This window comes from Rhodococcus sp. KRD197 (genome assembly GCF_017168235.1).
GTDB lineage: Bacteria > Actinomycetota > Actinomycetes > Mycobacteriales > Mycobacteriaceae > Rhodococcoides.
On record NZ_JABFAO010000009.1, the window covers coordinates 56,709 to 275,705 of the forward strand.

A 218,997-nucleotide genomic window follows, 5' to 3' on the forward strand; every position below is an offset into this window, starting at 1 on the left:
GTGCAGCACATGGTGCGCAGCGCAGGTAACGAAGATGGCCGCTGTCGCCAGCGCCAGTCGATTGTTTCTCAGCTGCCCGGTCCGGCGAAGGCCCCGGACGATGAACAATACGATCCCCAGGTATGCCGCAGCAGTGATGACGTTGAAGACCACCACCCATACCCAGCCGCTCCCCACGGGCCGAGGGTATCCCAATCTCACGCCAGCGTGAGGTCGGGAACTTTTCGGAGGCGACACGTGTCGGCGATCTACCGCCTACCCACAATTCGGGGCTGAAACCCCGGCTACTTCCTACCGGCCGCCCACTGCATGCCCCAGCCGTATTTCTTGTCGAGATCGGACTGGCTGCCCTGGATGTATTCGACCTGCCTGGTGACGGTGAAACCCTGCTTGCCGTTCTCGAGCAGTGCGATTGCGCAGATTCGTGCGGAGTTGCTCTCCGAGTCGAGTTTGACCTCGATCTGTGGTCCGGAGGTGGGGAAGAGCGTCACGACGCCATCAACGGCTGCCCAGTTGGGTGCGCCCTCGTAGATCATCGCGAAAACGAGGATCCGCTTGAACAACTCGGGACGGGCGAGGTTGATGTGCATGTTCTCGCCGCCGGTGACCGAGCCGGAACGGTCGTCGCCGTCGAGTGCGATGTACGGGGCTCTGTCGACCGCACCGAAACTGTTGCCGAGGGCCTGGATGACGCCCTTGGTGCCGTCGGCAAGCTCGTAGAGGCAGCCGAGGTCGAGGTCGACGCCACCGCTTCCGTACGACGCGGCCGCCAGCTTGGCGAAGAAGCCCTTCTTCTTCGGCTGCGGTGCCGCAGCGCCCGTCGACCAGTTCAGGTTGACGCGCATCGAGCCCTGCTTCTCACCGGATTTGGTGAGGCTGACCGAGGGCTGCGCCTTGGACAGCGTCACCTTGCTGAGGCTGACCGGTGGTTCCGCGGGGGTCGAAGGTTTGCGGGTGTAATCGATTGCCATGAAGAGCCTTCTGTTCGGGATGTCCGGTTTGCACCGTTGAGCCTAGTCGCGATGGCCACCGGTCGGCCATTGGCCGATCGGCCGCGAGAGCTCAGGCCTGTACGACGCCCACGACGGGCGCGAATTCGCACGGTGGCAGGGCTCTGCTCGTGTAGTCGAGAACGCTACCGAAAACAACGAATACCACTGTGCCGCTGCCGGTTGCAATGGTGTTGGACAGGGTGACGATATAGTCCGCCGGCCGTTCCTGGAACATGGGTGCGCGCCCGGACTGCAGGGTGGTGAGGTTGAGCCAGGCGACTTCGAGGTTGTCGGCCTGCTGGGGTGAAGACATCGCGGTGTTCATCGCGCTGAAGAACACGTTGACCGTCCCCGGTGGGATGACCGGCTCCGGCAAGCTCTCGTCGACGGCCGGCCCGGCGATTGCTTGGGCGATGCCCACCGAGTAGTTGTCCGGTTCGAATCCGCTGGGTAGGCAGTCCGCCGCTGCGGTGTCGTACAGGAAGCGCTGAGTCTTGCCTTCGGCGAGTCGAATCGAGCGAGGGAAGTAGTCGTACCGCGGCATGCCGTCTGCAACCCGGCTCAGCGCGATCAATGCAGACTCGGCTGTCTTCGGCCCGATCGGCATCGCTGCAGGTTGAAGTGCTCGTTCGACAGCGAGCGCTGCGTCCGCCGGGATCGGTGCTGCCTGTGCGGGAGTCGTGGCTGTCGACAGCACGGCGATGGAGGCCGCGGATGCCAACAGCCCGCGCAGTGCGGTTGAAGTTGTTCTCTGCATACCCACTGGTTCGTTTCGGTATCGTTGAGCGTTACCGAACGATCGCGCCGATGGGACCCGGCGACCCTGCGGTGAACGGCAATCGAAGCTCAGGAAACGCAGCGGTGGCGGGGGAGTTAACGGTGTTTGCCCTCGCTCGAAGGACATATCCGTCATGCGAACATGTGGGCCGGTCGAGCCGAGGGGGAAGCGGACAACATGCTGAAAGCTGCACGGAGAGCGCTCGCGATGGGATTGTGCGTTGCGTTCGCTGCGATAGCGATGGGCGGTGTTGCCACCGCAGAAACGCCGTCGCCGACGCAATTGCAGGAAGCCGTCGTCAACTGGGCGTCGGAGATCGGCGCACCCGGCATGACTGCGCAGATCGTCGATGCCGACGGGGTGCTCGCGGGAGCATCGACCGGTATCGACGGGAACGGTGACCCCGTCGACGACGGCACCCCGTTCGTTTGGGGGTCGGTGTCCAAGCAACTGACCGCCGCCACCGTGCTCGGTCTCGAGCAAAAGGGTGTCATCGACGCGGAAGCTCCCGTCGTCGACATCGTGCCGCAGGCCAGTGACATGCTTGCCGATCCCGCCACCACCGTCGACGATCTCGTGCACCATACGAGCGGCCTCCCGCACGATCTCACCGTCACCGACGATTGGACTCGGCGGGAGTCGGCAGCCGAACTCGTGGGAGCGCTTCCGCAGCCGGCCGGCGTCTCCGAACGCGGTGAGTTCCGGTACTCGAGCTTGAATTACCTGCTGTTGCAGGCAGTGGTCGAGGAATCCACCGGTGGCTCGTTCGCGGAGGCCCTCGAAAGTGAGGTGCTGGGGCCCGCCGATGCGACCGACACCATCACCGACCCGACCCAGTACGCCGAGGATGTTCCGCCGGGGCATGTGCCGTTCTTCGGCTCGGCCAAGCCGATCGACGTCGGCGTCGACTCCGCGGGGCTCGGTTACGGCTATCTGGCTGGATCCATCGAGGAGTTGGGCCGGTACGCGTCGTGGCGTCTGGGGGAGTTGCAGGACGGGGAAGCCTCCGTACCCGCGGTGGACACGGGGCAGGGGGCGGAATACGGCGCCGGCTTGTTCCACGAGAACATCGACGGACAGGAGGTGTGGTGGCATTCGGGTGCAGTGCCCGGCTACTACACCTATGTCGCATTCGTTCCCGGTGAGAACACGGCAATAGTGTTGGCTACCAACAGATACGGAGAGATCGAAGCCGAGCGCATTGCTGCAGTGGGGCGCAATCTCACAACATTGGTGCTCGATGGGTCGACGACAGCGTTGCCGGGTTCGCTGGCGTTGCCGGCCCTCGGCATTCTGCTCGGCCTCGTGGCGGTGCTGGTCGCGGTGATCGCGTGGGTGATCACTGGTCTGTTCACCGGTAAGACTCGTGAGCGATCCCTCGTCGGCGCCGGTGTGCGTATCGCGATTGCGGCGCTTGTCGGTGGCGCTGTGTTGTTCGGCGCCTTCATCGGCGTGCCGTCGCTGGTCGGGGCCTCACTGTCGGTCATGTGGCTCTGGGCTCCCGATGTCACCCTCGTGTTCTGGATTCTGCTCGGCACCGTGTTCCTCGCCACGGCCCTCGTGGTCGCCAACGAGGTGGTCAATTACAAACGTTTCCGTACGGACTAGTCCCGCCTCCGCCGAGATCGAGGTTGTGCACCGTTTTCGCCTGAAAACCGTGCACAACCTCGATCTCAGCGTGCCATCATTGAAGTTCCGATCCCATGACGCCGCAGGCTATGGAGCAGAACGTGGACGATTACTACGATCTGGGCAATCACTCTCGGCAAGTCACCACATCCGTTCCGGATGCGCAGAAATGGTTCGATCGCGGGCTCGTGTGGTCCTACGCGTTCAATCACGAAGAGGCTGCGAAGTGCTTCTCGAATGCGATCGAAAAGGACCCGACGTGCGCTATGGCGTACTGGGGTCTGGCCTACGCGCTCGGTCCCAACTACAACAAGCCGTGGGAGTTCTTCGACGAAGCAGAGCTGACGACCACCGTGGCTCGTACGCACAGAGCGGCCGAAGATGCTGCCGGAGCCGCCGACGACAACCATACGAGCGTCGAACGGGAACTGATCGAGGCACTGCGGTACCGCTACCCAGTGTCCGAGACTGCAGTCGGAGCGGACTCGTCGGAACAACCCTGGTCCGTGTGGAACGACGAGTACGCCAACGCGATGCGCGCGGTGTATCTCAACCACCCGACCGATCTGGACGTCGCGACGTTGTTCGCAGATGCACTCATGAACCTCACGCCGTGGGAGCTCTGGGACCTACGCACTGGTGAACCAGCGCCAGGTTCACGAGCGCTGGAAGCCAGGGAAGTCCTCGACCGCGCACTTCAATCGGATGGCGGCCATGTCCACCCCGGCGTGCTGCACATGTACATCCACCTCATGGAGATGTCTTCTGCTCCCGAGCAGGCGATGGTCGTCGCGGATCGATTGCGCGGGCTGGTTCCGGATGCCGGCCACCTGCATCACATGCCGACGCATCTCGATGTTCTGTGCGGTGACTATCGACGCGTCGTCAGCTCGAATACCGATGCGATAGCGGCCGACGAGAGATTTCTGAGCCGCGAAGGGCCGATGAACTTCTACACGCTCTACCGTGCGCACAATTATCACTTCAAGATTTACGGTGCGATGTTTCTCGGTCAGTCCGCGGTTGCCATCGACACCGCTACTGCGCTCGAGTCGGCGATACCAGAGGACCTGCTTCGCGTCGAAAGTCCGCCGATGGCGGATTGGCTGGAGGGTTTTCTCGCAATGCGGGTGCACGTGTACATCAGATTCGGTCGATGGCAGGACATCATCGAGTTGGAGATGCCGTCGGATCCGGACTTGTACTGCGTGTCCACAGCGATGATGCATTACGCCAAAGGGGTTGCTTACTCGGCGACGTCGCAGGTCGAGCATGCTGAGCGGGAGAGCGATCTGTTCAAGACCGCATTGACCCGGGTTGCACCCTCGCGCACTCTGTTCAACAACACGTGTCTCGATATTCTCGCCGTCGCAGGTGCCATGTTGGAAGGTGAGCTCGAGTACCGGAAGGGCAACTACGACCGAGCCTTCGACGCGTTGCGCCGGTCGATCGAGCTGGACGACGGTCTTCCCTACGACGAGCCGTGGGGATGGATGCAACCGACACGGCATGCCTACGGCGCCTTGCTGCTGGAACAGGGTCACGTCGAGGACGCTGCGGCGGTGTACCGCGCAGATCTGGGTCTCGACGCCACGTTGCCGCGACCCCTGCAGCACCCGTCCAACGTATGGGCGCTGCATGGGTACCACGAGTGCCTTCTTGCTCTCGATCGCAGCGACGAGGCCCACATCATCGAACAGCAGCTCGAGCTTGCTGTCGCCATGGCCGACGTTCCGGTCGAGTCGTCGTGCTTTTGCCGAATGACCGCGACGCCGGGCGACCGATCAGGTGCGCATCACTGCTGTTCGGACTGACTGCCGTTCCGGCGGGATGCGTACGAAAGGCCTTGTCACCAGGCTATACAGGCCGCCTTCTGGCCGGCGCGTTCGGCTACCCGTGAGTAACTACGGCGGCTCGAGTGAGTGATATCCCTCCACCCCGCACAAGTTCGCGTTCGAAGTTTAAAGTGAAGGCGGACGCATCCAAAAGACGACGTTGAAACTGAGGCAAAGGCGAACATGACTGCGAAACAGCCGACCATTATCTATACCTTGACCGATGAGGCGCCGATGCTGGCGACTCACGCGTTCCTGCCGGTCATACGCTCGTTCGCCAGCGCGGCCGACATCAACGTCGAGTCCAGTGACATCTCCGTCGCCAATCGCATCCTCGCCGAGTTTCCCGACTACCTCACCGAAGACCAGCGCGTCACCGACAACCTGGCCGAGCTGGGACGTTTGACGCAGCTGCCCGAGACCAACATCATCAAGCTCCCGAACATCAGCGCCTCGGTGCCGCAGCTGCACGCAGCGATCAAGGAACTGCAGGACAAGGGCTACGCGATTCCCGACCTGCCCGACAACCCCAAGACCGAAGAAGAACGCGAGATCCGCACCCGGTACACCAAGTGCCTCGGCAGTGCGGTCAATCCCGTTCTCCGCGAGGGTAACTCGGACCGGCGCGCACCCAAGGCCGTCAAAGAGTTCGCGCGTAAGCACCCGCACAGCATGACCGAGTGGTCGATGGCCTCGCGCACCCACGTCGCGCACATGCGTGAGGGCGATTTCTACCACGGCGAGAAGTCGACGGTCGTCGACGGCGACCGTGAGATCAAGATGGAACTCTTGCCCGCCGACGGCGAGCCGATCGTCCTCAAGGAAAAGGTGTCGCTGACCGACGGCGACGTCATCGACTCCATGTTCATGAGCAAGAAGGCGCTTCTCGAGTTCTACGAGGCGGAGATGCAGGATGCCTACGAAACAGGCGTCATGCTCTCCCTCCACGTCAAGGCAACCATGATGCGCGTCTCGCACCCGATCGTGTTCGGTCATGCCGTGCGCGTGTTCTACAAGGACGCGTTCGCAAAGCACAATGAGCTCTTCGAAGAGCTGGGCGTCAACGTCAACAACGGTCTGTCGGATCTGTACAGCAAGATCGAGGCCCTTCCGGCGTCCAAGCGCGACGAGATCATCGAGGACCTGCACAAGTGCCACGAGACTCGCCCGGAACTGGCGATGGTCGACTCCGCACGCGGTATCTCGAACTTCCACTCGCCCAGCGACGTCATCGTGGACGCATCCATGCCCGCGATGATTCGCGCCGGCGGCAAGATGTGGGGCGCCGACGGCCGGCCGAAGGACACCAAGGCCGTCAACCCCGAGTCGACGTTCTCCCGCATCTACCAGGAGATGGTGAACTTCTGTAAGACGAACGGCCAGTTCGATCCGACAACCATGGGTACCGTCCCCAACGTCGGCCTGATGGCGCAGCAGGCCGAGGAGTACGGCTCGCACGACAAGACCTTCGAGGTGCCGACGGCGGGCATCGCCAACATCACCGATATTGCGACCGGCGAGGTGCTGCTTACGCAGACCGTCGAAGAGGGCGACATCTGGCGCCTGTGCATCGTCAAGGACGCGCCGATTCAGGACTGGGTTGCGCTGGCTGTGCGACGCGCGCGCGAGTCGGGAATGCCGGTTGTCTTCTGGCTCGATCCGTACCGCCCGCACGAGAACGAGCTGATCGGTAAGGTGCGCACCTACCTGTTGGATCACGACACCGAAGGTCTGGACATCCAGATCATGTCGCAGGTTCGCGCGATTCGGTACACGATGGAGCGTCTGGTCCGCGGGCTCGACACCATCTCCGCAACCGGCAACATTCTGCGTGACTACCTCACCGACCTGTTCCCGATCCTCGAACTCGGCACCAGCGCCAAGATGCTCTCGGTCGTGCCGCTCATGGCCGGCGGCGGACTGTACGAGACCGGTGCAGGCGGATCTGCACCCAAGCACGTCAAGCAGCTGATCGAGGAAAACCACCTCCGTTGGGATTCGCTCGGTGAATACCTGGCGCTCGCAGTCAGCCTCGAAGACCTCGGCCGCAAGACCGAGAGCACCAAGACGACTCTGCTCGCGAATGCTCTGGACGCGGCGACCGGCAAGCTCCTCGAGAACAGCAAGGGACCCTCGCGTTCGACAGGCGAACTCGACAACCGAGGCAGCCAGTTCTACCTCGCGATGTACTGGGCGCAGGAACTTGCCAACCAGACCGAGGACGAGGAATTGGCCAAGCATTTCGCCGGTCTGGCGAAGACGTTGGCCGAGAACGAAGAAACGATCGTCAAGGAAATGAACAACGCGCAGGGCAAGCCGGTCGACATCGGTGGCTACTACTACCCGGACCCCGAAGCCACCGCCGCCGTCATGCGCCCCAGCAAGACGTTCAACGACGCGTTGGAGTCGGTTCAGAAGTAGGCGCCTTCGGCGCATGTGAGCGGAAATGCATAGCCCGCTATGCATTTCCGCTCACATAGAGGGGTCCGTCTACCGCATGAACGGACCAAGCGCACCCGGAGTACTGCTCAATCCAGCTGCTCCACAGTGTCTGCAGTCTTCAGCGCGGGCAGCTCCACCGGATACAACTGAAATTGGCCTTTCATACCCTTGAGTGCAACCTCGCGCGGAGTGCCCAGCGAGATGTCGTAGGCCTCGCCGAGTGCGTCTCGAACCGGTTCGCTGACCAGAATTTCGCCACCCTCGGCCTGGCCCGCGACGCGCGCGGCCATGGCGACATTGAGCCCGAAGAGATCGTCGCCCCGCCTTACCGAGCTGCCCACGTGGACGCCCATGCGCACCCGAATGTTGTTCCAGCGATCGGGTTTGTCCGCCAGAGCCTGTTGCACGCGAATCCCGCATCGCACAGCCTTTGCCGGGTCGGAGAACGCGATCATGAAGCCGTCGCCCTGATTCTTGACGACGTGTCCGCCATGGATTTCGACCTGCTTGGTGATCAGCCTGTTGTGCCGTTCGAGCAGCTTCAACCAGCCCCGGTCTCCCATTTCCTCGTTGCGTGCGGTGGATCCTTCGATGTCCGAGAACATGACGACGATGTCACCGTCGGCGGTCATTCTGGCGAGGTCAGGCCGTTCGACCCTGGCCCAGCCCGCCAAGTCCTCCACGGAGTTGCGCACGGTCGCGCCGATACCCTTGTTGAGCAAAGAGTCAGCCGTATGGAAGACCGTTCTGATCGCTAGCGGGGCCACGCCACGTCGCAGACGTCGACCAGGTGTGTTGTTGCGGGCGCGCTCGAGTGCGCGCCGTGCTCCGGTGAGCTGTCGGCGCGAGACGATGATCCATACACCGAGCCCGATGATCACGGCGAGCTCGATCGAGGCTGCAATTATCCACAGAGTCACACGCTCATCATTGCCTTCGACGCCCCGTTGCAGCGAATAATCTCGACATGTCCGGCCAAACCAGACAGTCGGGTTCGGCTTGAATTGGGGACGGAAACGTATGCGATTCGCTTTCAGGAGCAAGTGGTCCTTCAAATGAGGACTGTCGACCCTACCTGGGGGAGCGGATGCGGAGTGGAATCGGAAGGGTCGCCACTGATGAACCCTCACGCTTGGAGCCAACGATGAGCACTCTGTCCCCCCGCCGCCCTCGCCAGTCTTGGATGACACAGCCGTTCTGGTCGGATTTGATGAACAGGTTCGAGGAGATTGCCCCCGGGGCCTCACTCGACGGTCAGATGATCCGCGTCGAGGAACACCTCGACAAAGGCCGCTACACCTTGCGTGCCGAACTACCCGGGATGGACCCGGACAAGGACGTCGACATCAGCGTCCGCGACGGACAATTGACGATAAAGGCCGAACGCACCGAAGAGCGGCGTGAAGGCACCCGGTCCGAGTTCCACTACGGCAGCTTCTATCGGTCCATGCCGCTACCCGTCGGCGCACAGGAAGACGAGATCGACGCCTCCTACACCGATGGTGTCCTGAGTATCACGATGCCGGTGACCGACTCTCCTACAGCGGAGAAGCACATCGAAATCAAGAAGACCAACGGCGACGCCGCCAATGCCGAGGCCGACACCAAACCCGACGCCGACGCCGAGGCAACTGCTGACGGCGAAAAGACCGACTGACCACACCGTCTACACGTCGAAAGGCGTTTGCACCCAATGATTTTACCGCCGGGATAGGCCGGATTGCCTTCCCTCTACCCGAGGAGCTGATCACCATGTCGTCATCGACGCATTCCACGATGCACACGCACCCGGATATTATGGCGCTTCGCGAGCGCTACGACCAGGCAGCAGAAAAGCCCACCGTTCAGGTTGCGGACGGTGTGATGATGATGGCGGGGTTGTACGCGGCGGGGTCCGCCTGGATCATCGGCTTCGCCGACCAGGCCCTGGCTGTGCCCAACCTGATTGCAGGTATTGCGATCGCGCTGTTGGCGGCCGCGTTCGGTTCGGCCTACGGCCGAACTCACGGCATGAGTTTCATCGCACCGCTACTCGGTGTCTGGATGATCGTGGCCCCCTGGGTTGTCGCAGACGTGACCACCAGTACCGCGATGATCTGGTCGAACGTGGTCGTAGGTGCGCTGGTGTTCGTGCTGGGGATGGTCGCCGTGGCTACGGGCACCGACATGCTGAAGCGATCATCCTGAGGTGCGGTTGCGTCAGGTCGTGAGTTCGAGTTGCTGACCGCTCGGTTGAGGATGTCCGAACCCGCCGACGTCGCCGCGCGCGAGATACGCGTCGCCGACTGCTCTGCCAGTTCCGCCAATGCGGATTCTGAGCAGTCGGCAGGCGACAGTCGGATCCGAGTTCGGTGGGGGAGTGGCGCGCTCAGAACGAATATCCAGTGACTAGATGACGACAGAGCCTGCGTTGCCTCCGCACGCCGGTGTCACGCGTGCGCGAACTGCCTCCTGTACGCCGTCGGATTCACCCCGAACGCGGACGTGAAATTCTGACGGAACGTTGTTGCGCTTCCGAAACCGCAAGCGTCCGATATTCTCTCGATGCTCTGGTCGGTCGTCTCGAGGAGGCTTCGCGCCTCGTTCAGTCTTTGCTCGAGCACCCATCGCGCTGGGGTTGCGCCGGTAGCACGCTGGAACTGCCTGATGAAACTTCGACGGCTCATCCGCGCCTGCTCGGCGAGCCGCTCGATCGACAGCGGCTCGTGGAGTCTTCCGAGGGCCCATTGCATGACGTCGGTGATGGCGGTGTCTTCGGCGGCTTTTGTCAGCGGGCGTTCGATGTACTGTGCCTGCCCGCCGTCTCGGTGCGGTGCGACGACCAGGCTTCGGGCGATGCGGGTGGCCGCCGCGGAACCGAGGTGCTTGCGGACGATGTGCAGGCACGAGTCGATCGACGATGCCGTTCCAGCCGAGGTCATGACGTCACCGTGGTCGATGTAGAGCACGGATTCGTCGACGTTGGCCTGGGCGTTGCGCTCGCGGAGATCGGCCATCTTGGTCCAATGCGTGACGGCGGCGCGGCCTTCGAGCAATCCGGTGTCGGCGATCGGGAAGGCGCCGAGGCAGAGCCCCGCGACCTCCGCGCCCCTCCGATGCGCCGTGCGGAGCTGTCCCCTCAGAGCGTCGCCGATCGGTGGCAGTGCATCCGGCCACGATGGGACGATGACGATATCGGCCCACTCGACGGCGGCGGGCCCCGCGATGTCACCGAGGGTGTAGCCCTCCATCGTTCTGACCGAGCCCGCCTGATCGGACCACAGCTGCGTCTTCCAATCAGAGGCAAGACCCAGGCGGGTCACCTCACCGAACACCATCAGTGGTGCAGCGAGATGAAACATGGTGATGCTGTCGAAGGCATACAGCGCGATCTTCACGAGACCTCCGATGTTGGCGCAAACTCATCGAAAGTATGCATCCGTGCCACTCGTGGATGCAACACCGGGGACGAATGATGGAAAGCAGATCGCACCACCATCGAGGAGAAATCGACATGACCACACCGCACCGCGCACTCATAGTCATCGACGTCCAGCAGGAATACTTCGACGGCGTTCTTCAGATTCAGTACCCACCTCGGAACGAGTCACTCGCGAATATCGTCAACGCACTCGACGTGGCCGCTGCGCAGGATCTGCCCGTCGTCATCGTGCAGCACGAGATGCCCGCGGGGGCTCCGGCATTCGTGAAGGGCACTCCGACGTACGAATTGCACCCCGACATCGAAGCTCAGCTCCAACCATCCTGGAAGCGCGTGGAGAAGCAGTACAGCAGTGTGTTCGCCGGCACCGACGTCGCCGTCTGGTTGAAGGCACAGGGCGTCGACACCGTCACCATTGTCGGTTTCATGACCAACAACTGCGACCTCGCCACCTCCGCCGACGCCGAGGCCCTCGAACTGTCGGTGGAAGTACTCTCAGACGCCACCGGCGCAATCAACCTGTCGAACGAGGCGGGCTCGGTATCTGCTCGGCAAGTGCACGAGACGCTGATGGTGCTTCTGCACTCCAACTTCGCCGCCGTCGCTACGACTGCCGATTGGACCGAGGCAGTCAAGTCCGGGGAAGCCCTCCCGGCAAGCAATCTCGTCGTTTCGGCTGCCCAGGGAAACGAGGCAGCTCGCCCGACCGCATGAGGCACAATGTCGGTCATGAGCAGTGCGGGTATCAGCGCGGTGTCGCGTGTCCGATGATCTCGACACACGGCTTCGCGATTCCGCTATGGAGTGGCTCAAGCTGAGGACCAGCGACGGATTGGAGTCGATCAGCTCCACGGACCTGCTCGACTTCACCTTCGACGACCAGCATTTTCGATTGATGGATCCGCAACGCGGTATTCGCAAGCCCAAGGAGCTGGCGGCGGCTCTGTCCATCCGGACCGTGTATCGCCCCGACGGCGCCAAGCGTCCGTACGAGGACGAGATGGGTGACGACGGACTGCTGCGCTACAAGTGGCGAGGTGAGGATCTCGATCATCCGGAGAACAGGGCGCTGCGGGCTGCGATGGAGCTGGAGTTGCCGCTGATCTGGTTCTTCGGGGTCGGTGTTGCGATGTATCAGCCGATCTTTCCGGTCTACCTACTGGCTGAGGAACCGGAACAGCATCAGTTCGTCATCATTCCCGGTGCGATTCGAGGACTCGTCGACGCCACCTCACCTGCGGAAAGCCAGCTTCGACGCTATGTGATGGCGGAGAGCAAGCGCCGACTGCATCAGCCGGTGTTTCGGGCGACCGTCATGCGTGCATACGAGACCCGTTGTGCTGTCTGTTCTCTCGCGCACGGCCAGTTGCTCGACGCCGCACACATCGTTCCGGACTCCGACGAGGCCGGAATCCCGACTGTGCGCAACGGTTTGGCGATGTGCAAGATCCACCACGCTGCCTATGACGCCCACATCATGGGGGTATCCCCGGACTACATCGTCAAGATTCGGGCCGATCTGCTCGACGAGATCGACGGCCCCATGCTGCAATACGGGCTCAAGGAGCGTCACGATCAAAAACTGATGGTGCTGCCGTCCGTCAGGGCTCAGCGGCCGGATCGGGATCTGCTGGCCCTGAGCTACGACCGATTCCGGTCAGCGTAGGGCTCTGTTTGCGGGCCATGCTCGTGACCGATGCTTCGTGACAGCAGGATTCCGATGCGGCAGTTATCCTTCACAAAGTAACCGGGACTAGGTGCGGTTAATTGCCATATTCAGTACCGTGAGTCCGTGAAACCAGCAAAGAACACGGTGCGCGCTCTGTGATCGAACCGCATTACAACGAGCGCGAATCAGTCGCACTCTCGGCCGCGCAGCGTTCACTCTGGTTGGCCCAGCGCCTAGCTCCCGACACCGCGTTCACCGTCGCCCTCTATCTCGACATCGAGGGCCTCACGGAGGTAGACGATCTCAGGGATGCGTTGCATGCGGCGCGAATCGAGAACGGCCTCACCCAACTCCGAGTCGTGGACCCGGACGGCGAGCCGAAGATCACCGTGGACGCCGACGCTCCGTACGTCATCGACATCATCGACCTGCGGACTCACGGCGACGCAGTCGACCGTGCCCACGCGTGGATGCAGTCCGAGTTCGCCACTCCGATTGCCCTGTCCGACGACCGGCTGCTCAGGATCGCCCTGCTTCGGCTGCCTGGAGACCGCACCTTCCTCTACCTGCGTGCACACCACCTGATCCTCGACGGCTTCGGTGCGTTCAATCTGATCCGGCGCATTGCCGATATCTACTCCAGTCGAGAAAGCACCGGGCGGGTGCCTGATGCGGACGACATTCTGACACTGGAGTCGATCGAAACGAAGTACCGCGCTTCGAGCCGTCACGCGAAGGACCTCGAACACTGGCAGAGCTACCTCGGCGACAACATCGGATTCTCGACCGTATCGACGCGCCCGGTCGGTGCGCCGGCACAACCTCGGGCCATGCGAGCGCAATGGGAGGGATCCGCGTTGCCCGAGAATCCCGATGCCGCCGCATTGATCGCCGCCTTCGCTCTGTACCTGTCCAGGATCACCGATTCGACTGATATCGTTCTCGGACTGCCGGTTTCCGGGCGGACCACCGCATTCCTGCGTTCGACGGGCGGCATGCTGGCCAACGTACTCCCGATGAAAATACATGTGACCGATACCTGCACTGTGTCCGATTTGATCGACGCCGTGCGCATCCAGATCACCGCTGCACTGCGCCACCAGCGATTCCAGGACTGGGACCGAATCGTCGACGTCGAGGCACGCAGGTTCGGCGTCTTCTTCGGACCGCTCGTCAACGTGATGCCGTTCGTCGTTCCGCTCGATTTCGGTGGAACGCCTGCGCCGGTGGAGATTCTGTCCTCCGGCCCCATTCACGACGTCGCGGTCAACATCTACCCCGGCACCGAACGAGTTCCCATGCACGTGGACATTCAGTGGAATTCCAACCGATACGACGAGGCCGAGATCGCGCGCCACGGACGTCGACTGACCCGGATCATGGACCACTTTCTCCGCGATCCCGGTTCGACCCCGACAGCCGCGATCGACATTCGCGACGGCGCGGACCGGGCTGAACCTGTCCCTCGGTGCGGTGGACCGACGGCTACGTTCAGTTCTCTCCCCGATCTCCTGGCGCGTGCCACCACCTCTGTCACGTTCGAGGACGAAACCGTCGATGGCGCCGAGCTCGATCAGTGGTCGAATCGTCTCGCACGCAGGCTGATCACCGGTGGCGCACGCCCGGGTTCCGTAGTGGCCGTTGCTCTGCCTCGGTCGATCGACTATATCGTCGCAGTGTGGGCGGTGGCGAAGTCCGGTGCCGCTTTCCTGCCTCTCGATCCCGACCAGCCGCCCGAACGCCTCTCCGCCATTCTCTCCGAATGCGGGGTGACGCTGGGTATTACACGATCCGGCGCGCTTCCCGGCCACCACGTACGATGGACGACACCCGACACCGACGACACCGAACCGTCCGGAACCGTCACCGATCGCGTCCGCATCGCACCACTTCGAGCCGACGATGTGGCGTATGTCATCTACACCTCCGGCTCCACCGGTCGGCCGAAAGGTGTTGCGGTCACGCACCGCGGCCTGTCCTCCTTCGTCGAGCAACAGCGTTCGCGGTGGGAAGCCGAGGGCCCCGCCGGCACCGCTACGGTGCTGGCCGTCGCATCTCCGACATTCGACGCGTCCGTTGCCGAACTACTTCTCGCGGCGTCGCTCTCCGCCCGGCTCTTCATCGCTCCGCGCGACACCTATGCCGCCGAACCCCTGCGCCGCTTGATCTCCGACGCCCAGATCACGCACGCTGTACTCACCCCGAGCGTCCTGAGTTCGATGGAGCCGAGGGAGCTGGGTGCTCTCCGCGTCGTGATCACCGTCGGCGAGGAGTGCACTCCGGCGCACGTGAGCGCCTGGGCTCCCGGTCGATCGCTCTACAACGACTACGGTCCCACCGAAGCGACCATCTGGGCGACGGGCACCACGGCTCTCGGTGCCGAGAGCCCGGTGTCCATCGGAACTCCCATCGTCGGAACCACTGTTTACGTGCTCGATTCGAGGTTGCGCGAGGTTCCGGTCGGGGTAGTGGGCGAACTCTATCTGTCCGGGCCCGCCTTGGCGCGCGGGTACGTGGGGCGAGCGGGGGCGACCGCCGAGCGGTTCGTGGCACTCGGCGGCGGCGGACGAATGTACCGCACCGGCGACCGTGTGCGATGGAACACCGACCGCCGACTCGAGTATGTCGGCCGTAGCGACTTCCAGGTCAAGGTGCGCGGAGTACGTGTCGAGCTCGGCGAGATCGACGCGGCGCTACGCCTGCAGCCGGGAGTACGCGAGGCCGTGACAGTATTGTGCGAGGGCAGTATCCTCGTCTCCTACGTCACCGGCACCGAGCTGAACGTGGATGCGCTCGGCGCCGGACTATCGCAATCACTTCCGAGCTACATGCTCCCGGCTCGCATCATGACGCTCACCGCACTGCCGACGACGCCGTCGGGCAAGGTGGATCGGCGCGCACTCCCCACGCCGACCGCGGTGTCGCCCCTGGTGCACGCGGCACCTGTCACCGACGTCGAGAACACTGTCGCGGCGGCGTTCGCCGAGGTTCTGGCCACCGACGATCCCATCGGCCGTGACGATGATTTCTTCGTGCTCGGCGGCGACAGCATCATGTCGATCCGGTTCGTCACTCTTCTCGCAGAACGAGGGTTGCACCTGTCGGCGCGTGAGGTTTTCGAGAACAAGACCGTCGCCCGTATCGCCCGCGTCGCTCGACGCGGTGATGCCGACACCGGCAATCTCGAGGAGCTTCCGGGCGGAGGTGTCGGCAGTATCGATCTCACCCCGATGACCCGTCGATTGGTCATGCGCGGAGGACGTTTCGACCGTTTCAGTCAATCCATGCTGCTCGAACTTCCGATCGGAATCACTCGATCCGGCATCGTCGCCACGGTAGCCGCCGTCGTGGATCGACACGACATGCTGCGTGCACGATTGTCACGATCGGGCGAGAACTGGGTTCTCGAAGCCCGCGCGCCCGGGTCCGTCGACGTCGATCAGGTCCTGACCCGGGTTCTGCTCGACGCCACTTCCGTCGACGCCGAGATCGACGGCCTCGCCGACGGACTCGATCCGGCAACGGGGTCCGTACTTCGTATGCTGTGGCTGGACTCATCCGACGCGCGACCGGGACGACTGCTCATACTCGTTCACCACATCGCGATAGACGGCGTGTCCTGGCGCATCGTCGTCGCCGACCTGATTCACGCCTGGCAGGACGTGTCCGCAGGACGAGTCGCCGCGCTGCCTCCCGTGGGAACGTCGATGCGACGCTGGGCTCGTGGACTCGCCGGTCTGGCCGGTACGCCCGCTTTCACCGCGCAACGTGCGACGTGGCGAAGAATCCTCGACGGGGGCGACCCTCTTCTCGGCAGGCGTGCACTGGATCCGACGATCGACTTCGTCTCCGGCACAGAGTATGTGAATCTCGTTCTGGACGACGCGGTCACCGATTCTCTCGTGCGCCGCGGCGCTGCGATCTACCACGGCCACTCCCACGACGCGCTACTCGGTGCGCTGGCGGTCGCGATGCGCTCGTGGCGTGCTCACCGTGGAGTCGACGCGCCGTCCACCCTGATCGCGATGGAGGGACACGGACGCGAGGACTCCGTTCTGCCCGGCGCCGACACCTCCCGCACGGTCGGATGGTTCACCAGCGTCTTCCCCATTCGGGTCGACCTCACCGACGTCGATATCGACGATGCGTGCCGCGGTGGATCAGCAGCGGGTGACGCACTGAGGGCAGCCAAGGAGAGCGTCTCCGAAGTACCCGACAACGGAATAGGTTTCGGCATTCTGGAGTCCGCGAACCCGGGGCAGTTCTGCGTTCGGCCGCAAATCGTCTTCAACTATCTCGGACAAGTCACGCGTCCCGACGAGGGTGCGTGGGCACCGGTGAATCGCTTCGGTGAACTCTCACCCCGGCCCGACGAGGACATGCCTGCCGACTCGGTGATCGGAATCGACGCAATCGTCGACGACGGAAGCCTGCGAATCCGGATCGGGTATGCCGGCGAACTTCTCGGACGGGAAGAGGCCCAGCAATTTGCCGATCTCTTCGAACACGCTCTCGTCGGGATGGCGACCCACATCGAGTCCGGAGCAGCCGGAGGGCACACCCCGTCGGACTTTCCTCTGATCACGTTGTTGCAGAGCGATATCGACGACATCACCGAGCGGTACCCGTCAGTCTCGGACATCTGGCCCCTGGCCCCGCTGCAGAGTGGACTGATGTTCCACTCCTCGGTCGCGCAGACCGTCGACAACTACACGGTGCAATCCATCGTCGAACTGGCGGGCCCACTCGACCACGAGCGACTGCATCGCGCGGCGGGGGCCATCCTCGACCGCCACGAGAACTTGCGCGCAGCCTTCGTCGTCACAGTATCCGGGCAGTCGGCGCAGGTCGTGTTGGGCGACGCCGAGGTTCCGTGGACCGAAGTCGATCTCAGCTCGGAGTATCAGCCCGAAAATGCTTTCGCGCGTGCCGTCGACGACCGCCGCGCCGACAGCATCGACCTGACTGCACCGCCCGCGATTGCATTCACCTTGGTTACCATGGGCCCCGATCGTCGGCGACTTGTGCTCACCGCGCATCACATTCTTCTTGACGGCTGGTCGATGCCGCTCCTGCTCACCGACCTCCTCACCTGCTACGCGCGCGACGATGCGTCGGCGCCGTCGCCGCAGCCCTTCCGAGACTATCTGCGGTGGCTCGGCACCATAGACCGGGAGGATTCGCTGCGCGCATGGCGCACCGCGTTGCAGGGTGCCGACGAGCCGACCTTGATCGCCCCGACGGCACGCACTCACCACATCGATTCGCGGTCCGATGACACAACGGCCGACCTCGACGAGGTCACCACCGCACGCATCGTATCCGCCGCGCGCGGCATCGGAGTCACGGTGAACACCATGGTCATGCTTGCGTGGGGACTGGTCCTCGGAGCGCGGATATCCAGGCGTGACGTTGTCTTCGGTTCGACGGTCTCAGGACGGGCACCTGAACTCGACGGAGTGGAGTCGATGATCGGGTTGTGCATCAACACCATTCCCACCAGGGTGCGCTGGAATCCCGACGAGAGTGTGGAGTCCGCACTGGTCCGGCTGCACACCGAGCAGGCTCGACTCCTGGACCACCATCACGTCGAACTGTCGACGCTCGCAGCTGAGGTCGGTCGCGGTGCCGTGTTTGACACGTCCGTTGCCTTCGAGTCGTACCCGGTAGACCGCGAGCTGCTGCTCGGGGAACGCGAGGGACCGATCGTCTCGGGTATCGACGTGATCGACTCCACGCACTACCCGCTGAGCCTGGCCGTTACAGTCGACGGGCGGCTGCGCGTGCGTGTGACGTACCTTCCCGAACTTCTCGACCGTGCGGACATCGGGCGTATCAGTGACCAGTTTCTGCGCGTTCTCGACGCCATGGGCCGCGCACCTTCCGGGTCTGTTGCCGACATCGACATCGTCGGTGACAGCGACCGGCAGCTGATGGCACGCTGGAACGACACGTCGTATCCGCTGGTGCCGACCACCCTGCCCGAGTTGTTCCGCGAACAGGTTGCGCGCACCCCGAACGCGATCGCACTGACGTATCGCGGGGAGAACCTGACCTACAGCGAATTCGACACGCGGGTCCAACTTCTTGCCGCACGCCTGCGTGGCGCGGGAGTCGGCCCCGAGGCTGCGGTGGCGGTGGCCATCGATCGATCGATCGACTTGTTCGTCGGTGTCTACGCCGTGCTGGAGGCGGGCGGACACTATGTGCCGATCGATCTCGACCATCCGGCCGATCGCGTGCACGACATCCTCGTCGACTCCGGTGCGGTGCTGGGTCTCACGGCCCAACCGGTGGCCTCGGTCCTCCCGCGGACGGTGTCGTGGCTGACGGTGGACGACCTCGAGGGAAGTGCCGCCTCACGCCCGTCACCTGCTCGGCCCGGCCACCTCGCCTACGTGCTCTTCACATCCGGTTCCACCGGCCGGCCGAAGGGAGTGGGCATCACGCATGCCTCGGTGACAAACCAACTGCGCTGGCGGCGAGACTATTTGGGGCTCGGGGCTGACGACGTCGTGCTCCACAAGACACCGATTACGTTCGACGTTTCGGTATGGGAACTGTTTCTGCCGCTACAGGTGGGTGCGCGGATAGTCGTTGCCGAACCGGATGCTCACCGCGACGCCGCCGCACTCGTCGACCTTGTTCGCGCGCAGAGAATCAGCGTGGCTCACTTCGTTCCCTCGATGCTCTCGGTCTTCGTCGACGAACCCGCGGTGTCGTCGTGCCGGTCGCTGCGTCACATTCTCGCGTCCGGGGAGGAGTTGACGCCGGAGGTTGCACGTCGGACCGAATTGGCCACCGGTGCCATCGTTCATAACCTCTACGGCCCCACCGAAGCCGCCATAGACGTCACAGCCCATCGAGTCACGTCAGTGGACTCCACGGTCGTCGGCATCGGCCGGCCGGTGTGGAACACCGCCGCCCATGTCCTCGACGACCGGCTACGGCCCACTCCGATCGGCGTCTGCGGAGAGTTGTACCTCACCGGAATTCAGCTTGCGCGCGGCTACGCAGGCCGTAGCGCTCTCACCGCCGAACGCTTCGTCGCCGCCGCCGACGGCCGGCGTCGGTACCGAACGGGAGACCTGGCTCGCTGGACTGATGCTGGTGAACTGGAGTTTCTGGGCCGCAGAGACTTCCAGGTCAAGCTACGGGGACAACGTATCGAACTCGGTGAGATCGACGCCGCTCTGCGCGCGCATCACGCGGTCGAGCGCGCGGTGACCATCGTGCGAGACGGGGCGCTCGTCGCCTACGTCACCGGGGTACGCGTAGACACCCGTGACGTCGCCGAGTCGGTGGCACGACGCGTTCCCCGCTACATGGTTCCCAGCAGAATCGTCGTACTCGACGCAATGCCCGTCACGGAGTCGGGGAAGCTCGACAGGAACGCGCTGCCGACTCCCGCAGCAACCCTCACCGACTACCGTCCTCCGGTCACGCCGACGGAGCGCGCTGTGGCGAGTGCATTCGGCAGGGTACTCGACCTCACGGAACCGGTGGGCCGCGACGACGACTTCTTCGGACTCGGCGGACACTCCATCGGCGCAATGCAGCTCGTTTCACAGCTACGAACCGTGCTCGACATCGACCTTTCGGTGCGTGCGGTGTTCGACTCGCCGACGGTTCAGCTGCTCGCTCGGACCGCCGACGAGCACTCGGAGGCACCGACGGGTCGCGCGCTGGTTCCGATGGTGCGACCGGATCCGATCCCACTGTCCTTCGCGCAGCAGCGGATGTGGTTCGTCGAGCGGCTCGGCGGCACGGGGTCGGGTTACGTCATGCCGATCGCCCTGCGGCTGGAGGGGACCCTCGACATACCTGCCCTGGAGGCGGCGCTGCGTGACGTGATCGAGCGTCACGAAGTTCTGCGCACGATCTACCCGGCAGTCGACGGTGTTCCCCGTCAGCTGATTCTGTCGGTGGACGAGGTGCCGCTCGAGGTGGCGGTGCACGACGGACCGGTCGATACCGCAGCGGTGACCGAGCGCATCGACATCACCACGCACGCCCCGGTACGCGTGCACCTCCATCGTCTGTCGGGTCGCTCCGACGGCGAGGCTCACGATCTGGTTCTCGTTCTGCACCACATCGCCGCCGACGGCTGGTCGATGGCACCGCTCACTCGCGACCTCGTCACTGCCTACGCCGCCCGCACGCACGGCGGCGCACCGTCGTTCGCGCCACTACCCGTGCAGTACGCCGATTTCGCACTGTGGCAACGAGAGCGGGCCACCCTTGCGGCCGGCGACCTCACGTACTGGCGCGAGCGACTCTCGGACATGGCCGACGCGTTGGACCTTCCCACCGACCGACCGCGGCGACTCGAACCGACCGGCAACAGCGATCGAGTGGCCTTCACCATCGACACAGACACCACCTCATCGCTACGCGCCGTGGCCACCGAGCACCGCGCGACGCTGTTCATGCTGGCACACAGTGCCTTCGCGGCTGTGCTGTCACGCTGGACCGGGGAGGACGACATTGCGGTCGGTACTCCGATCGCCGGACGATCCGAGTCTGCCCTCGACGATCTGGTCGGAATGTTCGTCAACACCCTCGTGCTGCGTACCTCCGTCGACATCGGGTCCACGTTCACAGAGTTGCTGAGCATCGGACGCGACACCGCACTCGACGCCTACGCTCATTCGGAGCTTCCGTTCGAGCGTCTCGTCGACGAACTCGACGTCGATCGCACCCGCGCGCGTCACCCCCTCGTTCATGTGATGATCGCCTTCCAGAACACCGCCGCACCGTCGCTGGGGGCCCCGGGGCTGACCATCACACCGACGGAAATCGGCAGTCCTGCCGCTCATTTCGATCTCATGGTCGAGATTTCCGAGACGGGTGGAACCCTGGCCGCATCCCTGACGTACGCCACCGATCTCTTCGACCGTGTGAGCGCTGAACGGCTGGTGGATCACTATCGCCGCGTGTTGATCGCGGTGGCTGCAGACCCCACGGTGATCGTCGGCGACATACCACTGAGTGGCCCGCACCCCGAGTGCACCGGCCAACCGGCGGCACAGCCGATGACGTTGCGCGACATTTTCGCCGACGCCGTAGCAGCGCGTCCGTCGGCACCCGCAGTCGTGTTCGAGAACGTCACGCTGTCTTATACCGAACTGGACGAACGATCCGATGTGCTCGCCGGGGCGTTGACGGATCGGGGAGCGGGACCCGACCAGGTCATTGTCCTGGCACTGCCGCGATCGCTGGACCTCATCGTGGCCCTCTGGGCCGTGGCCAAGACTGGGGCCGCATTCCTGCCCGTCGATCCCACGCACCCGACGATGCGAATCGCCCACATTCTCGCCGAATCCTCGGCCCTCCTGGGGATCGCTGACGCGGCGAGCCAGGCCACCCTGCCGCCGCACCGCTGGATCGACATCGACGCGTTGGCGGGTGGGACTGCCGCCACATCTGCCACCGCCGCATTCGCCACCGCGGCACCGCTGCAGGTGGATCACCTTGCGTACGTCATCTACACCTCGGGATCGACGGGCCGACCCAAAGGCGTCGCCGTCACTCATCGCGGATTGCACAACACGCTGATCGATCGCCGTGAGCGGATACGTGACGGGGCTGGGGGAGGGGCGCAGGCTCGCATTCTCGCCGTGTCCTCGCCCACCTTCGACGCGTTCGTCGGTGAGCTACTCATCGCGGTCGCCCTACGCGCACCGTTGATCGTGTCACCTCCGGATGTCTTCGGCGGTGATTCGCTCGCGGCGTTGATCCGCACGCATCGCGTGACGCATGCGATGCTCACACCTCGCGCTCTCGAGACTCTGAATCCGCGCGCGCACAACGATCTTCGAGTCGTGATCAGCGTGGGCGAGGCCTGCCCGCCCGAACTTGCGGAAATCTGGTCATCGACGCATGCCATGTTCAACGAGTACGGGCCGACCGAGACCACGGTCTGGGTCACGTCCGCTGGTCCGTTGGTACCTGGCGACGCGGTTACCATCGGCCGGCCGCTGCGCGGCGTGCAGGCGCACGTCCTCGACTCTCGGTTGGTTCCGGTCCCGGTTGGGGTGACCGGCGAGCTCTACCTCACCGGTGATCAACTCGCCCGCGGATACATCGGCCGGCCCACCTCGACCAGCGAACGATTCGTCGCCGCACCGGGCGGGGTCAGGATGTACCGCACCGGCGACCTCGTTCGCTGGAACAACGACGGCAACCTGCTCTATCTGGGGCGAAGCGACTTCCAGGTCAAGTTGCGCGGCCTGCGCATCGAGCTAGGCGAGATCGACAGGGCCCTACGCCGCGATCCGGCGGTATACCAAGCCGTCACGGTCGTGGTGGCCAAGCAACTCGTCTCCTATGTCGTGGGAAACGATGTGGACACCGACCGTCTGACCGCGTCGCTGGCCACTGCGTTGCCTCGTTACATGGTTCCCTCCCGGATCATCGAACTACCGGCACTGCCGATGACCACGTCCGGAAAACTCGATCGCAGAGCGCTCCCCGATCCCGCGCCCCTGCCCACCACGTTCCGGGCTCCGACGACCGAGGCCGAAGGAACGGTCGCCAAGTGTTTCTCGGACGTGCTCGGCATCGCGGGTTCCATCGGACTCGACGACGACTTCTTCGATCTCGGCGGAAACTCGCTCAGTGCGACAAGATTGGCATCACACCTGGGTGCTGCTCTCGGGTCGGACGTTCCGGTCAGGGTCGTCTTCGATGCGCCCCGAGTGGTGGACCTGGCGCGGGCCGTGGTCGCGTCGACCGGCCGGAAGAGAAGAATCACGCCGACCTCCATCCCGCGCCCGGACCCGGTTCCCTTGTCGTTTTCGCAGCATCGGATGTGGTTCCTGAACCGATTCGACCCCAGCGCAGGCACATACGTGATTCCCCTCGCTCTGCGGCTGACCGGTGAGTTGGACGTCGATTCACTGGAGCTGGCCCTCCACGATGTCGTCGACCGTCACGAGGTACTCCGCACCGTCTACCCGGAGTGCGGCGAATCTCCCCGGCAACTCGTCCGCTCGGCAGAGCACGTCCCTCGACCTCTCAGGCGAGTCGGGCAGGATCCCCTCGACGTGATCGATGAGTTGACGGCCACGCCGTTCGACGTCCGCTCGGATGCACCCATCCGCACTGCCGTCGTGGAGATCGATCGCACACGGCACGTTCTGGTCGTCGTTCTGCACCATATCGCCGCAGACGGCTGGTCACTGGCGCCGCTGACGCGCGATATCGTCACGGCCTACAGCACCCGCAGAACGGGCACCCCGCCCTACTCGGCACCGCTACCGATTCAGTACGCCGACTTCGCTGTGTGGCAACGCGAGACGCTCGGTGATCCTGGCGATCCGCAGTCCGTTCTCGGCACGCAGCTCGGCTACTGGCGCAGCAGACTCGCGGGGCTGGAACCGGAGCTCGACCTGCCGACGGATCGTCCACGCCCGCCTGAACCGTCGTTCACCGGCGACCGCGTACACCTCGACATCGACGCCGACACCACTGCCGCCCTGCGTGATCTGGCCGCAGCGCATCACGCGACGCTGTTCATGGTGGTGCGGGCCGCGTTTGCACTGGCTCTCTCGCGCTGGTCAGGCACCACCGACATCGCCGTCGGGACGGCCGTGGCCGGACGCACCCAACCGGAGCTCGACGACCTGGTCGGAATGTTCGTCAATACCGTAGTCCTGCGCACCACAGTCGACGACACGGAGTCGTTCGATTCCCTGTTGGAGGACAGTCGGACCGACACACTGACCGCCTTCGAGCATGCGGACCTCCCATTCGAGGTCCTCGTCGAGGCGGTGGAGACTCGCCGCAACAGCAATCGGCACCCCCTCGTGCAAGTGATGCTGGCGTTCCAGAACACCACTGCGCCGACACTCGACGTCGTCGGCCTCACCGCCCTGCCGCTCGACACCGGTAGTGCGCCTGCGGTCTTCGATCTCGTTCTCGATCTCGTCGATCAGCAGTCCGGTGCGCTCGAAGGATCTGTGACCTACGCGACCGATCTCTTCGACCGGTCAACCGCCCAGCGGTTCGTCACGCTCCTGCTCCGCATCGTGACCGCAGTTGCGCAGAAGCCGTCCATGCCGATGTGTGACATCGATGTGTCCACGGCCCAGGAACTATCCGACCTGCTCGGGCGTACGGGTGGGCCATCTGTGGAACCGATGACATTGCGCGACATGCTCACCCACGTCGTCGAAACGAATCCAAACGGTCCTGCCGTCGTCGCGGGTGAGCTCACACTCACCTACGCCGAACTCGATGCCCGCTCGACTCGCCTCGCGCACGTACTGATGGTGCGCGGAGCCGGTCCGGAGACCGTCGTCGCTCTCGCACTGGCTCGATCCGTGGACTACATCGTCGCACTGTGGGCCGTAACCAAAACCGGGTCCGCGTTCGTACCCCTCGACCCCACCCATCCGGCCGATCGGGTGCGCCACATACTCACCGAGACGGGCGCTGTTCTGGGAGTTGCGATCTCCGGCTCGGATCTGCCGGAGCACAACTGGATTCGGCTGGACGCGGTGGACGAGACGGGCGCCGCCGCGTTGCCCGACGCGGTACACGTCGACCAGCTTGCCTACGTCATCTATACCTCCGGATCGACCGGACGACCGAAGGGTGTCGCTGTCACCCATCGGGGCCTGCACAACAGTCTGATCGACCTGCGGAGGCGGCTCCCGCGCGGTGACGACGCCCGCGTGCTCGCCGTGTCGTCGCCCACATTCGACGCCTCGATCGGGGAAATCCTCGTCGCCCTGGCGTTGTCCGCACCCCTGGTGATCGCACCGCCGATGGTGTTCGGCGGCGACCCCCTCTCGATGCTTCTCCGCGCGGAGGCCGTCACACACGCCATGCTCACCCCGCGCGCTCTCGAAACCCTGGACCCTGCCGCGCACAACGCGCTTCGGGTGGTCCTCAGCGTGGGTGAACAATGCCCGCCCGAATTGGCCGCGGCCTGGGCTCCGGGGCGTGCGATGTTCAACGAGTACGGACCCAGCGAGACCACCATCTGGGCATCCTCGGCCGGGCCTCTCGTGCCGTCGGGCCCGATCACCATCGGACGCCCGGTGCGCGGAGTGACGGCGTGGGTGCTCGATCGGCGTCTGAACCCGGTTCCGGTCGGGGTGACGGGCGAGCTGTATCTTTGCGGGGATCAGCTCGGTCGCGGGTACATCGGCGCCCCGGCACTGACCGCGGACCGTTTCGTCGCCGGGCTGTCCTTCGCCGCCGCCGGCACGCGCATGTACCGAACGGGCGACCTCGTTCGCTGGACCGACGACGGCAACCTGAAGTACCTGGGCCGAAGTGATTTCCAGGTCAAGCTCCGTGGCCTACGTATCGAACTCGGTGAGATCGACAGTGTCCTGCGCTCCGACGAGTCGGTGCGCCACTGCGTCACCGTGGTCCGAGACGATCATTTGATCTCCTATGTCGTCGGCCGCGAGGTCGATATCGATGTCTTGTCGTCGGTCGCGGCAGCACGACTGCCGCGGTACATGGTGCCGACGCAGATCGTCGTCTTGGATGAGCTTCCGACGACCACCTCGGGCAAACTCGATCGCCGCGCATTGCCTGAGGTGGCCTTCGCGCCCAACCGGTTCGTCGAACCCGTTTCGCCGACAGAGAAGGCGGTGGCCGACGCGATCGCCGATGTTCTCGCGATCGATGTCGACCGAATCGGCCTGCACGACAACTTCTTTTCTCTCGGCGGCAATTCCTTGTCCGCTACGCGCGTGGTGTCGCGCCTGGGCGCGACACAGGGAGTCGACGTGCCCTTGCGTGCGTTCTTCGGTGCTGCCGATCTGGCCGAGCTCGCCGCAGTCATCGAGACGAGTCCGTCGACCGCACGGGTTCCGTTGGTTCCCGCGCCGCGGCCGGAGCATCCGCCGTTGTCGTTCGCGCAGCAGCGCATGTGGTTCGTCAACCGATTCGACGATGGTGCTTCGAGTTACACCATCCCACTCGCGCTTCGCCTGGTCGGCGATCTCGACGTCGGCGCACTCTTGGGCGCAATCGGCGACACCGTCGCGCGTCACGAGGTGTTGCGGACCGTGTACCCCGATCGATCCGGCGAGCCATTCCAGAAGGTGCTCGAACCGTCTGAGATCACGGTCCCCACGACCGCCGTCACCCCGGACGACGTCGACGCTGCGATCGCCGACTGCGCCTGCGCGGCATTCGACGTCACCACCGACGTGCCGCTGCGCGCGAGCCTTCTGAACTGTGGTCCGGAGGACCACATCCTGGTGATCGTGGTGCACCACATCGCCGCGGACGGCTGGTCGATGTCCCCTTTGGCCCGCGACGTGATCACCTTCTATCGGGCGCGCGCCGCCAACGCCCTGCCGGATCTCGCACCGCTGCCACTGCAGTACGCAGACTTCGCGCTGTGGCAGCGCCGCGTCCTGGGCGATCAGGGCGACCCGCACTCACAGCTCTCGCGTGACCTCGAGTACTGGACCACACGACTCGCCGGTGTGCCCGACGTCCTCGACCTTCCCACGGACCGGCCCCGACGCGACCGCCCCACACACCGGAGTGGCCGCGTTCCACTGAGGTTGGGAAGCGAACTCACGACCGCGCTCCGACGCTTCGCCGAACGCGCTGACGCAACGCTGTTCATGGTCGTCCACTCCGCGCTGGCCGTCACACTCGCCCGGTGGTCGGGAGCCACCGACATCGTCGTGGGGAGTCCGACGGCAGGACGAGGCGACGCTGCACTCGACGACCTGGTGGGCATGTTCGTCGGAACGGTGGCGCTGCGCACCGTTGTCGATCCGGCGCAGCCGTTCTCGGCGCTCCTGGAACGCTCGCGCCGAACCACTCTCGACGATCTCGCCCACGCCGACGTGCCGTTCGAGCAGGTGGTGGATGCACTCGACCCGGCTCGTCACACCGATCGTCACCCGGTCTTCCAAGTGATGCTCGCGTTCCAGAACAACGTCGCACCCGAACTCGAACTGCCCGGTCTCACCGTGACGCCGGTGGCGGCCGACACCGGCCTCACGCAGTTCGATCTCACCGTCGAGCTGAGCGAACAGCAGGGTGCCGATGCGTTGGACGGTGCACTGACCTATGCGCTCGACCTCTTCGACGCCGCTACGGTCGAGCGTTTCGCGAGCCACCTCGTGTCGGTCCTGTCCTTCGTAGCAACGCAACCGGATCGGTCCGTGGGGGACATCCCCCTCCTCGGCGACGCCGAACGCCTGGAGCTGCTCGGCCGAACCGGTGGACCCACCTGCACGCCACGGACGCTGCCCACGCTGCTCGCCGACATCGTGGAACAGTGTCCCGAGACAGTCGCGGTCGTCGACGGTGATCGCACGCTCACCTACGCCGAACTCAGCTCGCGCTCGGACCACCTGGCGCGCGCTCTGATCTGCGCCGGTGCCGGACCCGATGTGGTCATCGCGACCGCGATGACTCGATCGATGGAGTATGTCCTCGCGGTATGGGCCATCACCAAGGCAGGCGCCGCCGTGATGCCCCTCGATCCGGCGTCACCCGCGGCCCGCACTACGCTCGTTCTCGCCGAGTCCGACGCACTCCTCGGACTGACGGTCGACGCCCACCGCCCAGAGGACACCGACTTCTGGTGGAGCCTGGACGACGCCGACACCGCCCAGCATCTGGCCGAGGTGTCCGGCGGACCCGTCACCGCCGACGACCTGCTCGTTCCGCTGCACCCGGCGCACCTGGCCTATCTGATGCACACCTCCGGCTCGACCGGACGGCCCAAGGGTGTTGCGGTGAGCCACATCGGTCTGGCCAACTCGATCTCGTTCCACCGAGAACGTTGGCCGCGACCCGACGAGCCACGCGTGGTGGCTGTGGGACCCACGACGTTCGACTCCAGTATTGCGGAGATGATCGCCGCACTCGGAGTGCGCGGAACGCTGGTGATCGCGCCGCCAATGGTGTTCGGCGGGGAGGAACTCGGTGCCTTCCTGCGAGAACAGCGCATCACCCACCTGCTCATTACCCCGCGCGCTCTGGACACCGTCGACCCCGCGGGGCTCGACAACCTCCAGTGCGTGGTGAGTGCAGGCGAAGCATGCCCGCCTGAATTGGTGTCCAGGTGGGCCCCGAACCGACTGCTGTTCAATGAGTACGGCCCAACCGAGACCACCGTGTGGGGCACGGTGTCCGCGGCGCTGAATCCGGGCGAGCGGATCACCATCGGCACCCCGGTGCGCGGTCTTCGCGCGATGGTTCTCGACCCGCGTCTCGAACCGGTTCCGGTCGGTGTCACCGGTGAGTTGTATCTGTCCGGACCCCAGCTCGCGCGCGGGTATGCCTCACAGCACGCGCTGACGTCCGAACGATTCGTCGCGGCCGCCCACGGTGAGCCCGGAGCGCGGATGTATCGGACCGGAGACCTCGTGCGGTGGGACCCGTCCGGAAGCCTGATCTATCTCGGGCGCAGCGACTTTCAGGTGAAGATTCGTGGACAGCGAATCGAGCTCGGTGAGATCGATTCGGTGCTGACGGCCCAGACCGGCGTTCAGCAGGCCGCGACGGTGGTCCATCACGAGGGCGGCATCGGCGATCGGCTCGTAGCCTACGTGAGCGCGTCGGGACCCGACGGGCTCGACGTGACCGAGCTCGAGGATGGGCTCCGCGCCGTGCTTCCGCAGTTCATGATTCCGACGCAGATCATCGTGCTGGACGAGCTACCGCTCACGACGTCGGGCAAATTGGATCGGCACCGACTCCCGAGGCCGGTGACGGCTCCCAAGGCATTCCGCGAGCCGATGACCGGCAACGAACGCGCCGTGGCGGACGCGGTCGCGGACGTCCTCGGACTCGACCGGGCCACGATCGGCCTGGATGACGACTTCTTCGCGCTCGGTGGAAATTCCCTCGCTGCAACACGGTTGGCCGCACGGATCCGGGAGTCCACCGCGGTCGACGTCCCTCTCCGGGCGATCTTCTCGCGCGGAACCGTCGAACACGTTGCGTCGCAGCTTTCCACGCCGGCCACTCAGTGGCCGACCGTCACTGCGTTGAACGCTGCAGGCGACGCCGCGCCCGTGTTCTGTATTCACCCGTTGCTCGGACTGGCCTGGCCCTACATCGAGTTGGCCGGCCGAATCGGAGACGGTCGATCGGTCTTCGGTGTGCACTCACCTGCCCTGACCGATGTCTCATTCGATCCACACACGATGCCGGAGTTGACAGCTCGCTACATCGAGGAAATCCGGGCCGTGCATTCGGACGGACCGTTCCATCTGATCGGGTGGTCCGTGGGCGGGATCCTCGCCCACGCGATCGCAGTGCGCCTGGCCGCGGAAGGCCCTGGTCACGATGTCGCCTCGCTCACGCTGTTCGATCCGGTGCACAGTGTCACACCGGGCGACGAGATCAAGAAGCACCAGTTCGAGGCGCTGTTCGCCAGACCGGCGACGCCCGAGGCCATCGCCGGTCTGGAAACGCTGCCGATCGAGCGCGTGCGCGAGCTCTGGCGTTCGATGGGCGGAGACGCGCTACCGATGTCGGATGAGCAGACCGTGCGTGTCACCCGCGCGATGCTGCGGGTGTACAGACTCGTCGACGCGTATGTCCCCCTCGCCTGGGACGGGCCCGTTCTCTTCGTCGACTCCGACGACACCACAGCAAGGCTGGGCCGCGTCTCGGATTTCTGGGCGAGTTACTGCACCGGCCCGACGCAGGTTGTGTCCGTGGGTGCTGGGCACGGCGAGTTGATGACTCCGGCGGCTTTGGACGAGCTCGGTCCCGTGGTGCACCGGTGGATCACCGAACAGGATCGATGGCCGCTACCGTCCTGATCAGAGGTCACGGCCGGAGCCACAATTCGACGAGTGCGCTGACCGGTGTCGGCCACCGTCGGTGCAACCGCTGCCTTCGATCCGTTCTTCACCTTGACGCACGCCGTGTACGACGCCAATGCCGCCGGTATTCAAGCGGAGGGACCGAACTGAAGCAGGCGATCGCTGAGGAGGCTCGGAGACCGAGAATGGAGTTTGCCAGCGAGACTGTGCGCAACGGTGTGGCGATGTGCAAGATTCACCACGCTGCCTATGACGCACACATCATGGGGGTATCCCCGGACTACATCGTCAAGATTCGGGCCGATCTGCTGGACGAGATCGACGGCCCCATGCTGCAATGCGGGCTCGAAGAGCGTCACGGTCAATAACTGATGGTGCTGCCGTCCGTCAGGGCTCAGCGGCCTGCTGGCCCTGAGCCACGATCGATTCCGGTCAGCGTAGGGGTCACACTTTCAGGATCCTCCGGGCAGCTTTCGAGATGTCGCAGTCCCCGCTAGCGACGGAGTGGACGATCCCGTTGTAGACCAAGTCCCACAGTTTGGTGTTCTTTTGCGCGTGCCGGAGGACCAGTACGAGCTTGTGCCCGTGGCAATCCTCGAGCTTCATCGCGCGTTGCAGTCCAACGTTGGTCGACCGGATCCGCGTGAGCTCATAGATCGACACCCACTTCTTTCCTGTCTGAACCCATTGCGAACCAGCTAGGACGCGGTCTCGGCGAGCATCGAAGTAGACCAACAGGCTCAGTCCTCCACTGAAGCACCAGGGGAACCAGTCGGTCACCCATTCGAACCCTCCGGCGATGACTGCGAAGGCCGCTAGACACAGTACGAAGAACCCGACACTGCCTTGGAAAACATCCCTACGAGGTTGGGAAAACCATTCCAATGCCACGCCCCACTCGGATGGCGGCCCCCCGGTTGTGTCCGGCATGTCCGACGGGCTCCTGTAGATCGACGTCGTCTCGGTTCGTGGCGCCGATGGTGGGCGGGGTTCGCCCGAGAGCGCGTCGGGCTTCGGAGCTGGTGGTCGGCGGATTCTTGCCGGGTGATTGGCCGAGGTCATATTTTCAGGATTCTGCGGGCAGCTTTCGAGATGTCGCAGTTGCCGCTCGCGACGGAGTGGACGATCCCGTTGTACACGAGGTCCCAGAGTCGTGGATTCTGTTGAGCGTCTCGTAGAACGAGAACGAACTTGTTTCCGCGTGCGTCGGAGATAGACATTGCGCGTTTGAGTCCGACGGTCGTCGACCGAATTTTCGTGAGCTCGTATGTAGAGACCCACTTGTCGCGCTGTTGAATCCATTGAGCACCGGCGATTACTCGATCTTCTCGAATCTTTCGATAGATGAGCACAGCCATCACCGCGGCGAAGACCCATGGGAACCATTCGGACACCCACCCGAAGCCGCGATATACAACGACGAATGCGAACAGTGCAAAACCGAACATGAAGATCGAGCCCTGTACGTGAAAGGTGCGCGACTCCTCGCACCACTCGAGCGGAGGGCCCATTTCGGTAGGAACAACGACTTCCGTCGTCGGCGCGCCTGGTGGTGTGGCGCGTTCTGCGGTTGATTCGCTACGGGGGGCTGTTGGGGGCCGAGGTTGGCCGGTCATCGTGTCGGGCGTTGCCGCAGGCTGTCTACGGGGTCGCACGCTAGTCCACCGCCAACTCGATCAATTCGCCCACACCGTATGCGAAGAGGATGCCGACACCAACAGCGGCGACGGTCGCGGGTCCACCAGCAACGCTCCCTGCTAGCAGCGCGGTTGCTGCGGTACCGGCCAGGAAACCGCCAGCGTCTTTCGCTACAACCTTCGCCACGTCGCCGGCATCCTCGGCGCCTTGAAGGTCATACAGAATCTGAGCGCCTGTGAAGTACACGCCCGCTACAGGTATTTTCGACCCGACCTTGCCACCGAACGGTAGCCCTTCGCTCACCAAACCCCCGATTTTCTTGGTGAGTTGTCCCGGGACCAGAGCGCTGTTTTGTGCCGCGTATCGAGCTGCATCGTCAGCAGCAGGACCGAACGCGGCAGAGGCTCCCGCAGCCGAAGTGCGGACGGAATCGGGGAGTGCCTCTCCAGCGATGTCGGTCAAACGCCCTACCTGCGCCGCTCGGGTTTGCGCGACTGATCCCCACTGATCGGCTTGCTGAGCCGCTGTACCCAGATAGCTGATCGCTCCACCGGCAATCATCCAGGGCGCCGAGTTTCGTAGGCGGTCGAGCCAGCCCTCGCTGTCGGCGAACGCTGCTGCGAGCGTGGAATGAGCGCCAGCCTCGATTGCACGCGCATCATCGACCATCTCTAGGAGACTGCTGAACAATCCGATGGCCGATCCACGTCGCGTCGACCCGCGTTTAGGTGTTTGACCTGCGATAATGTTGGTATGCAGGGAAATTCGGAGTCGCAGGGCGACCTGTGGGACGTCTCACCCTCGGGTTGGGCGTCGAGGACGGGGTCTGGGCCCTTGGATAGGCGGTGGGTGAGCCCCGCACCCGGCCGGGGTGCTTCCGCAGTACTCGTGGCCCCGGATTTCCTGCCTTCGACGGGAAATCCGGGTCTTCGCACACACTTTGGGGATCCTGTTACTCATGGACCGGGACAGCCGCCCGCGAGCCCAGTTCCCCATATCCCGCATATTTCAGCAGTCTCCTAGGGCATCGTTGTAGGCCGAAACTTGGGTCGCCTGCGTCGTTCGCTGTTCGATCGTCCATGGACCGGTCAGGGGCAGCGGTTCAGGGTCGCCGATCCACGTCGCGTCGCACGAATTCGGACCGACCCAGAGTCCAGCTGATGCTGCCAGCGTTGCTGCTCTGTTGAGATGCTCTTTCGCAGTGAGCATGGAGTCGGTGAAGACTCGTAGAGCTGCTGCGAGCGCTGAGGCGTGATCGGATGTTTGTTCGGCTGCTTTGGCCAGCGTCGTGATGGTGTCTCGAAAGTCGTTGCCTGTGGGTGAGTCCCAGACGTACTCCGACTTGTCTCGTGCTTGTTTGAACTTGTCGGCACCAGACTCAGCGACCGTGCTGAGTTCGTCGAGCGCAGCAGCACAGGTGCGGCATGAGTTGATGTCGACGTCGAGGTGTACGTAGATCGGCATCAGCGTGTCCCGTCCGCTGCGTCTGCAATGTCTGCGCCGTTCATGTATTCGGTTGCCGCGTATCCTTCGTCGCAGTCTTGGACGGCGTGCGCGGCCCGCGCGGATGACACGACCAGGTCGGACATGGCCTGTGCCAGGGCAGCGATCCCGTCGCCGATCAGGGCAGTGGACGGCCCGGCGTGGGGCACCTCGGGTGCCTCGTTTCCCGCCGCATCCAGCGTCTGGGAATTGTCGACGAGGAGACGGGCGGGCTCGTTGAGATCGCCGATGTCGAGGCCGTACCAACTCATCGGACCGGGTCCGTCATGTAACTCGATGTTTGCCTGACTTCCGGTTCTCGGAACCGTTTGTCACGTGCAGGGAGTTCGGCGTCCAGAAGAACGACGTCGATGTCGAAGGATGCGAGTATGTCGTCGAGTCCGCCGTCGTCGACCAGCCCCCACGGTTGCCCGCCGCCGCAGCTGCGAACCAGTGAGGCGAGGGAGGTGTAGGCGGTCAACCCAACGCGTCCGTCCGCGAGCTCACGCAGTTCGACGGATCGTACTGTCGCGCCCCCGACTACTGGTTTCAATGGAACGTAGAGCCTCGACGAAGCCCCCTGCTGCTCGGACACTGACCCCCCGGTAAACCATTGCCGACACCCCCGTCGCGTCAGCGTTGCGATGGAGTGTAGCCGGAGGGAGTGACGGGGTTAGAAGCTCGCCCGGTCGATTCCTTTCGGATCACTCGCTTCGTTGCGTCACCTTGGTGAGGGAGTGTGGACCCGCGCTACTGACGAGTCGTGAGGTTTTCGGTGTGGCGTGCGAGAACGATGGCTCCGTGGGTCGTGCTCCAAAGCCGTTGGGCGTCGGCGGGTGATCCGCACTTTGTGTGGAGCGAGAACTGTGCCAAGACCTGCTCGATCAACGTGGTCCGGTGGGAGGTCTCGACGCCCAAGGACGCGAGATCGTGCTCGAACAGCATTTGGTAGAGGCCAGGGTGGTCGGCCGCCCACTGTGCATAGCGGTCCATCATCGACTCTTGGTCGCCGCTGGGTTCGAGTGCGGCCAAGCACTGCTCAGCGGCGTCGTCGAAAACCGCGGTCAACAATGCGGATCGGGATCCGAACTTGGAGTAGACGCACATCGTCGATCGCCCGGATGCGGCGGCAAGTGCGCGGACCGAGGTATCGCTCGCGGTGCCCGACGACAGATACGCCAACGTGCCGGACATCAGCTGTTCGCGAACCGTGGGTGACGTCAATTCACACTCCATCCGTTGACTTTCGGCGCCTGCCACATCACTATAACGACTGTTATCAATAACAGTCGTTATCGAGGAGGCATCATGTCCGTTACTCCCGTTCAGCAATCGATCACTCGAACCCTGCCGCTACGATCGGCCGCCTGGTGGGGCTTCGCAGCAGCTGTGGTCCTGCTGATCAACGCCGCCAAACGAGCTGAACTTCTGCCGACGGCAGCATGGACGCAGCTTCTCGCGCCAGGTGCAGAAATCTTCGCGATCTTCTTCGTCATCGGCCTTGCGGTCGTCACCGGGATGAGCGGACGGTTCGCTGTCGTGGCGACATCCTTGAACATTGCGGCCCTCGCGGCCTTGGTGGCAGCCGAAGCGGTCATCAATCTGGTGTTCATCGAACTACCGCAAGAGCAGATCGATGTATTGCTCGACGGCCCGCTCGGAGTCGCCTTGGTCATCGCGTCAATGGCATTCCTGATTGGCACCTTGTGTTTTTCTGCAGCGTGCGCGTTGGCGCCGACTCGCCCGCCCATGCTCGCTCTGGTCGGCTACGCGGTGTCGGGGACTGTGATTGCGTTGCGCGCCTTCGTTCCCGAGGCTGCCCTTCTGGCTGGTATCAGCGTGTTGGCGATATCGATCGCCGGGCTCAGCGTCTGGCTCTTGCGTACGATTGCTCGGACTTCGGTGGCTTCAGACCACGCGATCGAACGACGTTCGTAGCCGCAGCGCACATTGTCAGAACAGGGTTGGTGCGGCGTGGCTACCGAAACGTGCTTCGCGGACTCGGGCGCTCCAGCGCTGCACGAGCCACATCTCGACGAGTTCGGGTCTGGTGCCGATATCGGTTGCCCACCTGGTGAGGAGGGCGACGTAGCGGTCGTAGCGGCGTCGCGTGAACCCGGTGACGGCGGGGTCTTCCAGCCAACCTTCGTGGATGAGGGTGGACACCCCGAATTGGTCGATCAGCTGTGCCGGGCCGCCTGCCACGGATCCTTTGACGGCCCAGAGGAAAGTGGCCATCAAAGACACACCGACGCCCGGAGCATCCGGCCACCCGGACCAGGATTCGGTCGGGAGGTCGGGGAGTCGACGGTCACGTACGCAGCTGTCGAGGACAGTGAGTGTCTTGGCGAGCGGACTCTCGTTGGGGCGGGTCAAGTGCGGGTTGTGGACGTCGGGGAACCTCCGCATCGCTTTGCGGTAGTTGTGGCTGCCCTGCCAAGCTGCGCAGAGGAACAGCAAACCGAGTGAATCGTGTTCCCCACCTGCGAGGTCGGTACCGATGCGAAGGTCGTTGCGCTGTACCGTCGCGAAGCCGTCGGCGACGGTTTTCCCGTCGAGATTGCGTCCGCGCAGTCGAATGTCATGACCCGCGCGCTCGAGGTGCTTGTTCCACCAGTCAAGATCCACCAGGACGCCGTCGTCGAGGACGTTCAAGTGGTAACTGCGGAGTTGGCACCATTGCACACACGCCGTTGGGGGCGCGAATCCCTCGTCGAAATGTGACATGCCGACATCCTGGCAGGACGCACCGACAAGAATGAATCAAGCGTAGTGACCGAAGAGCTGTTCGAGTTCAGCGAGAACGTCTCTCGCGGTCTTGTCTGTGCCGTCGGCGACGGTTTTTCGGGATTCTTGGAGAATTGGCATGTCGCGCAATCCTTGCAACTCTTGAAGTAGGTACGCGATGTGATCGGAGTCGGGTCGTCCCGCCGGTCTCCGAGGTCACGCAACACCGCGATCAGCCCAGACCGTCCACGTCGAGTGATCAACGCTTCTGCGGCTGTGGGTTGGACAGCCAGGTTGGGATCTTGCAGCAATTCGATGAGCCGATGCAGGATTCTCGGATCCGGCAATAGCGCGCCCATGTCGATGGACGCGCGTTCTCTCACCGCCCAGTCTGACGAGCGTGATGCTGCAACGAGGGTCTCAGCTGCATCCGTCATGAAACTCCTTCCGGAGGTGCCGGGCTTACTTGCTGTCTGAGTCCACGTGGGTCCCTGTGTCGGTGATGAACGCCGCGCACAGAATCAGACCCCGAATACTTGGACGCGGGCGAGTCGAAAATCGGTTCCGCGAAGAACTAGTAGGCCGGGGAGCGTCGCGCTTTGCTGCAGAGAGGTTCGTGCGTATCGTGACAGTTTCGCTGGCGGGACACCCTCTGCTGGCGCACATCGTGCCCGCGGGGTCGCCGGCTCTGTCCGGAGCGGATACATCGTGTCGCTCGCAACCGCGCAACCGCGGCGACCAATGCGACCATCGGGAGTCCACTCGACCTGGGTGAACAAGACCAGCATTCGTGCCGCCGGTAGAACGCGGATCCGACCGATTTCGGTGCCTTGGTTTGACCTCGCTTTCGAAATACTTGATTGGATGAGCGTTAGGATCGTGCCATGGTTCGCACACTCCCGATCGGCCAATCGCTCTTTATCCGTACCGATTTCAGTGACAAAGAAGCCTGGGAGATTCTGCAAGCCGATACGGAGGCGGTCCGGCGCAATGCAGACGGAATTGCAGTCCGGGCGGGTCTTACCATTGTTGACGATCATACTTTTGACGCACTATCGATTGGCGAGCTGCTCGAGCTTGCGGACGGCACCGTGGACTACGCTTTCGTCGCCGACAGTCAAACATTCGAAGACCCTCGCCGGCCCATCTTGGTCGTCGACCTTAGCGGCGACCGCGAGGATGACGACACATCGATTCTCACGTTCCGCGTGACACCTGAGCTCCTTGCATCAGTGGAGAGTAATCTATCGCTGGCGAACTTGGACTTCGCCGATTACATCGACAACATCGATGGTGATGGAGTGTTCACCGGGGGGCCTGCGCGGGCCGAAACTCGCACGTTGAGCAGACAGGACTTGTTGGACGCTGCGCCACAATCGAAGTTGCCGTCCGCGCTGGTGTCACGCTATATCGAGGCGCTCGAGCATTACCGCCCATTGACATTGTCAGCGAAGTTCGTGCCAGATCTAAGAGATCTCTACGAATACCTGGTCTCGAATTCGGACGGATGGAACCTTGCCGAGGAGATACTTGGTCGGCAAGAATCGATGGAAGTAGCCAGTAAGGGTAGCGGTCCTGCGCTTGTATTCAATTTTCCGATTCGGCGCGGTTGGTGGAGCGCCTATGTGGATCCAAAGACCCTAGTGCCCGTCGCTCTGTTGATGTCGAGAGCCAGAGCCCGAAAGCAGCTGGAATTGTGAAGGTGCGGGAGGCGGGGAGCAGGGCGTTCAGCCTGAGGCCAAGCCCCCGCGTTTGCCTTGTTGCAGTGATGAAAACCGCGTACGACGCAGACCCCGAATACTTGGACGCGGGCGAGTCGAGATCGGTTCCGCGGAGTCGGAAACTGGTCGATGTCGCTTCCGATGGAACCGTTCCGCCTGCACTGTCGTCCAAAGACATAGGCCGGGGCTGATTCTCTGCCGTCGAGACAGGAGCCGAGACGAATGAGTACATCTCCTCAAGGTGAGCAGGCGAGCGAGGCCGAGTGGTACGCGCAGTGGCCACAGCGGCTACAGGTGAACCGTGTTCTCGGTGGAAGCTTTGGCGTTCTCATGTCAGCCGGTATGTTTGCGATGGTGTTTGTTGACTCTTCGGCCAGCATTGCCGTGTGGGCCGCGGGTTCAGCCGTGGCTGTCGGGTCTGTTGGCTGGGTCATTCTGCGCCGAGGTGGCTTTCGCTGGATCGGTAGGCAGGCAGTGCGCGTGGTTCACCATCCAATCTACGGCCGCGGACTCGGTGTGCCAGCAGAAAAGCTGACTGTGAATCTCATCATTGCGGGCTCGGCAGGCGGCGCTGCTGGGATGTTCTCGCTCGGACTAGTCCTACGGCGAGGTGAGCTGGCATTGGTCGACGGTTTGGTCATTGCAGGAGCCTTGTCGGTGTTGGCAACGGTGTTCGGCGTCGTACTTGCTTTCGGTGTCTTGTTTTTCGTCATCGCCCGCCCCACGATAGGAGCCGAGATCTACCGGACCGGGGTTCTGCGAACGGTCGGGAAGTTCAGGCTGCTGCGAGGTGGGGCCGACTTGTTCGTCAGCTGGGACCACGTAGAGGAGATCAAGCCTCAATCGCACACGATCGGAGTCGGTCCTGGCAAAGACACCCTTGCACTTCTGAACCTGATCGTCCGTGAACCGCCGCCGGTATCTTCGCGACTTCGCGACGATACCGATCGCTATGTTCAGCTGCCGCTCGTGTTCATGGCGGTCGAACCGAATTCGCTGCTTGCGTTGCTGCGTCGATGCTTGGACGACGAGTCGGTACGAGAGCTGATTGCAAGCGGTGAGGGCAACGAGCTTCTTGCGATTCCATCGCTTCGCACTCGATTCCGCCTGTCGCGGGAGAGCGGCACCACCCAAACGTTGTGACTGTGCATCGACAACGATGGTGGCAGCACGCACCGATAAGAATGATCGAGTCTCGCCGGCTCGACATCTTCGTCGTCAACAAGATGGCGCTGCAGAGTCAGGTCAACGCGCACCCTCTCCGGCATCCGGTCAGAGGACTCCCACCGTGCGGGCCGCGGCGGCGATCGTCGCCACTCGTCGGCCGAGGTGTTCGGCTGTGCGCAAATCGGATTCGGATGGCGCGACGGCAGGTGCGGCGTCCGACGGCGAGAGTGCCATCGCTCCGAGGAAGCTGCCCAACCTGTTCGGGTCTTCCGCGGTGCCCTCTGCGGAGTACAACCATCCGGGCGGCAGTCCCAGGTTGATCCAGTGCATACCGTGTTGAGCGGCCAGTATCGCGAAACTCATGAGGGTAGCGAGTTTGTCTCCGTTGACCCCGGCAGAGTTGGTGAATCCGGCCGCGTACTTGTTCCGCCACCGTTGGCTGGACCAGGCTGCAGATGATTCTTCGGCGAAGCGCCGAAACTCCGCCGATGCCCCGCCCATGTACGTCGGGGATCCGAAGATGATGGCGTCGGACATGTCGAGTACGTCCCACATGTTCGTGGGCGGTTCTGCGACGTCGATCAAGTGAACTGTGGCGGCGTCAATTGCGGCGCCGCGGGCGACTGCGGCGGCCTGACGGGCCGTGTGGCCGTAACCGCTGTGAAAGACGATGGAAATGGTGACGGCGTTCATGAATTGTCTCCTGTGACATGGTGTGTGGTCGGTGTCGGCGCTGCGCGCAGGCTGTGGTCGGTGTCGGCGACGAGGTGCTCGAAGAGGTTCGTTGCGTCGCGGTGATCGGTGAGGAGTGGGGCGCCCTGACCCGACCAGAGTGCGAGCAGTTCGATCTCGCCTTCGCTGGCCGCCGCCGCTCTGATCGGTGCCGTGAGCCAGTTCTGCTGCGGATACGTCGGCACGTCGACGGACTCGAAGGCGTCGAGAAAGTCATTGCGAATTCCGCGAGCGAGTCTGCCCGAGAATGCCGTGGTGAGGGCGGTATGCCGGGCACGTGGTGATCGAAGTGCGTGTTTGTGGGCGTCGGGCGCACCGGACTGGTCGGTGGCGAGGAATGCTGTGCCGATCTGGACGGCGTCGGCGCCCAACATCAGCGCCGAAGCAATCCCGCGTCCGGTGGCGATTCCGCCGGCGGCGATGACGGGGATGTCGAGCGCTGCCGAGAGTTGCACGGTGAGTGGACCGGTGGCGACGGAGTCGGCGGCGGGACGAAGAAACGCAGGACGGTGCCCGCCGGCCTCGTAGCCAGAGGCGACCACAGCGTCGACACCGGCATCCTGCAATGCCCGGCCTTCATCGAGATGCGTGGCCGCGCCTACAGTTAGGATTCCTCTGTGTCGGCATTCGGACAGTATTTCGGGGCGGGGGATACCGAAGACGAAGCTGAACACTGCAGGTCTACGTTCCAGCACGGCCTCCACCTGCGCTTCGAAATCAGGCGACGACGCGTGCAGGTAGGCGGGGGGTTCCAATCCGACTCGCTGGAACCACGGCCGCAGCGCACCGGAGTAGGTGTCGTGGGTGGTCCGATCGAGGTGGCGCGGTTGATCGGGTAGCGGCACCCACAGATTCACCGCGAACGGCTGATCCGTTGCGGACTGCAGCTGGCCGATCGTGGCGTCCAGATCCTGAGGGGAAAGGTGGTGTGCGCCGAAGGACCCGAGACCGCCGGCCTCGGAAACGGCAGCCGTCAGCGCTATCCGTGAGATGCCTCCGCCGAATGGGCCCTGCACTATCGGGTATCGGAGGTCGAACGTCTGTGTGAAAGGCGTGCGGGTCCAATCTGTCATCACGATGCTCCTGGTCTCGTCGAGATCTTCCAGACGAAGACTAGACGACCGGTCAACTAAAAAGCAATCAATAGTTGACCGGTTGTATAGTGGCCGGATGGGACGGACCAGTACTGCTCGCGATCGGATGCTCGACGCTGCCTGCTCGCTCATCCGTAACCAGGGGTACGAGGGCGTCGGGGTCGCTGAAGTGTGTTCCGTGGCCGATGTGCGTAAGGGCAGCTTCTATCACTACTTCGAATCCAAGCAGGCCTTGACCCGCGAAGTGATCAACGAGCAGTGGCGGCACGAGCGCGCACGATGGGTCGCAGTGCTTTCGGCGCCGGGACAACCCTTGACGCGTTTGGAGGCCCTGTTCGGCATGCACGTGGATGACATTCGCGAACAACAAGATTCGAACTTCATCAACGGTTGCCTCTTTGCCAACCTGTCGTTGGAGTTGTCGACGCGAGACGCGGCCATTCGGTCGGACCTGCAGTCGGTCTTCGATGATCAAATCGCCTTGGTCGCAGAGGTCCTCGACGACGCAGTCGCCGACGGTTCCCTGCGCGTCGCAGACACCACTGCTCACCTTGCGGCAGCAATGCTCGCCCAGTTGGAGGGAACAATTCTGTTCGCGAAACTACGCAACGACGCCTCGGTCCTCGACGGGTTGTGGAGTCAGATCAGCCGCCTCGTAGCCTGACCTTGGACTCAACTCGCGGCTGTTTGCAAGCCTTCTGCAACCGCCGGAGCGGGGAACGCGTCCTTGCCGTCGACCTCGAACGTGTTGTCGCTGTTGGTCAGAACGATGACCGTCGTATCGAGGTCGTAGTTGTGGGATAGGTTGCTGTTGTATCCGGGGATGTCCCCGTCGTGGCCCCACCATCCTCTGCGATCCCCAATCCCGATGCCGTACCCGACCGTCGCGGTCATCGGGGGAATGTCGTGGATGATGGAGTCTCGACGAAGTTGCTGAGTTGCTGCATCGAGAACGCCTTCGCCGGTGAACAGGGCGTGAGCCCATTTCGTCAAGTCGTCCAGGGTCGAGATGACGGCACCGGCGGTGAAGGCGAACGACGGGTTCCAGTTCGTCGAGTCGACACTCTGCCCGGGCGGCTGGTTCTGATCGGTGGACCCATCCAGGTGCGGATCTCCGATCTCGGTGGACCCGCCCGGAAAGGAAGTGTCCGACATGCCGAGCGGTTCGAACAGGCGCTCGTCGAACACCGCGTCGATGGGTTGGTCGAGAACTTGCTCGATGACCATTCCCAACAGGACGTAGTTGGTGTTCGAGTATGCCCACCCCTCACCGGGAGCGAAGTCGGCGGGCAACGGCTTGACGGCGTCGACCAGTTCCTGTGGCGGCCAAGCATATTCGGGGTCTGCGAAGTACTTGCTGACGACCGCGTCGGAAGCGGTGTAGCTGGGAATGCCACTCGTCATGTCGGCGAGCTGTAGCAACGTGGCGCTGTCGCCGTTAGGAACGCCGGGCACGTACGTGCCGATTGTTTCGTCGAGCGAGAGCGTGCCCTCCTCGACCAACTGAAGGAGCACCGTCGCTGTCATGGTCTTGGTGAGCGAACCGATGCGGGTCAGGTCGGATGATGTCGGTGGCTCGGACCGGCCCGCGCCGACGGTTCCCGAAGTCCCCGTCCATGTTCCGGCCGGCGTCGCCACCTGCGCGATGACGCCGGGGAAGCCCGCTGCGGCTCGGGAATCGTCGAGCACAGTCTGAAACGCCTCGGCTTCGGACGCCTCGATGGTCTGCGAGGTCGGCGGCTCAGACGCAGGTTCCTCCGTTTGCGAGCAACCGGCCGCAACAAGCGATACTGCGGTTACCGTAGCGATCACCGAGAGAAGCCGAGATGCGAGGTTCATGCTGGTCTCCGTCGATCAGGGGCGATTGATGGTGTTATCGAGCCAATCGAATACCTTCTGGCTGAACAAAGCGCCCGCACCGGCCTCGTCGTGCTCGCCTGCACCGTCTGCATTGGAGAACCGGAAGTACTCTTTCGGGGCCGTGAGTTCGTCGAACAGCGGTTGTGCGTCGTTGCCGCGGACGTCGTTCTCGCCGGTGCACAGCAATGTAGGACAGCTGATCTGCGCGGCGAGGCCTTTCAGCGTGTAGTGCTTCGTCTCCCGCAGGTATTCCAGCGGAGTGTCGAATCCGTGGGTGAGCATCCCCCGGTCCATGGTGAACGCGAATCCTTCGCTCTTCGCCATCTTGTCCTCGAGTACCGCATTGAAGTCGTTCGCGTCGCCGGTGTACAGCTGCTCTCGGTACTGCTCGGGCATCAGATATTTGGCGTTCTGCCCGGGAGTGAACTGAGGGGCGTCGGCGACGAGCGCGGCAATTCGATGCTCCGCTGTGGCAGCTCGCGGAGCGAGATATCCACCCCAACTACGTCCCATCAGCACGATGCGGTCGGCGTCGACATCCGGCCTGGCGAGCAACCAATCGAGCTGCGGCGTGACCACCACTTCCCAATCCGGGCGAAAGACCAGGCCTTGTTCGATCAACGCTCCACCCTGGCCCGGTCCGTCGATGAGCAACACTGCGTATCCGCGACGAAGTGCTGCGACACCTCCGGCGAAGAATCCTTCCTCCTTCGTACCGTCGTAACCACCGACCATCGTCAAGACAGGGTAGGGGCCCGATCCGTGGGGCTTCGCGAAATACGCCTCGAGTTTCTTGTCCTCGTACGGGATGGTCACGTTCTCGATCGCCCACTCCGACAGCTCGATGGCCTTCTGAAAGGAGCTCTTCTGCTGTTGGTAGGACTTGACGAACGCGGGGTCGAGCGGGGGTTTGTACAGAAAGATGCCGGAGGTCCGGTAGTAGGTGACAGCTCGCAGGTATCCCTCGTAGGCGCTGACGCGGTGGCCGGCGGCGACGCTCGCCTCCGCCTGCGCGTAGATGCGGTCGGCCGTTGCGCGCCACTCGGTGAGCCATGCGTCGCGGTCACCGACAGGGATGCGTCGTGCGGTCATGAACGCCTCGCCGATGTCCGCGCCTCCATACGGGATCGTGTCGAGCGCCCTGAGGAACTGGCCGTCGAACATGGGATCGGTGAAGCCGATGTCGGTCAAACCCATGAGGTCCTCGTTTCCAGCCGGAGAAGGAGCTGGGCTCGACGCGGCCCCGAGGCCGCGGAAGTCCACCATCGAATTTTAGCGGGCTTGATCTCGCTATCCTCCGTTTTCGGCAGTCAGTTCGTTGAGAATTTGACCGCTGTGGGAGGACCCAGGCATCCCGGGCTCGGTATCTCACCGCTCGGCTTGAAGCCCTGTTCGGCACGCACGCCGATGACATTCGTTGACAGGAGGATTCGAGCTCCATCAATGGGTGCCTCTTCATCAGTCTGTTGTTGGAGTTATCGACGGATGACACGACTATCCGTATGAATATGGAGTAGGACGTGATTTCGGAGTCCATGCACTTGGTTGATCGTTCAGATTGAACTCCGAACAATGGCGAAGACTCAAGGGATGGCGTTTTCCAAATGGCGACACTGGATGACGCGATGGCCGGGTAAGACCCACGGGATGGTGACGACGCTGGGCGGCCGCAGCATGGGCGTGTCCTACGGGCGTTGAGGGTGGGCTTCGCGCTCGCGAGGGGTCGAACCGTCATAGTTGTTGTGCAATAAACTATTTCCATACATGCCGGTTGCGGCTCTTCTTGACAAGCCATCTCAGACCCGTCACAAAACGCGATGCAGAATCAGTGGTGAGGATCACAAACAATCAGTTGCCAGAGCTTAGGGCACCTGGAACTGCACATGTTTTCGCTTGTTGCCAGAACAGGCTCGCGCAAACTTCGGACAACCATGTACCGTCCTTACCGGTCAGTAGGGAAGACAGCTGTCTGGCCGTAATTGATTGGCGAAATGCAAGCGACAGTGGGTTGTTCCTGTTCGACCGCATTCGAGAACCTAGGGGTGAATTGCATGACGACGACAGCTGCTCCGACGCCTGATGAGGCGAAACGGTACGCACGTGAGTTGCGAAAGGATCCACGCTACGTAGCCGATATTCGACGATTCGATACGCGGAGCCGCCGCAAGGTGTTTCTTTTGAATTCTATCTTTGTTGCATCTTTGCTGCTCTTCGTTGCTGCTGGCGAATCCTGGTGGCTGGTTGCCCCATTGGTTGCGGTCAATGGAATTTTCGCACTGCCGAACCTGCGCGTGTTCATCCACTCCGAAGCGCATTGGGGACTGTCGGAGAATCGGATAGGTACCTGGTACATGCGGTTTCTCGCATTCGCTCCCTACCAAGTTCCCTTCGAGGCGTACCGCGTCGGACACTTCGCTCACCACCAATACGACAACGATGTGCCGGAGCGGGACCACACGTTGGCCAAGGACCGGCAGTCCACGTACCTGTATTCACACCTCGGAAAGCCCGTGGCCTTCGTGGTGTGGGCTCTCCATTATTTGTTTGTCTACCAGTATCTCAACCAGTTCGTACTGGTCATTCGGCGTACCAACGCCAAGAAGATCGCCAGCATGATCGCGCAGGCGTTAGTCATCGTAGCCCTGGACGTCGCGATATACCTGATCAGTGCAAGGTTCTTTCTCGTGATATTCCTGCCTTCTTTGGCGATCGCATGGATAGGCTCGGCGATTGTTCTCTATATGATGCATAAAGTTAAATTCTCGGATGCCAAATATCATCACTCTGTGAACTCGTATTCGTCTTTCTTCAACGGATTCGGGGACAACGACGGAATGCACGTGGTGCACTCGATGGTTCCGTTTCTGCACCCGTTCCATCAGGCGCGAGTGAACAACCTGATCAAAGACAATCTGCACCCGGATCAGGCACTACGTGGGCACTACGTGGTGGAGTTCTTCAAGGATCAGCTCCACCTGAACCGTCGGTCGTCACCATGATGATTGGTTCAGGGGCTGTGAGCAGCGACGGAACGGCGCGGCACGTCGAGCAGCAGGCCGCTCCGTTGCCGCAGACTCTCGACTACCGATGGCGTTTCAACCGCGAAGTCCTTCTTCCCATGGCTGACCAGTTTTTCGAGGCCCGCTTCGAGTCGGAGGACATTCTCCGCCGCGGTGTCGAAGACAAGCGGCAGATCATATTCGTGGGAAACCACTCCGGGGGATCGATGTCGTGGGACAACGTGGTGTTTCAGGCATTGTTCGATCGTGTCGTCGGATGCGAACAGCCGAGGCTGCGGCGGCTAATTCATCCACGGCTATACCACGACAGCATCGCGCCCTTTCGAATCCGCGAGTGGTGGAAAGAAATGGGGTGTGTGGAAGCCACCTACGACAACTTCGATGCCCTTCTGAGCCGGGGTGAGCGATTCCTGTACCTGTCGCCAGAGGGCGTCGACGGTCTGAAGAAGCCGACCTGGCGGGCAAAGAGGCTGCGCCCGTTCAGTAGTTCGTTCGTTTCTATGGCCAAACGCCACGACGCACTCGTCGTGCCCGTGGTGATCCACAACAGTCAGTACCTCAACCCGCTCTCCTGGACATGGAAATGGCTGGATGCGCTCGCTGACAAACTGTTCGGGTGGCCGTTTCTGCCGCTTGGGCCGGCACTCCCTCTGATTTTTTTCGCAAAGTTCTTTATTCAAGCATGGCCGACTCGGCTGACATATGAGTTTCTCGAACCGATTTCGTTCACAGGTACCGACTCGTTGACGCGGAACAGGCACGACGCGCAGGCAGTTCGGTTTCGGATCGAAGACGCGCTGGGTCGGCGGAAAAACTCCTTGTGCAGAGCCACTCACTGGCGAGCGCTGTTCGATACCCGAATCACCTTCTGGAATACCTACCGATTCTTCTTCGAGGCACATGCGGGACGTCCTATACGCGCAACCGAGCAGTGGGGTTACGCGATTCCAGTACTCAGCTACCTGCTTGCGCAGCGGGCAACGAATAGAGCAGCCCCGAAAGGACGAGACTAGCGATGTGTGGACTGGCAGTGGTGTACGCGCCCTCCTGCGGAGAAGATCTGCGGCACCACGCGATGAAGAACATGCTCGGGGCCATGGCGCACCGAGGCCCTGACGGGCAAGGGGAATTCGTCTCGCGTCACGGGGTGCATTTTGGGCACGTAAGGCTCGCTATTCAAGATCCGCAACATGGCGCGCAACCAGTCACGTCGGGCCGAGGTGATTGCCTGGTATTCAACGGTGAGGTGTACAACTTCCCGGAGTTGCGAGCTGAATTGGAACAGAAAGGAGAATCTTTCGCCGAGACAGGTGATACCGAGGTCGTTGCGCGGGCCCTGCAGCACTGGGGCGAGTCGGCGGTTGATCGATTCAACGGAGACTTCGCCATCGTGTGGGCACCCGGAGACGACAGCTCCATGACATTGATACGGGACCGCTTCGGCGTCAAACCGTTGTACTACTGGAGCGACGACACCACCCGCACATTCGTCGCTGCCTCGGAGCCCAAGGCCATCATCGTCGCTCTCGAGCAGCTCGTACCTGGCTACCGTCCGCGGGTGAGCCGCGACGGCTTCCTCGACACCAGCCTGTACGGGGCACCGGTTGCACCGTTCTCGCTGTTCGAAGACATCCGCGCGGTCCGACCCGGACACCTGATTCGAGTCGACTTTTCGGGTTCGTTGTCGTTGACGGAGACGCAATACTGGGAGCTGACGGTGACCGACGTGGTCGGTGACGTGAAGGTCGCCATAGATGGCGTGCGCACAAATCTCTCCGACGCAACGCGGCTGCGCTCGCGAAGCGATGTGGGCTTGTCGACAATGCTCAGCGGCGGCCTCGACTCGTCAGTGTTGGCATACCTGGCAGCGGACATCGATGACAAGCATGCTGGACCTCGACGTCATCGGCGCGCGTACACGATCGGCGACCCGCACAGGACGGAAGATCGCGAGAATACCTTCGTGAGTGGTTCTGACCTCGCCTACGCGCGGGTTGTGGCCGAGGAAAGCGGCCACGAGCTCATCGAGCATACCGACATGGTTTCGGACCCGGTTGCATTCATACGGCGGTGTGCGCGATCGCGCGGATCCATTGTGTCTTTGGGCTCGGAAATCGCCATGGCGAAACTGTTCGAGCTCATCGGAAAGCACGATCGTGTGCTGATCTCCGGCGACGGAGCCGACGAGGTCTTTCTCGGCTACTTCATGCAGACCGATGCCTCCGGCACCGTGAACCAGTACTACTCGTCGAAGAACTCACGGTACCTACCGCTGATGTACAGGAAGTCCTTCATGTCGGCCCGCGAAGCATGGGCACGTTCTACGCGGGAATTCAACCGAAGGCTCGGCGACGTGGCGCCCTCCATCAGGTCGAGCAACCACAACCTGATCCACTACCTTCAGCTGCGCTTCACACTTCCATATCTGCTCGATCGCGCCGACACGCTCTCCATGGCGGAGTCGATCGAGTTGCGCGTGCCGTATCTGGACCATCGACTGGTGTCGGCAGTATTCAATACCGACAAATCGATACGGTTCTCCGACAACGAGAAAGAACTCCTTCGCGCTGCCTTCCGGGATCGATACAATCCGCAGGTCATCGACCGAAAGAAGAGCGTCTTCCCATACGGCGAATCACGTGAATACATGGAAGCTCTGCGGCGCGAGGTGAAGAGGATTGTCTCGGACCCGACATCCGTGGTGTCTGAGGTCTACAACGTCAGGCTCCTCAGGCTTCCGTTTCATTCACGCCGGACCTTCACGCTCTTCGAGAAGGCTGTTGGACAGTTCTATCTCCATGCGTTCGTCTGCCAGATCATCTCGCTGGACGAACTCGGCAGAGAGCACGGCCTCACCGTCTAGTTGCGCGCACATGCACTCATACCCCAACCCCGAAAAGGTGAACACTTGATGCGGCCTTTTGCCGAACGGTTTCCGGTCCTGCAAGCCCGGAACAGCGAACAGTGGCTCGAGGACTATCTGACCGTCTCTGCCCGTGACGATCTGGATACACACGGCGCCGTGCTCATCCGTGACACGCCAATCGGCGATCCACAAACTCTGGAGCGATTCGCGAGACACCTCATCGCGAGGCCAGCAGAGGCGTACATCGGGGGAGTCGTGCCGAGGGACTCGTACTCCCCGGTGGTCTTCAGCTCCACCGAGCTGACAGGATTGTTCCGACTCAAACTTCACAACGAGATGGCATACCAAGAAAACTATCCTCGCTTCATTTCGTTCTTCTGCAGCACGGCCCCTGCTGCGCTCGGCCAGACCCCCATTGCTCATGAGAGCGATATCTTCGACTCGCTTCCAGAGGATCTGCGAGAGAAGATCCGTAGCGAATCGGTGATCTACGTCCGTCGCTACCTGTCACGAAAGTTCAACGAAGCCAAAGTCAAACGGCTGCGGTCGATGTTCGTGCCATGGCAGGACGCCTTCAAAACTGAATCCAAAGCCGAGGTCGAGAAGCGCTGCTCCGAGATCGGTGCGGAATACAGCTGGGATGCGGACGACATCCTGACGGTGCGCACCGAGTTGCCCACCACGCGTCCCCACCCCGCCACAGGAAAGGACGTTTACTTCAATCAGCTCTTGACGCAAAACTTCAGCGTGAAGGGTCTGGGGCCTGCGGGTTATCTGTTGCACCGAGCCATGGGAATCAAGAAAAGCACAGCACCGCGGCATTCCGTTCTCGCCCGAAGCGGTGAACTGACCGGTTCCGAGCTTCGAGCATTCGACCGTGCATACAACAAGGCGACCACGGCATTTCGGTGGAAGGAACGTGACTGGCTGCTGGTGGACAACTTACAGGCCATGCATGCGCGCAACCGATTCATCGGAACGCGTGCGATCTGGGTAGTGATGGGAGACTGAAGTGGCACGGTACGAGGCGTACATATTCGATGTGCAGGGCACGCTGTTGGACTTCTACACCCCGGTGGCAAACGCACTGAAGGAGCATCTCGCCGCCGATTCCGCTGTACCAGTAGGCGATATAGTGCGAGCGTGGCGTCGGGACTATTTCTCCCGCGTGGCATCGCTCGATCAGTCGGCTGCCAAATGGTCGCCGGTTCAGGACGCATACACGGCGGGACTTGCAACGGTATGCGAGGAACTCGGCGTCGACATCCCACTCGGTAAGCACGCCGAATTGGCCGAGGCGTGGAAACGGCTCACGCCGTGGCCCGATGTTGCGGACGGACTGCGCAGGATTCGGAGCGAAGCGATCGCGGCGACATTGTCGAACACCGACATGTCGACCATGGTGCAACTTTTCAAGACCGAGCAGCTCGAGTGGGACGCGGTTCTCACGGCAGAGTTGTTCGGAGCCTTCAAGCCCGAGCCACTGGTTTACGAGCGGACGTGTCGATACCTCGGCGTGGAGCCGGGCAAGGCAGCGATGGTCGCCTCTCACCCGTACGATCTCCGGGCAGCTCGCGAGGTGGGGTTGAACACGGTATTCGTATACCGGCCTCTCGAATTCGGCCGCCTCGAGGACGCGGTCGATGAACACGACGAGTTCGATCACCGCGTAGAGGACATTCGCGAACTTCCCTGAGGAACACGCTCGAATCATTGTCGGAACGAGACCGAAAGTGGGCACACGGTGGTGACGAAGCTGTCCTGCAGAGCTGTTGCGGGTCTGTGCGCAATCGTATTGGTCGCTGCCGCGGGCATCTGGGCGGCGATGGACTTGGAGGAACATCTCACTGTCGGTGGCTTCAAGGACGAGAACTCACCGTCGTTCCATGCAGATCGCGAACTGGAGGACAAGCTCGGAATCGGGGCACCGAACGTCATCGTTCGGATTGCACCGGTCAGCGGATCCGTGGATTCTCCTGAGACAAGGGCGACTGCCGAGGATGTTGTGGAAGTCGTGGCACAGCACGCTGTTCCGGCTAGCATCCAGTCGTATTGGGAGTCGGGCCTGCCGTATCTGAAGTCGCAGGACGGGCGATCCGCGCTCATCTTGGCTACCCTCCCCGGTGACGAAGACGCCGCGGACGCCGCAGTCCGTGCTCTCGGTCCTGACCTCGACGAGCTCGAGATCGAAGGGATAAACGTCGGGTTGACCGGTCAGGCCGAGATTCTGAGGGAAGCCACTGACGTCTCCAAAGACGGACTGGTCAGGGCCGAGTTGATCGCGGTGCCGATTTCCGTTTTTCTGCTTCTGCTGATCTTCGGATCGCTCACCGCCGCTGCTCTCCCGGTCGTCCTCGGCGTGCTGTGCAGCCTGTCTTCACTGTTGGTAATGCGGCTACTGACGATGTGGATGGACGTCTCTGTGTTCGCGTTGAATCTGGTAACAGGACTCGCGCTCGGCTTGGCCATTGACTACAGTCTTCTCATCATCGCGCGCTACCGCGAGACGCTGTCCGCCATTGACGATCCGACCGACGAGGACTATCGCCGAGCCTCCGAGTACGCGGTTCAGCGGACTCGACGCACGGTCATCATCTCGACCGCGACGATTGCCATCGCACTGGGCGGGGTCCTGATGATCGACCTCGGGTATCTGCGTTCCATTGCGCTGGCCGGGATCGTAGTCGTCGCAGTGACGGCATTCCTCGTTCTTGTGGTGATGCCGATAGCCCTCGCCCTGCTCGGGAGACGGATCGACTCGCTGATGGTACGTAAGGTCGACCTAGCAACACCGGGTGCAGTGATGCGACGACTTCTGGCGTTCAGTACTCGTCGCCCGCTCGTCGTGTCGGTAGTAGCGGGTGCCATTCTCGTCGGGCTGTTTCTTCCCTTCTTGGGTGTCAAGTTCGGTCCCGTGGACGATCGCGTACTCCCTGCCGATTCCGAGCCATACGTAGTCGCAGAGCAGATCCGAGTCGAGTTTCCACAGCTGGGTTCCGACATCATGATCGCCGTCTTGCCCGGGGAGACCACCATCGGCGAGGGCGAAACGATTGCGTCCACGCTGTCGCAGAGTCAGGGAGTCTCCGTTGCAACGAGTGCGTGGGGGACGTTCGTCGGCGGTTCCCGCGTCGCGCCAGGTTCGCACGAGCTTGCTGGCGACGCCGCGTTGTCCGCGATCGCCTTGATTCCTCACGCCGATCTCGACCAGCAAGAGTTGCTCGAACTTGCTCGGAGTGTCCGGGCCGACATTGACGTGCACGACGGCACACTGGCCGGCACGTATGCAGATGAATTGGACAAACAACAGGCGATCGCGTCGCGGATACCGTTTGTGTTGGCGATCGTTGTCAGTGGGCTGCTTCCCATGGTGTTTCTCGCCACCGGGAGCATAGTCATCGCATTGAAGACAATGCTGCTGACCGGTGCGAGTCTGACTGCGAGTTTCGGTGCCCTGGTATGGGTGTTCCAGGACGGGAACCTGTCGAACATACTCGGGTTCACCCCGACCGGGAGCATCGATGTCACGGCTCCAGTGCTATTGCTGTGTTTGGCATTTGGACTGTCGATGGACTACCAGATAATGCTGCTTTCTCGCATCAGAGAAGAGTACGACCGTAGTGGCGATACAGCCCACAGCGTTACCTTCGGGATCGAGCGCACCGCGAAAGTCCTCAGTGCAGCAGCGCTTCTCATTGGTGTTGTCTTTCTTGCGATCGGTACTGGCGGAACCACCATTGTGAAGATCCTCGGCATCGGACTCGCGATTGCGGTGTTGATGGATGCGTTTGTCGTCAGAATCGCGCTGGTTCCATCCTTGATGCTGATGCTCGGCCGCTGGAACTGGTGGTCGCCCAAGTGGGCCTTGGACATCTATCGAAAGTTGGGACTCGAGCGACCTCACCTCGATGATGTTGTACCTTCCACTGATCGAGCGCCAGTTCGTTCGCATGTTCGGGACGCGCTTTAGCATCCGGTCGGCTATCGAACCTTGTCGATGACGCGGGATTCACGCGCTCCCTTCGGGCCGATGTGTGGTCAGCCGGTGCCGGTGATCGTTTCGGGGGTCTTTCGGCCCTGTCACGTCGCCGCCGGATGCGCGACTATCGGCGATGGAGCCGAAGGAGGGTCATCAGGATGATGTCGTCGACGTCGAAGAGCACGTGGCGGGAATGGTTGGGCCGTGCCGTCGAACCGATCCTGCTGGCCGCGACGCTGGCTGCCCTCCTCGCTGGTTGTGTCGCCTGGCTTCTCGACGCGGATGGCGTAGCCGACGCCTGCTGGATCGCCGGGACTGTCGTCGCTCTTGCCCCCGCCACCTGGTGGGTGATCGACTCAGTGCGCCGCGGGCGTGTGGGCGTAGATCTGATCGCAGTGCTCTCTCTGGTCGGCACCCTGTTCGTCGGCGAGTATGTCGCCGGTGCCCTCATCGGCGTCATGTTGGCGTCCGGGCGGGCCCTCGACGCCGCTGCCGAACGTCGCGCCACAAAGGATCTCCGATCCCTGTTGGATCACGTTCCACGGACCGCCCGTCGGCGTATCGGAGACGAAGTCCAGGTCGTGCCGCTCGACGACGTTGTTGTCGGCGACGTGCTCGTCGTCGGTCCTGGGGAAGTGGTGGCTGTCGACGGATGGGTGACTTCGCCGCTTGCTGTGCTCGACGAGTCGGTACTCACCGGCGAAGCGATGCAAGTCCAGCGCCGCAGCGGGCAGCCCGTGCGCAGCGGCGTCGTCAACGCCGGATCCGCGTTCGAGTTGAGTGCCCGCGCCAGCGCTGCGGAGAGTACCTACGCCGGGATTGTGCGCTTGGCCCGCGATGCTGCCGCCGAGAGTGCCCCTGTGGTCCGGATCGCTGATCGAATTGCCGGCTGGTTTCTGCCGTTGGCCTTGACGGTAGCCGGGCTGGCCTGGCTAGCGAGTGGCTCGGCCACCCGCGCCGTTGCCGTGCTGGTGGTCGCCACACCGTGCCCGCTGCTGCTCGCCGCTCCCGTCGCGATCGTCTCGGGTCTGTCCCGCGCCTCCCGCATCGGTGTCGTGATCCGCAGCGGCGGGGCCCTGGAGAACCTCGGCCACGCCACCACGCTCGTGATGGACAAGACCGGGACGTTGACGACCGGACGGCCTACCAGCGGCGACATCGTCACAGCACCGGGCCGCGACGCCACCGAAGTGCTCCGGCTCGCGGCATCGGCCGACCAACTGTCCCCGCACGTGCTCGCCGAGTCCATCGTGCAGGAAGCGAAGATGCGCGGGCTGACGCTGTCCATGCCCACCGACGTCGACGAGGAAGCGGGGGTGGGAGTGGCGGCCACCGTGGAGGGCCACCGAGTCACGGTCGGCTCCATGGACGTGGGCCCGGATGCGCCGGCCTGGGCACGCGCGGTGCTCAACCGGGCGGACCTCGACGGTGCGGTGGTTGCGTGGGTGACCGTCGACACGGACCTCGCCGGGGCGCTGCTGCTGGTGGACCCGTTGCGTCGCGACGCGTCCCGTACGTTGCGACGCCTGCGCTCGGCCGGCTTGAATCGGTTGGTCATGCTCACCGGGGATCGCCGCGAGACCGCGGAGGCGGTTGGGGCGCTGCTCGGCCTGGACGACGTGCACGCCGAGCAAACTCCCGCCGACAAGGTGGCCGGGGTGCTGGCCGAACGAGAGTCCGCGGTGACGATCATGGTCGGCGACGGTGTCAACGATGCACCCGCCCTTGCTGCAGCGACGGTAGGGGTGGCGATGGGGGCGCGTGGCTCGACTGCGAGTTCGGAGGCCGCGGACATCGTGCTGACCACGGACCGTTTGGACCGCCTCGCCGACGCGATGGAGATTGCCCGCCGATCCCGACGCATCGCTGTGCAGAGCGCATCGGTCGGGATGGGATTGTCGTTGGTGGCCATGGGATTCGCCGCCTTCGGACTGTTGCCGCCGGCGGCGGGCGCGCTACTGCAGGAGGGGATCGACGTCGCCGTGATACTCAACGCGTTGCGTGCACTGCGCGTCGATTCGTCGCGGACGGTGAAACTCACCGACGACACAGCGGACATGCTGCGCCGCTTCTCCGCTGAGCACGATGAGATGCGGGAGGATCTGTCGATTCTGCGCCAGACCGCACAGTTGATTGCGACCGGCAACCTCGATCAGGCCCACGAGTCGCTGCGCCGTGCCGAGGCTTTCCTCTTCGACACTCTCCTGCCGCACGAGCAGGCCGAGGACAGCAAGTTGTATCCGGCTCTGGCCGGGCCATTGGGCAGCGGCGAGGTGACCGCAACGATGAGCCGAATGCACGCCGAGATCGACCGGCTCTGCCGTCGGTTGCGCACACATCTCGAGCAGGCCGACGCCGCCGGGGGATTGAGCGTCGATCAGTCCGACGACCTGCTGGCCTGCCTGTACGGTCTGCACGCCTTGCTGCGACTGCACTTCGTGCAAGAGGAGGAGAACTACTTCACCCTGACATCAGCCGAGGATCGCCCCGCGGGCTTGGCTTGATCGAGTCGATGTCGGTGGTGGTCGCGCAAGCGCCACGCAGCGATGCGGTATCGGCGTACGGGATCGGCATCATCGTGGGTGTCGGATTCTTCCTGATGGTCTTCCCGAATTGGTGACGTGTGTCGATGAAACCCGGCGCCGGCGACCACTCAGGGCGAAGCGATTGCGCGCGCAGTCATCCGCCCAGGGCGCCGAGAGCGTCGTAGACGAGGAAGGCCGGCCACACGAACGATTTGAGTATGGCGACAACGTGTTCCCCGAAGCCGTCGGCCGCCTGCCACCAGAAGACCAGGCTGCCGATGCCGCCGAAGAAGTACACCGCCTCCCCTCCGGTCCCTGGCGTGGTGCGGCGGTTGCAGTCTTGATCGGACTTCGACATTGAGTTCTCCTTGTTGTTGTGCACCGTGTCAGCCAAGAACGACGCAGCCCAGCCATGGTCACCAAGCGTCCGTCGACACCCGCAGGCGGGAGTAGGGCCCAGAGTCACTTGACGGTGGTCCGATCGGCCTCAGATGGGACCAGACGTGGGGCTGATGGAGAAGTCGATGCCATGTACGCGTCGAGGACTTCCCGCGCCTTTGCACGACCAACGCATGGAACCGCGCGCAGGTCTGCCGCGTCCAACTGATAGAAGACCGCTTCGGATGATTGGTGAGCATATGGAAGTAGATCCCGCGATTCTGAGCGGGTTCGCAGGGTTCGTCCAGGATGCGAGTGACACCCTGGAAAGGGTGGACGCTATCGAGCCGTTCTCGTCAGCGCGTGGTTGCCTGCCTGGGACCGACTTCCAACAGCTGTGTGATGAGGCATCAGGACCTGTCCCGCGGCCGCTTCTGATGATGACGTGGCGCACGCAATCGGACGACAGTTGGGTCCCATCGAGGGAGTCGGCGGGACGGTTCCCGCTTCAGTGAATGAACGACCTGCGAAGCCTGACGCTGAAACCCCGGCCATCGAGTGGCGCGCGGTGTGGCCCCAACGGCTCGACTGGAAGCACTTGGCGACCGCGTCGGTGGCTTTCGTGGGCGTTGTCGCAGGATTTGTCTTGGTATGGACTGCTGGGAGTGGGGTCGCGATAGTCGGTTTCGCGGGCGTCGGTGTGATGTCGCTGTGTCTCTTGTGGCTGGTTCTGCGACTTGCCGGTTTTCGGTGGATCAGACCGTCGAGCAGGCTGAAGCCGTGCACCAGCGCCCGGTTCGGTCCAGGCATTCGAATCGGTCCGGAAGCGCTGGCCCTGAGGGTTCTGGTCATAGCATTGGTCGGCTGCGCCATCTACTATGTTGCCGTCGCGCTAGCCTTCTGGCTCCGGCTCGAGTCGCTGCTGCCCGAGTTCAGAGACGCTTCGACGCACAAGTGGCTGGCGGTGATCTTCGCGGTGGTTCTGGCTGCAATAGCATTGCTGTTGAGTATCTTTCGGCCATCCACTGAGCTGGAGATCTACCAGGATGTCGTGATCCGGACGGTAGGGCAATGGAGGCTTCTGCGAATCGGTGATGATGTGACGCTTCCATGGGCCTCGATCGTCGAGATTGCCGACGAGGTTCGGTTGAACCATTCAGGCTTGTGGACCACTCGCGAACCGCTGATTCGACTGGTGACCCGTGAGCCCCTTCCCTCAACCGGACGGCTTGGGTGGGATACGGACGAGTACCTCCAACTTCCCGCGAGTTGGATGGCAGCCGAGCCGAACCTGATGCTAGCAGTGCTGCGGGCGATGCTCGAGAGCGATGAACGGCGACGAGAGATTCTCTCGCACGATCCTGCCGTGGTGTTCGCTCCGCCGCCGCTGCGCGAACGTTTCCGAGTGTCCGACGCCTGCGCCTTGTAGCGACTCGCACGGTGACAGCGCCTCACGCGCCGTCACATCCGGTACAACGCCGAACGCGCAGAACATCACAGGCGATGGGAGTCTGCCCTGGCGGAGTACGACGGGCCACTGCAGCTTATCTGGGGATTGGCTGACCCTGTGTCCGGTGCACACGTCTGCGACATCGCCCGGGTCCGGTAGCCGAAGGCAGTGGTCGTCGAACTCGACGGCGTCGGGCACTATTCGCAGTCGGAGGCGCCCGCCGAGGTGGTGGCGGCGATTCGGTCGTTGTGACACCTAGCTCTGTGGGCTATGCGTGGCGACTGCGTGGCTCATTCCTCGATATGACCGCGCCCGTTCGGCAGCCGAAGTAACTCGCGGAGTGCTTCACGAGCCGAAGTTCGGAGGTTGTGCTCGTCGATCTCGTTGGAATCGTGGGGATCCTGCATATTCCGATACGCAAAGTTGTCGACTTCGCAGAACAAGAAATGCAGTGGTTTGGTCACTCGCGGATCCAGTGATCCTGGGTTCTCGTTCAACAGCTCGACAAATTGAGTTTCGAACTCGTGCGCGGAGATTCGCATCTCGACGAAGTCCTGAAGAAGTGGTGTGAAGGCCGCGCTCTGCGTTGCTGGGGTGTCCATGGTTGTACTCCTGCCGTTCACTGCCGTCAGTGATGTGGATGGGCGACAGTCGATTAGGCTCCCGGCGTCATTGCCGAAAGCCCCCGCGTCGCGCCGACCGAATGATTCTGTCATTGGGTTTTGACGCGCGTGCCGCCCGATCGGTTCCATACTGTCGCACAGGCGTTGTCGGCAGTGCCCGGAGTTTCCCGGCCTCAGAACAGAGTCGGAGCAGAAAAGCTTCCGTCACGGGATTGGTGGAGCCGAGCACTCCAGCGCTGTACGAGCCACATTTCGACCAGTTCGGGTCTGGTGCCGATCTCGTTCGACCAGCCGGTGAGCAGTTCGACGTAGCGGTTGTAGCGGCGGCGAGTGAATCCGGTGACAGCGTGATCTTCCCGCCAGCCCTCGTGGATGAGCGTGGAGACGCCGAATTGGTCGATCAATTGCGCCGCCCCGCCCTCCACTGATGCCTTGACGGCCCATAGGAAGGTGGCCATCAAAGCCACGCCGACGCCTGGAGCGTCCGGCCAGCCGGACCAGGCCCCGTCAGGGAAGTCCGGGACCACCCTGTTGCGTATGCAACTGTCGAAGACGGCCAGGGTCTTGGCGAATGGAGTCTCGTCCGGGTGTCGAAGGTGCGGGTTGCTGACGTCGGGAAACCGTCGCATTGCCTTGCGGTGGCGGTGACTGCCTTGCCAGGCGGCGCAGAGAAACAGCAGGCCGAGGGATGGGTGTTCGCCCGCGGTGAGTTCGGTGCCGACTCGAAGGCCGTTGCGCTGCAAAATGGCTGCGCCCTCGGTGACGATCTTTCTGTCGAGGTTGCGTCCCCGAAGTCGGATGTCGTGTCCCGCCCGGCGGCTGCTGAATCTCGACAAATTGCCCGTTCGTCCCCACTCCACGAGATTTCACATCGAGGCACACAGGCGATGAAAACTCCCGCGTCGGCGTGAGGCGAGAACTGCTCCCTGTCTGATAGTTGTGGCAAACTACCCACCTGGTAGAGCCAGTGACCGGTCATTTCGTCGAGAGACGGGCAAAGCGGTGAAGTAACTCTTGGGGGGATGTCTTGTGGGGGAATTGCTAGGAGCTGATCTCGACGAGCTCAGGTCATTGGGATCGCAGCTGCGCGCCACAGCGAACGAGCTTTCAGACGTCGCTGTGCCCGTCAGGACCAGCGTTGCAGCGGTTGTGATGCCGGATGCCGGCATCGACGACGTGATGGGCCGGATTTCGACAGCGCTCGAAACCACTGTTGCGAAGCACAGCACGGCCGTGCCGACACTGGCTGACGGTGCTACTTCGTCCGCAGCCACGTATGAAGCCGTCGAAGACGCGTTCAGCAGACAACTGAGCTCGCTGACCGAAGGGCTTGGGCGGTGACGACCCCAACGATTCCGCAGGTCGAGTCCTGGAATCCACGGACGTTGGCGGAGGCGGGAAGCGCGATCAGAACGGCGGGGATTGAGCTCAGTGATCGTCTGGCGGAGGTGGATCTCGCGGTTGACAGGAGTGCGCGGACCTGGAAAGGGGACGCCAGCGCTGCCGCGTCGATGCGTGCGGTGTCGGAGGTGCTCACTTCGACCGCGTCGAAACGAGCGGCAGATACCATCGGGGACGCTTTGATCACTCAGGGCGAGACGATCGACGCGTATCGCGCTGCGATCCTGAGCACTCGCGACGCGGCTGTACATCTCAACGGCATGTCGGTCGCACCGGATGGAACCGTCACGAGCCCAACCGTTCCCGGCGCAGACGATGATGCTCTTCGACCGATCCTGCAAGGCCGACTCGATCGGCAAGCGGCAGATTTCCAGGCCAGCCTGAAAGAGAATCTGGCTCAGTGCGGATCCGCGCTGACAACCTTGAGGACGAAGGTCGACGGTGGGTTGGCCGACCTCGAGGAGCACGGTGGTCCCGGCGGTGCCAGCCTCGGGGCAGTTCTGTCGGGCGAGGACGGCAAGGCGGTCGGTGCCCGGATCCGGGATGCCGTCGACGGTGGTGAGCCGATCCCCGCCGATGTCCTGAGCGATCTCACCGAAGACCTCTTGGCCACCGGCTTGGAGCCTGCGCAGCTTCAGGCTTACCTCAATGGCGAAACGGCTACGATTCCAGCGAGTACTCAGCAATACCTGAAGGAGTTCTACAACTCGGCGGGCGTCGACGGATTCACCACTGCCAGCCAACAGTTGCAGTCTCAAGGCCCGGCGGGGCAACAGGCTGCGGCGTCACTTGCCAACGGTGTCATGGTTCTGTCCAACGAGAACGTCGGTACCGGACGCGATGCCGATGGCAACCTCACCGGAGCAGGCAGTTACGAACACTTGCCTCAGGACATGCGCGACCTCATCTCGACTCGTCCAAGCCTCGGTCTCGACGGCCTGGACAGCAATGTGCTGACCTATCCCGGAGACGGCCCGATCATGGACGATCACAAGGACTTCGTTGCGGGGCAGACAAAGCTGTTCGACGCGATGTCGCTGGCGGAGGCGGGCAACGAGCCCGGGACCAAGATGTCGACCGAACTGATTCGACAGGGCATGCATACGGCGTCGATCGAAGCGCACGGGGGAGCGTTGCCGTTCAGTGATGTGCCGCTCGACAACTCGAGCCACGTGGAGACCCTCGAGAAGGCGATAGAGCTCGGCTCCCGCAACACGGATGGCGCGCACGCAATTCTCACCGGCGAAGGCGGGCCGGACGTGCTTGGATCCGGATACCACGCAGACACCGCAGTGATGCCGTTGTTGCAGCGCGACGACGGGACGGCGATGGCGTCGATGACGGATTGGATTGCGCGAGATGCACATACGACCTTCCCGGAAGGGACGCCTGAGTACGAGGACTCGGTGCGGGCGGGGTCTGCCGCTCGCGGCCTCGCTGACATCATGGCCACTACTGAGTCGTCCAATGGTACGAACAATTACACGACCTTGCTTTCCGGTGAGGGGAAGATCGGGGAGGGTACTGCAGCTCAGGTAGCCGAATCTCTTGCCCCCTACGTCGGGGACATGACGGGTATGACGCGTGACGTCACGCAGACCAATGGATTCGGTGACTTCGGTGGCAGTGGAGATTTCGGTGGCGGACCTGTTGAGCCTTTGCGAATTTTCAGCATTCTCGACTCCGAAGATCAGTCCAGCCAGATCATCAACGGCACTGCTCTCGCTGAAAGTCAACGCATGGATCGACTCTTCGCAACAACCGGTTACACCGAGCTCGGCGATCAGGCCTACCGCCTGCAGTGGCTCGTCGATCACGGTCTCAGCACCGAAATGGACCAACGTGTTCAAGATGGACTCGACAAGCAGGAAGCGGCCGACGCGCGGAACTCGAAGTTCACCGCAGCGTGGACGGCAGGACAAATCATTGCCGGTGGATTGGGTCCGAGCGGCATTGCGGTCGCAGCTGGTTCCGAATTCTTGAAGCCCTACGTTCTCAGTGTGGATGATCTCGAAACGCCTCTGAGCCGGGAGATCACGCTTGATGACTCGGCCTTCGGTTTCGACAGCGGGAATGGTGAGTATGTCTCCAGTGATTGGGGGAGTGCAGGCTTCAGAACGCACAATGTTCTCGATGCCCTTGTAAACACTGAACAGGTCGACATCAACGATGTTCCAGCGGTGTACAAGAACGACGACGGCACTGCGTTGCTTCCATACTCTGAAGCAAGAAATAAGTATGTGAACGAGGACGACATGCTCCAACGCGCGAGGGCCGCTGACGCAATCTCTCAGATAATTGCGCATGCCGGAGTTTCGAACCTGGACGAGTATGTGCGCAACGCTACCGGGGATGAGCAGCGGGATGTGTTGGCCGCGGCGATTCGACCTGATGGGAACAACCCAAACAGCGAAGCAATACTGGACTGGCTGGCAAGCGATGAATCAGCTCGTGACTCGAGAAACACGTGGCGAGTGGAGATGTACGGATGAGGATGAGATTCCCACACTCGAGAGTGGCAGCCGTACTTGTGTTGATGATGGTGACCGTCCCTGCGTGTGAATCAGTCGTAGAGCACGGTGATGCTTCGAGGGCGACGTCGACGTCGACGTCGGTCTCATCAGGCTCCGACATATACGAGGCTCCTGATCAACTCCGTGATGCAACAGTGGTGTGGTCCGCAGAACCAGAAGTCGACCTCTTCTCTGTCGAGGGTACTTTGATCCGCGCCGCCCAAGAATCGATAATTATAGGAATTACGGTTGGCTTGGACTACACATATCCAGGCTTCGCGGTCAGCGGTAATTACTTGGGCGGAGACTCGATATATTCACCCTTCAGATCCGCGACCGGAGATGGCCCTTTTGCAGGATCGGTCCATAGTCGTATCCAACAAGTAATTCCAATTAGTAACGGCTTCGAGGCGTTGACATGTGTGCTGTCGACTGGACTCGACGTCCTCGAGAACGGCAGGTACTCTCCTTCGCTCCTGACCGATGTAGCGGGAGGAGAGCTGCGAATACGCTTCATCCGCAACGACGACCAGACAACAACAGCAGCCGCACCCCCGCCGCGGCCGTCCATCCCGAGGCCCGAAAAGTTCACTTGGCAGGCTCCTACCGACAACAGGTTTGTCGGATGGCAGATCGACGGATTTGCTGACGTCGAACCCGCTACGGCTGAAAGTGGTCGATGCGTTGCGTGGGCGAGATCGCTTTATCCGGACACAGCGCCCATAGCCTCCCGTGAGGCATATGCCCGGGATAGTCCACCCCCGGTCCAACCGGCCTACCCCGGATGGCCTGACAGTACAAATTGATGAGCGCCAGAACAAGAACTGCATTCGGTAGGAGGCATTGACCTTGACCCGTGAAGAACTCGGTGCGAAAGTTCGTCGACTGCAACAGGCCGTGGCCGAGGTCCACGGCCACACCCACCTCGACGGTGTGACCGTTCGGACAGATGCCAACGGTCGACTCACCGAACTTGGAATTGCCCACGATGCTTGGGCGCGCGGGCCCGAGGCGCTGGCCGACCTGATCAAACGCGTCTACCGCGATACTGCGCAGGACGTACAGATTCGATCGACCGCGATCATGGCCGAACTGCGCGACGACCCGATCGTTGCTCGCATTGCCGATGCAACCATCGGCAGCGTCTCGGTGCCTGAGGCGCACGTCCCTGTAGCGTCCGATCCACGGTCGCGAGAACTCTCACAACCTGATTCGACGTTCCCCGTTCAGCGGACACCAACGCCGCACTCTGTCGACCGCCCAGTGGCCGATGCTCGGGACGACTACTTCCACCGAAAATCGTGGTTGGAGTAGCCAGAGAAGGTCGACGTCCAAGCGAACCCGTGAGATGGTCGGTCGATGAGTGACAGGCGATCGGACAAACCCGTCGAGATGTTCGACGCCTTGTTCACCGAGACTGCAGCAGCGGTGGCGCTCCCGGGGACGCTGAGGGCTCGCATCAAGTCCGAGGTCGATGCGATACTCGATGCCCAGGCCGACGCACTCCTGCGACAGTCGTCGGCGACAGATTGAAGCAGGCACTGCCGAAGGGCACGAGACTCGGAAGTCTCGCACAGTCTCGCCTGCGCACGGTTGCCGATCTCGCGTACTCGTCACCGAGCGAGATCGCGGCCGTGCCGGGTATCGGTCCGCAGTCGGCTCAGGCGATCCACGACGAGGCCGTCGCACACCGCACGCGCGTCCGAGCCGGCGAACGACTGCGACTGAACCCGCAGCAGAAGGGGACTCGCGAGACACAACTCCTGACAATTCTCACCGCCGTGGATCGCGTGGGACTGGGTGCAGCCACACTCGGAGGACACCGCGCGGTACCACGACGCGGTGCAGTCCGGAAACTTCATGGCGATGCGCCAGGCTGCGTATCCCACTGAACGCAGTCTGAAGTCGGCCAAGCTCGATCGTTTGCTCGAGATCGTCGAGGAAGCGGAGGACAACGATGCGAGGGTCATCGTGTTCTCGTTCTTCCGGGTCGGTGCTAGATACCGTCTGCGCTCAGGTCCCCGGCGCTGTGTACGGCCCACTGACCGGTAGTACTCCGTCCAATCAACGGCAGGAGATGGTCGACGAGTTCACGGCACATCGAGGCCGTGCCGTGCTGGTGAGTCAGATCGAGGCCGGGGGAGTGGGCCTGAACATTCAGGCCGCCTCGGTGGTAATTCTCACTGAGCAGCAATGGAAGCCGAATACCGAGGTCCAAGCAATCGCCAGAGCGCATCGGATGGGTCAGGTCCGAACGGTCCAGGTGCACCGACTGCTTGCGAAGGACACAGTCGACGAACACATGCGTCGGGTGCTCGAGCGAAAGTCCGAGCTGTTCGACGAGTACGCCCGCAAGAGTCAGGCGAAGGACACCGATCGCGCATCCACCGACGACGGGTGGGACCGGGGTGTGGGGCCGATGGAGAGCTCAATAGTCGAGATGGAGAAGCAGCGGTGGGAGTGGGTTGACAAAGCTTGACGTCGATCGCATACGCGACATCGCCTCCCGGTCTTGGAGAGTTGCGCTGCAGAAATTGACGTTTCGCAGGCTTGCGTTGTTGGCCGTTCGATAATTAGGCGTGGGTGTAACAGGTTCGGCCGAATGGCGATCTATTCCGTGTTGCTTCAGCTGCGATCGCGCGTGGACATCTCGAAAGTGTGGACAATGATCAAGTTCGGCCAGTCACTCCCCAGCGCCAGCCTCTTCATCAGCGGACGAGTGGTGCGATCTGTGAGCATCGCGGCTGCTGGGTTGGTGACGGCGGGCATCATCGCAGCGTGTGGGTCCGCTGACGAACCGTCGGCGCCGAGTGCGGCATCGCCTACCTCTTCGACAACAGCCACCGTGGCAACGACAACTACGTCGACAACAATGGTGCCTCCGGCCGCGCTCGCTCCGGAACCGGCAATCGTGCCGCCAGTCGCCGTCACGCCGGAAGCAATAGCTGCGCCAGTCTTGATGCCGCCGGTGGTGTGCATGAACTTGCAGACCGCTCAGAACCTGATTCAAGATGCGGGAGTGTTCTTCTCGCGTAGCGAAGACGCCACCGGTGCCGGTCGCGCGCAGATCAACGATTCCAATTGGATCGTCGTCGATCAGATTCCCGGGGTCGGCGTTCCGATCGAAGAAGGAGACGCAGTGCTCTCGGTTGTCAAAATTGATGAGCCCAACAACTGCTGACACGCTCTTGGAGGAGGTAGCCGAATTGTCACTCGATCTCGCCGATTCCGGCTTTCACTGACGGCGTGGTCCCTTCGGTCAGTATCGCTCGGGCATGCTGCAGGATCGGCGCACACTCGCAACCCTGCTATTCATGGAGCTTGGTGGCCATGCTTCCTGTGCCGGGATCATCGGTTCGCTCACCGAAATCGCTCAGCACCGCTAGTGTCCCAGGTCGCCCACCGCGGGTTACCAGTGATTCAGTCGCGGACACTTACACGGCGATGTCGACATCCTGCAGCATGTCGATCAGGCGGCAATCGGCCGCGCAACGCTTTTCACGCAGCAATCGGCCACATATCGTCCCCAAGGAGCTGACAGCAGCTAGCGCATTGCGCTTCAAGCGGACCCACTGTTGGGTTGGACCAGTATCCGAGGATATGGGAAGCCCATGGTCAGATATCCGGCAGCGCGCTCGTTCAGGGATGAAGCCAAGACTGGTGTGAGTTCGTCGCGGTAATCGTGGACAGTCGCCGTGGTCTTGCCCGGGGTGTGCACGAACCACTCGCCCTACGTACTGGACCAGTCGCCCCTTGAACGAAATCGGCGCGGCAAGAAAGCGTGTCGAAGGCGATCCGATCGGCCTCGAATCGTTGGCTCTGAAAGCCGTTCAGGAGGAGAATCACCCATAGGCTACGATTCCGCCCGGGGTGTGGCTACGGCAGAAACTGACAACCAAGGCCCGCGTATAATCGGACGACGATTGGGCCCCATGGGGGCGAGGTCGTAGGTGCGGAGCTGGCACCACTGCACATAGGCCGATGATGTCGAGAATCTCTCGGCGGGTCGTGGAATGCCGACGACTCAGCGCTGGCCACGGAATGAATGTTCGATCGTCTACGAGTCCCGGAGAAGGATCAGTGTTCGCAACGCAGTGTGTGCGCACGCTAGCAATTGTTGCTCGTCCAGATCGTCCTCGTCGCGGAGTCGATCGTCGGATACGAATGCATCGACATCGGTGAACAGCTGATTGACCGCGGCCGATACCGCAGGATCAAGGCGACCAGGGGTCTTCTTGACGAGCGCCAAATATCGAGTCTCGAAGTCCTGCGCCCCTGATTTGCCCGACACGAAGTGTTCGATCGTCGGGATGAAGATCGCGCACTGCTGAGCAGCGCTGGTGTGAGCGGTCAAGATGGCCTTTCATTTTCGAGTATCGAGCCGCAAGAACCGAGTCATCCGGCTGTGCGGTGGCGGTATTGCTCGACACGGGCGAACAGAAATGAGCGACGAGCCAGTTGGGCGACTTGCCAGCATGAAGTAGGTTGTCCGTCAGGACGTTACGGCATGAAGTCGAACACTGGGCGATAGCTGTAGGTCGACGATCCGAATGGAGTGGAGTATTGCTGCAGATTGACCGAGTTTCCCCATAGGTCGGTTTGACTGCAGGCGACCTGCCCGCGAAACCAGGCGCACTGGATGGGCTGGCTTGTTCCATACGGGCTGACGACCAACCAGGCGTCATTTCGTGAACTGTAGGCAGCAGGATCGAAGCCGCTGACGAACATTGCAGTGCTGTCCTGTGGGCCGGGGAGATAGTACTCGGGCGCGGCCGCTGCGGCTGGTACTACCGCGGCGGTAATGCCAACGGAAATGGCGAATGTGGACAGTATTCGCTTCAGCATCGCCGCTCCTGTTGTCGAGGCTGATGGGCCCGGTGGTAGGTGAATCGCCAAGTAGAAGATGGTTGTTACGGGGTACCGTCCTCGTGCACTTGACAGGTGGGACGACGTTTCAGGGCAGCGTCGGTCGTGTCATATAGCCTCTGCGCATGACACGCGAGCGCACAGCTGAACAGCTAGGTCGAGCGGTGGGGACACTCATCGCTTCAGCCGCAGGCGATGCGCTCGGCGCGGGCTACGAATTTTCAATTCCTGCATCAGACGCTGTCATCGGCATGATCGGCGGAGGCCCGTTCGGGTTCGAGCCAGGGGAGTGGACCGACGACACCTCGATGTCAATTGCGGTGGCGGAAGCTGCGGCGGCACAGGAGGATTTGCGCTCTGAGTCTGGCCTGGACTCGGTGGCTGCCGGGTTCATGCGCTGGTTCGGTTCGGAACCGAAAGACATCGGAAATCAAACGAGGACGGTTCTGTCCGCCAATCCCACTTCGGCGGCTGAAATGGCGGCTGCTGCCAAAGCTGTTGTGGGGTTGACGGGAGGGAACGGTTCACAGATGCGAACCTCCCCTGTCGCACTTGCCCACCTGGACGATGAGCAGGCGTGTGTCGCCGCCGCGCTTGCTGTCAGTGACCTGACACATTCAGATCTTCGTGCAGGTCAAGCGTGTCAACTCTGGTCCTACGCGATTCGTCATGCGGTGCTGTTCGGGTCATTCGACGGCGTGCGGATGTACCTCGACACTGTCGACCGTGAACAACGAGACTATTGGACCGGGATTCTCGAAGCTGCGGAAACGGGCAGCCCCTCGGACTTTGCGAAGAACGGGTGGGTAGTCCACGCCCTGCAAACGGCGTGGTGGGCAATCTCGGGGACTGACGACTCCAAGCCTGATCATCTGCGTGAGGCTCTCGTGCAGTGCGTACGTGCTGGCAACGACACCGATACGACCGCTGCTATAGCTGGCGGACTACTGGGGGCGAGGTGGGGCGTTGCCGCGGTCCCCGCGGAGTGGCTTGAAGTACTTCACGGGGGGCCAGGGCTCGGACCCGACGACCTGGAATCGCTGGCAAGGCAAGCGGTCCAAGTTCAGGTCCAGGCGAGGTGAGGTCATCCACGGAAACAAGCTGGTGGGACGGCATTCTGGATCCCGGTGAGATCGGTGCCTCTGAGGATCGGCTGGCGATCTCGGACCTTTCCTACCGAGGGAGCTGGCCGCAACTCTTCACACTCCTCGACGGAATGGACTCGTACGAGCCGTTTGCGAATGTCAATTCGACGAGGCTGGGTCGGAAGTCTCATTTCACGCCGCTACACCAGGCCGCGTGGAGCGGGGACGAGCAACGCCATTCGCGGACTGATCGATCGAGGGGCGTGGCGCTCGGTCCGAGACGCCGACGGTAATCGCCCCGTGGACGTCTACAGCGCACGCGGCCATACAACCCACTCGGCTGTGCTCGAACCAAAACCGGTCCGCCGGCTCGGTGAGACGACCGTTTCGACTCTCGAACGCAGACTCCACCTTCTCCTGGATGCCGAACTTCTTCGATGGCATGAGTATCCGCTGCGCTACCCACAGCTCGAGGTGCTTACCGAAGTGGATTCTGGCGAACTCTGGTTCTTGGTGCCGGGCAGGTCCGGAGGCTACAAGATCACCCTGGACGGTGAGTCGCTACTTGTGGATTCATCGTCCCGACAGAGTGGTTCCGAGCTGTATCGGGTGACGTGCGACTCGATCGAATTCCTGGGCCACGAGGGTTACAGAGTAGCGCGCTTCCGGAACATGAAGCCGGTCGACCGTTCGGGCCGCCCATGTTTGTGCCGAGTTCCTGCGACTGTCGGTGCGATATGGGACTGTTGGGCCGGGTTGGGGAATCGAACGGATCGACAAGGGGAGTGCCGGTGACCGGAACCGACGAGGCTGTGGACATACCGATCATGGGGGTCGTGGTCGATGCCATCGACGCGGACAACGGTCTGGCAGAGGACGCGAAGTATTTGGTGCTGGCCGCGCTTGAAGGCGCTGATGAGCTCGCCGAACAGCTCGATGGCGTCACGCTTCGGCGGACACGTCGAGGGGCACTCTGTGCGGGTCAGGAGGAGCCCGTCGGCGCATTCCTGACGTCGATCGAGGTGGCCGGCTTTCGCGGCATCGGCCCCAAGTCAGAGCTGAAACTGCATCCGGCTCCCGGCATCACCATCGTCAGCGGACGCAATGGCTCTGGCAAGTCGAGCTTCGCCGAAGCGCTCGAGTTTGCCGTCACAGGCAAGAGCTACCGGTGGGAGAACAAGGCTGCGCTGTGGAAACACACCTGGCAGAACCTGCACGACGCCTCGCAGTGCCATGTCCGGGTCGGTCTGACGGTCGAGGGTTCGGAACCCACTGTCGTAGGAGTCGATTGGACCCAGGGGGCGTCCCTCCATGATCACTCGACCTGGACGCAGGTCGGTAAGTCCAAACGATCAGCCGGCACCGACAGCCTCGGTTGGAAGTCAGCGGTCGAACTGCATCGTCCGATTCTGTCGTACGACGAGATCGGCGGACTCGTCGAAGACAGCCCGTCAGTGCTGTACGACGCGTTGGCGAAATTGCTCGGACTCGAGGAGATCACCGACGCCGAGAAACGGCTGAGTACTGCGCTGAAGGAGGCCAAGGTGCCTCGGCAGCTAGCGAAAGATGAGCTGACTCAGCTAAAGCGCATCGTCGGCGAATCGACGGACGAACGAGCGGTAAGTGCCGCGGCGCTACTGAAAAAGCGCCCCGTCGACGTGCCAGCTGTTCTAGCTTTGGCGACGGGTTCGGTCGAGACGCCGTCGGGTACGACGGTGGGTCTTCGCGCCATCGCCGGAAATTTCATCCCGCTGCAAGCACAGGTCGACGCGGTCGTCGAGGCGCTTCGGACTGCACTGGCGAGCACAGTGGATCTTGCCAGCGACGCACTTGCCATCGCCGAGCGTCGCAACGCATTGCTCAGTTCGGCGCTCGAATTGCACGAGCAGACCGGCACCGTCGATTGTCCCGTCTGCGAAACAGGAACGCTCGACGACTCCTGGGCCGAGCATGCTCGAATCCGCATCACCGACGAGGACGACAAGCTCGCGCAGTACAAGCGGAGCCGACGCGATTTAGAGGACGCGCGTCGCGCAGCGGCGACACTGATCAACGATGTGAGCGACGCCAATGCCGTCGAGGGCGTCGAGCTCGCGTCGCTGCAGCCGTACCGCGAGGCCGTCGTAAAGGCTCGGGCAGTTCCAGAAGAGGTCACCGACCTCGCGGACCACGTGAGTAAATGGCTGCCTGGCGTTGTCGAAGCGGGTGGTCTTCTGCGGCAGGAGGCATTGGACGCCATCGCGGTCAGGCAGGGCAGTTGGGCGCCTATCGCCACCCGCCTGGCGTCGTGGGTGCGGATGGAGCAGGCGGCTGCAAAGACGGACGCGACTGTATCCAGTCTTGACGCTGCCAAGAAGTGGGTGACGGCACACGCCATCGACTTACGCAATCAACGGCTCGAACCGATTGCTGATCAGGCCCGTCAGATATGGGCTGAGCTACGGCAGGAGAGCAACGTCGATATCGGCGCGATCAGCCTGGAGGGAAGCAGTACTCGGCGCAAGGCTGTGCTGAAGGGCACTGTCGACGGCGAGCCGTCCGAGGCCCTGTCTGTGATGAGTCAGGGCGAGCTGCACGCCCTCGCGTTGGCATTGTTCATTCCGCGGGCGACGACGCCGAGCAGTCCGTTTCGCTTCATCGTTCTCGACGATCCGATCCAGGCCATGGATCCGGCGAAGATCGACGGGTTCGTTCGGGTGTTGTCGACGCTGGCGAAGACCAGGCAGGTCATTGTTTTCTCTCACGACGACCGACTTGCCACCGCGATCCGGCAGTTGGCTGTCGATGCGCGGTTGGTCGAGGTTACGCGGGAGACAGGGTCGAAAATCTACGTCAAGGAGACGCTCAACCAAGCGAAGCGCTACGTGGCCGACCTGCGGGCGCTGGTCAAGGACGAGGCCGTGCCCGTCGAAGTGAAGAGGCGGGTGGCACCTGGTTTGTTCAGGCTCGCGCTCGAATCCGCAGCGCAACAGGTGTTCTACGCAAAGCAACATCGCGCTGGCACGGGTCGCGAGGCAACCGAGAAGCGGTGGAGTGAGGTGCACAAGACGCGGCAACGGTTGGCGTTGGCAGTGCACGACGACGCAGATAAGGACTTGACCGGGTGGTTGAGCCACCGCACAGAGCGCGGTCCGGCACTCAAGCTCGCGAACGCGGGCACGCATGGCGAGGCAGTGACGGTCGACATCGTCGCGGTCAACGACCTCGGGAGAATGGTCGACGGGATTCTCGCATCGTGAATGCCATCGGCTTGAGGAATGCCGAGCGGCTGCTCGACGGAAATGTCGGTGCCGCAGGCAGTTCGGCGCGCCTCGCGGCATTCCTGGCCCGGCAGGCATTGGAAGAGCTGGTCGACGAACGTTGTCGCGCACTGGGCGCCGATGTCCCCGGCGCGAGCATGCGCTCTAAGTTGGTGATCATGCGATCGTTGGACACAACCGAATGCGCCGACGCTGCCGCGATCGCCTGGAACCGGTTGAGCAACGTGTGCCACCACCATGCGTACGAGTTGGCGCCGACAGTGTCGGAAGTGCGGCATCTGTGCGGTGTCGTGGCAGTGTTGCTCAACTCCGGTGCGGGGATTGACAAACCGACTACCACGAATGTCAGTACTGAAAAGTCGCACTCGGCCCTTCGTAGGATGGGTTGCCAAGATTCAAAGAGACGGAGTGATCGTGACCGATGACGGAGTTGGAGGCCTCCTCGTCCGAGAATGGGGTTCGAAGGATGGGTGGACGTCGCCGGAGATGTCCGCGTACGACAACGAGGGTCACCTGCAGAGCATCATCGCAGCTGCACCTGAACATGTTCCCGGAGTGTCCGACGACGCGTTGACTGTGCGTGAATTCTTGACGTCGGCTGGCCCAGCAGACGTATGCATCGTCGATCTGGACGGTTCGGTCACGGTTGTCGAATGCAAGCTTGCATCCAACTCTGAGCGACGACGAATGGTGATCGGTCAGGTTATGGACTACGCCTCCGCAATTTCTCTCGACGGCGAGGCATGGTTCCGGGATCAGTGGTCTCGTCAGGGCGGACAGAACCTCTCGGCGCTGGACGGAGGTGGCTCAAATCATCTGGCAGACAACATCGAGGCTGCCCGGATACACCTGTGCCTGGCTGTCGACCGCATCGACTCAGACCTGCGCCGCCTAGTCGAGTACTTCAACCGAATCACCCGAGACGAGATTCGAGTGACCGCCCTTCAGTTGGCGTATGCGAGGCAGGGCAACCTCGAAATTCTCGTTGCGTCAACCTATGGCGGTGAGCTCGCGGCGGCAAAAGCGCGATCGGGAAATTCTGGTGGCCGCGCTTGGACCAAAGAGTCGTTTCTGGCGGCAATTTCGTCGGAGGTTGACGTAGAACGCGCAATCCGGTTGTTCACCTTGCAGGAATCCTTGGACGAATCGAGGGGCAGTTTCGACGATTTCTGGTTCGGGACGTCACCGTCCGGCGGGGTATTTTTCCATCCGTATGGGTACCGATTTGCGCCAATGTATTTGTGGGTGAACAAATCGGGGGTTCTTATGGCTACCGGCGCTTGGAACAACTACAGCCAGATTCAGAAGCATGACGGGTTTGCTGGACTAGCGACGGTGTTGGGCCAAGATCACAGGTCGTCAGCGCCTGGACGCAAAGTCGCGGAACTTGATCTGGATAAGTTCTGGACGGCTTCGTTGCTCTGCGCCGAGGCCATCAACTCGTAGGTTGGGCTTAGCGCACCGAGTCGCAACAGGGTGGGACCGTTATCCAAACTGGCGGACAACCTGTCCCCTGCCGCGGCACGAAACGGGCTGGTTTGAATTCCAAGCTGGGAATCGGCAGGGACGCGGAAGACAACCGTGCGAGGTCATCATGTTCGCGTCCTGCGATGCGAAACACCGTCCGCAAGGGGTGCCCGGTGCAGTGTTGGCGATCTAACGAATCGCGCGGAGCCCGACGGTGGCGCGTGACACGATTTCTCAATGAGTGATCTCCACGTAGACTACTTAGGCGCACCTATTCACACTCGACTCGAGGTGTTGGCGAAGCCGTGTCCCGTCCCCGCCGCTACTGGGGTGTACGGGTGGTGGTTCGAGCATCTCCCTGCCAGCGACATCGACACGTCCGACTGCTACCAGCGTGACGGCCGCACGTTGCTATATGCGCGGGTATCAGTCCCAGCAAGCCGCCGACGAATGGAAAGGCGCCCAGTCGCCAGACTGTCCGGACGCGCATTCGCTACCACTACCGCGGGAATGCGGCCGGATCAACGTTGCGACTCACCCTCGGATCCTTGCTTTCCGACCACCTTGGCATCCAGCTCCGACGTATCGGTTCGGGCAACAGGCTGCACTTTCATACGGGGAGTGGTTGCTCGACGAATGGATGGCCGAGCATGCGTTCGTTTCGTGGGTTGCTCATCCCGCACCGTGGGTGCTCGAAGATGACCTGATCGCAACGTTCGACCTACCGCTCAATCTGATGGGAAACGGTCATAATGCCTACCACGCTAGACTGAGCCGAGCGCGATCTTATTCGAGAGCACGAGCTTTCGAGTTACCCGTTCTGCCGAATACAGGCAGACGGCCGCCCTTGCGGTTTTGACCGCTGGCGGTCTTGGCTGTTCGCCTAAGTGAACTGTGCCGAGTCGCATCGACCGTTCATTCAATTGAATGAACTTCACCGCCCTAGAGACTCGTGAACCCACGCGCAGTTCTTGCCGAGCCTGTGAATCGGAGCAGATAGAGAGCGTCCCGGCGTGTTGGTCGGTTGCGACGGCACGACAGACCAAGCCTGAACATCGCCCAAAGTTTTCACCCGTCACCTATAGGTTGATTGCTGTTCAGGGTGGTCGAAATGTGAGGGTCTGATGTCGGTGGTAGATGACGGCGAACTCCGGGGACGCGTGCGGCGCCTGCTCGAGTTCTTGCGCGAAACGGTCGGCGCCCAGTCGAAGCCGATACGCCAGTACGGCACCGATGCCCGCGTCGAGTGGCTCTTCGACGACGCCCGACCCCTCGACGTCAACACCGACGTCGCACCCGGTGACGTGGCCGTTCGCATCCAACGGACCAGCATCGAGCAACCTCCCGGCCTCTCGGAAGACCTCGAGCAGTGGGTCGACGAGACCACCACACCACCGACCGTCAAAACCGGAGCGCCATCAGAAGCCGAAGAATGGCTCCAGACCTGGATCAACTGGTCCCTCGACGACCGTGAACGCCGGCCCTTCGCCGAACTCTTCCGATCCGTCGACCTCATGCTGCACGACCTCGGCACCCAGCCCGAGTCACTCGAACTCGTCATCGCCTCCGGCTACCTCGACGCCAAGGTCGGCGGCCAGCAGATCGCCACCCACCTCATCACTCAGCAGGCCAGTATCAGCCGCGAGGACTCCACCGGCGATCTCCTCGTCACCGTCGCGCCGGCCAGCACTCCGCGTCTGGAAGACGTGCAGGTCCTGCTCGATCTCGACGGCTTCGACCGCACCGGCTCCAAATCACTGCACCGAAGCCTGTCCGAGCTGGTCTCGTCCTCACTGTCCGCGGATATCCCGCGCCTGCTCGGCCAGTGGGCCACCTCGGCGCTGAAGCAGCCGCTCACCGTCATCGCCGACCACGACCGGCCCGTCAGCTCCGCCGCCGACACCCTGCGGATGTCGCCCGCCCTCGTGCTGCGAAAGCGCGGGGCCTACGCGCTCGTGTCCTACTACGACGCCATGCTCGCCGCGCTCGACGCCGGGGAGCCGGTCCCGGTCGGGCTCTCGCATCTCGTCGAAGGCCACGATGACAACACCCGTCGCGACTGGCTCGAATCCCACATTAGCGACGCCCCCAGCGCCGAACCGCTCTTCCCGCTCGCCGCCAACCGCGCACAGGCCGGCATCTACAACCGCGTCATGAACGACACCGGCGTCGTCGTCGAAGGCCCGCCCGGCACCGGCAAGACCCACACCATCGCGAACCTGATGTCCGCGTTGATGGCTCAGGGCCAGCGGATCCTCGTCACCAGCGAAAAGGCCCAGGCCCTCCGCGTCCTCAAGGACAAACTGCCCACCGAACTGCAGGATCTCTGCGTGTCCGTCACCGACATGGCGCGCGGGGGATCGGCCGAGCTCGACGAGAGCGTCTCGACGATCGCCTCCCGCAAAGCCGCGTTCGACGCCACCGAGTCGGCCCGCAAGATCAAGAGCCTCGCCGCCAAGCGAACCAGCACCAAGGAACAGCGTCACCAGCTCAAAGAGCAGATGCTCACCGCCCGCGCGTCCGAGGCCGACATCCACTCACCGTCGCCCACCTACTCGGGGACACTCGCCACGATCATCGACAAGCTCGACTCCCAGCAGCCCGAGCTGGGTTGGATCCCCGGGCCGCTGCACACCGAGCAGCCGCCGTTCGACGACGCGGCTTTCGCATCGCTGATCAGCGGCGACGCGCAGACTCCGGGTCTCCCGCCGGTCGAGGAGATCCGATCGTTGTGCGCCCGCGCCCGCGCCCACGGCTCGTCGTCGATGCTGCCGAACGTCGACGACATCGACCCGGCCCAGCTGCATTACATCCTCCCGTCGGCGCATGCCCTGATCGATCGGGCGCGAGCCATCGAGTCGTTCGGTGCGAACTACCGAGCGCTGGCTGACGGACTTCTCTCCGGCGCCCTCGGGCCACTGTGGTCTCGCGCGCAGACCGTGTCGGCGATGCTGTCCGTCGCGGTGAGCGCCGACGAAGCCGTCGGGTCGCACCAGGTCACCACGCAGGTGTCGAGCAGGCAAGCACTCAATGCGTTCGACGCACTCGCGCGGCTCTACGAGAGCGGCCCGTTCGACACGATGCGCTGGGTCCGCACGCCACACGAGCACGGCGCGGTGGACCAACTCGATGCCCGAGCGAGCGTCGATGGTTCCGACGCGACACAGGCAACCGAACTACGGCTCGTTGCCGAACACATCCGCTCCCTCGTCGCCGTCGACGACGCCGCAAACCTACTGCAGGGTATCGGCATCGAACTGCCGACCGGCGCCGACGCCAGCCGTGAGCAGCGCGTCAACACGCTTCATATCGTCTGGAACCAGGTCCTCGCCGCCGGCAGCATCGCCACCGCACGCGACGAGCTGGTCGCCGCACTCGGCGCAGTGGTCCCGTCGGTCCCGGCAACGACGACCCTGGACGAAGCACTCGCCCTCGCCGAAGACATCACAGGCCTGACCGACCGCACCGACGCCGATACGGCCCGCGCCGAGCTGAGCGATCTCGCAGACCGACTGTCGGCTGCACGACCGAACTCCGACTACCTCGCGGCAACCCTACGAGCAGCTGACGCCGACGCCTACGAGCGGCTCGCCAGCGAGGATCAGCCCGGCGCCCAGCTCTGCACAGAACTGCTCGACGCCCTGGCCGAGCACGCACCGAGCCTGGCGCGTGCCCTGACCGAGGACACGACGACCGACTGGTCAGCCCTCGCACCCTCCTTCAGCAAGGCCTGGACGTGGCGCTGGACGAAACAGTGGGCCGAGAGCCACCAACAACCCGACCAGCACGGCAACCTCGATGCCGACATCGACGCCCTCGATGAAGAAATTTCGTCCCTGACGGCGCAACTCGCCGCCGAGCAGGCGTGGCAGGAATGCCTGCAGCGCATGACGAGTCGCGAGGTCACCGCGCTGCGGGCATATCAGGAGAACATGTCCAACGCCGGCCTCGGCACCAGCAGCCTCGCGCAAAGGTACCGAGTCGCAGCTAGAGCGGCGATGCAGGATGCGCAGACGGTGGTGCCCGCGTGGGTCATGCCGATAGCGCAGGTGCTGTCGTCGATTCCGCCGCAGCAGAACGCGTTCGACGTCGTGATCGTCGACGAGGCCAGCCAGGCCGAGATCACCAGTATGTTCCTGATGTGGCTGGCTCCGCGCGTCATCGTCGTCGGCGACGACAAGCAGTGCGCCCCGGCGTCGATCCAGAACTACACCCTCGAATCCGTCATCGAGCGGCTCGACTACTTCCTCCCGGACGTGCCTGTCACGACCCGGATGACGCTGACCCCGAGGTCGAGCCTGTTCTCGATGCTGCGCACGCGATTCGGCGACGCAGTGCGACTACGCGAGCACTACCGGTCCATGCCGGAGATCATCCAGTGGTCGTCTACGCAGTTCTACGGTGAGCAGCCGCTGGTGCCTGTCCGGCAGTTCGGCGCGGATCGGCTTGCACCGCTGCGCAGTACGTTCGTCGAGGATGCGAGCACAACTGGTTCGAGCACACGACTGAGCAACGCAGCCGAGGCGAACGCCCTCGTCGACCAGCTCGCGCTCTGCCTCGCCGAACCCGACTACGAGGACAAGACCTTCGGCGTCGTCGTCCTCCAGGGCGCAGCGCAAGCGGATCTGATCCGGTCGTTGATCTTCGAGCGCGTCCCGTCCGAGCAGGTCGACGAGCGACGCATCCGCGTCGGAACTCCGCCGGATTTCCAAGGCGACGAACGTGACGTGATGTTCCTGTCGATGGTCATCGCACCCGGCTCGTCGTCGAAGGCGCTGACGACGGACATGTTCAAACGACGCTTCAACGTCGCCGCCACTCGTACGCGGGATCAGCTGTGGCTGTTTCACTCCGTCACGGCCGACAGCCTGGCGACCACCGATCTACGACGGTCACTGTTGTCCTACGTCGAAGCTGCGCCGACGGTTCCGGTCCCCGCGATGCCCGACGCCGTCTCGCCGGATGCACCGCATCCGGACTTCGGTTCGCTGTTCGAGCAGCAGGTCTTCCTGGCGCTGCGTGAGCGCGGCTACCACGTCAACCCACGCGTCGATGTCAACGAGATGACCATCGACCTGGTGGTCACTGGCGCCGCTGTCCGGGTTGCGATCGAATGCGACGACGACGGTGCAATCGACGCCGACGAGCTGCTGAGTCGGATGGAGCGCGAGTTCGAACTGCGACGCTGTGGCTGGCTGTTCCATCGGTTGCGGGCGTCCGACTTCGCCCTCGACCGTGAACGAGCACTCGACACCATCACCGAACTCCTCGACTCGGTCGGCATCCTGCCCGACGAGGTCGCCGTGGTGGTCGAGGGATCGGAAACGTCGACGTGGACTCCGATTGCGTTGGTGCGTGATCGCGACGACGCCGAACCCGATGAAGAAGCAGTCGAGCTCGTCACCGTCGAAGCGCCCGCGCCGTCCCGGACGGTCGAGGTGGATCTCGCGCCGTTGCCAGAGGTCATCGAGACCGTCGACGAGCCCGATGAGACCAGCGACGTCGACGACGCGGCAGTGGACGAGTTCGACGACACCGACATGTCCGAACCGACGCTGGTTCGGACGATGCCGCGTGAGGATCTCATTGCGGCCATTCGGTATTCGCAGAAGCGCAACAAGTTCTCCGTCGCTCAGACGGTGGAGGACTGTGAGGTCACGCCTGAAGCCGTGCAGGAGGCGTTGGCGGAGATCAAGTCTCGCGACGACGCACTGAGAGCGTCGAAGAGAAGACCACCTGCTCCGACGCCGGATGCTGTGCCGCGTCGCCATCGGCCGCCTGGTGTCGTGACCGAGTCGGTCGTGGTGTCCGGAAGTCGTTCACTGCAAGCCGAATTGGATGCCTTGCCGGTCGCATCGTGGGCGGGAGCGCGCGAGATTGCGATCGCTGCGGCACGTCCGAATGCGCCGTTGACGGTGGAGCGGTGTCAGCGGGTGACGGGGTTGTCGCGGACGAAGGCGGATGAACTGCTGTGGGATCTGGTCGCGCTCAAGAAGTTGACCAGACGTCAACGTGAGGGTGTCGAGGAATGGGTTCGGCCGCACGGGTTGACGCTATGACGCAGGTTGCAAGCCGGTCCGAGGGGTTGCGGGACTGGCAGAAGGAAGCGTTCGATGCGTGGGTGTCGTCCGGCTATCGCGCGATCGTCGAGGCCGTCACTGGTACCGGGAAGACGCATGTGGGGTTGGCGGCGACGCTGGACTCGGTCAGTCGTGGTCGTCAGGTGTTGGTGGTGGTGCCGAGTATCGATCTGCTCGAGCAGTGGTACACGGCGATGGTGAAGGCGCTGCCGAGCGTGCGGATCGGGCGCCGAGGGAACGGGCACAACGACACGTTCCGGCTGTACGACGTGTTGATCACGACGATTCAGTCGGCGATCCGGCCAGGTGCGCCGATGCCGCGCACAGGTGCGCTGCTGGTTGCGGACGAGGTGCATCGCTATGGTGCGGGTTCGTTTGCGAAGGTGCTGATCAACCGGTTCGAGGAGCGTCTCGGGCTGACGGCGACGTTGGAGCGTCAGGACGACGGTGTCGACACGCATCTGATGCCGTACTTCGAGAACCTGGTCAAGGGCTGCGACGCGGCGCGGGGGAGACGGGACGGGATCCTCGCGCAGGTGCGGGTGATGACGGTGGCGGTGCCGTTCTCCGCGGACGAGGCAGCGAAGTTCCAGGATCTGGACGAGAAGGCGAAGTCGCTCCGCAACACGTTGATCTACGGCTATGGCTGTGCTGCCGAGCCGTTCGGTGAGTTCATGAAGAACGCCGTGGATCTGAGCAAGGAGCGGCACCTGCCGGCGAGTCGGGTGGCGAGTAGGTATCTGTCTGCGTTCAGTAAGCGGCGGGCATTGTTGGCGGACTGTGAGGGCAAGTTGCAGGCGCTCGCGGCGATCACTCCGGGCTTGGCGAAGTCGAAGCGGTCGATCGTGTTCTCGGAGACGAAGGAGTCCGCGGCGAAGGGCGCGGAGGTGCTCAAGGCCGGTGGAGTGGCGGCGCATCAATATTCGAGTCATTTGGATCGGGTGGGGCGGACGCGAATTCTGAAACAGTTCCGTAGTGGTGAGCTGTCGAGTTTGGTGGCGCCGCGGGTGCTGGACGAGGGTATCGATGTGCCGGCGGTGGATGTCGGTGTGATCATCGCGAGCAGTTCCTCGAAGCGGCAGATGATTCAGCGGATGGGCCGGATTCTGAGGCTCAAGCCCGATGGTCGGCCTGCGGCGTTCGTGATCATGTATGTGGCGGGGACGAACGAGGATCCGTCTCTGGGTGCGCATGAGGCGTTTCTGGATGAGTTGACGGCTGTGGCCGAGGAGGTCGTGGACGTCGAGCTCGCTGATGCGGGTGCGGTGTTGGCGAGTTGGTTGGATCAGTCGGCGCCGATTCTGCCGAAGCCGCCGGTGGACCCGATGCCGATCGAGCCGATCGTGATTCCGCAGTCGTCGATGGTGCCGACGACGGTGTCTGCAGCGCGGACTCGGACCGTGAAGGAGATTCTGTCGGAGGCGCAGTACGGGACGCCTGATCAGCTCGACGGGATCCTGCGGTGTATGGCTGCGATCGATGTTCGGGAGGCGTCGGTGTTGATCCGGCGGTACGGCATCGACGGTGCGAAGCCTCGGACGGTGTCCCAGGTGGCGGCGGAGATGAACCTCAAGCGGATGCTCATTGAGAGCCTGGAGAAGCGGGGGTTGAAGTCGTTGGAGAGGGAAGCTGGTCGGGCGCTGACCATGCTGAGGTGGCGTCTCAAGGCGCAAGTGCGGCCAGGTTCAGTTCGGTTCGAGTCATCGTGTCAGAGTGTTGCGGAAGTTTCCACTAGCCAGCGAACGCTGCCGTCCAGCCCCAGGGGACGGTAATGCCTACACCGTCATTTTAAGCGCTGTGAAGAGCCCGGTAGACCGACGGCAGAAGCTCGCCCAAAATCTTTTGCGCAACGTCCTTGTTGTTGAGAATTTGGGTTGAGAGGTCGGTCGACGAAGCCATCGCACCCAACACTGCGTCGACAAACACGATGTCGATGTCCGGACTTGCAGAGAATTGAGCCAGACTGTTGTTCTTGGCCTGTTGCTGCAAGATCTCGGATTCTTCGAGGCGGTCTCGAAGATGGGTTACAACACTGCGGACACTCGAATCCGGGTGGTCGCCGGAGAAGAGGTCGTTGATTTTCGCGATGACCTCCTCAAGTGCCACCATCTCCGGGTTTTTGACGCTGCCGGTGCCGGCATCCTTGGCTGGCTCCAGCTGCACTCCGGAAGTGAGCTTTCCGCGCTGCTGCGCCTGCTGATGATGGCCGAGGTGGTCGATGGTCACCGATGACAGGTCAATCGGGTTCTGTCTCTCGCCGCCAGTCAATTGCGGCACCAGGAGTTTTAAGTAAATGGCCAACTTTTCGAGCCATGGACTCTCGTAATCGAACAGCTGCGACATGAACTCGTACTGGCGAACATACGTGCCGGCGTCTTTGCGGAACATCGCCAACTCGTCGGCTGCCACCGCATCCGAGTTGTTGACCGCCGCAGCCATCCGAACGGCGTAACGTTCCGCGGCCGCTGCGATCCACTTCTCGAGCGCGCTGTTGCCCTTCTTCGCGAGATAGTCGACAACAAGTCCGTCGACCTCCGAGGCCTCGTAAATGCCTGCCGCGGCGAGTTTGCGTTCGGTGTCGTGGACGATGTTCGGATCGGTGACATCGGCGAGGGTCGTGACCTCGTAATATGGCGAGAACGCGTCGACGATCTCGGTGACCTCGTTCGCGAAATCCAACACGAACGTCTGGTCCTTCAGTGGCGCGAACGTGCGGTTCAGGCGCGAAAGGGTCTGTACAGCCTGCACTCCGCCAAGCTTTTTGTCGACGTACATCGCAACCAACTTGGGCTGGTCGAATCCGGTCTGAAACTTGTTGGCCACCAGCATGACCTGAAACTCGTCGGTGGCGAACGCATCGCGCAGTTCCCGGCCCTTCAGACCTGGGTTCATGTTTGTCTCGGTGAACAGCTCGTCGGTACCGGCTTCGGTGTCTTTGACCTCACCGGAGAACGCGACGAGCGCAGCGACATCGGTGTAGCCGTGATCGGCAACGTACTTGTCGAACGCGAGCTTGTAGCGGACCGCGGCCTTGCGAGAGCTTGTGACGACCATCGCCTTGCCTTGACCGTCGAGTCGCCAGGCGACGTTCTCCCGGAAGTGCTCGACAATGATCTGTACTTTTTGCGAGATGTTAGTCGGGTGCAGCTTGACCCAGTTCATCACCGACTTCACCGCCGCTGATCGATCCACCAGATCCGCATCCGAACCCGATGTGGTGACAGCGACAGTGCCGTCTTTGGTGTCGTCGGTAGCGAACGTTTTCCCGTTGTGGGACAATCGGAACGCGGTCTTGTAGGGGGTGTAGTTACGCAGCACATCGAGGATGAAACCCTCGTCGATTGCCTGCTGCATCGAATAAAGATGGAACGCCCGGTGTATGCCGTCCGCGCCCTTCCAGCCGAAGGATTCCAGGGTCGTTCGCTTTGGTGTGGCAGTGAACGCGAAAAATGAGACGTTCTTTGTGTCGGCTCGAGCTCTGGTCTCTGCTCGAAGGATGTCCTCCGAGGCAACTGGAGCTCCGTCTTCGACTTCTGCCAGTTCCTTCTTCGAGAGCACCGCTTTGAGCTTGTTCGATGCGCCGCCGGTCTGTGAGGAATGCGCTTCGTCAGCGATGATCGCGAAGCTCTTTTTCTGCAGCTCCTCCTTGTTCGCGATCACATCCATTGCGAAAGGGAAAGTCTGGATGGTCACGATGATGATGTGTGTCTCGGACAGCAGCGCGTCCGCGAGTTCGCTGGACTTGGATCCGGACAGGCCATCAATGTGCGCGACCACGCCGGTGGTGCGGTTGATCTGGTGGATGGCCTCCTGCAACTGGGTATCGAGGACGGTCCGGTCCGTGACGACGATGACCGATGAGAACACCTTGCCGTCAGCGTCGTTGTAGAGGCTGGCGAGGCGCTGCGCGAGCCACGAAATGGAGTTGGTCTTTCCAGATCCGGCGGAATGCTGGACCAGGTATTTATGGCCCGGTCCTTCGGTGCGGGCGGCATTGACGAGTTTCGTGACTACTTCCCACTGGTGGAATCGCGGGAAGAGCAACGTCTCTTTACGGGTCTTCTTCCCGGTGTCGGGGTCACGACGGTCGGTCACTTCAAGGTGCAGGAAGCGGTCGATGATCTCAAGCCAGGTGTCGCGCTGCAGGATTGTCTCCCACAGGTACGAGGCCGCCGACCCGTCCGGGTTGGGCGGGTTGCCGGCGTGGTGGTTGTTGCCACGGTTGAACGGCAGGAACATTGTGGCGTCCCCGGCGAGCCGGGTGGTCATATGCACTTCTTTGTTCGAGACCGCGAAATGCACAAGCGCACCCTTGGCGAACGCAAGCAGAGGCTCACCCTTGGGTAATCTATCCTTCTTGTACTGCTCGACCGCATGTGCGACGGACTGCACGAAGTCGGTCTTAAGTTCCGCTGTGGCGACCGGGATTCCGTTGACGAAGAACACCAGGTCGATGGCCTTCTTGGTGTTAGCCGTCGAGTAGTGCACCTGCCGCATCACTCGCAACCGTACGGCCTGGTACTTCTCGGCCGTGGTCGCGTTCAAGCCGGAGTTCGGCTTGAACTGGCACATCGCGAACGATGCGTTGAAGTCCTTGAACCCGCGTCTCAGCACAGCGAGGGTACCGCCGTCGGCCTTCAGGTCCGCGGTGAGTGCCTTTGCAAGACGCTGCGGCAGCGCTGCCTTTGCTTTTTCCTGCTCCGAGACTATGGCGTCGGGCTTGACGCGTTTCGCGTACTCGGTCGGCTGAGTCTCCTCTAGCCACATGAACACGTCCTCCGGGTACAACGCGAGCTCGCGGTCGTAGCCGGTGTCGTCCGGTGAGTACAGCCATCCCTGCGCGGCGAGATGCTGACAGATCTCGTCCTCAAGGACGGATTCGTGATGCTGCGGCATAATCAACCAACTCCTTGTACGTTAATTCGCCCCGTCACCGCGTCGGTAATCAGCGCGGAGCGGTACTCGCGCAAGGTGTCAATCATCTCGGTCGACTTCCAGATTAGATCGTCAACCTGCGCGCACCGAGCATCGAGAAACGCAACTATTGCCGCCTGCTCATCGACCGAGGGGTGAGGCCACTCCAATGCCTCGACCTTTTCCGCGGTGAAGTGCGAGATCGTGGCCTTCCCACACAGAATTGATACGTGACCTGACAGGGTGGCGGCTTCGATCAGATAGGCGAGGAACCTGGGGCTATCGCCGTACAGCGCTCGGACACGGTTCAAGGACTTCTGGAAGCCCCAGTTGGGAAGGTCCCGATCGAGCACCACGCAACGTCCGATCGCGCCACCTTCAACAACCAAGATGTCGCCCTTTCGAAGAGTCAGAGAGCTTACTTCTGCTGGTGCGAACCAGCAGAGCATGGGGTCGTCGAGGTTCAATCCAGCCGCCGTCAAACTTCCGGCCTTGAGGTGCGGCAATTGGAGGTCATCGGCACCTTGCACCTCGCCCTGATACATCTTCCCTAAGGTCACGGAGAATCCGTGCTTGATCTTAGCCACCGACCAATGAGCCGGAACGTCACCGACCCAAGGAGCCCTTGAGTCCTTCATCTCGATGTTCGGGTCGAGACCCTTCGTAACCGCCTGGGTGATCGTTGCGGCACGGTCCTCGCGCAAGGTGGTGATGAGTTGCATCTGCTTGGCGATCAACGCATCGATCTTATCCGTTTCGCGGTCGATGAAGTCCACGATCTTCCGCTGTTCTTCCAGAGGCGGGAACCAAATCGGTGCAGCACCTAGTGATTCGTGATTCACCTTCGGCATCGCGACGCGCATTGACGAGTCAATGGCATAATCCGTGAACGGCCTCGACAAGAGAACACGGAGCGCGAAATCACTTTCTAGGACAGTCGGATTCGGCGAAAGTCCGTACATGTCAGCGCTGCACAGACAGTCGGTCGGCGCTGTGATGGCTTTCGCGAGGTTTGGGCGAATCTTGGAATAGATCAGTTGGCCTTGCGTGACGAGATACTTTCCACTGTCCGCGCCCTGGTCTTCTGCGCTTTCAAGCGCAGTAAGCTTCCCGGTTTCCGGCTCGATGTGGTTCGGTGCGATCAGCGGCATGGATCGGAAGGGCTCTATCCGCGGATCTACTTGACCACCGTTGATCCGGATGTGTCGGGAAAACCTACTGACGGTCCAATGCACGGGTACTGAGCCGAGATACCCCACACCCGATCGGCGGTAGTCCGCATACGTCGGCCAGTTCACGCGCCGACCTCCGCCAGTAGGATCTGGATCTCGCTGACGAGGCCGCGGAGGTCCTTCTGGATCTCATCAAGGGGTCGGGGTGGGGTGTATCGGTAGAAGTGCCGAGTAAAGGGGATTTCGTAACCGGTTTTAGTCTTGCCAAGGTCGATCCATGCGTCCGGGACGTGCGGAAGGACCTCACGCGCGAAATACTCCTCGATGTCCTCGGACATAGGAACGTTCTCGGTGTCACGCAAAGATGAGTCGACCTCGGGCTTGCCCTTGGTGGTGACCACATCAGCGCCGGGGTCGTACTGTCCGACGGTAGTCCAGATCGACTTCACCACGGACACAGCAGGCTTCGGCATACCCGCAGATTTCAGTGCGATCTTGACTCCTGCGATGAACGTGTCGCGATTCGACCATGACCCGCCCGTCAGCTCGGTGAACGCGTCCCGGACGGCTTGTTGCTCAGCCGCGGACAGCTTTGCGATCGCCTTCGATGCGAGCACCTGGTCCGCCGTGCCCTCGTGGACGTGGAATGACAACTGCAAGGGCCGCTCGACGGTGATCGTGCGGTACCCGAAGTCGTTGTTGTCGAACACCTTCGACAGTGCGGGCTCGTCGGGTTTGTCGTCGTGGCGGAAGTCGTCGTACAGCTGGCAGATCAGCTTGATGTCCTCGTCACGCAGCTGTTTGCGCTTCGAGCCCAACGACTTTCTCATCTTTCCGAACATACCGACAGCGTTGATGAGCTGAACTTTGCCCTTGCGCTGCGCGGTCTTCTTGTTGTCGAGGATCCAGATGTAGGTCGAGATGCCAGTGTTGTAGAACATGTCGGTCGGCAGAGCAATGATCGCGTCGAGCAGGTCGTTTTCGATGATCCACTGCCGGATGTTCGACTCGCCGGATCCGGCACCACCGGTGAACAGCGGCGAGCCGTTCAGGACGATCGCCAGGCGGGATCCTTTGTCGTCGGGGCTCCGGACGGGTCGCATTTTCTTGACCAGGTGTAGCAGGAATAGCAGGGACCCGTCGGAGACGCGGGGAAGGCCAGGGCCGAAACGGCCGGCGTGGCCCTGTTGCTCGTGTTCGGCAGTGACCTTCTTCTGCTGCGACTTCCATTCGACTCCGAACGGTGGGTTGGAGAGCAGGAAGTCGAAGTGGTGACCGCTGAAACCGTCGTCGTCGAGGGTGTCACCGAGGTAGATGTTGTCGACGCTCTGGCCTTTGATGACCATGTCGGACTTGCACATTGCATAGGAGCGGGCGTTGACCTCTTGCCCGTACAGGACGGGTTTGGCGTGGTGGTTCATCTCGACGAGGTGGTCGTACGCGGTGGAGAGCATGCCGCCGGTGCCGGCTGCGGGGTCGTAGATGGTGCGCACGATGCCGGGGGTGGTGAGTTCGAGGTCTTTGTCGGCGTAGAGCAGGTCGACCATGAGGGCGATGACTTCGCGTGGGGTGAAGTGGTCACCGGCGGCGGCGTTGTTGGATTCGGCGAATTTGCGGATGAGTTCTTCGAAGATGTAACCCATGTCGTGCCCGGTGACCCGGTCGGGGTGGAGGTCGACGTTCGCGAATTCCTTGACGATCAGGAACAGGCGGTCCTTCTTGTCGAGTTCGGCGATCAGGGTGGGGAGGCCGTATCCGTCGAAGACGTCGCGGATGTTCGCGGAGAAGCCTTCGATGTAGTCGATCAGGTTGTCGGCGAGGCCTGCCGGGTCGGCGGCGAGCTTGCCGAAGTCCCAGACGGAGGTGTTGAAGAACGGCAGAGCGAACTTCGAGGTGAGCACGACGAACGGGTCGATGCCCAGTCCCTGAGTTTTCTTGTACTCGGCGATCACGTCGTCCTTGGTGGGGGCGAGGATCGCGTCGAATCGACGCAGGATGGTGAACGGCAGGATGACGTCGCCGTACTGGTTGGGCTGGTAGGGACCGCGAAGTAGGTTCGCGATGCTCCAGATCAGGGTGGCGTTGGTGGTGCTGGCGGACATAAGTTCAGTGTCTTTCTGTTGAAGCGTTGATGATGAAGGTACTGGTTCGATCGGACATTTCAGGGGATTGCGGGGCGGATCGCGGCGGCCATGTGCGGCTGCTGCGCCCGGTTTCGATCAGGATGTGATGCTGATCGTCCCGGTCCCGGTTGCGGTTTCGACGAGTGTCGTGAGTGCTTGTAGTTGCGCCAGGTGTTCTGCGGCTGCAGTGGTGGCGTCGGCGAGATCGTGGTTCAGGCGGACGATCCGCTGCTGTTCTGCTCGGGGGACAACGGGGATCTCGATGTTCCTGGGTACTACTCGTACCGTGTCCATGGTGCGGGGGAGGGTGCGTGCAGCGGCGTTGATGCAGGTGACCAAGTAGTCGGGGTCGTGGGTGGCGGCGGCGGCGCTGTCGATGCGGACGAGGTAGTTCTGCGGCGCTACGACCCATCCTGGTAAGTCGAACCGCGCGGCGATCGGTTGATTCGTCCGGGCTATTCCGAGGATGACGATGTCGCCAGGTTGGGTGGTGACGCCGGCGGGTTGATCGTCGGTGACGTACTGATCGGGTGTTGCGACGCCGGTGGTGCGGTACTCATGAAGGACTCTCCCGGTCAGTAGGGGTGCGCCGGTTCTTCCGGCGTTTTCGCGTGAGGGTGTGGGCCGGCTGCGTACGAGGTGCACTCCGGGAAGCGAGGTGAGCCGTTCGCGGCGGACCATTCCGGCAGGGGTGAAACCGGGTATTGCTATCTCGACGGGTCGAGAAGAACTGCGAGTCACCGCGGCGTGGGCGGTGGTGATGGACTCGATCGTTTCCTCCGGGCTGGGGGCGTCCCGACGCCGGATCCACGTGGTGGGGTTGAGTCCGGTGTTGGGTTCGAGCAGATCCCGAACGGGGGCCGCAATCGAGTAGGGCGTGTCGCCTGCGTCGGCAGAGGTGCGCCAGCGTTCGTATTCGGCGAGTACACCGGAGAACCCGTCGACAGAAGTCTCCGACTCACCGCCGGTGGGGACGTCGATCAGGAGCACCCGGTCCTTGTCGATTGTCTGACCGGGTCGGGCGAGCACCCACAGTGCGGTCTCGATGGCGGTGTACGGCGAGAACAACCGTCCGGGCAAGGTGATGACGGCTTCGATTGCACCTTGACGCAGCAACTCTTGCCGCAGGGCGTGAGGCGGGCCCGATCGGTCCAGTTCTCCGCGTGGGGTCACGACGAAGGCGCGGCCCCCGTCGGCGAGATGGGCGATAGCGTGCTGGAGCCAGATACCGTCCGAGCGAGGAGACGGCCGACCGAACGCCCACCGCGGATCGTGTACGTCGACGTCCGGTCCGAAGTCCCGCAGCCCCCATGGTGGTGTAGCGACGACGACATCAGCGAGCACCTGGGACGCGGGGTCATTGCCCAACGAATTGCCGACACGGATGTCGATGGGGCGGTTGGCCAGGATTGCACGTTGCAGCCCGATCTCGGCGAGGCCGTCGCTGATGTCGACACCGATCAGATGGGCAGATGGGTGACGAATGCCGAGGGCCAGCAGGGTGGCTCCGGGCCCCACAGCCGGATCGAGAACGGTGCTGTCGTCTCCGAAAACGCCGCTGCACTCGACCATGGCGGCCACGAATGTCGACACCGGCTGCGGGTCGATCAAGGTGTTGCGACGGTCGTTCAGAAGTAGGACGTCATAGACCTCGAGGAACTTGTCGATACTCAACGGGGCTACCGCCGAAGAAACAGCGCGCAGGAGCGTGTCGGTCTCCGGCTGGGCCGCATTCAAGCAGTCGAGCGCCGGCGCAATGTCCGGGGCCTGTGAGGTCAGGGTGTGCAGCCAGTCTTCGGCCGTACCGGCTGCTCGAACGTCGGCGGGTTGGCGAGTCAGCCCGGGTGCACCTGTCAATGCATGTGCGGCTCCGACGAATTCACGATTCTCGGCGATACCTCGAACGAGGTATTCCACGACCAGTGCTGCCCCGGCGAGGGCTCCGTCATCCTCCATGCCTGATGCGCGGAGGTGGCCGAGGATTGTTTCTGTGACCACGGTCGGCGTTATCTTGTCTTGCTGCTCAGCTAAACGCCCGCTTCGGATCAGCCATTGTTCGACTTCGTTTCGGTCGAAGAGCGGGGTGCCGGCATCCGGTCCTGTGGCTGGCGCTGGAAAGTCGTTATGCCGCTTACGCCACTGCGTGACCGCGGCGCGGCTGACGTTGGCCAACACGGCAATGTCGGCCGATCGAATCAGGGGTGTGCTCATCAAAGGTGTCCTATACGTAGGTAGTGGTAGTGATCGTGATGACGTGGTGCGCGGCCAGGCGTAGGCGGCCGGACATATGTCCGGTGCGGGCAACCGCGTTCGTGGTCGATCCGGCGTCGGCGAGGTACGCGAGATCCTCCGCGAAGCCGCCGTCGCCGGATCCGAGGTAGATGTCGGTGAAGCGTTCTGCAATTCGCTCGGTGTGCATCGCTTCACGTAGAGAGCGGTCGGCGCCATCGGGGCCCGAACGAGGCGTGAGCAATCTGGCGCTAGGCCAAGCGTTCCACGCGGCGACCGCATTGTGATGCGATGCGCCGATGATGACGTGGTCGCCGGCCGCGATGTCCACTGCTTCGTGATATTTGAGCATCGCGTTCCGTGCCGCATTGATCCTTACATCGCCAGTCCCGCAAAGGTTTTCGATGTCGATGAAATGCACTACCCTCCCGACGTCGCGTGCCGGTGCCAACTGTGGCGCAATGGTGAGAACGCGTCCTGGGGCGGTGTGAGACAGATTCTGGACCAGTGTGGCGGAGTTGGTGACCATGCCGTTTCCTTTCGATGCCTGGACTGTTGACAGGAACCTTAAACCAACTTCACCGTCAATGTCAAGGGTGAGTGAGTTACACCTAACAGTGAGCCGTAAATCAAATTTTCGTAAACACTAGGTTGACAGATGCTCAGGGGCTTTCGCACCGCTCAGAGCCCCAGGCGGGCCGTGAGACGACCTCATCCTCTGGTCTATCCGGCAGCCCACAATGACCATAATTGTTAACAGCGTGGTTCGGTTTTGGTCTCGAGTGCGGCAACCAAAACATCCGGTTGCACGAGGAGTTGCTCGGGCGGACAGACTTCGGTACCTAACCCACGTACAGCACAGGGAACAGTGACAGCGATCCGTTCGAAGCCTGGCGTGAGTTAGTGATGCATGCGGCCGACCTGTTCTGTCTATGTCGATACCGGCCATTTACTCGCCTCCGCTGCGACCCGCATGACCGGCACATCGCTTCGCAGCGGGATCCACGTCGACTACTCGAAACTCGTTGCATCACTTGTCGACGCCGCCGAATCACGTTCGGGTGTGCCGGTCCTTCGGGTCTACTGGTACAGGTCTGCGAAGAACGGGATCCCGGATGTCCAGCAGGAGCGCATCGGCGAGTTGGCGAAAGTCAAACTACGCCTCGGCCGCTTCGGAGTGAACAGCGAGCAGAAGGGCGTCGACCTCCGGATCGGACTCGACCTGGTCGCTCACGCGCGAAGCAATACCTCCGATGTGTTCTTTCTCGTCTCCGGTGACGATGACCTGACCGAGGCGGTGGAGGAGGCGCGAGCCCATGGAGTGCAGGTGGTCGATTTGGGCGTTCCGAGGGTCGACGGGGAACCCCACGGGAGCGCCCGACAGACGGTTTCAAGGCTCGCAACGACCAACGCCACCGTAACCAACTCAGGAGTCCGGTTGTCGATCTGCCAGGGTACCGATACTGGCCATCCCACCAAGAACGCGAGCCACAGAGCTAGCAAAGCGCTCGTGCCGGCCAGCGATCACGATCTTTTCGCGGCGGCTGAACTTGATGGTGTGGACCGCGGCGAGTTGGTTGGCGAAAGACTCGGCGTATGCCGCTCGCGCTCCGCTCCCTCGTGACGTGTACTCGGATTTGACCTTTTCGGCCACTTCGGAGGCTCGGAGCACTAAGTGAGGATTTGAAGCCCACGCCTCGCCGTTCGAGCGTATCCACCGTTCGAAGCACGTAGGTGGGGTAGCGAGCGTCCCAGGCGGTCAAGCCGCCAGGGTGTCGCCGGGACGCATAGGTCGAGGGGTCGAGGAGGGCGCCGAGCTGTGGGTACGCCGTCGTTGCGCCGCTTCCAACGGCGGACTAAATGCGATGGCAGCCCGCGGCGATGCGCATCCGACTGGCCGGCAGTCGGATGCCCCTGATCCGGAAACTCGCGCGTCCCCCAGCTTCAGCCACGGGTTCTCTCGTTACGAAACTTGTCGCACCGGTACTTATGAACACAAGAGTTGGACATGAGGTGCGAGACAGGGAACGTGCTGGTCCGCGACGGAGTCACCGGCGGGGGAGCAAGCGTGCCGAAACGGCCGTTGTAGGAACCACAAACTGCGCGACGTCGGCGCAGCTGTCGTTCGAACTGTGGGTCTGGTGGCCCGCAGCCGCGAGAGTCTCTGCGGGTAGCTACTTACCGCGGCCCTCATGCTTGTTCCAGAGCTTGCGGGATGATTCGAGCACGGCCTGTCTCATCGACTCCCCACCTGTCGGAATCACAATGAAGTCGCCATTCGAAAAGGTGCCTGCGATACCTAGTTCCAATTCCGCTGGGAGCTGCAGCAAGAGACTGACCTTGTCATAACCAGGCCCGTCGAAGCGGACAAAGGCTCCCAAGGGCTTCGACTTCTCAACCACTGCCGCGAGGTAGTCTCCGACCTGCGGCGGACGCCCGCGAACATGGTCACGGGCAGTGTGCACTACCTTAGTCTGTGCGGTTGGCTGAGTTTTATTTTCAACGAAGGCTTCCGAGTCGAAATCAGTGATTCGACGCATTGCTTCTCCGGAAAGCTCCTGGCGTTCCGGCGGAGTCGAGTGCGCGGCCGGTTCAGCCGCCGGGCCGCTCGATGACTCACGTTCGGCCGACTCACCGGAGGACATCTCTACGGCAAGGTCTTGCACACTCAAAGCGAGTAGTTCCTGCGCAATTTGTCGATCCTCGTCAGAAGCGTCTGCGGCTTCCAGAGTTGCCCTGGCCATGATGTGCGCGGCCTCGGCTGCATCCAGGGGGTCCGCGTCGTCAAGCAAGTGATCGATCGACATCGAATCCTCCTTGTGTTAGACGTTCATTGTGAGGCCGCACATCACCGCGCGCCACCGCCGCTGCGTTTCTGCGACGCCTGGCGCAGGGTCCGTACGCGTCGCTCTCCGATCAGTTGTGCAAGATTCTGGTCGTGCTTCTTCGCCTCTGTCTCAAGAAGTACGAACATTTCGGCCGTTGCCGCCGCTCCTAGCACACTGTGATTCTCGGCGATCCACTCGAAGCGTTCCCAAAGTTCAGCTCTGCGAGTTGCCGCTCTGTCATCCGCGCGGGTGCCTCTGACCTGGTCTGCGGCTATCAGAGCAGCCAAAAGTACCGCGATTCCAGCGATTGCGGGAGACGTGAGGAGAGCGCCTAGCCCATGGCCAAGGTCGTCAAGGAACCAAGAATGGCTTTCCCATGCGAGGACAGCGTCAGTCACCAGGTCACGGTACTTGTTCAGACGTCGCGGGCCAACCGATCACCGCCGCGGCGTTCGCAGCTGCATCGCGCACTCTGGGCGCAGTAGCCAGTCCCGACGCCCCCCGATGCCACGTCCCTGGTTCGCGACATGCTCCGTGTCCACGAAGCCGCCGCGCTCGCACACTCCAGTACGTACTACTTTGCCCCACGGGGCCTATACGGCCGCAGCATAACGCTCCAGCGAGCTGGGCGTGGTCATCGTCTTCCTACCCACCGCACCCGAGGTCGGAGCTGCGGAGTTCCTACACAAGCTGGCCGAACACGGCGAAGTCATCGAACCGGCCGACAAACCACTAGGCACTATGGTCCTTCATGCCTCCGACGTCGACGACGAGATCGGCTCTGCACGGGTGGCTGAGGTATCTGCTTTGCCGTCGACGGTGTCGGCGACGCAGATCGCGCATCCGTGTTGCCTGTGCACGAGGGAGTGTTGTCCGAGTATCGGTCGGCGGGTCTTGTCTTTCCAATGAACTCGATCGAGGTGGTCGCGCCGTCGGTCGGGTCGGTCGAGAGCGGAACCGACCTGGGTATAGCCCTGCACGCGCTATTTGAGGCGGTCCCGCTCGATTCAGCGTTGGACTCTGCGTTCGATGAGAAGGCACGTACTGCTGGCGCGTTGGCTGGTTTGGTCGATCTGGACCGGTTCGTGTTGCTGGCAAAGTCGGTGTTCGAGTCCGAACCTGTGCAGCGTGCTGCCGCGCGCGAGCATTGGCAGGAAATGCAGCTCGCTGGCCTGCCGCCGGATGAAACCATCGTGGTCGAGGCAATCGCGGACCTGGTGTACCGCGAGGACGACGGGTCGTTGGTGATTGTCGATTACAAAACCGATGTCGGGGTCACGGCCGAGACGTTGGAGGCGTACTGGACTCAGCTGTCGGTGTAAGGGGACTTGCTCACCCGGGCAACGGGGGAGCAAGTGAGTCGGGTGGTGTTGGTGTTTGCGAGGGCTCGTTCGGCTACTATTCTAGAGCGGGCGAGGGCCTGAACCTGAAACTCAAAAGGTTGCGGTTAAGCCGAATTGGTCTCATGCGCAACTATGCTGAACGCGGTACACGTACTACAATGGCGTCGAGCTGAACGGTGCCCCTTTTGGCGGGACCAGCCGTAATCCCGAGGTCGACATGCACAGGCTTTGTACCCGCCTTCTCTTCCATGTAGCTGCTGTAACGCTCCAACGCCTGACGCCGAACATCGTCAGGTGTCAGATTGCTTGATTTTTTCGTGGAGAACCTAATCTTTTGGTGTGGAACATCTACTAGGTGGGCGACAGTGACGACGCAGACCCCGTCGTGTTCGGCGGAACGAATCTTGTCAACATCGCGTCCAAACCATTGAGCAGTGTGTGCTGGAGTGTGGTTGAGGGCAAACGACGCGAAAGTCGACTTGAACTCGATGGGGGTGTTACCGACGAGAAGGTCCACCATCCTTTGGGCGCCGACGGTTGATTCTCGCCTGATTTCCGATGCGGGTACTCCCATTTTGAGAATCTGATAAGCGGTATCCTGAACCCATGCAGATTCGCCGTGCCCGAAGGTGCTTGCGTACGCGAGGCGCGCTAGTCCACTAGGATCGTGTCCGATCGCCGCAAGCCCGGCAACAACCGCATCTACCACATCATCGAATACAGCGAAAGCGGTCTCAGAGACCTCAACGGCAAGCGCATCGACAACCTCGGTTTGGACGAACGAAGGGACTCCCAGGCCGGCGCCGCCTCCCCAGTGCTTATCGAATAAGGCCGACCTCGCCTGCTCTGCACTGTGGAATGTGACGCCGATGTTCTCAAGGAGCGCCATGACTACCTGCGAGTACTCCGCAACTCTGCCTCGAATTGCAATAGAAGGATCTGGTGCCTCGGTCGCGTCATGTAAAAGTTGACGCATTGCCTCCACGTTGCATCCGGCGTTCGCAGTCTCGGGGTTTACAATCCACACGTTCTTCGGCATGGGTGGATCATTGCATAGCCTACCGACACGATGGGGATAATTTAGGCTTCGATTCATCCATTGGCCTTCGAAGAGCAAGCAATGTACTTGAGAGCTTCGCTCGCAGCATGTGCGGTTGCCGCAGATCGAAGTCCTCACTAACTGCCGGCACTGGCGTCGTCCTACCGAATTCTTTCATCCTGTTACGCTTTTAAAGCTACGGCTATTTTTCGAAGCAGGCTGTCGATATACGGCCTCAGGGGCTCTGCTGCAAGCTCGAAATCTGAGCTGGAATCTAGTATTCGGTAAGCCACGCCAACCTTATCTGGGGCCTTCAAGTCATTCGCCACACACCACTTCTCGATTGCCTTGGTTCTAAGCGCTGATACCTCGTTAATTTCAATATTGGGGACTGCATCATTCCAGGCGTCAAGTTCAGATTTTACTGCTGAGATATATATCGACCAGTCGACGAGATCTTCGATCTCCATTGCTTCATCGTTATCACTTTTGAGCTCTACGATTTTGCAACTTGCGATCCCGCTTTCAACCAGGCGGTCTCTAATTGCAGCACCCCCGCCATCACCGTCCACTATGTACGCCACCTGTGGAGCTTCTGTTGCTAACTGCGGCATCAGGTTACTCCCGATGTTAGCTAATCCTGGTGCTACCTGGAAATCCAACTCACCGCCACCTACTGAACGTAGAACCGATGGGAGGAGCACCGCCTCCGTTGGCCCCTCTCCCATAAGAACTCGACGAGAAGGTGTAAATGAAGCAGCGGCTGCGCCCATGGCAGCCATGAGGGGTGTAAACCCTGCGCCACCTTGCCAGATGCCAGTTTCGAGCCTGGAATTAAGATCGCTGGTCATTCTGACGACATTTACTGAGCGACCAAGGTCGTTGGGTAGGCACGCGAAGGAATGAGTCGTGTAAATAATTTTCCCAAAAGATGTTTGACTGTCCAGCGCGTTAATAATGTCTGCCTGGGCATCGTAATGAAGATGAGTCTCGATCTCATCAGCCAGTAGCACGGGCGTCTCGGGCCAGCCGTATACAAACGCTAGAAGCATTGCAAACCAACGCATTCCATCGCTTCGTTCAACAATGTCAGTCAGTCCGCCATCTGAAGGCGCAGTGGCAAAAACGCGAATGTTCTTGTCGTCTAGATCAATCTGAAGGCAGACTCCCTGCTGTTTCCACTTTTCGGTAAACCTTCCCTCTAGTACCTTGTTTGCCTGCCGGATTCGCGTCCGCGCGTCAGCATGATGGCCATCGGTTACCTCCTCTAGCAACGCTGATAGATCTAGGTTCGCCAGTGCGCGTAAGTGATCCAGTGCCTGCGGCGTGTTCTGGACGCATTCTGCAAGGTCGTACTCGCTCTTAAGATCTCTGTCAGACGATCCGAAAAGTATAAAGTCCGGTATTTTCCCTTTGATAAAGTCAGTGAACTGAATTCGATGTGCAGCTTCGGCGATTTTTCTGTCGAGCGCAGTAGATAGCTCTCGGATGGTACTATTCTGAGACAGGCTCTCGTCGGTTAACATCTCGTCTATTTGTGTCCTGATCGAATCGGTACGGCGATCAAGCTCAGGTTCCATCGCCTTCAAGAACGAGAAGAAGTCGTCAACTGAAGCTAGATATTTCTGCGCTGATTCAGTATTCGAAATTTGCTCACTGACTCTACGCAGCAAGTCGTCAAGGTTGATATTGGGTTCTGCAGCGAATGGCCGCAGTGAGAAACTCCTCCCTGTAGCATCTTTTTTGACGACGAGCCGTTTATATACCGGAGATTTGATCTCCGGGTTTTTGGGTCCACCGTTAATCTCTGAGGTTGTCAAGTCAAAGGTCCACTGCAGGAAAGGTGACTTACTTGATCGTCGTGGATGTTCTCTCCGATCGAAAGTGTTGTCGTTGTTCACGTGCTGGAGTGCTTGAAGTATCGAACTTTTCCCTGCTTCGTTGGGTCCGACGAATGCAACAAGTTTTCCAGGGGTCTTTACAAAAGATTGATCCGCGAACCTCTTATAGTTCTGAACTGAAAATAGTGCAAGATCCATAGTTGCTCCATCTGACGGGAACTCGGCGCTGCGTGAGACGTTCTTTGATCGAGAACATATCATGTGCGGCTGAGGTGTGGGGTTCTAATCTCTCGGGTTGATTGCTGGATTTGCAATCGATGCTGGATGTGTGAGCGCCCTGGGCAGCGTAGGATTTAGAGGAGTGGCGTGCGCCTTCGGATCGACGAAATTAGGGGTGTGACTCTCCTGTTGTAAACCCAAAGTTCTTGCCGTGAGGCTTGCGCAATCTCATTCAATATTGCGTTCTGCTTACGAACCGGTTCGATACGTCTCGCCGATCTTTATTAACCTCCCTCGGTGGACTCCTAGGTCAATGATTGCCTCCAGCCGCTCACGTGTTTGACCGGTTAGACGCTTCTGGTTGAAAGTCGACAAAGTCTGGCGCAGCAGGCTGTCGTAGTCCGGCTGCCCCGCCCGCGCGCAGACCGACATCATCGCGTTGATGATCTCCTCCGGCGCTACGTCGGACAGCGGACGCGCCAGGTCGCTGGGAGTTCTGCGGAACCCGCGCCAAGTCCCACGGTCCAGTTCCTTCGGCCACACGAAGTCGCCCAGTGCCTCGGACCGTTCGATCAGTTCCTCGGGTACGGACTGCAGGACGAAATCGCGCCGAGCAGCCGCCACCCTGTCGAACCCGAACCGTCGAGCAACATTTCGAGCCAACCGGTCAATTGAAATGGGGCCTTCGATCTCGACAGTCTCCTGAACGGCCCTCAGAATCGTGTTCTTCACCGCTGGTGAGTGCACTCGATCGAGATCGTCGCGGATACCCAGGTTCGAACTTGAAGCCTCGACGTACTCGATATTGCGACCGTGCCAATCCCGCGGCTCGGCGAAAGACAACGCAGCTTCGTCGACCGTCGCCCGCGCTATCAGAACCGGCTCCATGACTTCAGGTTCGCGGCTCTCCTCAGCGGAAGGTTTGAGCCACCGCTCGGCGTCAGGTGCGAACTCCTCAGGGGATTCCACAGCAAGTTGAACCTTGGCCGCTACCGATTCCGCAATGGCCGCGGCTTGCGCCTCCGCTGCCGCGTCGATCTCCGCTTGTCTCGCGGCCATTCGTTCCTTGGAAATGGCAACTGCATCGCCAACCTGGGAAATGACCGAGGTGGGGTTGTCGATCCAATCGGGCAACCACACCCGCACCGACGAACCCCAATGCATCATCGACTCCAAGAGCTGTGGCGTCAGATCGCGGTCGGCCACGGTAGGACGCTGCGCCCACTGAGGGCCGTCCAACATGACCGCTACCTGCCATCGCTCTGAACCGGGTTCACGGACAACCAAATCCAACACGAAATCGGACAACCCGTAATTCGCCTCGACTTCGTACCCATGATCACGCAGCGACTGAACCAACCCAGCCTGTACCTCATCGGTCGCGCCCTTCGAATGAACAGCCGGCTCGTCCTCCCCGCGGGAATCCTGAGCCGCATGTTCGAGATAGCCCCGCAGATGCGCCATCCCTACCGATCGTGTTCGCGACAGGTCGATGTCGGTCGGGTCGAACGAGGTGAAGATGACCACCTTACGTCGTGCACGGGTGATAGCGACATTCAGTCGTTTCTCACCGCCGGTGCGCGTCAGCGGGCCGAAGTTTAGCGGCAGCTTGGGATCGTCCGGCTTCTTCGAGAACGCCGCACTGAAGAGAATGACGTCGCGCTCGTCACCCTGCACGTTCTCGAGATTCTTGACGAAGATGCCGTCGTCACGGTCCTCACGCAATTGGTCGAGGATCAACGGATCGCCCGATGCTTCCAGTAGATCGCGTACCAAGGTCTGCTGCTGCGCGTTGAACGTGACGACGCCGATGCTTTGCGAGGCCAAATGGGCGTTCGCTAGCCGGCCGCGGATCTCCTCAACGATCGCCTCGGCTTCGACGATATTGGTGCGCAGACGGTCTTTGGTCTCACGGTTGAAGTGCCCGTCGACGCGCCGCCACTCCACACCCGCGGTGTCATCGCCACCCGGTGACGGTAGGCTCGCCAGCCGGCCTTCGTAGTACTTCTCGTTCGAGAACGCGATGAGCGATTCGTCCTGACTCCGGTAGTGCCACGATAGCCACAACCGCGGCACGCCGGATTCCACCGCTTCGGTGAGAATGCTGTCGAGATCATCGGGGATGACCTCGTCGTCCTCGCTGTAGTCATCGCTGTCGTTGGTGCTCACCACACCGATAGCCGTCGGCGGCATCTGCTGCGAGTCGCCGACGATGACGGCCGAGCGCCCGCGTCCCAGCGCACCGATGGCCTGGGGAACCGTCACCTGGGATGCCTCGTCGAACACGACGAGATCGAAGGTGACCGAACCAGGCGGCACGAACTGCGCAAGTGATGTGGGACTGACGAAGAAGCATGGTGTCGCTTCGAGGATGTAGTTCGCATAGCGATTCATCAACTGCCGGAACGTGGTTCCGCCGCGCTTGGCGTCGAGGGCGCGTCGGAGATGGCCGATGTCGCCCGTCAATGAGCCCGCTTGGAACGAGCGCCGCTCCAGAAGCGCGGCCGGGAGCGCACTGATCTGCTCGGATCGACTCGCCGCGGACGCATTCGCGAAGTCGTCGATCTGGCCGTCCTTGATCGCCCGGTCGAACTGTGAGAGTCCGTGCTTGCGGCGGCGCTCGCTGAGCGATGTGTGTGCCACGCCTCGCATGAACGCGATCTCGGCTTGGTTCGCGGGGATCGTGCCGGTCAGTAGCTCGTGGACGAGGTCGGTCAAACCCGCCGCGCGGAGAGGGTTGAGGAACGCGGTCATGGTGGACCACTGGCGTATCGGCGCACTGCCATCCGTTTGGACGGCTTCGAGCCATGAGTGCGAGTCGCGTTGCCACGCGGCGAACCAGTGCGAGTTGTTCCGCCAACGGTCGATGTCGGTGTCGGTCGTGCCCAGAATCTGTCGCCAGCTCCGCCATGCCTGCGCGAGGCTGTCGAGCGTATCGGTGTCCCGCGGAGTCAACGGTCCGGTGGCAGTGAGGATCTGCCACAGCTGAGGTTGCGTCCGCATGAAGTGCGCAGTCTGCTCGACGTAATCGAAAGATGCCTGCAGTTGCTGAGTTGCATCCGCACCGATCGGATTCCACGTCGGTGGTGCGAACTGCGTCAACAGTTGGTGCATGTGCTGCACTGTCTGCGAGGTGAGTCCACGCGCTCCGGGAATCGACCTCAGGAGGGGGAGTGCGGATTCGGGATCGAGTTGCACCCCCGGCAGCAAAGCTGGTGCCAGGTCACGAACGAACTGTTCGCTGCGCTTCTTCTTCCCGAACAGGCCCTTGGTCGCTTCTTCCGCGGCGAGCGCGAGTGTTTCGGCGTCGCCGCTCGCGATGAAGCTGGGTGTGAAGACCGACGTGAGCGGACTGCACTGTTGTTGCAGAAGCGAGATCGCCCCGAGCAAAGCCTGCTTCGACGCAGCCCATTGGGCAGATTGGGCGTTGGTCAGTACATCCGCCGCCGGAATTGGACGGCCGAATTGACGTCGCGCCTGGGGGAGCAGGTGTTCTATTGCTTCAGGATTGGGAACCTGCTCGACAACGAAACGCACGGTGGGGCTTCGATGAACAGCGTCGAGCACTGCAGACAGCCCAGCCGTGACCGACCGGAAGTGATCGTCGGTTGCCTGAGAATCGATGATTCCAGCGATGGTCCAGGGGTTGTCGCGAGAAATTGAGATCGATCGGGCGGCCCGCTCGAACTGCTGCAAGGCGCTGGTGATCTCGGGTACCGACACCGATGGGTTGCCGACAAACGATGCTGGAACGGTTGCGACGGTGCCGTCGCCGAGACCGAGGAGGGTGTCGTAGGCAGACCACAACGAATGGTCGACGCCATTCTTCTGGTGGATCTTCGTCGGGTAGTCGTCGAGTGGGACGTGGTGCGACCGAACATCGGCGAGCTTGGCGGCCCACGACCGGTAGTTGTAGCTGGTGGAGTGTTCGATCGCACGCTTGACCTGGTCGCGAATAGCGTTCGCGCTCTGGTTCTTTCCGTGCAGGTCAAGCGTGAATTTGGTGAGGCCGACAGCGTCGAGACGCTTCTTGACGACGTCGAGCGCAGCCTGCTTCTCTGCTACGAAGAGCACGGACTTGCCCTGCGAGAGAGTATGCGCGATCAGGTTGGTGATCGTCTGGGATTTTCCGGTTCCGGGTGGGCCTTCGAGCACGAAGGTGTGCCCATCGGCTGCCAGCGCGACAGCGCGCAGTTGAGATCCGTCGGCGGGGATGGGTACCGGGACGTCGAGTTCGTGCACTGGTACCGATTCGATGTCGGAACCGTCCGGTCGACGCGAATCGCGGAACGACTCGCCTGCGCTGTGCGTCAGGTGGCGAACGATGGGGCTCTGTTCGAGGATGTCCCAGTGGTCGGTGAGGTCCTTCCACATACCGAAGGTGCCGAACTGGCAGATGGCGATCGACGCCGTCTCGTCGATGCGGAAGTCGAGGTTGTGCTCGACCAACGCAGAGCGAATGCCCTTGAGAGCTTCGTCGATATCGATCCCGTGCTCATCGAGCGGCGGATTTTCGAGGGCAGGGATCGACGCATGGTGTTTGATCCGCAGCCATTCGACGAGGCAGTAGTTGGGCGTCGAGACACCTGCGGTGTCGACGGTGAGCTTGAACTGGCTTCGACCCGAACCGCCCACGACCTTCACCGGCAGCAGGAACAGGGGAGCGCGGGCGTCCTTTCCGCTGCTCGTCGTGTGGATCAACCCGCCGAACGTCAGGTAGAGGTTGGCGTTGCCGGTCTCCTCGAACATCGTGTGCGCGGTTCGCTGCAGATGCTTCAGCCGCGCTGCGTACGTGTCCTTGGTGACGACGGCGTGAATCCGCTTTCGATCGCGCAGGTAGTCGAGGATCGTGGCGTCGTCGATGTCTTGTGCCCGCCGAGCGCCCTGCAGTTCATGGATGGAACTGAGTTCGTCATGGGGGATCAGTTCGATGTCGGTGCCGGCATGGACGAGGTCGTCGAGCAAAGCCAACCCGGAACTGGGGACGTGGAGGTCGATGACCTCGCGCATGGGCTTGAGGTTGAGAAGCCGGTTTCGGGTGCTCAGATCGAGGAGAGATCGCTTCCACTTCTGTACACGAGGCGGGGCCGTGTCGGTGCTGTCGAGCACAAGGTCCGAGGAGTCCTGCGCGTCGAGCAAGTCGGCCGGAAGCCCGAGATCGGCTGCCATTGGAACCGACGATGACGCTTCTGCCTTGACAGCAGCGACCTCGTCCAGACTCGGCAATGGCCGGACACCGTCTTTGCGTGCCGAGGAAATTGCGATGACGCCGCGCAGCGCGCCATGATCGGCGAAGTGCCGTCGCGCATCCGCGACAGCCTGCTTGAACGTGCCAGCAGATGTGGTGTCGTAGTACTTGGCTTCGACCGGTACCACGCGGCCGGACTCGACGAGGTTGAGCAGTGCATTCGGTTCGGTGATGGTCGAGTGCGCCAGTTGGCTTTCGTCGCGCAGGAAACCCGCAAACGAGTGGCCGTCGATCAGCCAGATGACCGGCCGAATCCCGACGGCTTCCAGACATGCGGCGAAGGTGACCGAGAGGTCGATGCAGGTGCCGAAACGCTCGTCGAGCACCTGGGAGGTGGTGCGAATCTTCTGTCCGGTGTCCTCGAAAGAGGCAGGCGGATTGATGTACCGGATCTGCTGATGGCGTAGGGCTTCGTAGATTCCGGCCGCGATCTGCGCGGCGCGTTCCGGCCCTTTCTGATAGCCACCGAGCGAGGGGTCGCCCGTGGCCGAACCGAGCAGATTCGATGCAGCATCGAGAACGGTATTGACTGCGCGGGTGTTGGGCTGAACGAAGGCAGCAAGCGAATCGTAAAAGGCGGGAGCGTTGAACCACTCGTTGTGGGCCAGCACACGAATCGGCGCGTTGAGGTGGATGTCCTCGCCCCACAACCTGGAAACGGTGACAGTGATGGTTGCAGGGTGGCTCTCGTTGAGTTCGCGTAGGTGTGGAATCGGCGGAACGATGGCTGAGTAGTTGGACCAGACCACGTCTTCGCCGGCGCGCAGGGCGCCGTCGTGGACGTCGACGCGCTGCGGCGACAGTTCCGTGCCAGCACCGAACAACTGAACCGACGCCTTCACATCCACGACATCTGTGTCCGAGAGGTTCACGATCTCGACGCTGGTGATCAGCGGAACGCCATTGTGGACGAGCGCGAGATTCACGGCAGGGTGGGCGTGGATCTCGATCGACAGCCCGTCGACTACCGTGCGAAACGGGTTCTGGTCCTGGTCGAGATCCTGCATCTTTCCTCCGAACTCCGTCGTCCGGCGCCCCGATGACCGGGGCGACGAGTGACGGCAACGCCGTCAACCTTCACACGCTAGGGCACGCCACCGACAAAGTGCTGAGGAAACGGTATCGGACATTTCGGCGCGATGTTTGCCGATGCTAAAGATGTCGGGTGTGGTTCATTCGAATGAATGATGCCGCGGTGATTCCCGGTCGAGGTTCGCACATGGTTGTCGGCAACGTGGGCTAGCCTGCTGCCTGACGGACGATCCGAGGGGACCCGAATGAGTGACGTCGGTGTGCAGTGGCGGCCATACCCACTGTGGGGTGGGCGAGGAGACTGGTGCAACGAAGCGGTCGTTGGGACGCACGCCTATGTCGACGCCATCCGCGGGACTCTGGGGTCGGATTTCGACCCCGCTGGCTCGACTATTCGACGCACCGTCGAGTTGATTCCCGAGCCAGACAATCCGCACGACCGATACGCAGTGTCCGTCCGGGCGTCGAACTACTTGATCGGCTACCTGGCGCGCGAACGCGCAATCTTGTTTCACAACCGGTTGATGGAGCTGATCAATCGGGGATTGGTCCCCACTGTGCCCGCATCGATTCGCGCATACGAACAGAACCGGTGGGACGACAGGCCCGGAACACCGATTGACCTAGCCACCAATATCGAAGTGCAACTCAGCGAGCCCCATCTCATCCTCCCGGGCAACGAACCACCCGAAATGCCGTACACGCTTCTTCCGAGCGGCGGGGCTGTTCAGGTAACCAAGGCCGATGAGCACTTCGACGTCTTGCGGCACTTCGTCGAGCCGGAGGGCGAGCTGGAACTGTTGGTCACACTGCACGAAATCGACGTCAGCACAGCCAAGACCGAGAAGAAAGCCGTCGAGGTGCGCGTCGACGACCACAGGATCGGGCAGCTGACGCCTCAGACCAGCGCAAAGTTTCTGCCTGCCATACGGCATTTGAAGGATCGCGGATTGCTGACGGTCGGCCGCGGATTGTTCAAGGGGTCCGCGGTCTCGGCCCAGGTATCGCTGATGGCCGCGAAAGCGCATGAGCTGCCTCAGGACTTCCTGACCGGGGATCCGAAGACCGTCATCGCGTTGAACCGGCCGCGTCGGACGCCAGTTGCTACAGCGAGTGTGTCGGTGGCGTCGGCAGCCGAGACTGCCACATTCGTTATCGATCTCGTGACTTCGCAGCCGCTGACGCCATGGCAGCAGAAGGAAGCATTCAAGCTGTTGCGTGCTGCAGCGTCGGTTGTGGGTGATGCCGTCGAAGATCCTGTGGTGACAGCTAGTTCGGTCCGAGCAGTGGTCTTGCGGGAGCACTCGGAAGTCATTGCCAACGCCATTGCGGGCATCGAGGATTCGGACTTTGCGTTGGCGAACGACTTTCGGAGTTCTATCGCACTGTCCTGACCGACCTGTGTCGGTAGCGAACTTTAGGCTTCGGTTGTTTCGAGATGTCCGGAAACGTCGGTTCTGCGATTGTATGAAACTTGGAGTTGAGCATTGGTGACCGTTCCATTTGGCCGTGAAGGTCGTATTGAATTCGCTATGGGCAGGAGGGTGTATGAAGCCGCTCCTGCATGAGACCGTCGCACGGTGGGCCGAGGATCATCAGTTCGGTCCGGAACTGAAGTTCACGGAAGCCGCAAGTATCGGTCTGCCCGCGAACGGCCCAAAGGCTAGTGGCTACTACCTCTTGCGATTCGAGAACGACTCCTACTACCTGGGAGAGTCGGTGGATTTACGATCCCGGATGGGTGATCCGTCCCGGCATTTCCGGAGGGCTCATTGCGTGAGTGCCTCCTCCGGATTGAGGGTGCGCGTCCGATCGTAGTGGAGTTGCTCGGCGTGGTCGGGCGTGAGGTCATGGCAGTAGCTGTGGGGGCGCCACCAACCGGGCCACCATATCGATGGCATCCTTCTTCAACTCCGCCGAGTACCGCTTCGATCCTGCTGCCATGAGGTTTCATCTTTCCCTGAGACGAACCCTCCGGAAACACCGGGACGGATCAGGGTGGGCACAAGGCGAAGTGGGGTGATGAGATCGCGACAGTGCGTCTCTTGGCTGTTACCGCCTCCAAGCAAGAACTCAAACGGGTGGAACGGACTCTCACTCACGATCTGGAGTCAACTGGTGCGCCACTTCGAAATGTTCTGAACGCGAGCGTCACTGTGGGTGTCGATGCGCTCAGTGAGCTACTGGATGAAGCGGCACAGGAAAAGTGGCTGGTGAACCCTGGTGCCTACAATGCTCACGATTCGACTCCGCTGAAATCAATTACGGTACAGTCGATTCGATACTCAACAGCTGCTCGCCGCTACGTCGAGCACTCCGACGAAGCGGCTGTCACCGCACTCCTGCGTACCTTCATCGAAGCGTGCATCCCGGCCCCTCGCGCAACCGAGTTTCAATACTGGTCTGTGAGCACGGGTACGTATGGCAGCACCAGGTTTCCACGTCGCTTCTGCGTGAGTGTTGGCAAGATGGAGGTGTTTGTCGTCAACGCAGATAAGCAGCGCGGAGGTCAACTCGGCGGCTTCGTCAACATTCGGGAGAGCGTGCTTGACTCCCTGTTGGATGACGTCGATGGCTTCCTGTCAGAGCACTCGGGTGTGGAGGTCTCGGAGACTTGCTACGACGACGCAGGAGCTGACACTCTCAAATTGCGGGCTGAAGGGCTCGACGCACTCACCAAGCTATTGTCCGACCCCCGGGTGTCGAAGGCCGCTGGAGCGCTCGTTCTCGACCTGATGAGGAAGCACTTCTGCATCTATACCAGGTATCACTGCCCGCAGCTGGTCGAGCGCGTCTACCCGGGCCTGAGCCGCGACTCAGGCGGTGAAGTGGAGGCTGTCATCTACACCGATATTGGACCGACCTCCGTGGTGGAAGCCATTCAAAACGTCCCTGGCCGGGTTAGTACTGACGATGAGTCCGCAGAGCAGGTCGAAGATCTTGGAGATGTGGAGATTTATTGGGTGGTCGGGCCGGGAACCCGCGCCTCGAAAAGAAATCAGTTGTCGGACTTTGTTGCTCGTGGTGAGTGGCGAACGGATTCGAATTCTCGCTATGAGGCCATGGTGGCCAACATGCGGGTAGGCGAGCGAATCGCCGTTCGAACGCGGAGAAACATAACCGAAGACGTGCCTTTCGACAATCGTGACCACCCGGTATCCGCAATGGACTTCCACCTGCGCGGTGTCATCACGCACAGTCCGGGGGATGGTTGCTCGGTGGGGGTTCGGTGGGACGACGCCTTTGCTGTGCCGCGCCGTTTCTACCTCTATACAAGCCAGGACGTGGTGTGGCCAATGGTGCTCGGGCAGTCCACCAGTTGGGACCAAGTGATCAAATTTGCCTTTTATGATGAACCACAGGACATCGATATGTTCAGAAATTCACCGTTCTGGTCTCGACGATTCGGTGATCGTTGACCGCCGGCGAGGTCGTACCGCTCAGGCGCATACCCCGCGTTCGTCACTTGCCAAGCTGAGGTCCGCTGTTCGGACGACATCGCTTGATTCCCGGGACGGCTAGCGTCTCGATGGTATGAGAATCGGTTTCGGTCGTGTAGGAGAGTGCGTCACTTTGACTTTGTCTGAGTCTTGCATCCCTCGAAGGGTTCTCGGTATTGCCTGCGTCGCAGTTCTGGCGACTGCGGCGTGCTCCGACTCCAGCGGTGTGGCCCCTCCAATACCTCAGGCTGATCAACTCGCTGTGCACCAGGTGGAGTCGTCGGCCACGTCCACCGCCGAAGCCGCTGCGTCAGGTCCACTCACAGGCTTCGTCATTGCGTGGGCTGATAACGGAACGGTGCACGTCGGCACCATCGACCCTGAGACTGGTGAATATGCCGTCGGACCAACTTTCGAGGTGGGAGACTTCGCGGTCGCTCCGAATGCACCGACGACCAATGACCAATCCTACTTTCGCCGGTTGGTCTCGCCTGACTTCGAATTCGCCTACGCGCAGCGAATCGTCGACGGTGACCCGCATGTCGGATGGGGTCGACACAGCCGGAAATTTTGCGGATGTCACTGCGAGCGTTGCCGGTCCGCGCACCGACCTGAGCGGTCCGCCAGATGTGAACGGGCACGGCTTTGATCAGCTCGGCAAAGGCCGACACACCAACCGAATGCAAGGTCGATGCTAGTTGATGTCGCAGCACTATTTGTGTGTTCGCCATACCTCGGAGCGCAATCAACGTGACAAAGCGAGGCTGGCCTCGCCGAAAAGCATCCGAACGGAAAGGGTTGCCAGCACGAGCGATACAGCAGCGTTGACTGCAAGGCAAGCAGCAAGCGACCAGCCGTCATACTCTCCGGAGATCGTCTCGGATAGGCCAATTGCTACGTTTGAAAATGGGATGGTTTCGAATACTCGTCTGAGGTGGTCGTTGGACGCGACTGCCGATGCGCCTCCCACCGAGACCGGAATGAAGGCCACCAACGAGACCCAGTACTGCGCCTCCTTGATCGTCCTGGCCAAGCCGCTCACGAATAGTAACATCGCGCTACATAGCGTGAGTGCTGAGAGCGTGAGAATTGCAAGCGTAAAGGCGCTGCCGGCGCCGATACCGGCTTCGACTACGTAATCTAGACCGAGGTTCCACGCCCCCCGTGGCCTAACGTGACCGACGCAGATCAAGAAGGATAAGGCCAGTATTCCAGACGTCGCCGAGGTGACGACAACCGCGCAGAGCTTACCCATTATTATGCTCAGGCCGGGGGCGCCCGAAACACGCAGACTTTCGAAGGTGCCGTGTTCTTTTTCGGCCGCTATGCATTCGATGGCGACCGAAGTGCCCGCCAGGGTGAATAGGGATAACAGAAGCACTGGCAATAGATAGCTTGTGATGGCAATGTTTGCGGGAGCCTGGCTGAAGAAATTTTCCACCAGAGTCGTTGACCTTGCTTTGTCCATAAGCGTCGGCTGAAGCGGGTCCCAGACTCCATTTTCCGGCAGTCCTGAATCTGTGAATACTACTATTGCCTCGGCCGTCAGTGCAGTCGAATCCAGCGACATCGGGCTGGGTATGAGCTTCCAGGATTCGTCACTTTCCTGTATCAACGCTAAATCCGATTTTCCGCGCACGAGGTCATCCCACGGGGAATCGCTCCACTTGACATTCCACACGGGCTGTCCAGTGTCTCCGACATCCGTCCGGTTGAGCCTGTCGTCGATGTGTTTCAGCAGTCGCGAGTCATTAGGGTTGAAACTGTTCGAAGAGACGCTCAGCTCCTTGTGATCCAACTCAGAACTGGTGCCCTGCGCGAACAGTAGAAGGCAGAAGAGCGGTCCGATAAGGGTCGGGATGAACAACAGTACGAGCGCACGGCGGTCGCGCAGTTGCTGGCTCAGCTCTTTTTTGAGGACGACCCAGAGATTAGACATGACGGAACCCAGTCATTGCCTGTCGCAGCGCGTCGGCCGCGGGTGCTGGAGGTAGTTCGTCGAGAGAGTGGCGATTTGAGCTAGTCACTCCTCGTTCCCACAGCACCCAATAGTCGGCGCAATGTGACACGATTTCGTAGGCGTTGTGTCCGGAGATGAGAATCGACGTGTCGTCGAATGCCGCGCTGGCGATGAGCTCTCCGAAGAGCTGAAGTCCATCAATGTCCATGCCTGTGGTGGGTTCGTCGAGGAGCAATAGGTCGGGTTTGTGAACCATCGACCGTGCGAGTGCGACCCTTTGTCTCATTCCGCGAGACATATCGCGGACCTTCTTTGTGGAAAACCAGTCAACGTTCAAGCTTTTCATTATTTCTTTTGTCGCGGCTTTTGCTTCTCGATGCTTCATTCCAGCGAGCTCCGCGAAATATCTGATGTTCTCCTCAGCGGTCAGGCTTCCATATAGGGAGGCATCGCCGCCTAGAAAGAGGCTGGTACGCCGGCGATTTGCCGGGCTTGCCCGGTGCGACGGTTCGCCGAACAGGAGTACCGTGCCATTATCTGGAGCGACAAGACCGCTAATAAGCCTCATCAATGTGGTCTTTCCCGACCCGTTGGATCCGACCAGTCCTACCCGCTGCCCACGTGCGATATCAAAATCCGCTCTATCGAAGATCAGTTTTGAATCAAGGGTGAAACTGAGGGAGCAGCCTTGAACGATGATGTCCGCGGACACGCTGGTTCCTTCGGATTGGATTGAATGAAAAGTCCGGTGGAGAATTCCGGTGGAGAATGTTGACACTCTCCACCGGGCATCGCCGTTAACGACGACGATTATTTCTCTGCCACAACGCGATTGTTGCGCCGAGAAGCGCGGCACCGCCAAAGAACAGCATGCGATTCACCTCCTTCTGGTTATTTACTGCGATTACTTCACATCGATGGCAGGTGAGTGTTTCGGAAAGAAGCACCGCCACTCACCCGTCATCAAAAATCAGAGTATTTGAGGTTTTCTGGACTGTCTGTCTGCTGTTCAGATGAGATTGGCGTCGGTTTCGATTATCCAGGAGGACGCCAGATTGCGAAATGCCCCTTGGGTATTGCGCTGTGATCGAAACATACTGCAGATCCGCGGGTCTGACCGCGTCTTCGATGCACGAAAAGGAAGCTAGTGGTCCGTCTTTGAAGTCGTTTTACGGGTGGTTTTCTTGAGGATTTGCTCCGGTGTTTTGGTCCAGACGAACGGCTGGGCGCGTGGGTTCCAGGCGTTGATGAACGCGCGGATCTTAGCGGTGAGGTCGCGTACGTTGCGGAAGGTTCCGCGGTGGATCGCCTGTTGTTCGATGATCCCCAACCACACCTCCACGAGGTTCGTCCAGGACGCCGAGGTGGGTGTGAAGTGGACTGTGATGCGGGGATTGTTGGCGAGCCGGTCACGGACTTCCCGCTTTTTGTGCGTGGCGTAGTTGTCCATCACCAGGTGCAATTGCTGGTCCGGGCTCGCTACGTGTTTGAGGAACACAAGAAATTCCTGGTGACGGTGCCGTGGCCGGCAGATCCCGGTGACCTGTCCGGTGGCGACTTCGAGGGCCGCGAACAGTGTCGTCGTACCGTTGCGGGCATAGTCGTGGGTTTGCCGTTCGGGTATCCCGATCTGCATCGGCAGTGTCGGTGCGGTGCGGTCCAACGCCTGAATTTGCGACTGTTCGTCGACGCACAACACGATCGCGTTCTCCGGTGGCTCGAGATAGAGGCCGACTATATCGGTGGCCTTCGCAACCAAATCCAGGTCGGTGGAGAATTTGAATGTCTCACTGCGTCAGAGCTGGACGCCATGTTCCCGCCATACTCGGGCGACGGTAGCGTGCTCGATCTTCAGGTGCTCGGCGAGTAGTCGTGAGCTCCAATTGGGTGACGCCGTATTTCGCCGGTGGAGGTGTGAGTGTGACCGCAATCAGATTCTTGCGGTCGAGGGTGCGTGGACGTCCCGATCGTTCCTCGTCGAACAGTCATGCGGTGGGGCGGTTGAGGTAGAGCACGCATACTGAGTCGGGTGTGCTTCGGGGCTGCCGGTGAAGTCGCCGGTGGGTAGAGTCGAGTCTTTTCGTACTTGCCATTGGATGCGAGGTGGATTGCGAAGCCCCACCGGTTGGCGGAGCCGTTGTATCCGCGTGGTGAGCTGCGACCCATGGCTTGTTCACTTATTCCCGGTGCCGTTGCATGCAGAACAATTGACCCAGTTCCCAAAGTCGCTGTGTCCGCCCGATCCACCGCAGCGTGGGCACGTCGCGCGCAGCAAAGTTTCCTTGAGTCTTGTCATTGTTGCTCCCTACTCTGAGGCTGATTCTGACATGCGTATGCAACCATGAATAAGTGCCTACGTGGTATCGATCGATCACCCGACAGCGCAGAGCTATTCGGTGGGTGGAGGCGCGTTTTCAAGGATACAAAATCGACCATGATCGAAAAGCGTTGCGTATCGACAGTATCGACGTGCCACAGTGGCCTACTTCTGCAAGACGGTGCTGCCGTCCACTGGACGAACTGCGCTGACGAGTTTCGCGTAGCAATGATCGCGATCCAAATTGTTGGCAACGCACCAAGTATTCGCCGACTCGCCTGTCGGATAGGTTTCGCCCACGGCGGTTACCCACCAATCAGGGGATGAAAAGGTGCTCCACGATCCGCTCCAGATGAGGCGCGCAGACGGGTATCGGATCCTCATCTGGAGGTGCTCGAGCAGGATGTCGGCATTGGTCCATGTCTTGCCCTCGGCGACCAAGCCGGGCTTCTTCGAACTGATCTGAGGGATCCAGCGATCGGCGAGCGAGGAGGTTACGACGGCACGGTCGGAGTCCGAAATGGCGCGAAGTGCCTCCGCTGCAGCCATTTCCGCGTCACCCGATGTCGGTGGGGCGACGGTCGATGCGGACAGTGAGACCACCTCGGACGCAGATATATTCGATGAGTCGCTGCTTCCCGCGTCGAACTCGACGGAGGTGGACGACGACAGAGTCGTCGGGACCATCCAAAAAGTTCCGAGCGGAAAGGTCAATGTCAAGCGACTGTTGCCGTCGCCGGTGAGCAATGCGGGGTCGGAGGAGAAGTCGAACACGCCTGCGGCAACGCTGGTCGATCCGTCGACAACATTGATGCGCACCGACGAACTCGACACGACAGAATCGACCGAGCATCCGCTTGCAGCGGTCACGTCGAGCACCAGTCCTGACGCCGACAGACGCGCGTCATTGAAGGACACGACCGGCGCCGACGTGCACGAGCCGACGGCATTGTTCGGTGTTTCCCCGATGGCTGCATCCGCCGCTGGGCGAGCAGCGGTGTCCATCTGTACGTCGTCCGAACTTCGGGTTGTTCCGTAGACTCCTGCTGCGACTAGAACCGCCACCACGACGAGGCCGGCTGCCGCATGGAGGTACTTTCGGGGCGTGTCGGGGCTGCCTGTGGAGTGTGCTGATGCGGATAGCGATGGGTACGAGGTGTCGGTGGGAGTTGCAGCCGGTCGGTCCGGCAGCGGGAACAGTGGCTCGGGGTTATCGGGCATGCGACCCGACCTTTCTGGACGCATTTCTTTGCGGATCAGGGGCCACGCATGAGGGTAGTGCAACGTTGCATCGATGGAGGCGAGAGTGATGTCGTTCGATCGAATGAAGCGGCGCGGAAGGGTAATTCAGCACGGCACGATCAACGCCGGGTCGCTCGCAGTATTCAGCCACTTGCCGTAAGCGTCGCCACCCTGCAGGCGTACGTCGTTGCATAGTTCGGTTGTGGTGTAGCCCGAAGGCCGGTACACAGCGTAGATGGGATTGCCCTCTGTGCTCTGTTGCCGCAAGGATGGGCACGATCTGTCGGTGCGTAAGTACCTAGCGCCCGGATTCGACGCAAGCGCAGCAGCGACTTCCTGGGCATAGGCGCCGGGGCTGATAGCGCTGTGAATCACCACTATTCCCGATCCGTCGCACGCTGGAACGGCCAACGGCACGGAAAGGCCGAGGTCGACATCCGAGACGGGCGGAGCCGCTGCGGCAGCGGTAGGCGCCGGACTGGCAAGTGCGGGTGCGATGGGTGCAGGATCGGCGACCTCGCGATCGGGCGCCGCCGGACTACTAGTCTCGGCTTCAGAGGACTCGGAGACGGGCCCCGTGACCACGGGCCCCGCGACCACAGGCCCCGCGGCCACGGGCTCGGCGCGACCGCGGTCGATCCCGTAGAGGGCTGCCCCGACCAGAACGGCTGCCACGGTGACGGCGATACCCACATACGTGAGGGTGCGGTTATTGCTGCTACGCGGCTCAGAACTGACTGGTCCATTGAGCGTCGGGTATGCGTCAGTGCTGGGAGGAGCCGACGGCTGGTTCGGTAGCGGAAACAACGGCTCGGGACTGTCAGGCACTCGACACCCTCCTTCTAGCGCGCACGTTCAGTGCGAGAGAAGGCGCACCTGCTCATCGCAATTTACTGCTTTGGGGTATTGAGCGCCGTCGTTCGAACAGTTGACTTCCGTCGACCGCTATTGGCTCGGAACCGACGGTGCCGGCCAGATCGATTCCCGGCGCACCAATCGATCTGGCAGGCCACGAAGCCAGCGGCTCACGAACTCCCGAGCTGCACGCCGCCCACGCTCGACATTGCGTCCAACTTGCGCAACAGCGACCAGCGCTTGGTGACGACCCGGTCGCAGGAGGTGGCCATCCCGGCCCGAGATACCCACTCCGACATCCACACGTCGACCTCGGTTCCTCCATCGACGGAGTCGGTCAAGCCGATCGACATGACTGGATTCTTCGAGCCATACGAACCGATGCCGATTCCCCGGGACTGAAAATTCAGTCGCCCGCTCCCGTTCACCTGCTTCCAGCCAATGCCCCTGAAGTGAGCGAGGACTGCTTGCTCGACGTCGACAGGTGGAGCTGTCACCACGACGCTCGTTTGCTGCTTCGCCATCGCGCTCAGCACGTAACCCATGACGAGCAATCCGACGATGTAGACGACGACGAACACCATCGCAGTTTCCGGGCTGATCGCGACGCTCGCGAAAAATCCGACAAGGGCCACGAGTATGGCTATACCGAAGACCTGCATGATTTCCTTTCGAAGATCAGTGGAAATGGACCGGTTGTCTACTTCCAGTGGCCGCCGTGCTCGTTGCACGTCGAGCCTGTGTTGTTGCATTTGCTGCAGGTCAGCTTGCCGAACATCCCGCTAGCTCGTCCTCCGTTGCAGGAAGGGCAGTCGTGGACGGGGCGGTAGCACTTTCTGCATTGAGACATGGAAGGTCGTCCTTTCGAAAGGTGTGATGGGTTCTATTCGAAACTGTGCATGAGACGGCGAAGCCTTTCAATCATCTGGTCGCAGTACACGACTCGGTGATGGCCGAAAGTGGAGGGGGCTCCGGGGGTTCGGTATTTCGTGCAGCAAGGCGATTCGCGTCTTGTTCCACGAAAGGAACTTGGCCATGTCTCCGATACGGACGACTCGAACTGCTGCAGGAGTGAACGGCGCCCTGGCGACGTTCCGGAAGGCTGTCGAGACCACCGACGCCTATCCACGGTTTCTGTCCGAGTTGGGATTCGACCCGAACACCGTCGCGTCAGCACCGGACTTCTCGTTTGTCCCGCCTACGACGAAGAAGAACTACGTGCATGCCTACGAATTGCCACAACTCATCCCGGGAGGCGACGCCACGTCGACGCGCATCTATTCATCCAGCTCAGGATCATCTGGTCCACCTACTCATTGGCCGCGCGCGAAGCTGTCCCTGGACCACAGTGTCGTTCTGCATGAGCGGATCCTGCGCCAGCTGGGTGCCGACCGACTGTCGACTCTCGTGGTGGTGTGCTTTGCAATGGGCGACTGGATCGGCGGAACGTACACACTTCGTGCGATCGAAGAGCTGCACGACCGCGGGTTTCCGGTGTCTGCAGTGGCCCCGGGGGTCCACGTCGACACCGTTCGTGTGGACGTGGCCTCACTCGGGATGCACTACGACCAGGTGATACTTGCCGGCTATCCACCGTTCGTTCGTGACGTCCTGGACGGCGCCGGGCACGACGTCCTGAGCCAGAACATAAAGTTCTTGCTGGCAGGTGAGAGCATCGGAGAGAGCTGGCGAGACGGAATTCTGAGGCTCGTGGGAAAAGTCGATCGCCCGGAGGACGTGTGTTTGGTCTATGGCACCGCCGACGCGGGGATGATCGGGCACGAGACATCGACGACGATCGCGGCGCGGCGTTTGGCGTTGCAGCACAACGAACTCGACGCGACGCTGTTCGGTGGGTCCGCCGCGTCGTCGACGCTGGTCGAGTACGATACCTCTCTGCGGTACATCGAAACCGACGAGCAGGGTTACCTACTGTTCACCGTCGACAACACGATTCCCTTGGTGCGCTACCGGATCAACGACATCGGTGAAGTCATCACCCCCTGTGAGCTACGTCGTCAGTTGGCCGACCTGGGGCACGATCTCGACGTGGCGACCTCGACCGAGCATTCGCAGTTCGTCGTGGTGAAACAACGCGCTGATATTGCGGTCTCGTTCTATGCCGTGAACATCTACCCTGAACCGGTCCGCGCCGCACTCGCCGATCCACAGTTGACCGACGCGATCACCGGCAAGTTCGTTCTTGGACGTCGTACAGGCAATGACCTCCGCGACACCTTGCACTTGCACGTCGAGCTCCGGAAGGGCGTTGAGTTGCCAGTAGGTCCGAATGCGGAGTGCGCCAGAATGGTTCGCCGCAGTGTAGTGGACGCCTTGATGTTATCGAGTAGTGAGTTCAACGAGCTTCACGGAATGTACGGGGCCGCGGTGGAGCCCGAGGTGGAATTCCATCCATACGGGAGCGAGGGCTTTCAATTGCAGATCAAGCAGAGCGCTGTCGAGCGGGTAGGTTCGCTGTGATCGAGATACTGGACCCCAAGACCGACTCTCGCCGGATAGACGAATTGTTGCAGCCGAACTGCGGTATGCACTACGTCGACGGATGGAAGTCGGCCCGATCGGAGCTCGCCGCAATCGACGCGTTCGGACCCGCATCCGTGAACTGGGACGACGATCGCGTCATCGAGGACTCGAGCCGCTACATCGTTTATCCCTGGCGATCGACAATGGTTCGGCTCCCGGCTGACGAGCACTTCTATCGTTTGCGGACCGCGCGCAACAGGTACTTGCTGGACGATGATGAGCAGCGACAATGGGGATCAGCTTTGATCGGAGTCGCAGGGCTCAGCGTGGGTGCATCGGTGGTGTCGGTGTGCGCGCTGACAGGGGCGCGGCGATTCCGCATCGCCGATCCCGATACCTTGGGGCCCAGCAATCTGAACCGACTGCAGGGTTCGGTGTGCGACCTCGGGATGTCCAAAGTGACTCTTGCGCAACGCCGACTTCTGGAGACCGATCCGTACTGTGACGTCTCGGCACATCCGAACGGATACGACAGCCTCGATGGCAGTTTCCTCGGCAGTGTGGGCGGAGAACAGCTATCCGTGCTCGCGGAGGAAATGGACGATCTCGCACTGAAAGTAGTAGTTCGGCAACAGGCTCGGGTACTTGGTATTCCAGTGGTGATGGCAACCGACAACGGTGACAACGTCATCCTCGATGTCGAGCGGTACGATCTCGATGCCGACTATCCGCTGTTCCACGGCAGGGCAGGCGAACTCACCGGAATGGACGTCTCGGAGCTCGACGACCCTCGCAACAGAATCCGCATCGCGAGCGCAATCGTCGGCAGTGACGTGACGCCTCGTACCAGGTATTCGTTGACGCAGGTCGGCTGTTCGCTTCCGTCGTGGCCTCAGCTCGGCACCGCCGCCAACGCTGCCGGCTCAGTCGCGGCGTTGGCGGCGCGGTTGATCGTGTCGGGTGCAGACATGCAATCCGGTCGGTATCGCGTCGATCTCGACCGAATCCTGCTGGGTGACGCGGCTGCGTCGGCAACCCGGTGGAACGAACTCGACGAGTACGCCTTCGCAGCATTGATGGCGCAACGCTACTAGAACCTGGTGGCGCACTCAGTCCTCGCGCGCGTGTAAATGCGATGGGGAAGGCGTCGTCACTTTCGTTCTCGCGGCGGCAACGGTCGTGGTCAAGGACGCCCACACGAGAGGGGAGTGGGCGATGTTGCCGTCGCCCGCAGCCCACTTCGCCAGTTGCCCTTGCTGCCAACGATGAAGCGACTGCAATGGGTCGGCGCTGGCGTGTGAGCGATCCACCGCTAGCGCGAGCTCGACGGTAGGGACGACAGACTTTCGAAGACCGGCAGCCGTATGGAACGCATGATCGGTCGGAAGCGTCCAACGTGTGGTGGTGACCAGCGACGCGCCGGAATCCACCATGGCCATGACCAAGCCGAAAGTCTCCGCAGAACGAAAGTCGACGCCGCCCTCGCACGCGATCAGGGCAACACGTGACGGAATCGGCCAAATCTCGTGCCCAGACTGGGGTTTATCCGAACCGTAGGCCCTCCAAACATGCGGATCGGTGCATTGCTGCGTGCCCAACAGAAAGTCCAACGCGCACAGTGGGAGATGGTCACCTGGATGGGCGGGTGCTCGCTCACCGAGACGGGTCCGTGGTCGCAGCGCCTCGGCCATTCCCCAACGGCTCGCATCGGAACTCGATGCACCTGATGTGTCGTGCAGATGGATGGACGCCGAACCCGGTTCATCCGTGGTCGAAGATACGTGCCCGAAGTAGAACAATCTCGAGAGCGGGATGCGTAATTCGCGCGACAGGTCGACTCTGTCGATGGTCTGCGACGCGTTCAACCCACTCGAAGACACCGCACTGCTGGAGGCCTTGGCATTTGTTGCGAGCCCAGCGAGTAGGGCGTTCTTCGCGATGCCCGACAGTGTGCGGCCGAGCCCGTGGTCTATGGCGCGGGTTGGCAAAGATGGATCAAGGATGTGCAGCGCGGGAAGATGTTCGACCTCGCTCCATGCAGGCGGGAGGACGGTGCGTTCGGCATGCACCGTCGTCGGCGGGTCCAGCGTGACCATCGCGACGTCCAGCAACCGCCGATCAGGTGTGACGAACAACAGCTCCCACGGCACGCGCGCCAACCGTGGACTGGGCGTCACACGTAGGTGGACACCTCCATGACGCAGCGACCGCTCGACGATCTCCTCACGCAGCGTCTTCGGAAACATCACCTCGGTGAGGGCCGCGGACAACGTTCTTTCGGTGTCAGGCTTCGCAAACGCGCCCGTGAGCAGCGCACGACGGGTGGCCGCGTCCTTCGATTCGAATTGGTCCGTGCCGACAGGCAAGGGTGCGAGCAATGCACAATCGAGTAGATCGACAACGTCCTTCACCACGGTCCCGTCGAGCCTGACCGCCTGCGAACTCCCCGGGGTGTCCAACCAGGTCCACGACAGGTAGGTATCACCGGCGTCGGCGACCCGAACCAGGACCGTCGGTTGATGCGCGCTGCTCATTCGCTTCCCGACAACGGCGATGGCAGTAGCTCGGCCAATAGCGGCTGCGCTCCTGCGGGTTGGTCGAGTCGTGACTCCAACCGGTCGACGAATGCTTCGATGGCTGCAACTCGGTTCGCGACGAGGACGGCAAGCGGTGTGTCCGAGGCGTCGGCAGCCGCCTTCAGGACATTCAACGCTGTCAGCGCCCGGCCGGCTGCTTCGACCGCGTCGCGCACGAAGCCATCCGCGGCCGACTGGGCAAGAGCTAGCACGTCCTCGTCAGCACCGAGATTCACGGCCGCGAGAACGGCGTGCGCGGTACGACTGAGCATCCACGCGTCGAGCATGTGGCGGTCGACGCTGATCAGTTGTTCGGCCATCGGTCCCGAGCGCAGACGCCGAGGTGGGGTGTCGGCGTCGAACAGTCCGAATACGGTTGTATCAAAGGATGTTTCGTCTATCGGAAGAGATCCGACGAGTGCGTGGCCCTGCACCATCATCGGTATCGTTGCGATCAGCTTTCCAGTTCGGTCGGCAGCGAAGCCGAGGATCCGGTTCGCCTCACCACACTGCGGGTCCACGGCTGCGTCGAGCTCAACTGAGAGCAGTACGCGGAGCGTCGGCGTGGTTGTATCCACCTCGGCTGTCCACTCGGGAGTACCTGCACCGCTCCACCGCAGAATTCGCGGGGGCAGCACGTGCGGATCGATGTACCCCCGTTGCACCTCGGCGCGGGCGATCGACGGGCCGCCCGCCATACCCACATCGACGAGGCCGAAAGACTTGTCGTCGACGAGCTCCTCCAGCCAAATTTCAAGCTTCGTCTCGTCGATTTGCCGGACCGTGTCGACGCGGTCGGCCATTGTGATCAACTGATAGCCCCAGGACAACCCTCTTGCCGCAGCGCTGGCAGCCCTGGTCAAGTTGGCCAGCTCGGATAGTGCGCCGCCGGAGAGTTCGCCGTTCACTGCGTCGTCGGCGAGTGAATCCAAGGTCGGAAGAGCATGGGCGACGAGCCTGCTCGCGCCGTCGGTGTCGCCTGTTCGGCGTCGTGCACCGGCCTCGTCCAGCATCAATGCGCCCTCGTCGATCGGAGACATCCACCAGCGTGCGACCGCCGCGGTCGTAGCGCGTCGTGTCCAGTCGGCATCGAGATGAAAAGCCTCGCAACTGATCACGGCTCCAGGACCGTCGGACTCGAGCAGGTGCGTGAAGTCGGATTCGATACACGCTCGGGTGAGCGAGCCCACGTCGGCCTCGCGCGCGATGGTCCATCCCATCAGCGTCGACGGATCCGCTGCATCGACGACGACGTTCACTCCAGGCCCCAGCTCGAGAGAGACTTCTGCTACTGCGGGCGCGGTGTCGCCGTCCCAGTGCATTCCTGCGTCGTCGACGCGGATCGGGTGGCGGCTCATCCCGCATTACCCGTCAGGCGATCCCACGCGACTCGATGTCCGCGCAGTGCGCTCAGCACATCGGCGGTCTTCCCGGCCCACGTCTGCCCCGGCTTCCTACTGCCGACCAATTCGACACCATCGTTGCCGAATACGTCGTCGTCGTGGATAGCCATAGAGAGCGCGCCCCTCGTCAATTGCAGGGCCAAAGAAATCGATGCGGTGCGGGTCGGCGCCAATGTGTCGGATGGGCGCACTTGGTCGTACCTCTCACGTAAGGTCTGCTCGAGCGCGCTCGCACCGTGTCCGGCGACCGAGCCGGCGTCTGCCAAGATCTCGAGCGCTATCGCCCGCTCCCAGCACATCGCCTGCCCATTCCACTTCCAACTCCACGCATTGTTCGATTCGATTGGAGTTTGTGCCAAGTACGAGCGGGCCTGTGTGAACAGGGTCTTGATTTCGGTGCTGCGGTAGCCGAGTTCCAGATGCGATGTGTCCAAATCGCTTGCCGACTTCCTCGCGCTCTCCCTGATCAGCGCACGCTGCAGATCCTGCCTCGCACGCGCGAAGTTCGAACCGTAGACCTCAGCTATCGTGTTCTCGTCCAGCTCGGCGGCATCCATATGGAGTCTGAGCAGGTTCCGTCGCGCGCGACGCCACGCCTCGCCGCGCACGTCCGCGGTGGTGTAGAGGGTGCTGCCTTCGAGTAGCGGGAGATCCGAACGGAATCGAGTGGAATTCGATTTTGTCAGGAAGCGGTCGAGCTTGTGCTCGACGTACGAGATCTCGTGCTCGGTCGGGAGCCGATCCGACACGTCAGCTTCTCCGTATAGCTCGGTCAGTCGCTCGATTGCGGCAGCGACCGAGGCGGAGACCCTTTCGTCGGACGCATCGTCGATACGTTCGCGATACTCCGTCAGCTTGCCGTTGTACGAGCGCATCGATGCCGCGACTATTGCCGAACGATAGCGGTTCGGGTTGTCGATGTAGTGGTCCGCGTGGTCTCGAGATTCCACGACTGTGCCGCATGCCTCCGAGGTGACCATCGCTTGGCGAGCGGCGGTCCGCGGTGGACCGTCCTCGTACTTGCGCAGCACCTGCGCAATACGTGCAGGCAGTCCGACAGGGCGTTCCAGGCGGACGTCGGCAACGACACCAGCCGAGCACCGCGCAAAGGTGTCCCCGTACTCGACAGCGACGGCACTCACCAGATCCCACTGATCGACGCCTCCGAGAACTTCATTGGTGCCCAGCCGCAGGCGTCGAGAAGCTTCCGGCGAAAACCGTCGCGCCACCCACTCCGCAGAACCCAGCGTCCCCATCCAGGCCGCCAAGTCTTCGGCCAGGTGTTTCACATTGGGTTTCGGCTCCGCAGTCGCTCTGACCCACAGAGCGATCAGCTGGTTGCGCGAAACGGACTCTTCGGCGTATCGCCCCCTGCCGAGCTCCCTGCCCACCCACCATCCACTGATTGCCCAGTCAGTGCGAGCCGACTGAAGCGGCATGCAATCGACTCCTTCGGTTCTTTGGTCCCGGGTCATGGTGCCAAGAAAATGCGGCCCTGCACAGCGGCGTCATTCATTCAATCTACGGGCGGTGTCCTTCTGCCGAACGACTACCGCGCACCGTGGATCTGGTCGATCATGTATCCCGCACTCGAGGTCTCGAAGTGTCTCGCATCGCCGCGCCCGCGGCATGGTCCAGCGGAAGTGAGCGGCATGACCGCGGTTGTAGTCATCTTGGGAACCGCAATGCTGGTGACCTACTTCGTGCTCGGTCGCAGATTGATCGATACCCGCGACACAAGACCGAAAACGCTGTCGGACCTGTACCCCTACGGAAGCGCCTTTCTGGCGGGGTTCGTAGCGACCGCCGCATTGATTCAGATAGGTGGATCGGGATCGATTGCGGTCGGTTCGGCTGGAACGCTTGGATTGATTGTCGCAGTGTTCGCCCTCACAACTGGTTGGCTACAGAATATTCCGCCAGTCGAATTGGGTAAAGATCTGCTGTATTCCGTTCTCGGTCTTGTTGCCCTGATACCGGCTCTGTCAAGTGTCACCGCGCCGACAATCTGCGGGGTCGAGAGCAATGTTCCGTTGCGGATCAGTGTGATAGCGCTCTTCCTTGCTCTCGCAGTCCTCTGCGGTGGCTTCGGCTTCTATCTTCGACCCAAGCGATACTCAGCGGTTAGCAGCGTCGGACTGAGCTGGTTCGGTGCCAGTGAGATCGTCTTGTTCTTGGCCTCTCCGGTCGGGTTGGCAGGTGGGCCCGGACCTGAAATCGCCGGTATCGTCGGGGCCGTCGCTCTGGGAGCAATCATCGGATTCGCCCCGGAGTACGGCTTGTTGACGGTAGGCGTGGGGCTTGCCTGCGTCTTCCTGTTGACCTCGGCGACGGGGACGACGTTGGATTGCCAGCATGTCGATTCGCTCGGCTCGGTCACTGTTTTCACTACCTACGCGGTCGTGTTCGGCCTCGGACGTTTTGTGATCGGCAAGGTTCGCACGGGGAGGGTGTCCAGATGACTTCCGAGACATCATCTTTGGATGCAGAGATGTACGCGGGTGTCCGCTTGGTAGAGGAGGGTCGCGCGCGCGACGGACTGCACGTATTGGAACAAGCGTTAGTCGGGTGCGAGCAGGCGGGTGATGTGCGTCGTATCGGGTTGTGCTTGCGCTGGGTCGGCGCTGCCCATGCTGAACTTGGGTCGAGTGAGATGTCCATAAGATCTCTACACCGAGCGATCGTGAATTCGTCGAGTGCGGACGACGTTCCTCTCGAGGCGGACTGTAGGGGATTGCTGGGTCTGGTGTTGTTCGACAGCGGCCATACCGAGGACGCCGTCGAACAACTTCGTCAAGCATGCGCGCTGAGCGAATCGTGCGGCGACATCGAGTCCGAAGCGAACTGTTCGAGCGCTCTTGCCGAAGTGTACGAAGAGATGAGCTGCTATGAGCCGGCGAGAACGTTGTATCAACGTGCGGCCGAGCTCTTCTGGTCGGTCCACTATGCAGCCGATTCGGCCGAGAACCGAGAGAGTGCCGGCCTGTGTTCGATCGATCTTGACGAGTCAGAGGCTGCGCGGGATGACTTCGGGTTGGCTTGTGAGCTGTTCGCGCGCGAAGGTGACGACTTCGCTGTGGCACGTTGCCTGTTCTTGCTCGGTGTGTGTTCCGTCGAGGACGACCCTGCCGGGGCTGAACGGAACTTCAAAGCCGCGATCGAGCATCTCGACGGGCCCGAACACGCGGATCTGGAAGGGGATTGTTGGGAGCAACTGGGGGATCTTTACCTCGACGCTCAGCGCGTCGAAGAGTCGTTTACAGCCTTCGGGAACGCCCTTGCCCTCCACGAGCGAACCGGGCGCGCTGTACGAAGCGCCCACTGCTACAGGCAGGTCGGCCGACTACACGCACACCTGCGAGCGGTCGGACCCGCGGTCGAGTCGTTCGAGGCCGCACGCAGCCTGTACGTGGATGTCGATCCTGGTGAAGCAGTAGACCTCGACATCATGCTCGGTCGGATCTTCGAGGACCTCGGAAAGTACCCCGCCGCGATAGCCAGCTACACCCGAGCCCGGCAGACAAGTATCCCACTCGATGACGCCGTTGTGACGGCGTTGTGCGACATGAACACCGGCACCGTGCGAATGCATCTCGGTGACCACACCACGGCGCGAGCTCTTCTGGTCGGCGCTGCCGACACCTTCGCGCGATGCGGGGCGCGGGTCGAGGAGGCGCAGTGTCTGCGATACCTTTCGTCCGTTCAGCCCAGCACTACGGAGCAGAGCGCCGAGTTGCTCGCCAAGTCCCTACGGCTGATCGACGGCCTGGGTGAGGTCGAATTGGAGCTCGACTGTCGCCAGGACCTCGCGCTCGTCCAGTTCGTGCGGGGAAACTACGAGCGCGCGGTGGGGGAGTACGAATCGGTACGAGAGGCATTTCTTGGCCTTGAGATGCATGAGAAGGCGGGGTTGTGCTTGCAGAGCGTCGGAATGTGCTTGATGAGCATGGGGCGCTACGAGAAATCCGAACGCGCACTGATCGAATCGAGGGCCGTTTTCGTCAGGCACAAAATCCCGGCTGCAGTCGCCGTATCGGACGGTCACCTCGGGCAGCTCTACCTCGATACCGGTCGATTCGACGACTCCGAACACGCGTTCCGTCGCGCACGACAGGGGTTCGAGTCAGTCGGCGCGACGGATCGAGTCGCAATGATCAATCAGAACCTCGGCGGGCTATACCTGGCGCGAGACGATCTCGGTGCGGCCGAGCTCTCGTTCTCGCGGGCGCACGAGCAGTTCGCGCGTCTCGGTGACTCTGCGAGAAGTGCCGTCTGTCAGTGCAACATCGGGGCTGCGGTGTTCAAGAAGGGACAGTTCGAACGGGCATCTTCCCTGATCGGTCGGGCTCTCATCCACCTCGAGCGCGACCCAGATCACCGAAGATTGGTCGCTTGGGCTCACCGCAACCGCGCGTGCGCCGAATTGATGCTGGGCAACTGTGAGCAGAGTCTGGTTTTCCTCGGGTCGGCACGAAGTATGTCGAAGGAACTCGATGCGCTGATCGATGTGGCGAAGTGTGACTTCCTGGCCGCGCTGTGCCAGGCGTCGGTTCCTGGGCACGACAGTCTGCGCGCCGCGCTTGATCTTGCGTTGCCCGCGCTGCTGTACCTCGATGCCCAACGGTTCCAGTTCGCCAGTGCGGCAGCCCGTAGGTCGTGGTCAACGACGATATCGTTGTGGAACACGCATGTGTTCAAGTGGGCACATGAACTGGGTGACGCGACGCTCTTGACTGATCTGATCGAGTCGGCGATCAACTCGGGTACCCACGTCTCAGAGGTGTCAGTCGACACGCATGCAGCGCTCTCCGAAGTGAGTTTCAGCTCCGACAGTGACGCACCCACTATGGACGTCGCCGACGCGGTCGCCGGCGTCGCTAGGACTCTGATCGCCGGCTCCGTTCTACCGATGCGGCCGCCGCCGAGGTTGTCGATGCCGGGCGGCCGGATCGTGCTTGGACAGTTCCTTCAGTCCGTTGACACTCGCTATGGTCTGGTCGTTCGTCCCGCAACGGTGAACGTCGCATGAAGTGTCTGTCGAAGTCCACTGTTCCGTCGATTGGCCGACAGACACGGCTGCGCTCGGGATCTAGTGTTGCAAACTGTCGCTACCCGTCACAGAGTGACGTGTTCGTCCGGACGAGTAGGAATCGAGAGCTTTGGCCGAGATAAGCAGAAGACGATCTGCGCATCGTGCAGACGCAGTATTACTGCAGCCGATAGGCAAGCCCAATGCCCTTGCCAAGGGTGCGCCGCCCAACAATTACCAGCTTTCCCAGCGGATGAAGCGTCGCTCCCGAGAACTTCTCGTAGCAGTCGGCACGCTCGACACGTCGCTGGATCCGCGGGCCAATGCAGAGATCATGAAATTGATCCGAGATTATTACGATGCACGTCAGGGCGGGGCGCTGATCGGGCTGTTCGGCCGCTGCTATCTCGGGCCACCTTACGTTGACCACAAACTCGATATTTACGGCAACATTTGTCAGCACTACACGGCTTCGGACACTGTCGAAATGCCCTACAACAACGCACGTGCACTGGTTCGAAACGACGCATATGCGTTCGTGGAACTGTACTCGGACGGATCGATCGTCCCCGTGCGCGACGACGGCGAGCCAGTACGAACCGGATCAACCTTCTAGTGAACTACTGGCCGACGAAAGGGCCCGTGCAATGACCGAAGACTACACACGCAATTTTCAGCAGGTCCTCAATGCAGTCAGTTCCGTCAACCACAATCTGTCGACGGTGAGTGACCAGGTGACCGAGGTGACCACTCAGGTGGGGGTGGTATCGCGTGACCTTACCGTCACCACTGATGAGCTCCGAGAGCTGCGCAAGGACTTCCAGGAATACGTTCTGCAGGCCGAGCGCACAGCCAACGTTCAGCGGTCCGAAACGGTCCTCGGCAACGTCGAGGCTGCCCTCGAGCGCGAGTACGGCCACTACAAGGTGGTGCGCCGTACCTCGATCGGAACGCTTCAGGCGTTCGACCTCGGGAACGTCAGCAATCATACTGTGCAGCAGGTCAGCGAGGAGCTGATGATTCAGACTCCGCGCTACTGGCTTGCGCCGGCACTCGTAGCGCTCGCGAGCTGGTCACGCGACGACGAGGATCTGTGCTCGCGCTCGATCGACGCCGCATTCTCTCGTGATCCCCGCAAGACGAGCCTCTTCTTCGCGCTCACTCTGCGGCGCCAAGGTCGCCTGGAAGCGTCGACGCGCTGGCTCAAGCACTACCTGTCGTCACTCGATCCGCACGCCCTCAGCCGCGAATTCGCGGTGATCCTGGAGGCGGCAGCACAGGATGCCTTCGGTGCGCACGGCCAACAGCTCATCGCGGCGCAACTCACCGAATGGAACAATAGATTGCGCGCCGACCAGTCAGTCGTCGCCGCTCAGGTCACAGCCTGGCAGAACGAAATTTCGCTGCATCGACCAACTGTGGTGGACGCCGAGTTCCCTCACCTATCCAAGATCAGCCCACAATGGGACGAGGTGAAGCACGCGCTGGAGTGCGCGGGAGCCCTTGGTTTCACGCAGGCCAAGTACGCACAGATCAAGTCTTCGCCGAATGATCTGGGGCTATCGACCATCGACCGTTTGGACGACATTCTCGAACTGTTGGTGACCGAGTTCGACACCGAGGAACTCCCTTTTCAACGCGACGCGGTCTACCATCGTGCCGTCATCGAGCATGCTGGCGACCTCGATCGCGCCCGGCAGGAAGCCGACGCACTCAACGTCGCCCTCGAAGAGACGCTTGACGTCATATCTCTTCAGACCCAATCAGCACTTCGGCCCGAACTGTTGGGTGTTTCGATCGGTACCCAAAAGGTGGCAATCGGAGTGTCGCGAGACGACTTTCAGCATGCTGTCGGCGCCTTCACCGCCGACTACCGGATGAAGTACCTTGACAAGGTGGAGTTGACGCTCGACCAGAACCACTCGAACTATGCGCAGACCCTCGGGTTCAAGGGTTGGAGAACCGATACCGAATTGCCCCAGGCAGAGGCGGAAAAGTCTCTGGCCGGAGTGTGGGAGTCGTCGGTCGCCGAGTATCTCGAACGGGTCCGCTTCAAGGAAAGCTACTACCTCAAGGCAGGCGGAATCGCCCTCGCTCTTTCGATTATCGGTTTCCTGATCTTCGGCGTCGGCGGGCTTCTGGTGCTTCTCGTGTCTGGTGGAGTTGCTGGCTACATGATCTGGAAGAACAAGACCGACGCCGAGAAGAAGTACCAGGAAGCACTGGCTGTGCGAGAGCAGGCATTTCAGTTCTCTGTCGATATCTATCGAGCGGCAGTGGCCGAGTACGTCGACACCAAAGTCCTGTACTCGGATGAGGACGCGAAAGAACAACCCCTGTTGAATCTGATCGGCACGTGGCCCACGGTGGCAGGTAGGCAGGACGTCTCCGCATGATTGAAAACAACACAAGTTCTCCGATCGTTCGTCGAACGCAGCGAACGCCTTTCGTTCCGCCGAACCCGGAGCAAGCAGAAGGCCCAGCGGTGTCGCGGCTATGGTCGCTTGGTGCGCGATCGTCGGGTAGAACGGAGCTCCCACGTAATCGGAAGATCGCCGGAGATCTACCGTCATGGGATCCGATGCCGCCCGGAGAGGTGCTCGTCCGCCGTGGTTCTGCTACGTGACAACAAGTAGTAGTGGCTATGAATTGTGGGTCCGGGCACTGCGGGCATGGGCGATGGATCCAGCGCATCCAATGTTGGATTTGCCGGTCCTGACAGAATCGTCGTTGCCCCCCAGCGCATACCAGCGACTTCTCGGGCATCTGAATGCAGCCTTGTCCACCGCAATGACGCGTTGGTCGTCCGAATTCACTGTTCAGTGGGGTCGAGCCACAACCGAACACGACCGTGAACGCGCAATGGTTCAGATGCGCACGAAACTTGCACGTCGGTTGCAGCTCGCGGCACACCCATCGCTCCCCGTGGTGATTCGAGATCTCCTGAGGGAGGGTGCAGCGACGGACATCCGCAACCTGCAGCAGGAAATCGAAGACAATCTGCTCAAGAGCACCCAGAACGCGTCGAGCGACAGAAACGTTCGAGAACGGTTGTTGAAGACAGCGAGAGTGAACTCATTGACCGCCATCCTCGAACCCAACTTTCCGCTCGACGCACTCTTGCGTCCAGAGCCTGCTGCTCCGCCCACTGAAAGGCGAGTGGCGCTGGACGAGGGCTTGAGACACGTCGGTTCGCCTGGGGTGCAACGCAGTTCGAAGCGCAGGCTGGTGGTTGTCGAATGCAATCCGACCGAGGAAGGCCACAAGTAATGCCCAGCAAGGTCGACACAGCAGACATACTCGAGCGGTTTCTGAAAGCGCGGGTTCCTCTCATCGTTCTGCGTACGATCGAGGGAACACGCGGCCTCGATCTGCTGAAAGGCGTTGCGTCCAAGTTCCGGGCGATGCCGTTTTACTATCACTCGCGGGCTACCGGATTGTTCGACATCACCAGTCCGACCCCTGTAATCGATGATCGCAGCTTTGTCGGGGCGCTCGACTTCGCCACAGCAACATTCTCCGCACGGAACAATGCCAACTTCATCCTGACGGACGTCGACGATATCGAGAATGACAGCTCGTCGGCGAGGCACTTGGCTGAGATCTCGAGACTCGCAGAGACTCATCAGGGATCGATCATCGTCATTGCCTCGGGGCCTGTCTGGTCTGGTCTGGCCAGGTTGGGAATGTCGGTGTCTCTCGACTTGCCTGATGCGAGTGAGCTGTACACCGACGTGGTCAAAGCTTACGTCGACGACCATCGTGCCGTGATGCGCATCGAGTGGGAACACGAGGAGATGCGGCTCGCATCCGAGGCGCTCGTGGGCGTCACCGAAACCGAAGCGATCAACGCCATCACCACGATGCTTGCACGGGGATCTCTGCTCAAAGACGATCTCTCAGAGCTTTCCGTCTTCAAGGACCAGATTTTCGGTGAGCTCAGTGGAATCGAACGTGTCAAACTGAAGGACAACGACTATCAGGTCGGGGGCCTCACAACACTCAGAGAATGGTTGACAACGCGGCGCGAACTCATTCGTGCCGACCTCAGCGGAACCCATCTGCATCCCCCGAAAGGGGTATTACTCGTCGGCGTACCGGGGTGTGGGAAGTCGCTGAGCGCAAAAGCCATTGCCGCCGAGTGGAAGCTACCGCTCTACAGGTTGGACATGGCGTCAATCCTGGGGATGTATGTCGGGGTGTCCGAAAGTCGATTGAAAGAAGCACTCGATACTGCTGACCGGATCGCACCATGCATCCTGTGGGTCGATGAAATCGAAAAGGCGCTCGCTGGAGGCAATTCGGACTCTGGCACCACGACTCGCCTGATCGGACAATTTCTATTCTGGCTACAAGAATCCACGTCGAAGGTTTTCATGGTGGCGACTGCCAACGATGTGTCGGCGCTTCCTCCGGAGTTGCTTCGCAAGGGTAGGTTCGACGAACTCTTCTTCGTCGATCTTCCGGACGAGCGTGATCGATCGGAGATTATCTGCCTCTACTTTCGCAAGTACTTGCAGGTCGAGCCCAGCGCGGAACTCTTGGCCGCTTTGGCGGAGATATCGGACGGCTTCGCTGGCTCGGACATCGAATCCGTTGTTCACGACATCGCGGCAGCGATGTTCATGCAGCATCGGGACACACCGCCCGGCGACGAATACATCAAAGACGTATTCGCGAACGTCATGCCATTCAGTCGAACCAACCCGGAAGAGGTGGCCGCTATCAGGGCGTGGGGTCGCGATCGAGCAATACCAGCAGGCCGATCGACTCCACTCGACGCGCGTCAGGCGTCCGCGACAACGTCTCGCCGCCTAGTGATTTTGAGCTGAAGGGTCCCAGGCGTGGGCGTTTCCTCGACGGGTTGGCGTTCGTCAGGCCACATGATATGAAGTTCCCTGGGGGTGGGATCCGTGGTGGAATTTCTGGGCATCGAACCGATGAAAGTGGTGCCGCACGAGTTGCAGGGTTTGTGTCAGTCAGCACGAGCTGCGGCAGACGAGCTTGCCAGTGTCCTCGGATCGCTCGAACCGGATGTCACTCGGGTCGCAGATGGATGGTCCGGAGCCGCTGGAAGCGAGTTCAACGCCGCGGAGTGGCTCGACTCGAATGTCGCTGGGGCGCAGGCTCATCTGATCGAGGGAGAAGAGCATGTTTCCCGCATGCAGAAGGCTCCTGCGATCCTCGAGGCGCTCCGACGGCAGCGACATGGAGTGAAACTCAGGCGATGTGTGGTCGGTTCCGAGAGAGGAGCGGTCGGAAGACAGTAGCCGCGAATACCATGAACACTATTGCGACGATGGCAAGCACGACGACTTGGCCGACTGCGGCGTTTGGGTCCGAGCGGGCGACCATGACTGCACCCATAGCCGCCACGGACGGTGGAACCAATGCGAACCAGCCGAGCACTGCGTACAGCGCCTTCTGGGCAGACCGTGTTCCGCGGAAGAGTGCGACTGCAGTGATGGTGGTTGCTGGAACCACGAGACCGAGGTCGAGCAGAACGATGGACCAGAAGAATGTGCGCGCATCTGCGAATTCGGCGGGCATCGCACCGCCGAAGATGGGGCCGAGGTATCGCGACAGTATGAACGCTGCCAGCGCAAGCAGGACTACGCCGTAGACGCGTTGTCTGGTCGGTGTCATGTCAGGCATCGAAGCAGTGTCGGTGATCGTCCAGGCCCAGACGGTGAGAACGGCACTCAACGCGAAGATACCGAGGTCGAACAGCACAACCGAGTTGAACGTCGCATATTCCGGGCCGAGCACGTATTGCACGAACATGTATGCGGTGTAGGCAGCTGGGCCGAAAGCGAGAGGGCCAGCGGCGCGGTGACCGCGCAACGCCAGCACTCCGGCGGCAATGCTCAACGGGGTGACCAGGACGAGCGTGACGAGCTCGAGGCCGATCAGCTGGTTCTGCAAGGTGGTCGAGATCGGATAGTCGATGATTCCGATACCGAGTGGCCCGAGGATCGAATTCGATACCAGCAGAACAGCGAGGACGAACATGCCGGTTGCGAATGCGGCGTGCGCACTCGACAGCGGCGGCGGTAAACCAGTGTTGACGCTCGCCGGCGACTGATCTCCGGGTCTACCAGGTGTTTTGGGCTTCACGGCACGCGTCCCTGTTCCGCTGCGGCAGTGTCGTCGGCCGTTCGAGTACCCCAGATGACTGCAACCCCGGTCACGAGGTAGATCACCTGCAGGAAGTGAAACGCGCGAATGGATGCGATCTCCGCGACTATCCACACAATCATGATCACCCCGGACAGAATGCTGGCCAGCTGCCAGCCTTCAATCCGTTTGACCATCGCCGATGCGGCGAACAACGAGCTACCTCCCACGATCGCGAGCAGGATTACGCCGGGGAAGTAGAGACTGCTGAAGTCTGTGTGCTCGACCCACGTGGGTTGTTCAGGGATCATTCCAGTCATCAGTGCAATCCCGCCGACGACCGACGACACCCCGTTGAAAAGTAGCAATCCGAGAACGAATTTGCTGACTTTGTTCATACCTGGCAGCCTATGCCCGCGCCCGTGATTCGTCGCGTCGTCTACTCCCAAAGCGCCGCCGACTCCCCGATGAACAGGTCTACTGCATCCTTCCCAACGACCAGCGGCGGATGGTTCTTGAGCGTGCTTCCGAAGCTAGAACCGGTCAGAGTATTCGTCGCCCGTCCAATCGTGAGGGCAGTGGCGTGGCCCGACGATGCGTTCACGTATCGAGCTACCGCGGCATGTCATGACGGACGGCGACGGATGACGTTGCCAGCTCTGCGCCAGTTGCGTCCGAAAGTCAAACGGAACCAATTGCCGGCTGTCGGCGTCTAACCTATTGATCGACGTGATCGAGGGGGTTTGGTGCGTAGACGGGTGGCGACACTGGTCGCTGTGGCTACTTTGCTCGTGGGGTGCGGCGGCGGAGTCGAGGGGAGTCCGGTCGCGGCCGAGCGGTGGGATCCGTGCAGCATCACTCCCGAGGCGCTCGCAGCGACGGGCCTGGACCCGTCCTTCCAGGAGGGTTGGGGCCCAGGGATAGAGGTTCGAGATTGGAGCCTATGCATATTCCGAGGTCCAGAAGCGCAACCTTCGTACTTCTTCAACGTCAAGTCGTCCGACGTCTTCACCGTCGAAGATGCACGCGACAACGAAACCAATTTGAATGGTGTGGACGTTGAGGTTGATGGCCGTGATGCCTACCGTTTCACGACTGCCAACTCACGATCGATCACAGACTGCAACGTCGCTGTGGACGTAGTGAATGGGGTTGTGGTCTTCACCGTCAACTCTATGGGCACGGACCCGATAGGGGCCGATCCTTGCGGTCTCGCTCAGGCACACACAACAGACTTGGCGGCACTGTTGCCGCCTGCCAAGTAGAAGGATTCGATGTGGCGATTCCTGAACCTCCTGTCAGCTACTGGCGGTCGCTTGCTATCGCCGCGGACAGTGGCCATCTCTTCCTGAATTCGGAAGCCGCAGCTGCCTGCAGCCTCGCATGTGATGACTACATTGCCAGGCTGAAGCTTCATCAAACGCGTGCCCGGGAACTGGTAGACGTCACAGGTTGGGGTGACTTCGATTCAGGCAAGGAACTCGCGAGAATCTTCTCGGAAAAAGCTGTGGGCGGGGACGACAACATGGTCGATGTCCTGCAGAGCCACATTGACGTCGTAGAAGAGATGAAGGTCGTGTTCAACAAGTTCTTCACCGCTACGGACAACGTCGACGACACCAACGCCGCCGACGTCCGGGCCCAGGGGCCGAAGTAGCGAGCACCGACAACGCGCCAGCGCTACCCGATCCCCAACACCCCCGCCAGCTCCTCGACGAACCAATCGACATCGACCCCACCTATGACCAGTGGCGGCCGAATCTTGAGCGTGTTGCAGAAGCATCCGGTCGCCGAGATCAACACCCCACGCTCGCGTATCGCGTTGACCACTCGCAACGCCTCGGCCGGATCGGGTTCCCAGCCGGCGCCGACGAACTCGATGCCTACGAACAATCCCGAACCCCGGACGTCACTCATCGAAAGCGCTGCCGATTGGTCGGTGAATCAGTAGCAGCGTGCCCGCATCGATCGACCACGGCCGTCCAGCATGCTGCGCGGCGTTCAGGAACGGCTTGATTCGGAAGTCTCGTATCGCCTCGGCTCATATTTCGGTTTCTGAAGATTGGTAGCTCGTGAAAACTCCCATAGATGGCCAGACGATAGACTCGATCGACTTCGGCTTTTCTGTGGCTCTCCGAACAAATCGCAGCTGCGAAATACGAATCGAATCGGCCTTCGAAGGAAACGAGGCGAACTTGGTTGTTTCCTTCGGCCCCGATTTCGAAGCGTGGACCATCGCTGGGCTCGACGGGATGAGGGTCGTCAGTGTGGCAGGAGGCGGGCTCGCCGTCTGCGATTGAACTGGCCCGCATGTGATGGATGCGTCTTCATTGCGGGGAGTACACGCCGGTGGATCGTTCGTTGAACTGCGCGACGGGGTCGATGTCAGTGTGGGAGTGTCGAAGACCTCCGGTTCGATCCCAGCGTTGGCAGTAGTCGATCGTGCCAAGCAGCCCCAGTATCGGCACAAAAGTGGCGTGCCTTCGGTCAATCGAAGACGAACTGTGGCTCTGACGCCGATCGGATTTCGACACGCCCCCAGTCGCCCTCGGCTTTATAGACACCTTGCTCGAATCTGAGGGAGTCGATGTTTCCCAGGTCCACTGCGCCGTTGGCGTCTATGTACCGTCCGGTGGACCGAGCAACCCACTTGATGTCGTTGGCATCTGCGAACACCAACCTGCCGCGTGCGTAGCAATACTGTTCACCAGGTTTCGGCGGTTCATAGCGCGTGCTTTCAGGAGTCAGCACCGCATCGAGCACGAATGTGAACTCGCCGGGCGCCTGCGATATGGATAGAACGTAGCTGTCCTGCAGGTACACGCCAGCCAGCCCCCGCAGCTGCGAGTAGTTGTTGTTCAATGCAATTCCCATTCGATCGGTGTGGCTTTCAGCGTGTGACGAGCTACTTCGTTGCCGAGGGGGCGATCCTCCTTGTTCAGCATCGCAACCTCCGCTGACTCCCACGCAGTGAGGAGGTTGGAAACAATGCACGACATCGACTACTCGACATTCGGTTTCAGGCAAGAACCGTCACGGAAGAGAGTGCGTAAGGCTACTTCGAGGTTGGGTCCATGGCGTCCCTAAGCAGTACCGATCATTTCGCAGTGGGCCCAGGGATCGGCCCCCACATTGGATTCCCGAACTCGTCCTTGCCGTCGGTCGGTTCGATGTCACGATCCTCGGCGATCGCGAAGGGCATCGAATCGTCGTCTCTCGGCTCCATCGTCTGAATCACAAGGCGGTCTTGGTGCACCTCGAGGATCTCGACCAGATTGCCCTGGTCGATACCTACATCCTTCAGGCGGTCCGTAACCGCCAACGCCAGCTCGAACGCTTCGAACTTGCCGGCCATCTCAGCTGGTCCATCCGGCAAGCGGCGTGGTTGGGCGGATGGCATCGTCCGCTTGAAGTGTCCAACCGCTGCTGTCCATCGTCTTCTTGCTGTCGCACAACGCTGCCCGGTGAGTTTCACGAGAACCGAGTTGCCCCCTCCGTCCAGAGTGAATTACCGATTATTGATAGCAGAGTATGCCTTCACCTGTGGATCGGAACCGATCGGCGCGCTCTTGCGTCTAACCTATCGATTGACGCTGGAGGAGGGGATTTATGCGGGCACGGGTAGCGATGCTGATTGCCTGGACAGTCCTGCTCGGGGGGTGCAGCAGCGGTGTCGAGGGAAGTCCCGTCGCGGCTGAGCGGTGGGATCCGTGCAGCATTCCCGACGAGGCGATCCAGGCGACGGGGCTCGATCCTGCGACCAAGGACGAGGGCTGGGGTGAGGGAATAGTTGTCGATGATTGGGCGGTATGCGAGTACTTGCTGCCAGGTGCCAGGGCGGCTTATGCGCTAGCCGTGCTGTCGTCTGTTGATCACACGATCGTCGAGGCTCGCGCGAAATCGGCCAATCGAGACGGCCGCGATCTCGTGGTGGGCGGCCGTGACGCGTACATGTACAAGACCGAGTTCGGTGCCGCAATCAGGGACTGCAACATCGCACTCGAAGTACCGCCGGGAGTCGTGGTGTTCACAGTGCTTTACCAGAAAGATGATGGCGCGGACGCGTGCGAGATAGGGCTCGCACATGTCCATGATCTGGAAAGTGCGGTTCCGGCCGTGCCCAAATAGGAGGTTGCGATGGGTGAACCTGCAACATACTGGCAGGCGCTCGCTGTGGCTGCCGATCAAGGACAGTTGTATCTCAATCCCGCGGCGGCGCAGGCTTGCAGCGCGGCTTGTGACGAGTACATTCTCAAGCTGGAGAACCATCAGCGAGAAGCAAGGGTGCTGGCCAACATAAGCGGTTACGGCGATTTCAAGTCCGGAACTGAGCTGCGCGACATGTTCGCTGCAAAAGCCGTGGGCGGCGAGGACAACATGGTCGATGTCCTGCAGAGCCACATTGACGTCGTCGAAGAGATGAAGGTCGTGTTCAACAAGTTCTTCACTGCGACGGACATCGTCGACGACACCAACGCCGCCGACGTCTGGGCCCAGGGTCCGAAGTAGAACCCGGGCTGCACCTCATCGGCCATCTTCAGCCGCGCCCGCGCCCGCGCCAGCTTCCACGCACTATACTTGTGATTGTCGAAATCCCAAGCGTTGCTGAGCTTGTGGTTCATGCAACCCCACAAACCCCACTTGACGTCGGCAAGCGCGCTACACACCTGCACTCGGGAGATCATCGACCACTCGGCTTTGCCGTAGAACTCCTCGATCAGCTCCATCGTCTGCCGGAGCAAAGTTCAGCATTTGGGAGTTGTGGTAGGTCAGACGTGCGATGTAATGGCTGCTTGTCGCTTGTTTCTGTGGCAAGGTAGTGCCTTGGTAGGCCTGTGGCTGTCGCGTTAGTCGAACAATGAACTTGTTGTTGTGGCGCCGTTGTGAGGTAGCTCTTGGGGGAGTGGTCTGTTGGGGGAGATGTTGGGCGCTGATCTCGATGAGATCAGGTCGTTGGGGGCGCAGTTGCGTGTCAAAGCGGGTGAGGTGGCGCAGATCGCTGCGCCCGCCAAGGCTGGTGCTGACGCTGTGGTGATGCCGGACGCCGGTATCGATGGTCTTCTGGGTCGGTTCGTGACGACCCTGGAGTCCACTGTGGCGAAACATAGCTCCGCGGTGCTGGCTTTGTCCGATGGCGCCACTTTTTGCGCGGCGACTTATGACGCTGTCGAAGAAGTGTTCAGTAGGCAGCTCGGCTCGTTGACCGAAGGGCTCGGGTAGTAATGGCCCCGACGATTCCCCAGGTCGAGTCGTGGAATCCGCAGACGTTGGTTGCGGCGGGAAGTGCGATGCAAACGGCGGGGACTGCTCTTGCTGATCGTCTGGCCGAAGTGGATCTTGCGGTTGATAGGTGTGCACAGACGTGGGTGGGCGACGCCAGCGCGGCCGCGTCGATGTCTGCGGTGGCGGAGGTGCTCACCGCGACGGCGTCGAGACGTGCGACCGACACCGTGGGGGAGGCGATGGTGACGCAGGGCGAGATGCTCGGTGTTTATCGCCGGGTAGTTCTCGAGGTCCGCGATGCCGCCGGACGAAATGGCATGTCCGTTGCACCTGACGGGAGCGTCACCAGCCCAACTGTTCCCGGCACGAACGACGACGCTTTCCGACTGGTGCTGCAGGGACTTCTCGACCGCCAAGCAGCGGATTTTCAAACCAGTCTGAAAGAGAACCTGGCTCAGTGCGGATCTGCTCTGACTGCGTTGAGGTCGGTTCTGGCCGGGGGGCTGGAGGACCTCGAACAGCACGGTGGTTTCGGCGGTACCGGCGTCGGTTCGGTGGTGCTGTCGGGCGAGGGCGGTAAGGCGATCGGTTCCCGGGTGCGAGACGCCGTCGATGCCGGTGAGCCGATCCCCGCTGACGTCATGAGGGGACTCACCGAGGACTTGCAGGCCACGGGGATGGAACCCGCGCAGCTCGAGGCCTACCTCAACGGCGGTACTGCAACGATCCCGGCGAGTACCCAGCAGTACCTCAAAGAGTTCTACAACACCGCTGGTGTCGATGGGTTCACGGCCACGAGTCAACAACTGCAATCGCAGGGCCCGGCGGGGCAGCAGGCGGCAGCGTCGCTCGCCAACGGTGTGATGGTGCTGTCCAACGAGAACGTCGGCACCGGCCGCGACGGCGACGGCAACCTCATCGGAGCCGGCAGCTACGAAAACTTGCCTCAGGATATGCGTGAGCTCATTTCGACTCGTCCCAGTCGTGGTGTCGATGGCCTCGACAGTAACGCGTTGACGTATCCCGGGGACGGTCCGATCGTGGATGATCACAAGAGGTTCGTCGAGGGCCAAACAAAGCTGTTCGACGCGATGTCTCTGGCGGAGGTAGGTAGCGAGCCGGGGACGAAAATGTCGACCGAGCTGATCCGACAGGGGATGCATATGTCCTGGATGGACGCACATGGTGGAGCGTTGCCCTTCGGAAGTGAATCGTTGGACGATCCGAATCACGTGGAGTCGCTCGAGAAGGCCATCGCGCTCGGTTCACGCAACACCGACGGCGCACATGCGATCTTGACCGGCGAGGGAGGGCCGGAGATCCTCGGGTCCGGATACCAGGCAGATACTGCGTTGATGCCGTTGCTGCAGCGTGAGGACGGTTCGGCCATGGCATCTCTCACGGACTGGATTCCTCGCGATGCGCACTCGATTGCGCTCGAAGGCACATCCGAGTACGAGAACTCGGTGCGTGCAGGGTCTGCGGCACGCGGTCTGGCCGACATCATGGCTAGCGCCGAATCATCCGATGGTACAAACAATTACACGACTCTTCTGTCCGGTGAAGGGAAGATCGGTGACGGTACGGCCGATCAGGTCGCCGAGGCGCTCGCCCCGTTCGTCGGGGATATGACCGGTATGCCCGGTGACCTCACGCAGACGAATGGGTTCGGTGAGTTCGGTGGCAGTAGGGACTACATCGGGGGACCTGTTGAGCCGCTTCGTGTTTTCAGTATTCTCGATTCCGATGAGCAGGCCAGTCAGATAATCAACGGTACTGCGCTCGCTGAGAGTCAGCGGATGGATCGTCTGTTCGCTGTGACTGGGGATGCGTCGTTGGGGGATCAGGCGTATCGGCTGCAGTGGCTTGTCGATCACGGTCTCAGTACCGAGATGGATCAACGTGTGCAGGACGGAGTCGACAAGCAGGAAGCGGCCGATGCTCGTAATTCGAAATTCGCTGCGGCGTGGACTGCGGGGCAAATCGTTGCCGGTGGATTCGGTCCGGGTGGAATGGCCGTCGCGGCCGGTTCCGAGTTCCTGAAGCCGTACGTGTTGTCTGTCGATGACCTCGATTCGCCACTGGCTCGTGAGCTGACCCTCGATTCATCGCAATTCGGATTCGACAGCGGAGGTAGTGCATACGTGGCAAGCGATTGGGGCAGTGCAGATTTCAGGAAACTCAACGTGCTCGAAGCGCTTGTCGCTAGCGGTACGGTCGATATCAACGATGTCCCCGACGTGTACAAGAGTGATGACGGGGCAAAGCTGCTTCCATACTCTGAAGCGGTGAGGGCATACTTCAACGAAGGCAGGCTAGTGCGCGAGGAGTCCGTGAATGTGACCGAGCAGCTAATTGGCGCAAGTGGCATTTCGAATCTCGACGAGTACTCCAGAAATGCGACTGGAGATGGCCAATGGGGCAGTCTTTCAGCAGCGATCAGGCCTGAAGGCAACAATCCGACGAGTGCAGAGATTCTGAAGTGGCTGGCAAGCGACGAAGCGTCTCGCAACTCGCGCAACACATGGCCAACTAAGATTTACGGATGAAGATGTCCCGACTGCTGCGGATGATCATCGCCGCCCTGGTGTCGATGCTGGCCTTCGTTGCAGCGTGCTCTCCTCCCCCCGAGGACGAAACTGCTCCGACGCCAACACTGTCCTCGCGTTGGCCTGCGACTGAGTTCTATGAGGTTCCCGACAGTATCCGTGACGCTACGATTGTCTGGTCGGCGGAGCCAGGAATCGACCTGTTTTCTGCGGAGGCAAAGTTGTTCCGCGCTGCTCAGGAGTCGGTGTTCATTGGGTGGATGATCGGTCTCGACTACACGTACGTCGGGTTCAAGGACAGTTCTGGCAGCAAGGGCGGTGGTGGGATTTTTGGTGATTTCGAGGATGACACAGGGGAAGGTCCTTTCGTGGGGACGATTCACGGCCGTATCCAACAGATCATTCCGACCGATACCGGCTTTGACGTACTTGGGTGCGTGCTGTCCGTTGGCCTCGACGTTCGCACCAACGATAAGTATTCGCCATCGCGTCTGACCGACGGCGAAGGGGGAGATTTGCGTTCGCGGTTCATACGCACTGTTGACCCAAAGTCGGTACTTGAGACGCCTCCGACCTCGTCCGTACGTAAACCCAGTTCGTTGCATTGGCAGGCACCGACCGGCGACCAATTCACCGGCTGGGAAGTCGAGGGATTCGTCGACATAGATCCCGCCACCGCGGAGAAGGGGCGTTGTGTCCCGTGGGCGAAATCGCTCTACCCGGACGCACCTGCAGTTATCCCCCGTGACGCCTACGCCAACGACGAACCACCTCCGGTCTTGCCTGCCTTTCCAGGTTGGCCCGAGGATCGATATTGACGCGATGATCCCGATTGTCGGCGACCAATTCATCGGCTGGGAGATCGACGGATTCGTCGACAATGATCCGACCACCGCAGGGGGCGGTCGCTGCGTCGAGTGGGCGCGATCCCTGAATTCCGGACACAGCCCCCGTCATAGAGCGTGATGCTGCGGACACCCCACCTCCGGTGCAGCCGGCCTATCCTGGTTGGCCCGATGCCGGTAGCTGATCGGACGAATTGAACGGTGCACGTGTGTGTGAGGAGGCCTCTACTTTGATCAGCTCCCGTGAAGAACTCGGCGCGAAGGTCCGTCGGCTGCAAGAGGCCGTTGCCGAGATCCATGGCATCACTCAGCTCGGCGGCGTCACCATCCGGACTGATGCGATTCGATGGACTCGGATAGTAGTCGTTGTGCTGGTGATGATGCTGACTGCCATCACAGCGTGCGATTCTACCGTTGATGACCCCCAGGTTTTGGAGACAAGTGCGGTGCCGCGTTGGCCCGCCACCGATATCTACGAGGTTCCTGATCGTATCCGCGATGCAACGATGGTCTGGTCGGCGGAACCTGGCCTAGACCTCTTCTCGACTGAGGGAACCCTGACGCGTGCTGCTTTGGAGTCGGTATCTATTGGTTTGATGGTTGGTCTCGACTACACGTATATAGGGTTTGCGGCGAGCTCGAATAGCCCGGGCGGCGGCCGCTTGTACGGCGGATTCGATGACGACACCGGGCAAGGTCCGTTCGTGGGGACGATTTACGGTCGTATTCAAAAGATATTGCCGACTGACTCGGGCTTCGACGTTTTATCCTGTGTGCTATCCGTCGGTCTCGATGTACGTGAAGACGGCAAGTATTTGCCATCGCGGCTTGCGGACGGTGACGGAACGGAGATGAGATCGCGGTTTATCCGGACCAACGAACCGGCCATGGCGCCGACCTCGCGTCCGACGTCGTCCGCACCAGCGCTCGATGATTTTCACTGGCAGGCGCCCACCGGTAACGAATTTCTTGGCTGGGAGATCGAGGGTTTGACCGACAGAGACCCCAGCACTTCGGGGAATGGTCGTTGTGTCCCGTGGGCGCGATCTCTCTACCCGGACGCCCCTGCGGTCATCCCCCGTGATGCCTATGCGAGGGACACCCCACCTCCGGTGCAGCCGGCCTATCCTGGTTGGCCCGATGCCGGTAGCTGATCGGACGAATTGAACGGTGCATCGTGTGTGTGAGGAGGCCGCTACTTTGATCAGCTCCCGTGAAGAACTCGGCGCGAAGGTCCGTCGGCTGCAAGAGGCCGTTGCCGAGATTAATGGCATCACTCAGCTCGGCGGCGTCACCATCCGGACTGATGCGATTCGATGGACTCGGATAGTAGCCGCCATGCTGGTGATGATGCTGACTGCCATCACAGCGTGCGATTCTACCGTTGATGACCCCCAGGTTTTGGAGACAAGTGCGGTGCCGCCTTGGCCCGCCACCGATATCTACGAGGTTCCCGATCGTATCCGCGATGCAACGATGGTCTGGTCAGCGGCACCTGGCCTAGACCTTTTCTCGACTGAGGGGACCCTGGCCCGCGCCGCGTATGAATCGGTCGCTATTGGGTGGATGGTTGGTTTGGACTACGCTTACATCGGGTTCGCGGCCAGTTCGAGTAGTGTGCCCGGTGGTCCACTGTATTCTCTATTCCGGTCCGACACGGGTGAGGGCCCGTATGTCGGTACAGTCCACGGCCATATTCAACAGATAATTCCAACTGATGTGGGCTTCGAAGTAGTCTCCTGCTTGCTTGCGGTGGGCTTGGACGTCTTGGTAGACGGCAAGTATTCCCCGTCAGTGCTGACCAATGGTGGTGGACAAGAGCTACGCTCGCACTTCATACGTCTTGACGGCGAACCTTCGGCGCACCCCTCGGTCGGACCGTCGGACGCAGAAGGGCTGCACTGGCAAGCACCCACCGGCAACAGGTTTTCCGGATGGAAGATCGACGACCTTATCGATATTGATCCCATCACTTCAGGGAATGGCCGTTGTGTCCCGTGGGCGCGATCTCTCTACCCGGACGCCCCTGCGGTCATCCCCCGTGATGCCTATGCGAGGGACACCCCACCTCCGGTGCAGCCGGCCTATCCTGGTTGGCCCGATGCCGGTAGCTGATCGGACCAATTGAACGGTGCACGTGTGTGTGAGGAGGCCTCTACTTTGATCAGCTCCCGTGAAGAACTCGGCGCGAAGGTCCGTCGGCTGCAAGAGGCCGTTGCCGAGATCCATGGCATCACTCAGCTCGGCGGCGTCACCATCCGGACTGATGCGAATGGTCGCCTGACCGGACTGGATGTGAGCCGCGACGCGTATGTTCTGGGCCCCGGCGCGTTGGCCGACCTGATTATGCGTGCGTACAACCAGACTGCTGATGATGTGCAGCAGCGCACCACGGAGGTGATGGCTGTACTACGTGAAGACCCGGTCGTGGCCCGCATCGTCGACGCGACCGACAGCAGGCCAGGCCCCGAAGTGAGAGTCGAAAGGCCATCTGACACGCCGGCGCAGGCAACGTGGCCGGTTGAGCTGTCCCAGCCCGGTGACATTTCCGTTGAACAGCAGGGTCTCGCGGTTCACTCACCCGTCCAGTACGCGAACCACAGCTCGTCCCAGTCCGATGAGGAAATCGACTCCTACTATCAGCGCAACTCGTGGCTGGAATAACTTTCGCGGCGGCAGCGGATTCGCCAGCGGCTGGCTAGAGAGTATGAGTCGGCCCGCGATTCTGGGTCCGAGGGCCTTGCGCAGTCCTTACCAATCTCTAGCCGTTTAAAGATTGGTATGGCCGACCGGTGGCCAACGATCCGAGTCTCGGCCTGGCCCCCGTTGAGTAGGAGGACCGGCCATGGCTATCGACGGTTGTCCATGCGTCCAGGACCCAGCGCAAGTTGCGCGCGGGGAATTACCGGGCGGCAATTCCTCCTCGAATTGGGAGTCTTGATTTTCGCCTCTCCGGTGAATTGTCGGCTGAATCCGAAGATGCGTTGCGTGAGATCGTTCGTTTCGACGAGTACGCCTCTCAGCGGCTCGGCTCGTCCACCGAGTTGGCGCCGATGAGTTCGATTCTGCTGCGATCCGAGAGCGCTGCCTCGTCGCAGATTGAAAACCTCACCGTCGGCGCACGGTCGCTGGCACTCGCGGAGTTGAGTTCGCCGAGCAGTCGCAACGCGTCGATCGTCAGTGGGAACGTTCGTGCGATGGAGGCCGCGCTCGCAGTGAGTTCGACGGTGTCGGCCGAGTCGGTGCTGGCGATGCACCGGGCGCTGATGGACCCGCCGGTGACCCTGAAGCAGGCCGGTGGCGCACACAGCAGGTCTGGATCGGTGGCTCCGACGTCGGTCCGCACCACGCCGCATTCGTTCCACCGCATCATGATCGGGTGACGTCGTCGTTGGACGACCTTTTCGTGTTCGCGTCGAGAACCGATCTTCCAGTTCTCCCGCATGTTGCCATCGCGCATGCCCAGTTCGAGACTATTCACCCGTTCACCGATGGAAACGGACGTACCGGCAGGTCGTTGGTACACACAATGCTCCGGCGAGCCGAAGTGGTCGAACGTGTCACGGTCCCGCTGTCTGCGGGTCTGCTGACCGACACGGCGGCGTACTTTGAGAGCCTCGACGAGTACAGGAAGGGTGACGTCGAGCCGATAGTCCGGAGGTTGAATGCTGCGACGTTCGCGGCGGTGTCGAATGGCCGCATGTTGGTCGACGACCTGGCCTCTGCGAGGGAACGATTCATCGATAGCATCGTTGCGCGCCGGGAATCCGTGGTGTGGCGCCTTGTCGATGCGTTGGTGGCGCAGCCGGTCATCGACAATGCTTTCGTGCAGAGAACATTTGACGTCAGCGACATGTCTGCGCAACGGGCAATCGATCGACTCGTCGACGCCGGTGTTCTGCATCAGACGTCCAAGGGGCGACGAAACCGCGTGTGGCAAGCCGACGAAATCCTCGATGCGCTGGATCACTTCGTCGAACGCTCGAAACGAATTCTCGTCCCAAGAGTCCAAGGGAACCAACTGGCGTTCGTTGGCGTCTAATTAATTGATTGACGTGATCGAGGGGGTCTGGTGCGTAGACGGGTGGCGATGCTGATCGCTGTCGCAATTTTGCTAGCGGGGTGCGGCGGCGAGGTCGAGGGGAGTCCGGTCGCGGCTGAGCGGTGGGATCCGTGCAGCATTCCTGACGAGGCGATCCAAGCGACAGGACTTGACCCCGCGACCAAGGATGAGGGGTGGGGCGAGGGCATACAGGTCGACGAATGGGCATTGTGCACGTACAAGACCGCGGAGTACTACATGACGGTCAAGTCATCGTTGACTCACACAATCGGCCAGGCTCGTGAGAAACCGTCCAACCTCGACGGGCGCAACCTAGAAATCGGTGAGCGCGACGCTCACCAGTACCAGACGAGTGTGGGCAGGACCGGCCGAACCTGCAATGTTGCGGTGGATCTCCCTCCCGGCATGGTGGTTTTCTCCGTGATCGACATGGCCGAGCTTGGGGGAGATCGATTGTGCGAATTGGTGCTCAAATACTCGATTGAGTTGCAAGCCGCGCTGCCGGATCCGAACTAGAGGAGAGATCACGATGGCAGACTCAGAAGCGCCGCTGACCTACTGGCAGTCACTCGCAGTGGCGGCAGACCAAGGGCATCTGTACTTGAATCCAGACGCAGCGGCTGCTTGCAGCAGTGCATGCGACACCTATCTGTGGAAGCTGCGGGACTCGAAGGCCCGTGCCGTCGAACTAGCGGAGATCGACGGCTATGGAGATTTCAAGTCGGGCCAAGCGCTGAGGCAGATATTCGCAGACAAGGCCGTGGGCGGCGAGGACAACATGGTCGACGTGCTGCAAAGTCACATCGACGTCGTCGAACAGATGCAGGTCGTGTTCAATAAGTTCTTCACCGCGACTGACAACGTCGACGACACCAACGCCGCCAACGTCCGGGCCCAGGGGTCGAAGTAGCGCCCGACCGGCAAGTCGCCAGACCTCGTCAATCCTGCGCAGTCACCCAGAAACGAACTCGCGCAGACGTCCGTGACAGAGCTTCGGAAACCTTCAAGTTGTGATACAGCATCACAACGGGGGCCACCCTGCGTGGTCGCCTCGCGCGCCTGTCGTAGCCACGGGAGTGAGACATTGGTCTTTCGACAGAAAGCCGGGCGCGATGTGCGCCGCGCTGCAGTCCTTTTCGCGCACCCGAGCCGATGGGCTACTCGACTGAGCAGGTCGTAGCGCGCATACGGTCCACGTATTCGACGCTGCTTTCTATGGCTGTTTCTCGCTATTCGGCGTGTGCCCGAGTTCGGAGATCACCGTGCTGAGCGCCGTCCAACGATTCTTCTTCTCTTTCGACAGCCCGTTGATTGCACCGGCGACTTCACTGAGCGTGCGGGCGAGACGCTGTTCGTCGTCGGCGAGGAGCTCGGCGTACCTGGGGTCCAAGAGGTAGCGAGATTGTTCGCTCGCGTGCATGGCGACTCTGTCGAGCAGTATTTCGAGATCGCGAGCGGCGATACTGTCAGTCGGGGCCGTTGATGCGGGGATGAAGTCGAAGTCGCCCTTCCACAAGGCGCTTCGGATCGCATCGGGCCGCAAGGTGATGACTGTCCCGAGAACTCTCTCCTGGTCGTACCTGGCATTCATTGCCAGCACCTCGTGCGCTAACCGGAGCACGTTGTCATCGGTCATCGACGCGCCGATGACAACAAGATGACCGGTGGACATGAGTGACTGCACAATCGAACCCAGAGGGCGGCGCTCCGCGTCGTACTGCACGAAATCGCGCCGACTGAGAACGATGCTTTCCGGATCTTCGACGTCGCCGTGCATCTTCAGAAGCCACGGCTGATCGGCCACCACGTCGCCACGCGGAAGAACGGAGATCGATGCAGATCGGTGGGCTGCATTGAATGCGTCCTCGTACAACGAGTCGTAGTTCGTTGTGACGACCTTGGCGACCTTGAGCGATGCCAACAGACAATGCGAGAGCGTCGGCTTCTTGACACCGACCGATTTGATCAGCTGCGAGACGCTGTGCCCCAACGCTTTCGATGGACTCGAATTCGCGAGCAGCTGTGCCTGATCGAGCACTCCGAGTTCTGAGAACACCTCGGGATCGAGATCGGGAAGGAGCGTGTTCTTGAGCTGGCCGAGCAGGTTGTCCCATGTCGGCAGGCCGGCGGAAATGCTGACACCTGCGCCGAGAAGTAGTGCGACATCACCGCCCGCAATGAGCTCGGCCAGCCGTCGGGCTTCATCACGTCCTTCGTTCGATGCAGCCTTGCGTATGGACTGGAACGCTGCGTAGTCGGCCGCATTCTCGACCACGAACACGACGTCGAAGTCCGAATGCGCGACGAAGTACATTGCCGTCGAATGAAGAGCGCGGATCACCTCCCCTCGGACCCCCTCGTACCCACCTAGACCCACGCCCAAAGTGGGAAGAGCAACGAGAGGACGAACCCGACCATCACCGAGGCTGTGCAATGCGAGTTCGGCAGCGATTCGGTCGAACGCGGCCCGGAGACCGTCAACCAGCCAGTTGACCGATCTATGCCCGTCGTGAGCCACGTTCAGCAGCCACGCGGGGCCGTGATTCGAGTCGGTGGGGAAGGGCCGGACTCGATCGTCTGACGCGCCGGCCGGTGCCGTGCGGTCCTCGACACCGAGAACCGAGAACCACGTGTACCGCGGGCGAAAGCTCGAGCTAGTGGGAACGATGACTGCATCGCACGCAATGGACTCGAGAAGACCACGAACCACGAACACATGTCCGGGCGGCGTGCTCGTTGTGGGCTGGTCGGCAACCGGTGCGGTCACATGGCTCCTCGTGCAGATCGTTACGGGCAGAGTGAAGGTACCAACAAGGAAGCAAGATACGTGGACCTTGCTCGAAGCTGAGGGAGTCGATGTTTCCCAGGTCCACTTCGCCGTTGGCGTCTGTGTACCGCCCGTTGGACCGAGCAATCCACTTGATGTCGTTTGTATCTGTGACCACCAGCCTGCCGCGTGTATAGCAATACTGTTCAACAGGTTTCGGCGGTTCATAGCGCGTGCTTTCAGGAGTCAGTACCGCATCGAGCACGAATGTGAACTCGCCGGGTGTCTCCGATATGGATAGAACGTAGCTGTCCTGCAGGTAGACGCCCGCCAGCCGCGCAGCTGCGAGTAGTTTGTTCAATGCAATTCCCATTCGATCGGTGTGGCTTTCAGGGCTGCGGCGAGCTACTTCGTTGCCGAGGGGGCCATCTGCTAACCATCGGTGTTGCGAATTTCGATATGCGGTCCTCTCTTTCCGATGCGTTGTCTGCGCCGATCTTGACTATCAACCGTGTCATCTCATTCTCGTCGATGCACTTCGGCGGCCTGTACCTTAGTCCGACCTGCGGAGTGCGCGTAGACTTTGAGTTTCGAGTCAATTGGATTGCTCTCGTTCGAACTCAATCGGCTCCCTGGTCCCAGGAATGGCCGCCGGCACGGACAGCATCTGCGAAATGGTGATCCCGCGACACGGCGCGACGAAGACCCTTTTCGACTGCTCTATACACCCTCTCCCCTCGAATTGTCTCTCAGGGCATTCCAGTTCGACCCCACACCCGCCAACTCGATTCCGTCGACTCCGGGTTCGTCCGTGCGGCGGTGGCCTTCGAGGCGAAGTTTGCTTCCAAGAAGTCCAACGGAACCATCGGCCGTCTATCTGCGTCTAACCTATTGATCGACGTGATCGAGGGGGTTTGGTGCGTAGACGGGTGGCGACGCTGGTCGCTGTGGCAGCTCTGCTCGCCGGGTGCGGCGACGGGGTCGAGGGGAGTCCGGTCGCGGCTGAGCGGTGGGATCCGTGCAGCATCACGCCGGATGCCATCGCGGCGACGGGACTTGACCCGTCCTACCGGATGGAAGGATGGGGCGAGGGAATAGCGGTCCCGGAGTGGGCAAGCTGTGTGTTTCACGCGCCAGGTGGGGTCGATTACTCCTATGGTTTGAGCGTGATGTCGTCCATTGATCACACCATCGCCGAAGCTCGCGCGAACTCGTCCAACCGTGATGGCCGTGACCTGGAGGTGGGCGGGCGTGATGGTTACATGTATAAGACCGAGTTCGGTGCCGCTATCAGGGACTGCCAGATTGCTCTCGACGTACCGCCAGGTGTCGTGGTATTCGCCGCCCTCTACAACACGGCTGATGGGGTAGACGCCTGCGAAGTCGTATTGAAACACGTCAACGATCTGGAACGCGCGGTTCCTGGCGCACCCAAGTAGGAGGTATCAATGGGAAACCCAGGTCCACCAACGACGTATTGGCAGGCGCTCGCTGTGGCTGCCGATCAAGGACAGTTGTACCTCAATGACCAGGCCGCGCAGGCGTGCTATTCGGCCTGCGACGGATATATTCTCAAGTTGAAGGAGCACCAAGAAACCGCGAGGCGCCTGGTCAACACCAGCGGATGGGGAGACTTCGATTCAGGCAAGGAACTCGCGAGAATCTTCTCGGAAAAAGCAGCGGGCGGCGAGGACAACATGGTCGACGTCCTCCAGAGCCACATCGACGTCGTCGAGGAGATGAAGGTCGTCTTCGGCAAATTCTTCGCTGCAACCGAGGCGGCTGACGCCGCCAACGCCACCGACCTCCAGGCCCAAGGGCCGAAGTAGGGCGCACCGACAACGCGCCAGCGCTACCCGATCCCCAACACCCCCGCCAACTCCTCGACGAACCGGTCGACATCGCCCCCACCGATGACCAACGGCGGACGAATCTTGAGCGTGTTTCCGAAGCACCCGGTCGCCGAGATCAACACCCCACGCTCCCGCATCGCGTTGACCACCCGCAGCGCCTCGGACGGATTCGGTTCCCCACCAGGCCCGACGAACTCGACGCCCACGAACAAACCCGCACCCCGGACGTCACCGATCGACCCGACCTCCGAAGCGACCTCCCGCAACCCCGCGAGCAACCGAGCGCCCATGGCCGAGGAATTAGGCACCAACTCCTCGTCGCGGATCACGTCGAGCACCGCCTGCGCCGCCGCGATCGTCACCGGATTACCACCGAAGGTGTTGAAATAGCGCAAGTCCCGACCGAACTGCTCGGCCAGCGAACCCTGCATCACCAATCCTGCAATCGGCATCCCGTTGCCCATCGGCTTGCCCATCGTCACGATATCCGGCAACAACCCGTGCCGTTCGAAGCCCCACATCGAGGAACCCAGCCGGCCGAACCCGGGCTGCACCTCATCAGCGATCAACAGCCCGCCCGCAGCGTGGACAGCATCGACAGCCGGCTTCAAGAACGGCGTCGGCTCCGGCAAGACGCCGTCGGAGGCGAAGATCGAATCGATCAATAGTGCTGCGAAGCCGATTCCCGACGCCTGAAGGTCGTCGATCTGCACCTGCACATGCTCGGCGAACCACGTCCCCAAGTCCCCGCCCACGCGATACGCATCCGGAGCCGGGACCGTCCGCACCCAGGGTGCATCGCGCACCGACGCCGGACCCATCGACGGTGAACACGCCGCCACATCCACAGTGCCACCGTGATACGCGCTTTCGGTGACGATGACACCCTGCCGTCCGGTGGCATGCCGTGCGATACGAAGAGCCAGATCGTTCGCCTCCGACCCCGTGCACGTGAACATGGCCGTAGTCAGCTCGTCGGGGAACGTTGCGACCAGGTCCTCCGCATATCCGATCACCGCATCATGCAGATACCGCGTATGCGTGTTGATCAGCGACATTTGCCGACTCACCGCCTCCACCACCCGCGGATGGCAATGCCCGACGCTCGCGACGTTGTTGTACATGTCGAGGTAGCGGGTGCCGTCGGCGTCGTAGACGTACACGCCTTCACCGCGCACCAGCTCGAGCGGCTTCTCGTACATCAGGTGGTATGCGGGCCCGAGGACTCGGCGACGACGATCTATCAGCTGACGAGTGCGGGGATCCAGGGCATCAATGGAGGATGCATCGAATCCGTTGACGTTCAACGCTCCGACGCGATCGAGGATAGCCACCTCACAACCCCTGCAGCCAGAACGCCCACCGCGGATCGGCCATCTTCAGCCGCGCCCGCGCCAGCTTCCATGCACCGTACTTGTGGTAGTCGAAATCCCATGCGTTGCTGAGCTTGTGGTTCATGCAGCCCCACAGACCCCACTTGACGTCGGCGAGCGCGCTACACACCTGCACTCGGGAGATCATCGACCACTCGGCCTTGCCGTAGAATTCCTCGATCAGCTCCATGATTTGCTGCTCGCCGTAGAACATCTCGGTGACCATCACCGCAAGCTCGTACGCCCGATCGTTGTTCGACGCGAACTCGTAGTCCACCAACTTCATCGGCTTTCCCGGTGCAACGAGGATGTTGCCGGGCATCGGATCGTTATGGCAGGCAACCAGATCCAAGCCGGAGGCGAGCATCGCCTGCTTCGCCTGGCCGTATTCGCCGAGGATCACATCGGCATCGCGGGGGAGCCGCACACCGAGCTCGTTGACCTGGTCGAGATGCTCGTCGATCATGTCGAAGATCGTCTTGGTGACACTGAGCTTGTCCCCGGAATGCAGCACCCGATACAGGTCGATGATGCCCAACGGCACTTCCGGTCGCTTGAGATCGCCGTTGGTGCACGCCCGATACTCCTCGAGAAACTCGATGACCTCCACACCGGTCACGGGGTCGAAGAGGACCACCTCGGGGCCGATGTCGAGTGCACCCGCCCGCCGCGCTGCCTCGTTGGCCAGCGAACGGTCGATGAACGATTCCGACCCTGCACCAGGCAGCTTCATGAAGTAGCGCTTCGGCTTCCCGTCGACGGTGATACGCCAGTTGCTGTTCATCAACCCGCCGGGCACCGGGGTGTAGGTAATGTTCCGGCCCTCCCACTCCGCGATGGCAGCGAGTGCCTTCTCTACTTGCCGTTCGGGTTCGGTGCGGGCAGATCCCAGTGCGATCTCGTTCATGGTCACCTCAGATGTTCCGTACTCGGTCGTCGAAATGCGGGTCGCGCAGTCCAGCGCGTGCCCGCAGGAACTGCCAGTCGGAGAACTTCGAATACTCGTGCGTGCCGGGCCTCATCGCGTCTGCGTACGAACCGATCAGCGCCCACCGCAGCGAGTCCGCGATGCCGTAGATCCGTGCGCGGTCGAACAGTGCACTGTCGAACGATCCCCACGCCATCTCGAACACCTCACGCGCATCGGAATCGAACGGACGAATCTCCGCGAGCAACGCCCCGATGTCCTGCAGCGGGTCCATCATGGCCGCGACATCCCAGTCGACGAGCCGCATGCTGCCGTCGTCGAGCACCAGGACATTGGAGACGTTCCCATCCCCATGGCAGGGGACGGCGTCGTAGCCGGCCGCCTCGATCCGGGCCTGCGCAGGGGCAAGAGTCCGCAGCATCCAGTCGAAGTCCGCGGGCAACGCGCCGCCGACTTTCTCGACCAGATTCCGAGCATGCGTGAGGTCGTCGAACACCGAAGCCCGACGCTTGACCCCGTCCAAACCGTGCACCGATTTGCGCAACGCGACCAGCTTCTCGACGTTCGCATCCTCGTCGAACAGATCCAATGTCGCGGTATGGCACATGCCGGTGAAGTCCTCCATGACCAGCACACCGGAGTCGGCGTCGGAGATGAAGATCTTTGGTCCGATGCCGGCGTCACCGGCTGCCGTGGCGGCGGCGAAGGTTGCGGGCAAGTCGACGTAGTCACGGGCATGCGGTTCCATGACCTTGACGAACGCAGCCGACCCGGCACTGTTGTCGGCCACAGAAGACCGGGCCGAATAGCGCTCGGAGTCGGCACCCCACCAGCTCGGGCTTGCCATCGTCGTCCCGGGGTCCAGCGTCAGTTCGGCGGAAGCCCACACGCCCAACTCGCTCAATGTCTGTCGAACTGTCATCCGAGTGCTCCGATCTTGTCCGCGGCCACAGCTGTCGGCCAGTTCATCTCGATCTCGCGTGTACCCTCGAGCCACTTCGTCAGCCGCAGCACCGTTTGATCTGCGAACCGCGGCCCGGCCACCTGAATCCCGACGGGCATGTGCTCGCTGAACCCGAAGCACAGCGCCGAGGCCGGTTGCGCAGTCTGGTTGAACCACGCCGTGAAACCGCAGTGACCGAGCGGCTGCACCGGATCGAGCCCGACCTCGTCGGCCGCGAACCCGACAGTGGGAATGACCGGACTGATCACGAAATCGAACTCGCTCGTCCTCGCCCGCACAATCTCCTGCGACCGCATCACCGCCTCGTTATCCCGCGAGAACTGAGCCGCAGAATAATTCGCCGCCTCCGAAGCCCAGTCCGCCACCGCAGGTAGAACCTGGGACCGGCGATCCTCGGGAATGGCCTCCCACTCGGTCCGCGCACGCACCTGGAACAGCCGGTCGAGAGCCGGGTACGGATCCTCGCCGAAGATCGGCGGCATTTCGGTGACCAGGGCACCCGCTGCAGACAGTTGCGCTGCTGCAGAACGGACCACGCGCAGTACTTCGTCGGAAATGGTGGTGCCGTAGCCCATGTCGAGCATGACGCCGATGCGAAGCCCGGCAGGGGTCAGAGTCGCGTGAATGCCGGCGGTGTCCTCGGGCGGCAGGCTCCAGGTGTCCCGCGGATCGGGCCGGCTGATGACGCGGTAGAGGTCGATCAGATCGTCGACGCTGCGTGCCATCGGACCGGCCGAGCGCATTGTCGAGGGCGCAGTGTGCGGGATGCGTCCCTGCGTCGGCTTGAGCGCAACGAGCCCGCAGTGCCCGGCCGGCAACCGCACCGAGCCGGCGATATCGGAACCGACAGAACCGAAACCGATGCCCGACGCCAGAGACGCTCCCGCGCCCGCGCTCGAGCCGCCGGTATTGCGGGAGAGGTCCCAGGGATTACGGGTGATTCCGTACAGGGAGCTGACGCCGGCGGCCATCATCCCCATGTCGGGCATCGTGGTCTTGCCGAGAATGACGGCGCCCGCTTCCTTCAACCGCGCCGCCGGGGGAGCGTCGACGGTGGACATCGGCAGATTCGCATTCGCCGCGACACCGTGCCGCCATGGCATCCCGACCGCATGCACGCTGTCCTTGATGGTCACCGGAATGCCGTCGAGGTCGCCGAGGGCACGCCCGGATTGCAGGCGTTCTGTCGCGGCCTGAGCTGTTGCTCGTGCGCCCGATTCATCCACGTACGCAATCGCATTGATCACCGGATCGGTTATTGCGAGGTGTTCGAGGGTCGCGTCCAGCAGTTCCACGGGAGTGGTCTCGCCGGTGCGGAAAGCCTGACGGATCTCCGCTGTGGACGAGGTGAGAAGGGGATTCATCGCGCGCCTTTCATGCCGATACCGCTGCTGACACCGATAGTGGGACAACGGGTGTGCCGACGAGCCAGCCGCCGTCCACGGCCACCATCTCGCCGCAGATGTGATCGGAGAGTGCGGAGGACAGGAACAGCACGGTGTCGGCGATGTGCTGCGGATCGGCCCACTTGCCGTTGGGTGTCTGCGCTTCCAACGCGCCCCGGATGGACGCGTCGTAGATCGCTGTCATATCGGTTTCGACGAAGCCCGGCGCGACACCGTTGACGTTGATGCCCAGGGGTGCGTAGTCGATGCCGACCTGGCGGGTGAAGTTGACCATCGCGCCCTTCGCTGCGCAGTAGCCCGCGAATCCTGGGTTGGCGCGCAGCCCGCTGATCGACGCGACGTTGACCACCTTGCCGCCCTTGCCGGCCTCGACCATGTGCCTGATCGCCGCCCGAGTGCAGAAGAAGGTGCCGTCGACGTTGACCGCGAACATCGACCGCCAGGCCTCGTCGGTGGTCTCGAGCACCGTCCCTGCGCTGAGTACTCCGGCGTTGTTGACGAGAATGTCGATGCCGAACCGGGTTGCAATATCACCGAACACGGCGTCGACCTGCTGGGAATCGGAAATGTCCAGCAGGACGGACTCGGCGGTGCCGCCGGCTGTGGTGATGATATCCGATGTCGAGTTGCCGTCGGTGCGGAGCGCGTCGCTGCGGTCGGCGATCACCACCCGCGCCCCGGCCGCAGCCAGCGTGGTGGAAACCGCCCGTCCGATCCCGCGGGAGCCGCCCGTGACCACTGCGGTCTTGCCCGACAAGTCGATCATGTCTGCCTACTTCCTACGCTCGTCAGTTCTGTAGCTTTTACGTCGCCGATGTCGCCTCGGACCATGCGCGCGACGGTCTCGGTGAGCATCCTCACGCCGTCGAGCAGGTCGTTTTCGCGGGTCAGTTCTTTCTCGCTGTGCGAGATGCCGTCGACGCTGGGGACGAACAGCATGACCGTCGGGACGATGTCTTTCAGGTTCACCGAGTCGTGGCCGGCCATGGTGAGCATCCGGCGATACGACAGGCCCAGATCCTTCGCAGCCTCCTCGGCGAGTTCGACGCCCTCGCTCTGGTAACTGGTGGACGGGCGCAGCGCGGAGGTGTCGATGCTGATGTGCACCTCGGTTTCCTGAGCGATGGCCGCGAGCAGCATGTTGTGGGCCTGCTCGAGCACGTCGGGATCCGACGATCTGACGTCGATGGCCATGGTGACCTTCGACGGTACGACGATGGGGGAGTTGGGTTCGACGTCGAACTGCCCGACCGACGCCAACAGCAGACCGTCGGGGAACTGCGTGGTGAGTTCCCGGGCGGCGAGGACGATCTTGCTGGCGCCGACCAACGCATCGTGACGCAGTGCCATATGCGTGGCACCGGTATGCGATTGCTCGCCGTGCACGGTGATCGAGTACTTGCGCGCCGCCCAGTTGGCCGACACGATCCCGATGGTCGCGCCTTCGGTTTCGAGGATCGGGCCCTGCTCGATGTGGATCTCGGCGTAGGAGACGGCCTCGGGCGCGGTACCGTCGCCGTGGAAACCGATATCGGACAGGGCGTCTCGGACGCTGATGCCGGCGCGGTCGGTGGCCATCAGGATGTCCTCGGCGTCGAACTTGCCGATGAAGACCCCGCTTCCCATCAGGCTGGGTGAGAAGCGGGAGCCCTCCTCGTTGAACCAGTTGACCACCGCGAGGTTGAACTGCGGAGTCACAGAGCCTCGTTCGACGTGTTCCTTGATGTGATGTGCGGCGTGGGCTGCGGCGAGGACACCGTAGGCGCCGTCGTACTTTCCGGCCGTCGGCTGGCTGTCGAGATGCGAGCCGACGAGCACATACGGTGCGCCGGGCACGAACTCCACCGTGCCGAACATGTTGCCGACCGAGTCGACAACGGTGGTGAGGCCGTGCCGGTCGAACCAGTCGGCGAGGAACCGCCTGGTTCGACCGTCGTCCGCAGTCGCTGCCTCCCGGTGCACGCCGCCATTGGCGGTGGCACCGATCGAGGACAGCGCGTCGAAATCGGACATGAAGTGCATCAGATTTTCTCCGGAGCGGGGTTGGTGGCGAGTTCCTCGATCTGGTCCTCGAAGGACAGGTCGACGGGGGCGGTGCGGGTGGGGCGCTTGCCGACTTCGAACATCGCGTCGACGCGTGCCTTCTCCTCGTCCGTGGTGCCGGTGGCCTTGGAGACGATGAGGAAGACCGCCAGATTGACGGCCATGCCGACGACGCCGCCGGTGAGGCTGCCGAGCCCGGCGATGTCGTCCGGGTAGATCGCAGTGAGGACCAACGCGGTGGTGAAGCCGGAGAGCATGCCGGCGATCGCGCCCTTGCCGTTGCCGCCGCGCCAGAACACGCCGAGGAACAGTGGGATGGCGAGCTGCACGACGCCCTGATACGAGATCTGCGCGAGGAGTTGCAGACGCGTCATGTTGAACGTGGCGTAGGCGACGATCGCCGCGGCCGCCATGAACGCGAGCATGCTGCCCTTGGCTACCTTGGTGAGCTGGCTGTCGGTGAGCCTACGCTTGTTGGAGTTCACGAGATCGTTGGCGATCTGCAGGCCACAGACCTGGACGCTGCCGTCGATGTGACCCATGGATGCGGCGAACACCATGGTGGCGCCGAGTCCGAGCAGCCACGTTCCGCCGTAGCTCTCCATGATGGTGAACCAGCCGGTCTGCGGTGATTCGGCGACGGCCGGCATGACCGTGCTCGCGATGCCGACGAGCATGAGCAGGGAGTAGAAGACACCGGAGATGAGGACGGTGCGGATGGTGCCCGCCTTCACCGCACGCACGCTCGACGCGGTGTAGATGCGTTGGAAACTCGTCGGCCAGCACAGTGATCCGACGACACCGGTGAAGATGAGGGCGAAGAGGTAGAACGGGCCGTAGGAGTCGCCGTCGCCGGGGACGCGGAGGTATTCGTCGGCGACGTCTCCGAGGGTGGCGAAGCTGATCGGGCCGCCGGCGATACCGGAGAGCAGGATCAGGCACAGCGCGGCGGAGAAGACATAGGCGACGATGCCCTGGAACATGTCGGTCATGATGAGGCCGCGCATGCCCATCTTGACGGTCCAGTACTGGCGGATGACGATGACGGCCAAGCCGACGAACAGGCAGGTGGTGACGGACCATGCTCCGGCGCTGGCGATCTGGAAGACTTCACCGAGTGCCTGCATGCCGAGCACGACCCACGGGAAGAGCGAGACGATGCCGATGACGCTGGCGATGATCTTGGTGCCGCGGGAGTTGAAGCGCAGGCCCAGAAGATCGGGTTGTGAGCGGAGGTTGTATTTCGCGCCCCACCGCCAGGCGCGGGTGGCCATGAAGTACATCATCGCGACGCCGAGGCTCGAGTACGCCAGACCGTAGAGGCCGAACACGCCTGCGCCGCTGGCGAGTCCGAAGAAGGCGATGAACACCGCTCCGGGCCACCACGAGTTGACGTAGCTCATCGCGACGTACCAGGGGCCGTAGCTGCGGCCGCCGACGGAGTACTCGTCGAAGGTGGGGGAGGTCTTCTGTTGGGTGGTGTAGAGGATGAAGATGACGATGGCGTAGAAGACGCCGAGCATTCCCAGCATGATCAACATGTCATTCTCCAGTGAGGGGGTGGGTTTCGGGCAGGAGGTCTTCGTCGAGTTCGCCGCGGATGTCCTCGACGATGTAGAGGCCCCACAGGGTGAATCCGAGGACGAGGCCGTTGATCAGCCAGTACATGATGGCAAACGGAACGCCGAGGATCTCGTAGCGAATTCCGCTGCCCCACATGTAGAGCGGCGGGAACAGGGCGAAGAGCAGCGCCACTGCGTAGGTGCCGCCGAAGAAGGTCATGATGCTCTGCCGGCTCAGGCCGCGAATGTACTCTTTCATGTGCGTCATCCTTGGTTGACTATTTTGAGAACCGAGTCGTGAACTGCGCCGTTGGACGCAATTCCGTTGCCGCAATCGAAATCTCGCGCACCGTCGAGCGAGGTGAACGTGCCGCCGGCCTCCTCGATGATGACCGGCATGGGAGCGAGGTCGTATGTCTGCGTGGTGTAGTCGACGATCGCCTCGGCTTGGCCGCACGCGACCATCATGTAGCCGTAGGCGTCGCCCCAGGTTCGTAGTACTGCGCCTGCGGCGTGCAGGTCGACGATGACATCGGGGTGCCAGTCCTCGAGCCACGTCGCCATGACATAGGCGCCGTCGAGTTCTGTGCGGTCCGAGACGTGCACCCGAGTCCCGTTCTTCCAGCAGCCCTTGCCGCGCTCGGCGTGCATGAGGATGTCGGCGTTGGGGATGTTGATGACCCCGAAGACGATCTCTTCCTCTTCCTGTAGCGCGATCAGGTTGGCGTACAGCGGAACTCCGTGTACGAAGGACTTCGTCCCGTCGATGGGGTCGACGATCCAGCGGTACTGGGATGTGCCGATGGTCTCCTCGAACTCCTCGCCGAGGAAGCTGTCGGTGGGGAAGTGCTGTGCGACGGCATCTCTGATGTGTTGCTCGATCTCGCGATCGGCCTGCGTAACAGGGGAACCGTCCTGTTTTGCCTCGACGGTGAGGGCTGAGGTGTCGAACCAGCGGCGGGCGATTTCTCCCGCCGAGCGGGCGAGCGTCACGCCGAGGGCGGCGCGAGCCGACCGGGAATCGTCCACAGTGGTGCACCCTTCGGTAGGAGTTTTCTCTGACGTGGAGAACGATGCTCGTAGACCATTTCTGGTTTTGCTCGTCGTGTGTGAACTGCGTGTAACGCATTTCGGGGGTCGAATGACATAGGACACCAGCGGTGTTAATCGTGCGTAAAACTGCAGGTAGATGAACGTTGAATCGGTTCTGTGGGGGCTAGGTTTGTCCTAACTTGCTATCGGAGGTGAACCGTTGCTGATCATGGAACACACCCATGCCGCCCTGCTTCGGTTGGTGGCCGAGCTCGAGCAGCGCTCGGTGCCCCGTCTGCCGCCCGAGCGTGAGTTGGCGGAGCGGCTGGGGACCTCGCGTACCACCGTCCGCAAAGCCATGGACCTGCTCGAACGCGACGGGGTGATCCGTCGCATGAAGGGCCGCGCCGGCGGTGCATACCTGACCTCGGTGGTGCCAGGATCACCCTCGCCGGAGAGCGCGCTGTCGGTGTGTCAGAGTCGACGGTTGCTGCGCAGCCTCAACACGGTCAAGGGCGTGCCGCAGATGTTGCACGAGCAGGGCTTTCGTGACGGAACGAAGGTGATTTCAGCGCGGATGGCGTCGCCCTCGGCCGATGCGGCCCGGGTGCTGGGCGAGGAACCGGCAGTGTCGTTGCTGCGCTTGCGGTTTGCCGACGGCGACACCCTCTCGCTCGAGCAGATGTATCTCAGCGGCAGCATCTGTGGGCGGGTGCTCGAGACGCCGCTGAACTCGGTCTACGAGACGCTGCGAAACAAGCTCGGGATTTCGGTCTGCATGGCGGATGAGTCGATCGAACTGGCCACGCTGTCTGCTCCCGCTGGGGCGCTGCTCGGACAACCCGAGGGCACAGCGGTGCTCAAGCTCGAGCGCATCGGCTACGACCAGCAGGCAAGGCCGGTCGAATACTCCGTGGATCTCTTCCGCGCCGACCGAACCCGGTTGAATGTGCGGACCAGCTCGTTGGTGAGTGCGTCGGTAGGCGCTTCGCGCATGTGAGTGGAAATACATAGTGGGACACGTATTTTCACTCACATGCGGCGAAGCCGCCTAACAGCAATGCCCGTCGGTCTTGGGGACCTCCGGCGCCAGATCGAGCATCGGATTGCCGTCGAAGAAGCCAGTTGGTTTGAGGTGCAGACTGACGTGACTGACCGGCATGACCGGCCAATCCTCCGGCCGAACCACGTGGTGAGCAGCGATCGTCGGCCAGATCACCAGGTCAGCGCCGTCGATCGAACGATCCTGCGCGGTATAGGCAACGAGCCCGTCATGTCCCGGATTCTGCGCCACGTACTCGCCCGCCGCATATCGTTCACGCTCGGCATACGGAGTCGCCCACAGATGCTTGGTGGCGAAACCACCCCGCCGGGCCTGCTGTGAACCCGGCTGCGCCAGCGGCAACGCGACGGCGCCCGACGGTTCGATCTTGTAGCCGATGTGTCCACCCAGCTTGTTCTTCTTGTCGGCATTGGCGATCAACCACGATCGCGCCTTCAACGGATCTGCGACGCGCTGCGCCTCGGACTCGGTGGTGAGCTGCCGCTTGGTCTGACGCCACGCGTTGCCGTGCGGGTTCTCCGGCCCGGCAGGCACTGCCTCGGCTTCGAGCTCGTACAGATTGTTGCGTTCACCGTCGACCTTCATGTCCATCCGGACGCTGAAGAAATGCTGGTGGTGCGGACCGTACAGACCGGGAGCGACGAGAGTGCCGAACTCCGGGATCTGCCCCGGTTCGATCGCGCCAGTGGAAATGATGCCCGTCAGCTTGATCTCGAACTCGATCGAACCGTCCAGATACAGGTGCCAGTAGAAGCCGTAGTCGTAGTTGCCGACCGTCGCGAAGAACGACACGACCAGCCGGCGGTTGCGCCGAACCTGGCCGAGGTTGTCACGGAAATCCGTGTGCTTCCAGCCGATGCTGTAGTCCTCCTCGTGCATGCAGATCGCATTCGGCAGCTCGATCGGCTGACCGTCCTGATCGTTGACGTATGCATCGAAGTAGTGGATCTCACCGAGGCAATCGCAGCCCAACTGCAACGAATTCGCGAGCACACCCAACCCGTATTCACCCTCGTCGAAGACATTCTTGTTCCACTGACTGTCGCCGGGATCGCCATAGGGGACATACATCTCCGACAGCGACGCGCGATGGATGACAGGACGCTCGGTGCCGCGGTCGACGTAGTTCACCTCGTGCAGCACCAATCCCTCGCGCGGGGTGAAGCCGACGCGCAGCCGCCAGTTGGCCCACTCGACGTAGTGGCCGTCGACGGTGAAGGACGGGCCGTCGGGTTGAGCGATGTCGATGGTCTTCATCGGTGCTCGCTGCTGCGCGAACTCGGGCACGTTCCCGGGGCGCTCGTAGAAGCCGGGCAGGTAGTTTCCGGGTGACTGGGGGATGGGCACCACACCGGTATCGGCGACACCGACGACCTCCATCGTGTCCATGTCAACCGTCACCACCAGGTTCTCGACGGGCCGCGCATATCCGTTCTCCTGCGCCTCGCTACGAACGAAAGTCAGTGGCCGCGCGAGGCGTCGACCACCGGGGTTGTCCTCGTCCATGGTGTGGCCGCTGGCCCACTTGTCGACCATCGCGAGGGAAAAGTCGGTGACGCCGCGCTTGATCATCGCTTCTTGCCAGCGTGGGTCGGCCTTGATGACCTCCTCGCACTGGAGGAACTCTTCGAGCGTGATGGGCGGCTGGGCGTCGGCGATTTCGGTGTAGCTGACGACGGAATCGGCGGTGAGCGAAACAACGGCCTCGAACGTGGCCTGGGCGCCGCGGTCCCGGAGCACGATGAATGCCTGACGGTCGGAAAGTGGTTGTTTCAGAGCTTCTTTCGACGGTTCGTGCAGTTCGATGTAGACGAATCGGGCCGAGGGCGTGAGGTTCTGTTCGCGTTTCACGATCGCCGACGCCTGCGCGATCTCCAGCGGGCTGAGCGGCTCCAGCGGGTGGGTGGTGACGGTCGCGAACGTGTCGGTCATCGAAGCTCCTGCAATCGGTTGGGAAAAAACTCGGACGGAATTCTGCGGGTACGAAAGAAGACGACGGACCCTGCGAGGAACAACTCCAGCGCGGCGACGGCGGATGCGGCAGACATACTCGGTGTCTGGCTGACGACATGGTGGTGGCCTGAGGGGAAGGACGAGTGCGCGAGCAACATCCCTGCGCTCGTGACAGCCACCATTACCCACGCCCGGAGTTCGTGGGATCGCCACAGGTCGACGGCGCAGAACACGCACAGCAAAGCCATTGCCGCGAGGATCGCGTCCGAGAAATCGGCGACACCCATGCGCAGATGCAGAACCGCGGAGGTCAACGCCAGCGCAGCAGCGAATCTGCTGATCCACATTGGTGCACTCCCGTCGTCGACTGTGGATTCTGACGCTATGGGTAGACCATTACTGGTTCTCGCAAATCGTGTGAGGGGTGTGTAACTGCGCAGACCCTCTTACTTCTCGAACGTCGAGTCCTCCGAGGTGCGCACGATTGCCCGGCAGAGCCATCGCGACGGAGGCTGCTGATCACGACAATACCGCCGACGTCCAGGCCCAGGACGTTGAAGGCGCTTGGAATGTGCCAGAACACTCAGTGGCCCGCGGCAGGTCCGTTCATCAGACGGACGATTTCAGCGGCGTCGAATTCGTTGGGGACTCCCCATTTCGACTCGTAGCCGTACACCTCACGCAGCGAGGTTGCCGACTCGTGTCCGTAGAGGATGTCGAGATCGTCTGCGGTGATCAAGCCGGGGTGCGCGACACCGCATGCCTCCGAAACCTTCAGTAGGTCGCGTCGCAGGGTGCGCAGGTAGTTGGTTGCACGGTCTGCCTTGTTCAGTGGATCGAGGCCGTGGGCGAGCCATTTGTCCTGTGTGGCAACACCGGCCGGGCATTTGCCCGTATGGCACTTCTGCGCCTGCACGCAGCCGATCGACATCATGACCTCACGTCCGACGTTGACCATGTCGCATCCCAGCGCAAACGCTACGACCGCGTTGTCGGGCAAGCCGAGCTTGCCGGAACCGATGAACGTCACGTGATCGGCGACTCCGCCACGTGCGAACTGCTCGTACACGCGGGCGAAGCCGACGCGGAAGGGTAGCGACACCGACTCGCTGAACAGCAACGGTGCAGCCCCGGTTCCGCCCTCTCCGCCGTCGATGGTCACGAAGTCGACGCCGCGTTCGGTGGTGCTCATCAGGTCGACCAGTTCGGACCAGAAGTCCATGTTGCCGACGGCCGATTTGATGCCGACCGGGACGCCGGTCTCGTCGGCGACCATCTCGACCCAATCCAACATCGAATCGACACTGTCGAACTCGGAGTGCCTCGACGGACTTGCGCAGTCGACCCCCTCGGGGATACCGCGAATTCTCGCGATCTCCGGAGTGACTTTCGTGCCCGGCAGCAACCCGCCGAGTCCTGGTTTTGCACCCTGGCTGAGTTTGATCTCGATGGACTTGATCGGGTTCGCCTCGACCAGATCCTTGAGGCGATGTATGTCGAATCGGCCGCCTTGGTCCCGACACCCGAAGTACGAGGTGCCGATCTGGAGTGTCAGATCGGCGCCGTGCCGGTGGTGCGGCGACAGGCCACCCTCGCCCGTGTTGTGCAGGCACCCCGCAGCCGCGGCACCCCGATTGATGGCCTCGATCGCCGCACCCGACAGCGACCCGAAACTCATCGCCGACACATTGACGACCGACGACGGGCGGAACGCACCCCGCCGCTCACGGTGCCCTCCCAGAACCTTCGCGGCTGGCACGATGTCTCCGGCCCCGATGGGTTGCGCGGTTGCCGGGGAGATGTCAGAGAACGTGCGGTGCTTGATTATCGGGTAGCCCTGCGAGAACTCGGTGTCGTTGTCGGCGCCGAATCCGAAATAGTTGTTCTGCAACTTCGCCGACGAATAGATCCACCGGCGCTGATTGCGACTGAACGGGCGCTCCTCATCGTTCCCGCTGACGATGTACTGGCGCAGCTCAGGCCCAACTGCCTCGAGTAGGTACCGGGCATGTCCGACGACTGGGAAGTTGCGAAGTATCGCGTGACGCTTCTGTGTCAGGTCGTACGCCGCGAGACCGAGCACTCCCGCGATCGGTGCAGCGGAGAGTACTCGAGCCCAGTTCGATGCCATAACCGAACACACTGCACCGACCAGGGTGGAGTGCGAAGTCGGTCAGAAAAACAATGGACGACATTTCGACGACCAACAGACTGCGGTGGGCGACCGATGACTTTTCCGTGCAGTCGGAGTCTGACCTTGCATGAGCACCTTCACAATGAATGTTCCCGGCGCAACCCTCACCTACGACGTCCATGGCGAGTTGTCACCCGATGCGGTACCTCTGGTCTTGGTCGGTTCGCCGATGGATGCCAGCGGGTTCACCACTCTCGCGTCGCAGTTCACCGATCGGACGGTGGTGACCTACGACCCTCGCAACACTGGTCGGAGCAAGCGGGAGGATCCGACGTCAGCCGTGACCACCGCGCAGCACGCAGAGGATCTCCATGCCGTGTTGCAGGCGTTGGGGCCCGTCGACATGTTCGCCTCTAGCGGCGGTGCCGTCAACGCGCTCGCCCTCGTAGCGAAGTACCCGGACGACGTCCGCGTCCTGGTGGCACATGAACCGCCCGCAGGGGGGACGCTTCCGGATCGCGACACGCTGCGGGCGGTGTGTTCGGACATCGTATCCACCTACGATTCCTCGGGCACTGGCCCGGCGATGGCCAAGTTCATCGCATTGGTGATGCACCGAGGCGAACTCGACTCCGGCTACCTCCAGCAACCGGCGCCGGACCCATCAGCGTTCGGGCTCCCGACACAGGACGACGGCACGCGCACCGACCCGTTGATCGCCAATCTACGCGGTGGCGCAGTGGATTTCATGCCCGATGTCGACGCCCTGAGATCTGCGCCGACGACGATCGTGGTCGCCGTGGGTGAAGAATCGGGTGGGTCGTCCGAAGGTGAGATGGCAGGTCGCGCTGGCTATGCCGTTGCCGCGCTGCTGGGTATCGACGCGACGGTGTTTCCGAGCGGCCACTCCGGCTTTCTCGGAGGCGAGTTCGGTCAGACAGGGAAGCCGGTGGAGTTCGCGGCAAAACTGCGCGAGGTGCTCGCATGACCGGGCGTACCTGATCGGGTGCAGCTGACCGTGGCCAGCGCGGTCAGCTGCACCCGATTCGCTGCATGGAACCGTCCCGCGCCGATGAGCGTCAATAGGGACATGCTCGATCAATGGCTGGCGCAGCATGACGGAGTGATCACCCGTGCGCAGGCACGCCACTGTGGCCTCAGCGACGATTCGATCGACCGCCTGGTCCGCTCAGATGCCTGGTGCGTGCACAACCGTGGTGTCTACTTCGTCGCGAACCGGCCGTTCACGACCGATGCCCACATTCGGTGCACAGTGTGGGGCGCAGGGATGAACGCTGTACTGAGCGGCGAGGCCGCGGCATTCTGGCACAACGTGATTACAGATGTGCCCAGCGTCATCGAAGTCACCGTTCCTCGCGCGGGTCGAAGCCGCGCCGATGGCTGCCGACTCCGGAGACGGGACGTGCACCCCAAAGATGTCGTGCTGCGCCGTGGGCTTCGGGTGACGTCACTCGACCTGACAGTCATTGAAGCATCCGTCGGTAAAGCGCACATCATGGATCGTGCGTTGCAGCGCCACACGAATCTGGAGGGGTTGCGACGTGCACACGCCCGAAACATGGGCCGAACTGGCGCACCGAAGGCCGAGCGTCTGCTGAAAGCGGCCGAGGGTGGCGCTCGATCAGAGGGCGAGCGCCTGCTGGTTCGTGAACTCCGGGTCCAGAAGATCCGCGGCTGGGTGGTCAACTTCAGGTGGGGCGGCTACGAGATCGACATCGCATTCCCCCACGAGATGGTGGCTGTCGAGATCGACGGATGGGCCTTCCATTCCGATCGCGATGCGTTCCAGCGGGACCGGAGCAGGCAAAACGTACTGAGCCAGAGCTGGACGGTCCTCCGCTACACCTGGGCCGACCTCACCGAACGGCCGGAACACGTTGTGGCTGAAATCGTCGCAACAGTCGATCGGATCCGGTGCACCAAGCCGCGCTGACCGCGGTCGTATGCACCCGATTCAGCCGAGCCCGACGGTCTGAGGATCGTCAGCGAGGCCGGTGGCAGTACACGGCGCTGGTGTGTTGCCGTACATCACGTCCCCGCAGCAGCGGTGTCCCTGACAAAGGAATCCGCAGGAGGTAGGGCAGCGAAGAGTCCGGATCGGGATTCTTGGCGATCAGTAGCTCCACCTGGCCGATGCTGCCATGGTTCGGGCCTGTGCGCCGGAGGCACTACTCGATGAGTGCGCGGATGTCGTCGGCGGTCAAGCCGCCGTCGAAGGTAGTGCCGTTGTCCATGACCCCGGCGATCAACTTCGCTTTGCGCTCCTTGAGCGCCATCACCTTTTCCTCGATGGTGCCGCGGGAGACGTAGCGATTGACGAACACCGTCTTCGTCTGTCCGATTCGATGCGCGCGATCGACCGCCTGCATTTCGGTCGCAGGGTTCCACCAGGGGTCGAGTACGAAACAGTAGTCGGCTTCGGTGAGGGTCAACCCCACGCCGCCGGCCTTGAGGCTGATCAGGAAGACCGGGGCATCGCCTTCGCAGAACCTCTCGACCACTGCAGCCCGGTTGCTGGTCTTGCCGTCGAGGTATTCGAACTCGATACCCACGGCACTCAGGCGGTCTCGAACGCGCCCGAGGTACCGGGTGAACTGACTGAAGACCAACGCACGATGTCCGCCCGCCGCGATCTCTGTCAGTTGCGCGACGAGTTCTTCGGTTTTTGCGCTTGGGATCGTCGCGTGCTTCTCGTCGACGAGTGTCGGGTCCAGACTCAGTTGCCGCAACAGCGTCAGTGACTTCAGGATGGTGAATCGGTTCTTGTCGAGGTCGTCGATCAGACCCAGGATCTTCTGACGTTCGCGATTGAGCGTGGTGTCGTAGAGCTTCCGATGTCTCGGATGCAGGTCGACCTCGACGGTCTGTTCCTGCTTGGGAGGAAGGTCGGCAACGACGAGGTCCTTGGTTCGGCGCAACACCAGCGGCTTTATTCGTCGACGCAGTTGTTCGAGTACCGCTGTGTCACCGCCCTGTTCGATCGGTTTGCGGTAGAGGTCCGTGAACTTCTTCGGTGACGGGAACAGGCCGGGCGCAGCTATCGACAGGAGCGACCACAGCTCCATGACGTTGTTCTCCATCGGCGTGCCGGTGATCGCCAGTTTGAACGGAGCGGACAGCAGGCGAGCGCACTGGTACGACTTCGCTTGGTGATTCTTGACGTACTGCGCTTCGTCGAGAATGAGACCCGACCACGTCACCGAGTCGAAGTCGTCGAAGTCGAGCCGAAATATCGTGTAGGACGTGATCACGATATCCGCGCCACCCGCGAGTTCGTCGATGGTCGTTCCGCGGCGCAGCGCCGTTTCGGCTGCGGTGGCAATCTCGAGTCCAGGTGTGAAGCGCTGCGCTTCGCGAGCCCAGTTGTGGACGACGCTGGACGGCGCAACGATCAGGAACGGTGCGGAGATACCCGACGTTTCCTGCACGCGCGTGATCAGTGCGAGCGTCTGGATCGTCTTACCGAGGCCCATGTCGTCGGCGAGGATTCCGCCGAGGCCGTGCTCGTACAGGAAGCTGAGCCAGGACAGACCTTCGCCTTGATAGGACCGCAGGGTGGCGTCCAGTCCCGACGGTGTTACCGCAGGTTCGACGCCATCGAGTGCGAGGAGTCCGGATACCTGTGTGCGCCATGCTTTTGCCTGGCGGGTGACAACACCGAGAGCGGCCAACTCCTCCCAGAGCCCGGCCTGATACCTGCTCAGTCGCAGTGGCCCATCTGGTGCGTCTTGTAGCGAACGCGCCTCGTCGATCAATGCACGAAGCTTCGCCAGCGTGGGCGAGTGCAGGTCGAAGTATCGCCCGTCGGGCAGTAGTAGATGCGAATCACCGCAGGCCACAGCAGTAATCATCGAGGACAGGGGAATGTTGGCGCCGTCCACGGTGACGACGACACCGAGATCGAACCAGTCGTTGTCACCGTTGACTGCTCGGGTACTCAGTGACACGGCGATCTCGTTGCTGACGTCGGCGTACGAAGGAGGCTCCCCGCTGACCTCGATCTGGAGGTTCTCGATTGCTCGCAGCTGTGGAACCGACTCCGTCAGATAGTGAGCGGCTGCCATGTCCTGAACGGTGAATGGTGGCAGGACCAATTTCGGTACCCGTCCGCCGCCGAGAACTGCGCGCACGGCGTCGAGTATCGCCGTTTCGGCTGAGGCGTCTCGGGTGCCGTCCTCGATCATCGGACGGTCTGCTGGGATGAGGATCTCGGAGTCGTCGATTCGGTAGCTCCATTCCGCGTCCGTGGTGACTCGGTGCCCCGCGGAGTAGACGACGTTCACACGAAGTTCCGGTCCGAGAACTACCGGAGGGTGATAGGACTCGTCCGACGAGACGACGGATGCCCCCAGGCGTAGCGCCGGCAGATATTCGTTGGCGAAGATGGATCGTTCGGCCTTCGGAATGAGCAGTGGTGTCGGAGCAGTCGCGACCGAGTGCAGTGCGGAGGGCAAGGGCGTATCGAGGCGGGCTAGACCGAATGCTCGTAGCGATACATCCGCGGGTGCATCGGCATCCCAATGCGCGATGCCGGTGCCGTCGGGTCCGAGCAAACCGATTTGATCCCGGTCGATCGGGGTGTCACCGATGAAGGTGCGACCCGTCACCGACAGCTCGGTGGAGGGGAGTGCTGTGACATCGATGTCGAACCGTGCAGATTGCGAAATAGTGACCTGGCCGAGGCTCTTGCGCGAGTTGACCAGCGCAATTCCGTGTTCGACAGCGTCGTCGAGTAGATCCCACAGTAAACGACCGGATATCTCCGACAGCTGGATCGACGCGGCTCCCTGGCTGTAAGTAGTACGAGTTGTGCCGTCTGGACTTGACGAGTGACAGTGCGTGGATTTCGCGCAGTACAGCTATCTGCTCGGCGGCTTCGGCGCTGTATACGTGCGGGAATCGATCCCAGGACAGGCCCGAGGTGACCCAGGAGCCGCGCTCGCTCAGCTTCACCGGACGGGCCGACAACCGGAAGTACGGAGGACTGTCGGCAGGCGCCGACAGGGTCAGTTGAATTCCGAACTGTTGTGTTGCAGCTCCGGTGTATAGGGGGTCGACCGGCATCCTGAGCTCCGACAACGAGTGCGACCAGTGTTGAACCACCGGAGCGGAATATGCGGGCTGCAACTTCGTCGATGTGTCGTGAACGGCCTGGAGCAGCACTGCGTAGACGTGTTTACAGTCGAAACCGACAGGGCAGGAGCACTTGCCGAAGTCCAGATCGACTGGGCGGTCATTGTGCATCACCATATGCAGGTCTGTCTCGTACGGCCACCGCTGGTTGCCGCTTACGGCCGCGGTGAGCAGTGCAGCATCGGTGTACCAATTCAATGGCCCGACGCGGCTCGATTGGAAGTACTGCTCGCCCTTGGACGCCGTCGACATGCCGAGGCGGTTTTGGATGGCTACGAGGTTGATTCGGTCCATGGGCGGCAGGTCGTGTGTCGACGGCATGCGGAGACGGTAAGGCGGGGGACCGACAGGAACTGTTCGCCGAAGGGTGCCTCCGATGCCGCTGTAGCCGACTCCGACGCGGATGGAACCGCTGCAACCCCGAATGCGTCTAATCTATCGATCGAGGTAATCGAGGGGGTTGGGTGCGCAAGGCGTTGGCGATGGTGGTTGCCGGGGTGGTTCTGGTGGTGGGGTGCGGTGGCGACGTGAAGGGCACTGCTCTCGCGGGTGAGCGATGGGATCCGTGCAGTATTCCTGACGAAGCGATCGAGGCGACGGGGTTGGATCCGACCTATCGGGACGTGGGATGGGGAGAGGGCATCGTCGTCGACGATTGGGCACGGTGTGTATTTCGCGCACCAAAAGACCGTCAGTCCTATTCCCTCAGCGTGATGTCGTCGAGCGAGCACACGGTCAGCGATGCGAGGGGGGATGAACGCAAGCTCAATCAGGTTGACTTTGAACTCGCCGATCGCGACGCGCTTCAGTACGAGACCGATACTTCTCGTGCGGTTGTGGACTGCCACGTTGTTGTGGCTGTTCCTACCGGGGTCGTATGGTTCATAGTCATGTTCGCGGGCGGCATCAAACCGGAACGAGACCCGTGCGATCTTGTGCGAGATCACGCCGCAGATCTGGAACACCTCTTGCCGCCCCTTTCCAGGTAAGGAAATGAAATGAGCGAACCTTCAACGTATTGGCAGTCTCTCGCGGACGCGGCAGATCAGGGGCATCTTTTTCTCAACGAGGCTGCTGCCAAAGCTTGTAGCCAAGCATGCAGCGCGTATATCGAAAAGCTCATCGATCATCAGGAGACGGCGCAAAGTCTGGCGTACATTGACGGTTTCGGTGACTTCAATTCAGGCCAGGAGTTGCGTGACCTCTTTGCCGCCAAGGCGGTGGGAGGCGAGGACAACATGGTCGATGTGCTGCAGAGTCACATCGACGTGGTGAGGGAGATGCAGGTCGTTTTCAAGAAATTCTTCGACGGTACGAACGCCGGCGACGAGGACAACGCCGCCGGCATCGCGGCGCAGGGCCCGAGGTAACTGACAGTTGACCCGGAATCCACCTCAACACAGCGACTCGTCTTAGGTATTCGGCGTCCGCGCAAAGGTCGATGAGCGAAAACTAGCTGCACCCGATTCAGTTCCCAGGCAGCGCGCCCTCGAGTCCGCCGACGTCGGTGATCTTCCAGTCATTGTTCTTGTCGATCGTCAGCGCGTAGGTGACTGTCGTCGCGGTTCCCTGTGGTGTCTGCGCGCTGGTGGAGGTCACATTCAAGAAGGTGTTCACCGTGAAGATTCCGTCCGTCTCCGATGTCACGACCGAGGTGATGGGGGTGGCGACAGAGGTCCACTGCAGCGGCAGCAGGATCTGCTCCAGCTGTTGCGTCGTGGCGTCGAACTTGGCCGCGAGCTGCGGGGTTGTGTTTGCTTTCAGATTGTCGAACCACGCCGCGGTGTCCCGGTAGTCAATGGTGGAGGCACCGAGCGCGTAGTCGGCGGCAACCTGTTCGGCATGGACGTTGTTGGCGGCGCTCGCCTCTTGACCGGTTAGCTCACCGCGTACCGACAGGTAGAGCGCGGCAAATACACAGGTTGCGATGACCAAAGCAGTCACGAGCAAGCCGGCTAGCACGGTCGACAGCCGAATCTCGATTCGCTTCGGCTGGGTTGACGACTCGCGAAGCGTCTCCGAAGGCTCTGTGGTGGTGGACATACTTCCTCTTCCTCTAATTCAGATCGATTTGCAGATGGATCGCACTGCCGTCTCCGACCGCCGAGACTGCCTGCGAGATGAGGGCGCTGACGTCGAGTGCCGCGCTGCTGTCGACTATTTCGGCTGCGAGCGGTTGCAGCACCGGAGTCAGTTCGGCTATCGCCGGGCCGATCTCGGCAAGCAATGTCGTCAGCTCCTGCAGGAACGGCACCAGACCGCCGTCGGTGGTGTAATCAGTAGCCGGGCTTCCTATCTCGGCCAGCTTGGACTGCGCATTCACTGCGTCGATCAGCCCGGCGCCGACCTTGGCCAGCTCTGGACCAGCCGTCGTCAAGGACGGCCCCAACCAACTCATGTCACCGCCGAGTGACTGCAAGTCGTTCAGTAGCGAGCGAATCTGTGGCTCGCGGCTGATGAGCGTCGCTGCAAGCAGTTTGGTGGACCGCTCGAGCCGAGGAATCTCCGATCCTGTCCCCGCCGTTGCTCGATCGATCGTGTCGATGAGCGACCCGAGAGCCTCGGGATCGAATTGATCGAGCAACTCGACCAAGCGCGTCGACATTTCGGGAATAGTGCGTGGGGGATCGACCGAGCGGGCGTCGATTATCTGATGATCCGACAGGTACGGTGACGACGTGTCACGGCTCGGCGCGAAGTTGACGTACGGTTCGCCGAGTGCGCTGAGATTTTCGATCTTGATGGTGCTCGATGCCGGTATTTCATAGCGGGCGCTGAAACTCACTGCGATCCGAACACCGTTGACCGACTTGCCTACTGACGCCACTTCTCCTACTCGTGCGCCGGAGAGCAGGACTGGTGAACCTACGTTCAGACCGCCCGAATTGGTCACCAGCATGACCACCGTCGTCTGACGCTCGAATGGTTGGTACCCGAGCACTCCGAATGTCATGTAGCCGACACCGAGGAGCGACACCGCCGCAATGGCGCCGAGTGAGAGAACCGACCGCAGTTTCAACGGACCGCCCCGATCATGCGCAGCGTCGCGACAATCTGCTGGGTCTGCTCGGAGTCGGACATCGTCACTTCGGTGATGTTCGCCTTCGGCCCGTGTTCGACGAACGGGATGATCCGGGTTCGCAAGAAGTCGTTCAACTTGCTTGCGTTCGACGGCTGGCTCGAGTCGAGCGGATTCGCGGAAAATAGCATGGGTACAACGGCTTTACCGGTGCGGTCGAGCGATTGAACGAGCGGGGCGAGCCAGAGCGAATTGTGCGCGACCGGCGCGAGCCCGGCAAGAATCAACATGACACCAACAGTGGAGGTGACGACGTCGGTGGTGTGCTGGACTCCGTAGTCGGTCAGTAGCGGCCCCAGCATGTCTTGATCCTGCAGCACCATGGTGGCATTGGCGCCGAGCCCGTCCAAGATCGAGTCGACCGATTCAACGTCCTCACCCAGTGCGGCGAGATCGTTCTCCACAACGCTGAAGATGCGTGCAGTCTCGGCGGTGTCTGCCGGGAGAACCGAGTTCATCTGGCGCACTGTGTTCTGGAAACTGTTGACGGCTCCGCCGCCAACCATGCTGGCGAGACCAGCCATGGTGTCCTCCACCTGCGGTGCCAACGCGGTCTGCGCGATGGGGATGTTTGCCCCATCGGCCAACATCGGCCCCCTGTCGTCTGGTGGAGAAATCAACGCGATGTGAACGTCGCCGAGCGGAGTGGCCTGACGCAACTCGGCGCGAGTGACAACCGGTATCCGCGTCGACTCCTCGATCGCGACTTCGGCGACGATGTAGCCGGCGCGCGGCGCCCCCGCCGGTCCGGATGCGGCCTCCGGGTCGATGATCGTCAGGTCGACGAGATTACCGACCTCGACTCCGTCGGCGATGACCTTGGCCCCACGTGGGAGGTTGAGCACGTTCGCGAACTCGATTGTCAGCGAATAATTCTCGTTGGAGACTGTAGTTCCAGGTACGCGCACCGTTGCGGGGTCGAACGAACAGCCGCTCACGGCAACCAGGATTGCGACCCCGACGGTAGTGCGACGAAATCTCGCTCGCATCATCGGGCACCGACCACGTCGAACAACAACCGCTCGAGCGGTATATCGACCAACCCGCCAGACTCGTCCGGGCATCCACGACGAGCGAGAGTATCGAGTGCGGCACACACCTGTGCGGCGTTCTGCTCGGGTATCGCGACACGCGGCGGTGCGTATGTGAGTGAAACCCTATGAGTTTCCGGGTCGAGAGAGCTGGTGAAGGCGCTGGATATCGCCGGAAGCATTGCGACGATATCGGACAGATCGGCGACGCCGGCGGTGATCAGCCGCGGCAGGTCTTGATGTGCGTCGAGACTGTTGAGCAGTGGCGTGCCGAACATCCTCGTAAGGTCGTTGGCAGCAGGAAGGACATCGTGGAGCGCGTCCATGATCTCGACTATCGGTGGGATCGCCAGTCTGGTGGCCGCTTCGAATTCCTCGGTCAGCCGGGTCACCATCAACCTGACGTCGCCCCATCCGTTCCTGGCGCTGTGCGCCAGTTCTGCAAGGGTGTCGATCAGGTCGCCGATATCGGCTATGGCGGCGTCAGGTGAGTCGAGCGCAGCTCCGAGTTGGTGGACGATTCGATTGATCTGCTCGGATGTACCCGATGTCGAGTTATTCAGTGCTGCAATGCCGTCGGCGATCTGGTTGTCGCTTTCTGGATCGCCTTGGCCGTTCAATTCGTCGGCCAACTGCGCCAGAGCAGTGAACGTTTGCGTCAGGCTTTTGGGGGTGACCGTCTTGTCGATGCAATTCGACGAGTCCCATCCTGAACCGGCAGGTTCGTTGCCGATCACTGCAAGCCTGCGATCGGCAATGAGCGAGTCCGCGACGGTGGTTGCGCCAACATCTGTCGGCAGTTTACGGTCCGCTGGAATATCGAAGTCGACGCGGGACGACGCACCTTGGGGTGCAATCGACGTCACCGAACCGATGTTGACGCCCATGATCGACACCGCGCTACCCTCGAACAAGCCGATGCTGTCCGGCATCAGCGCGCAGTAGCCGCGCATGTCCGGGGTCGGATCGAACACTTTGAGTCCGACTACCACGGCAGCAACCACCGTCACGATCGTTGCTGCGGTAAGGAACCTCCGGGACCGAAACAGGTTGTCGATCATCAGCATGTCCTTCCCGGAACTGGAACACACGGAGCTGCGGGAACAACGACGACCCCTCCGTCTGCAATCAGCGGGTTCAATCGCTGCTGCAACGAGTGCACGGCGTCGAGTATCGCGCCGAGCTTCTTCCCGAGCTCGTCGAGCTCGGGAATCGCGTCTGCCAGTAACTGTGCCTGGGGCTTCAACGTCGATTGCCACGCCCGCCCGACCGGGGCGAGTGCGTGCAGGGTATCGGCCACGAGGCGCAGTGCCACGCTCACCTCGGCCTTGTTGTCCTGGATGAGTGTCTCGAGCAGGTTCAGCTTGTCGATCAGATGCGCGACGACGTCCAGGTTCTGGTTGAGCGCGGACGTGTACTCGTTGGCCAAGTCCAGCGTTCGCGATACATCGTCGTTCTGCTGTTCGATGATGCTTGTGATTTTGTCCAGCGCAGTGAGCAGTGCACGGGGCGACTGCGGGTTCTCGCTCAACTTCGACGCCACCGAGTCCAGGCTGATTCGCACTGTGTCGCCCTCCAACTCATCCATCGGCCGCACGGCATCCTGAAAGAGCTGAGGGAGGTTGTACGGCAGGATCACGCGATCTCGGGGAATCGTTGCGTGAGCGAGCGGCTTGGTCCCCGCCGGCAGTACCGCCAGGTAATGACCACCGACGATGGTGAGCATCCGCACCTCGAGTGAGGTTGCGTCGCCGATGAACACACCGTCTTTCACCGTGAAACTCATCTCGACGTGGTCTGGCCGCAAGGTGATGGATTCGACCTTGCCGACCGTGATGCCGGCGACCCGGACATCGTCATCGGCGCGCACCGATCCGGCGTCGGCGAGTTCTGCTGTGTATGTCGTTTCACCTGTTCGCACCACCGACACGACTCCCACTGCTGCCAGCAGAACCACCACCGCGACAATGCCCATCATCCCCAACCGAACGTCGGAGCGGCGGCGGCCGGCCTCGGACCGACTACTCGCGTGTCGTGAGAACCGCCACCTCGACATCTTCACTGGTTGCACAGGGCGATCCTTTGTTCCTGGAGCAGGATCTCCAGCGCCTTAGGGGCCTGCACAGCACCATTCGAGCATTCGGTGCTCACGTCTGCTCCCGGAGCGGGTACCGCTGCTGCCAGACCCTGAATCAACCCGGGCAACCGGCCGAGGGTATCGGCAGCAGCTGCCGAATCCGGAATGGCGGTGCGTAGCACATTGTCGAGGTTTGCATTCGGGTCGCCGGTGAGTCCGACGGTGTTCAGCATGCTCTGCAGCGGATAAAGGACGGGGCGAATGGTCAACGCGAAGTCGATGAGTCCGCCGATGCGGTCCGCGAGGGTCCCGAATACTGCAGTCATCTGGGTGAGCAAACGCATGGCATTGCCGGACTTGCCGCCGAGGTGATCGACCACCTGGCCGAGGTTGTGCACCAGAGTCGAGACGACGGCTTGCCTGTCGGTGACGTAGTGGTCGGTGAGGTCTTGGATACCTGCCAACGCCGAACCGACCCGGGTGTCGTCTCCTTCGACGACCGCCAGTAGATTTCCGGTCAGTTGATTGAGGTCATCCGGGGTCAGCGTTGCCAGCACTGGTTGCAGCCCGTTGAACAGGGTTGTGATGTCGAACGCCGGAACGGTGTTGTCCGTGGTGATCGTCTCGCCGGGATGTTGCTCGTGGGCGGGATCGGTAGGTTGCTGTACATCGAGGTAGCGCAGGCCGGTGAGGTTCTGGTACCTGATTGCCAGTGTGCTGTTCGTGAAGATCGGCCGGTCGCCTTCTGCGGTGAACGTGACGAGCGCCAACGTGCCGTCGAGTTCGAGTCCGGACACTTTCCCAACTCTGACGCCGTACATCCGAACGTCGTCGCCGGCTTTGAGCCCGTTCGCGTCGGTGAACAGCGCAGAGTACTGATCGGTGTGTCCTCTGACCGGCCGGTCGATCAACTGGAACACCAAGGCCAGCAACATGATCATCACGGCGGTGAAGATGCCCAACCGTGTCATGAGCTTGGGGACGGTCATCATCGCGCACCATCGGTTCCTGCAGGCAGGGCGCCCTGCAACGGACCAGAGAGCGCGGGGATCCCGCGCAGGTCGACCGAGAAATCGACGACGGGGCCGTGCGGCGTGTCATGGAACTTGCTGTCCAGTTGAGTCAGCAGCACACCGAGGTCGCGGCCTGTACTCTGCGGCGACGGAACGGTGGATGCGATTACGTCCAGGATCGGGGCGATTTGGTCGGTGAGCCCGTTGAAGTGAGGCTGGGCAGTAGTCAGGACCGGGACAAGGGCCGGAATCAGATCGTCCTTGAGCATCGAGCTCGTGGCGTCGAACTTCGTCCGGTTGTCTGCCGACTTCATGTACTCGGAATCGTAGGCCGTGTACAGCATTTGGATGCCGCCGTCTACTGTCCACGGCAGCCCGCCCAGCGCAGATCCATACTCGCGGAGCAGGAATGGTGCGGGATGATGCTGCGTGTCGGCCACTACTCGTATCATGTCGATGATCGCTTGGAACAGAGGAGTGAAAGCAGTCGCGCCGATGTCGATTCTGCGCAACACTTCCGTGAGTTGCGGTGTCAGCACCCCGGTTGTGAACTCGCCGAGTGAACTGAGCACGGTGGAGATTGTGGCGTCGTCGACACGGTCCCGTGCATTGCCGGTGAGATCGATGACCGAACCGTCGACGACCATTTCTCCGCCGCTCGCCGGGTGCAATTGGATTTCGCTGACGCCGAAAAGGTTGCCTGGGGCGAAGTCGACGCTCAGAGTGTCGGTGAGACCGAGGATCTGGGATTGGTCCAACTCTAGCTCGATGCTTTGCCAACCACCATCGGCGACACCGGTCGAAGCGACGGCCCCGACCTTGACTCCGTCGAGACGTACATCGCTTCCACTGTCGATGCCGGTTCCGATGTGGTCCGTGAGCAACTCGACGGTGAGCCGGTTCGGATCTGTCCCGGTTGGGGCGAGCCGCCAGCCGACGGCGAGAACGACGACAACCGTCAGGGCGACGATGCCGGTGGCCCGCGCACCGCGGAGGCCGACGGCGACGCCTGGTAATCCGTAAGTTGGCATTGCACCTATCCGGAGAAGACGACGGGGGAGGTGAGACCCCACAGAGTGATGGTGAGAATCATGTCGAGGGTGATGATCGCGACCAGGCTGGCACGGATTGCGCGTCCCGATGCCATACCGACCCCTTCGGGCCCGCCAGTGGCGAAATAGCCTTGGTAGCAATGGATGATGATGACCGCAATCGCAAACACAGTCACTTTGACAACTGCCGCGATGACGTCCCAGCTCACGACGAACTGGGTGAAGTAGTGGTCGTAGACGCCGCTGGGTGCGCCGTGAACCGAGACGACAACCGCAGCGCAAGCGACATAGCTGACGATCAGCGCAATGAGGAATGTCGGCACGATCGCCACGACCCCGGCGATGACTCGGGTGGTGACCACGAACGGCACCGACCGCACGCCCAGCGATTCGATGGCGTCGATCTCCTCCGAGATCCGCATCGACCCGATCTCGGCTGTCATCCGGCAGCCTGCCTGGGCAGCGAAGCCCACACCCGCAGCGATCGGGGCGAGTTCGCGGGTATTGGCGAATGCCGAGATGACGCCACTGAGCTGACCGAGCGAAACCAAGTTCAATGCGCTGTAGGCCTCGATACCGATCGACGCGCCCACCGCAGCACCCATCACAACCATCACTACTGCCGTGCCGCCGCCGACGAGAACCGAGCCGCGCCCCCACGTCATGTCTGTCACCTGCAGCATCGTTTGGGAGCGATACTTTCTCAGCGTCAACGGGATAGACGAGAGCACCTGCCACGCGAACGCCAACACGAAGCCCGCATTGTCGATCGGTGACATCGGACGAACCTTGCGGCGTAGCCATGCCAAGGGCCGGAGCAGTGGCGGACTATAGGTAGATGCTGCCATCACGCCAGCCGTACCGGGAAGAACATGGTGACCACCTGCGTGACCGCGGTGTTGATCACAGCGATCGATACGACGGACAAGATGACGGCAGCGTTCACGCCGTCGGCGACACCGCGCGGCCCACCCTTGGCCTCCAACCCGCGCTGACACGCCACGATGACGACGAGGAACCCGAAGAGGAGCGATTTTCCGAGCGAGACCCACACATCTATCGATGTGGTGAACGCGCCGAACGACTCCCAGTAGCTTCCCGGTGTGACATCGAGAGCCGCGATGGCGACGACGTAGCCGGCAACGATGCCGACTGTGATGATCAAAATGTTCAGCAGGGGTGCGACGATCAGCATCGCGGCAATTCTCGGAACGACGAGCCGCTGTACCGGGTTTATGCCCATCACGCGCATCGCGTCGACCTCGTCGCGGATCGTCCGTGCACCGAGGTCGGCTGCGATGGCTGCGGCACCGGCACCGCCGAGCAGGAGCCCGGTTGCCATCGGTGCCCCCTGCTTGATCACCCCGAGTCCGCCGGCCGCGCCGATCAGCGAGTTCGCGCCCAACTCGTGCACCAAGTTGCCGACTTGAACCGAGACGATCACCCCGAACGGCACCGCCATCAGTATTCCCGGAATCGCGGTGACAGTGATGAAAAACCATGCTTGAGACAGGGTTTCGCGCCATTGGAAGCGCATCCGCACCAAGTCTTCGAGCCCGACCATGGTCGCCTCTGCACCCATTCGCATGGTCCGACCGAAAGTTCCGACGCTCGACGTAACACGGTTCGAACGGTTGCGGTCCAGCGCTTTTCCCTCGGAACGACGAGCGGGCGCGGCCTGCGACACGAGTGATTCGATGACCATCTCCGTTCTCATCGGTCAAGTGAATGGACCTGCAGCGCAGCCTATCTGCACAAACGCCGAGTGTTCAGCGAATTGGGCACCCAACCGGTGTCGACGGCGTGGCGTCATGGTGGTCGTACGGCGTAGTCAGAATTCCCTTGCGTTTGGCGGCAGCTCGGGACGTCAGGACATTGATGCGCCAGAAGCGGTCACCCCTGCGGGCACGCCGACGGAGGCGTGCGTCCTCGAACGGCAGAGTATCGGCAACTCTGTTCAACCAGACATTGAACGTGGCTATTGCACCGATCAACTGCACCCACCGACTGATCGAGATGTCGTGCGCCGGCGTGGTCGCGATGAGGGCGCGCACTGCGGGTTCACCACCGAAGTAGGCCATCAAGCCGAGCAGTGGCCCAGCTATCAGGCTGCCCTTTCGCGTCAGTTGACCGTTCTGGTCGGACAGGTTGGCCGCGGCCGCCTCGGACATCTCTGCGGTCGCCTCGGTTGGGCCACCGGTATATGGCAGGTAGTGGTTGAGTACCTCGACAGCGTCGTTCGCGGTGGTCGGAATGACGTCCTCGCTGACGCCGAATACGTATGTGATGTGTGCCCAGTAGATCCACGCGTCGTCCAGATCGGACTGTGAGTATTTGCGGCCGTGTCCTTGATCGACGAGCATCGGCAGGAGGCCGAACGAGATCGCGCCCATCAGCATCGCGGTGCAGGAGATCGGGCAGCCGTCACGCTCGAAACTTTCTGGCTTCCAGGATCTTCGGAGTCCAGCTCGGACCTGAGAATGCATCAAGCGGACTTTCACGGTGTCTTTGAAGATCGGCGAGTACCGATCCATGGCGCTCGCACGAGTGACATTCCAGAACCAGGTGTAGCTCTCGAACATTCGCCTCTGATAGTCGTTGATGAACCGGCGTGTTGTACCTGTTGCGGTCGATACGTCATTGCCGACGAAGGTCGCAAGCGCGTCCATCACTGCCATACCCGTCTTGCCTGCGAACGACGCGCTGATCCACAGTCGGCGCCCACGTTCCCACCGCTCCGGATCGTGCCACGCGGGTGGGTTGTCGAGGCTGGCGAACAGTCGCTCGAGCTCCGGCGGCGGATCTGCCACTGCACCGATTCCGTTGTCCAACGCTCGTTCGAGCATCCGCCGGCCTTCGGACATTCCGATGCGGCGAAATGCGCGCACCACGTCGTCCATCAGTTCGTCGCCCTGCCATTGATGATCGGCCACCAGGTCGATCAACGGTGACGGCGACGAAAGACGGGTTTGCGCGACCTTCGGCTCGACGAAGCGGCGGCGCGATGCGTCCCACAGTTCATGACTCTCGGTCGACCGCTCCGGCCACGGCCTCAGCGGCATGCCGGGCCGGTAGTAGTAATCGGATGGGTGGCGCGCGCCGACTGGGTCTCGGGCCGGCTTCGATGTCGACGTTGAAATGGCTTCGTCTCCCTCGTTCGTCCATGGTCGGCCGGTAGTGTGACCGAGATCATGTCCAAGGCTATTGCTGAATTATGCTCACCTTCAACTCGGTTATTGACATCGGTCGCACAAGCTGATGGTCTGGGACTATGCCCAGTTCAGCACGCTACAAGCCCGTCCAGCAACGCTCCCAAGCCACGATCGAGAAGATTCTGGACACAGCAGCTCGGCTTTTGGTCCGCAACGGTTACATCGGTCTGACGACAAATCGGATCGCCTCCGAGGCAGGAATCGGGATAGGCACGGTCTACCGATACTTTGCAGACAAGAACGAACTGCTTATCGCGCTCCGCGACCGCACCAGCGCGGAGATGACCAAAGAACTCACCGGGGTAGTGACTTCTTCGTTGTCGTTCGAGCCGACGGTTGCAGTTCGTCAGCTCTTCGCGCTTCTCGTCGAAGCAGTCGAACGCAATGAGGCCATCATCAATGCGCTTGCGAACGAAGTGCCGATGGGCTTGCAGGGCAACATACTTCCCGAGGTCGAGGGTCAGTTGATGCGCCTCGGCCAGCACTTCCTGGCGTATCACCGCCCCGATCTGTCGGACACCGAAGTGTCGGAACTGTCGTACATCGGCGTCACGGTGGGTTTCGCTGCGGCCATGCGAATCGGCGTGAAACGCGAGCCCCACATGGACCGGCAGCGCCTGATCGACTGTGCGGGTGACGCATTGACTGCCTGGATAGATACGCAGCGTGGGCCCATCCCCGCGCCTCAGGTGGAGGGTTCGTGACCGGGGTGTTTGCCGGGGTGGCGCGAGTCTGATCGAGCCTGCGGAACCGGACTTGGTCGGAGGATGACAGGACACGCCGCATTCTTGGCGCGCGAGTCCGCCCGGTATCTGGATCTAGCGCGGTCTGCCCCGCCCGGAACGCCGGCCTCACAGATCTACCGTGACTTCGACTGGGCGCGAACAACGGCGCAAGACGCAGAAGACTTGCTCGATACCGCGAAGAAAGTCGAATCGAACGCCGGGCGAATCGAACGCCGGGCGAATCGCAGGACGACTGAACGGTGGTCTCGCGGTAGCTGGGATTGCCTACGACATCTACAACGGCAAGCCGGTAGACAGGGCAATTGTGTCGGGTGGCCTGGGGTTCGGTGCGTCGGTCCTGGCTGGGGCGGCCGCGGTAGCCGATACGGGTGCGGCGATTGGCGAACTGGCGACGGGGGTGTGGGATGCGATCTTCTGACCTGTGGCGTATCGGCAGTCCCACTTATGAGCTGTCCAAGAGGGGCTTGATCTTCCTCACCGTAGTTGCCGGCACGATGGTGTTTCTTTCCATTTTCGTTTTGGTTGGAGCCCTCATGCTCGGCAACTGGGCGTTCGTCGCATCCGTGTGCGGCTTCGCCGGGATGTGGATCACAGCGTGCATGTTCAGGTGGAGTTTTCTGCCGTCGACCACGGTAGGGGAGTCCGTACGCCGCTACGTCGACCGGTCTACTGTGCGTCAGAACAAGTCGACCCTGGTTCTACTGTGCACCGCGGTCGTGTCGGTCGTCATCATGGCTACAGGGTTTGCGGTCGCCGTGGGCGGCTACGTCTACCACGCTCTCGGGGTAGGGACACTGTTCGTAGTCGGCTTCTTGTTCCCGGTGGCAACAGGCGCAACACGAAATGGATGGGTCTCGCTGAGCCACGAGGGTATCCGTTTCCGCGGGTGGTCCTGCGAGGCAGAGGTGCCATGGAGTGGCGTCGTCGCAGTCTCGTTGCCTCCGGCGAACGATCCAAAGGTCTTCATCAGCGTCAACACCGACATGCTCCACCGGCGCAACACGACCAATTTCGTGTGGCAGCTCGAATCGTTGAACACCGCACCCACAATCGAACTCGACTGCCGGCGCTTCGATGTCCACCCGATGGTCCTGGCGCAGTGGATACGGTTCTACATCGACTATCCGGCGGCCAGGGTCGAACTCGGCACCGAGGCCGCCGCGGAACGATTGGTGAACATCCGCCCGTGAAGCCGGCAGTTCAGCCCTCACACCAGCTCGATGACGTTCAGCCCTCCGTCGGCGTGTGAGCTGCGCAGACGCTTCTTGTCGTACTTCCCGACGCTGGTCTTGGGAACCTCGTCGATGAAGGTCCAACGCTCGGGGAGCTGCCAGTGGGCGACGCGTCCGACCAGGAACTCGCGTAGTTCATCCGCCGATACCTCGGCGCCGTCCTTTGCCACGACGGCGACCAGGGGTCGCTCGTCCCACTTCTGATCCGGCACACCGATGACAGCGGCTTCGCGTACATCAGGGTGCGCCATCACGTGGTTCTCCAGTTCGACCGAGGAGATCCACTCGCCACCGGACTTGATGATGTCCTTGGACCTGTCGGTGAGCTTCAGGTATCCGCCGGGGGAGATGGTGCCGACGTCACCGGTCCGCAGCCAACCGTCGTCGAACTTGTCCGATGCGTCGTCGCGGTAGTAACTTCCGGTGATCCAGGGACCACGTACCTCGAGTTCGCCGACGTGCTCGCCGTCCCACGGCAGTTCCTTACCTGCATCGTCGACGATTCGGGCGCGCACTGCGGCGACGAATCGTCCCTGCGTGCAACGGAGGTCGAACTCGTCCTCGGGGGAGAGTCCGGCGTCGGGACGCCCCGAGGTGCCCAGCGGGGATGTCTCGGTCATCCCCCACGCCTGGGTGATGTGCACGCCGTACTCCTCGTGGAAGGCGAGCATCAGACTCGGTGGGCATGCGCTCCCGCCGACGACCACGTCGCGCAGGCACGACAAGTCGACTGGATGCTCGGCGAGATGTGTGTGCAGTGCCTGCCAGATGGTCGGAACCGCAGCCGCAGCCGTCGGGCGCAGCGTCTCGATCATTTTCGCCAGAGGTGCCGGCTGTAAGTATTTGTCCGGCATGATGATCGACGCGCCGACCATCAGGGCCGCGTACGGCAGACCCCATGACATCGCATGAAACATCGGCACGATGGCGAGGACCTTGTCGGACTGGGCGATGGCCATGGCGTCCGTCATGCACGCCTGCATCGAGTGTAGCCAGATGGAGCGGTGCGAGTACACGACGCCCTTCGGGTCGCCCGTCGTACCGGAGGTGTAACACATTGCTGCAGCGGATGTTTCGTCGAGCTCGGGCCAGTCGAACTCCTCGGGGTTGCCCGCCAGGAGGCCCTCGTAACCCAGAACCTGGATGCCGTCCGGCGCCTGCACATCCAACGGATCGGCGCCGACGACGATCAGGTGCCGGACGGTCGTCATCGTCGGTAGCAGCGGCGTGAGGAGGGGGAGCAGGCTCGCGTCGGCGATGATCACGCGGTCCTCGGCGTGCTCGGCGATATAGGTCAACTGCTCCGGAAACAGGCGGATGTTGAGTGTGTGCAGTACAGCGCCCATCGCGGGCACCGCCATGTACGCCTCCATGTGCGCCGAGTTGTTCCACATGAACGTCGCGACGCGCTGATCGTCGTCGATTCCGATGGATCGGAGCCCGTGTGCGAGTTGGGCGGCCCGCTTGCCCAGTTCACCGAAGGTCACCGTCGTCGGGCCGTTGTCGCCCCAGGTGATGATCTCGGCCGACGAATGAATGGACGTCCCGAACCGAACGAGCTGGCCGATCGACATCGGGGTGTCTTGCATGGTGCTTTTCATGTGTGTGCCACTCCTCGGGTCCGATCATTGCATGTGCCGTGCATCACATTAGCCACACTACGGAATTCTGTTTCACAGAACACTCACAGAGCACTCACAATGCGTCCCCGTAGGGTTCCCGCTCGTGAGAAGTGTGGGAGGAAAGCTTGTACGTCTCGTCGGTGCCGGTGTTGCGCTCGTGCTGGCCGTCGTGCTCGGCTCGGCCGGCTGGGTGGCGTACGAATCGTACGGACGGGTCCATGAGGTCGCCGACGCACCGGAAGCTCCGGTCGTGCTCGTCCTGGGATCGCAGGTTCGCGACGGCAAGCCGATGAAGTACCTGACCGGACGGCTCGACGCAGCAGTCGACCTGGTCGAATCAGGGCGGGCGCAGGCCATTTTGGTGTCCGGTGACGCGAACGGGGCATCCGGCAACGAAATTGCCGCCATGACTGACTATCTCGTCGACGCGGGCATCGACAGCAGCATCATCGTCGGAGACGATTATGGACTCGACACCTACGATTCCTGCGTTCGAGCAGCCGAAACATTCGGCGTCACCGATGCACTGGTGGTCAGTCAAGGGTTGCACGTCTCGCGTGCGGTCGCCCTGTGCCGGGACGCGGGCATCGACGCCCACGGAGTCGACGCCGAGTGCGACTGTAACCCGATGGCTCTGGCGCGCAACTTCGGACGCGAATGGCTCGCCCGGCCCAAGGTGGTTCTGGACCTCATGTCCGGACGACCGCCTGCCGTCCAGACACCGCCCGACGACGCGCTCATCGCCGTCGGCTGAGCAATTGTCGGACAGAATCACTTGGCTCCTGGGTGACCGAATGCGCCCGGCTCCTGGGTGACCGAATGCGCCATTCGCACACTCTGAGTGACCGGGTGCGCCATTCGCTGCGGCGAAAGTGACCGAAGGTGACATTCGCTCCGGTTCGAGCCTGGCTCTGCACGGGCCGGCTATGTCGCATTTATGATCGTGGCAATGACTGACGACGGTGTATCCCTGACGATCAAGATCACGCTCGACGACGTGACGCCGCAGGTCTGGCGGCTCGTCGAAGTGCCGTCGGACATGTTGTTGCCCGAGCTCCACGACGTCATTCAGGACGTCATGGGCTGGGAGAATCGGCATCTCCATATGTTCTTCGCCGGTGAGCAGTCATTTGGTGACGGACAGCGATATGAGATGCGTTTCTCACTCGATGAAGACGACGACGGCACCGGACTGTGTGAGGACGACTTTCGCGTCGGGGATTTGCTCAGCGAGGTTGGGGACAGCCTCGGCTACGAGTACGACTTCGGGGACAGTTGGGGCCACCGACTGATTGTCGACGGGGTTGGGCAGGGCGCTACCTCCGCAACCTGCCTGGGTGGCGAGGGGGCTTGCCCACCCGAGGATTGTGGCGGGGCGCACGGCTACGGTGAGGTACGCGCGGCCATGGCCGATGTGAATCACCCTGAGCATCTGGATATCGTCGGATGGCTCGGCGACCGCGACCTCGACCGGTTCTCTGTGGCCGAGGCGAACGAGAGGATCGACGCCAGGCGAGCGCTGACTCGACTGGAGTTCACGGTACGAGACCGCGCTCCTATGCTCGCGGCGTTGTTCGAGCGGGCACCGCTGAACTATCACGTCCAGCTAGGAAAAATGCTTGCCCGCGTAGATTTCGACAACGCCGATATCGACCCCGTTGTCGCTTCGGTGGCTATGGAGAAACTGATGTGGTTTCTCGCTCGCATCGGCGAGGACGGAGTGAAGCTCACGGCTGCCGGTTACCTGCCGCCGAAAGAGGTGGCCGCGATCAGGAATGAGCTCGAATGGGCTCGCGAGTGGATGGGGAACTCGAACCGCGAGGTCGACCAGCAACCCGTTCACTGGCTTCGTCACGCCGTCAAGCAACTCGGTCTGGTTAAGGTGCTGAAGGGACGACTGCTTCTGACGCGCGATGGAAAGAAGCTCGTCGACGATCCCGTCGGTTTGTGGAGACGGGCGGCGTCGAGAATGCCAACAGGCGCTCAGGACTATGAGCTCGACGCCGGGCTTCTCTTGCTCGCGTCCGTGGCTGCGGGGGGCGATCAGAGTGATCGGAATCCGATGATGCTCGAGTCCATGCAGCTGATCGGATGGAACGTGCCTCCGCGCGAAGCCAGGTCGCCGCAGTACCTGGCTCGCCCGACCCTGGACTTCCTCGTGCTCATCGGGGCGATCCCGTCGTCGATAGGCCGAGAAGGACACGGCCCCGAGTGGGGCCGCGTGTTCGCCACGCAGTGTCTCCTCCCTGATCAGTCCTTGTAGTACACCACCTGGTGGCTGGTGGCCAGGAGTGATTCGTCGCTGCCCCAAAGCTCGGCCGACTGGTCGAAGTAGCCCCGGTTGAAGCGACGCGAGTGAGCGTGAGCGAGCACGTAGGAGTCGGCCTGCTTCGCGAGGTCCTCGGAGGTGGCGAAATAGTGGATGGTCAGCGAAATGGTGCCTGCGGGAACGTATTTGCCGCGGCGCTGAAAGATGCGTGGGTAGAAGATGTCGCACATCGATGTGAGGGATGCGAAATCGAGTGCTCGTGACGGAAAGTCGCGCACCCACAGTAAAATGGTGGAGTCGGCGGACTCCTCCTCGTTCAATGCTCCAGCAGTGAAACGCATCTCGTAGTTGCGGGCCCAGGCGATGAAGTCCGGGAATCCGCCGGCCTTGACCTCGGACGGAGCAGGGACCGAAGGTGGTGAGGCCTCCGCGTCGTTCCAGGTCTCGCGACGCGTTCCGAATACCGCGGTGGCGGTAGTCGCGACCACACCGTCCTGGCTGAGTTCGAGATACCAGTGCTGGTTGCTGCGATTGGTGCGCACCGCGCGCGTGGAGATTTCGAACTCACCCTCGGTGACCGGGCCGGCGAAGTTGATCGTCAGCGACACCGGATCGCCCAGATGGTCCGGGTGCCGCTCGATCGCCCGCAAGAACGTCGCCGCCGTGAGCCCGCCGAACGGGCCGACCATGTTGTTGTACGGGGCCGAGGTGCGGCCCAGGTAGAGGCCCGGGCTCAAGGTCTCGAGCTCGAGCGCGTCGTCGAAGGGGTGTCGCGCTGTGGTGTCGGTCATTGCTCTCCCGGGCTGATCGGCGGTTCTATGCTGTGCGTCATAGTAGCCGGAACGGCGATTCAGCCCGGCAAGGGATCGAGCCGCGCCAGCGCCGACCCCGTTTGCAGGAAGTAGGTACCGTCACCGCCGTCGACGTAGGTATCCATCGAGGTCGACTCCTCGGCCAGCATGTTCGAGAACTCGGCGGACCACAGTTGCGTGCCGGTTCGGACGTCGACAGCAGAGAGCTCGCCGTTTTTGGATATGAGTACAGCGTCACCGTCGCGAGCGAGGATCGAGCCGATTCTGTCTTCGGAGGTCCACAGTTGCTCGCCCGAGTGAAGGTCGATGCCAACTGTCTGCTGCTCGCACGACGCGATGCCGATATGGTCGACCACCGCGGTCAACGTACCGACGGTTCGAGCCTCGTTCCATTCGTCCGCCGGCCGATCGAAGACGAGCAACTCGCTGCTCCACAGTTCTTCGCCGGTGGCGCGGTCGAAAGCAGTGTCGCCGAGAACAACAGGCACCGACGCGTCTGCGGGTTCGTCGACGGCGAGGTAGTGCTCGGCGGGGCCTTCGTACGTGGCCAGAACTTCACCGTCGCCCGAATAGGCAGTTGTCCCCGTGACATCGGAAGAGCTTCCATCGCAGTCGAAGTTGGTTGCAACGGCAAGGTCGCCGGCAGTTCTGTACTGCGCGATCACGCAGTCGTCGAGGACGTCGGTCGACCACAGCCCTGTTCCGGTCTGTGCGTCGAATGTGGTGAAACTTCCGGTGAGATCCAAATGCCCGGTTTCCGGGCCGACTTTCAGCTGGTCGGCGTACTGCTCCTCCCAGCTTCCCCGCACGTCGAGCGGGACGCTCCAGTCGGCGTCGTAATCCTCGAGCGTTCCGCGGTGCAGCCGCACATCGGCGTCTTCGAGACTGCCTTCGGCCAGGTAGAGACTGCCGTTCGCCACGGTGGTCGCAAAGAGATAGGGGTCGGTGTCGAAGTGCCGAGAGGTGCCCGTCTCGAGGTCGAACGTCGTCAATCCCGGTCTCTCGCCGAACGACGGTACCTGGCAGACGAGCTGGCCGTCCAGAGGTTCCTCCGCGCAAGCAGCAAGGTCGACGGCCGGCGCCCTCCAACGCACGCCGCCGGTGTCCGCGTCGATCGCCAGCATCACTGCGTTGGACGTCGTCAGGTCATCGGGGACAACTGCCAGCGTCAGGAGTAGTTCGTCGATGCGTATGGAGTTGGCGCCCCACGAGAACATCGAACCGGTGCGCGGATCGGCAAATACGGCGCCGTCGAGACCGCTCGCGGACACGTCTACCGACCACGCCAGACCTGGGGCGGCAGCGGAGGCGTCGGTGATGCGTTTGATCGTCGTCGTCCGGTCTTTTGTCAGTACGACAGCCGCCCCTGACACGGTCACGACCGCGACAACGGCGGCCACCGCCAGTTGTGTACCTGGTTTCATGGAATGTCCAACCCGGGTGTCATTGCGATCCGTTCGAGGTTGGCCGGATCCCAAGAGTCATCCGTCGTGACCGTGATTCCCAGCCCCGACGGGGTCGGAACCGAAATGGTTGTGCCACCGCCATACGGACCGCTGACGGGCACGGGCGCATCCGGATCGGGGGCATCGGGTTTCGGAGCGCCTCCAACCGATACGGTCAACGCGCCTGCGGCGCTGTTCACCACTTGACACAAGCCGTCACCCCACGAGCTCGTGCGCAACGCGCCGAGTGGCGGAGACGGAGCCAGCCCACCCGTAGCAGCCTGCTGCAGAGCGCGATTGAGCGTCTCGATGTCGTCGGGTGAGAGTTTTCTCGTCGTGTCCGTCCCGTATGGAGTGCATTCCATCGAGTTCCCCGGCGTCCCGGGAGGGGGAGCGGTGGATGTATCGAGCCCTGGGTAGGTGACGATGCGGACGAGCTCGTCGACGGACAGGGGCACCGCATCCGCGTCGCCTATCGCGGAGGTGTAGGCCGACACTTGCGATCCGTCGGTCAGATAGGCGATGGCGCTGCGGGTCGAGGTGCGTTCGCCGTTGACTTCCTGCCACGTGGTGTGGATGTCGACGACCGTCCCATCGGACTGGGTGCGGCGTTCGTCGAGAGTCCCTGCGAGGCAGGGTGGTATCTCCTCCGAGAACTGCGCGACGCCGACGCTCAGGTATCCCGACCCGTCGTCCAGGCCGATCGTTCCGTAGGCGTTGGTCGAGTCGATCGTGAAATCGGCATCCTCGTACACGGGAATCGGATCGAAGTACGGAATGCGGCCGTCCTCGAATTCGAGATCGGATGGCAGCGAAGCGAGCAGAGCTTTCGACATCAGGTGGGCCTTGGGGCCGCTGAACCACGGGGCAATGGGGTTGTCGTACGACGCGAGGCCGTCACTCATGTAGCTGGAGTACACCGGTTCGGCGGGTTCCTCGACGGAATCGCAACCTGGAATCTCGGTCGGGTAGGCCACCTCGGGCGTGACGAGGATGTACTCCTCCTCTTGCGGTGGAGGCGGCAGGGGTGTGGTCGTGGTGGGCTGCACCGTCAATTCGGGTTCTTCGGGTGTGGCCGTGAGACCGGCGAAAATGATGCCGGTGGCCACTATCGATACGATGACCAGTGCCGTCATCACCGCATCGTGTCGAGGTGGCGTTTCGTTCTCGACCATGATCCTCTCTCGCGTCGACCGCACCGGCGGCCGTCGCCGGGTCGTCCATTCATACCATTCGTTCTGTTAGTGAGCAGAGGCGCTCCACGCATGTGCACGGAAATACATAGCGGGCTATGTATTTCCGCGCACATGTGGCGGAGCCGCCGTCACCGCTAGAGTGAGCGGGCCCCGCCCCTCATTCCCAGGAGTTGTTTTTCGTTGAGTTGGATTCGCCTGAACGACGTCGCCAAGGGATATGACCAGAAGGTGATGTTGCGCGAGGTGTTCTTCAAACTCGCCGACGGTGATCGAATCGGGCTCATCGGCCGCAACGGCACCGGTAAGACGACTTTGCTGCAACTACTGCTGGGTCGTGAAGCACCGGACTCCGGCACCGTCGACGTCACCGAGGGTGCGCGCATCGGTTATTTCTCACAGTTCTCCGAACTCGATGGCGATCGCAGCATCTCCGCCGAGCTGGAGTCGCTGTTCACGCAGGTCCATGCCATCGAGGCTGAGCTGGCCGAGGTCGAAGCGGCCCTCGGCGGCGATCTCGACGAGAAGCAGATGTACAAACTCGTCGATCGACAAGCCGAGCTGCTCGACGCCATGGAGAACAGCGGCGGATGGACCTACCAGCAGCGCATCGACACCGTGCTCTCGATGCTGGGGTTCAACTCCGACCGCCGCGAGCTGCCGGTGAGCCGGTTGTCCGGCGGTTGGCGCAACCGTGCGGCGCTCGCCAAGATTCTCATCGAAGCGCCCGACGTGCTGCTGCTCGACGAGCCGACCAACTTCCTCGACGTCGCAGGTATCGCCTGGCTCGAGCGGTGGTTGCGCGACTTCCGTGGCGCCCTCCTTGTCGTCTCGCACGACCGGGCCTTTCTCGAGCAGGTCGTCACCAGCATCGTCGAGATCGAGAATCACCACCTGCAGACCTACGACGGCAGCTACTCCGATTACGTTCAGCAGAAACAGTTTCGACTCAAGAACCTCGAACGCGAGTTCAGCAACGAGCAGCAACTGCTGGCGTACGAGCAGGAAGCGATCAGCGACCGAAAAGAAGCGGTCAAGAACCCCACCGGGGTGTTGAAGCGCCGCCTCGCCAACATCAAGAAGAGCAAGAACCCGAGGCCGGTCGATACCGTCGTGACGGCTATCTACAGCGGATTGCATGTGCACGACAATCTGGCCGAGATAGCTGGGATCTCGAAAAGCTATGGCGAGCAGCAACTTTTCGACAACCTGTCGTTCAGCATCCACCGCGGGGACCGCATCGCCATCACCGGCCCCAACGGGTGCGGCAAGACCACGTTGGTCGACATCCTCACCGAGTCCGAGAAGCCCGACAGTGGCAAAATCAAATGGAAGACGAAGGCCCCGTCGTTCATCTACTACAACCAGGTGCTCGCCGATCTGGACCTCGACGACACCGTCACCCACTCGGTGAACGCGATGCCCGACAGTCTCGCCCTGACGGCGACGAAGAAGGAAGTCAACCGGTTCCTGACGCTGCTGCAGTTCTCCGAAATGGACCTCAAGACTCGCATCGGCGTGCTGTCCGGCGGCCAGAAGGCGCGCGTCGCACTTGCGCAATGCCTACTGTTCGGGGCCGGTGTCATCGTGCTCGACGAGCCGACCAACCACCTCGACCTGCAGAGCACTCAGGTGCTCGAGCGCGCCCTGATGGCGTTTCCCGGCGCGGTGATCATTGTCAGTCACGACCGGTTCTTCGTCGAGAAGGTCGCGTTCCGGCAGTTGTCCTTCGACGGCCACGGCAGTGTAAAGGAAATCGCCGGGGTGCAGATGTAGGCAGCTTCGCCGCATGTGCGCGGAAATACATAGTGGGACACGTATTTCCGCGCACATGCGCGAAGCGCCTTTCAGCCTTTGGTCCCGAGACCACGCAGTAGCAGGTTGCCGATGAATGCGGCGTTGTCCTCGGGGCTGACCGAGCGTCTGGTGAAGCACCGCATCAGCAACGTATTTGTGATCCCCGCGGCGAGGTCCACGGGCGTTCCGATGAGCGCCAACGTCCCGGCGTCCTGGCCCTGTTGGATCACCGGTCCGATGATCGCTGGGATGTTCAGCTTTTCTTTGATCGACAGCAGTCCCTCTGGTTCGCCGTAGGTATCGTGCGCGACCGCGACGAGGAGGGCATCCATGAACGCGATCTCGTCGGCCGCAAGCTGCGCGCACCGGAGCAGAAAGTTGTCGATGATCGACACTTCGTCCAGTCCGAGCAAGATGTCGTCCGCGACGCTTTCGCGCAGCGCATCGACACGTGACTGCAGGGCCGCGACCAGAATGTGCGGCTTCGTCGGGAACAGTCTTTTCATGGCGCCTCGTGGTACGCCGGCGTTGTCGGCGATGTCGTCCATCCTGGTCATGAAATAGCCGCGTTTGCCGAGTTCGGTGCGAGCTGCCGCGATGATGGCCGCGCGAGGGTCGCGCGGTACTTCGCGCGGCACGGCGAAGGTCTCGATGGGGCCGACCATGTCGTCGAGGTGCTGGTGCATCCCGGTGGTATCGACTACCGCGCCGAGCAGCGCGAGCAGCGAATCGGAAACGAGATCTTCTGTCACCGAGGCGGGATCGAACGCACTACGGGCGCGAAACCCGTCGAGCAGAGCGTTGACCGCGACGGCAAACGTGCGCGCTGCGAACGGTCGGCGCAGCGCTGCGTTGGATCGTTCGAACACCGCTTCGTATGCCGCGAGAACCAGTTGGTCGCGTCTGTCGTAGCCGGACTTCACAGCGTGCGCGTTGCCGAAGACACGGGCCAGAAACTCCGTCGATGTCGCGGCGTCGTCGGTCAGCGCGGGGAACCACTTCTCGACCAGCGCGATCACGGTCGGACGGAGGGCGTGGGCATTGATCGTGATCTCGGAGCCGACGGCCTGCATGATCTCGTCGGGGGAGTGCCACCGCGACGCGGTGAGCTCGGTGACCACGGCGTCGACGAACTCGCTCTTCGTCGAGAACTTTCTGAAGAACGTCGCCTGTGACGCCCCCGACTCGTTGACGATCTCCTCGCTGCGAAGTCCGCGTTCGAGAACCTGCCGGGGATTGTCGATCAACGATCGAATCCCGGCGTCGATGAATTGACCGGTCGCCGCATCTCGCTTGGTCACTGTGCCCCCCGTCGAAGCCCCCTACGAACCGCCACTGTAGCGGCAGGGTAGGACAGCTCGCAGCACACGAAGAGAGTCTTTGCTATCGCTCGAGTGCGCTGACGCTCAGTCCTTGGAGTGACCCCGCGACGCACTTGCACTTGCATGGTCATTGCTCCAGCACGCACGTCCGCTCAGGCCGTGACGCCTCGACAGCAAGGATTCACATGAGTATCGCCACCAGCATGTCCGACGGGTCGGATCATCGACGGCCCCGGCGCACGGATCCCGGACTGAGTGCGCGTGAAGTCGAGGTGTTGATCGCGTGGATCACCAGAGACTCGAAGTCCGCGGTGTCGCGGGCATTGTTCATCGCGCCAGGAACGGTGAACACCCACCTCAGCCGCATTCGCACCAAGTACCACCACGCTGGACGAACCGCCCCCACCAAGGCGGCGCTGTTGGCTCGTGCAGTCCAGGACGGGCTGATCGGACTCGACGAACTATGACTGGGCCGTGATAGGCGTGTGTGATGCTCGCGGCGTGCAGGCCGATCCGCGGTGGTCGAGGTTCCGGGCGATCGGTATACCTGAAAGTGACGCAGTGTGCGACGCCGTCATCGGCCGCTGCGAGAGCCCGGTCGACATCGACCGTGCAGTATTGCGCCAGGCCGTCACGGACGCTGCCTGGGCACGATTGGCGGAGTTGACCGAAGGCCGCGTCGACGTCACCGCGCACAGCTTGTCTCAGGTGCGCACCGCCCCGAACTTCGACCACCGAATGCTGGCCGCGTATCTCACCACCCATGGCGCGGTGGGATTGGCGCTGGCCGACAAGCTTCGCTCCTACCTGGTGTACGCAGTTCCACAGCAGTTCGCCGATCGGGTGAGCAACGGCGAGTTCCGATGCCCTGATTCGGACATCGCAGACTGACGTCCGTTCTCGGGGCCCGTCAGCGCGCAGCCAGATACTCGGGGCGCGGTTCGCTCCCAGAGAACGGCTCCTGGAGACGATTGTCGATGCTGTTGAACACGACGAAGATGTTCGCCCGCGGAACAGGCGAGATGTTTCCCGCCGACGCATGCAGGACGTTGCAGTCGAACATCGTCATCGAGCCCGCTTGACCGGTCAGGACGTCGATGCCGCACTCGTCGACGATTGCGGTGATGTCGCGCTCGGTGGGGACGCCGAAGTCGGGTCGGGTCGAAGCCAACGATTCCTCGTAGAACGCCTCGGGTGTCGCGCCCACGCATTGGACGAATCGCCGATGGGACCCGGGACTGATCATCAACGGCCCGTTGTAGATCTCGTTGTGCGTGAGTGAAATCGACGCACTCACCGCCCGCGGCAGAGGCATCCCGTCCTCTGCGTGCCACGTCTCGAAATCCGAGTGCCAGTAGAACGCGCCACCCTGAAAACCCGGCTTGTAGTTCAACCGGCTCTGGTGAACGTACACATCGCTGCCCAGTATTTCCTGTGCGTGTCGCCGAGCACCGGACAGTTCGACGGCGGCACTCACCACAGGGCTGAGCTGGCGGATGTCGAAGATGCTGCGTACTGCGGCGGAGCCTTGCTCGCGCACGATGCGCGGATCGTGCGCGAGCGATTCATCGCTTTCGATTCGGGCGATCTCACGCAGGCAGGCGGCGACGTCTGCGGGACTCAAGGCATTGTCGAATTGTGCATATCCGGCCTCGGCGTAGCCGATCAGTTCCGGGTTGTTCACCTCGGACCAGACGACAGGGTCGACGCGGTCGACGATCGTTGGATCGTGGGCCACACGGGTTGCGTATCGGTCGTCCACTGCGACGGTCACGCTGAAACACTCCTCATTCTCGTCAGGGCTGCGTCGTCCACTCCTAACACACAGGAGGGGCCGAGCGACACCCCGTCGAGTATCGATGCAGCGCACAGCGCCGATCGCCAATCCCCTTGGACAGTCCCCTTATCGGCGTTCGACTTTTCGCGCCCGGTACGCCGCGACGGCAGTTCGGTTGCCGCAGGCGGTGCTGCAGAACCGACGCGAGCGATTGCGCGAGAGATCGAGCACGATGCCCGAGCAATCGGCCGCGCAGATGTTCAATCGTGAGAACTCGTCGGTCCTGATGACATCGATCATCGCCATCGCTGTCTCGACGGCTATGCGGTCGGCGAGCGGACGGTCGTCCTCGACTGCATGCAGGTGCCAGTCGGTATCGCCGTGCCGGACGAGTCTCGGCAGGGCGTGAGCGTCCGCCAAGATCGTGTTGACGAGCTGCACGGCCGAGTCGCGGTCGCTGGTGAGCAGGCGCCGTAGCAGCGGACGGAGGCCTCGAACGGCCTCGAGTTCTGTGCGATCGCCGTCGAAACGACCTGTGTAGCGATGTTCGTCGAAGAACGCCGCCAGGTCTTCCGGTGTGGTGAGGGAGTCCGGTTCCTCTGCCGAGTTGACCAGGGCTACGGCCGCGAACAACACCTCTTCGGTGTCATCGGTGAAAACCATATTGACACCTTACCCAATTCGACTCTAGTGTCATTAGCCGTGCCTACGTTGACTAATGACATCGCTGCTGGGAAGCCTTCGCGCGTCGCGTCGGGGCTCGCTCTCGCTGCGGTGTCCGCCGTATCGTTCGGCCTCTCCGGGCCACTCGCGAAGAGCCTTCTCGACGCGGGCTGGACGGCCGGTGCGGCAGTGACGGCCAGAATTTTCATTGCCGGCGCGGTGCTCGTCGTGCCCGGGGTCATTGCCCTGCGGGGGCGGTGGTCTTTGCTCACCCGCAACATCAGGGTGATTGCCGCCTACGGCATCTTCGCGGTTGCCGGTTGTCAGCTGGCGTTCTTCAATGCCGTCGGGTACATGCCGGTGGGTGTGGCTTTGTTGATCGAGTTCACCTCACCGATCGTGGTAATCGGTTGGATGTGGTTTCGGCACGGACAAGTCCCGACGGTCATGACATTTTTGGGAGCGGTGGTCGCTGCGGCCGGGTTGGTTCTCGTCCTCGATCTCGTCTCCGGTGCCTCGATCGATCCGGTCGGTGTCCTCTGGGCGCTCGGTGCGATGGCCGGTGCGGCCGTGTACTGGATCATCTCAGCCGACGAGAGCAACGGCCTGCCGCCGCTCACTCTCGCTGCGGCCGGTTTGTTGAGCGGTGGGGTGATTCTGGTGGTGGCGGGTGCCGTTGGCATCGTCCCGTTCGGGGTGAGCGCCACCGATGTGGTGCTCGCCGACGTGTCCGTGCCGTGGTGGCTGCCGATCCTCGGCCTCGGCGTGGTGACGGCCGCGTTGGCGTACGTGTTCGGCATCGCCGCCGGCAGGAGGCTGGGGTCCAGGCTGGCCTCGTTCGTCGGTCTCACCGAAGTGCTCGCAGCCTTGGTCTTCGCGTGGCTGCTGCTCGGTGAAGCGCCCCGATCCGTGCAGATTGCGGGCGGTGCGTTGATTCTGGCGGGAGTTGTCATCGTGAAGCTGGGGGAGCCGCGATGGGCGCCTTCGGCGCATGTGAGTGAAAATGCATAGCAGGACAAGTATTTCCGCTCACATAGGTAGGGTTCGGGGATGACTCACAACGAGCACCATCGACTGAATTACGTCGAACTGACGGTCACGGATCTGCCCGCTGCCGAGGCCTTCTACACCGCTGCGTTCGGGTGGGAGTTCAACCATTACGGCCCCGAGTACTCGGGTATCAAGGGCAGCGACGGCGATGAGGTCGGAGGCTTGGCGCGCGGCACCGAATCTCGTCCGGTGGGTGGCCCCTTTGTGTTGCTGTACTCCGAGAATCTCGACGCGTCGGTGGACGCGGTGACCGCTGCGGGTGGATCGGTGGTGAACGGACCGTACGAGTTTCCCGGCGGTCGTCGTTTCCATTTCACCGACCCGAGTGGAAACGAACTGGGAGTCTGGGCGTCGTCGTAGTGCGCGAGTTCGCTGGCAATGTGCGCGTGGTGGTTGCAGGTACCCACCACGCGCACACCGGTGTCAGCGCAGTAGGTCGTCGATCTGGCTCATGGCCTCCTTCATGCCTTCCTCCATGCCCATGTCGATCATCTTCTGCATCTGCTCTGCGCTCTCGAATTTGGACGTCGTAGTCATCCTGGTGCGCCCGCCGATGTCCTCGATGGTGACGACGGCTCTGGTGATACCCATCGAAGCGACCGGTTCCCCGTTGTCGTCTGCGAAACCGTCGTCGAACGACAGGGTCGTGGGCGCGTCGATAGATGTCAAAAGCCACCAACCACGAGCCTTTTCGCCATCGGGGCCAACCATGTAGTAGCTGGCCTTGCCGCCGGGTGTGAAGTCGAACGATTCGAAGGTTGCGGGCCACGTCGGTGGTCCCCACCACCTTTCGAGCTGACGCGGATCAGCCCATATCTGCCACACGCGTTCGACTTTCGCGTCGAACTCGGCGACGATCGTGAAGCTCAGTTCCTCGGCGTTTTGTTGTGTACTCATGACAGTCATGAGGGGTCTCCTTCGTCTTCGGCGAGAATGTCGGCGATTCGATCGACGCGCTGTCGCCAGATCGTTTCGTATTCGGCCAGCAGCTTTCGTGCTCTTTCGATGCCCAGCAGATGAATTCGCACGATCTGCTCCCGTCCGCGCTTCTCCTTCTTCACGACCGAAGCGCGCTCCAAAATCGCAACGTGCTTCTGCACTGCTGCGAAACTCATGGAGTAGTGCGCAGCAAGACCAGACACCGAGTGTTCTCCGGTGAGTACTCGCGACACGATGTCGCGTCGGGTGGTGTCCGCGAACGCCTGGAAAAGGCGGTCGAGGTCTGCGTCGCTGACTTCATCTACAACCATTTGGTTGTAGATTACGACCCGTCACGGGTGGAGTCAAGGTCCGCACAGTCACTCCTCGAGTTTTTCTCGGCCCCCGGTGATGTCCGCGTGATCGGCGGCTCTCCTTCCCAGTTCGACACCATGGCGGTCCGAGACGGAGGTTTTCGTGGAGCGAAGATTGGGATACATCTCGTCGAACACCGAGGCGACCGCTCTGTCGCGCTCGGCAAGGATCGGCACCAAGGACGAGCCGTACTGCTCTCCCGCCGAACGATCGGCACGAACCCGTGCCTCGGCAAGACGTTCTCGGATCCGCCAGGCAAAGCCGAAGAGAAACGCTCGACGGAACCCCCGGGAACGGGCCCGGGCATCGGTGCCGGCGTGCTCGAGGGCCCGCCCGGATTGGACGAGCAATGACGTATAGAGCAGTTCACACAGATCGAGGTCCACGGGCATTCCTGTGATGCTGATCAGTCCGAGCTTTCGGTAGCGCACCGCCTTTGCACCGTTGTTGACGGCAACGCTGATCAACAACTGCATCTTCGCATCGGCATACGGGTTTTCGACCACGAACCGTCTGGTCACCACCATGGAATCGAGTGGCGATCCATCAGCGGCATCGACCACCGCATGGTCGATTGCGTAGCGCGTCATCAATTCTTGGGCCTTGGCGGAGAACGCGTCGGATTCCTCGGCGAAGGTCGACGATTCGGCTTTCGCGAGCAACCCGCGAATCTTGTTCAGAATTTTGGCGTCCGCTCGATGCGATGAAGGAGCCGGCCGCTCGGAGGTCCACAATGAGGGCGGAGGGGCGATGACCGCCATCGACGGCAGGAACCTGAACTGAACCAGCAGGCGGAACAACGAGAGCCAGAATCCTCGGGCATCGACTCTGGAGGCTCGGCGGTAGTGAGCGAGATCCGTACTCGGATCGATTCCGAGTTCGAGTAACTGATCTCGCCATTCCGCAGGAGCAGTGGACAGCGCAAGGGTGTGCCGGGAATGAGATCCGAGCATGGCCTTCATCATCGCGACATTCGGCTTGGTCATTCTCCGCTTGATCACGTGAATCAATTCGACAGGCTGCCAACCACGCTCGAACGTATCGGTCAACACAGCATCTGCGTACGTGACGCAGCGGCCGTCCAATCCCATCGACGACCGGCTCGCCTCGAGCTCGACTATGTGGTCGACGAATCTCGTCAGTGCTGCGTTCGATGTCCGTGGGTCGGCCGCCAAAGCCATGCCGGATGCCATCAGCGTCTCTGTGTCGACCGCGCGATTCAATGCGTGAACGTTCATGTTTCCCCTCGTCGAGTACGGTCCGGCGTCCAGTGAGGGGGTCCTGGTTCCGGTGTCCCAGACGTTGTATCAACGGGGTCCGACACGTTCGCGAACGCACCAGCGCCTATGTGAGCGGAAATCCATAGCCTGCTATGGATTTCCGCTCACATAGGGGATCAAGCTCTGCGGCGCCGCCACGGCCGGAGCGGCTTCGGGCCGATCTCGATATCCGGCAGCCGGCCGGAGTTGAAATCGTCGACCAGCGCGAGCACCGTGCCCTGCGCGCACGACTTGTTGGTCCCGATGAATCCCGACGGTCCGCGCTTGATCCACCCCGTCACGTAGGTACCGCGGAAGACATCGCCGTCGGGGACGTCCAGGACTCGTCCGTCTCGGTTGGGGATGACACCCCGTCGCTCATCGAAGGGCACGCCCGGTAGCGCCACTCCGCGATAGCCGATCGAGGTCAGCACCAACCCCGCCTCGACGATTTCCTTCTCGCCGGTGGCGGCACTGCGGACCGTGCCGTCGACATCGGTTTCGAGCGCCATTCGATCGAACTCGACGCCGGTGAGCTGTGTATCGCCCAGTACGCGGGTGGGGGAAAGCAGATACCGCAGCACGATGCGTTTGTGATCGTTGGCTGCGGCACCGTCGACGCGTCGCAGCAACCGAAGCTTCTGCGCAACGGCGTGGGGGAGATCGTCCGCTTCGGCGAGGGCGGCCGTCGCTGTATCGAGCATGATCTCGTCCCGATGCAGTGTCACGTCCACGCCCGGCGTTTCGAGAAGCCCGGCGAACTCGGGAACGGTGAAGGCCGATTGCGCGACACCGCGACGCCCGACGACGACAACTTCCTCGATGTTGGATTCGCGGAGGGCCTGAAGGACGTGAGTCGGCACATTCGTCCCGACCAGCCGCTCAGGATCGATCGTCAGGATGCGGGCGACATCGAGGGCGACGTTTCCGTTGCCGATGACAACGGCCCTCTTGTGCGACAGGTCGTACCGCCGGTGCGAGTGATCGGGGTGGCCGTTGTACCAGGCTACGAAATCGGTGGCCGACGTCCGCCCTGGCAGGTCGGCGCCCGGAACGGCGAGTTCACGGTCCTTCGACGCCCCCACCGCGTAGATGACGGCGTGGTGATCGACGAGCAGATCCTCGTGGGTGATGTCCTTGCCGACCTCGACGCCCAGGTGGAATTCGAAACCGGGCTGCGCGGCGATCTGGTCGAACAACCGAGAGACCTGCCGCGTCTTCTCGTGGTCGGGTGCAACGCCGAGTCGCGCCAGCCCGTGAGGCTGGGGAAGGCGGTCGTAGACGTCGACGTGCACGCCCGGCTGCGTGAGCAGTTCGTCTGCGGCGTACATCGCCGATGGCCCGGACCCGACGATCGCGACTCGAAGCGGTTGACGCTCTTTGGTGACGGTGGGTGCCGGGGACACTGGGGCAAGTAGAGGTCGCGGCGGGCGTTCCTGCTTGTAGAAGTCAGCGTTGATCGTCAGGAACGGGAGCTGCGCGTCGGTCAGCTTCGCCTTCGGAACGATGGCATCGACCGGACACGCCGAAACACACGCGCCGCAGTCGACGCAGGACGTCGGGTCGATGTGCAGCATCTCCGCCGTCAGGAAGTCGGGCTCGTCGGGTGTCGGATGTATGCAGTTGACGGGACATGCGAACACGCACGACGCGTCGCTGCAACATGACTGGGTGACAACGTGGGGCATGAGACGTTCCTGACGGCGGGCGCTGCTGTGAAGAGAACTGGCGCTGTGAGTGGAGAAGGATTCAGGCGGCGAACTGGCTGGAGCTGCGATCCGGTTCGCTACGGAAGCGTGAAGCCTTGCCGTCGATACCGCACACCTTCCACATGAGCTTCGCGGCCCGGTTCATCATGCCGGTGTCGGTGGCGAGCATCCGCACGTCGCCGAAGTAGTCCTGCAGAGCATGCTGTGATGCCTCGGTGCCCCAGAAAAGGTCGTCCTTGACCTGCTTCGGGATGTCGAACTTCTGCCAGAACTTCTTCGGTGGGATCACGATGACATCGCAGAGGATGCGCATGGTGATGGGGAAGGCCAGGGACAGAAAGAAGCGGCCGATTTTCGACATCTTGGGGACCCGGCGACGCAGTAGCTGGTGTGCGAAGGAAATGTGCCGCGCCTCCTCGGCGACGTGAATGGCCATCACGCCTTCCATGATCGGATGAATCTCTTCGCCCGATCGCAGAATCGACTTCTGAATGTGGTCGATAGGCTCTTCACCGGCGAGAACACCCACGAAGAACAACTCAGGAAGAATCGTCGCGAACAGCGGAAGAATCGGCGAAACCATCCGCATGGGACGGTTCATGCCGGGGGCGTCCGGATCGACCCGGTTGACCATCTCTTGGAACATCAGCGTGTGGTTGCACTCTTCGATCGACTCGTGAGTGCAGTAGCGGGCCTCGGCCGAGCCGTTGGGAAGCGAAAAGACATACTGCATCATTCCGCGGATGAGGATGTTCTCGAACTGCAGTCCGACCTTGGCGACATTCGCCTGGCGCCACATGCCGATCGCGATCTGCTGATCCTCGGGGAGCGCCTGGTACCAGGGGTGTCCGCCGAGCGGGTCGGTCTTCGCCGGCAGGATCCAGCGGCGATCGCCCGGGGGCACCGCGTACTCGGCCGACTCCCAGTCGATATCGAGGTACGGATCGAAGTGCTTGTGCACCGATCCCTCGGACAACAGCTGCAGAGCCTCGTTGTACTGCTCGGTCTCCGCGTCGGTGTCGATCGAGCGAGCCTTGGTTGCTGACATCGAAGTCATCGCTTCTCCCTACGTGGTGCGAACATCTAGTTAATGTAACTCGAAGTATCAGCAAAGGGAAGCTACTACAAACTTCTATTTCCGATCACGTTGGACAGTCAGGGTTGCAGACTGCCTAGCGCAGGTCAGAACGATTCCGATGGGTCCTCGGCACCGAACGGCTCTGCGAGCGTGACTCCCTCGAGTACCGCGCGACGCAGCGATGCCGGCACCTCGAGCGAGTCGTCGTTTCGCACGAGAACACCTTGTTCCTGAAGGCTGCGAATCCTGAAGTCGATCAACTGAGCAGTCCTGAGATCCTCGTCTTTCAGCCCGTCGTAATTCTCCTCGGCACCATTTTCTGGGGCATTGTCCAGCGGCAAATCCTCGGTCATCGCGGCAAGAAGTGTTTGCACCGCGAACGTATTGGCCAGCGACATCGAGATGTCCACATCACCCGCAGTCAACTGATGACGAATGCTCTGCGTCAACACGCTGCGCATCACCGCTGTCGATCGCGCCGAGAAACTGCCGGACTCGGGTCCGGGCCGAACCTGCTCGCCGTCGAAGTCGAGGATGTCCGCAGCCAGAGCCGTGGCCCATCGGTCGAGCGCGATGATGCTCTGTGGCGTCGGGTCCGCATCGGCGTCCGATTCGGACAATGCATGCGCCAACGCAGGAATCTCTGTCGCCGGCCTACCCGAGCCCACCTCGTCGAGCAGGCCGTCCAGGCCGGCCATCAGCGGCAGCGCCGACAGCGCCGCCGATTCGTCTGCGTCGGAGACCTCGGGCAACTCGACGTCCTCGGGATCGAGTACATCGGGATCGTTGTAGATGAAATCGGTCAGGTCTTCCATACAGTGGGCAAAATCCTCGTCGGTGCCCGTCCACGTGTCCGTCTCGTCGAGGAAGGTGAGAAATTCGACGAGCGTGACGATGATGTTGGTCGCTGCCGCCGCTCCGTTTTCCTCGTCGGAATCCTCGATGCGCTCAGCCGCGTCGACGATGAAGTGCGCGTCGTTCGGGGTCCACGAGGTCACCGAGAAATCCGGGTTGGCGCGGTCGACCTGGACGAGTGTGGTGCGCACGAGCCCGACAACACGTTCGGCGTGATCTGCCATCTCACGATCCGCCAGCCACTGCTCGAACTCTTCGAGCAGTCCCGTCGGGAACACATGCAGGCGGGAGCCCGACGACGGTTCCCGACGCCGCTGCCGCGCTTTCGTTTTCGCCGCGCGCTTCTGTCCCCGACTTGCCGGTCCCTTGGATCCCATGAACACGAGCGTATCGGTACAACAGTGAGACGGTTCCTCACACGCGATGAAGTGTCGGAACGCTCGAGTAGGGTTTCAGACGTTCGCAGGGCAGACGAAGGGAATCGGTGAAGGTGCTGAGGGTTCACCGCGCGACACGCGCGAACGTGCTGGCCTCGAGCCTGGCCCGCGTCTTGGCGACGCCGCTGGCTGATCCGTTCGAAGCCGAAATCATCTCGGTACCTGCTCGGGGAGTGGAGAGGTGGTTGACGCAACGCCTGTCGATGTCACTCGGGTCCGACCGCGGCGATGGAATTGCTGCGAATATCGAATTCCCCTCGCCAACAACACTTGTAGAGCGTTCGCTGGCAGCGGTGGAGGGGGTTCCGGCGGAGGAGGACCCGTGGTCCCGCGGGCGTCTGCTGTGGACGACGCTGGCAGTCATCGACGAGTCGATGAACCAATCCTGGTGTTCCGTCATCGGGGCCCACCTCGGGCACGGCCGCGATGAGCACCGTGCTGGCCGGCGTTGGTCGACCGCGGCGCATCTGACCGATCTGTTCCGCGGATACTGCGCCGATCGCCCGTCGATGATCGCGGACTGGTCGAGCGGTGTCTACAGCGACGGGCTCGGCGGTTCGCTGCCGCAGGATCTGCGATGGCAGGCGGAGTTGTGGCGATCGGTGCGCACCCGAATCGGATCTCCCAGCCCCGCTGAACGCCTCGGCGACAGCTGCGCTGCGCTCGGGGGGAGTCCAGAACTGCTCGACCTACCCGAGCGGCTGTCCATTTTCGGTGCCACCCGCATGACAACCGACCAACTTCAGGTCGTGGCCGCGCTCGCACGACATCGCGAGGTCCACCTCTGGATCCCACATCCCAGTGCAAAGATGTGGGATCGCTTGTCGGAGCGCCCGGCTCCCGTTCGTCGGCGCGAGGACATTGCTGCCGCCACCCTCGATCATCCTTTGCTGGCGAGTCTCGCCCGAGATGTGCGCGAACTCCAGGCACGCATTCTCCGATTGGGTGCGGGCGTGCAGCAGACGGTCGAGGCCGAGGACCCCAGCCCGCCGACACTGCTGGGGCGCCTGCAATCGGATATTTCCGAGAACAGGACGCCCACCCTGTCGACCGAATCGGACAGCAGCATCGCAGTGCACGCATGTCACGGCGCGGCGCGACAGGTCGAAGTCCTACGGGAATGCTTGCTGCACGTGTTCGACGAGGACACGTCCTTGGAACCGCGCGACGTACTCGTCATGTGCCCCGATGTCGAGACATATGCGCCGCTCGTGCGGGCCACATTCGGTCAGCGAGGGCTGGGTCACCCCGGACACGAGTTGCGGGTGCGCTTGGCTGATCGTGGGCTTCGCCGCACCAATCCTCTGCTCGACATCGTGGCGACCGTCCTGGAACTCGCCGTCGGTCGGATCACCGCCAGTCAAGTTCTCGATCTCGCGGCCTCGGCTCCGCTCCGATCCAAGTTCGGCTTCACCGAGGATGATCTGGAGCGACTGCGCGAGTGGATTCAACTCTCCGGTGCGAGGTGGGGAATCAATTCACGGCAACGGGGACGGTTCGGTTTGGGGGAGTTCGCGCAGAACACCTTCAACTTCGCGCTGGACCGCCTGTTGCTGGGTGTGGCCGCGGACGAATCCGAGCACGAGTGGCTCGATCTCGCGCTACCGCTGGACGACGTCGACGGCAATGACATCGATCTCACTGGTCGGTTGGCGGAATTTCTCGACCGGCTCGCGGTGGTTGTACGCGACTTACAGGGCCCCCAGACAACTACTCGGTGGCGAGAGGCGCTCGTGCGGGCACTCGACCTGCTGACCGCCACGAGCGAAGCGGATGCGTGGCAACGCGGACAGGCGCTACGTGAACTCGAGGAGGCGACCAGAGGCGGGGAGGACACCGAACTTCGGTTGGCGGACGTGCGAGCGATGCTGACACATGCCCTGGCAGGGCGACCGTCGCGCGCGAACTTTCGGACAGGGGAGCTGACGGTATGCACCATGGTCCCGATGCGTTCGGTACCGCACCGTGTGGTCGTTCTTCTCGGGTTGGACGACGAGATGTTCCCTCGCACGGGCAGTGAGGACGGAGACAACGTCTCGGGCCGCGACCCCGCAGTAGGGGAGCGGGATGTGCGGAGCGAGGACAGGCAACTGCTGCTCGACGCCGTCATGTCAGCCGGTGAGAAGCTGCTGCTGTTCTATACCGGTGCGGATCCGGTGACGGGTACCGTCAAACCGCCGGCCATCCCGCTGAGCGAGCTGCTCGACGTCGTGCGCACAACCTGTGGCCGCGACATCGTCGTGCGGCATCCTTTGCAGCCCTTCGATGCTCGCAACTTTCGACCCGACGCGCCGTTGAGCTACGACCGCGCCGCGCTGGACGGTGCCAGAGCTGTCGAGCGCGAACCGGTATCGCCGCCGAGTTTCCTCGCTGCTCCGCTGCCGGAGCGCAACACCGGCGATATCGAGTTGAACGATCTGATCGCGTTCGTCGAACACCCGATGGCAGCACTGTTGAAACAGCGACTCGGCGTTCGAATCCCGGAGATCGGTGACGATGTCTCGGACGCACTACCCGTCGAACTGGACGGCCTGCAGAAGTGGGACATCGGCGACCGCATGCTGGCCGAAAGACTCGGAGGTACCTCCCTCGCGGACTTTCGGGCCGCCGAATGGCGACGCGGCACGCTGCCACCGTTCGCGCTCGGAGAGCTTCAGTTGCAGGACATCACCAGAGCTGTGGACGCCCTGGTCGAGGTTTCGAGCGATGTCCATGCGGGCCAGGCGGATGTGCTCGATATCTCGATCGCACTGAATTCGGGTCGACGAATCACCGGCACCGTCACCGGCGTTCACGGCGGCACCATCGCGCGCACGTCGTATTCGCGTCTGGCGCCGAAACATCGCCTGGCGGCATGGGTTCGGCTACTTGCCGCCCAGGTACAGGACGGAACGCGCACGTGGCAGGCCGTCACCACCGGACGCGGCCCGGGTCGCCGGGCCGCGTGGCGTTCGGTTATCACAGCGCCGGCCGACGCCCTCGAGCAACTCGAATCGTTGGTCGGACTGCGGGACCTCGGCTTGTCCGAGGTGCTGTCGGTAGGGCCGACCGCTACGGCGACCTACGCGGACCGCCGGTTCCGTGGCGCTCCCGAGGCGGACGCGTTGGACGCCGCGGAACGGCAATGGTCCGACAAATTCGGCGACGCCACCGACCGCAGCATCGTCTACCTGTACGGAAACAACGCGTCCTTCTCGGCTGTGCTCGGTACCCCGTATCGCGCGAGCCATCCTCGATGGGGTGACGAAACGACGTTGTTCGGTGCGCTCGCACGGCAGCTGTGGACACCGCTGCTCGACGCGGAGACGGAGGGGCAACCGTGACCGCTTTCGACCTTCTCGGCCCGCTGCCGACGGGAACGACGGTGCTCGAAGCGAGCGCGGGAACTGGAAAGACCTATGCCATCGTGGGACTCGCGACGCGCTACGTGGCCGAGGGACACGCCGACATCTCCGAGCTTCTGCTCGTCACGTTCTCTCGGGCAGCAACGCAGGAGTTGCGTGAACGCACACGAAACAGGTTCGCCGAAGTGGCGGCGGCGCTCGGTGCCGTCGACGCCTCGCACTCTTCGGATCCGTTGATCCGGCATCTGGCCGATGCCCCCACCGTCGAGGTTGCGGCCCGCCGTCTACGTCTGGTTCGCGCGCTCTCGGAATTCGACTCGGGAACGATCGCGACCACACACAGCTTCTGTCAACGCATGCTCGCGGGTCTCGGCATCGCAGGCGAACGCGAGCCCGAAACCACTCTCGTCGAGGCGGTCGACGACCTCACGAACGAGGTCGTCGACGATATCTACCTGCGGCGCTACGGCAGAGCGGAACAACCGCCGCCGATTTCGCCGGCCGACGCAGGTCAGCTCGCGCGTGAAGCGGTGCGCGATCGGCAGGCGCGACTCGTCCCCGAACCCGACGAGGACACCGAGGCTGGACACCGGGTCATTTTCGCCGCGGAAGCGCGCACCGAGGTGCGCACACGAAAGCAAGCGCGGGGCATCAGAGACTTCGACGATCTGCTGACACTGCTGCACGGAGTGCTCGTCGATCCGGCTCGCGGCGATGCCGCAAGCGCCCGTATCCGCGCACGCTTCCGGGTGGTTCTCGTGGACGAGTTCCAAGACACGGATCCGCTGCAGTGGGAGATTCTCGGACGGGCATTTCACGGATTTTCGACGTTGTTGCTGGTCGGCGATCCCAAACAAGCGATCTACGCCTTCCGCGGTGCAGAGGTGCTCAGCTACCTCGACGCGGTCGGACTTGCTGATCATCACCTCGAGCTCGCGACCAATTGGCGTAGCGACGCCGGCCTGTTGAGTGCACTCGAAACCCTTTACGAGGGTGCAGCACTCGGGCATGAGAATATCGTGGCCCATCGCGTCGGCTCCACCCACGCCGATTCACGTATGTCGAATGTGGCGCCGCTCCGCATTCGCTGCCTACCGCGAACCGGGGCAGGTCCACTGGGCAAGTCCGGCTTCCCTACCGTCGGGGCGTTGCGAGACAAGGTGGCCGACGACCTCGCCAACGATATCGTCGACCTACTCGAATCCGGAACCGAGTTGGATCTGCCCGGTCGCGGCGGTGTCGTCACATCCGGCGATATCGCCGTCCTGGTGCGCACCCGCGCCCAGATCGCACTGGTGCGAGCTGCGCTCGATCGAAGCGGTGTTCCCTCTGTACTGGCCGGCGGTTCGAGTGTGTTCGAGACGCCGAGCGCACTGCACTGGCTGTGGTTTCTGCAAGCGCTCGAGCAACCGCACCGCGCGGACCGTGTGCGCCTGGCCGCATTGACGCCTTTGCTCGGATGGACTGCCACTGAACTCGACGAACGAGGTGACGATGCGCTCGCGCAGGTGAGTACGCGGCTGCGAGAGTACGGAGTGCTGTTCGCGCAGGCCGGTTTCGCAGCGGTATTCGAGAAGGTATCGACCGAGACTCGACTCGCCGCACGGCTGTTGGGTTACCGTTCAGGCGAGCGCGAGTTGACCGATCTGCGCCACCTCGCTCAGCTGCTCAACCGGGCTGCGGTGGAGTTGTCGCTCGGACCCAGCGCGCTGACTCGATGGCTCGCCGACCGCATCGACGACCCGGCGTCGGGCAGCGTGACGGATCGGAGTCGACGACTCGACAGCGACGCCGCTGCAGTGCAGATCGCAACCGTGCATGCCAGCAAGGGGCTCGAATTCCCCGTCGTATACATCCCATACGGGTGGGACGCCGCGAAGAACCCCTACCCCAGCACGCTGCTGCTGCACGACGAGGATGACAAACGTGTTCTCGATGTCGGTGGGCGCACCGGACGGGGCTATGCCGCACGCAAGGTGATCAGGGACAAGGAGGAGGCAGGGGAGGAGTTGCGCCTGCTCTATGTCGCGCTGACACGAGCGCAATGTCAGGTCGTCCTGTGGTGGGCGCCCTCGTTCTCGACCGCCGCGTCACCGCTGCACCGATTGATCTTCGCGAGAACGCCGGGCGCAGCTCAACCCGAAGAGAAGGCACGAGTCCCCGACGACGCCGCGGCCGCTCGGGCATTCGAATCCTGGGCAACACCCGCCGGAAACACGATCTCCATCGAGTACGTCACTGCCGTGACTCCGCGTTTGCTCACCGACGGCGCCGACCGCGCCACAACGGAGTTGGACGCCGCGACATTCTCTCGTTCGCTCGACATGCTGTGGCGTCGAACTTCCTACTCAGCTCTGACTGCGTCTGCCCACGACGCTCCAGGAGTGAGCAGCGAACCGGAGCGGCCGGAGAAGGACGACGAGCCGGAGGAGGCGCCTCCGATCGAGGACGAGTTGGACGGGATCGCGTCACCGATGAACGGGCTACCTGCGGGGGCAGCGTTCGGAACTCTCGTACACGAGGTGCTCGAACATCTCGACACATCAGCCGAGGACCTCGAGGCGGAGCTGCTCGCCAAGTGTGCCGATGGGATAGAAGAACGCCTCGCTGACATCGAGCCGCAGGTATTGGCCGACGCACTACTGCCGGTGCTGCGCACGCCACTCGGTTTCGGGACACTCGCGGAGGTGTCGCCAGTCGATCGTCTCGCCGAACTGGACTTCGAGCTGCCCCTGGCCGGTGGTGAGCGGCCGATCGGGGAGACAGTCACGTTGCGCGGTATCGCGGACCTGATGCGCCGCCACCTGCCTGTCGGCGATGTACTGCGTCCGTACGCGGACCAGCTCGACCATCTCGAGACACAACCGCTTCGCGGGTACCTCACCGGCAGCATCGACTCTGTGATCCGTGTCCACGACGGTGGACCGCGTTACGTCATAGTCGATTACAAGACCAACAGGCTCTCCAGAGGTGATCTCACCGTCATGCATTTCACCCGCGAACGGATGGCCAAGGAGATGCTTCGATCGCACTACCCGTTGCAGGCGTTGCTGTATGCAGTTGCCCTGCATCGTTATCTGCGGTGGCGTCAGGCCGACTACGATCCGGAGCGGCATCTCGGCGGAGTGCAGTATCACTTCGTGCGCGGCATGGTCGGCCCCGAGACCCCGACGGGGTGCGGTGTGTTCGATTGGCATCCGCCGGCGGCGCTGATCGCAGACGTCTCCGACCTACTCGCGGGAATCGAGGCGTCGTGATCGATGCGCAACTCGTGCAGCGAGCTCGCGGGCGGCTCCGCGCATTCAACGAAGCGGGAATTCTCGCGGCCGCCGATGTCCACGTTGCCCTCAGGCTCGGAGTGCTCGGCGGAGACGACTCCGAGGACGTGCTGCTTGCTGCCGCGCTCGCTGTCCGAGCGGTCAGATCTGGATCGGTGTGCCTCGATCTGCGCCGGCTGCGCGAGGTTACGGTCGACGAGGAATCCGATGTCGACGTCGATGCGCTACCGTGGCCCGAATTGGGTGAGGTTCTCTCTGCTCTGCGGGCCAGCCCGCTGGTCACCGGTGGAGATCGCGGTCCCCTCAAACCCCTTCGACTGGTCGACACAGACGAGGGCGAGCTGCTGTATCTCGACCGATACTATTTGCAGGAGAGGATGATTCGGAACGTCCTCGACAGCCGCGAACTCACGGCCCCGCACGTGGACACCGAACAGGTCACGACGCTGCTGAACCAGCTGTTCGTCGATGGCTCGGGCAATCCAGCGGTGGCCCCGGACCGCCAACGCGTGGCCGCGGCATTGGCGGCGACACAGTGGACGGCAGTGATCGCCGGCGGACCGGGCACGGGAAAGACACACACCGTCGCGCGCATACTGGCACTGTTCGTGCATCAGATGGGACCCTCGATCCGCATCGGACTGGCGGCGCCCACCGGCAAAGCAGCTGCGCGGCTACAGGAATCGGTCACCGAGCAATCCGCCGAGCTCGGACTTCCCGACGGCATCACCGCGATGACCGTGCACCGACTGCTCGGGTGGCAACGCGGCAGCAAGAGTCGGTTTCGGCACAACGCGTCGAACCGGCTTCCGTACGACGTCATCGTCGTCGACGAGACATCGATGGTGTCGTTGACCATGATGTGCCGACTGCTCGAGGCTGTTCGCGCGGACACTCGGTTGATACTCGTCGGCGACCCGGATCAGCTGACATCGGTCGACGCCGGGGCGGTTCTCGCGGATCTCGTGGCCCGACCTGTCCGTGGCACCGCGAACCCTGTCCTCGCCGAACTCATCACCACCGACCTGCACGCGCTGGACGACCCGAACGAAGCCGCACTGTCCGAGCGCGAACGTTCGCGACTGGCAGGCGGGGTAGTGCGTCTGAGCCGGGGCAGACGGTTCGGGGGCGCTATCGCAGAACTGGCGATCGCGGTTCGCGACGGGCATGCCGATCGCGTCATGGACCTGCTGCACGGTGATCACCCCGAACTGTCTTTCCATGCACCGTCGGACCTCGACTCCCTTCGCGCCGATATCGTCGCGACAGCGCAGCAGGTGACGGCGGCCGCACAAGCGGGACGCGCGGCCGAGGCCCTCGCCGGCCTGGAATCACACCGGTTGCTGTGCGCGCACCGGCAGGGCCCGTTCGGGGTACAGGACTGGGCGCGACGGGCCATGGAATGGGTCGCCGAGGCGTCGGGCAGCCCGCTCGATCCGGCCCACTGGTACGCGGGCCAACCTCTGCTGCTCACTGCCAACGACCACGAAGCTCGGATCTACAACGGTGATACCGGCGTTGTCATCGATACCGGCGACGGCGCTCTCATGGCCGCGTTCCAGCGCGGCCATGAGCCCTTGCTGGTGCACCCGACCGTGCTGTCGTCGGTACAGACTGTGTACGCCATGACTATCCACCGCAGTCAGGGAAGCCAGTACGACACGGTATCGGTGATGCTCCCGGCAGAGGCTTCGTCACTGCTCACGCGTGAACTTCTCTATACGGCTATCACGCGTGCTCGACGCCACGTTCGCATCATCGGAACGGAGGAGTCGGTACGGGCCGGCGTCGGCCGCCAGGTGCTACGAGCCAGTGGACTTCGCCGGACGATCTTGAGCTGACGACAATCGCGGGGTGACCGACGCTCGGTGCAGACTGTTCGCGGTGTCCGTCCACGACCGTCCCTGGCGTCTCCAGACGCGAGATGCGGCCTGATCCGCGGACCGTTCCGCTCGCGCGAAGCAGCTTCTCGCATGCTCATGCGCCGACTCGTACAACTCGTGCAGGTCAGCCTCACCGCACACCGCGCGCACGGTCGTCGAGTCGACGCGGGCCCCCAACACCTCGCAAAAGGCATGGAGCGAGCGCAGCGGCACCGGTAGCGCTGCGATATCTCGGGAGTCGGTTCGCGGCTCGTCGTCGTACGACAGGGCGGCCGGCCCGCTCGAGTCCGAGCCCATGTCGACGGCCCATGCACTCAGAAAGGATGGGTGCGGCACGTTCCACACTTCACGGAACGTCGCCACGGCGGTGGTTGCGAACAGGGCTGCTTCGTCTCGAACGCCGTCGAGCGCAAAGTCCATGACGGTTCCGTCTGCGGTGGGTTTTCCAGGTTCCGACCAGCCCAGGCCGTGCAGCCTACGGTCGGCAGACTCGATGTCCGGGCTACTCGGGTAGAGGTACGAGGGCAGGGATGCAACGCCGATCAGCTGATCGACGTCCACGGCAACCAAGTCGACGTATGGACGTTGGCCTCGCTGACCCGGCGTTGCCTGCGCGGACGTGATCGTGACGTACGATCCCGCCGGCATCGAGGCGACGTAGCTCGCGAGGTTCCCCTCGAAACGAGACCACGCGCGCGCGAGGACTACATCGAAGCCGCCTTGCCGTCCTGCACTCACACGCGCTCCTTCGTCGATCACGACCGTGTACTCGGAAGTTCTGCAGATCGAAAGATAGCGGGTGGGTCCGACAAAGTTGGTGAGGCACACGCGCCACGTCGCCGAGATTGCGAGGCCACCAAGCGCTGACCAGCTCCTATCGTCGGATCAGTAGACGTCGCGCAGATAGCGCTTGGAGCTCTTGAGCTCGGCTACGTAATCCTCGGCTTGTCCGTCGGTCAGTCCGCCATGCTCGACGACGATCTCGCGCAGAGCTGAGTCGACATCCTTCCCCATGTCCATACCACCGCAGACATAGAAATGAGCACCCTCCTCGAGCCAGCTGTAGAGCTCCTTGCCGTTTTCTCGCATTCGGTGTTGGACGTAGATCTTCTCGGACTGATCACGGGAAAATGCAAGGTCGAGGCGGGTGAGTATCCCCGCATGCGAAAAGGACCGCAGTTCGTCCTCGTAGATGAAGTCGCTGCCGCGATGCTGGTCGCCGAAGAACAACCAGTTGCGCCCCGAAGCTCCACGTGCGCGGCGATCGTGCAGGAACGCGCGGAAGGGAGCGACTCCGGTTCCAGGCCCGACCATGATGACCGGCGCGGCATCGTCCGTCGGGAGTCGGAAAGACTTGTTCGCTGTCAGGAACACCCCTGCCGTCTCGCCCTCGGTCAACCGATCGGCGAGAAAAGTGGAACACACTCCGCCGCGATCTCGCTCCGCCGAGCGATACCGAACACTGGCGACCGTCAGATCAACCGTGCCCTGATGGGTGAGAGGCGACGAGGAGATCGAGTAGACGCGGTGCTGTAGCGGACGTAGCAGTCCCAGTAGCTCGACGGGATCCAACGCAAGCGAGCCGTCGATAGCCAACACGTCGAGAACATCTTTACCCCAAGCCCAGGCGTGGAGCGTCGCACGGTCGTCGGCCTCGAGGACGCTTCTGAGCTCGGCATCGCCGGTCCGAGCAGCGACGGCCTCGATGAGGTCCACCGAAGGTACCCCGATTTCGTACGAATGCGTCAACAACTCGTCGAGGCGGTTCTGCGAGTTCTTGACGGTGATCGTGGTGTCCGGCCCGACGCCCAACCTGCCGATCAGCGCGTCGACCAACTCTGGGTTATTGACCGGTTTGACGCCCAGCCCGTCGCCCGCCTGGTATTCGATACCGCTGTCGCCGAGCGACAAGGAATAGTGCCTGACCTCCTTGTCGGATTCCGGACCGGACAGCAGATTGTTGGCCAGCACGATTGCGCGATAGGGGTTCTTTCGGTTCCACGGTGACCGGGTGGACGCTGCCTTGACGGGCTTGACCGGCACGTCAGAGGCGGAATCGGCGCCATCGGCCGTTCGAGTTGTCTCCTGCGCCTGCTCTCGCGTAATGATGTCGCATCCCGCCTTGCCTACGTCGAAGATGGTTTCCGCCGATGCCATGACCGCGAAGTATAAGCGCTCCGCCTGGCTGCCCTGGTTCACATCGACGCACTGGTATTGCGCGCTGACGATCTTCGGTAGTGGTCACAGAAAAAACACTCAGTCGCGCAGAAGTTGTACAAACCTCGAGCGGGCGGGTAGTAGATCCAGTGAATACAACGTGTGTTCGACGTACATTTGGCCCCCGGTTGTTTATCGTTCGATCTGTTCACCGGTTGGGGGAGCGGGCTGTGGAAGCGATTCAAATCGTGGTGATCGCACTGGTGGCGGTGGCATCGTGCGCCATTGTCGCCGGGTTCGTTGCCATGCTCGTCAGCAGCGAACGACGAGATCTCGGCCGAGATGACGAGTACGGAATAGCTCCGGGCTGGTACCCCGACGCGCAGGACAAGACACTGCTGCGCTACTTCGACGGACGTATTCCGACGCGGGAGACAGCTCGACGCGAACTGACGTGATCAGGTTGGGACAGGCGGTCAACGACGTTGTCGTCGAGATCGCTTCGATGGGGGCTGTGAGGACAGGTGGTAGTACAGGGCGCTGTCGGTGTCCTCGACCACCACCTGCACGACATCCCCGACCTCGAGGTAATCGTCGACCGCGATGCGGTCCTTCGCGCCGATCACAGCTTTGACCGAGCGCGCCGGAATCAAGCCACGTCGTCCGTCCGGACCGACGGCCAGCGCGTACCGTGGCCCGGTTCGCGTGACTCTGGCCGAAATGATCTCCGAATCCCGCGGGACCGGGCTCGGATCGGCGGCGACATTGTTCGATACCGCGGTCTGCGAGTCCAGTTGCGCCGCGAGATCGTCCGCCATCGCATCGACCTGCAGGAGCAGCTCCGCCATCTGCCGGGCGTACTCGTCGTGCGCCTTCGTCGGCTTCAGCGCCTCACCTGGCTTGTACATGTCCTCGTGGGTCAGCTCACCCCACGCATCCTGCAACCTGGTCTTGACCTGAACCTCGACCTTGACGTCGAGATCGCCCTGATGCGTCGCGACCCGAACCAGCAGTACGGCGTGATACGCCCGATAGCCGCTGGGCTTGGGGTACGCAACGTAATCCATCGGATCCTTGGCGAACCTGACCGAGCATTCCGGATCGCGGCAGGCCCGCTCCAGCGCATCGACGAATGCGTGCTGGTCGCGCGGGCTCTTGCACAGCACCTTGATGCCGATGAGGTCGCCGAGTGCGTCGACGACATCGTCGATGGTCTTCGGCTCCGGGATGCGGCCCTCGGACACCTTGCGCTTGATCTTGTCCGCAGCGCGTACGGGGTCCTTGAGGCGCGCTGTCTGCGCGGTGAGACGGTCGCGGTCGACGTTGTCGAGGATCTCGTCCGCGATGGTTTCGAGAAAATTCTGGGCAGTTACCAACGCGGCCAGCCACGCACGTCTGCGTTGTGCGTAGGCCTCGTCGACGAGATCGTCGATGCTGGTCGCCGATGTCACCGGTCGTGCCTCCGATCGAAAACTCCGCCTGGTTCTTTGCCACCGAAGGCTAGCGCAGCGGCATCGACAGAGGTGTGGCACGTTTGCCTCGCTCAACCACCGCGCACCTGTCGGTGTCCGGGATTATCGTGTGCAATCATGACGGCCACGGTTGCAGACGGCGACGCATTCGTTTCGCAGTTCGACGCGTATCGGCGGGAGCTTCTCGCTCACTGTTATCGCATGACGGGGGCCATCCACGACGCGGAGGATCTCGTTCAAGAGACGTACATTCGTGCGTGGCGCGGCTACGGCAAGTTCGAGGGCCGCTCGTCGATGCGGACTTGGTTGTACCGCATCGCTACCAACACATGCCTGACCGCGCTGGAGAACAAGGCCAAGCGGCCGCTGCCCACCGGACTCGGTGCGCCGAGTTCGGATCCCTCCGACGAACTCGTCGAACGGCAGGAGATCCCGTGGCTAGAACCTATTGCCGATTCCGAGCTGGCCGACTCCGCTGACCCGGCCGCCATCGTCGTCAGTCGTGAATCGATTCGACTGGCGTTCGTCGCCGCACTGCAGCACCTCTCCTCCCGGCAGCGGGCCGCGCTCCTGATGCGTGAAGTGTTGCAGTGGAAGGCCTCCGAAGTGGCCGAAGCGCTGGCCACGACCACCACCGCTGTCAACAGTCTTCTCCAGAGGGCGCGAGCGCAACTGGATGAGGTCATGCCGTCGGAAGCTGACGTTGTCGAACCGATGGCTGCCGAAACGAAGGAGCTCTTGCGTAACTACGTCGACTGCTTCGAGCGCTACGACATCGATCAGTTGGTGCAGCTGTTCACGCAGGACGCGATTTGGGAAATGCCTCCGTTCGAGGGTTGGTACCGGGGCGGCGAGAACATCGGAATGCTCATTCGGGGCAATTGCCCGGCCAGCCAGGCCGACGACATGCGCATGGTGGCAACTTCGGCGAACGGTCAGCCTGCATTCGGTTTGTACATGCGAAACGACGCTGGAGTGCACGTGGCATTCCAACTGCACGTAGTGAATGCCACCACGCGGGGTGTATCGCATGTGGCGTGCTTCTTCGACCTTCGTCTGTTCGAGCGGTTCGGATTGCCGGAACGGCTCTAGCGCGCATTCGTAATATCGCGGGTTCTCCTGTGGCGGATCGGCGGGTGCTGGTGTGACCTGTCGATGGTCTCGGCTAGTTAGACACCGCTGCGTCGGAGAATTCATCGCCGAGCGTCGCCCGCTGAGACGACAAGACCCCGAAGTCGACTCAGGTCGCTTTCGGGGTCTTGCGGCAAATCCAAGGAGGGGGTGTGACTTTCCTAGCGGGTTGCCGATGCGATTCGTGCAAGCATGCGAGAGATGACGGAGCCGTCGGATCCGAGGCTGTCGAACGTGGCCGGCGTCGTCTTCTCACCGGTGTCACCTGTGGCGGCAGCCAGCGTGCGTGCAAGTTCGCTTCGACGCTCGATAGCGCCGAGAATGTCGGAGTCCAGAGCAACGATCTGCTCGTGAAGCTGGTCGAGCTGTACATCCTGCGTGTCTGCTTCGTCGGCGCTGATGGCGAGCGAATCGATCTGCAAAGTCACGTCATCTCCTTTTGTTCGCGTCCTGAGGAGTGAGTCGTTTCGCTTCTCAGAACTGTTACACGGTCGCTCTGTGTGTCAACGCTGTGTCGTGGCTACTACCAACATGCCCACTCCGAGGGCCTGGGCCAACCACATCTAGGTGTGATGCTGCCAACAATCGTGATCGAACCGTTGCGTGCTCGAAACCTGCAATTGACCGGTTTCGGCGATCATCGCACCTCATCCCACACTTGTACTTCGGAGCCGAGGCGATTGCGTACTGCTCGAGCAGCGAAAGATTGTCAGGTGCACGTCCGGGGTAGTCCATGCGTGTTGCCCAGGTCGGGGGTTACCCTCGCTCGAGGTCCTGCCACAGGCTCGGCGTGATTCTGGAACAGTGGACGGTGAGATACGGCCGAGGAGCTGGCATGCCTGATCAGATCGAAATCGGTAGTGAACGCGAGCGCGTCGAAGGGCGTGTGCGTCGGTGGTGCGATCGCGCTCGTCTGGATGGGCGACGGCCACTGCTGTCCGACGCCGCCGCGATCGCCATCGCGGCAGGCAGGATCGACGAAACCACGCACACGGTGCTGGCGGCGAGGCGTCGCGTGGGCAAGTCGATGCCGTCGATCGGTGGGTACAGCACCGTTCGTGTCTTGACTGACGAACGGCAGCGGTGGTTGACCAAGGACACGAGAAACAAGCCTGGCTCGGCCCTCGTCTACAAACTGAGAGCTGCGGAACTGGGCAAGCGTCTCGACCATTTGCGCACGGCGTTCGTGGTCTCGCCCAAGCACTATGCGAACGGCGTTCGCGCGGTGCGCCGCGAACGGCGGGAGGGGCTGCACTTGGATCTCGATCAGCGCGACGCACTCTTCGACGCACTTGCTCATACTCCGGTGCCGAGGCAACATACAGCGAACATCGTCGAGCGCGCAGGACTGTCGATTCTCGACACCGCCGCCGACCGCGTCGCCGAAGCCTCGAGAAGCACGCGATTCGAAGAATTAGGAAATCGTGCGTCGACCCTGATGTTGGATCTCGCCGATCAAAGGGACGACGCGTTCGGTGACCGCTACGAGACGATCCTTTTCGTTGCCGGCTCGTCGGTCGATCGGGTTCACGCATCGCCTGCGTGGCGGTCCGAGCATTTCCTGGTGCAGCGGACCCAACTCGATCTCACCGACGAACTGACCCAGGTTGCCGTCGATGTGAATTCACTGCGCGCTATCGACTACGAACTAGATGGGGTTGCCGCGATGATGTTCGACGCTGCCACCCGTGCACAGGTGGCAAGTCGACGTGCTGCATTGGATTCGGTATGGACGCAGCTGATCGACCGCGTTGCAGCGCTCGTGCGTGTGGACGAACTCGTCCATCGTGCGGAGGGAGAGCTCCGCACGATGGACGTCATACACAAGGCCCACAGCCTCGACGACAGGATCGACGCACTTGTAGCGCGGGCAGGCAATCGTGAAATATCCGCCGACAACACCAATTTCGTCGGTGACCAGCTGCGACATCAGTAGCGATCGCAGCAGAAGGCGCCTTGGCCGCACTCGACCGGCAAGGTGCTCCCGTGGACTTCAGTGGCGCTTCATGCGTTGTCGAGGAAGCCGACGGTGCGCAGCGCGAGTTGGAGTGCACAGACGACGCGGTCCCACGGCAGCGCTTCGATCTCGCCCTCCTCGACAGCCTCAGGTTCTCCGCGAAGTCGTGCGTCGCGGGCGTAGTCGCGCCACGCGGTCGCCTGCTCTGCGCAGAACTTCGCGTAGCGGACGATGGCGTCACGGTCGGCGCCGCACACCGCAACGATGTCTGTGGGGTCCAGGCCGCCACCGGACTCGGCGTCGACCTCGAGCAGTCGCATGAGCTGCGGCGGAACATCGTCTTCTCCGTCGATGTGAATCGATTCGTCCCACACGGAGGGGTCGTCTGGTGCCGCGACGGTCCCTCCGACGTTCTCAGCGAACGAATCGTCGACTCCGGAAACGAAGGTCGACAATCGTTGGAGTCCGTTGATCACATGCTGCGGTATGAACGGGCACGCGTCCACGGTGATCGTCGCGTGTATCCGATCTTCGACCAGGAGAAGTTTGACCTGCGGGTACTGCCTGTTCAGATCCGCCACAACCACCGCGGCGCGGGTACGCCCTGCGATCCGCTCCACTACACAGGTGTGCAGCCGAATCTCCTCGACGCTCGCGATGTGCACGTAGACGGTGGCCGTATCGATAGTCAGACAGAAGCCATCGCGCGAATGCGCCTTCTCGACAACCTCGAAGGAGTTCTGCAGGAGACAATCGACTGCTGCCACGAGCTCCGTGCTATCTGCGGCAACGCGAGGCGTCACGAAATCACCTGCCGACATACGCGTTTCGACTCCGGGTGACCTCGCGTCTCCACAAGTGAGAAAAGACGGATGCGGAACATCCCAGATACCTCGCACCGCGCTCACGATGGTCGCCGCGAATCGATCCACCCAGGCGACTGGTTCTTCGAGGGTATGGATCGATTCGGCAGCCGAGCTACGCCACGGTGAGGGCGCAGACTGCAGACCGGAAGCCGCGCACATCACAGTTCCGTTGCTCGTCGTAGTGAGAAGCATCCTCTGAGCCCTCGAGCCCTCCGGCACGAATGAGGGGTGAAGCGAAAAGCCGGTATCGACTGGGTTGGTGGCGAGGCGATCCGCGAGCTGACGGGTGAACCGCCGCCAGTCTTCGTCGATTGAATCGTCGATACCTGGAACGTTCCTGTCCGGACCATCGAAATTCGACATATTTCTCCCCGATTCCCCTGCACTCCCGAATGCGAACGAGAGGAAAGCTAGCGCGGGGCACCGACAGAGTGGTCGGCTACGACTGGTGCGGTCGAATGACGCATGCCGGAACCAGCAACTCCGCAGAGGTCAGTGACCCGTGATGGCCGATCAGCGTCGCGGCTATCGACTCTGCACGGCTTCGAACAACCGCGGATCCATCGTTGGCAAGTGCGAGCAGATCACCGATCCTTCCGCTCGCCGCCGACGACACCGTCGGCCCGAACCAGCCGCGCGAAATCGCCTCATCTTTGGTGACGATCGTGAAGTGGCTTCCGAGGGTTCGTTGCCAGGACGACTGCACGTCGTGAACGGCACCGTCATCGGTGTAGAGGAAACGCATTCGCGGCTCGCCCCCGAGCACCCGCACTCCCTCTCTGAGTTCCGGAAGCATGTCGTAGTCGAACCGTCGTTCCACCTCCACCATGCCGTGGTCCGAAACGACTATCAGAGCTCCATCGTGCGGCAGTTCCGAGGCGATCGTTCTTGCAATGTGGTCGACGTTGCGGAGTTCGAGCCGCCAGGCCGGCGAGTTCGGGCCGCGGACGTGGCCGATCAGGTCCAGGTCGCCGTAGTAGGAGTAGATCAGTGTGGGGCCGTCAGCTGCCAAACCGCTGATGGTTTCAGTAGCGAGGTCTGCCGCCGACCAGGACTGTTGGAAGGCAGCGCCGCGTAGACACGCACGGGTGAGACCAGACCCATTCTGAATCGCAGGCCCGACGTGCATCATGCGAACCCCAGCGTCGCGTGCACGTTCGAATGCGGTCGGAATCGGCTGAAATCGTTCCGGAACCAGTTCCTCGGGTAGGTCATGCGGATTGGCCGAGCTCTGCAGCTTCCACTGCAGACTGTTCATCAGGCCAGGATGTCCGGGTATCGAGACCTGGTAGCCGACGACTCCGTGTTGTCCGGGAGGCAAGCCCGTTCCGACAGAACTGAGGCTCGTCGCTGTGGTCGTGGGGAATCCTGCGGTAATCGCCGCCCTGTGCAGATTCAAAAACGGAGCTTCTTGCGGGTGTGCGGCGAGTTGTTCGGCGCCGAGTCCGTCCACCATTAGAAGGCAGACCCGCCGAACCCCGTCCAGATCGAATCCGAGTCGGTCGGTCTCCGCGTCCACCCCGAGGCGCGCAAGCAAGGACGGAACAACATCGGCCAGTGATCCGGAGCCATAGCGTGGAGAAAGCAGCATGGCTTCACCGTAGGGGGTGAACACGAACGGCGCATAGGCCGTTGTTAACTATCGCGACGCGATGACCAGGCGATTTGCGGAAGAGTTCTTCTTGGCGTAACTTTTGTCGAGTCAGAGCGACACGGACACCGACCCAAGCCGCAAGGCGCGGGACACGAGGTTGGACGAAGATCGATCTGGCAGCCCCGATGGAGACGCGTGAGCGTTGATCTCGGGCACCGAGCATCAAGCCCCGGAGGCGTAGCGAACAGCTGCGGCGATGGTGTGTGCGTGTTCTTTGAGAACTCAACAGTGTGTCGATGAATGTCAGTGCCGAATGTTTTTGGTGCTCATGCCTTTTGGGGTGTGGGTGCGACATCTTCTTGCTTCATTGCCTTTGTGGTGTGGGGTGGGAGGGTTTTGTTTTAATGCTAGTTGAGTTTTTTTGCTAGTGATTTGGCTCTTTTGTCTATGACTGATTTGTGGTTTCGACCATTGATCGAGAGTCTTTTACGGAGA

169 protein-coding genes and 6 pseudogenes (1 of these 175 cut by a window edge) are annotated in these 218,997 nt (G+C 62.0%); 84 read left to right on the forward strand and 91 right to left on the reverse strand.

The features are described 5' to 3' along the window. The 3 genes from J1M86_RS14020 to J1M86_RS14030 all read right to left on the reverse strand — a co-directional run. On the reverse strand, positions 1-177 hold the beginning of the coding sequence (locus J1M86_RS14020) for a bifunctional diguanylate cyclase/phosphodiesterase (RefSeq protein ID WP_206510332.1). The gene continues 2,355 nt to the left of window position 1, outside the view; the window shows 177 of its 2,532 coding nt (coding positions 1-177); its start codon is at positions 175-177; the stop codon falls past the left edge of the window. Between the two features lie 107 nt (positions 178-284). Beyond that, entirely contained in the window at positions 285-971 is a 687-nt protein-coding gene (locus J1M86_RS14025; protein WP_075837930.1) for a tellerium resistance protein, read from the reverse strand. Between the two features lie 91 nt (positions 972-1,062). Continuing rightward, complete coding sequence (locus J1M86_RS14030; protein ID WP_075837931.1) at positions 1,063-1,749, reverse strand: hypothetical protein; 687 nt, start codon at positions 1,747-1,749, stop codon at positions 1,063-1,065. A 162-nt stretch (positions 1,750-1,911) separates the two neighbouring features. Here J1M86_RS14030 and J1M86_RS14035 point away from each other — a divergent pair, with 162 nt between their 5' ends. The 3 genes from J1M86_RS14035 (at position 1,912) to J1M86_RS14045 (ending at position 7,655) form a co-directional block, all read left to right on the forward strand. Beyond that, on the forward strand, positions 1,912-3,378 hold the full coding sequence (locus J1M86_RS14035; RefSeq protein ID WP_241260080.1) for a beta-lactamase family protein: 1,467 nt from the start codon (positions 1,912-1,914) through the stop codon (positions 3,376-3,378). 95 nt (positions 3,379-3,473) lie between these two features. After that, on the forward strand, positions 3,474-5,213 hold the full coding sequence (locus J1M86_RS14040; protein ID WP_206510333.1) for a hypothetical protein: 1,740 nt from the start codon (positions 3,474-3,476) through the stop codon (positions 5,211-5,213). A 204-nt stretch (positions 5,214-5,417) separates the two neighbouring features. After that, complete coding sequence (locus J1M86_RS14045; protein ID WP_206510334.1) at positions 5,418-7,655, forward strand: NADP-dependent isocitrate dehydrogenase; 2,238 nt, start codon at positions 5,418-5,420, stop codon at positions 7,653-7,655. A gap of 107 nt (positions 7,656-7,762) precedes the next feature. On the opposite strand, the gene J1M86_RS14050 is transcribed toward J1M86_RS14045, so the two are convergent. Further along, positions 7,763-8,596 carry an adenylate/guanylate cyclase domain-containing protein gene (locus J1M86_RS14050; RefSeq protein WP_206510335.1) on the reverse strand — a complete coding sequence of 278 codons (834 nt, stop codon included), beginning with the start codon at positions 8,594-8,596 and terminating at the stop codon, positions 7,763-7,765. Positions 8,597-8,820: 224 nt separating this feature from the next. On the opposite strand from J1M86_RS14050, the gene J1M86_RS14055 reads away from it, so the two are divergent. Together J1M86_RS14055 and J1M86_RS14060 are read left to right on the forward strand one after the other, a co-directional pair. Then, on the forward strand, positions 8,821-9,333 hold the full coding sequence (locus J1M86_RS14055) for an Hsp20/alpha crystallin family protein (protein WP_206510336.1): 513 nt from the start codon (positions 8,821-8,823) through the stop codon (positions 9,331-9,333). Between the two features lie 95 nt (positions 9,334-9,428). Further along, positions 9,429-9,863 carry an SPW repeat protein gene (locus J1M86_RS14060; protein ID WP_187346691.1) on the forward strand — a complete coding sequence of 145 codons (435 nt, stop codon included), beginning with the start codon at positions 9,429-9,431 and terminating at the stop codon, positions 9,861-9,863. Positions 9,864-10,105: 242 nt separating this feature from the next. Here the strand turns inward: J1M86_RS14060 and J1M86_RS14065 are convergent, their stop codons facing one another. Further along, entirely contained in the window at positions 10,106-11,053 is a 948-nt protein-coding gene (locus J1M86_RS14065; RefSeq protein WP_206510337.1) for a GlxA family transcriptional regulator, read from the reverse strand. Positions 11,054-11,169: 116 nt separating this feature from the next. Here J1M86_RS14065 and J1M86_RS14070 point away from each other — a divergent pair, with 116 nt between their 5' ends. The 4 genes from J1M86_RS14070 (at position 11,170) to J1M86_RS14085 (ending at position 30,908) form a co-directional block, all read left to right on the forward strand. After that, on the forward strand, positions 11,170-11,811 hold the full coding sequence (locus tag J1M86_RS14070; protein ID WP_206510338.1) for an isochorismatase family protein: 642 nt from the start codon (positions 11,170-11,172) through the stop codon (positions 11,809-11,811). Positions 11,812-11,857: 46 nt separating this feature from the next. Continuing rightward, positions 11,858-12,763, forward strand: a complete 906-nt coding sequence (locus tag J1M86_RS14075) for an HNH endonuclease (RefSeq protein WP_307786639.1) — start codon at positions 11,858-11,860, stop codon at positions 12,761-12,763. 158 nt (positions 12,764-12,921) lie between these two features. Next, a complete protein-coding gene (locus J1M86_RS14080; RefSeq protein WP_206510339.1) occupies positions 12,922-30,537 on the forward strand; it encodes an amino acid adenylation domain-containing protein in 17,616 nt (5,871 codons plus the stop codon). A 188-nt stretch (positions 30,538-30,725) separates the two neighbouring features. Next, the gene (locus tag J1M86_RS14085) at positions 30,726-30,908 is read left to right on the forward strand and encodes a hypothetical protein (RefSeq protein ID WP_241260081.1); all 183 of its coding nucleotides are present in this window, start codon (positions 30,726-30,728) and stop codon (positions 30,906-30,908) included. A gap of 76 nt (positions 30,909-30,984) precedes the next feature. Here J1M86_RS14085 and J1M86_RS14090 read toward each other — a convergent pair whose 3' ends face one another. From J1M86_RS14090 to J1M86_RS14120, 7 genes are all read right to left on the reverse strand, one after another. After that, positions 30,985-31,320 (reverse strand): hypothetical protein, encoded by a 336-nt coding sequence (locus tag J1M86_RS14090; protein ID WP_206510340.1) that lies wholly within the window; start codon positions 31,318-31,320, stop codon positions 30,985-30,987. Between the two features lie 278 nt (positions 31,321-31,598). Then, entirely contained in the window at positions 31,599-32,051 is a 453-nt protein-coding gene (locus J1M86_RS14095; RefSeq protein WP_206510341.1) for a hypothetical protein, read from the reverse strand. A 145-nt stretch (positions 32,052-32,196) separates the two neighbouring features. Continuing rightward, the gene (locus J1M86_RS14100) at positions 32,197-32,847 is read right to left on the reverse strand and encodes a hypothetical protein (protein ID WP_206510342.1); all 651 of its coding nucleotides are present in this window, start codon (positions 32,845-32,847) and stop codon (positions 32,197-32,199) included. 339 nt (positions 32,848-33,186) lie between these two features. Next, positions 33,187-33,642: a hypothetical protein gene (locus J1M86_RS14105; RefSeq protein WP_206510343.1), complete on the reverse strand. Its 456-nt coding sequence runs from the start codon at positions 33,640-33,642 to the stop codon at positions 33,187-33,189. Then, entirely contained in the window at positions 33,642-33,932 is a 291-nt protein-coding gene (locus J1M86_RS14110) for a hypothetical protein (RefSeq protein ID WP_075837947.1), read from the reverse strand. Before J1M86_RS14110 ends, J1M86_RS14105 begins: the two co-directional genes overlap by 1 nt. Beyond that, the gene (locus J1M86_RS14115) at positions 33,929-34,255 is read right to left on the reverse strand and encodes an SAV_915 family protein (RefSeq protein ID WP_206510344.1); all 327 of its coding nucleotides are present in this window, start codon (positions 34,253-34,255) and stop codon (positions 33,929-33,931) included. The genes J1M86_RS14110 and J1M86_RS14115 overlap by 4 nt, the downstream gene beginning before the upstream one ends. A gap of 155 nt (positions 34,256-34,410) precedes the next feature. Next, on the reverse strand, positions 34,411-34,884 hold the full coding sequence (locus J1M86_RS14120; protein ID WP_206510345.1) for a TetR/AcrR family transcriptional regulator: 474 nt from the start codon (positions 34,882-34,884) through the stop codon (positions 34,411-34,413). Positions 34,885-34,968: 84 nt separating this feature from the next. Here J1M86_RS14120 and J1M86_RS14125 point away from each other — a divergent pair, with 84 nt between their 5' ends. Next, on the forward strand, positions 34,969-35,598 hold the full coding sequence (locus J1M86_RS14125; RefSeq protein WP_206510346.1) for a hypothetical protein: 630 nt from the start codon (positions 34,969-34,971) through the stop codon (positions 35,596-35,598). Between the two features lie 15 nt (positions 35,599-35,613). Here J1M86_RS14125 and J1M86_RS14130 read toward each other — a convergent pair whose 3' ends face one another. Beyond that, positions 35,614-36,387, reverse strand: coding sequence for a hypothetical protein (locus J1M86_RS14130; RefSeq protein ID WP_206510347.1), 774 nt, complete (start codon positions 36,385-36,387; stop codon positions 35,614-35,616). Between the two features lie 206 nt (positions 36,388-36,593). After that, positions 36,594-36,824: pseudogene (locus tag J1M86_RS26990) on the reverse strand (HEAT repeat domain-containing protein); the annotation flags it as partial. 447 nt (positions 36,825-37,271) lie between these two features. Here J1M86_RS26990 and J1M86_RS14140 point away from each other — a divergent pair. Together J1M86_RS14140 and J1M86_RS14145 are read left to right on the forward strand one after the other, a co-directional pair. Continuing rightward, positions 37,272-38,087 carry a hypothetical protein gene (locus J1M86_RS14140; protein ID WP_206510349.1) on the forward strand — a complete coding sequence of 272 codons (816 nt, stop codon included), beginning with the start codon at positions 37,272-37,274 and terminating at the stop codon, positions 38,085-38,087. Between the two features lie 501 nt (positions 38,088-38,588). Continuing rightward, a complete protein-coding gene (locus J1M86_RS14145) occupies positions 38,589-39,251 on the forward strand; it encodes a hypothetical protein (protein ID WP_206510350.1) in 663 nt (220 codons plus the stop codon). A gap of 129 nt (positions 39,252-39,380) precedes the next feature. Here the strand turns inward: J1M86_RS14145 and J1M86_RS14150 are convergent, their stop codons facing one another. Together J1M86_RS14150 and J1M86_RS14155 are read right to left on the reverse strand one after the other, a co-directional pair. Further along, positions 39,381-39,968, reverse strand: coding sequence for a flavodoxin family protein (locus tag J1M86_RS14150; protein WP_206510351.1), 588 nt, complete (start codon positions 39,966-39,968; stop codon positions 39,381-39,383). Continuing rightward, positions 39,965-41,080, reverse strand: coding sequence for a nitronate monooxygenase family protein (locus tag J1M86_RS14155; RefSeq protein ID WP_206510352.1), 1,116 nt, complete (start codon positions 41,078-41,080; stop codon positions 39,965-39,967). The genes J1M86_RS14150 and J1M86_RS14155 overlap by 4 nt, the downstream gene beginning before the upstream one ends. 97 nt (positions 41,081-41,177) lie before the next feature. On the opposite strand from J1M86_RS14155, the gene J1M86_RS14160 reads away from it, so the two are divergent. After that, entirely contained in the window at positions 41,178-41,765 is a 588-nt protein-coding gene (locus J1M86_RS14160; protein WP_075837952.1) for a TetR/AcrR family transcriptional regulator, read from the forward strand. A gap of 8 nt (positions 41,766-41,773) precedes the next feature. Here J1M86_RS14160 and J1M86_RS14165 read toward each other — a convergent pair whose 3' ends face one another. Together J1M86_RS14165 and J1M86_RS14170 are read right to left on the reverse strand one after the other, a co-directional pair. Further along, positions 41,774-42,940: a serine hydrolase gene (locus J1M86_RS14165; RefSeq protein WP_206510353.1), complete on the reverse strand. Its 1,167-nt coding sequence runs from the start codon at positions 42,938-42,940 to the stop codon at positions 41,774-41,776. Between the two features lie 15 nt (positions 42,941-42,955). After that, entirely contained in the window at positions 42,956-44,158 is a 1,203-nt protein-coding gene (locus J1M86_RS14170; protein WP_206510354.1) for a S9 family peptidase, read from the reverse strand. An 854-nt stretch (positions 44,159-45,012) separates the two neighbouring features. On the opposite strand from J1M86_RS14170, the gene J1M86_RS14175 reads away from it, so the two are divergent. From J1M86_RS14175 to J1M86_RS14205, 7 genes are all read left to right on the forward strand, one after another. Next, positions 45,013-45,960 carry a fatty acid desaturase gene (locus J1M86_RS14175; protein WP_206510355.1) on the forward strand — a complete coding sequence of 316 codons (948 nt, stop codon included), beginning with the start codon at positions 45,013-45,015 and terminating at the stop codon, positions 45,958-45,960. 17 nt (positions 45,961-45,977) lie between these two features. Continuing rightward, positions 45,978-46,994: a 1-acyl-sn-glycerol-3-phosphate acyltransferase gene (locus J1M86_RS14180; RefSeq protein ID WP_206510356.1), complete on the forward strand. Its 1,017-nt coding sequence runs from the start codon at positions 45,978-45,980 to the stop codon at positions 46,992-46,994. A gap of 2 nt (positions 46,995-46,996) precedes the next feature. Further along, a complete protein-coding gene (gene asnB, locus J1M86_RS14185; RefSeq protein WP_206510357.1) occupies positions 46,997-48,844 on the forward strand; it encodes an asparagine synthase (glutamine-hydrolyzing) in 1,848 nt (615 codons plus the stop codon). A 48-nt stretch (positions 48,845-48,892) separates the two neighbouring features. Then, on the forward strand, positions 48,893-49,858 hold the full coding sequence (locus tag J1M86_RS14190; RefSeq protein WP_206510358.1) for a TauD/TfdA family dioxygenase: 966 nt from the start codon (positions 48,893-48,895) through the stop codon (positions 49,856-49,858). A 1-nt stretch (position 49,859) separates the two neighbouring features. After that, positions 49,860-50,543, forward strand: a complete 684-nt coding sequence (locus tag J1M86_RS14195) for a haloacid dehalogenase type II (RefSeq protein WP_206510359.1) — start codon at positions 49,860-49,862, stop codon at positions 50,541-50,543. Positions 50,544-50,594: 51 nt separating this feature from the next. Beyond that, complete coding sequence (locus J1M86_RS14200) at positions 50,595-52,817, forward strand: MMPL family transporter (RefSeq protein ID WP_206510360.1); 2,223 nt, start codon at positions 50,595-50,597, stop codon at positions 52,815-52,817. A gap of 170 nt (positions 52,818-52,987) precedes the next feature. Continuing rightward, on the forward strand, positions 52,988-55,330 hold the full coding sequence (locus J1M86_RS14205; RefSeq protein WP_206510464.1) for a heavy metal translocating P-type ATPase: 2,343 nt from the start codon (positions 52,988-52,990) through the stop codon (positions 55,328-55,330). Positions 55,331-55,505: 175 nt separating this feature from the next. Here J1M86_RS14205 and J1M86_RS14210 read toward each other — a convergent pair whose 3' ends face one another. Then, on the reverse strand, positions 55,506-55,709 hold the full coding sequence (locus J1M86_RS14210; protein ID WP_075838034.1) for a hypothetical protein: 204 nt from the start codon (positions 55,707-55,709) through the stop codon (positions 55,506-55,508). 531 nt (positions 55,710-56,240) lie between these two features. Here J1M86_RS14210 and J1M86_RS14215 point away from each other — a divergent pair. Beyond that, positions 56,241-57,158 (forward strand): hypothetical protein, encoded by a 918-nt coding sequence (locus J1M86_RS14215; RefSeq protein WP_206510361.1) that lies wholly within the window; start codon positions 56,241-56,243, stop codon positions 57,156-57,158. A 311-nt stretch (positions 57,159-57,469) separates the two neighbouring features. Here the strand turns inward: J1M86_RS14215 and J1M86_RS14220 are convergent, their stop codons facing one another. Both J1M86_RS14220 and J1M86_RS14225 read right to left on the reverse strand, forming a co-directional pair. Further along, a complete protein-coding gene (locus J1M86_RS14220; RefSeq protein ID WP_206510362.1) occupies positions 57,470-57,781 on the reverse strand; it encodes a colicin immunity domain-containing protein in 312 nt (103 codons plus the stop codon). Positions 57,782-57,975: 194 nt separating this feature from the next. Further along, positions 57,976-58,662 carry a hypothetical protein gene (locus J1M86_RS14225; protein WP_307786640.1) on the reverse strand — a complete coding sequence of 229 codons (687 nt, stop codon included), beginning with the start codon at positions 58,660-58,662 and terminating at the stop codon, positions 57,976-57,978. Between the two features lie 211 nt (positions 58,663-58,873). Here J1M86_RS14225 and J1M86_RS14230 point away from each other — a divergent pair, with 211 nt between their 5' ends. The 6 genes from J1M86_RS14230 (at position 58,874) to J1M86_RS26395 (ending at position 64,195) form a co-directional block, all read left to right on the forward strand. Continuing rightward, entirely contained in the window at positions 58,874-59,143 is a 270-nt protein-coding gene (locus tag J1M86_RS14230) for a hypothetical protein (protein ID WP_206510363.1), read from the forward strand. Then, entirely contained in the window at positions 59,140-61,695 is a 2,556-nt protein-coding gene (locus tag J1M86_RS14235; protein WP_206510364.1) for a hypothetical protein, read from the forward strand. Before J1M86_RS14230 ends, J1M86_RS14235 begins: the two co-directional genes overlap by 4 nt. Positions 61,696-62,559: 864 nt before the next feature. Beyond that, the gene (locus J1M86_RS14240; RefSeq protein WP_206510365.1) at positions 62,560-63,030 is read left to right on the forward strand and encodes a YbaB/EbfC family nucleoid-associated protein; all 471 of its coding nucleotides are present in this window, start codon (positions 62,560-62,562) and stop codon (positions 63,028-63,030) included. A 45-nt stretch (positions 63,031-63,075) separates the two neighbouring features. Next, positions 63,076-63,249 (forward strand): hypothetical protein, encoded by a 174-nt coding sequence (locus tag J1M86_RS14245; RefSeq protein WP_206510366.1) that lies wholly within the window; start codon positions 63,076-63,078, stop codon positions 63,247-63,249. Next, on the forward strand, positions 63,246-63,608 hold the full coding sequence (locus tag J1M86_RS26995) for a helix-hairpin-helix domain-containing protein (protein ID WP_368857265.1): 363 nt from the start codon (positions 63,246-63,248) through the stop codon (positions 63,606-63,608). Before J1M86_RS14245 ends, J1M86_RS26995 begins: the two co-directional genes overlap by 4 nt. Before the next feature lie 101 nt (positions 63,609-63,709). Further along, entirely contained in the window at positions 63,710-64,195 is a 486-nt protein-coding gene (locus J1M86_RS26395) for a C-terminal helicase domain-containing protein (protein WP_307786641.1), read from the forward strand. Between the two features lie 146 nt (positions 64,196-64,341). Here J1M86_RS26395 and J1M86_RS26400 read toward each other — a convergent pair whose 3' ends face one another. Next, entirely contained in the window at positions 64,342-64,695 is a 354-nt protein-coding gene (locus J1M86_RS26400) for a hypothetical protein (protein WP_241260082.1), read from the reverse strand. On the opposite strand from J1M86_RS26400, the gene J1M86_RS26405 reads away from it, so the two are divergent. Then, a complete protein-coding gene (locus tag J1M86_RS26405; protein ID WP_241260083.1) occupies positions 64,694-64,897 on the forward strand; it encodes a calcium-binding protein in 204 nt (67 codons plus the stop codon). The genes J1M86_RS26400 and J1M86_RS26405 overlap by 2 nt on opposite strands. Before the next feature lie 876 nt (positions 64,898-65,773). Here the strand turns inward: J1M86_RS26405 and J1M86_RS14265 are convergent. After that, positions 65,774-66,070: a colicin immunity domain-containing protein gene (locus tag J1M86_RS14265; RefSeq protein ID WP_206510367.1), complete on the reverse strand. Its 297-nt coding sequence runs from the start codon at positions 66,068-66,070 to the stop codon at positions 65,774-65,776. A 146-nt stretch (positions 66,071-66,216) separates the two neighbouring features. Then, positions 66,217-66,561, reverse strand: a complete 345-nt coding sequence (locus J1M86_RS14270) for a hypothetical protein (protein ID WP_206510368.1) — start codon at positions 66,559-66,561, stop codon at positions 66,217-66,219. A 146-nt stretch (positions 66,562-66,707) separates the two neighbouring features. Between J1M86_RS14270 and J1M86_RS14275 the strand changes: the two genes are divergently transcribed. The 7 genes and pseudogenes from J1M86_RS14275 (at position 66,708) to J1M86_RS14295 (ending at position 80,246) form a co-directional block, all read left to right on the forward strand. Then, entirely contained in the window at positions 66,708-67,664 is a 957-nt protein-coding gene (locus tag J1M86_RS14275) for an ADP-ribosylglycohydrolase family protein (RefSeq protein ID WP_206510369.1), read from the forward strand. A gap of 794 nt (positions 67,665-68,458) precedes the next feature. Beyond that, positions 68,459-70,906: an AAA family ATPase gene (locus tag J1M86_RS14280; protein ID WP_206510370.1), complete on the forward strand. Its 2,448-nt coding sequence runs from the start codon at positions 68,459-68,461 to the stop codon at positions 70,904-70,906. After that, a pseudogene (locus J1M86_RS26410) lies at positions 70,903-71,232 on the forward strand (hypothetical protein); the annotation flags it as partial. The gene J1M86_RS14280 and the pseudogene J1M86_RS26410, both read left to right, overlap by 4 nt. A gap of 250 nt (positions 71,233-71,482) precedes the next feature. Then, positions 71,483-72,373 carry a hypothetical protein gene (locus J1M86_RS14285; RefSeq protein ID WP_206510371.1) on the forward strand — a complete coding sequence of 297 codons (891 nt, stop codon included), beginning with the start codon at positions 71,483-71,485 and terminating at the stop codon, positions 72,371-72,373. 509 nt (positions 72,374-72,882) lie between these two features. After that, positions 72,883-73,253: pseudogene (locus J1M86_RS27000) on the forward strand (GIY-YIG nuclease family protein). Between the two features lie 265 nt (positions 73,254-73,518). Next, a complete protein-coding gene (locus J1M86_RS14290) occupies positions 73,519-78,453 on the forward strand; it encodes an AAA domain-containing protein (protein WP_206510372.1) in 4,935 nt (1,644 codons plus the stop codon). Continuing rightward, positions 78,450-80,246 (forward strand): DEAD/DEAH box helicase family protein, encoded by a 1,797-nt coding sequence (locus tag J1M86_RS14295; protein ID WP_206510373.1) that lies wholly within the window; start codon positions 78,450-78,452, stop codon positions 80,244-80,246. Before J1M86_RS14290 ends, J1M86_RS14295 begins: the two co-directional genes overlap by 4 nt. A gap of 16 nt (positions 80,247-80,262) precedes the next feature. Here the strand turns inward: J1M86_RS14295 and J1M86_RS14300 are convergent, their stop codons facing one another. The 5 genes from J1M86_RS14300 to J1M86_RS14320 form a co-directional block, all read right to left on the reverse strand. Beyond that, positions 80,263-83,370, reverse strand: a complete 3,108-nt coding sequence (locus J1M86_RS14300) for a type I restriction endonuclease subunit R (RefSeq protein ID WP_206510374.1) — start codon at positions 83,368-83,370, stop codon at positions 80,263-80,265. 2 nt (positions 83,371-83,372) lie between these two features. After that, a complete protein-coding gene (locus tag J1M86_RS14305) occupies positions 83,373-84,539 on the reverse strand; it encodes a restriction endonuclease subunit S (protein WP_206510375.1) in 1,167 nt (388 codons plus the stop codon). A 143-nt stretch (positions 84,540-84,682) separates the two neighbouring features. Then, positions 84,683-86,662, reverse strand: a complete 1,980-nt coding sequence (locus J1M86_RS14310; protein ID WP_206510376.1) for a class I SAM-dependent DNA methyltransferase — start codon at positions 86,660-86,662, stop codon at positions 84,683-84,685. Positions 86,663-86,779: 117 nt separating this feature from the next. Further along, a complete protein-coding gene (locus J1M86_RS14315; protein WP_206510377.1) occupies positions 86,780-88,894 on the reverse strand; it encodes an N-6 DNA methylase in 2,115 nt (704 codons plus the stop codon). A gap of 10 nt (positions 88,895-88,904) precedes the next feature. Continuing rightward, the gene (locus tag J1M86_RS14320; protein WP_206510378.1) at positions 88,905-89,441 is read right to left on the reverse strand and encodes a hypothetical protein; all 537 of its coding nucleotides are present in this window, start codon (positions 89,439-89,441) and stop codon (positions 88,905-88,907) included. A gap of 381 nt (positions 89,442-89,822) precedes the next feature. Between J1M86_RS14320 and J1M86_RS14325 the strand changes: the two are divergent. Beyond that, positions 89,823-90,293 (forward strand): annotated as a pseudogene (locus J1M86_RS14325) (NYN domain-containing protein); the annotation flags it as partial. A 793-nt stretch (positions 90,294-91,086) separates the two neighbouring features. Here J1M86_RS14325 and J1M86_RS14330 read toward each other — a convergent pair. Further along, positions 91,087-91,719 carry a hypothetical protein gene (locus J1M86_RS14330; protein ID WP_206510379.1) on the reverse strand — a complete coding sequence of 211 codons (633 nt, stop codon included), beginning with the start codon at positions 91,717-91,719 and terminating at the stop codon, positions 91,087-91,089. 926 nt (positions 91,720-92,645) lie between these two features. Between J1M86_RS14330 and J1M86_RS14335 the strand changes: the two genes are divergently transcribed. After that, entirely contained in the window at positions 92,646-93,062 is a 417-nt protein-coding gene (locus J1M86_RS14335; protein ID WP_206510380.1) for a PD-(D/E)XK nuclease family protein, read from the forward strand. A gap of 151 nt (positions 93,063-93,213) precedes the next feature. Here the strand turns inward: J1M86_RS14335 and J1M86_RS14340 are convergent, their stop codons facing one another. From J1M86_RS14340 to J1M86_RS14350, 3 genes are all read right to left on the reverse strand, one after another. Further along, on the reverse strand, positions 93,214-94,122 hold the full coding sequence (locus tag J1M86_RS14340; protein WP_206510381.1) for a hypothetical protein: 909 nt from the start codon (positions 94,120-94,122) through the stop codon (positions 93,214-93,216). Between the two features lie 182 nt (positions 94,123-94,304). After that, positions 94,305-96,161: an AAA family ATPase gene (locus tag J1M86_RS14345; protein ID WP_206510382.1), complete on the reverse strand. Its 1,857-nt coding sequence runs from the start codon at positions 96,159-96,161 to the stop codon at positions 94,305-94,307. A gap of 270 nt (positions 96,162-96,431) precedes the next feature. Beyond that, entirely contained in the window at positions 96,432-102,437 is a 6,006-nt protein-coding gene (locus tag J1M86_RS14350; protein WP_206510383.1) for a DUF3320 domain-containing protein, read from the reverse strand. Between the two features lie 270 nt (positions 102,438-102,707). Between J1M86_RS14350 and J1M86_RS14355 the strand changes: the two genes are divergently transcribed. Both J1M86_RS14355 and J1M86_RS14360 read left to right on the forward strand, forming a co-directional pair. Then, positions 102,708-103,856: an HIRAN domain-containing protein gene (locus J1M86_RS14355; protein WP_206510384.1), complete on the forward strand. Its 1,149-nt coding sequence runs from the start codon at positions 102,708-102,710 to the stop codon at positions 103,854-103,856. Between the two features lie 651 nt (positions 103,857-104,507). Beyond that, positions 104,508-105,881 carry a hypothetical protein gene (locus J1M86_RS14360; RefSeq protein ID WP_206510385.1) on the forward strand — a complete coding sequence of 458 codons (1,374 nt, stop codon included), beginning with the start codon at positions 104,508-104,510 and terminating at the stop codon, positions 105,879-105,881. A 766-nt stretch (positions 105,882-106,647) separates the two neighbouring features. Here the strand turns inward: J1M86_RS14360 and J1M86_RS14365 are convergent. The 6 genes and pseudogenes from J1M86_RS14365 to J1M86_RS14390 form a co-directional block, all read right to left on the reverse strand. Next, positions 106,648-107,841 (reverse strand): ABC transporter permease, encoded by a 1,194-nt coding sequence (locus J1M86_RS14365; protein WP_206510386.1) that lies wholly within the window; start codon positions 107,839-107,841, stop codon positions 106,648-106,650. Next, positions 107,834-108,574 carry an ATP-binding cassette domain-containing protein gene (locus J1M86_RS14370; RefSeq protein ID WP_206510387.1) on the reverse strand — a complete coding sequence of 247 codons (741 nt, stop codon included), beginning with the start codon at positions 108,572-108,574 and terminating at the stop codon, positions 107,834-107,836. The genes J1M86_RS14365 and J1M86_RS14370 overlap by 8 nt, the downstream gene beginning before the upstream one ends. A gap of 432 nt (positions 108,575-109,006) precedes the next feature. Continuing rightward, a pseudogene (locus J1M86_RS14375) lies at positions 109,007-109,847 on the reverse strand (IS630 family transposase); the annotation flags it as partial. 497 nt (positions 109,848-110,344) lie between these two features. Further along, positions 110,345-111,400 carry a hypothetical protein gene (locus J1M86_RS14380; RefSeq protein WP_206510388.1) on the reverse strand — a complete coding sequence of 352 codons (1,056 nt, stop codon included), beginning with the start codon at positions 111,398-111,400 and terminating at the stop codon, positions 110,345-110,347. 126 nt (positions 111,401-111,526) lie between these two features. Further along, positions 111,527-112,249, reverse strand: a complete 723-nt coding sequence (locus J1M86_RS14385; RefSeq protein ID WP_206510389.1) for a serine/threonine protein kinase — start codon at positions 112,247-112,249, stop codon at positions 111,527-111,529. 197 nt (positions 112,250-112,446) lie between these two features. Then, positions 112,447-112,938, reverse strand: coding sequence for a hypothetical protein (locus tag J1M86_RS14390; protein ID WP_206510390.1), 492 nt, complete (start codon positions 112,936-112,938; stop codon positions 112,447-112,449). Positions 112,939-113,311: 373 nt separating this feature from the next. On the opposite strand from J1M86_RS14390, the gene J1M86_RS14395 reads away from it, so the two are divergent. Next, on the forward strand, positions 113,312-114,757 hold the full coding sequence (locus J1M86_RS14395) for a phenylacetate--CoA ligase family protein (protein ID WP_206510391.1): 1,446 nt from the start codon (positions 113,312-113,314) through the stop codon (positions 114,755-114,757). Next, positions 114,754-115,854, forward strand: a complete 1,101-nt coding sequence (locus tag J1M86_RS14400) for a ThiF family adenylyltransferase (protein ID WP_206510392.1) — start codon at positions 114,754-114,756, stop codon at positions 115,852-115,854. The genes J1M86_RS14395 and J1M86_RS14400 overlap by 4 nt, the downstream gene beginning before the upstream one ends. A 15-nt stretch (positions 115,855-115,869) precedes the next feature. Here the strand turns inward: J1M86_RS14400 and J1M86_RS14405 are convergent, their stop codons facing one another. Genes J1M86_RS14405 through J1M86_RS14415 form a run of 3 tightly spaced genes read right to left on the reverse strand, consistent with a single transcriptional unit; the run spans position 115,870 to position 120,178 of the window. Continuing rightward, positions 115,870-117,294 carry a CHAT domain-containing protein gene (locus J1M86_RS14405; protein WP_206510393.1) on the reverse strand — a complete coding sequence of 475 codons (1,425 nt, stop codon included), beginning with the start codon at positions 117,292-117,294 and terminating at the stop codon, positions 115,870-115,872. Continuing rightward, on the reverse strand, positions 117,291-118,694 hold the full coding sequence (locus J1M86_RS14410) for a hypothetical protein (RefSeq protein ID WP_206510394.1): 1,404 nt from the start codon (positions 118,692-118,694) through the stop codon (positions 117,291-117,293). Before J1M86_RS14410 ends, J1M86_RS14405 begins: the two co-directional genes overlap by 4 nt. Continuing rightward, positions 118,691-120,178 carry a hypothetical protein gene (locus J1M86_RS14415; RefSeq protein WP_206510395.1) on the reverse strand — a complete coding sequence of 496 codons (1,488 nt, stop codon included), beginning with the start codon at positions 120,176-120,178 and terminating at the stop codon, positions 118,691-118,693. Before J1M86_RS14415 ends, J1M86_RS14410 begins: the two co-directional genes overlap by 4 nt. Before the next feature lie 213 nt (positions 120,179-120,391). Between J1M86_RS14415 and J1M86_RS14420 the strand changes: the two genes are divergently transcribed. From J1M86_RS14420 to J1M86_RS14445, 6 genes are all read left to right on the forward strand, one after another. Next, positions 120,392-121,201 carry a hypothetical protein gene (locus tag J1M86_RS14420; RefSeq protein WP_206510396.1) on the forward strand — a complete coding sequence of 270 codons (810 nt, stop codon included), beginning with the start codon at positions 120,392-120,394 and terminating at the stop codon, positions 121,199-121,201. Positions 121,202-121,422: 221 nt separating this feature from the next. Next, entirely contained in the window at positions 121,423-123,768 is a 2,346-nt protein-coding gene (locus tag J1M86_RS14425) for a hypothetical protein (RefSeq protein WP_206510397.1), read from the forward strand. Positions 123,769-123,898: 130 nt separating this feature from the next. Continuing rightward, positions 123,899-124,384, forward strand: a complete 486-nt coding sequence (locus J1M86_RS14430; protein WP_206510398.1) for a hypothetical protein — start codon at positions 123,899-123,901, stop codon at positions 124,382-124,384. Positions 124,385-124,415: 31 nt separating this feature from the next. Further along, on the forward strand, positions 124,416-126,164 hold the full coding sequence (locus J1M86_RS14435; RefSeq protein WP_206510399.1) for a hypothetical protein: 1,749 nt from the start codon (positions 124,416-124,418) through the stop codon (positions 126,162-126,164). A 475-nt stretch (positions 126,165-126,639) separates the two neighbouring features. Beyond that, positions 126,640-127,038: a hypothetical protein gene (locus J1M86_RS14440; RefSeq protein ID WP_206510400.1), complete on the forward strand. Its 399-nt coding sequence runs from the start codon at positions 126,640-126,642 to the stop codon at positions 127,036-127,038. Next, on the forward strand, positions 127,038-128,600 hold the full coding sequence (locus J1M86_RS14445; RefSeq protein ID WP_206510401.1) for an AAA family ATPase: 1,563 nt from the start codon (positions 127,038-127,040) through the stop codon (positions 128,598-128,600). The genes J1M86_RS14440 and J1M86_RS14445 overlap by 1 nt, the downstream gene beginning before the upstream one ends. Positions 128,601-128,988: 388 nt before the next feature. On the opposite strand, the gene J1M86_RS14450 is transcribed toward J1M86_RS14445, so the two are convergent. Both J1M86_RS14450 and J1M86_RS14455 read right to left on the reverse strand, forming a co-directional pair. Beyond that, positions 128,989-129,885, reverse strand: coding sequence for a hypothetical protein (locus J1M86_RS14450; RefSeq protein WP_206510402.1), 897 nt, complete (start codon positions 129,883-129,885; stop codon positions 128,989-128,991). Continuing rightward, positions 129,882-130,283: a hypothetical protein gene (locus tag J1M86_RS14455; RefSeq protein ID WP_206510403.1), complete on the reverse strand. Its 402-nt coding sequence runs from the start codon at positions 130,281-130,283 to the stop codon at positions 129,882-129,884. Before J1M86_RS14455 ends, J1M86_RS14450 begins: the two co-directional genes overlap by 4 nt. Before the next feature lie 393 nt (positions 130,284-130,676). Between J1M86_RS14455 and J1M86_RS14460 the strand changes: the two genes are divergently transcribed. Together J1M86_RS14460 and J1M86_RS14465 are read left to right on the forward strand one after the other, a co-directional pair. Beyond that, positions 130,677-131,150, forward strand: a complete 474-nt coding sequence (locus tag J1M86_RS14460) for a DUF3558 family protein (RefSeq protein WP_307786647.1) — start codon at positions 130,677-130,679, stop codon at positions 131,148-131,150. Positions 131,151-131,161: 11 nt separating this feature from the next. Then, positions 131,162-131,542, forward strand: coding sequence for a hypothetical protein (locus J1M86_RS14465; RefSeq protein WP_206510405.1), 381 nt, complete (start codon positions 131,162-131,164; stop codon positions 131,540-131,542). Positions 131,543-131,565: 23 nt separating this feature from the next. Here J1M86_RS14465 and J1M86_RS14470 read toward each other — a convergent pair whose 3' ends face one another. From J1M86_RS14470 to J1M86_RS14480, 3 genes are all read right to left on the reverse strand, one after another. After that, positions 131,566-131,802 carry an aminotransferase class III-fold pyridoxal phosphate-dependent enzyme gene (locus tag J1M86_RS14470; RefSeq protein ID WP_206510406.1) on the reverse strand — a complete coding sequence of 79 codons (237 nt, stop codon included), beginning with the start codon at positions 131,800-131,802 and terminating at the stop codon, positions 131,566-131,568. A 570-nt stretch (positions 131,803-132,372) separates the two neighbouring features. After that, positions 132,373-132,759: a hypothetical protein gene (locus tag J1M86_RS14475; protein ID WP_206510407.1), complete on the reverse strand. Its 387-nt coding sequence runs from the start codon at positions 132,757-132,759 to the stop codon at positions 132,373-132,375. 223 nt (positions 132,760-132,982) lie between these two features. Then, positions 132,983-133,240 (reverse strand): hypothetical protein, encoded by a 258-nt coding sequence (locus J1M86_RS14480; protein ID WP_206510408.1) that lies wholly within the window; start codon positions 133,238-133,240, stop codon positions 132,983-132,985. A gap of 254 nt (positions 133,241-133,494) precedes the next feature. Here J1M86_RS14480 and J1M86_RS14485 point away from each other — a divergent pair, with 254 nt between their 5' ends. From J1M86_RS14485 to J1M86_RS14535, 12 genes are all read left to right on the forward strand, one after another. Further along, complete coding sequence (locus J1M86_RS14485) at positions 133,495-134,013, forward strand: DUF3558 family protein (protein ID WP_241260085.1); 519 nt, start codon at positions 133,495-133,497, stop codon at positions 134,011-134,013. 9 nt (positions 134,014-134,022) lie between these two features. Then, positions 134,023-134,394 (forward strand): hypothetical protein, encoded by a 372-nt coding sequence (locus J1M86_RS14490; RefSeq protein ID WP_206510409.1) that lies wholly within the window; start codon positions 134,023-134,025, stop codon positions 134,392-134,394. Positions 134,395-134,796: 402 nt separating this feature from the next. Continuing rightward, entirely contained in the window at positions 134,797-135,105 is a 309-nt protein-coding gene (locus J1M86_RS14495; protein WP_206510410.1) for a hypothetical protein, read from the forward strand. A gap of 2 nt (positions 135,106-135,107) precedes the next feature. Beyond that, entirely contained in the window at positions 135,108-137,657 is a 2,550-nt protein-coding gene (locus J1M86_RS14500; RefSeq protein ID WP_206510411.1) for a hypothetical protein, read from the forward strand. After that, positions 137,654-138,475 carry a hypothetical protein gene (locus J1M86_RS14505; RefSeq protein ID WP_206510412.1) on the forward strand — a complete coding sequence of 274 codons (822 nt, stop codon included), beginning with the start codon at positions 137,654-137,656 and terminating at the stop codon, positions 138,473-138,475. Before J1M86_RS14500 ends, J1M86_RS14505 begins: the two co-directional genes overlap by 4 nt. Positions 138,476-138,732: 257 nt before the next feature. Next, positions 138,733-139,656, forward strand: a complete 924-nt coding sequence (locus J1M86_RS14510) for a hypothetical protein (protein ID WP_206510413.1) — start codon at positions 138,733-138,735, stop codon at positions 139,654-139,656. Between the two features lie 46 nt (positions 139,657-139,702). Continuing rightward, positions 139,703-140,617: a hypothetical protein gene (locus J1M86_RS14515; protein WP_206510414.1), complete on the forward strand. Its 915-nt coding sequence runs from the start codon at positions 139,703-139,705 to the stop codon at positions 140,615-140,617. 45 nt (positions 140,618-140,662) lie between these two features. Then, positions 140,663-141,166, forward strand: coding sequence for a YbaB/EbfC family nucleoid-associated protein (locus tag J1M86_RS14520; protein ID WP_206510415.1), 504 nt, complete (start codon positions 140,663-140,665; stop codon positions 141,164-141,166). A gap of 296 nt (positions 141,167-141,462) precedes the next feature. After that, positions 141,463-141,885, forward strand: coding sequence for a hypothetical protein (locus tag J1M86_RS26415; RefSeq protein WP_241260086.1), 423 nt, complete (start codon positions 141,463-141,465; stop codon positions 141,883-141,885). Continuing rightward, entirely contained in the window at positions 141,822-142,544 is a 723-nt protein-coding gene (locus J1M86_RS26420; protein ID WP_307786648.1) for a Fic family protein, read from the forward strand. Before J1M86_RS26415 ends, J1M86_RS26420 begins: the two co-directional genes overlap by 64 nt. A gap of 48 nt (positions 142,545-142,592) precedes the next feature. Continuing rightward, positions 142,593-143,081, forward strand: a complete 489-nt coding sequence (locus tag J1M86_RS14530) for a DUF3558 family protein (protein WP_075839913.1) — start codon at positions 142,593-142,595, stop codon at positions 143,079-143,081. Between the two features lie 13 nt (positions 143,082-143,094). After that, the gene (locus J1M86_RS14535) at positions 143,095-143,475 is read left to right on the forward strand and encodes a hypothetical protein (protein WP_075839870.1); all 381 of its coding nucleotides are present in this window, start codon (positions 143,095-143,097) and stop codon (positions 143,473-143,475) included. Positions 143,476-143,778: 303 nt separating this feature from the next. On the opposite strand, the gene J1M86_RS14540 is transcribed toward J1M86_RS14535, so the two are convergent. Then, complete coding sequence (locus J1M86_RS14540) at positions 143,779-145,332, reverse strand: SIR2 family protein (protein ID WP_206510416.1); 1,554 nt, start codon at positions 145,330-145,332, stop codon at positions 143,779-143,781. A gap of 917 nt (positions 145,333-146,249) precedes the next feature. Here J1M86_RS14540 and J1M86_RS14545 point away from each other — a divergent pair. Together J1M86_RS14545 and J1M86_RS14550 are read left to right on the forward strand one after the other, a co-directional pair. Next, positions 146,250-146,771, forward strand: a complete 522-nt coding sequence (locus tag J1M86_RS14545) for a DUF3558 family protein (RefSeq protein WP_307786642.1) — start codon at positions 146,250-146,252, stop codon at positions 146,769-146,771. A 9-nt stretch (positions 146,772-146,780) separates the two neighbouring features. Then, on the forward strand, positions 146,781-147,161 hold the full coding sequence (locus J1M86_RS14550) for a hypothetical protein (protein WP_206510417.1): 381 nt from the start codon (positions 146,781-146,783) through the stop codon (positions 147,159-147,161). 23 nt (positions 147,162-147,184) lie between these two features. Here the strand turns inward: J1M86_RS14550 and J1M86_RS14555 are convergent, their stop codons facing one another. The 9 genes from J1M86_RS14555 to J1M86_RS14595 are packed head-to-tail and all read right to left on the reverse strand — an operon-like array spanning position 147,185 to position 156,490. Beyond that, complete coding sequence (locus J1M86_RS14555; RefSeq protein ID WP_307786643.1) at positions 147,185-148,519, reverse strand: aminotransferase class III-fold pyridoxal phosphate-dependent enzyme; 1,335 nt, start codon at positions 148,517-148,519, stop codon at positions 147,185-147,187. 1 nt (position 148,520) lies between these two features. Then, positions 148,521-149,465, reverse strand: a complete 945-nt coding sequence (locus J1M86_RS14560) for a choline/ethanolamine kinase family protein (protein WP_206510418.1) — start codon at positions 149,463-149,465, stop codon at positions 148,521-148,523. 7 nt (positions 149,466-149,472) lie between these two features. Then, positions 149,473-150,408: a phosphotransferase family protein gene (locus J1M86_RS14565; protein WP_206510419.1), complete on the reverse strand. Its 936-nt coding sequence runs from the start codon at positions 150,406-150,408 to the stop codon at positions 149,473-149,475. Continuing rightward, complete coding sequence (locus tag J1M86_RS14570) at positions 150,405-151,814, reverse strand: amidase (protein ID WP_206510420.1); 1,410 nt, start codon at positions 151,812-151,814, stop codon at positions 150,405-150,407. The genes J1M86_RS14565 and J1M86_RS14570 overlap by 4 nt, the downstream gene beginning before the upstream one ends. Before the next feature lie 10 nt (positions 151,815-151,824). After that, entirely contained in the window at positions 151,825-152,622 is a 798-nt protein-coding gene (locus J1M86_RS14575; protein WP_075839874.1) for an SDR family NAD(P)-dependent oxidoreductase, read from the reverse strand. Next, positions 152,619-153,869 carry a M20 family metallo-hydrolase gene (locus J1M86_RS14580; RefSeq protein WP_307786644.1) on the reverse strand — a complete coding sequence of 417 codons (1,251 nt, stop codon included), beginning with the start codon at positions 153,867-153,869 and terminating at the stop codon, positions 152,619-152,621. Before J1M86_RS14580 ends, J1M86_RS14575 begins: the two co-directional genes overlap by 4 nt. Before the next feature lie 8 nt (positions 153,870-153,877). Next, positions 153,878-155,440 carry a sodium:solute symporter gene (locus J1M86_RS14585; protein ID WP_206510421.1) on the reverse strand — a complete coding sequence of 521 codons (1,563 nt, stop codon included), beginning with the start codon at positions 155,438-155,440 and terminating at the stop codon, positions 153,878-153,880. A gap of 1 nt (position 155,441) precedes the next feature. Continuing rightward, positions 155,442-155,720: a hypothetical protein gene (locus tag J1M86_RS14590; RefSeq protein WP_075839917.1), complete on the reverse strand. Its 279-nt coding sequence runs from the start codon at positions 155,718-155,720 to the stop codon at positions 155,442-155,444. Positions 155,721-155,725: 5 nt separating this feature from the next. After that, a complete protein-coding gene (locus J1M86_RS14595) occupies positions 155,726-156,490 on the reverse strand; it encodes an inositol monophosphatase family protein (protein WP_206510422.1) in 765 nt (254 codons plus the stop codon). A 232-nt stretch (positions 156,491-156,722) separates the two neighbouring features. Between J1M86_RS14595 and J1M86_RS14600 the strand changes: the two genes are divergently transcribed. Continuing rightward, a complete protein-coding gene (locus J1M86_RS14600; protein WP_139318198.1) occupies positions 156,723-157,493 on the forward strand; it encodes a GntR family transcriptional regulator in 771 nt (256 codons plus the stop codon). Positions 157,494-157,544: 51 nt separating this feature from the next. On the opposite strand, the gene J1M86_RS14605 is transcribed toward J1M86_RS14600, so the two are convergent. The 3 genes from J1M86_RS14605 to J1M86_RS14615 form a co-directional block, all read right to left on the reverse strand. After that, entirely contained in the window at positions 157,545-159,488 is a 1,944-nt protein-coding gene (locus tag J1M86_RS14605; protein WP_206510423.1) for a primary-amine oxidase, read from the reverse strand. After that, entirely contained in the window at positions 159,485-159,856 is a 372-nt protein-coding gene (locus tag J1M86_RS14610; protein WP_075839877.1) for a hypothetical protein, read from the reverse strand. Before J1M86_RS14610 ends, J1M86_RS14605 begins: the two co-directional genes overlap by 4 nt. A gap of 236 nt (positions 159,857-160,092) precedes the next feature. Next, positions 160,093-161,640: an FMN-binding glutamate synthase family protein gene (locus tag J1M86_RS14615; RefSeq protein ID WP_075839878.1), complete on the reverse strand. Its 1,548-nt coding sequence runs from the start codon at positions 161,638-161,640 to the stop codon at positions 160,093-160,095. Between the two features lie 130 nt (positions 161,641-161,770). Here J1M86_RS14615 and J1M86_RS14620 point away from each other — a divergent pair, with 130 nt between their 5' ends. Together J1M86_RS14620 and J1M86_RS14625 are read left to right on the forward strand one after the other, a co-directional pair. Continuing rightward, positions 161,771-162,631: an alpha/beta fold hydrolase gene (locus J1M86_RS14620; RefSeq protein ID WP_206510424.1), complete on the forward strand. Its 861-nt coding sequence runs from the start codon at positions 161,771-161,773 to the stop codon at positions 162,629-162,631. 84 nt (positions 162,632-162,715) lie between these two features. Further along, a complete protein-coding gene (locus J1M86_RS14625; protein WP_241260087.1) occupies positions 162,716-163,597 on the forward strand; it encodes a type IV toxin-antitoxin system AbiEi family antitoxin domain-containing protein in 882 nt (293 codons plus the stop codon). 235 nt (positions 163,598-163,832) lie between these two features. On the opposite strand, the gene J1M86_RS26875 is transcribed toward J1M86_RS14625, so the two are convergent. Beyond that, positions 163,833-166,271, reverse strand: a complete 2,439-nt coding sequence (locus tag J1M86_RS26875) for a DEAD/DEAH box helicase (protein WP_083667858.1) — start codon at positions 166,269-166,271, stop codon at positions 163,833-163,835. Further along, on the reverse strand, positions 166,246-167,118 hold the full coding sequence (locus J1M86_RS26430) for an SWIM zinc finger domain-containing protein (RefSeq protein WP_241260088.1): 873 nt from the start codon (positions 167,116-167,118) through the stop codon (positions 166,246-166,248). Before J1M86_RS26430 ends, J1M86_RS26875 begins: the two co-directional genes overlap by 26 nt. A gap of 143 nt (positions 167,119-167,261) precedes the next feature. Between J1M86_RS26430 and J1M86_RS14635 the strand changes: the two genes are divergently transcribed. Together J1M86_RS14635 and J1M86_RS14640 are read left to right on the forward strand one after the other, a co-directional pair. Continuing rightward, positions 167,262-167,786, forward strand: coding sequence for a DUF3558 family protein (locus J1M86_RS14635; RefSeq protein WP_139318199.1), 525 nt, complete (start codon positions 167,262-167,264; stop codon positions 167,784-167,786). A 9-nt stretch (positions 167,787-167,795) separates the two neighbouring features. Then, positions 167,796-168,167, forward strand: coding sequence for a hypothetical protein (locus J1M86_RS14640; protein WP_075839879.1), 372 nt, complete (start codon positions 167,796-167,798; stop codon positions 168,165-168,167). A gap of 97 nt (positions 168,168-168,264) precedes the next feature. Here the strand turns inward: J1M86_RS14640 and J1M86_RS14645 are convergent, their stop codons facing one another. The 10 genes from J1M86_RS14645 to J1M86_RS14690 all read right to left on the reverse strand — a co-directional run bounded on the left by J1M86_RS14645 (position 168,265) and on the right by J1M86_RS14690 (position 178,111). Continuing rightward, a complete protein-coding gene (locus tag J1M86_RS14645) occupies positions 168,265-168,840 on the reverse strand; it encodes a hypothetical protein (RefSeq protein ID WP_241260089.1) in 576 nt (191 codons plus the stop codon). Between the two features lie 13 nt (positions 168,841-168,853). Continuing rightward, positions 168,854-169,816 (reverse strand): MlaD family protein, encoded by a 963-nt coding sequence (locus tag J1M86_RS14650; protein ID WP_206510425.1) that lies wholly within the window; start codon positions 169,814-169,816, stop codon positions 168,854-168,856. Beyond that, positions 169,813-170,814, reverse strand: coding sequence for an MlaD family protein (locus J1M86_RS14655; RefSeq protein WP_206510426.1), 1,002 nt, complete (start codon positions 170,812-170,814; stop codon positions 169,813-169,815). Before J1M86_RS14655 ends, J1M86_RS14650 begins: the two co-directional genes overlap by 4 nt. A 50-nt stretch (positions 170,815-170,864) precedes the next feature. Next, positions 170,865-171,968: an MlaD family protein gene (locus J1M86_RS14660; protein WP_206510429.1), complete on the reverse strand. Its 1,104-nt coding sequence runs from the start codon at positions 171,966-171,968 to the stop codon at positions 170,865-170,867. Continuing rightward, complete coding sequence (locus J1M86_RS14665) at positions 171,968-172,978, reverse strand: MlaD family protein (RefSeq protein ID WP_307786645.1); 1,011 nt, start codon at positions 172,976-172,978, stop codon at positions 171,968-171,970. The genes J1M86_RS14660 and J1M86_RS14665 overlap by 1 nt, the downstream gene beginning before the upstream one ends. After that, positions 172,966-173,976 carry an MlaD family protein gene (locus J1M86_RS14670; RefSeq protein WP_241260090.1) on the reverse strand — a complete coding sequence of 337 codons (1,011 nt, stop codon included), beginning with the start codon at positions 173,974-173,976 and terminating at the stop codon, positions 172,966-172,968. Before J1M86_RS14670 ends, J1M86_RS14665 begins: the two co-directional genes overlap by 13 nt. Next, complete coding sequence (locus J1M86_RS14675) at positions 173,973-175,028, reverse strand: MlaD family protein (protein WP_075839883.1); 1,056 nt, start codon at positions 175,026-175,028, stop codon at positions 173,973-173,975. The genes J1M86_RS14670 and J1M86_RS14675 overlap by 4 nt, the downstream gene beginning before the upstream one ends. A 5-nt stretch (positions 175,029-175,033) precedes the next feature. Next, the gene (locus J1M86_RS14680; protein WP_206510431.1) at positions 175,034-175,897 is read right to left on the reverse strand and encodes an ABC transporter permease; all 864 of its coding nucleotides are present in this window, start codon (positions 175,895-175,897) and stop codon (positions 175,034-175,036) included. Beyond that, a complete protein-coding gene (locus J1M86_RS14685; protein WP_075839884.1) occupies positions 175,897-176,754 on the reverse strand; it encodes an ABC transporter permease in 858 nt (285 codons plus the stop codon). The genes J1M86_RS14680 and J1M86_RS14685 overlap by 1 nt, the downstream gene beginning before the upstream one ends. A gap of 64 nt (positions 176,755-176,818) precedes the next feature. Then, on the reverse strand, positions 176,819-178,111 hold the full coding sequence (locus tag J1M86_RS14690) for an oxygenase MpaB family protein (protein ID WP_083667872.1): 1,293 nt from the start codon (positions 178,109-178,111) through the stop codon (positions 176,819-176,821). 209 nt (positions 178,112-178,320) lie between these two features. On the opposite strand from J1M86_RS14690, the gene J1M86_RS14695 reads away from it, so the two are divergent. The 3 genes from J1M86_RS14695 to J1M86_RS14705 all read left to right on the forward strand — a co-directional run bounded on the left by J1M86_RS14695 (position 178,321) and on the right by J1M86_RS14705 (position 180,197). Continuing rightward, positions 178,321-178,965, forward strand: coding sequence for a TetR/AcrR family transcriptional regulator (locus tag J1M86_RS14695; RefSeq protein WP_206510432.1), 645 nt, complete (start codon positions 178,321-178,323; stop codon positions 178,963-178,965). 160 nt (positions 178,966-179,125) lie between these two features. Continuing rightward, on the forward strand, positions 179,126-179,425 hold the full coding sequence (locus J1M86_RS14700) for a hypothetical protein (RefSeq protein ID WP_206510434.1): 300 nt from the start codon (positions 179,126-179,128) through the stop codon (positions 179,423-179,425). Next, positions 179,412-180,197 carry a hypothetical protein gene (locus J1M86_RS14705; protein ID WP_206510435.1) on the forward strand — a complete coding sequence of 262 codons (786 nt, stop codon included), beginning with the start codon at positions 179,412-179,414 and terminating at the stop codon, positions 180,195-180,197. Before J1M86_RS14700 ends, J1M86_RS14705 begins: the two co-directional genes overlap by 14 nt. 17 nt (positions 180,198-180,214) lie before the next feature. Here J1M86_RS14705 and J1M86_RS14710 read toward each other — a convergent pair whose 3' ends face one another. Further along, the gene (locus tag J1M86_RS14710) at positions 180,215-181,840 is read right to left on the reverse strand and encodes a long-chain fatty acid--CoA ligase (RefSeq protein WP_206510437.1); all 1,626 of its coding nucleotides are present in this window, start codon (positions 181,838-181,840) and stop codon (positions 180,215-180,217) included. 133 nt (positions 181,841-181,973) lie between these two features. Here J1M86_RS14710 and J1M86_RS14715 point away from each other — a divergent pair, with 133 nt between their 5' ends. Next, entirely contained in the window at positions 181,974-182,615 is a 642-nt protein-coding gene (locus J1M86_RS14715; RefSeq protein WP_206510471.1) for a vancomycin high temperature exclusion protein, read from the forward strand. Between the two features lie 195 nt (positions 182,616-182,810). Then, the gene (locus tag J1M86_RS14720) at positions 182,811-184,124 is read left to right on the forward strand and encodes a plasmid pRiA4b ORF-3 family protein (RefSeq protein WP_206510438.1); all 1,314 of its coding nucleotides are present in this window, start codon (positions 182,811-182,813) and stop codon (positions 184,122-184,124) included. Here J1M86_RS14720 and J1M86_RS14725 read toward each other — a convergent pair. From J1M86_RS14725 to J1M86_RS14735, 3 genes are read right to left on the reverse strand one after another with little or no spacing between them, the layout of a single operon-like run. Beyond that, a complete protein-coding gene (locus J1M86_RS14725; protein ID WP_206510440.1) occupies positions 184,112-184,921 on the reverse strand; it encodes an acyl-CoA thioesterase II in 810 nt (269 codons plus the stop codon). The two genes, J1M86_RS14720 and J1M86_RS14725, sit on opposite strands and share 13 nt — an antisense overlap. A 59-nt stretch (positions 184,922-184,980) precedes the next feature. Beyond that, on the reverse strand, positions 184,981-186,366 hold the full coding sequence (locus J1M86_RS14730) for a PQQ-binding-like beta-propeller repeat protein (RefSeq protein ID WP_075839893.1): 1,386 nt from the start codon (positions 186,364-186,366) through the stop codon (positions 184,981-184,983). Continuing rightward, the gene (locus tag J1M86_RS14735; protein ID WP_075839894.1) at positions 186,363-187,562 is read right to left on the reverse strand and encodes a hypothetical protein; all 1,200 of its coding nucleotides are present in this window, start codon (positions 187,560-187,562) and stop codon (positions 186,363-186,365) included. Before J1M86_RS14735 ends, J1M86_RS14730 begins: the two co-directional genes overlap by 4 nt. A 201-nt stretch (positions 187,563-187,763) precedes the next feature. Here J1M86_RS14735 and J1M86_RS14740 point away from each other — a divergent pair, with 201 nt between their 5' ends. Next, positions 187,764-189,356: an ABC-F family ATP-binding cassette domain-containing protein gene (locus tag J1M86_RS14740; protein WP_241260091.1), complete on the forward strand. Its 1,593-nt coding sequence runs from the start codon at positions 187,764-187,766 to the stop codon at positions 189,354-189,356. Positions 189,357-189,427: 71 nt separating this feature from the next. Here the strand turns inward: J1M86_RS14740 and J1M86_RS14745 are convergent, their stop codons facing one another. Beyond that, entirely contained in the window at positions 189,428-190,678 is a 1,251-nt protein-coding gene (locus J1M86_RS14745; protein WP_206510441.1) for a TetR/AcrR family transcriptional regulator, read from the reverse strand. A 206-nt stretch (positions 190,679-190,884) separates the two neighbouring features. Here J1M86_RS14745 and J1M86_RS14750 point away from each other — a divergent pair, with 206 nt between their 5' ends. Then, positions 190,885-191,166 (forward strand): LuxR C-terminal-related transcriptional regulator, encoded by a 282-nt coding sequence (locus J1M86_RS14750; RefSeq protein ID WP_075839896.1) that lies wholly within the window; start codon positions 190,885-190,887, stop codon positions 191,164-191,166. A gap of 94 nt (positions 191,167-191,260) precedes the next feature. Continuing rightward, positions 191,261-191,590: a hypothetical protein gene (locus J1M86_RS14755; protein WP_139318202.1), complete on the forward strand. Its 330-nt coding sequence runs from the start codon at positions 191,261-191,263 to the stop codon at positions 191,588-191,590. A 19-nt stretch (positions 191,591-191,609) separates the two neighbouring features. On the opposite strand, the gene J1M86_RS14760 is transcribed toward J1M86_RS14755, so the two are convergent. Further along, entirely contained in the window at positions 191,610-192,473 is an 864-nt protein-coding gene (locus tag J1M86_RS14760; RefSeq protein WP_206510442.1) for a phytanoyl-CoA dioxygenase family protein, read from the reverse strand. A gap of 129 nt (positions 192,474-192,602) precedes the next feature. Beyond that, a complete protein-coding gene (locus J1M86_RS14765; RefSeq protein ID WP_206510443.1) occupies positions 192,603-193,139 on the reverse strand; it encodes an ABATE domain-containing protein in 537 nt (178 codons plus the stop codon). 39 nt (positions 193,140-193,178) lie between these two features. Here J1M86_RS14765 and J1M86_RS14770 point away from each other — a divergent pair, with 39 nt between their 5' ends. Then, entirely contained in the window at positions 193,179-194,150 is a 972-nt protein-coding gene (locus J1M86_RS14770) for a DMT family transporter (RefSeq protein ID WP_307786646.1), read from the forward strand. A gap of 39 nt (positions 194,151-194,189) precedes the next feature. Then, positions 194,190-194,549, forward strand: a complete 360-nt coding sequence (locus tag J1M86_RS14775; protein ID WP_206510445.1) for a VOC family protein — start codon at positions 194,190-194,192, stop codon at positions 194,547-194,549. Between the two features lie 63 nt (positions 194,550-194,612). On the opposite strand, the gene J1M86_RS14780 is transcribed toward J1M86_RS14775, so the two are convergent. From J1M86_RS14780 to J1M86_RS14805, 6 genes are all read right to left on the reverse strand, one after another. Next, a complete protein-coding gene (locus J1M86_RS14780) occupies positions 194,613-195,095 on the reverse strand; it encodes an SRPBCC domain-containing protein (protein ID WP_206510446.1) in 483 nt (160 codons plus the stop codon). Then, complete coding sequence (locus J1M86_RS14785; RefSeq protein ID WP_206510447.1) at positions 195,092-195,439, reverse strand: helix-turn-helix transcriptional regulator; 348 nt, start codon at positions 195,437-195,439, stop codon at positions 195,092-195,094. The genes J1M86_RS14780 and J1M86_RS14785 overlap by 4 nt, the downstream gene beginning before the upstream one ends. A gap of 48 nt (positions 195,440-195,487) precedes the next feature. Continuing rightward, a complete protein-coding gene (locus J1M86_RS14790; protein WP_206510448.1) occupies positions 195,488-196,720 on the reverse strand; it encodes a DUF2786 domain-containing protein in 1,233 nt (410 codons plus the stop codon). 158 nt (positions 196,721-196,878) lie between these two features. Then, entirely contained in the window at positions 196,879-198,429 is a 1,551-nt protein-coding gene (locus tag J1M86_RS14795; RefSeq protein ID WP_206510449.1) for an FAD-dependent oxidoreductase, read from the reverse strand. A gap of 61 nt (positions 198,430-198,490) precedes the next feature. Next, positions 198,491-199,498, reverse strand: coding sequence for a diiron oxygenase (locus J1M86_RS14800; RefSeq protein WP_206510473.1), 1,008 nt, complete (start codon positions 199,496-199,498; stop codon positions 198,491-198,493). 134 nt (positions 199,499-199,632) lie between these two features. After that, entirely contained in the window at positions 199,633-200,760 is a 1,128-nt protein-coding gene (locus J1M86_RS14805; RefSeq protein ID WP_241260092.1) for a hypothetical protein, read from the reverse strand. A gap of 113 nt (positions 200,761-200,873) precedes the next feature. On the opposite strand from J1M86_RS14805, the gene recC reads away from it, so the two are divergent. From recC to recD, 3 genes are read left to right on the forward strand one after another with little or no spacing between them, the layout of a single operon-like run. Then, on the forward strand, positions 200,874-204,143 hold the full coding sequence (recC, locus tag J1M86_RS14810; protein WP_206510475.1) for an exodeoxyribonuclease V subunit gamma: 3,270 nt from the start codon (positions 200,874-200,876) through the stop codon (positions 204,141-204,143). Then, positions 204,101-207,421 carry a UvrD-helicase domain-containing protein gene (locus tag J1M86_RS14815; protein WP_206510450.1) on the forward strand — a complete coding sequence of 1,107 codons (3,321 nt, stop codon included), beginning with the start codon at positions 204,101-204,103 and terminating at the stop codon, positions 207,419-207,421. Before recC ends, J1M86_RS14815 begins: the two co-directional genes overlap by 43 nt. Then, positions 207,418-209,283 carry an exodeoxyribonuclease V subunit alpha gene (recD, locus tag J1M86_RS14820; protein ID WP_206510451.1) on the forward strand — a complete coding sequence of 622 codons (1,866 nt, stop codon included), beginning with the start codon at positions 207,418-207,420 and terminating at the stop codon, positions 209,281-209,283. Before J1M86_RS14815 ends, recD begins: the two co-directional genes overlap by 4 nt. On the opposite strand, the gene J1M86_RS14825 is transcribed toward recD, so the two are convergent. Together J1M86_RS14825 and J1M86_RS14830 are read right to left on the reverse strand one after the other, a co-directional pair. Further along, a complete protein-coding gene (locus J1M86_RS14825) occupies positions 209,245-210,063 on the reverse strand; it encodes a hypothetical protein (RefSeq protein ID WP_139318203.1) in 819 nt (272 codons plus the stop codon). The genes recD and J1M86_RS14825 overlap by 39 nt on opposite strands. Before the next feature lie 147 nt (positions 210,064-210,210). Then, positions 210,211-211,485: pseudogene (locus J1M86_RS14830) on the reverse strand (sulfite reductase subunit alpha); the annotation flags it as partial. 227 nt (positions 211,486-211,712) lie between these two features. Between J1M86_RS14830 and J1M86_RS14835 the strand changes: the two are divergent. After that, positions 211,713-211,940, forward strand: a complete 228-nt coding sequence (locus J1M86_RS14835) for a DUF2510 domain-containing protein (RefSeq protein WP_206510452.1) — start codon at positions 211,713-211,715, stop codon at positions 211,938-211,940. 18 nt (positions 211,941-211,958) lie between these two features. On the opposite strand, the gene J1M86_RS14840 is transcribed toward J1M86_RS14835, so the two are convergent. Then, on the reverse strand, positions 211,959-212,933 hold the full coding sequence (locus tag J1M86_RS14840; RefSeq protein ID WP_206510453.1) for a GTP pyrophosphokinase family protein: 975 nt from the start codon (positions 212,931-212,933) through the stop codon (positions 211,959-211,961). A 138-nt stretch (positions 212,934-213,071) separates the two neighbouring features. Here J1M86_RS14840 and J1M86_RS14845 point away from each other — a divergent pair, with 138 nt between their 5' ends. Beyond that, entirely contained in the window at positions 213,072-214,046 is a 975-nt protein-coding gene (locus J1M86_RS14845; RefSeq protein WP_206510454.1) for a sigma-70 family RNA polymerase sigma factor, read from the forward strand. Between the two features lie 200 nt (positions 214,047-214,246). Here J1M86_RS14845 and J1M86_RS14850 read toward each other — a convergent pair whose 3' ends face one another. Beyond that, positions 214,247-214,513, reverse strand: coding sequence for a hypothetical protein (locus tag J1M86_RS14850; RefSeq protein ID WP_206510455.1), 267 nt, complete (start codon positions 214,511-214,513; stop codon positions 214,247-214,249). Positions 214,514-214,920: 407 nt separating this feature from the next. On the opposite strand from J1M86_RS14850, the gene J1M86_RS14855 reads away from it, so the two are divergent. Then, a complete protein-coding gene (locus tag J1M86_RS14855; protein WP_206510456.1) occupies positions 214,921-216,021 on the forward strand; it encodes a hypothetical protein in 1,101 nt (366 codons plus the stop codon). Positions 216,022-216,089: 68 nt separating this feature from the next. Here the strand turns inward: J1M86_RS14855 and J1M86_RS14860 are convergent, their stop codons facing one another. Further along, complete coding sequence (locus tag J1M86_RS14860; RefSeq protein ID WP_206510457.1) at positions 216,090-216,845, reverse strand: hypothetical protein; 756 nt, start codon at positions 216,843-216,845, stop codon at positions 216,090-216,092. 502 nt (positions 216,846-217,347) lie between these two features. After that, the gene (locus J1M86_RS14865) at positions 217,348-218,499 is read right to left on the reverse strand and encodes an alkaline phosphatase family protein (protein ID WP_075839925.1); all 1,152 of its coding nucleotides are present in this window, start codon (positions 218,497-218,499) and stop codon (positions 217,348-217,350) included. Positions 218,500-218,997 lie beyond the last annotated feature (498 nt).

Coding starts and splice junctions, on each gene's coding strand:
- J1M86_RS14730 (WP_075839893.1), bottom strand. CDS start 186,366: ATGAAACCAGGTACACAACTGGCGGTGGCCGCCGTTGTCGCGGTCGTG.
- J1M86_RS14055 (WP_206510336.1), top strand. CDS start 8,821: ATGAGCACTCTGTCCCCCCGCCGCCCTCGCCAGTCTTGGATGACACAG.
- J1M86_RS14475 (WP_206510407.1), bottom strand. CDS start 132,759: ATGGGAATTGCATTGAACAACAACTACTCGCAGCTGCGGGGGCTGGCT.
- J1M86_RS14695 (WP_206510432.1), top strand. CDS start 178,321: ATGCCCAGTTCAGCACGCTACAAGCCCGTCCAGCAACGCTCCCAAGCC.
- J1M86_RS14725 (WP_206510440.1), bottom strand. CDS start 184,921: ATGACCGACACCACAGCGCGACACCCCTTCGACGACGCGCTCGAGCTC.
- J1M86_RS14205 (WP_206510464.1), top strand. CDS start 52,988: ATGTCGTCGACGTCGAAGAGCACGTGGCGGGAATGGTTGGGCCGTGCC.
- J1M86_RS14550 (WP_206510417.1), top strand. CDS start 146,781: ATGGGAAACCCAGGTCCACCAACGACGTATTGGCAGGCGCTCGCTGTG.
- J1M86_RS14030 (WP_075837931.1), bottom strand. CDS start 1,749: ATGCAGAGAACAACTTCAACCGCACTGCGCGGGCTGTTGGCATCCGCG.
- J1M86_RS14570 (WP_206510420.1), bottom strand. CDS start 151,814: ATGAATCCCCTTCTCACCTCGTCCACAGCGGAGATCCGTCAGGCTTTC.
- J1M86_RS14295 (WP_206510373.1), top strand. CDS start 78,450: ATGACGCAGGTTGCAAGCCGGTCCGAGGGGTTGCGGGACTGGCAGAAG.
- J1M86_RS14270 (WP_206510368.1), bottom strand. CDS start 66,561: ATGCTGAAGCGAATACTGTCCACATTCGCCATTTCCGTTGGCATTACC.
- J1M86_RS14345 (WP_206510382.1), bottom strand. CDS start 96,161: ATGGATCTTGCACTATTTTCAGTTCAGAACTATAAGAGGTTCGCGGAT.
- J1M86_RS14140 (WP_206510349.1), top strand. CDS start 37,272: ATGGTTCGCACACTCCCGATCGGCCAATCGCTCTTTATCCGTACCGAT.
- J1M86_RS26400 (WP_241260082.1), bottom strand. CDS start 64,695: ATGCACACCACCGGCGGCATCAAGACTGGCGCAGCTATTGCTTCCGGC.
- J1M86_RS14685 (WP_075839884.1), bottom strand. CDS start 176,754: ATGGTCATCGAATCACTCGTGTCGCAGGCCGCGCCCGCTCGTCGTTCC.
- J1M86_RS14800 (WP_206510473.1), bottom strand. CDS start 199,498: ATGTCAGCAACCAAGGCTCGCTCGATCGACACCGACGCGGAGACCGAG.
- J1M86_RS14625 (WP_241260087.1), top strand. CDS start 162,716: ATGAGCGTCAATAGGGACATGCTCGATCAATGGCTGGCGCAGCATGAC.
- J1M86_RS14615 (WP_075839878.1), bottom strand. CDS start 161,640: ATGGCATCGAACTGGGCTCGAGTACTCTCCGCTGCACCGATCGCGGGA.
- J1M86_RS14435 (WP_206510399.1), top strand. CDS start 124,416: ATGACCGAAGACTACACACGCAATTTTCAGCAGGTCCTCAATGCAGTC.
- J1M86_RS14795 (WP_206510449.1), bottom strand. CDS start 198,429: ATGCCCCACGTTGTCACCCAGTCATGTTGCAGCGACGCGTCGTGCGTG.
- J1M86_RS14500 (WP_206510411.1), top strand. CDS start 135,108: ATGGCCCCGACGATTCCCCAGGTCGAGTCGTGGAATCCGCAGACGTTG.
- J1M86_RS14535 (WP_075839870.1), top strand. CDS start 143,095: ATGGCAGACTCAGAAGCGCCGCTGACCTACTGGCAGTCACTCGCAGTG.
- J1M86_RS14315 (WP_206510377.1), bottom strand. CDS start 88,894: ATGAGCACACCCCTGATTCGATCGGCCGACATTGCCGTGTTGGCCAAC.
- J1M86_RS14735 (WP_075839894.1), bottom strand. CDS start 187,562: ATGGTCGAGAACGAAACGCCACCTCGACACGATGCGGTGATGACGGCA.
- J1M86_RS14320 (WP_206510378.1), bottom strand. CDS start 89,441: ATGGTCACCAACTCCGCCACACTGGTCCAGAATCTGTCTCACACCGCC.
- J1M86_RS14785 (WP_206510447.1), bottom strand. CDS start 195,439: ATGGTTGTAGATGAAGTCAGCGACGCAGACCTCGACCGCCTTTTCCAG.
- asnB (WP_206510357.1), top strand. CDS start 46,997: ATGTGTGGACTGGCAGTGGTGTACGCGCCCTCCTGCGGAGAAGATCTG.
- J1M86_RS14855 (WP_206510456.1), top strand. CDS start 214,921: ATGCCTGATCAGATCGAAATCGGTAGTGAACGCGAGCGCGTCGAAGGG.
- J1M86_RS14060 (WP_187346691.1), top strand. CDS start 9,429: ATGTCGTCATCGACGCATTCCACGATGCACACGCACCCGGATATTATG.
- J1M86_RS14675 (WP_075839883.1), bottom strand. CDS start 175,028: ATGCCAACTTACGGATTACCAGGCGTCGCCGTCGGCCTCCGCGGTGCG.
- J1M86_RS14100 (WP_206510342.1), bottom strand. CDS start 32,847: ATGGTCGATGATGCGCGTGCAATCGAGGCTGGCGCTCATTCCACGCTC.
- J1M86_RS14150 (WP_206510351.1), bottom strand. CDS start 39,968: ATGAACGCCGTCACCATTTCCATCGTCTTTCACAGCGGTTACGGCCAC.
- J1M86_RS14275 (WP_206510369.1), top strand. CDS start 66,708: ATGACACGCGAGCGCACAGCTGAACAGCTAGGTCGAGCGGTGGGGACA.
- J1M86_RS14585 (WP_206510421.1), bottom strand. CDS start 155,440: ATGTTGATCATGCTGGGAATGCTCGGCGTCTTCTACGCCATCGTCATC.
- J1M86_RS14155 (WP_206510352.1), bottom strand. CDS start 41,080: ATGACAGATTGGACCCGCACGCCTTTCACACAGACGTTCGACCTCCGA.
- J1M86_RS14710 (WP_206510437.1), bottom strand. CDS start 181,840: ATGAAAAGCACCATGCAAGACACCCCGATGTCGATCGGCCAGCTCGTT.
- J1M86_RS14245 (WP_206510366.1), top strand. CDS start 63,076: ATGAGTGACAGGCGATCGGACAAACCCGTCGAGATGTTCGACGCCTTG.
- J1M86_RS14365 (WP_206510386.1), bottom strand. CDS start 107,841: ATGTCTAATCTCTGGGTCGTCCTCAAAAAAGAGCTGAGCCAGCAACTG.
- J1M86_RS14790 (WP_206510448.1), bottom strand. CDS start 196,720: ATGAACGTTCACGCATTGAATCGCGCGGTCGACACAGAGACGCTGATG.
- J1M86_RS14680 (WP_206510431.1), bottom strand. CDS start 175,897: ATGGCAGCATCTACCTATAGTCCGCCACTGCTCCGGCCCTTGGCATGG.
- J1M86_RS14085 (WP_241260081.1), top strand. CDS start 30,726: ATGGAGTTTGCCAGCGAGACTGTGCGCAACGGTGTGGCGATGTGCAAG.
- J1M86_RS14035 (WP_241260080.1), top strand. CDS start 1,912: ATGTGGGCCGGTCGAGCCGAGGGGGAAGCGGACAACATGCTGAAAGCT.
- J1M86_RS26430 (WP_241260088.1), bottom strand. CDS start 167,118: ATGCCGTCGACACACGACCTGCCGCCCATGGACCGAATCAACCTCGTA.
- J1M86_RS14845 (WP_206510454.1), top strand. CDS start 213,072: ATGACGGCCACGGTTGCAGACGGCGACGCATTCGTTTCGCAGTTCGAC.
- J1M86_RS14455 (WP_206510403.1), bottom strand. CDS start 130,283: ATGAACAAAGTCAGCAAATTCGTTCTCGGATTGCTACTTTTCAACGGG.
- J1M86_RS14355 (WP_206510384.1), top strand. CDS start 102,708: ATGAGTGACGTCGGTGTGCAGTGGCGGCCATACCCACTGTGGGGTGGG.
- J1M86_RS14580 (WP_307786644.1), bottom strand. CDS start 153,869: ATGTCCGATTTCGACGCGCTGTCCTCGATCGGTGCCACCGCCAATGGC.
- J1M86_RS14445 (WP_206510401.1), top strand. CDS start 127,038: ATGCCCAGCAAGGTCGACACAGCAGACATACTCGAGCGGTTTCTGAAA.
- J1M86_RS14865 (WP_075839925.1), bottom strand. CDS start 218,499: ATGCTGCTTTCTCCACGCTATGGCTCCGGATCACTGGCCGATGTTGTT.
- J1M86_RS14645 (WP_241260089.1), bottom strand. CDS start 168,840: ATGTCCACCACCACAGAGCCTTCGGAGACGCTTCGCGAGTCGTCAACC.
- J1M86_RS14045 (WP_206510334.1), top strand. CDS start 5,418: ATGACTGCGAAACAGCCGACCATTATCTATACCTTGACCGATGAGGCG.
- J1M86_RS14105 (WP_206510343.1), bottom strand. CDS start 33,642: ATGCCGATCTACGTACACCTCGACGTCGACATCAACTCATGCCGCACC.
- J1M86_RS14590 (WP_075839917.1), bottom strand. CDS start 155,720: ATGAAAGAGTACATTCGCGGCCTGAGCCGGCAGAGCATCATGACCTTC.
- J1M86_RS14305 (WP_206510375.1), bottom strand. CDS start 84,539: ATGCCGCTGATCGCACCGAACCACATCGAGCCGGAAACCGGGAAGCTT.
- J1M86_RS14390 (WP_206510390.1), bottom strand. CDS start 112,938: ATGCAGGTCTTCGGTATAGCCATACTCGTGGCCCTTGTCGGATTTTTC.
- J1M86_RS14350 (WP_206510383.1), bottom strand. CDS start 102,437: ATGCAGGATCTCGACCAGGACCAGAACCCGTTTCGCACGGTAGTCGAC.
- J1M86_RS14170 (WP_206510354.1), bottom strand. CDS start 44,158: ATGGGTTTGACCGACATCGGCTTCACCGATCCCATGTTCGACGGCCAG.
- J1M86_RS14640 (WP_075839879.1), top strand. CDS start 167,796: ATGAGCGAACCTTCAACGTATTGGCAGTCTCTCGCGGACGCGGCAGAT.
- J1M86_RS14025 (WP_075837930.1), bottom strand. CDS start 971: ATGGCAATCGATTACACCCGCAAACCTTCGACCCCCGCGGAACCACCG.
- J1M86_RS14720 (WP_206510438.1), top strand. CDS start 182,811: ATGACTGACGACGGTGTATCCCTGACGATCAAGATCACGCTCGACGAC.
- J1M86_RS14130 (WP_206510347.1), bottom strand. CDS start 36,387: ATGTCACATTTCGACGAGGGATTCGCGCCCCCAACGGCGTGTGTGCAA.
- J1M86_RS14530 (WP_075839913.1), top strand. CDS start 142,593: ATGCTGATCGCTGTCGCAATTTTGCTAGCGGGGTGCGGCGGCGAGGTC.
- J1M86_RS14310 (WP_206510376.1), bottom strand. CDS start 86,662: ATGTCCGCCAGCACCACCAACGCCACCCTGATCTGGAGCATCGCGAAC.
- J1M86_RS14380 (WP_206510388.1), bottom strand. CDS start 111,400: ATGCCCGATAACCCCGAGCCACTGTTCCCGCTGCCGGACCGACCGGCT.
- J1M86_RS14505 (WP_206510412.1), top strand. CDS start 137,654: ATGAAGATGTCCCGACTGCTGCGGATGATCATCGCCGCCCTGGTGTCG.
- J1M86_RS14660 (WP_206510429.1), bottom strand. CDS start 171,968: ATGATCGACAACCTGTTTCGGTCCCGGAGGTTCCTTACCGCAGCAACG.
- J1M86_RS14775 (WP_206510445.1), top strand. CDS start 194,190: ATGACTCACAACGAGCACCATCGACTGAATTACGTCGAACTGACGGTC.
- J1M86_RS14750 (WP_075839896.1), top strand. CDS start 190,885: ATGAGTATCGCCACCAGCATGTCCGACGGGTCGGATCATCGACGGCCC.
- J1M86_RS14160 (WP_075837952.1), top strand. CDS start 41,178: ATGGGACGGACCAGTACTGCTCGCGATCGGATGCTCGACGCTGCCTGC.
- J1M86_RS14125 (WP_206510346.1), top strand. CDS start 34,969: ATGTCCGTTACTCCCGTTCAGCAATCGATCACTCGAACCCTGCCGCTA.
- J1M86_RS14440 (WP_206510400.1), top strand. CDS start 126,640: ATGCGCACGAAACTTGCACGTCGGTTGCAGCTCGCGGCACACCCATCG.
- J1M86_RS14290 (WP_206510372.1), top strand. CDS start 73,519: ATGTCGGTGGTAGATGACGGCGAACTCCGGGGACGCGTGCGGCGCCTG.
- J1M86_RS14070 (WP_206510338.1), top strand. CDS start 11,170: ATGACCACACCGCACCGCGCACTCATAGTCATCGACGTCCAGCAGGAA.
- J1M86_RS14340 (WP_206510381.1), bottom strand. CDS start 94,122: ATGCCGAAGAACGTGTGGATTGTAAACCCCGAGACTGCGAACGCCGGA.
- J1M86_RS14480 (WP_206510408.1), bottom strand. CDS start 133,240: ATGGCCGGCAAGTTCGAAGCGTTCGAGCTGGCGTTGGCGGTTACGGAC.
- J1M86_RS14490 (WP_206510409.1), top strand. CDS start 134,023: ATGGGTGAACCTGCAACATACTGGCAGGCGCTCGCTGTGGCTGCCGAT.
- J1M86_RS14705 (WP_206510435.1), top strand. CDS start 179,412: ATGCGATCTTCTGACCTGTGGCGTATCGGCAGTCCCACTTATGAGCTG.
- J1M86_RS14210 (WP_075838034.1), bottom strand. CDS start 55,709: ATGTCGAAGTCCGATCAAGACTGCAACCGCCGCACCACGCCAGGGACC.
- J1M86_RS14335 (WP_206510380.1), top strand. CDS start 92,646: ATGAACTCGATCGAGGTGGTCGCGCCGTCGGTCGGGTCGGTCGAGAGC.
- J1M86_RS14765 (WP_206510443.1), bottom strand. CDS start 193,139: ATGGTTTTCACCGATGACACCGAAGAGGTGTTGTTCGCGGCCGTAGCC.
- J1M86_RS14470 (WP_206510406.1), bottom strand. CDS start 131,802: ATGAGTGACGTCCGGGGTTCGGGATTGTTCGTAGGCATCGAGTTCGTC.
- J1M86_RS14485 (WP_241260085.1), top strand. CDS start 133,495: ATGCGGGCACGGGTAGCGATGCTGATTGCCTGGACAGTCCTGCTCGGG.
- J1M86_RS26405 (WP_241260083.1), top strand. CDS start 64,694: ATGAACTTGCAGACCGCTCAGAACCTGATTCAAGATGCGGGAGTGTTC.
- J1M86_RS14330 (WP_206510379.1), bottom strand. CDS start 91,719: ATGTCGATCGATCACTTGCTTGACGACGCGGACCCCCTGGATGCAGCC.
- J1M86_RS14300 (WP_206510374.1), bottom strand. CDS start 83,370: ATGCCGCAGCATCACGAATCCGTCCTTGAGGACGAGATCTGTCAGCAT.
- J1M86_RS14410 (WP_206510394.1), bottom strand. CDS start 118,694: ATGAGCCGCCACCCGATCCGCGTCGACGACGCAGGAATGCACTGGGAC.
- J1M86_RS14670 (WP_241260090.1), bottom strand. CDS start 173,976: ATGATGACCGTCCCCAAGCTCATGACACGGTTGGGCATCTTCACCGCC.
- J1M86_RS14610 (WP_075839877.1), bottom strand. CDS start 159,856: ATGTGGATCAGCAGATTCGCTGCTGCGCTGGCGTTGACCTCCGCGGTT.
- J1M86_RS14095 (WP_206510341.1), bottom strand. CDS start 32,051: ATGGGCCCTCCGCTCGAGTGGTGCGAGGAGTCGCGCACCTTTCACGTA.
- J1M86_RS14110 (WP_075837947.1), bottom strand. CDS start 33,932: ATGAGTTGGTACGGCCTCGACATCGGCGATCTCAACGAGCCCGCCCGT.
- J1M86_RS14190 (WP_206510358.1), top strand. CDS start 48,893: ATGCGGCCTTTTGCCGAACGGTTTCCGGTCCTGCAAGCCCGGAACAGC.
- J1M86_RS14780 (WP_206510446.1), bottom strand. CDS start 195,095: ATGACTGTCATGAGTACACAACAAAACGCCGAGGAACTGAGCTTCACG.
- J1M86_RS14175 (WP_206510355.1), top strand. CDS start 45,013: ATGACGACGACAGCTGCTCCGACGCCTGATGAGGCGAAACGGTACGCA.
- J1M86_RS14415 (WP_206510395.1), bottom strand. CDS start 120,178: ATGCCGCTTCAGTCGGCTCGCACTGACTGGGCAATCAGTGGATGGTGG.
- J1M86_RS14600 (WP_139318198.1), top strand. CDS start 156,723: ATGGAACACACCCATGCCGCCCTGCTTCGGTTGGTGGCCGAGCTCGAG.
- J1M86_RS14575 (WP_075839874.1), bottom strand. CDS start 152,622: ATGATCGACTTGTCGGGCAAGACCGCAGTGGTCACGGGCGGCTCCCGC.
- J1M86_RS14220 (WP_206510362.1), bottom strand. CDS start 57,781: ATGGACACCCCAGCAACGCAGAGCGCGGCCTTCACACCACTTCTTCAG.
- J1M86_RS14620 (WP_206510424.1), top strand. CDS start 161,771: ATGAGCACCTTCACAATGAATGTTCCCGGCGCAACCCTCACCTACGAC.
- J1M86_RS14165 (WP_206510353.1), bottom strand. CDS start 42,940: ATGAACCTCGCATCTCGGCTTCTCTCGGTGATCGCTACGGTAACCGCA.
- J1M86_RS14690 (WP_083667872.1), bottom strand. CDS start 178,111: ATGCCGCTGAGGCCGTGGCCGGAGCGGTCGACCGAGAGTCATGAACTG.
- J1M86_RS14805 (WP_241260092.1), bottom strand. CDS start 200,760: ATGGGATCCAAGGGACCGGCAAGTCGGGGACAGAAGCGCGCGGCGAAA.
- J1M86_RS14420 (WP_206510396.1), top strand. CDS start 120,392: ATGACCGCGGTTGTAGTCATCTTGGGAACCGCAATGCTGGTGACCTAC.
- J1M86_RS14560 (WP_206510418.1), bottom strand. CDS start 149,465: ATGAACGAGATCGCACTGGGATCTGCCCGCACCGAACCCGAACGGCAA.
- J1M86_RS14405 (WP_206510393.1), bottom strand. CDS start 117,294: ATGAGCAGCGCGCATCAACCGACGGTCCTGGTTCGGGTCGCCGACGCC.
- J1M86_RS14040 (WP_206510333.1), top strand. CDS start 3,474: ATGACGCCGCAGGCTATGGAGCAGAACGTGGACGATTACTACGATCTG.
- J1M86_RS14605 (WP_206510423.1), bottom strand. CDS start 159,488: ATGACCGACACGTTCGCGACCGTCACCACCCACCCGCTGGAGCCGCTC.
- J1M86_RS14395 (WP_206510391.1), top strand. CDS start 113,312: ATGTCTCCGATACGGACGACTCGAACTGCTGCAGGAGTGAACGGCGCC.
- J1M86_RS14565 (WP_206510419.1), bottom strand. CDS start 150,408: ATGACAGTTCGACAGACATTGAGCGAGTTGGGCGTGTGGGCTTCCGCC.